This is a genomic window from Anaerobutyricum hallii (assembly GCF_900209925.1).
GTDB classification, from domain to species: Bacteria; Bacillota; Clostridia; order Lachnospirales; family Lachnospiraceae; genus Anaerobutyricum; species Anaerobutyricum soehngenii.
In genome coordinates this window covers 2,704,728-2,935,413 of sequence record NZ_LT907978.1, presented here as the reverse complement: position 1 = coordinate 2,935,413, position 230,686 = coordinate 2,704,728, and the positions used below count along the sequence as shown (strand labels likewise).

210 protein-coding genes, 12 pseudogenes and 1 other annotated feature (2 of these 223 only partly in view) are annotated in these 230,686 nt (G+C 39.6%); of the genes and pseudogenes, 189 read left to right on the top strand and 33 right to left on the bottom strand.

Translation table 11 applies throughout. The features are described from left to right. The 44 genes from rplD to EHLA_RS13130 all read left to right on the top strand — a co-directional run. On the top strand, positions 1–30 hold the final stretch of the coding sequence (gene rplD, locus EHLA_RS13350) for a 50S ribosomal protein L4 (protein WP_021907828.1). Its footprint begins 591 nt before the window's first position; the window shows 30 of its 621 coding nt (coding positions 592–621); the start codon falls outside the window, past its left edge; its stop codon occupies positions 28–30. Then, the gene (gene rplW, locus EHLA_RS13345) at positions 30–329 is read left to right on the top strand and encodes a 50S ribosomal protein L23 (protein WP_096241127.1); all 300 of its coding nucleotides are present in this window, start codon (positions 30–32) and stop codon (positions 327–329) included. Before rplD ends, rplW begins: the two co-directional genes overlap by 1 nt. A gap of 74 nt (positions 330–403) precedes the next feature. Next, the gene (rplB, locus tag EHLA_RS13340; protein ID WP_021907829.1) at positions 404–1,246 is read left to right on the top strand and encodes a 50S ribosomal protein L2; all 843 of its coding nucleotides are present in this window, start codon (positions 404–406) and stop codon (positions 1,244–1,246) included. Between the two features lie 15 nt (positions 1,247–1,261). Continuing rightward, positions 1,262–1,543 carry a 30S ribosomal protein S19 gene (rpsS, locus tag EHLA_RS13335; RefSeq protein ID WP_005347529.1) on the top strand — a complete coding sequence of 94 codons (282 nt, stop codon included), beginning with the start codon at positions 1,262–1,264 and terminating at the stop codon, positions 1,541–1,543. A gap of 27 nt (positions 1,544–1,570) precedes the next feature. Further along, positions 1,571–1,957 carry a 50S ribosomal protein L22 gene (gene rplV, locus EHLA_RS13330; protein WP_021907830.1) on the top strand — a complete coding sequence of 129 codons (387 nt, stop codon included), beginning with the start codon at positions 1,571–1,573 and terminating at the stop codon, positions 1,955–1,957. A gap of 11 nt (positions 1,958–1,968) precedes the next feature. Continuing rightward, positions 1,969–2,631, top strand: coding sequence for a 30S ribosomal protein S3 (rpsC, locus tag EHLA_RS13325; RefSeq protein ID WP_021907831.1), 663 nt, complete (start codon positions 1,969–1,971; stop codon positions 2,629–2,631). Further along, positions 2,631–3,071, top strand: coding sequence for a 50S ribosomal protein L16 (gene rplP / locus EHLA_RS13320; protein WP_021907832.1), 441 nt, complete (start codon positions 2,631–2,633; stop codon positions 3,069–3,071). Before rpsC ends, rplP begins: the two co-directional genes overlap by 1 nt. Continuing rightward, positions 3,058–3,264 carry a 50S ribosomal protein L29 gene (rpmC, locus tag EHLA_RS13315; protein WP_021907833.1) on the top strand — a complete coding sequence of 69 codons (207 nt, stop codon included), beginning with the start codon at positions 3,058–3,060 and terminating at the stop codon, positions 3,262–3,264. Before rplP ends, rpmC begins: the two co-directional genes overlap by 14 nt. 71 nt (positions 3,265–3,335) lie before the next feature. Then, positions 3,336–3,539, top strand: a complete 204-nt coding sequence (rpsQ, locus tag EHLA_RS13310) for a 30S ribosomal protein S17 (protein ID WP_154580640.1) — start codon at positions 3,336–3,338, stop codon at positions 3,537–3,539. Between the two features lie 22 nt (positions 3,540–3,561). Beyond that, positions 3,562–3,930, top strand: a complete 369-nt coding sequence (gene rplN / locus EHLA_RS13305; protein ID WP_005347537.1) for a 50S ribosomal protein L14 — start codon at positions 3,562–3,564, stop codon at positions 3,928–3,930. A gap of 13 nt (positions 3,931–3,943) precedes the next feature. Next, positions 3,944–4,252, top strand: a complete 309-nt coding sequence (rplX, locus tag EHLA_RS13300) for a 50S ribosomal protein L24 (protein ID WP_005347539.1) — start codon at positions 3,944–3,946, stop codon at positions 4,250–4,252. 24 nt (positions 4,253–4,276) lie between these two features. Continuing rightward, on the top strand, positions 4,277–4,816 hold the full coding sequence (gene rplE, locus EHLA_RS13295) for a 50S ribosomal protein L5 (RefSeq protein WP_021907834.1): 540 nt from the start codon (positions 4,277–4,279) through the stop codon (positions 4,814–4,816). Between the two features lie 15 nt (positions 4,817–4,831). Next, positions 4,832–5,017, top strand: a complete 186-nt coding sequence (locus tag EHLA_RS13290) for a type Z 30S ribosomal protein S14 (RefSeq protein WP_021907835.1) — start codon at positions 4,832–4,834, stop codon at positions 5,015–5,017. A 26-nt stretch (positions 5,018–5,043) separates the two neighbouring features. After that, on the top strand, positions 5,044–5,445 hold the full coding sequence (rpsH, locus tag EHLA_RS13285; protein ID WP_096241126.1) for a 30S ribosomal protein S8: 402 nt from the start codon (positions 5,044–5,046) through the stop codon (positions 5,443–5,445). 99 nt (positions 5,446–5,544) lie between these two features. Continuing rightward, positions 5,545–6,087, top strand: coding sequence for a 50S ribosomal protein L6 (gene rplF, locus EHLA_RS13280; protein WP_096241125.1), 543 nt, complete (start codon positions 5,545–5,547; stop codon positions 6,085–6,087). Between the two features lie 16 nt (positions 6,088–6,103). Then, positions 6,104–6,472: a 50S ribosomal protein L18 gene (gene rplR, locus EHLA_RS13275; RefSeq protein WP_005347549.1), complete on the top strand. Its 369-nt coding sequence runs from the start codon at positions 6,104–6,106 to the stop codon at positions 6,470–6,472. A 16-nt stretch (positions 6,473–6,488) separates the two neighbouring features. Next, on the top strand, positions 6,489–6,992 hold the full coding sequence (gene rpsE / locus EHLA_RS13270; protein WP_021907837.1) for a 30S ribosomal protein S5: 504 nt from the start codon (positions 6,489–6,491) through the stop codon (positions 6,990–6,992). A gap of 15 nt (positions 6,993–7,007) precedes the next feature. Next, a complete protein-coding gene (gene rpmD / locus EHLA_RS13265; protein ID WP_005347554.1) occupies positions 7,008–7,190 on the top strand; it encodes a 50S ribosomal protein L30 in 183 nt (60 codons plus the stop codon). A gap of 24 nt (positions 7,191–7,214) precedes the next feature. Further along, positions 7,215–7,658, top strand: a complete 444-nt coding sequence (gene rplO, locus EHLA_RS13260; RefSeq protein ID WP_005347555.1) for a 50S ribosomal protein L15 — start codon at positions 7,215–7,217, stop codon at positions 7,656–7,658. Next, positions 7,658–8,971, top strand: coding sequence for a preprotein translocase subunit SecY (gene secY / locus EHLA_RS13255; protein WP_096241124.1), 1,314 nt, complete (start codon positions 7,658–7,660; stop codon positions 8,969–8,971). The genes rplO and secY overlap by 1 nt, the downstream gene beginning before the upstream one ends. Before the next feature lie 181 nt (positions 8,972–9,152). Next, positions 9,153–11,987, top strand: a complete 2,835-nt coding sequence (locus tag EHLA_RS13250; RefSeq protein WP_096241123.1) for a YfhO family protein — start codon at positions 9,153–9,155, stop codon at positions 11,985–11,987. Positions 11,988–12,839: 852 nt separating this feature from the next. After that, complete coding sequence (locus EHLA_RS13245; protein ID WP_096241122.1) at positions 12,840–14,282, top strand: NAD(P)/FAD-dependent oxidoreductase; 1,443 nt, start codon at positions 12,840–12,842, stop codon at positions 14,280–14,282. 33 nt (positions 14,283–14,315) lie between these two features. Then, positions 14,316–15,590: an NAD(P)/FAD-dependent oxidoreductase gene (locus tag EHLA_RS13240; RefSeq protein ID WP_005347560.1), complete on the top strand. Its 1,275-nt coding sequence runs from the start codon at positions 14,316–14,318 to the stop codon at positions 15,588–15,590. A gap of 4 nt (positions 15,591–15,594) precedes the next feature. Beyond that, the gene (locus EHLA_RS13235; protein WP_005347562.1) at positions 15,595–15,960 is read left to right on the top strand and encodes a DUF1667 domain-containing protein; all 366 of its coding nucleotides are present in this window, start codon (positions 15,595–15,597) and stop codon (positions 15,958–15,960) included. Between the two features lie 440 nt (positions 15,961–16,400). Then, positions 16,401–17,174, top strand: coding sequence for a hypothetical protein (locus EHLA_RS13230; RefSeq protein ID WP_123864865.1), 774 nt, complete (start codon positions 16,401–16,403; stop codon positions 17,172–17,174). Between the two features lie 336 nt (positions 17,175–17,510). Continuing rightward, complete coding sequence (locus EHLA_RS13220) at positions 17,511–18,152, top strand: adenylate kinase (protein WP_096241119.1); 642 nt, start codon at positions 17,511–17,513, stop codon at positions 18,150–18,152. A gap of 93 nt (positions 18,153–18,245) precedes the next feature. Then, entirely contained in the window at positions 18,246–18,539 is a 294-nt protein-coding gene (locus tag EHLA_RS13215; protein ID WP_096241118.1) for a nucleotidyltransferase family protein, read from the top strand. Continuing rightward, entirely contained in the window at positions 18,526–18,915 is a 390-nt protein-coding gene (locus EHLA_RS13210) for an HI0074 family nucleotidyltransferase substrate-binding subunit (protein ID WP_096241117.1), read from the top strand. The genes EHLA_RS13215 and EHLA_RS13210 overlap by 14 nt, the downstream gene beginning before the upstream one ends. Before the next feature lie 114 nt (positions 18,916–19,029). Continuing rightward, the gene (gene map / locus EHLA_RS13205; RefSeq protein WP_096241116.1) at positions 19,030–19,824 is read left to right on the top strand and encodes a type I methionyl aminopeptidase; all 795 of its coding nucleotides are present in this window, start codon (positions 19,030–19,032) and stop codon (positions 19,822–19,824) included. A gap of 38 nt (positions 19,825–19,862) precedes the next feature. Further along, positions 19,863–20,150: a KOW domain-containing RNA-binding protein gene (locus EHLA_RS13200; RefSeq protein WP_021908066.1), complete on the top strand. Its 288-nt coding sequence runs from the start codon at positions 19,863–19,865 to the stop codon at positions 20,148–20,150. 2 nt (positions 20,151–20,152) lie between these two features. Further along, a complete protein-coding gene (gene infA, locus EHLA_RS13195) occupies positions 20,153–20,371 on the top strand; it encodes a translation initiation factor IF-1 (protein ID WP_005344620.1) in 219 nt (72 codons plus the stop codon). Positions 20,372–20,501: 130 nt separating this feature from the next. Then, positions 20,502–20,615: a 50S ribosomal protein L36 gene (gene rpmJ / locus EHLA_RS13190; protein ID WP_081452247.1), complete on the top strand. Its 114-nt coding sequence runs from the start codon at positions 20,502–20,504 to the stop codon at positions 20,613–20,615. 446 nt (positions 20,616–21,061) lie between these two features. Further along, on the top strand, positions 21,062–21,430 hold the full coding sequence (gene rpsM, locus EHLA_RS13185) for a 30S ribosomal protein S13 (RefSeq protein ID WP_021908065.1): 369 nt from the start codon (positions 21,062–21,064) through the stop codon (positions 21,428–21,430). A 53-nt stretch (positions 21,431–21,483) separates the two neighbouring features. Then, complete coding sequence (rpsK, locus tag EHLA_RS13180; RefSeq protein ID WP_005344623.1) at positions 21,484–21,879, top strand: 30S ribosomal protein S11; 396 nt, start codon at positions 21,484–21,486, stop codon at positions 21,877–21,879. 16 nt (positions 21,880–21,895) lie between these two features. Then, positions 21,896–22,489: a 30S ribosomal protein S4 gene (rpsD, locus tag EHLA_RS13175; protein WP_005344625.1), complete on the top strand. Its 594-nt coding sequence runs from the start codon at positions 21,896–21,898 to the stop codon at positions 22,487–22,489. 117 nt (positions 22,490–22,606) lie between these two features. Beyond that, positions 22,607–23,566 carry a DNA-directed RNA polymerase subunit alpha gene (locus tag EHLA_RS13170; protein WP_096241115.1) on the top strand — a complete coding sequence of 320 codons (960 nt, stop codon included), beginning with the start codon at positions 22,607–22,609 and terminating at the stop codon, positions 23,564–23,566. A gap of 86 nt (positions 23,567–23,652) precedes the next feature. After that, positions 23,653–24,189, top strand: coding sequence for a bL17 family ribosomal protein (locus tag EHLA_RS13165; RefSeq protein ID WP_021908062.1), 537 nt, complete (start codon positions 23,653–23,655; stop codon positions 24,187–24,189). A gap of 244 nt (positions 24,190–24,433) precedes the next feature. After that, complete coding sequence (locus EHLA_RS13160; protein WP_096241114.1) at positions 24,434–26,245, top strand: energy-coupling factor transporter ATPase; 1,812 nt, start codon at positions 24,434–24,436, stop codon at positions 26,243–26,245. Then, positions 26,242–27,045: an energy-coupling factor transporter transmembrane component T family protein gene (locus EHLA_RS13155; protein ID WP_021908060.1), complete on the top strand. Its 804-nt coding sequence runs from the start codon at positions 26,242–26,244 to the stop codon at positions 27,043–27,045. The genes EHLA_RS13160 and EHLA_RS13155 overlap by 4 nt, the downstream gene beginning before the upstream one ends. Positions 27,046–27,200: 155 nt before the next feature. Then, positions 27,201–27,962, top strand: coding sequence for a tRNA pseudouridine(38-40) synthase TruA (gene truA / locus EHLA_RS13150; RefSeq protein ID WP_096241113.1), 762 nt, complete (start codon positions 27,201–27,203; stop codon positions 27,960–27,962). Positions 27,963–28,205: 243 nt separating this feature from the next. Next, positions 28,206–28,634: a 50S ribosomal protein L13 gene (gene rplM / locus EHLA_RS13145; RefSeq protein WP_005344638.1), complete on the top strand. Its 429-nt coding sequence runs from the start codon at positions 28,206–28,208 to the stop codon at positions 28,632–28,634. Between the two features lie 24 nt (positions 28,635–28,658). Continuing rightward, a complete protein-coding gene (gene rpsI, locus EHLA_RS13140; RefSeq protein ID WP_005344640.1) occupies positions 28,659–29,051 on the top strand; it encodes a 30S ribosomal protein S9 in 393 nt (130 codons plus the stop codon). A gap of 371 nt (positions 29,052–29,422) precedes the next feature. Then, positions 29,423–30,979, top strand: a complete 1,557-nt coding sequence (locus EHLA_RS13135) for an ABC-F family ATP-binding cassette domain-containing protein (protein WP_096241112.1) — start codon at positions 29,423–29,425, stop codon at positions 30,977–30,979. 551 nt (positions 30,980–31,530) lie between these two features. Further along, complete coding sequence (locus EHLA_RS13130) at positions 31,531–32,448, top strand: AEC family transporter (RefSeq protein ID WP_096241111.1); 918 nt, start codon at positions 31,531–31,533, stop codon at positions 32,446–32,448. 130 nt (positions 32,449–32,578) lie between these two features. Here the strand turns inward: EHLA_RS13130 and EHLA_RS13125 are convergent, their stop codons facing one another. Then, a complete protein-coding gene (locus tag EHLA_RS13125) occupies positions 32,579–33,127 on the bottom strand; it encodes an NADH peroxidase (RefSeq protein ID WP_021906758.1) in 549 nt (182 codons plus the stop codon). Positions 33,128–34,069: 942 nt separating this feature from the next. After that, positions 34,070–34,462, bottom strand: coding sequence for a Fur family transcriptional regulator (locus EHLA_RS13120; protein WP_242970730.1), 393 nt, complete (start codon positions 34,460–34,462; stop codon positions 34,070–34,072). A 462-nt stretch (positions 34,463–34,924) separates the two neighbouring features. Here EHLA_RS13120 and acpP point away from each other — a divergent pair, with 462 nt between their 5' ends. The 3 genes from acpP to EHLA_RS13105 all read left to right on the top strand — a co-directional run bounded on the left by acpP (position 34,925) and on the right by EHLA_RS13105 (position 38,734). Beyond that, positions 34,925–35,158, top strand: a complete 234-nt coding sequence (acpP, locus tag EHLA_RS13115) for an acyl carrier protein (RefSeq protein WP_021906543.1) — start codon at positions 34,925–34,927, stop codon at positions 35,156–35,158. Positions 35,159–35,529: 371 nt separating this feature from the next. Then, positions 35,530–36,513, top strand: a complete 984-nt coding sequence (locus EHLA_RS13110) for a rod shape-determining protein (RefSeq protein WP_021906544.1) — start codon at positions 35,530–35,532, stop codon at positions 36,511–36,513. Between the two features lie 10 nt (positions 36,514–36,523). After that, entirely contained in the window at positions 36,524–38,734 is a 2,211-nt protein-coding gene (locus EHLA_RS13105) for an ATP-dependent RecD-like DNA helicase (RefSeq protein WP_096241109.1), read from the top strand. Here EHLA_RS13105 and EHLA_RS16145 read toward each other — a convergent pair whose 3' ends face one another. From EHLA_RS16145 to EHLA_RS13095, 3 genes and pseudogenes are all read right to left on the bottom strand, one after another. Then, on the bottom strand, positions 38,735–39,268 hold the full coding sequence (locus EHLA_RS16145; RefSeq protein WP_123864864.1) for a ComF family protein: 534 nt from the start codon (positions 39,266–39,268) through the stop codon (positions 38,735–38,737). It lies immediately after the preceding gene. A gap of 78 nt (positions 39,269–39,346) precedes the next feature. Continuing rightward, positions 39,347–39,577, bottom strand: a pseudogene (locus EHLA_RS17175) (double zinc ribbon domain-containing protein); the annotation flags it as partial. Between the two features lie 73 nt (positions 39,578–39,650). Next, positions 39,651–40,091, bottom strand: coding sequence for a dUTP diphosphatase (locus EHLA_RS13095; RefSeq protein WP_096241107.1), 441 nt, complete (start codon positions 40,089–40,091; stop codon positions 39,651–39,653). 542 nt (positions 40,092–40,633) lie between these two features. Here EHLA_RS13095 and rpmG point away from each other — a divergent pair. The 8 genes from rpmG to EHLA_RS13055 all read left to right on the top strand — a co-directional run bounded on the left by rpmG (position 40,634) and on the right by EHLA_RS13055 (position 46,324). Beyond that, a complete protein-coding gene (rpmG, locus tag EHLA_RS13090; RefSeq protein ID WP_005345689.1) occupies positions 40,634–40,783 on the top strand; it encodes a 50S ribosomal protein L33 in 150 nt (49 codons plus the stop codon). 27 nt (positions 40,784–40,810) lie between these two features. Beyond that, positions 40,811–41,008, top strand: coding sequence for a preprotein translocase subunit SecE (gene secE / locus EHLA_RS13085; RefSeq protein ID WP_005345690.1), 198 nt, complete (start codon positions 40,811–40,813; stop codon positions 41,006–41,008). A gap of 21 nt (positions 41,009–41,029) precedes the next feature. Beyond that, positions 41,030–41,554, top strand: a complete 525-nt coding sequence (gene nusG, locus EHLA_RS13080; RefSeq protein ID WP_021906548.1) for a transcription termination/antitermination protein NusG — start codon at positions 41,030–41,032, stop codon at positions 41,552–41,554. Between the two features lie 69 nt (positions 41,555–41,623). Then, entirely contained in the window at positions 41,624–42,049 is a 426-nt protein-coding gene (gene rplK / locus EHLA_RS13075) for a 50S ribosomal protein L11 (RefSeq protein ID WP_005345699.1), read from the top strand. Positions 42,050–42,116: 67 nt separating this feature from the next. Beyond that, the gene (gene rplA, locus EHLA_RS13070; RefSeq protein WP_021906549.1) at positions 42,117–42,806 is read left to right on the top strand and encodes a 50S ribosomal protein L1; all 690 of its coding nucleotides are present in this window, start codon (positions 42,117–42,119) and stop codon (positions 42,804–42,806) included. Positions 42,807–43,155: 349 nt separating this feature from the next. Further along, the gene (locus EHLA_RS13065) at positions 43,156–43,980 is read left to right on the top strand and encodes an N-acetylmuramoyl-L-alanine amidase family protein (protein ID WP_096241106.1); all 825 of its coding nucleotides are present in this window, start codon (positions 43,156–43,158) and stop codon (positions 43,978–43,980) included. Between the two features lie 41 nt (positions 43,981–44,021). Then, positions 44,022–44,759, top strand: coding sequence for a hypothetical protein (locus EHLA_RS13060; protein ID WP_096241105.1), 738 nt, complete (start codon positions 44,022–44,024; stop codon positions 44,757–44,759). Next, a complete protein-coding gene (locus EHLA_RS13055) occupies positions 44,750–46,324 on the top strand; it encodes an LTA synthase family protein (RefSeq protein WP_096241104.1) in 1,575 nt (524 codons plus the stop codon). Before EHLA_RS13060 ends, EHLA_RS13055 begins: the two co-directional genes overlap by 10 nt. A gap of 655 nt (positions 46,325–46,979) precedes the next feature. On the opposite strand, the gene EHLA_RS13050 is transcribed toward EHLA_RS13055, so the two are convergent. Together EHLA_RS13050 and EHLA_RS13045 are read right to left on the bottom strand one after the other, a co-directional pair. Beyond that, a complete protein-coding gene (locus tag EHLA_RS13050) occupies positions 46,980–48,011 on the bottom strand; it encodes a DMT family transporter (RefSeq protein ID WP_096241103.1) in 1,032 nt (343 codons plus the stop codon). An 843-nt stretch (positions 48,012–48,854) separates the two neighbouring features. After that, positions 48,855–50,858 (bottom strand): FAD-dependent oxidoreductase, encoded by a 2,004-nt coding sequence (locus tag EHLA_RS13045; RefSeq protein WP_096241102.1) that lies wholly within the window; start codon positions 50,856–50,858, stop codon positions 48,855–48,857. A 386-nt stretch (positions 50,859–51,244) separates the two neighbouring features. Here EHLA_RS13045 and trxA point away from each other — a divergent pair, with 386 nt between their 5' ends. The 3 genes from trxA to EHLA_RS13030 all read left to right on the top strand — a co-directional run bounded on the left by trxA (position 51,245) and on the right by EHLA_RS13030 (position 53,770). Then, a complete protein-coding gene (trxA, locus tag EHLA_RS13040) occupies positions 51,245–51,565 on the top strand; it encodes a thioredoxin (RefSeq protein WP_096241101.1) in 321 nt (106 codons plus the stop codon). Positions 51,566–51,618: 53 nt separating this feature from the next. Then, positions 51,619–52,542 (top strand): thioredoxin-disulfide reductase, encoded by a 924-nt coding sequence (gene trxB / locus EHLA_RS13035; RefSeq protein ID WP_096241100.1) that lies wholly within the window; start codon positions 51,619–51,621, stop codon positions 52,540–52,542. A gap of 100 nt (positions 52,543–52,642) precedes the next feature. Next, entirely contained in the window at positions 52,643–53,770 is a 1,128-nt protein-coding gene (locus EHLA_RS13030) for an AI-2E family transporter (RefSeq protein ID WP_096241099.1), read from the top strand. Positions 53,771–53,857: 87 nt separating this feature from the next. On the opposite strand, the gene EHLA_RS13025 is transcribed toward EHLA_RS13030, so the two are convergent. Then, on the bottom strand, positions 53,858–54,520 hold the full coding sequence (locus tag EHLA_RS13025) for a YoaK family protein (protein ID WP_096241098.1): 663 nt from the start codon (positions 54,518–54,520) through the stop codon (positions 53,858–53,860). A 405-nt stretch (positions 54,521–54,925) separates the two neighbouring features. Between EHLA_RS13025 and mnmA the strand changes: the two genes are divergently transcribed. Further along, on the top strand, positions 54,926–55,999 hold the full coding sequence (gene mnmA, locus EHLA_RS13020) for a tRNA 2-thiouridine(34) synthase MnmA (RefSeq protein ID WP_096241097.1): 1,074 nt from the start codon (positions 54,926–54,928) through the stop codon (positions 55,997–55,999). Positions 56,000–56,431: 432 nt separating this feature from the next. On the opposite strand, the gene EHLA_RS13015 is transcribed toward mnmA, so the two are convergent. Both EHLA_RS13015 and EHLA_RS13010 read right to left on the bottom strand, forming a co-directional pair. Continuing rightward, positions 56,432–57,991 (bottom strand): AAA family ATPase, encoded by a 1,560-nt coding sequence (locus EHLA_RS13015; RefSeq protein ID WP_096241096.1) that lies wholly within the window; start codon positions 57,989–57,991, stop codon positions 56,432–56,434. 498 nt (positions 57,992–58,489) lie between these two features. Continuing rightward, positions 58,490–59,347 carry a PHP domain-containing protein gene (locus EHLA_RS13010; RefSeq protein WP_157908600.1) on the bottom strand — a complete coding sequence of 286 codons (858 nt, stop codon included), beginning with the start codon at positions 59,345–59,347 and terminating at the stop codon, positions 58,490–58,492. A gap of 259 nt (positions 59,348–59,606) precedes the next feature. Here EHLA_RS13010 and EHLA_RS13005 point away from each other — a divergent pair, with 259 nt between their 5' ends. After that, positions 59,607–63,515: a hypothetical protein gene (locus EHLA_RS13005; protein WP_096241094.1), complete on the top strand. Its 3,909-nt coding sequence runs from the start codon at positions 59,607–59,609 to the stop codon at positions 63,513–63,515. A 460-nt stretch (positions 63,516–63,975) separates the two neighbouring features. Here the strand turns inward: EHLA_RS13005 and EHLA_RS13000 are convergent, their stop codons facing one another. Both EHLA_RS13000 and EHLA_RS12995 read right to left on the bottom strand, forming a co-directional pair. Then, a complete protein-coding gene (locus tag EHLA_RS13000; protein WP_096241093.1) occupies positions 63,976–65,259 on the bottom strand; it encodes an LCP family protein in 1,284 nt (427 codons plus the stop codon). 69 nt (positions 65,260–65,328) lie between these two features. Then, positions 65,329–66,744: an undecaprenyl-phosphate glucose phosphotransferase gene (locus EHLA_RS12995; RefSeq protein WP_096241092.1), complete on the bottom strand. Its 1,416-nt coding sequence runs from the start codon at positions 66,742–66,744 to the stop codon at positions 65,329–65,331. A 238-nt stretch (positions 66,745–66,982) separates the two neighbouring features. On the opposite strand from EHLA_RS12995, the gene EHLA_RS12990 reads away from it, so the two are divergent. The 27 genes and pseudogenes from EHLA_RS12990 to EHLA_RS12875 all read left to right on the top strand — a co-directional run bounded on the left by EHLA_RS12990 (position 66,983) and on the right by EHLA_RS12875 (position 93,831). Further along, on the top strand, positions 66,983–68,755 hold the full coding sequence (locus EHLA_RS12990; RefSeq protein ID WP_096241091.1) for a trypsin-like peptidase domain-containing protein: 1,773 nt from the start codon (positions 66,983–66,985) through the stop codon (positions 68,753–68,755). Between the two features lie 194 nt (positions 68,756–68,949). Further along, positions 68,950–69,093: a sequence feature (ribosomal protein L10 leader region), on the top strand. Positions 69,094–69,146: 53 nt separating this feature from the next. Beyond that, entirely contained in the window at positions 69,147–69,665 is a 519-nt protein-coding gene (rplJ, locus tag EHLA_RS12985; protein ID WP_096241090.1) for a 50S ribosomal protein L10, read from the top strand. Positions 69,666–69,703: 38 nt separating this feature from the next. After that, positions 69,704–70,069, top strand: a complete 366-nt coding sequence (rplL, locus tag EHLA_RS12980) for a 50S ribosomal protein L7/L12 (protein WP_096241089.1) — start codon at positions 69,704–69,706, stop codon at positions 70,067–70,069. A 93-nt stretch (positions 70,070–70,162) separates the two neighbouring features. After that, positions 70,163–71,311, top strand: coding sequence for a 23S rRNA (uracil(1939)-C(5))-methyltransferase RlmD (rlmD, locus tag EHLA_RS12975; protein WP_096241088.1), 1,149 nt, complete (start codon positions 70,163–70,165; stop codon positions 71,309–71,311). Positions 71,312–71,596: 285 nt separating this feature from the next. Further along, positions 71,597–72,064 carry a DUF6075 family protein gene (locus tag EHLA_RS12970; protein WP_096241087.1) on the top strand — a complete coding sequence of 156 codons (468 nt, stop codon included), beginning with the start codon at positions 71,597–71,599 and terminating at the stop codon, positions 72,062–72,064. After that, complete coding sequence (locus EHLA_RS16475; RefSeq protein WP_173700017.1) at positions 72,051–72,215, top strand: hypothetical protein; 165 nt, start codon at positions 72,051–72,053, stop codon at positions 72,213–72,215. Before EHLA_RS12970 ends, EHLA_RS16475 begins: the two co-directional genes overlap by 14 nt. A gap of 15 nt (positions 72,216–72,230) precedes the next feature. Beyond that, on the top strand, positions 72,231–73,007 hold the full coding sequence (locus tag EHLA_RS12965) for a ParA family protein (protein WP_096241086.1): 777 nt from the start codon (positions 72,231–72,233) through the stop codon (positions 73,005–73,007). Then, entirely contained in the window at positions 73,000–73,905 is a 906-nt protein-coding gene (locus EHLA_RS12960; RefSeq protein ID WP_096241085.1) for a ParB/RepB/Spo0J family partition protein, read from the top strand. The genes EHLA_RS12965 and EHLA_RS12960 overlap by 8 nt, the downstream gene beginning before the upstream one ends. Beyond that, positions 73,886–75,061, top strand: coding sequence for a DUF6017 domain-containing protein (locus EHLA_RS12955; RefSeq protein ID WP_096241084.1), 1,176 nt, complete (start codon positions 73,886–73,888; stop codon positions 75,059–75,061). Before EHLA_RS12960 ends, EHLA_RS12955 begins: the two co-directional genes overlap by 20 nt. A 6-nt stretch (positions 75,062–75,067) precedes the next feature. Beyond that, on the top strand, positions 75,068–75,406 hold the full coding sequence (locus EHLA_RS12950) for a DUF6050 family protein (RefSeq protein ID WP_096241083.1): 339 nt from the start codon (positions 75,068–75,070) through the stop codon (positions 75,404–75,406). 109 nt (positions 75,407–75,515) lie between these two features. Further along, positions 75,516–75,872, top strand: coding sequence for a helix-turn-helix domain-containing protein (locus tag EHLA_RS12945; RefSeq protein ID WP_096241082.1), 357 nt, complete (start codon positions 75,516–75,518; stop codon positions 75,870–75,872). A gap of 126 nt (positions 75,873–75,998) precedes the next feature. Then, the gene (locus tag EHLA_RS16470; RefSeq protein WP_004612798.1) at positions 75,999–76,148 is read left to right on the top strand and encodes a hypothetical protein; all 150 of its coding nucleotides are present in this window, start codon (positions 75,999–76,001) and stop codon (positions 76,146–76,148) included. A 169-nt stretch (positions 76,149–76,317) separates the two neighbouring features. Beyond that, positions 76,318–76,953, top strand: a complete 636-nt coding sequence (locus EHLA_RS12940; protein WP_096241081.1) for a sigma-70 family RNA polymerase sigma factor — start codon at positions 76,318–76,320, stop codon at positions 76,951–76,953. A gap of 3 nt (positions 76,954–76,956) precedes the next feature. After that, positions 76,957–77,379 carry an RNA polymerase sigma factor gene (locus EHLA_RS12935; RefSeq protein ID WP_096241080.1) on the top strand — a complete coding sequence of 141 codons (423 nt, stop codon included), beginning with the start codon at positions 76,957–76,959 and terminating at the stop codon, positions 77,377–77,379. A gap of 409 nt (positions 77,380–77,788) precedes the next feature. After that, positions 77,789–83,779 (top strand): SpaA isopeptide-forming pilin-related protein, encoded by a 5,991-nt coding sequence (locus tag EHLA_RS12930; protein WP_096241079.1) that lies wholly within the window; start codon positions 77,789–77,791, stop codon positions 83,777–83,779. A 92-nt stretch (positions 83,780–83,871) separates the two neighbouring features. Next, a complete protein-coding gene (locus EHLA_RS16465; RefSeq protein WP_004612794.1) occupies positions 83,872–84,024 on the top strand; it encodes a hypothetical protein in 153 nt (50 codons plus the stop codon). 39 nt (positions 84,025–84,063) lie between these two features. Next, positions 84,064–84,591: a PcfB family protein gene (locus EHLA_RS12925; protein WP_004612793.1), complete on the top strand. Its 528-nt coding sequence runs from the start codon at positions 84,064–84,066 to the stop codon at positions 84,589–84,591. Continuing rightward, positions 84,588–85,277: pseudogene (locus EHLA_RS12920) on the top strand (type IV secretory system conjugative DNA transfer family protein); the annotation flags it as partial. The gene EHLA_RS12925 and the pseudogene EHLA_RS12920, both read left to right, overlap by 4 nt. Before the next feature lie 251 nt (positions 85,278–85,528). Continuing rightward, positions 85,529–85,807 (top strand): hypothetical protein, encoded by a 279-nt coding sequence (locus tag EHLA_RS16315; RefSeq protein ID WP_157908599.1) that lies wholly within the window; start codon positions 85,529–85,531, stop codon positions 85,805–85,807. A 151-nt stretch (positions 85,808–85,958) separates the two neighbouring features. Continuing rightward, entirely contained in the window at positions 85,959–87,836 is a 1,878-nt protein-coding gene (gene ltrA, locus EHLA_RS12910; RefSeq protein ID WP_162290864.1) for a group II intron reverse transcriptase/maturase, read from the top strand. Positions 87,837–88,434: 598 nt separating this feature from the next. Then, positions 88,435–88,605 carry a hypothetical protein gene (locus EHLA_RS16460; RefSeq protein ID WP_173854299.1) on the top strand — a complete coding sequence of 57 codons (171 nt, stop codon included), beginning with the start codon at positions 88,435–88,437 and terminating at the stop codon, positions 88,603–88,605. Positions 88,606–88,794: 189 nt separating this feature from the next. Then, entirely contained in the window at positions 88,795–90,702 is a 1,908-nt protein-coding gene (ltrA, locus tag EHLA_RS12900; RefSeq protein WP_096241077.1) for a group II intron reverse transcriptase/maturase, read from the top strand. A gap of 134 nt (positions 90,703–90,836) precedes the next feature. Beyond that, positions 90,837–91,934: pseudogene (locus EHLA_RS12895) on the top strand (VirD4-like conjugal transfer protein, CD1115 family); the annotation flags it as partial. A 140-nt stretch (positions 91,935–92,074) separates the two neighbouring features. After that, a pseudogene (locus EHLA_RS12890) lies at positions 92,075–92,227 on the top strand (Maff2 family mobile element protein); the annotation flags it as partial. A gap of 142 nt (positions 92,228–92,369) precedes the next feature. Next, a complete protein-coding gene (locus EHLA_RS12885; protein ID WP_096241075.1) occupies positions 92,370–92,594 on the top strand; it encodes a helix-turn-helix domain-containing protein in 225 nt (74 codons plus the stop codon). An 18-nt stretch (positions 92,595–92,612) separates the two neighbouring features. Continuing rightward, positions 92,613–93,032 (top strand): nuclear transport factor 2 family protein, encoded by a 420-nt coding sequence (locus EHLA_RS12880; protein WP_025579721.1) that lies wholly within the window; start codon positions 92,613–92,615, stop codon positions 93,030–93,032. A gap of 34 nt (positions 93,033–93,066) precedes the next feature. Further along, positions 93,067–93,831, top strand: coding sequence for an MBL fold metallo-hydrolase (locus EHLA_RS12875; RefSeq protein WP_015540951.1), 765 nt, complete (start codon positions 93,067–93,069; stop codon positions 93,829–93,831). Between the two features lie 45 nt (positions 93,832–93,876). Here the strand turns inward: EHLA_RS12875 and EHLA_RS12870 are convergent, their stop codons facing one another. Further along, positions 93,877–94,698, bottom strand: a complete 822-nt coding sequence (locus tag EHLA_RS12870) for a helix-turn-helix domain-containing protein (protein ID WP_025579723.1) — start codon at positions 94,696–94,698, stop codon at positions 93,877–93,879. Positions 94,699–94,947: 249 nt separating this feature from the next. Here EHLA_RS12870 and EHLA_RS16310 point away from each other — a divergent pair, with 249 nt between their 5' ends. Further along, entirely contained in the window at positions 94,948–95,094 is a 147-nt protein-coding gene (locus EHLA_RS16310) for a hypothetical protein (protein ID WP_157908598.1), read from the top strand. Positions 95,095–95,171: 77 nt separating this feature from the next. Here EHLA_RS16310 and EHLA_RS17060 read toward each other — a convergent pair whose 3' ends face one another. Further along, a complete protein-coding gene (locus tag EHLA_RS17060) occupies positions 95,172–95,375 on the bottom strand; it encodes a hypothetical protein (protein ID WP_025579726.1) in 204 nt (67 codons plus the stop codon). A gap of 48 nt (positions 95,376–95,423) precedes the next feature. On the opposite strand from EHLA_RS17060, the gene EHLA_RS12860 reads away from it, so the two are divergent. From EHLA_RS12860 to EHLA_RS12740, 24 genes and pseudogenes are all read left to right on the top strand, one after another. Next, a complete protein-coding gene (locus tag EHLA_RS12860; RefSeq protein ID WP_025579728.1) occupies positions 95,424–95,762 on the top strand; it encodes a DeoR family transcriptional regulator in 339 nt (112 codons plus the stop codon). After that, positions 95,759–96,073 carry a DUF3847 domain-containing protein gene (locus EHLA_RS12855; RefSeq protein WP_025579729.1) on the top strand — a complete coding sequence of 105 codons (315 nt, stop codon included), beginning with the start codon at positions 95,759–95,761 and terminating at the stop codon, positions 96,071–96,073. Before EHLA_RS12860 ends, EHLA_RS12855 begins: the two co-directional genes overlap by 4 nt. Positions 96,074–96,427: 354 nt before the next feature. After that, positions 96,428–96,907 (top strand): MGMT family protein, encoded by a 480-nt coding sequence (locus EHLA_RS12845; RefSeq protein ID WP_015514786.1) that lies wholly within the window; start codon positions 96,428–96,430, stop codon positions 96,905–96,907. A 159-nt stretch (positions 96,908–97,066) separates the two neighbouring features. Next, positions 97,067–98,656 carry a MobQ family relaxase gene (gene mobQ / locus EHLA_RS12835; RefSeq protein WP_096241072.1) on the top strand — a complete coding sequence of 530 codons (1,590 nt, stop codon included), beginning with the start codon at positions 97,067–97,069 and terminating at the stop codon, positions 98,654–98,656. A 32-nt stretch (positions 98,657–98,688) separates the two neighbouring features. Continuing rightward, positions 98,689–99,375, top strand: a complete 687-nt coding sequence (locus tag EHLA_RS12830; protein WP_096241071.1) for a CHC2 zinc finger domain-containing protein — start codon at positions 98,689–98,691, stop codon at positions 99,373–99,375. 13 nt (positions 99,376–99,388) lie between these two features. Continuing rightward, positions 99,389–100,687, top strand: a complete 1,299-nt coding sequence (locus tag EHLA_RS12825) for a virulence-associated E family protein (RefSeq protein ID WP_025579734.1) — start codon at positions 99,389–99,391, stop codon at positions 100,685–100,687. 253 nt (positions 100,688–100,940) lie between these two features. Continuing rightward, positions 100,941–101,138: a hypothetical protein gene (locus tag EHLA_RS12820; RefSeq protein WP_015514788.1), complete on the top strand. Its 198-nt coding sequence runs from the start codon at positions 100,941–100,943 to the stop codon at positions 101,136–101,138. A 6-nt stretch (positions 101,139–101,144) separates the two neighbouring features. Beyond that, positions 101,145–102,809, top strand: a complete 1,665-nt coding sequence (locus EHLA_RS12815) for a recombinase family protein (RefSeq protein ID WP_015514789.1) — start codon at positions 101,145–101,147, stop codon at positions 102,807–102,809. A gap of 91 nt (positions 102,810–102,900) precedes the next feature. Further along, positions 102,901–102,984, top strand: a pseudogene (locus tag EHLA_RS12810) (Maff2 family mobile element protein); the annotation flags it as partial. 23 nt (positions 102,985–103,007) lie between these two features. Beyond that, positions 103,008–103,877: a VirB6/TrbL-like conjugal transfer protein, CD1112 family gene (locus tag EHLA_RS12805; protein ID WP_096241070.1), complete on the top strand. Its 870-nt coding sequence runs from the start codon at positions 103,008–103,010 to the stop codon at positions 103,875–103,877. A gap of 17 nt (positions 103,878–103,894) precedes the next feature. Next, positions 103,895–104,269, top strand: coding sequence for a PrgI family protein (locus EHLA_RS12800; RefSeq protein WP_096241069.1), 375 nt, complete (start codon positions 103,895–103,897; stop codon positions 104,267–104,269). Further along, entirely contained in the window at positions 104,247–106,691 is a 2,445-nt protein-coding gene (locus tag EHLA_RS12795) for a VirB4-like conjugal transfer ATPase, CD1110 family (protein ID WP_096241068.1), read from the top strand. Before EHLA_RS12800 ends, EHLA_RS12795 begins: the two co-directional genes overlap by 23 nt. Before the next feature lie 718 nt (positions 106,692–107,409). Further along, entirely contained in the window at positions 107,410–109,338 is a 1,929-nt protein-coding gene (gene ltrA / locus EHLA_RS12790; RefSeq protein ID WP_242970684.1) for a group II intron reverse transcriptase/maturase, read from the top strand. A gap of 94 nt (positions 109,339–109,432) precedes the next feature. Then, positions 109,433–109,843 (top strand): annotated as a pseudogene (locus EHLA_RS12785) (VirB4-like conjugal transfer ATPase); the annotation flags it as partial. A gap of 93 nt (positions 109,844–109,936) precedes the next feature. Continuing rightward, positions 109,937–110,248, top strand: coding sequence for a hypothetical protein (locus tag EHLA_RS12780; RefSeq protein ID WP_096241066.1), 312 nt, complete (start codon positions 109,937–109,939; stop codon positions 110,246–110,248). A gap of 32 nt (positions 110,249–110,280) precedes the next feature. Further along, on the top strand, positions 110,281–112,752 hold the full coding sequence (locus tag EHLA_RS12775; RefSeq protein ID WP_096241065.1) for a CD1108 family mobile element protein: 2,472 nt from the start codon (positions 110,281–110,283) through the stop codon (positions 112,750–112,752). A 17-nt stretch (positions 112,753–112,769) separates the two neighbouring features. After that, entirely contained in the window at positions 112,770–113,108 is a 339-nt protein-coding gene (locus EHLA_RS12770; protein ID WP_004612754.1) for a DUF4315 family protein, read from the top strand. Beyond that, complete coding sequence (locus EHLA_RS12765; protein WP_004612753.1) at positions 113,098–113,778, top strand: CD1107 family mobile element protein; 681 nt, start codon at positions 113,098–113,100, stop codon at positions 113,776–113,778. The genes EHLA_RS12770 and EHLA_RS12765 overlap by 11 nt, the downstream gene beginning before the upstream one ends. A gap of 92 nt (positions 113,779–113,870) precedes the next feature. Next, positions 113,871–115,967, top strand: coding sequence for a DNA topoisomerase 3 (locus EHLA_RS12760; protein ID WP_096241064.1), 2,097 nt, complete (start codon positions 113,871–113,873; stop codon positions 115,965–115,967). An 886-nt stretch (positions 115,968–116,853) separates the two neighbouring features. Next, positions 116,854–117,213 carry a TnpV protein gene (locus EHLA_RS17055; RefSeq protein WP_334293560.1) on the top strand — a complete coding sequence of 120 codons (360 nt, stop codon included), beginning with the start codon at positions 116,854–116,856 and terminating at the stop codon, positions 117,211–117,213. A gap of 2,096 nt (positions 117,214–119,309) precedes the next feature. After that, a complete protein-coding gene (locus EHLA_RS12755) occupies positions 119,310–124,154 on the top strand; it encodes an Eco57I restriction-modification methylase domain-containing protein (protein ID WP_416791033.1) in 4,845 nt (1,614 codons plus the stop codon). Positions 124,155–124,208: 54 nt separating this feature from the next. Continuing rightward, positions 124,209–129,569, top strand: coding sequence for a DUF3849 domain-containing protein (locus EHLA_RS12750; protein ID WP_096241062.1), 5,361 nt, complete (start codon positions 124,209–124,211; stop codon positions 129,567–129,569). Beyond that, positions 129,566–129,817 carry a transposon-transfer assisting family protein gene (locus EHLA_RS12745; RefSeq protein WP_004613327.1) on the top strand — a complete coding sequence of 84 codons (252 nt, stop codon included), beginning with the start codon at positions 129,566–129,568 and terminating at the stop codon, positions 129,815–129,817. The genes EHLA_RS12750 and EHLA_RS12745 overlap by 4 nt, the downstream gene beginning before the upstream one ends. Beyond that, entirely contained in the window at positions 129,814–130,722 is a 909-nt protein-coding gene (locus EHLA_RS12740; protein ID WP_004613328.1) for a YodL domain-containing protein, read from the top strand. Before EHLA_RS12745 ends, EHLA_RS12740 begins: the two co-directional genes overlap by 4 nt. A 93-nt stretch (positions 130,723–130,815) precedes the next feature. On the opposite strand, the gene EHLA_RS12735 is transcribed toward EHLA_RS12740, so the two are convergent. The 4 genes and pseudogenes from EHLA_RS12735 to EHLA_RS12720 all read right to left on the bottom strand — a co-directional run bounded on the left by EHLA_RS12735 (position 130,816) and on the right by EHLA_RS12720 (position 135,416). Then, positions 130,816–132,618: a hypothetical protein gene (locus EHLA_RS12735; protein ID WP_096241061.1), complete on the bottom strand. Its 1,803-nt coding sequence runs from the start codon at positions 132,616–132,618 to the stop codon at positions 130,816–130,818. Between the two features lie 457 nt (positions 132,619–133,075). Continuing rightward, positions 133,076–133,283 (bottom strand): annotated as a pseudogene (locus EHLA_RS12730) (DUF6219 family protein). A 119-nt stretch (positions 133,284–133,402) separates the two neighbouring features. Continuing rightward, a complete protein-coding gene (locus EHLA_RS12725; RefSeq protein WP_096241060.1) occupies positions 133,403–135,052 on the bottom strand; it encodes a relaxase/mobilization nuclease domain-containing protein in 1,650 nt (549 codons plus the stop codon). Beyond that, positions 135,039–135,416: a plasmid mobilization protein gene (locus EHLA_RS12720; protein ID WP_004613332.1), complete on the bottom strand. Its 378-nt coding sequence runs from the start codon at positions 135,414–135,416 to the stop codon at positions 135,039–135,041. Before EHLA_RS12720 ends, EHLA_RS12725 begins: the two co-directional genes overlap by 14 nt. A gap of 345 nt (positions 135,417–135,761) precedes the next feature. Between EHLA_RS12720 and EHLA_RS12715 the strand changes: the two genes are divergently transcribed. The 15 genes from EHLA_RS12715 to EHLA_RS12645 all read left to right on the top strand — a co-directional run bounded on the left by EHLA_RS12715 (position 135,762) and on the right by EHLA_RS12645 (position 151,835). Beyond that, entirely contained in the window at positions 135,762–136,463 is a 702-nt protein-coding gene (locus tag EHLA_RS12715; RefSeq protein ID WP_096241059.1) for a response regulator transcription factor, read from the top strand. An 8-nt stretch (positions 136,464–136,471) separates the two neighbouring features. Further along, positions 136,472–137,395, top strand: a complete 924-nt coding sequence (locus EHLA_RS12710; protein WP_096241682.1) for a sensor histidine kinase — start codon at positions 136,472–136,474, stop codon at positions 137,393–137,395. A 117-nt stretch (positions 137,396–137,512) separates the two neighbouring features. Beyond that, a complete protein-coding gene (locus tag EHLA_RS12705) occupies positions 137,513–138,274 on the top strand; it encodes an ABC transporter permease (RefSeq protein ID WP_179966607.1) in 762 nt (253 codons plus the stop codon). 49 nt (positions 138,275–138,323) lie between these two features. Continuing rightward, entirely contained in the window at positions 138,324–139,247 is a 924-nt protein-coding gene (locus EHLA_RS12700) for an ABC transporter ATP-binding protein (RefSeq protein WP_096241057.1), read from the top strand. Beyond that, positions 139,240–139,971: an ABC transporter permease gene (locus EHLA_RS12695; RefSeq protein WP_096241056.1), complete on the top strand. Its 732-nt coding sequence runs from the start codon at positions 139,240–139,242 to the stop codon at positions 139,969–139,971. Before EHLA_RS12700 ends, EHLA_RS12695 begins: the two co-directional genes overlap by 8 nt. A gap of 14 nt (positions 139,972–139,985) precedes the next feature. Continuing rightward, entirely contained in the window at positions 139,986–140,726 is a 741-nt protein-coding gene (locus EHLA_RS12690) for an ABC transporter permease (RefSeq protein ID WP_096241055.1), read from the top strand. Between the two features lie 450 nt (positions 140,727–141,176). Then, positions 141,177–141,407, top strand: a complete 231-nt coding sequence (locus EHLA_RS12685; protein ID WP_096241054.1) for a plantaricin C family lantibiotic — start codon at positions 141,177–141,179, stop codon at positions 141,405–141,407. Between the two features lie 152 nt (positions 141,408–141,559). After that, entirely contained in the window at positions 141,560–144,772 is a 3,213-nt protein-coding gene (locus EHLA_RS12680; protein WP_096241053.1) for a type 2 lanthipeptide synthetase LanM family protein, read from the top strand. A 63-nt stretch (positions 144,773–144,835) separates the two neighbouring features. Further along, positions 144,836–146,971, top strand: a complete 2,136-nt coding sequence (locus EHLA_RS12675; RefSeq protein WP_096241052.1) for a peptidase domain-containing ABC transporter — start codon at positions 144,836–144,838, stop codon at positions 146,969–146,971. Positions 146,972–147,084: 113 nt separating this feature from the next. Continuing rightward, on the top strand, positions 147,085–147,753 hold the full coding sequence (locus tag EHLA_RS12670; protein ID WP_096241051.1) for a DUF6973 domain-containing protein: 669 nt from the start codon (positions 147,085–147,087) through the stop codon (positions 147,751–147,753). Between the two features lie 146 nt (positions 147,754–147,899). Continuing rightward, positions 147,900–148,280, top strand: a complete 381-nt coding sequence (locus EHLA_RS12665; protein WP_096241050.1) for a helix-turn-helix domain-containing protein — start codon at positions 147,900–147,902, stop codon at positions 148,278–148,280. Continuing rightward, positions 148,258–148,986 carry a LytR/AlgR family response regulator transcription factor gene (locus tag EHLA_RS12660; protein WP_096241049.1) on the top strand — a complete coding sequence of 243 codons (729 nt, stop codon included), beginning with the start codon at positions 148,258–148,260 and terminating at the stop codon, positions 148,984–148,986. The genes EHLA_RS12665 and EHLA_RS12660 overlap by 23 nt, the downstream gene beginning before the upstream one ends. Then, positions 148,973–150,268, top strand: a complete 1,296-nt coding sequence (locus EHLA_RS12655) for an ATP-binding protein (RefSeq protein ID WP_096241048.1) — start codon at positions 148,973–148,975, stop codon at positions 150,266–150,268. The genes EHLA_RS12660 and EHLA_RS12655 overlap by 14 nt, the downstream gene beginning before the upstream one ends. A 114-nt stretch (positions 150,269–150,382) precedes the next feature. Further along, entirely contained in the window at positions 150,383–150,760 is a 378-nt protein-coding gene (locus EHLA_RS12650) for a hypothetical protein (RefSeq protein WP_123864863.1), read from the top strand. Between the two features lie 91 nt (positions 150,761–150,851). Then, positions 150,852–151,835 (top strand): hypothetical protein, encoded by a 984-nt coding sequence (locus tag EHLA_RS12645; protein WP_096241046.1) that lies wholly within the window; start codon positions 150,852–150,854, stop codon positions 151,833–151,835. 123 nt (positions 151,836–151,958) lie between these two features. On the opposite strand, the pseudogene EHLA_RS12640 reads toward EHLA_RS12645, so the two are convergent. Continuing rightward, a pseudogene (locus tag EHLA_RS12640) lies at positions 151,959–153,164 on the bottom strand (IS256 family transposase). A gap of 296 nt (positions 153,165–153,460) precedes the next feature. Between EHLA_RS12640 and EHLA_RS12635 the strand changes: the two are divergent. Next, a complete protein-coding gene (locus tag EHLA_RS12635; RefSeq protein ID WP_096241045.1) occupies positions 153,461–154,210 on the top strand; it encodes a transposase in 750 nt (249 codons plus the stop codon). Positions 154,211–154,569: 359 nt separating this feature from the next. On the opposite strand, the gene EHLA_RS16800 is transcribed toward EHLA_RS12635, so the two are convergent. After that, entirely contained in the window at positions 154,570–154,692 is a 123-nt protein-coding gene (locus EHLA_RS16800) for a hypothetical protein (RefSeq protein ID WP_260702787.1), read from the bottom strand. Positions 154,693–155,397: 705 nt separating this feature from the next. On the opposite strand from EHLA_RS16800, the gene EHLA_RS12620 reads away from it, so the two are divergent. The 16 genes and pseudogenes from EHLA_RS12620 (at position 155,398) to tnpB (ending at position 164,875) form a co-directional block, all read left to right on the top strand. Beyond that, on the top strand, positions 155,398–155,778 hold the full coding sequence (locus EHLA_RS12620) for a helix-turn-helix domain-containing protein (protein WP_096241042.1): 381 nt from the start codon (positions 155,398–155,400) through the stop codon (positions 155,776–155,778). Continuing rightward, the gene (locus EHLA_RS12615) at positions 155,756–156,484 is read left to right on the top strand and encodes a LytR/AlgR family response regulator transcription factor (RefSeq protein WP_096241041.1); all 729 of its coding nucleotides are present in this window, start codon (positions 155,756–155,758) and stop codon (positions 156,482–156,484) included. The genes EHLA_RS12620 and EHLA_RS12615 overlap by 23 nt, the downstream gene beginning before the upstream one ends. Then, on the top strand, positions 156,471–157,766 hold the full coding sequence (locus EHLA_RS12610) for an ATP-binding protein (protein ID WP_096241040.1): 1,296 nt from the start codon (positions 156,471–156,473) through the stop codon (positions 157,764–157,766). The genes EHLA_RS12615 and EHLA_RS12610 overlap by 14 nt, the downstream gene beginning before the upstream one ends. Before the next feature lie 110 nt (positions 157,767–157,876). Further along, a complete protein-coding gene (locus tag EHLA_RS12605; RefSeq protein ID WP_096241039.1) occupies positions 157,877–158,026 on the top strand; it encodes a cyclic lactone autoinducer peptide in 150 nt (49 codons plus the stop codon). Between the two features lie 2 nt (positions 158,027–158,028). Then, positions 158,029–158,619 (top strand): accessory gene regulator B family protein, encoded by a 591-nt coding sequence (locus EHLA_RS12600; RefSeq protein WP_096241038.1) that lies wholly within the window; start codon positions 158,029–158,031, stop codon positions 158,617–158,619. A 248-nt stretch (positions 158,620–158,867) separates the two neighbouring features. Continuing rightward, on the top strand, positions 158,868–159,278 hold the full coding sequence (locus EHLA_RS12595) for a sigma-70 family RNA polymerase sigma factor (RefSeq protein ID WP_096241037.1): 411 nt from the start codon (positions 158,868–158,870) through the stop codon (positions 159,276–159,278). 5 nt (positions 159,279–159,283) lie between these two features. Beyond that, positions 159,284–159,523 (top strand): helix-turn-helix domain-containing protein, encoded by a 240-nt coding sequence (locus EHLA_RS12590; protein WP_096241036.1) that lies wholly within the window; start codon positions 159,284–159,286, stop codon positions 159,521–159,523. A 405-nt stretch (positions 159,524–159,928) separates the two neighbouring features. Next, on the top strand, positions 159,929–160,078 hold the full coding sequence (locus tag EHLA_RS12585; RefSeq protein ID WP_070090346.1) for an SHOCT domain-containing protein: 150 nt from the start codon (positions 159,929–159,931) through the stop codon (positions 160,076–160,078). A 65-nt stretch (positions 160,079–160,143) separates the two neighbouring features. Continuing rightward, the gene (locus EHLA_RS12580) at positions 160,144–161,901 is read left to right on the top strand and encodes a recombinase family protein (protein WP_096241035.1); all 1,758 of its coding nucleotides are present in this window, start codon (positions 160,144–160,146) and stop codon (positions 161,899–161,901) included. 67 nt (positions 161,902–161,968) lie between these two features. Beyond that, positions 161,969–162,133 (top strand): annotated as a pseudogene (locus EHLA_RS16795) (recombinase family protein); the annotation flags it as partial. Beyond that, positions 162,116–162,289 carry a hypothetical protein gene (locus EHLA_RS16685; protein WP_242970785.1) on the top strand — a complete coding sequence of 58 codons (174 nt, stop codon included), beginning with the start codon at positions 162,116–162,118 and terminating at the stop codon, positions 162,287–162,289. The pseudogene EHLA_RS16795 and the gene EHLA_RS16685, both read left to right, overlap by 18 nt. 122 nt (positions 162,290–162,411) lie before the next feature. Beyond that, a complete protein-coding gene (locus EHLA_RS12570; RefSeq protein ID WP_096241033.1) occupies positions 162,412–162,699 on the top strand; it encodes a type II toxin-antitoxin system Phd/YefM family antitoxin in 288 nt (95 codons plus the stop codon). Beyond that, positions 162,683–163,000 carry a type II toxin-antitoxin system RelE/ParE family toxin gene (locus EHLA_RS12565; protein WP_096241032.1) on the top strand — a complete coding sequence of 106 codons (318 nt, stop codon included), beginning with the start codon at positions 162,683–162,685 and terminating at the stop codon, positions 162,998–163,000. Before EHLA_RS12570 ends, EHLA_RS12565 begins: the two co-directional genes overlap by 17 nt. A 50-nt stretch (positions 163,001–163,050) precedes the next feature. Then, on the top strand, positions 163,051–163,320 hold the full coding sequence (locus tag EHLA_RS12560; RefSeq protein ID WP_096241031.1) for a hypothetical protein: 270 nt from the start codon (positions 163,051–163,053) through the stop codon (positions 163,318–163,320). Positions 163,321–163,352: 32 nt separating this feature from the next. Then, positions 163,353–163,757 (top strand): annotated as a pseudogene (gene tnpA, locus EHLA_RS17050) (IS200/IS605 family transposase). 14 nt (positions 163,758–163,771) lie between these two features. After that, positions 163,772–164,875, top strand: a complete 1,104-nt coding sequence (gene tnpB / locus EHLA_RS12550) for an IS200/IS605 family element RNA-guided endonuclease TnpB (RefSeq protein ID WP_096241030.1) — start codon at positions 163,772–163,774, stop codon at positions 164,873–164,875. A 107-nt stretch (positions 164,876–164,982) separates the two neighbouring features. Here tnpB and EHLA_RS12545 read toward each other — a convergent pair whose 3' ends face one another. Continuing rightward, a complete protein-coding gene (locus EHLA_RS12545) occupies positions 164,983–165,420 on the bottom strand; it encodes a response regulator transcription factor (protein WP_242970729.1) in 438 nt (145 codons plus the stop codon). A 375-nt stretch (positions 165,421–165,795) separates the two neighbouring features. Between EHLA_RS12545 and EHLA_RS12540 the strand changes: the two genes are divergently transcribed. The 5 genes from EHLA_RS12540 to EHLA_RS12520 all read left to right on the top strand — a co-directional run bounded on the left by EHLA_RS12540 (position 165,796) and on the right by EHLA_RS12520 (position 170,022). After that, positions 165,796–166,527, top strand: a complete 732-nt coding sequence (locus tag EHLA_RS12540) for a TraX family protein (RefSeq protein ID WP_096241029.1) — start codon at positions 165,796–165,798, stop codon at positions 166,525–166,527. A gap of 180 nt (positions 166,528–166,707) precedes the next feature. Further along, positions 166,708–167,784 carry a lysylphosphatidylglycerol synthase transmembrane domain-containing protein gene (locus EHLA_RS12535; RefSeq protein ID WP_096241028.1) on the top strand — a complete coding sequence of 359 codons (1,077 nt, stop codon included), beginning with the start codon at positions 166,708–166,710 and terminating at the stop codon, positions 167,782–167,784. Then, positions 167,768–168,472, top strand: coding sequence for a CDP-alcohol phosphatidyltransferase family protein (locus tag EHLA_RS12530; protein ID WP_022169485.1), 705 nt, complete (start codon positions 167,768–167,770; stop codon positions 168,470–168,472). Before EHLA_RS12535 ends, EHLA_RS12530 begins: the two co-directional genes overlap by 17 nt. A 106-nt stretch (positions 168,473–168,578) precedes the next feature. Next, positions 168,579–169,412, top strand: a complete 834-nt coding sequence (locus tag EHLA_RS12525; RefSeq protein WP_096241027.1) for a phosphatidylserine decarboxylase — start codon at positions 168,579–168,581, stop codon at positions 169,410–169,412. After that, on the top strand, positions 169,381–170,022 hold the full coding sequence (locus tag EHLA_RS12520) for a phosphatase PAP2 family protein (protein WP_096241026.1): 642 nt from the start codon (positions 169,381–169,383) through the stop codon (positions 170,020–170,022). The genes EHLA_RS12525 and EHLA_RS12520 overlap by 32 nt, the downstream gene beginning before the upstream one ends. A gap of 436 nt (positions 170,023–170,458) precedes the next feature. On the opposite strand, the gene EHLA_RS12515 is transcribed toward EHLA_RS12520, so the two are convergent. The 4 genes from EHLA_RS12515 to EHLA_RS12500 all read right to left on the bottom strand — a co-directional run bounded on the left by EHLA_RS12515 (position 170,459) and on the right by EHLA_RS12500 (position 175,374). Continuing rightward, positions 170,459–171,682, bottom strand: coding sequence for a dicarboxylate/amino acid:cation symporter (locus EHLA_RS12515; protein ID WP_096241681.1), 1,224 nt, complete (start codon positions 171,680–171,682; stop codon positions 170,459–170,461). A gap of 1,189 nt (positions 171,683–172,871) precedes the next feature. Beyond that, the gene (locus EHLA_RS12510) at positions 172,872–174,203 is read right to left on the bottom strand and encodes an MATE family efflux transporter (protein ID WP_096241025.1); all 1,332 of its coding nucleotides are present in this window, start codon (positions 174,201–174,203) and stop codon (positions 172,872–172,874) included. A gap of 93 nt (positions 174,204–174,296) precedes the next feature. Then, positions 174,297–174,752 carry a MarR family winged helix-turn-helix transcriptional regulator gene (locus EHLA_RS12505; protein WP_096241024.1) on the bottom strand — a complete coding sequence of 152 codons (456 nt, stop codon included), beginning with the start codon at positions 174,750–174,752 and terminating at the stop codon, positions 174,297–174,299. A gap of 262 nt (positions 174,753–175,014) precedes the next feature. Further along, positions 175,015–175,374, bottom strand: coding sequence for a desulfoferrodoxin family protein (locus EHLA_RS12500; protein ID WP_021906808.1), 360 nt, complete (start codon positions 175,372–175,374; stop codon positions 175,015–175,017). 448 nt (positions 175,375–175,822) lie between these two features. Between EHLA_RS12500 and EHLA_RS12495 the strand changes: the two genes are divergently transcribed. From EHLA_RS12495 to EHLA_RS12485, 3 genes are read left to right on the top strand one after another with little or no spacing between them, the layout of a single operon-like run. Continuing rightward, positions 175,823–176,761, top strand: coding sequence for a TAXI family TRAP transporter solute-binding subunit (locus EHLA_RS12495; RefSeq protein ID WP_096241679.1), 939 nt, complete (start codon positions 175,823–175,825; stop codon positions 176,759–176,761). 11 nt (positions 176,762–176,772) lie between these two features. Continuing rightward, the gene (gene gltS / locus EHLA_RS12490; RefSeq protein ID WP_096241023.1) at positions 176,773–177,960 is read left to right on the top strand and encodes a sodium/glutamate symporter; all 1,188 of its coding nucleotides are present in this window, start codon (positions 176,773–176,775) and stop codon (positions 177,958–177,960) included. 46 nt (positions 177,961–178,006) lie between these two features. Then, on the top strand, positions 178,007–178,219 hold the full coding sequence (locus EHLA_RS12485; RefSeq protein WP_242970728.1) for a hypothetical protein: 213 nt from the start codon (positions 178,007–178,009) through the stop codon (positions 178,217–178,219). On the opposite strand, the gene EHLA_RS12480 is transcribed toward EHLA_RS12485, so the two are convergent. Next, positions 178,185–179,120 (bottom strand): cation diffusion facilitator family transporter, encoded by a 936-nt coding sequence (locus EHLA_RS12480; protein ID WP_096241021.1) that lies wholly within the window; start codon positions 179,118–179,120, stop codon positions 178,185–178,187. The two genes, EHLA_RS12485 and EHLA_RS12480, sit on opposite strands and share 35 nt — an antisense overlap. A gap of 247 nt (positions 179,121–179,367) precedes the next feature. Between EHLA_RS12480 and EHLA_RS12475 the strand changes: the two genes are divergently transcribed. Next, positions 179,368–180,717: an MATE family efflux transporter gene (locus EHLA_RS12475; RefSeq protein ID WP_096241020.1), complete on the top strand. Its 1,350-nt coding sequence runs from the start codon at positions 179,368–179,370 to the stop codon at positions 180,715–180,717. An 828-nt stretch (positions 180,718–181,545) separates the two neighbouring features. Beyond that, complete coding sequence (locus tag EHLA_RS12470) at positions 181,546–182,721, top strand: ATP-binding protein (RefSeq protein ID WP_096241677.1); 1,176 nt, start codon at positions 181,546–181,548, stop codon at positions 182,719–182,721. Between the two features lie 108 nt (positions 182,722–182,829). Here the strand turns inward: EHLA_RS12470 and pduB are convergent, their stop codons facing one another. From pduB to htpG, 3 genes are all read right to left on the bottom strand, one after another. Next, positions 182,830–183,561: a propanediol utilization microcompartment protein PduB gene (gene pduB / locus EHLA_RS12465; protein WP_147607995.1), complete on the bottom strand. Its 732-nt coding sequence runs from the start codon at positions 183,559–183,561 to the stop codon at positions 182,830–182,832. A 125-nt stretch (positions 183,562–183,686) separates the two neighbouring features. Next, complete coding sequence (locus EHLA_RS12460) at positions 183,687–184,358, bottom strand: GTP pyrophosphokinase (protein ID WP_157908597.1); 672 nt, start codon at positions 184,356–184,358, stop codon at positions 183,687–183,689. A 230-nt stretch (positions 184,359–184,588) separates the two neighbouring features. Further along, positions 184,589–186,562 carry a molecular chaperone HtpG gene (gene htpG, locus EHLA_RS12455; RefSeq protein ID WP_096241018.1) on the bottom strand — a complete coding sequence of 658 codons (1,974 nt, stop codon included), beginning with the start codon at positions 186,560–186,562 and terminating at the stop codon, positions 184,589–184,591. Positions 186,563–186,885: 323 nt separating this feature from the next. Between htpG and EHLA_RS12450 the strand changes: the two genes are divergently transcribed. From EHLA_RS12450 to uvrA, 23 genes and pseudogenes are all read left to right on the top strand, one after another. Next, positions 186,886–188,478: a nitrite/sulfite reductase gene (locus tag EHLA_RS12450; protein ID WP_096241017.1), complete on the top strand. Its 1,593-nt coding sequence runs from the start codon at positions 186,886–186,888 to the stop codon at positions 188,476–188,478. A 496-nt stretch (positions 188,479–188,974) separates the two neighbouring features. Beyond that, complete coding sequence (locus tag EHLA_RS12445; protein ID WP_096241016.1) at positions 188,975–190,837, top strand: prealbumin-like fold domain-containing protein; 1,863 nt, start codon at positions 188,975–188,977, stop codon at positions 190,835–190,837. A 46-nt stretch (positions 190,838–190,883) separates the two neighbouring features. Next, complete coding sequence (locus tag EHLA_RS12440; protein WP_096238895.1) at positions 190,884–191,543, top strand: helix-turn-helix domain-containing protein; 660 nt, start codon at positions 190,884–190,886, stop codon at positions 191,541–191,543. Next, complete coding sequence (locus tag EHLA_RS12435) at positions 191,498–192,445, top strand: IS3 family transposase (protein ID WP_330400036.1); 948 nt, start codon at positions 191,498–191,500, stop codon at positions 192,443–192,445. Before EHLA_RS12440 ends, EHLA_RS12435 begins: the two co-directional genes overlap by 46 nt. Before the next feature lie 127 nt (positions 192,446–192,572). Further along, positions 192,573–197,384: a SpaA isopeptide-forming pilin-related protein gene (locus EHLA_RS12430; RefSeq protein ID WP_096241015.1), complete on the top strand. Its 4,812-nt coding sequence runs from the start codon at positions 192,573–192,575 to the stop codon at positions 197,382–197,384. Positions 197,385–197,553: 169 nt separating this feature from the next. Continuing rightward, positions 197,554–199,080: a SpaH/EbpB family LPXTG-anchored major pilin gene (locus EHLA_RS12425; protein WP_096241014.1), complete on the top strand. Its 1,527-nt coding sequence runs from the start codon at positions 197,554–197,556 to the stop codon at positions 199,078–199,080. 260 nt (positions 199,081–199,340) lie between these two features. Beyond that, the gene (locus EHLA_RS12420) at positions 199,341–200,213 is read left to right on the top strand and encodes a class C sortase (protein WP_154580682.1); all 873 of its coding nucleotides are present in this window, start codon (positions 199,341–199,343) and stop codon (positions 200,211–200,213) included. Continuing rightward, entirely contained in the window at positions 200,210–201,124 is a 915-nt protein-coding gene (locus tag EHLA_RS12415) for a class C sortase (RefSeq protein ID WP_096241013.1), read from the top strand. The genes EHLA_RS12420 and EHLA_RS12415 overlap by 4 nt, the downstream gene beginning before the upstream one ends. 2 nt (positions 201,125–201,126) lie before the next feature. After that, the gene (locus tag EHLA_RS12410; protein WP_096241012.1) at positions 201,127–202,734 is read left to right on the top strand and encodes a pilin N-terminal domain-containing protein; all 1,608 of its coding nucleotides are present in this window, start codon (positions 201,127–201,129) and stop codon (positions 202,732–202,734) included. A gap of 193 nt (positions 202,735–202,927) precedes the next feature. After that, positions 202,928–203,341 (top strand): hypothetical protein, encoded by a 414-nt coding sequence (locus tag EHLA_RS12405; protein WP_123864861.1) that lies wholly within the window; start codon positions 202,928–202,930, stop codon positions 203,339–203,341. Positions 203,342–203,483: 142 nt separating this feature from the next. Further along, a pseudogene (locus EHLA_RS12400) lies at positions 203,484–203,753 on the top strand (DEAD/DEAH box helicase family protein); the annotation flags it as partial. A gap of 238 nt (positions 203,754–203,991) precedes the next feature. Next, a complete protein-coding gene (locus tag EHLA_RS12395; protein WP_096241010.1) occupies positions 203,992–204,798 on the top strand; it encodes a phospholipase D-like domain-containing protein in 807 nt (268 codons plus the stop codon). An 87-nt stretch (positions 204,799–204,885) separates the two neighbouring features. Next, positions 204,886–205,170 (top strand): transposase, encoded by a 285-nt coding sequence (locus tag EHLA_RS12390; protein ID WP_009245215.1) that lies wholly within the window; start codon positions 204,886–204,888, stop codon positions 205,168–205,170. Then, positions 205,167–206,081 carry an IS3 family transposase gene (locus tag EHLA_RS12385; protein WP_055151734.1) on the top strand — a complete coding sequence of 305 codons (915 nt, stop codon included), beginning with the start codon at positions 205,167–205,169 and terminating at the stop codon, positions 206,079–206,081. Before EHLA_RS12390 ends, EHLA_RS12385 begins: the two co-directional genes overlap by 4 nt. A gap of 100 nt (positions 206,082–206,181) precedes the next feature. Beyond that, entirely contained in the window at positions 206,182–206,454 is a 273-nt protein-coding gene (locus tag EHLA_RS12380; RefSeq protein WP_123864860.1) for a hypothetical protein, read from the top strand. A gap of 92 nt (positions 206,455–206,546) precedes the next feature. Next, complete coding sequence (locus EHLA_RS12375) at positions 206,547–207,452, top strand: hypothetical protein (RefSeq protein ID WP_096241008.1); 906 nt, start codon at positions 206,547–206,549, stop codon at positions 207,450–207,452. Between the two features lie 151 nt (positions 207,453–207,603). Further along, entirely contained in the window at positions 207,604–208,224 is a 621-nt protein-coding gene (locus EHLA_RS12370; RefSeq protein WP_278277454.1) for a ParA family protein, read from the top strand. A gap of 79 nt (positions 208,225–208,303) precedes the next feature. Next, complete coding sequence (locus EHLA_RS12365) at positions 208,304–209,740, top strand: AAA family ATPase (RefSeq protein ID WP_096241007.1); 1,437 nt, start codon at positions 208,304–208,306, stop codon at positions 209,738–209,740. Between the two features lie 2 nt (positions 209,741–209,742). Beyond that, the gene (locus EHLA_RS12360; RefSeq protein WP_096241006.1) at positions 209,743–210,450 is read left to right on the top strand and encodes an RloB family protein; all 708 of its coding nucleotides are present in this window, start codon (positions 209,743–209,745) and stop codon (positions 210,448–210,450) included. Then, positions 210,428–210,961: pseudogene (locus EHLA_RS12355) on the top strand (transposase); the annotation flags it as partial. The gene EHLA_RS12360 and the pseudogene EHLA_RS12355, both read left to right, overlap by 23 nt. 141 nt (positions 210,962–211,102) lie before the next feature. Then, positions 211,103–211,258: a hypothetical protein gene (locus EHLA_RS17170; RefSeq protein ID WP_154580677.1), complete on the top strand. Its 156-nt coding sequence runs from the start codon at positions 211,103–211,105 to the stop codon at positions 211,256–211,258. A gap of 142 nt (positions 211,259–211,400) precedes the next feature. After that, positions 211,401–213,419, top strand: coding sequence for an excinuclease ABC subunit UvrB (uvrB, locus tag EHLA_RS12350; protein WP_096241005.1), 2,019 nt, complete (start codon positions 211,401–211,403; stop codon positions 213,417–213,419). Between the two features lie 195 nt (positions 213,420–213,614). Beyond that, positions 213,615–216,455 carry an excinuclease ABC subunit UvrA gene (uvrA, locus tag EHLA_RS12345; RefSeq protein WP_096241004.1) on the top strand — a complete coding sequence of 947 codons (2,841 nt, stop codon included), beginning with the start codon at positions 213,615–213,617 and terminating at the stop codon, positions 216,453–216,455. 603 nt (positions 216,456–217,058) lie between these two features. Here the strand turns inward: uvrA and EHLA_RS12340 are convergent. Continuing rightward, positions 217,059–217,517, bottom strand: coding sequence for an NUDIX hydrolase (locus tag EHLA_RS12340; RefSeq protein ID WP_096241003.1), 459 nt, complete (start codon positions 217,515–217,517; stop codon positions 217,059–217,061). Positions 217,518–218,153: 636 nt separating this feature from the next. Here EHLA_RS12340 and hflX point away from each other — a divergent pair. Together hflX and EHLA_RS12330 are read left to right on the top strand one after the other, a co-directional pair. Next, positions 218,154–219,452, top strand: coding sequence for a GTPase HflX (gene hflX / locus EHLA_RS12335; protein WP_096241002.1), 1,299 nt, complete (start codon positions 218,154–218,156; stop codon positions 219,450–219,452). Positions 219,453–219,681: 229 nt separating this feature from the next. Then, positions 219,682–220,674, top strand: a complete 993-nt coding sequence (locus tag EHLA_RS12330; protein ID WP_096241001.1) for an Rpn family recombination-promoting nuclease/putative transposase — start codon at positions 219,682–219,684, stop codon at positions 220,672–220,674. 88 nt (positions 220,675–220,762) lie between these two features. Here the strand turns inward: EHLA_RS12330 and EHLA_RS12325 are convergent, their stop codons facing one another. Genes EHLA_RS12325 through EHLA_RS12315 form a run of 3 tightly spaced genes read right to left on the bottom strand, consistent with a single transcriptional unit; the run spans position 220,763 to position 222,647 of the window. Then, positions 220,763–221,587, bottom strand: coding sequence for a hypothetical protein (locus EHLA_RS12325; RefSeq protein ID WP_096241000.1), 825 nt, complete (start codon positions 221,585–221,587; stop codon positions 220,763–220,765). Continuing rightward, complete coding sequence (locus EHLA_RS12320) at positions 221,581–222,279, bottom strand: ABC transporter ATP-binding protein (protein WP_096240999.1); 699 nt, start codon at positions 222,277–222,279, stop codon at positions 221,581–221,583. The genes EHLA_RS12325 and EHLA_RS12320 overlap by 7 nt, the downstream gene beginning before the upstream one ends. Further along, positions 222,276–222,647 (bottom strand): GntR family transcriptional regulator, encoded by a 372-nt coding sequence (locus EHLA_RS12315; RefSeq protein WP_096240998.1) that lies wholly within the window; start codon positions 222,645–222,647, stop codon positions 222,276–222,278. The genes EHLA_RS12320 and EHLA_RS12315 overlap by 4 nt, the downstream gene beginning before the upstream one ends. Before the next feature lie 362 nt (positions 222,648–223,009). Between EHLA_RS12315 and EHLA_RS12310 the strand changes: the two genes are divergently transcribed. The 10 genes from EHLA_RS12310 to EHLA_RS12265 all read left to right on the top strand — a co-directional run. After that, positions 223,010–223,936, top strand: a complete 927-nt coding sequence (locus EHLA_RS12310; RefSeq protein ID WP_096240997.1) for a DMT family transporter — start codon at positions 223,010–223,012, stop codon at positions 223,934–223,936. Positions 223,937–223,969: 33 nt separating this feature from the next. Then, positions 223,970–225,517, top strand: coding sequence for a glutamine-hydrolyzing GMP synthase (guaA, locus tag EHLA_RS12305; RefSeq protein ID WP_096240996.1), 1,548 nt, complete (start codon positions 223,970–223,972; stop codon positions 225,515–225,517). A 426-nt stretch (positions 225,518–225,943) separates the two neighbouring features. Further along, on the top strand, positions 225,944–226,171 hold the full coding sequence (locus EHLA_RS12300) for a hypothetical protein (protein ID WP_008705329.1): 228 nt from the start codon (positions 225,944–225,946) through the stop codon (positions 226,169–226,171). Then, on the top strand, positions 226,164–226,382 hold the full coding sequence (locus EHLA_RS12295; protein ID WP_008393122.1) for a hypothetical protein: 219 nt from the start codon (positions 226,164–226,166) through the stop codon (positions 226,380–226,382). The genes EHLA_RS12300 and EHLA_RS12295 overlap by 8 nt, the downstream gene beginning before the upstream one ends. Beyond that, on the top strand, positions 226,379–226,576 hold the full coding sequence (locus EHLA_RS12290) for a hypothetical protein (RefSeq protein ID WP_024853999.1): 198 nt from the start codon (positions 226,379–226,381) through the stop codon (positions 226,574–226,576). Before EHLA_RS12295 ends, EHLA_RS12290 begins: the two co-directional genes overlap by 4 nt. 2 nt (positions 226,577–226,578) lie before the next feature. Then, on the top strand, positions 226,579–227,658 hold the full coding sequence (locus EHLA_RS12285) for a site-specific integrase (protein WP_024854000.1): 1,080 nt from the start codon (positions 226,579–226,581) through the stop codon (positions 227,656–227,658). 3 nt (positions 227,659–227,661) lie between these two features. Continuing rightward, a complete protein-coding gene (locus tag EHLA_RS12280) occupies positions 227,662–228,054 on the top strand; it encodes a plasmid mobilization protein (protein WP_044925303.1) in 393 nt (130 codons plus the stop codon). Beyond that, complete coding sequence (locus EHLA_RS12275; RefSeq protein WP_026650281.1) at positions 228,026–228,832, top strand: ParA family protein; 807 nt, start codon at positions 228,026–228,028, stop codon at positions 228,830–228,832. Before EHLA_RS12280 ends, EHLA_RS12275 begins: the two co-directional genes overlap by 29 nt. Continuing rightward, positions 228,822–229,688 carry a ParB/RepB/Spo0J family partition protein gene (locus tag EHLA_RS12270; protein ID WP_026650282.1) on the top strand — a complete coding sequence of 289 codons (867 nt, stop codon included), beginning with the start codon at positions 228,822–228,824 and terminating at the stop codon, positions 229,686–229,688. The genes EHLA_RS12275 and EHLA_RS12270 overlap by 11 nt, the downstream gene beginning before the upstream one ends. A 24-nt stretch (positions 229,689–229,712) precedes the next feature. Continuing rightward, positions 229,713–230,686: the 5' portion of a DUF6017 domain-containing protein gene (locus tag EHLA_RS12265; RefSeq protein WP_028087787.1), read on the top strand. It continues 121 nt past the right edge of the window; the window shows 974 of its 1,095 coding nt (coding positions 1–974); it begins with the start codon at positions 229,713–229,715; the stop codon falls past the right edge of the window.

Genomic DNA, 230,686 nt, shown 5'->3' with positions numbered 1-230,686 from the left:
GTTGCAGCAATCGAGGAGGTATACGCATAATGGCAGATTTAAAATATTATGACGTCATCTTAAAGCCAGTCGTTACTGAAAAAAGTATGACTGCTATGGGCGAAAAGAAATACACATTTTACGTAAATCCAGATGCAACTAAGACTCAGGTTAAAGAAGCAGTTGAGAGAATGTTCGAGGGTGCTAAAGTTGCTAAAGTTAACACAATGAACTTAAAAGGTAAAAAGAAAAGAAGAGGCATGGTTTACGGAAGAACTGCTGCCAAGAAAAAAGCCATTGTTCAGTTAACACAGGATAGCGCAGATATTCAGATTTTTGAAGGTCTGTAAGATTTAAAGATAACAGGAAATTATACGCATAAAAGCGTGATATCAAATATTCGGAAACGAAAGGAGTGAAAGTAATGGGAATCAAAACTTATAACCCATATACACCTTCCAGAAGACATATGACCGGATCTGATTTTTCAGAGATCACAAAGAAAAGTCCTGAGAAATCTCTCACTTATTCTTTAAAGAAGAATTCCGGCCGTAACAACCAGGGTAAAATCACAGTTAGACATCGTGGCGGCGGTGCTAAGAAGAAATATAGATTAATCGATTTCAAGAGAAATAAAGATGGTATTCCAGCAAAAGTTGTTGCTATCGAGTACGATCCAAACAGAACAGCAAACATTGCTTTAATCTGTTACGTAGATGGACAGAAGTCCTACATTATTGCACCTAATAAATTAGAGGTTGGCACAACAATCATGAACGGTCCAGACGCTGAAATTCATGTTGGAAACTGCCTTCCACTTGAGAACATCCCAGTTGGTACAGAAATTCACAACATCGAGATGCATCCTGGAAAAGGAGCTCAGTTAGTTCGTTCCGCTGGTAACTCCGCACAGCTTATGGCTAAGGAAGGAAAATATGCAACATTAAGACTTCCATCCGGAGAAATGAGAATGGTTCCTCTGAACTGTCGTGCTACAATCGGCCAGGTTGGAAACATTGAACATGACCTGATCAACATTGGTAAAGCAGGACGTAAACGTCACATGGGAATCCGTCCTACAGTTCGTGGTTCTGTTATGAACCCTAACGACCATCCACATGGTGGTGGAGAAGGTAAAGCTAGTATCGGTCGTCCAGGTCCATGTACTCCATGGGGTAAACCGGCACTCGGCTTAAAGACCAGAAAGAAAAACAAGCAGTCTAACAAATTGATTGTAAGAACAAGAGACGGAAAGAACGTTAAATAATTAAGGAGGTAACTCATGGCTCGTTCATTAAAAAAAGGACCATTTGCTGATGCAAGTTTATTAAAAAAAGTAGATGCGATGAATCAGTCCGGCGACAAGAGTGTTATTAAAACATGGTCCCGCCGTTCTACTATCTTCCCATCCTTCGTAGGTCATACCTTCGCAGTTCATGATGGAAGAAGACATGTACCTGTATATGTTACAGAAGATATGGTTGGACATAAATTAGGAGAATTCGTTGCAACCAGAACATACAGAGGACATGGAAAAGACGAAAAGAAGAGTAAAGTTAGATAGATAACAGCCTGAAAGGAGGGTTCATCCATGGCAAAAGGACATAGATCCCAGATTAAAAGAGAGAGAAATGCAAATAAAGATACCAGACCATCTGCTAAGCTTTCTTACGCTAGATGTTCTGTAACAAAAGCATGTTTCGTACTTGATGCCATCAGAGGTAAAGATGTTGAAACAGCTTTAGGAATTTTAGAATATAATCCAAGATACGCTTCAGAAATCATTGGAAAGTTATTAAAATCTGCCATTGCAAACGCAGAGAACAATAATGGCATGAATAGAGAGAACCTTTATGTAGCAGAGTGTTACGCAGATAAAGGACCTACAATGAAGAGAATACAGCCTAGAGCACAGGGCCGTGCTTACAGAATCGAAAAGAGACAGTGCCATATTACTGTTGTTCTGGATGAAAGATAAGGAGGTTTACAATGGGACAGAAAGTTAATCCTCATGGTTTAAGAGTCGGAATCATCAAGGATTGGGATTCAAGATGGTATGCAGAAAAAGATTTCGCAGATAATCTTGTTGAAGATGATAAAATCAGAAAATATATTAAAAAACGTTTATACAGCGCAGGAATTTCTAGAACAGAAATCGAACGTGCTTCCGATCGTGTAAAGATCATTATTCATACAGCAAAACCGGGTATCGTTATTGGACGTGGCGGTTCTGCAATCGATGAGTTAAAGAAAGAGCTTGAAAAGCTTACAGGAAAGAAACTCATCATCGAAATCAAAGAAGTTAAGAGATTTGATGTAGATAAAGATGCTCAGTTAGTAGCTGAGAACATCGCACAGCAGTTAGAGAATCGTATTTCCTTCCGTCGTGCAATGAAATCCTGTATGCAGAGAACTATGAGAAACGGTGCATTAGGTATTAAGACATCTTGTTCCGGACGTTTAGGTGGAGCAGATATGGCCCGTACAGAGTTCTACAGCGAGGGAACAATTCCACTGCAGACACTTAGAGCAAATATTGATTATGGTTTCGCTGAAGCTAACACAACTTACGGAAAAGTTGGTGTAAAAGTTTGGGTATACCATGGTGAAGTACTTCCTACAAAGGAAACTAAGGAAGGGAGCGATAAATAATGTTAATGCCTAAAAGAGTAAAACGTCGTAAACAGTTCCGTGGTTCCATGGCTGGAAAAGCTACAAGAGGAACAACTATCACTTATGGTGATTTCGGACTGGTAGCTTGTGATCCATGTTGGATTAAATCCAACCAGATCGAAGCAGCCCGTGTAGCCATGACTCGTTATATGAAGCGTGGTGGTAAAGTTTGGATTAAAATTTTCCCAGATAAACCGGTTACAGCAAAGCCTGCAGAAACTCGTATGGGTTCTGGTAAAGGTTCACTGGAATATTGGGTAGCAGTAGTTAAACCAGGTCGTGTAATGTTCGAAGTTGCTGGAGTACCTGAAGAAACAGCGAGAGAAGCTTTACGTCTTGCAATGCATAAATTGCCAGTAAAATGTAAAATCGTATCTCGTGCAGATTTAGAAGGCGGTGATAACAGTGAAAACAACTAAGTATGTAGAAGATTTAAGAGCAAAATCCATCGCAGAACTTAATGAAGAATTAGTAGCTGCTAAAAAGGAATTATTTAATTTGAGATTCCAGAACGCAACAAATCAGTTAGATAACACCAGCAGAATTAAAGAAGTCAGAAGAAATATTGCCAGAATCCAGGGAATCATTGCTGAACAGAATAGTGCTGAGTAATCGGGAAGGAGGAATTTGTTGTGGAAAGAAACCTTAGAAAAACTCGTGTAGGTCTCGTAACAAGCGATAAAATGGATAAAACAATCGTTGTAAGCGTAACAGACAACGTAAAACATCCTTTATATAACAAGATCGTAAAAAGAACTTATAAATTAAAAGCTCATGACGAAAACAATGAGTGTAGAATTGGTGACAGAGTAAAAGTAATGGAAACAAGACCTTTATCTAAAGATAAAAGATGGAGACTTGTTGAAATCGTTGAGAAGGCTAAATAGTTAGCACGGAAGGAGATATAGTATGATCCAACAGGAATCTAGACTTAAAGTTGCTGATAATACTGGAGCAAAAGAACTTCTTTGTATCCGTGTTATGGGTGGCTCAACAAGAAGATATGCTAATATCGGTGATACTATCGTTGCTACAGTTAAAGATGCAACACCAGGCGGTGTTGTAAAAAAAGGTGACGTAGTAAAAGCCGTAGTTGTACGTACCAAAAAAGGCGCTCGTCGTAAAGATGGTTCTTACATCAAATTTGACGAAAATGCTGCAGTTATCATCAAAGATGACCTGAATCCAAGAGGAACCCGTATTTTTGGACCAGTTGCTAGAGAACTTCGTGAGAAGAAATTCATGAAGATTGTTTCCTTAGCACCGGAAGTATTATAAGGAGGTAACTACTGTGGCTCAGAAAATTAAAAGAAATGACATGGTAAAAGTTATTGCCGGTAAAGATATTGATAAAGAAGGAAAAGTTCTTTCCGTTGACGCTAAGAATCATAAAGTTGTTGTAGAAGGCATCAACATGGCTACAAAACATACAAAACCAAGCATGCAGAATCAGGCTGGTGGTATTGTTCAGGAAGAAGCAGCAATCGACGTATCTAACGTTATGCTGCTCCACAATGGACAGCCTACAAGAGTTGGTTTCAAATTTGTAGATGGAAAGAAAGTACGTTTCGCAAAATCAACTGGCGAAGTAATCGACTAATTCAAGAGAGGAGGCTGACCGAAGTTGAGTAGACTGAAAGAACAGTATGACAGCCAGATTAAGGCTGCTATGATGAAAAAATTTGGCTATAAAAATGAAATGCAGATTCCAAAGCTCGTTAAGATCGTTGTAAACATGGGTGTTGGTGATGCAAAAGAAAATCATAAATTATTAGATTCTGCAATCGGTGATATGGAAAAGATCACAGGTCAGAAAGCTGTAGTTTGTAAAGCAAAGAAATCCGTTGCTAACTTCAAGTTAAGAGAAGGAATGCCTATCGGATGTAAAGTAACTTTAAGAGGCGACAAGATGTACGAATTCGCTGATCGTCTTATTAACCTCGCTTTACCACGTGTACGTGACTTTAGAGGTGTTAACCCTAACGCATTTGACGGAAGAGGAAACTACGCTCTTGGTATTAAAGAGCAGTTAATCTTCCCTGAAATCGAGTACGATCAGGTAGACAAAGTTAGAGGTATGGATGTTATCTTCGTTACAACAGCTCATACTGATGAAGAAGCTCGTGAATTACTTACTTTATTTGGAATGCCGTACGCAAAATAGTTAGGAGGATTTCTAATGGCTAAGAAAGCAATGAAAGTTAAACAGCAGCGTAATCAGAAATTCTCATCTAGAGAATATTCTCGTTGCAAAATTTGTGGCCGCCCACATGCTTATTTAAGAAAATACGGAATCTGCAGAATCTGCTTCCGTGAATTAGCATATAAAGGTCAGATTCCTGGAGTTAAAAAAGCAAGCTGGTAGAAATATTAGGAAGGAGGCAGCTAATAATGACAATGAGCGATCCAATTGCAGATATGCTTACTAGAATTCGTAATGCAAATACTGCAAAACACGATACAGTAGATGTTCCTGCATCTAAAATGAAAATTTCCATCGCTGATATCCTTTTAAAAGAAGGATACATCAAAAGTTATGACATCATCGAGGATGGTGCATTCAAAACAATCCGTATCGCATTAAAATACGGTGCTGATAAGAATGAAAGAATTATTTCTGGATTAAAGAGAATCTCTAAACCAGGACTTCGAGTATACGCAGACGTTGAGAACATGCCAAGAGTACTTGGTGGTTTAGGCGTAGCAATTATTTCCACAAATAAAGGTGTTGTTACAGACAAAGAAGCTCGTTCTATGAACGTAGGTGGAGAGGTATTAGCATTTGTATGGTAGTTCTTCAACAGAGCTACTTTACATCTGATATTATAGATATTTTATACTACTGAAAACAGAAAAGACGCAGTCTTTTCCGACAATTTAAGGAGGTGCGATATGTCACGAATTGGTAGATTACCAGTTGAAATTCCTGCAGGTGTTGAAATTACTGTTGCAGAGAACAACGTTGTGACTGTAAAGGGTCCTAAAGGAACACTCACAGAGAGTCTTCCTGTAGAGATGGACATTAAAGTTGAAAATAATCAGGTAGTTGTTACAAGACCTAACGATTTAAAGAAAATGAAATCTTTACATGGTCTTACAAGAACTCTGGTTGCAAATATGGTAACAGGTGTTACAAAGGGATACGAAAAAGTTCTTGAAATCAACGGTGTTGGTTACAGAGCTCAGAAACAGGGCAAGAAACTTATTCTTTCTCTTGGATATTCTCATCCTGTAGAAATGGAAGACCCAGAAGGTCTTGAGTCTGTATTAGAAGGACAGAACAAGATTACTATCAAGGGAATCGACAAACAGAAAGTTGGACAGTACGCAGCTGAAATCAGAGAAAAGAGAAAACCAGAACCTTACAAGGGAAAAGGTATCAAGTATGCTGATGAAGTAATCAGACGTAAAGTCGGCAAGACAGGTAAGAAATAATTAGGAGGAAGTAAGAATGATTAATAAAAAATCAAGAAGTGAAGTTCGTGCTAAAAAACATAGAAGACTTCGTAACCGCATCAGCGGAACTGCTTCTACTCCACGTTTAGCCGTATTCAGAAGCAACAATCATATGTATGCTCAGATTATTGATGATACCGTTGGAAAAACTCTTGTTTCAGCTTCTACAGTACAGAAAGAAGTTAAGGCAGAGCTTGAAAAAACTAATGACGTTGCAGCAGCAGCTCATTTAGGAACAGTAATTGCTAAGAGAGCAATTGAAAAAGGTATCACAACAGTTGTCTTCGACAGAGGAGGTTTCATTTACCAGGGTAAGATTCAGGCACTGGCAGATGCAGCCCGTGAAGCTGGTCTTAATTTCTAAACAAGGAGGATATAACATGAAGCGCGAATTAATTGATGCTAGTCAATTAGAATTAGAAGAAACAGTAGTATCAATCAAACGTGTTACTAAGGTAGTAAAAGGTGGACGTAATATGCGTTTCGCTGCTTTAGTAGTAGTTGGTGATAAAAACGGTCATGTTGGAGCTGGTTTAGGTAAAGCGATTGAAATTCCTGAAGCTATCCGTAAGGGAAAAGAAGACGCTATGAAGAAACTGGTTAAGGTTCCTGTAAATGAAGTAGGTTCCATCCCACATGATTTCATTGGAAAATTTGGAAGTGCAGAAGTTTTATTAAAAGCATCTCCAGAAGGTACCGGTATCATCGCCGGAGGTCCTTCTCGTGCGGTTCTTGAACTTGCAGGATATAAGAATATCCGTTCCAAAGCATTAGGATCTAACAACAAACAGAACGTAGTACTTGCTACAATCGCTGGTCTTAAAGAAATCAAGACTCCAGAAGAAGTTGCAAGACTTCGTGGCAAATCAGTTGACGAACTGTAAAAGGAGGAAAGAAAGATGGCAGATAAATTAAAAATCACATTAGTTAAGTCTCCTATCGGTGCTATTCCTAAACAGAGAGCAACTGTAGAAGCATTAGGACTTAAAAAAGTCAACAAAACAGTTGAAATGCCTGACAACGATGCTGTACGCGGAATGATTTGGCATGTTAGACACTTGGTAAAAGTTGAAGAAATTTAATTGCAGATAAGGAGGTACCCGTAAATGAATTTATCTAATTTACATCCTGCTGCAGGTTCCAAACACAGCGATGCTTTCCGTGTAGGTCGTGGACATGGTTCAGGAAACGGAAAGACTGCAGGCAGAGGACAGAAAGGTCAGAAATCTCGTTCTGGCGGAAAAGTTCGTGTAGGTTTTGAAGGTGGACAGATGCCTTTATACAGAAGACTTCCTAAGAGAGGCTTCACTTGCATCAACTCAAAGAAAATCATCGCAATCAATGTTTCCGAACTTGAAAGATTCGAAGCAGATAGCGTTGTAACAATCGACACTTTAATTGAAAGTGGTTTAGTAAAAAATACCTTTGATGGTGTTAAAATTCTTGGAAACGGAGAATTAAGCAAGAAGCTTACAGTTCAGGTTAACGCATTCTCTAAGAGTGCTGTAGCTAAGATTGAAGCTGCTGGCGGAAAAGCTGAGGTGATTTAATGTTCGAAACTCTCAGAAATGCTCTGAAAGTGAAGGATATTAGAAAGAGACTCCTATTTACATTAGTAGTTTTAGTTATCTGCCGATTGGGCAGTCAGCTTCCAATACCGGGAATTGACACTGATACAATCAGCCAGTATTTAAACTCATTGTTAGGAGATTCTTTCAACCTTTTGAATTCCTTTACTGGCGGATCATTTGAATCTATGTCACTGTTCGCGTTAAACGTAACACCATACATCACAGCATCCATCATCATTCAGCTTCTTACCATTGCCATTCCGGCATTGGAAGAGCTGTATCGTGATGGCGAGGATGGACGTAAAAAGATTAACAATATTACAAGATTTGTTACGCTTGCACTTTCCGTTCTTGAAAGTGCTGGTTTGGCAATTGGCTTTGGAAAACAGGGACTTTTGTCAAACTATGGTCCGCTGATCGTAATAGAGATGATTGTCTGTTTAACAGCAGGTTCCGTCTTTGTTATGTGGCTCGGTGAACAGATTACAGATAAAGGTGTAGGAAATGGTATTTCCATTATCCTTCTTTGTAACATTGTTTCCCGTATGCCAAGTGATTTATTTAATCTGTACCAGAAATTTATGGAAGGTAAACAGATTAGCAATGTAATTATTGCCGGAGTAATCATTTTCCTTGTTATTCTTGGAACAATTATTTTTACAATTGTTTTAAATGATGCAGAGAGAAGAATTCCTGTGCAGTATTCAAGAAAAATCCAGGGTGGAAGCCAGCTTGGAGGATTAGGATCAACATTACCTGTAAAAGTAAATACAGCAAACGTAATGCCAATTATCTTTTCATCTTCCCTGTTACAGTTCCCACTGGTAATCAAGCAGCTCGTTGGAGCTAATCCAAAGGGCACTGCAGGATTTATTTTCAATGCGTTAAATCAGTCTAACTGGTGTAATCCAGATCATTGGAACTGGTCAATTGGTTTAATCATTTACCTGCTTCTTAACGTAGTATTTGCATATTTCTATACATCGATTACTTTTAATCCTTTAGAAATATCTAATAATATGAAGAAACAGGGTGGTTATATTCCAGGTGTACGTCCTGGTAAAGCAACCGTTGATTATTTAAATTCAATTTTAACTTATATTATTTTTATCGGTGCGATTGGTCTTTGTATCGTTGCAGTAATTCCGATTTTCTTTAACGGATTCTTCGGCGCGAATGTCTCCTTTGGAGGAACATCTATCATCATTATCGCTGGTGTAGTATTAGAGACAATGAAACAGATTGAATCCCAGACATTAGTACGTCAGTATACCGGATTTTTAACAGAATAATATTTGTATTTTTATATTTAAAACCTGTGTTGTTTAATCTATGATTAAACAACACAGGTTTTTTATTTGGAAAACAGAAACAGACTTCTGTTTGTTGGCAATAGGGGCTTTTTTTTATTTGGAGATTCGTATATAATAAATAAGACTATGTGAATATAATACAGATAAGTGAGGAAAATAGATGAATAAAAGCGATATCAGAAAGCATTATAACTCATATTTTGTAATGTATACGATATTATTTGCGGTGTTGAGTATACTGTTTTTTTATGGATTTTGGAAGGCAAAGTTATCTTTTGTATGGAATGTAGATGGACGGACGCAGCATATTCATGCGTTACAATTTTATTCAGATTGGTTACAACAAATAGTAAAAAATATTCTTTTTAAGCATAAGTTGGAGATTTCATTATGGAGTTTCTCTATTGGATACGGAAGTGATATTATTACAACGCTGCATTATTATGTAATAGGAGATCCGCTTTGTTTATTATCTGTATTTGTTCCAGACAGATATATGGTTCATTTTTATGATATCATGATATTGTTCCGTGTGTATCTTGCTGGATTATCCTTTTCAGTCTATTGCTTTTACAGAAAACAAAATAATAGGATAGCGGTAATTACAGGAGCATTATTATATGCTTTTTCAATGTATATATTAGTTATGGGATTTCATCATCCTTTCTTTATAAATCCACTGATTTATTTTCCGTTATTATTAATTGGTATAGAAAGAATTTTGGAAGAAAAATCCCCGATATTTTTTATTTTAATGGTATTTATATGTACAATAAGTAATTTTTATTTTATGTATATGATTGCGTTGAATGCAGCAATTTATCTTTTTATTCGTTTATTTAGCATATATGGAGTAAGAAATATCAGACTCTTATTAAAAAAGTTTGGCTGCATGATAATTGGTGCGATTGTCGGTGTAATGATGGGTGCATGTATATTGCTTCCTGTAATCAGTTTATTTATGGAAAATAGCCGAGATGGTTCAGGGCAAAGATTCCAACTATTATATGAAGAAGAATTTTACAAAAAGTTACCTGAAGTATTTATAACAGGAACGCAGGGAATGCATCATACGATGTTAGGCATATGCGGTATCCTATTGTTTAGCATTTGTTTATTATTCATGAAACGAAAGGAAAATGCAGAACTTAAAATTAATTTTATAATATTAACAATATTTCTGTTCACACCAATTACTGGAAAGATTTTTAATGGATTTGCCTATCCATCAAATCGATGGATGTTCAGTTATGTTTTATTGTTAAGTTATATTGTTGTAGTTATGTGGGATGAATTGTCTTATATGAGCTGGAAAAGTTTTATTGGAACTTGTTTTGTTTCAGTAGTTATCTGTATATATAATTTTTATAATTTCAGCGCAGATTTTGAAGGAGAAATGCGTGAATATATCTATTTACTTTGTGTTGGATTAATTATATTGGCAATAGGTAATATTTTATTAAAAAATAGATTAAAAAAACACAGAGAATTTTCATATATTATGCAGATTTCTATGGTTATTCTGGCTATTATAACTGTGCAGTTAAATGTAAAAAAAGTATTTCATAATACAGATTTAGCAAATACAGAATTTGTGGAAATGGAAAAGGCAAGAAAGGATTTAAAAAGTTCTGCGGATAAAGCGATAGAAAAAGCAACGGTAGGTGATAAAGACTTCTTTCGTTATGATGCAAAAGCAGAATTGATAGAGAGAAATTCTACCTTACAAAGTAACTTACATTCTACTAATTTTTACTGGAGTCTTACCGGTAAGTTACCATCACAGCTTTTTGAAGAGACAGGATTAACCAATAAAGGAGCTTACAATTATAAGAATTTAGATGGAAGAACAGCTTTAAATGCTTTGTCTACTACAAAATATTATGTAACAAAGACAGAAAAGGATGGTAAATATAGTGTTCCTTTTGGCTACAAAAAAATAGCGAATTATAACATTAAAATGACAAATAAAATAAAGAAATGTACAGTATTTAAAAATGAATATGCCCTTCCATTGGGATATACATATGACAGTTATTATACCAGAACTGATTACGAACATATGAACGAAATGGAGAGACAAAATGCATTGTTACAAGGAGTATTATTAGAAAAAGAGCAAAAAGGTTATTCCAGAGCAGGTTTAAAAAAGCATTCCGGCAATGTATGTTCTAAAACAGATATAAAGCAAACGTATTCAGAAATTCCTTATAAGATTATACAACATAATAATGTGGACAAAAAAGCAAATATTTTTAAAGTAAAAAGTGATAACGCGAGCATTGTTTTAGAAACCAGTAAAGCGATAACGAATAGTGAAGTCAGTTTGTTCATAGGCGATATATCTGGTCCGAAAGCGAATAGAGTTGCGGATGACGATAGTATAGGTTCAAGATATACTGTTATTGTACAAAATTCGACAGGAGAGAAGAACAAAAAACAATTCTTTTATTTTCAGCCAGGAAATATATATTATGCAGGTCGAAATCATTTTCTCATAAATCTCTCTTATTATAAAAAAGGAAAACAGACGATAACTTTAAAGTTTCCACAAAAAGGCAATTATAAAATTGAAGATTTAAAAGTATATGCTCAGCCTATGGATCAGTATTCCCAACAAATTTCCGCATTAAAAGAAAATGTGCTAAAAAATATAAAAATGGGCACAAATACGATTCAGGGAGATATTAACTTGAAGAAAGACAAGATTCTTTGTTTAGCTGTTCCATACTCGAAAGGCTGGAAAGCTACTGTAGATGGAAAAGAACAGGAGCTACTCCAGGCTAATACAATGTATATGGCGTTACCACTTTCAGAAGGCAATCATAGTGTTATTTTAAAATACTGTACCCCAGGATTAAAACCAGGAATTGCGATATCCCTTGCAGGGCTGATACTTTGTATCATAATAAAGTTACTATTTGATTCATTAGGGGGAACAGACGAAAAAAGAAATAATACCATATCCCATCTGCTCTGTAGTCGCTGTGTTTAAGATGCTCATCCGCATCTTAAACACGCTCCGAAGCCGCATCTGGGATATGGTATTATTTCTTTTTTCTGTGTTTTGGCTCCAGAAGGAATGAATGCTAATAGTCTTTGGGAGGGAGAGGGGGGAGAGGTCAGGAGACTCTTGCTTGCTCGGAAACACCTTGGCATTCTTGCTACGAGGTGTGCATCATATAACGTATGACATACGTTTTGAAAAAGGATATATTGCGACAATATAATAATAAAATCATTATGTACAGTGATAGGTTTCAGTATCATCTTATCATCAGTGAAACTTGAAAGAAGGTTCAGCATAGTGGAAATAGCATCGGAATAAGCTACGACCTTCTGTCCCCTTCCCCATCTCTCTCCCAAAGACTATTGCATTCATTCCTTCTGGAGTCAACAAGCAGAAAATAAAAATATTAGTCCATAGCCAATGTAATGTGAGAGCAAGTAAAAATGCCGAACAGGCATTTTCTGCGCAGTGATATCTTTACATTGGCTATGGGCTAATATTTTTATTTTCGTCTGTTTCCCTAATGAATCAAATAGTAAGAGTGATTTCTTGTCTTAGTATCGGGAATTTTCCCAAACACTTTGGAAAAATACAAAATATTAAGCACATTTGTAAAAGTGTATAATTTACAGAACAAAGAAAATGTTGTAATATATACATATAGAAACGGGTGGCAAAAGTGATTATATTTGTGTAGTTTTATCGGAATGTATTTTTTTATGAGCAATTGACTGGTGAATTTATTTATTTTCCGATATATTTTATTGCATAGATAAGCAGAAAGGGAATGCGTAGCTTATTGTCATGCGGCCAAAACAAATGGAGGTATAAGAAGATATGTATGACATTATTGTAATTGGTGCCGGTGTTACTGGTACTTGTACTGCAAGAGAGTTGTCCAAGTATCAGGTAAATATGTGCGTAATCGATAAGGGTGATGACGTAGCATCTGGAACATCCAAAGCAAACAGTGGTATTGTTCATGGTGGTTATGACTGTAAACCAGGAACTCTTATGGCAGAGATGAACGTAAGAGGTAACGAGCTTCTTTATGAATTAGCAGAGGATTTGGATTACCCGATTAAAAAGAACGGTTCCCTTATTGTCTGTACTGTACCGGAAGAAAGAGGTAAGTTAGATGTTCTTTTAGAGCAGGCAAAAGAGAATGGTGTTCCTGGATGCCGTATCATTGATAAAGAAGAAGCTCTTAAGATGGAGCCGAATTTAACAGATAACACAGTAGCTGCTCTTTATGTTCCAACAGGTGGTATTATTTGTCCATGGGGACTTGCGATTGCTATGGGTGAGAACGCTGCAATGAACGGATGTGAATTCAAGTTTGAACATGCAGTTGAGAACATCATTAAGAAAGATGATCATTACGAAGTAGTAACAAATAAGGGAACATTTGAGACAAAGATCGTCGTTAATGCAGCAGGTGTATATGCAGATACTCTTCATAACATGGTAAGTGAAGATAAGAAACATATCATTGCTCGTAGAGGAGAGTACCTTCTTCTTGATAAAGAATTAGGAGATTACTTCTCAGCAACTGTATTCCCACTTCCAGGTAAGATGGGTAAAGGTATTCTCTGTGCTCCTACAATTCATGGAAATATGTTCGTAGGACCATCTGCAACAGATGTAGAAGGTAAAGATGATGTAGAAACTACTCAGGATATTCTAGATGATTTAGCTTACAAAGCACAGCACAGCTACCTTACAAGAACAAAACTTCCTATGAATAAGATTATCACTTCTTTTGCAGGACTTCGTGCTCACTTACCAGAACATGAATTTATTATTGAAGAAGCTAAAGATGCACCGGGATTCTTTGATGCATTAGGAATCGAGTCTCCGGGACTTACAAGTTCCCCTGCAATCGCTGAAAGAATTGCCGGACAGATTCAGGATAAATATCATTTCCCAGAAAAAGATAACTTCATCGCAAAACGTAAAGATGTTATCCATATGGAAGACCTTACTTTAGAAGAAAAGAATGCTTTAATCAAAGAAAAACCGGAATACGGCAGTATTGTATGTCGTTGTGAGATGATTACTGAAGGCGAGATCATGGATGCAATCAATCGTCCACTTGGTGCAAGAACTATGGATGGTGTAAAACGTAGAACTCGTGCAGGTATGGGTCGTTGCCAGGCAGGTTTCTGTACTCCTAGAACAATGGAAATTCTTTCAAGAGAGCTTGGTATTCCAATGACAGAAATCACTAAGAAGGGTGAAGGTTCCAATCTGTTAGTAGGAAAGATTAAAGAAGACTAGGATCAGTGTTGAAAGAAAGTGAGGAATAATACTATGAAATCTTATGATGTCGTAATCGTAGGTGGAGGTCCTGCTGGTTTAGCTGCTGCAATCGCTGCTAAAAAAGAGGGCATCGACAGTATTTTAGTTATTGAAAGAGATAATCAGCTTGGTGGTATTTTAAATCAGTGTATCCATAATGGATTTGGTCTTCATACATTTAAAGAAGAATTAACAGGTCCGGAATATGCAGCTCGTTTTATCGATCAGGCAGCTGAGTTAAATATCGAGTATAAGTTACATACAATGGTATGTGATATTTCTAAAGATAAAGTAGTAACCGTAATGAACCGCGAAGAAGGTATCGTTATGTATCAGGCAAAGGCAGTGATCTTAGCGATGGGATGTCGTGAACGTCCTCGTGGAGCCCTGAACATTCCTGGATATCGTCCAGCAGGTATCTACTCTGCAGGTACCGCACAGAGACTTGTTAACATGGAAGGTTTTATGCCAGGTAAAAAGGTTGTGATCTTAGGTTCTGGTGATATCGGACTGATCATGGCAAGACGTATGACATTTGAAGGTGCAGAAGTTAAGGTCGTAGCAGAAGTTATGCCTTACTCTGGCGGCTTAAAGAGAAATATCGTACAGTGTCTTGATGATTATGACATTCCACTGTTATTAAGCCATACCGTAATCGATATCGAAGGAAAAGACAGACTGACGGGCGTAGTGATCGCAGAAGTTGGTCCAGACAGAAAACCAATCCCTGGAACAGAAGTACATTACGATTGTGATACACTTCTTCTTTCCTGTGGTCTTATTCCTGAGAACGAATTATCAAAACAGGCAGACGTAGCAATGAACCCTGTGACAAATGGTCCATTAGTAGACGAAAGCCTTGAGACAAACATCGACGGTGTATTTGCCTGTGGTAACGTATTACATGTACATGACCTTGTTGATTACGTTTCAGAAGAAGCAGCAACAGCAGGTAAGAATGCAGCTCTTTATGTAAAGAACAACTGTGGCAAAGATGCACAGAAATCTGATAAAGTAGTAGAGATCAAAGCAATCGATGGTGTTCGTTACACAGTACCAAGCACGATCCATGTAGATAACATGGCAGACCTTCTGACAGTACGTTTCCGTGTAGGCGGCGTATTTAAGAACAGCTATATCAGCGTATACTTAAATGATGAAAGAGTACAGCATCGTAGAAAACAGGTTATGGCTCCGGGCGAGATGGAACAGGTTATCTTAAAGAAGAAAGATCTCGAAGCATACGAAGGTCTTGAGACCATCACTGTAAAGATTGAGGAGGAGTAGTATCATGGAAAAAAGAGACTTAACATGTATTGGATGTCCTCTTGGATGCCAGATTACAGTTACAATGGAAAACGGCGAAGTAACAGATGTAAAAGGTAATACTTGTCCTCGTGGAGATAAATATGCAAGAGAAGAAGTAACAAACCCAACACGTGTAGTTACATCAATCGTTAAGGTAGAAGGTGGAAACCTTGCCGCTGTATCCGTAAAGACAAAAGACGTTATTCCAAAAGGAAAGATCTTTGATATTCTTGATGAGATCAAACCAGTCGTAGTAAAAGCACCAGTTAAGATTGGTGATGTCATCGTTCCGAACGTAGCAGGAACAGGTGTTGATGTAATCGCAACAAAGAATATCCAGGCGGTTTAGAAATAAACTTCTGATTGCCGCAGGCAAAGGAGACGCATCCTAAAAAAGAAGAGAACCTATATTTGTGACTCTATCACTGCGGGTTGAATATTCGCTTAAAGGCTCATATTCAATCCTCACTCTAAGGCCACAAATATAGGTTCTCTTCTTTTTTAGGGTGCTGTCTTTGGCTGTTGGAGGAAAGTCAGAATTTATTTTTGGAGAGATTGAGGATGGCTTTAGACGGTTGCGACTTTACGGAGAGTTGAAGTTTTGAGGGATTGATACTGGAACTATTAGTGGAAAAGCAACAGTCATAGATTATCGTGTTATGATAATAATTTACGTGTTAATTCTATAGTATTTCATGTTAAAAAATGTGGGATTCTCATTTTATCTCGTATATATAGGTAGAAACAGTGATGGCTTCAATAAAGATTATCTTAGAAAGGATGAGTAAAATGAGAAAGACAGAAAGAAATTTTACAAACAAGGTTTTAGAAAGTAAGCGGGGAGATGTACAGGCAGTAAAGAGTAAAATCAAAAGCTCTGTAATGGCAACAGCTTTTTTGTTTGCCGCAACAATACCAATTGGTTTGTCTGTTCCAGCAGGAAATGTGCAGGCTGCTGTCGCCCAGCAAAAACAGGTTAAGAAAGTAAATCAGAAAGTAAAAACAAATACCTCAAAAGCAATCCCAACAATAGAATCTAGAAAAGTAACATCATCAACTATGATAAAGGCATATAAAAAATATTTAAGGAAAAATGTAAGTAATAAAAAATATTATGCCATCGTAAATATTGGGGACAATAATGCCCCTGTACTTTTAAGAGGAACACAAGGAGCAGGAAACGATAAAACGGGAAGACATTACACAGGATGCCAGATTTATTATTATAAAAATGGCAAAGTAGTAAAGATGGATACATTTAAAGATGGAGGCAGATGGCTTTTACTTTCAAAAAAAGATGGACAGAATTACCTTACAAACGGCGGTTCAGATTTCTCTATCCGAATTTGTGTTAAAAATGGAAACTTATACAGATATCAATATTATAACAATCATAACTGGAAAAAGAATCCTGAAAATAAATGGGCAACATCCATTGTAAAAATGAACGGTAAAGTTATTAAAAATATGGGATATTTGGATGGGACATTATACAGAAGACATACTGGTTATTATACTTATTTAAAGAATCCAGAAATCAGTTTTACAAAGAATGTGAAATAACTTCTGCTTGTTCCTATTTTACAAATTTATTGGGGGATTTGGAAATGGGAGCAGGAAGAATAGGAAATCTGTTTTTACTTCAGTAGCCAAAGAACAGCCTCCAGAAAGAGAAATAAGCTATATTTGTGGCCTGGGAGCAAAGGTTGGATGTGAGTGGTTAAGCGAACATTCAACCTGCAGCGACGAAAGTCACAAATATAGCTTATTTCTCTTTCTGGAGGCGTCTCCTTTGTTGCATAAGTCAAAATTTTTCTTGTATTTCTTGGAGAATAGGGTTAGAATAAAATCGTATATGTTTAAATATATGATGATGTTAAATCTGGAGGTTAATAAATAATGAAGATTATTATGTTAGGCGCTCCTGGCGCAGGTAAAGGAACTCAGGCAAAGAAACTTTCAGAGAAATATGGTATTCCACATATTTCCACAGGTGATATTTTCCGCGCTAATATTAAGAATAATACAGAACTTGGAAAGAAAGCAAAAGGATACATGGATGCAGGACAGCTTGTACCAGACGAACTGGTTGTTGATCTTGTAGTAGACCGTATTAAAGAACAGGATTGTTTTAAAGGATTTATCCTTGATGGTTTTCCACGTACCATTCCACAGGCAGAAGCTCTTGACTATGCTTTGAATAATCAGAATGAAAAGATTGATTATGCAATTAATGTAGATGTCCCTGACGAGAATATCATCAACAGAATGGGCGGAAGAAGAGCATGTGTTGGTTGTGGCGCTACATATCACGTAGTAAATATGCCACCTAAGAAAGAGGGTATCTGTGACCATTGCGGAGAGAAGTTAGTTCTTCGTGAAGATGATAAGCCGGAAACCGTTAAGAAGAGACTGCAGGTTTATCATGATCAGACCAAGCCTTTAATTGAGTATTACGATAAGAAGGGTTCTCTTTTAACAGTAGACGGAACTTTAGATATCAATGTAGTATTTGAAAAGATTACAAAGGTTCTTGGATAGAGTGTGTTTGAAATGAAAAGGGCTGTCGCGGTATCACTCTTATAGTGCGATAGCCTTTTTTATTATAAACTATTATAAACGAAAGGGTGTCTCATGAATAATACAGGAATAAAACCAAAAGTAATAGAAGAGATACGAACTTTTGCAAGAAAATATAATATAGATAAGGTCATATTATTTGGGTCAAGAGCCAGAGGCGATTATAAACGTACCAGTGATATTGATTTGGCTGTTGTAGGTGGTGATTTTGCAAGATTTGTTTTGGATGTAGATGAGGAAACATCAACATTGTTAGAATATGATATTGTTGATATGAGCAGAGAAATGCAGGATGAGTTAAGGCAGTCTATTATGCAGGAAGGAAAGATTTTATATGAAAAAGTATGAGAATTTTTGTTCTGCTTTATCTAATATGCAGGAAATTTATAAGTATGATCCACCATATGACACGGTTATTTTAACAGGTCTGGTTGGACTATTTGAAGTTTGCTTTGAACAGTCATGGAAAATGATGAAAGAAATTCTGGAATCACATGGGTATGAGGAGGGAGCAACCGGTTCTCCTAAAATTATTTTAAAAACAGCTTATAAGGCAGGTATGATTAAAGATGAGGAACTGTGGCTTAGAGCTTTGCAGGAGAGAAATAATGTAACGCATTCTTATAATGAAAAGATTGCGTTGGGAATTGTTATGCGGGCAAAAGAGGAATTTTATGATATGTTTTGTGAGTTAAAGATTGAAATTGATAAAAACTGGTTATAAAATATAAGTCCCAGAGTAGTTATAATGTACTGTAACTGTTATATAATGTGTAAGATAGATAAGTATGTGAACGTAGGATTACTATAGCATTTACATTTAGATATGGAGAAAATAATGGCAATTACAATAAAGAACGAACATGAAATTGCATTGATGCGTGAGTCAGGACGTTTACTGGCACTGGTTCACGAAGAGATGCGTAAGGAATTAAAAGAGGGGATGACAACAAAGGATATTGATCGGATTTGTGAGACAATGATCAGAGACTTTGGATGCATTCCTAATTTTTTGAATTATCAGGGATTTCCGGCTTCTGTATGTGTGTCGATTAATGATGAAGTTGTACATGGAATCCCTTCAAAAAAAAGATACATTGACAATGGAGATATCGTAAGCCTTGATGCAGGACTTATTTATAAAGGATATCATTCCGATGCTGCAAGGACACATGGTGTAGGAGAAATCAGTCCGGAAGCACAGAGGATTATTGATGTTACAAAACAATCTTTTTTTGAAGGTATTAAATTTGCAAAACCTGGCAATCATTTAGTTGATATTGCAAGAGGTATTCAGACTTATGCGGAAAACAACGGATATTCTGTTGTGCGTGATCTGACAGGGCATGGGATTGGAACGAAGCTTCATGAAGCACCGGAGATTCCGAACTTTGTGCAGAGAAGAAGAGGCGCTAAGATGCAAAAGGGAATGGCACTTGCGATCGAGCCGATGATCAATGAAGGAACCTATGATGTTTACTGGCTTGATAATGACTGGACAGTAGCAACGGTAGACGGAAAGCTTTCTGCACATTATGAGAATACGATTGCTATTACAGATGAGGGATGCGAGATTCTCACAATGCTTCCAGAAGAAAAAGAAGCTTTGCATAGTGAACAAAAAGAAAAGTGATTTTTTTATAAATTTTTACTTGGTAATGGAGAAGATTTATGCTAGAATATAAATTAGGTTATTTTGCCACATCCCTTTGCGGTCACGATAAAGGAAGAATTTACATGATTGTAAAGCAGGAAGGTGAGATGATTGGATTGTCGGATGGAGTAAGAAGAACCATTGATAATCCGAAGTGGAAAAAGAAGAAACATATTCAGATGATACGCTCTGAGAGAATGGCAGAAGCTTTTCCATCCCTGATTTCTTCGGAGGATGCCAATCAGAGGATCTATGATGAGATCGCTGGAATGGAAGGGCGTAAAGTAAGAAAGCAGGAGGATTAAATATGTCAAAATCAGATGTTATTGAAGTAGAAGGAAAGGTAGTCGAGAAGCTTCCTAACGCTATGTTTAAGGTAGAGTTAGAGAATGGTCATCAGGTACTGGGACATATCAGCGGAAAGTTACGTATGAACTTTATTAAGATTTTACCAGGAGATAAAGTGACAATTGAACTTTCCCCATACGATTTAACAAAAGGCAGAATTATCTGGAGAGATAAATAGATTAAAAGGTTTTGTATGATTTGACTGAAGAATGGCTAGAATTTTGTCGTTTTTCGGAAGAATTGTGCTTGCTTTTAATATAGAAAGATGATATAATAATTGCCGAACGTTTTGGAAAGGAGAGAAAATCGTGAAGGTTAGAGCATCAGTTAAGCCTATCTGCGAAAAATGCAAAGTCATTAAACGCAAAGGCGCAATCAGAATCATTTGCGAAAATCCAAAACATAAACAGAGACAGGGATAAAACCTTGCTTCCGGGTTCAGCAGAATTTGGGAGTGGAGAGTATATTCTTGATTTTGTTGTGTCATTGGTATGATATCCTTTCAATCTGAGTATTTACGTCAGATGCAAGAGAAACTATTGAGTTTTGCGGATATCATCAATTATTGCCACCGTCATGGCAATTAAGCAATTTTACGAAAAGCGGCTGTGGTGAGTAATCGCCAATATATTTTCGTAAAAAGACAGTGCGGGAAGACAGCACTGCCATGCAGCGCGAAAGAGTTTACAGTTTGTCTGTAACGATAAGACGGTCACGCTGTAGTCTGGGAATACTGTGTATTTCACGACATAAAACAATACTATAATTAAGGAAAACAAGACGAATCCAAACTTAAGACACGCTGAACATTTCACCGTACGCGGCAGCGATGAATTTTGTTGGATGAATATTTAGTGGAGGTGCACACATGGCTCGTATTTCAGGTGTTGATTTACCTAGAGAAAAACGTGTAGAAATCGGTCTTACTTATATTTATGGAATTGGAAAAACAAGTGCAGATCAGATTTTAAAAGCAGCAGACGTTAATCCTGACACACGTGTACGCGATTTAACTGATGACGAGGTTCGTCGTCTTAGCGAAATCATCAATGCAGATTATACTGTAGAAGGTGATTTACGTCGTGAGATCGCTATGAACATCAAACGTTTACAGGAAATTGGTTGCTACAGAGGAATCCGTCATAGAAAAGGATTACCTGTTCGTGGACAGAAGACAAAGACAAACGCTAGAACACGTAAAGGTCCTAAGAAAACTGTTGCAAACAAGAAGAAATAAGTAATTTAGAGATAAGTATTAATATAGATTAATCCTATAGGAGGGTTTCGTCAATGGCAAAGAAAGTGACCAAAAAGGTGACGAAGAAACGTGTTAAAAAGAATGTACAGCACGGTCAGGCTCATATTCAGTCATCTTTTAATAATACAATTGTAACATTAACTGACTCTGAAGGTAACGCTCTTTCTTGGGCAAGTGCTGGAGAAATGGGCTTCAGAGGCTCCAAAAAATCTACTCCATATGCAGCACAGATGGCAGCTGAAACAGCAGCTAAAGCAGCAGTGGTACACGGATTAAAGACTGTTGAAGTTATGGTTAAAGGACCAGGTTCAGGAAGAGAAGCAGCAATTCGTGCACTTCAGGCATGTGGTCTGGAAGTAACAAGCATCAAAGATGTTACACCAGTACCTCATAACGGATGTCGTCCACCAAAACGTAGAAGAGTCTAATAGGAGGTAAGTAAGAATGGCAATTGATAGAACTCCAGTCCTGAAGAGATGCAGATCCTTAGATATGGATCCTGTATATTTAGGAGTGAATAAGAAATCAAACAGAAAGTTAGTTCGTTCCAGCAGAAAGATCAGCGAGTATGGTCTTCAGCTTCGTGAAAAACAGAAAGCAAAATTCATCTACGGTGTTTTAGAAAAACCTTTCAGAAACTACTACGCTACAGCAGAGAGAATGAAAGGACTTACAGGTCCTAACTTAATGGTTCTTCTTGAGTCCAGACTGGACAACGTAGTATTCCGTATGGGATTTGCAAGAACAAGAAAAGAAGCTAGACAGATCGTTGGACATAAGCATGTATTAGTTAACGGTAAGTGCGTTAACATTCCATCTTACAGAATTAAAGCTGGCGATGTAGTTGAAATTAAAGAAAACAAAAAGACAATGCAGAGATACAAAGATATCGTTGAGGCAACTGGCGGTGTTCTTGTACCAGCATGGTTAGATGCTGATATCGAAGAGTTAAAAGGAACAGTTAAAGAACTTCCTTCTCGCGATATGATCGATGTTCCAGTTAATGAAACACTCATTGTCGAGTTATATTCTAAATAATAAATGATTCTTCTAATTGAATGCCTGCTATCATACAGGCATTCAATTATAGTATATGGAAGCTGGTAAACCTGGAATTGATTTTCCAATTAATTACCCAAAAGGAGGGTCCCATTCGTGTTTGAATTCGAAAAACCGAGAATTGAAATAGCAGAGATTTCAGAAGACAATAAATATGGTCGTTTTGTGGTGGAACCACTGGAAAGAGGGTACGGCACAACTTTAGGTAACTCCTTAAGAAGAATCATGTTATCTTCCTTACCAGGTGCAGCAGTAAGTGCAGTGAAGATTAAAGGCGTTCTTCATGAGTTCAGCTCTATTCCTGGTGTAAAAGAAGATGTCACTGAAATAATTATGAATATTAAAGAACTGGCTATCAAGAATAACAGTTCTTCTAACGAACCAAAACGCGCTTTTATTGAGTTCAGCGGAGAGGGTGTAGTTACAGCAGCAGACATCCAGGTTGACAGTGATATTGAAATCATTAATCCGGATTTAGTTATTGCAACTTTAAGTGGCGGTGCAGACAGCCATTTTGAAGCAGAGCTGACTATCACAAAAGGCCGTGGATATGTAGGCGCTGATAAGAACAAATCGGAAGATCAGTCCATTGATGTAATTGCAGTAGATTCTATTTATACACCTGTAGAGCGTGTTAATCTTACTGTAGAGAATACTCGTGTAGGTCAGATTACAGACTTTGATAAATTGACTTTAGATGTATTTACAAATGGAACACTGGCACCGGACGAAGCAGTGAGCCTTGCTGCTAAAGTTCTGAGTGAACATCTTAACCTCTTTATCGACTTATCTGAGAATGCTCAGAAGGCTGAGGTTATGGTAGAAACAGCTCAGGATCCGGTTGACAAAGTTTTAGAGATGAATATTGACGAATTAGAATTATCTGTTCGTTCATATAACTGCTTAAAGAGAGCAGGTATCAATACTGTTGAAGAACTTACAAACAAGACACCTGAAGATATGATGAAGGTTCGTAACCTTGGACGTAAGTCTCTTGAAGAAGTATTAGCTAAATTAAAAGAATTAGGTCTTTCCTTAAATAATAGCGAAGAGTAATTCTTACCATAAACAAAGTAATATAGACCCGCTTAGGCTGAAGGTATTAGTAGGCATGGCGAAAAATAAACAGGAGGTCCATTAAAATGGCAAAATACAGAAAATTAGGAAGAACATCTAACCAGAGAAAAGCTTTATTACGTAACCAGGTTACACAGCTTCTCTATCATGGAAAGATTCGTACTACAGAAGCAAAAGCAAAAGAAATCCGTAAAATTGCAGAAGGCTTAATCGCACTTGGCGTTAAAGAAAAAGACAACTTTGAAGTTGTTAAGGTTCAGGCTAAAGTAGCTAAGAAAGACGCAGAAGGCAAGAGAGTTAAAGAAGTAGTTGACGGAAAGAAAGTAACTGTTTATGAAACAGTTGAAAAAGAAATCAAAAAAGATTTACCATCCAGACTTCATGCAAGACGTCAGATGTTAAAGGTATTATACCCTGTAACTGAAGTTCCTGCAGAAGGAAAAGGAAGAAAAGCAAATACAAAGAAAATTGATCTTGCTCAGAAAATCTTTGATGAGTACGCTCCTAAATATGCTGAACGTAACGGTGGTTACACAAGAATCGTTAAAATTGCTCAGCGTAAAGGTGATGCTGCATTAGAAGTTATCATTGAATTAGTTTAATTTTACGTGTGTTGACTTTCATTTAGTTCAATAGACAAAATAAAAATCTTATAATTGCAAATGTATCCTTAGTACAAGAGTTTGATGCAGTTAAGCATCGAATTCTTAACAACTAAAGATACAAACGCAATTATAAGATTTTTTTGTTTTTAATAAATAGATATTTAATGTTATAAAAAAATAGGGTATAATGGGTGTTAGCTTTGTCAAACTAAGATTGATAATTAATGGAGAATAAAATCAGATGAATTTGATCGATGTGAAAAATCTTTTATTTAACTATAAAATATATTCCGGGGAAAAAGAAGAAGTTATTGAACATACAGCGATTGATCATGTTTCTTTGTCAATTAAGAAAGGTGATTTTGTCGGAATTCTTGGTCATAACGGATCGGGAAAGTCAACACTTGCAAAACAGCTTGCTGCTTTACTAAAGCCATCCGGTGGAATAATTTATGTTAATGGAATGGATACGGCGAAAGATGAACTACTTCTTCCTATTAGGAAGACAGCGGGAATGGTATTTCAGAACCCAGATAATCAGTTGATTGGAAATATCGTGGAAGAAGATATCGCTTTTGGTCCTGAGAATATGGGGATTCCCAGAGAAGAAATTGAGGAAAGAATTACGAGAGCATTAGAAGCTACGGGAATGAGTGCATATCGGGAACATTCTCCGAATGCACTTTCCGGTGGACAAAAACAAAAAATCGCGATATCCGGGGTGCTTTCGATGGAACCGGAATGTATTATTTTTGATGAGCCAACGGCGATGATTGATCCAGAAGGCCGAAAAGAGGTATTGAAAGCGATTTATGATTTGAATCGTTTAAAACATATTACGATTATTTATATAACACATTTCCTTGATGAAGTCAGTAAGGCAGATTATCTGTATGTGATGAAGCAAGGAGCCATTACGTTAGAAGGCTCTCCGGAAACATTATTTAAGATGCCAGATCAATTAACAGAAAATAATCTAGAACTTCCGTTTGAGATTTCGTTTATTGCAGAATTAAGAAAAAAAGGTCTGAATATACCGAAAGAAATATATACAAAGAAGCAACTACTTGAGTTTTTTAAATGCCGGCAGCAAGAAGAAAGTTTCTTGTTCACTGAAAAGAAAGTAGAGAATCAACAGAAGAAATGTATTGCAGAAACAGAGAAAGAAAAAGGCATTGTTCTGAAAAATATCAGTTATCAGTATAAAAAAAGAAGTGCTGAGGAAGCAAAAGATGCGTTACAAGACGTTTCATTATCTATAAAACCTGGAGAATTTGTAGCGATTGTAGGGAAGACCGGATCAGGAAAGTCAACATTGATTCAACATTTAAATGGACTTTTGCAGCCACAAAGTGGACAATATTTTTTTGAAGGCCAGGATATATGGTCGAAAAAGTATGATTTAAAAAAACTCAGGCAGAAGGTAGCACTTTGTTTCCAATATCCTGAATATCAGCTTTTTGAGGAAACTATATTAAAGGATATCGCATTTGGACCGAAAAATCTTGGTTTTGATAAAAAGAAATGTGAAGAAAAGGCTCGGTATGCAATGAAGCTTGTGGGCCTGCCAGCAGAACTTGAAAAGGTTTCTCCGTTTTCATTATCCGGAGGACAAAAAAGGAGAGTAGCTTTGGCCGGAATTTTAGCTATGGAACCAGAATATCTTATTTTAGATGAACCAGTAGCCGGAATGGATGCTCCTGGTAAAAGGATGTTATTTCAGCTTTTGCATCATCTTAACAAAGACAAAGGAATTACAATTGTACTTGTTTCTCATAACATGGATGATGTTGCGGCACATGCAGATCGCGTATTAATTATGGAAGATGGAACTCTGAAAATGGATGGAACGACCAGAGAAATATTTGCAAGGAAAGATGATCTTACAACGACGGGACTTGGAATTCCTCAAACAGTAGAATTTTACCTGGAATTAAGGAAAATGCAGATACAGGAAAGCATAGATTCTAACAGACAAACATTGCAAAATGAGAATGTCATTCCTCTTACCATAGAAGAACTGGCAGAATGTATTATAGGAGGCAGCGAATGATTCGGGAAATGACATTAGGACAATATTATAAAGCAGATTCCGTACTTCATAAACTGGATGCTCGTGTAAAACTTTTAGGGACATTGCTTTTTGTTATTACTTTATTTTTTCCGAAAAGTTTATTAAGTCTTGGAATTGCAACAGTATTTCTTGCTTTCACAATAAAGCTGTCAAAAGTACCATTTTCTATGATGATTCGAGGTGTAAAACCACTGTTTGTTATTATCTGTTTTTCAGCGATTATTAATATGATCAGTGTGGGAGGAGAAGTATTAATAAAACTTGGACCGGTATCCATTACGAAGCAGGGCTTATGGATGGCATTTTATCTTGTTATACGTTTAGTGTACCTTGTCATCGGTTCGTCAGTTATGACATTTACGACAACACCGAATCAGCTTACGGATGGACTTGAAAAAGGGTTTCAATTTCTTAAAAAAGTGCATATTCCTGTACATGAAATTGCTATGATGATGTCGATTGCTCTTCGCTTTATTCCAATTTTAACAGAAGAACTTGATAAGATCATGAAAGCACAGATGTCAAGAGGTGTTGATTTTGAAAGTGGAAATATTTTAGAACGAGGAAAAAAGCTGATTCCTGTTTTAGTACCACTCTTTATCGCAGCGATCAGAAGAGCTTCCGATCTTGCAATGGCAATGGATGCGAGATGTTACAATGGTGGGGAAGGAAAGACAAGATTACATCCCCTTGTTTATAAAAAACAAGATTATGCCGCATATGGAATCATGCTTTTATATGTAGCAATTATGATTTTTTGTAGTTTTATTTTAATATAAGAAATATATGATGTTGGTATCAAAAGTTCTCTTTCAGGCAAGCCTGCATCGGCTTTCTGACTTTTTGACCCTGATATTAATATATGTTACTATATAAAAGATGTTAGAATAATCAGTGCTGCATACTGATAAACATAGGAGAGAGAATAAAACTTATGAAACGATTTAAATTAGTAGTGGCCTATGATGGGACAAACTATTGCGGCTGGCAGATTCAACCGAATGGGATTACGATAGAAGAAGTACTGAATAAAACATTGAGTGATTTTTTAAAAGAAGAGATACACATAATCGGAGCAAGCAGAACAGATTCTGGAGTACATTCTTTTGGAAATGTAGCAGTATTTGATTCAGAGACAACGATTCCTGCAGAAAAACTTTGTTTTGCATTAAACCCACAGCTTCCAGAAGATATACGAATTGTGTCTTCTGCGCAGGTGGCGGATGATTTTCACCCAAGATATTGTGATACAAGGAAAACATATGAATATCATATTCAAAATGGAAAGATTCCTCTGCCAACAGAGAGGCTTTATTCTCATCTTGTCATCTTTCCATTAGATGTAGAAGCGATGCAGGAAGCCGGACAATATCTTGTTGGAACACATGATTTTAAAAGTTTTTGCGCTTCAAAAACACAGGCACAGACAACGGTAAGAACTGTGACAGGAATAGAAGTGGAAACTCATTCACTTTCAGAAGGAGAATATCCATCTCAGAAAGTAATAATCCGCGTAACAGGAGAAGGTTTTCTCTATAACATGGTCCGCATTATCAGTGGAACACTAATTAAAGTAGGATTAGGAGTCTATCCACCAGAGCATGTAAAAGAGATACTTGCAGCCTGCGATCGTTCAAAAGCAGGAGAAACCGTTCCGGCAAAAGGGCTTTTTTTGAAAAAGATTGAATATTTGTAAATTACAGGACGTAAAAAATTAAAAAACCCCATATTTTGTGGCAAAAATATTGTTGACACACTGAAAAGAGTGTTATATAATATGAAATTGTGGTATGCATATAAAATGTAATCTCAAAAGCCCCGAGATGCATTTTGTCATATACCTGCGTAAGCAGGATTGATATGATGGAGGGTCCGGACAGCCAGGAAGTCATATCTGAACCGTTGATTTTTTTTAGAATAAACAGGAGGAGAACTACTCATGAAAAGTTTTATGGCTAGCCCATCTACCATCACTAGAGACTGGTATGTAGTTGATGCTACAGGACATACATTAGGACGTCTTGCATCTGAAGTTGCAAGTGTTTTAAGAGGAAAGAACAAACCGATCTTCACACCTCATATGGATTGCGGTGACTATGTAATTATCGTTAACGCTGACAAGATCAAAGTATCCGGTAAGAAGTTAGATCAGAAGATCTACTATCACCACAGCGATTATGTTGGTGGAATGAAAGAAACAACATTAAGAGAAAAATTAAACAAGAAACCAGAAGAAGTTATCGAACTTGCCGTAAAAGGTATGCTTCCTAAAGGACCTCTTGGAAGACAGATGTATACAAAGCTTTTCGTATACGCTGGACCTGATCACAAACATGCTGCACAGCAGCCTAAGGAATTAGCAATCTAGTATTAATTTAAGGAGGAAAAGTAAGTGGCTACTACAAGATATTACGGAACTGGTAGAAGAAAAAGCAGTGTTGCAAGAGTATATCTCGTACCAGGAACAGGTAAAGTAACAATCAATAAAAAAGACATGGATGAATATTTTGGATATGACACATTAAAAGTAATCGCTCGTCAGCCATTAGAATTAACATCCACAGCAGATAAATTTGACGTATTAGTTAATGTACACGGTGGCGGATACACAGGACAGGCTGGTGCGATCAGACACGGTATTGCAAGAGCATTACTGGAAGCTGACCCAGAATTCCGTCCAGCATTAAAGAAAGCTGGATATTTAACTCGTGACCCACGTATGAAAGAAAGAAAGAAATACGGTCTCAAAAAAGCTCGTAGAGCACCTCAGTTCAGCAAGCGTTAATTTCGTTTACTCGAACTACAAATTTCAAACAGCAGCGCAAGAACCTCTCAGGGGAGCAATCCTTTGGGAGGTTTTTTTGTGGAATGTAGTATCGAAGTATTTTTGCACAACTGACGAAAAATTTTCTCGCAAAAACAAGTACAAAAATACTCCGATACTACATTCAGTAGGAATTGGATAAGTTTTAGTTTATCTCAGTTGAGATGATTTTAGAAAGTTAGGAAAGGAACTTTGCCAGTTTGATTGACGAGAGCCTCTTGTTATAGTAAAGTCATTATAGTAAATTTGAAATTCAAGTCGAGCCGCCGCGAGACTTGGCGCGTGATTCTGGTTAGCATAAGCTGAGATAAATAGAATTTTAAGGAGAATATATGAGTATTTTAAATGTAGAGCATTTGACCCACGGTTTTGGAGACAGAGCGATATTTAACGATGTTTCTTTTCGACTGTTAAAAGGAGAACACATCGGTCTTGTCGGTGCAAATGGCGAAGGAAAGTCCACATTTATGAGTATTGTTACCGGAAAAATGATGCCGGATGAAGGAAAAGTAGAGTGGGCGAAAAATGTAAATGTTGGATATCTTGACCAGCATGCGGTATTAGAAGCAGGAATGACAATTCAGGATGCATTAAAATCTGCGTTTGATCCTTTATTACAAAAAGAAGAACGAATGAATGAAATCTGTGATCTGCTTGGTTCTGCTGATGAGAAAGAAATGGAGCTTCTCATGGAGGAATTGGGACTGATTCAGGATGACCTTACTCTTCATGATTTTTATACTATTGATGCAAAGGTAGAAGAAGTAGCAAGAGCGCTTGGCCTGTTAGATCTTGGATTAGATCGTGATGTTACAGATTTAAGTGGTGGACAGAGAACAAAAGTCCTTCTTGGTAAACTTTTATTAGAAAAACCGGACATTCTTTTGTTAGATGAGCCTACCAACTATCTTGATGAAGAACATATTGCATGGCTGAAAAGATATTTGCTCGATTACGAGAATGCATTTATTTTAATTTCTCACGATATTCCTTTCCTGAATGAGGTTGTTAATATCATTTATCATATGGAAAATCAAGAGCTGAATCGTTACGTCGGAGATTATGAACATTTCCAGGAAGTTTACGCAGTAAAAAAAGCACAGCTTGAAGCGGCATATCGCCGTCAACAGCAGGAAATCAATGAATTAAAAGACTTCGTAGCGAGAAATAAAGCACGAGTTTCCACAAGAAATATGGCAATGTCCAGGCAGAAAAAACTCGATAAAATGGAACTTATTGAATTGGCAGCAGAAAAACCAAAGCCAGAATTTAACTTCCGTTATGGCCGTACTCCAGGGAAAATGCTCTTTGAAACAAAGAAACTTGTAATTGGTTATGATGAGCCATTATCAAAACCTTTAGATTTTTATATGGAACGTGGGCAAAAAATTGCCTTAATTGGAACAAACGGAATTGGAAAAACAACATTATTAAAGAGTTTACTTGGACTAATCCCACCTCTTTCAGGAAGCTGTGAAAAAGGAGAAAATCTTCAGATTGGTTACTTTGAACAGGAAGTAAAAGGAGAAAACCCAAATAGCTGTATTGAAGAAATATGGGAAGAATTTCCTGGATTTACCCAGTATGAAGTGCGTTCCGCCCTTGCAAAATGTGGACTCACCACGAAACATATCGAAAGCAAAGTACGCGTTTTAAGTGGAGGAGAACAGGCAAAAGTCCGTCTCTGTAAACTTATCAATAAAGACACCAATGTTCTTTTGTTGGATGAGCCTACCAATCATCTTGATGTAGATGCAAAAGAGGAATTAAAAAGAGCATTACTCGACTACCGAGGCAGCGTTCTTCTTATTTGCCATGAACCGGAATTCTATAAAGATGTCGTAAACGAAGTCTGGGACATGAGTAAATGGACCACAAAAGTACTATAAACTCCTGATTTGATGGACTAAAGAAACGAAACCCAGAAATGTTATATAGAATAAAATATGAAGATAGTCGCGGCATAGAAAATGCCTGACCGGCATTTTTATTTGCTCCGACATCACATTTTATTCTATATAACATTTCTGGGTTTCTGTTCTTTGGCGCCAGATGGAATCAGAAGTTTTGCCTGATAAAAATAAGGGATTTGTCCAGAAATCTACGATTTTCATTCAGATAAAATCTCCAGAAGGAATGCGTCAATCCTTTAGACTTTAATTTCCTGGAAAGTCATATCCTTCTGGTACATTCCACGTTGCCTAACTGTGGATTTAGAATAATCAGAAAAAAGAAAAAAATAATACATCCCAGATGCGGCTTGGGAGCGTGTTTAAAATGCGGATGAGCATTTTAAACGTAGCGACTACAGAGCAGATGGTATGTATTATTTTTTTCTTTTTTCGTCTATTACCAAATCTACAAATCAGAAATTTTCTTGAAGGAATTTTAAATATCGGGTAAAATGTTTTGTGAATAAAACACTAGGAAGGGTATATTTATGTCACTTATTGTAATAAAGAAAATTATAGAGATGTTTATGATACTGCTTGTAGGCGTAATAATCTACAAAGGGAAGATTATTGATGATGTTAGTACGAAGCATCTTTCAAATGTACTGCTGTTGTTAGTTTCTCCGTTATTGATTGTTCAGTCGTATCAGATTGATTTTAATAAGAAGCTTTTGTATGGATTACTCTGGGCCTTACTGGCTTCTTTTCTTACCTTTTTGTTTATGATCATTGTATCGGAGTTCCTTTTTCATGGGGATAAGAACCGTAGTTCTGTGGAAAAAATCGCAGTATCCTATTCGAATTCTGGTTTTATTGGGATTCCTTTAATTAGTGGAGTACTTGGAGATAAGGGTGTCTTTTATATGACGGCCTATATCACAGTCTTTAACGTATTGCTTTGGACACATGGCGTTGTTTTAATGGGAGATAGTAAGGATTTAAAAGGAGCATGGAAGAATTTCTTAAGTCCGGCGATTATTGCGGTTATCGTAGGAATTATATTATTTTTATTTCAGCTTCGACTGCCTCAATTTATTGAAAATCCTTTGGAAATGATTGCTTCAATGAATACACCGCTTGGAATGATTGTTGCAGGAGCCAATCTTGCTCAAGGGAATATTTTAAAGAGCCTAAAGAACAAACGCCTATATTATTTAAGTTTTATAAAGCTTATTGTATATCCATTGGCAGGGCTTGTTATCTTATGGCTACTGCCACTTGAGTTTGAGGTAGCATTTACCGTATTTATCGCATTGGCCTGTCCGGCAGGAGCTTCGGTTGTAATGTTTGCACAGCGGTATGATAGAGACGCATATTACGGTTCAGAGATATTTGTGATTACGACACTGTTGTCGGTAGTGACGATACCGTTATTGTCAGTGATAGCAGTTGGATTATTAAAGTAAGAAAAAATTACATAAAAATAATCGCGATGTAAAAATACCTCTTTTCAGTATTTTTACATCGCGATTATTTTTATGTTTTACTATATATAGTTTCAGTATTTTTATTAGTTCACTGGTAATAAACTAGTAATTATTTATCTCCGAAGTATCTCTTAAGTAATCCTTCGAATGCTTTTCCATGTCTAGCTTCGTCACGAGCCATCTCATGAACTGTATCATGGATTGCATCAAGATTTAAAGCCTTTGCGCGTTTTGCAAGATCGAACTTACCAGCAGTAGCACCGTTTTCAGCCTCTACACGTACTTTGAGGTTCTCTTTTGTGCTTGGAGAAACTACTTCGCCAAGTAACTCAGCAAACTTAGCTGCATGCTCAGCTTCTTCATAAGCAGCTTTTTCCCAGTATAATCCGATTTCAGGATATCCTTCGCGGTGAGCAACACGTGCCATAGCAAGATACATACCTACTTCGCTGCACTCGCCTTCAAAATTAGCTCTTAAGTCAGCCTTAATATCTTCTGGAACATCACTTGCAACACCTACAACATGTTCAGCAGCCCATGTCTTCTCTTCTGTCTGCTCAATAAACTTAGAAGCAGGTGCCTTACAAAGTGGGCAAAATTCCGGAGCAGCTTCACCTTCATAAACATATCCACATACACTACATACAAACTTCTTCATAATAAATAATCTCCTTTTCTAAAATAAATGTCTGATAACTATTAAGATGGCGTCTTATTCGTTATCGAAAGCATATAAGTAACATTGCATAGTAATGAAAAATTCTTTTGAAAAAGTAATAATAATCATTACTGTTTTATAATAACCTAAAGATGAAAATTTGTCAACAAAAAAATTAAAAAAATATTTATGTGTAGATTTCGTATAGACGAAAAAAGAACGAATACCCTATCCCATTTGCTCTGTAGTCGCTGTGTTTAAAATGCTTGTTTGCATCTTAAACACACTCCGAAGCCGCATATGGGATAGGGTATTCGTTCTTTTTTCTGACTATCTAAATCCACAATCGGTGAGAATGGGGATTCTCCAGAAGAGTATAACTTTCCAGGAACTTAAATTTCGAGAAACTGACATTTATATAAGGAGTTCTATTTCTTCTGTTGTATCCCCTGCTATTTTCTTTTGAGGAAAAATAAGCATTTAGCGCAAAGTCACAAAATGCAATACTTATAACAATTCTTTTTTCTTTATCATAGTTTTTTGCAATTCAGCATAAAATTTTGTTTCAGCAGCTATTTGTTTTGATAACAAATAGCAAATTAGTAATTTCTGTTGGAAAAAGAAGGGGATTCGCCAGAAGATTATGAGAGTTAACTAGCGAAAAATTCTCTAGAAGGTTATAGATTCTCGGGAAATTGAAGCCTAAGGGATTGACACATTTCTTCTGGAAGTTTCCATCTGAATAAAAAGCGTAGACTTTTGGAGAATCCCCATTCTCACCAACTGTAGATTTAGAATAGCCAGAAAAAAGAAAAAAATAATACATCCCAGATGCGGCTTCGGAGCGTGTTTAAGATGCGAACGAGCATCTTAAATACAGCGACTACAGAGCAGATGGGGTGTATTATTTTTTTCTTTTTTCGTCTACACGAAATCTACAAATTACGATTTTTGAGCACAAGCTGCACAATATCCTCGGAAGGTAATGGTATAGTCAGAAATGATTCCATCGAAGCCTTCACCAATGTCTTCTTGTGGATGAACAGAAGGTTTGAATGGAATATCCTGAAGACATCCACAGGATTTACATTGAAAATGTGCATGAGGAATTGTCTGGCCATCGAAATGATCAGCATGATTCTCGCAGGTGATCTTCATGATTTTTCCTAAAGAAGTTAATAAGGAAAGGTTACGGTATACAGTTCCAAGACTAATATTAGGAAAGCTTTCGCGCAGTTCCTGATAAATAATGTCGGCGGTAGGGTGATCATGATGACTCATGACACATTCTAATATGGCATTTCTTTGACGGCTGTTCTTCATCGGCGCGCTCATATTTATTCTCCTTTCATAAATAGAGTTCATATTTTTATAAACTGATGTCAGGGTCAAAAGGTGTTTTGCTCCCGACTTAATATTACGAATTACTTCGTAGTTAACGCTGTTTCTGTAATTTTGAATAGTCAATATAATTTGTATCAAATGATAACAATAAGAGTTACTATTTTTATAATATTGTATTTTTTTTCTTATGTCAAGAAGAATTAAGAAGGTTCATAAAAGCGGGGATATAATTCACAAAAGATAACCTTTAAAAAATATTGACAAAGAAATGTGGGAATAGTATGATACTAGAGTCAAAAGGTCATTTTGTACTGTTTTTAAGGGAAGTGGCTTTGAAGTTTTAAAGATAGCGGCGTTGCTGCTACGTAACTTGTGGACGGATCATTTGTGTGATCTGAAGTTGAATGATTTTGAACATTATTAACACATTTTATAAAAAGGAGATTTTTTCTTATGTTAGAAAAGATGAAAGAGATTATTGCGGAGCAGTTAGGTGTCGAAGAAGATGAGATTACACTGGATACTTCTTTTAAGGAAGATTTAGGTGCGGATTCTCTTGATTTATTTGAGCTTACTATGGCGCTGGAAGAGGAGTATGATACAGAGATTCCTGCTGAAGAACTTGCTGACATCGAAACAGTTGGAGATGTTATTGAGTACTTAAGAGAGAAGGGAATTGACGAATAAGCAGCGTGATTGATGCTGATCCTGCCCTGCTATGGGAAGGGCTGATGAACAGGTATTGGGGAGTGGACAGATAATCCTCAGTACCTTTTTTCACGTAAGAATAGTTATGAGAACGGTTATGTTATAAATTTGTAATGATTTGTCAAATGAGTTGCGGAATGAATTGTAAAATCTTACGAAACTAAGTCAGTATGCGCTTAGTGATAAAAAACTATTGGAAATTCGATTTATTTCGTTTATAATAATATCGGGTGTGTCAGCATTTTGAATAGTACACCGGGATACGATTTTGATATTGGTTATTTAGAGTGATTATTTAATCAGTATTTATGGATAAAAGACATGGAGTTTATAAGGAAAGGAGATTCCTAATGGCTACGGATATTGGAATTGATTTAGGTACTGCGAGTATTTTAGTATATGTAAAGGGGAAGGGTGTCGTATTAAAAGAGCCTTCAGTGGTTGCTTTTGATGTAGATACGAGAAAGATTAAGGCAATCGGTGAAGAGGCGCGTCTGATGATTGGACGTACTCCTGGTAATATTGTGGCGGTTCGTCCTTTAAGACAGGGTGTAATCAGTGATTACTCCGTTACAGAGAAGATGCTTAAGTATTTTGTTCATAAGTCAGTGGGCAAGAGTTTATTTGGAAGAAAGCCAAGAATTTCTGTTTGTGTTCCTAGTGGAGTAACAGAAGTAGAGAAGAAGGCAGTAGAAGATGCAACATATGCAGCAGGAGCAAGAGATGTAAAGATTATCGAGGAGCCGGTAGCAGCAGCAATCGGAGCTGGTATCGATATTGCGAAGCCATGCGGTAATATGATTGTAGATATCGGTGGTGGTACTTCTGATATTGCGGTTATTTCTCTTGGAGGTACCGTAGTAAGTACATCGATTAAGGTTGCCGGTGATGATTTTGACGAGGCAATCGTTCGTTATATGAGAAAGAAGCATAATCTGTTGATCGGTGACCGTACAGCAGAAGATATTAAGATTCAGGTAGGAAGTGCATATGCACGTGCAGAAGAATCTTCTATGGAAGTGAGAGGACGTAACCTTGTAACAGGTCTTCCTAAGACAGTTACCGTAACTTCCGAAGAAACAAGAGAGGCACTTCGTGAAGCGACAGCACAGATTGTAGAAGCAGTTCATAGTGTATTAGAGAGAACTCCACCTGAATTAGCAGCAGATATTTCTGATCGTGGAATCGTACTGACCGGTGGTGGAAGTATGTTACAGGGATTAGAACAGTTGATTGAAGAGAAGACAGGAATTACAACAATGACAGCCGATGACCCAATGACAGCAGTTGCGATTGGTACCGGCCAGTACATTGAGTATCTTGGTACAAAGTAGGAGATTTTAAATGGCTCATCTGGAAGGATATGTAAGTCATATTCGCTTTCATAATGAGGAGAATGGATATACCGTAATGGACATTGAAACAACCCACGGGGACGAAGTCCTCGTGGGAAATTTTCATTATATCAATGAAGGAGAATATATCTGTGCAGAAGGTGAATATGTAGACCATCCGGCGCATGGCCCACAGTATCGGATGACATCGTATACTGTAAAGGAGCCGGAAGATAAGGCGGCGATGGAACGCTATCTTGCATCTGGTGCGATTAAAGGAATGGGAGCTGCGCTGGCTGCAAGAGTAATTAAAAAGTTTAAAGGAAATACATTTGATATCATTGAAAGTGAACCGGAGCGTTTGGCAGAAGTAAAGGGGATTTCACTGAAAAAGGCGATGGACATTGCAGTGCAGTTTCAGGAAAAGCAGGAGATGCGCCATGCTATGATGTTTTTATCGGAGTATGGAATTACCAGTCGTTTTGCGGTTCGTATTTTTGAGGAATATGGCAGCAAGATGTATGATATCCTGAAGACGAATCCATATAAATTGGCAGAAGATATTACAGGAATTGGTTTCCGGGCAGCGGATGCGATTGCGGCAAAGGCTGGTATAGCACCAGATTCCGATTTTCGTGTGTGTGCAGCTATTTTATATGCTCTTCAGCAGGCTTCTCTTTCCGGCCATGTATATTTACCGAAAGATGTTTTGTGCCGAAGTGCAGGGCAGCTTCTTTCTATGTCACCAGAATTCATAGAAGACCATCTAATGGAGCTGGTTCTTGATAAAAAGCTGATGATTCGGACTGTGAATGAAGAGGAACATGTTTATTTGAGTTCCTATTATTTTATGGAGCTGAATACTTCCAGGATGCTTTTAAATCTTGATCTGGAATTTCCAATGGAAAAGGGGGCCTATGGAAAGCGGATCAGTGAACTGGAAGAAAGCATGGATTTTCAGCTTGATCTTTTACAAAAACAGGCAGTGGAAGAAGCGCTTACGAAAGGTGTTGTTGTAGTTACCGGTGGTCCGGGAACAGGAAAGACAACAACCATTAATCTTATGATTCGCTGCTTTGAAATGGAACATATGGATATTGTTCTTGCGGCACCGACCGGACGTGCGGCGAAGAGAATGACGGAAGCGACGGGATATGAGGCAAAAACGATTCATCGACTTTTGGAAGTTTCTGGTGGAATCGAGGAGGGAAGTAGTTCTCATTTTGAAAAAAATGAGGAGAATCCAATCGAGGCCGATGTGGTGATTCTTGATGAGATGTCCATGGTAGATATTCATTTAATGTATTCTCTTCTAAAAGCAATCGTTCCGGGAACAAGGCTCATACTCGTAGGGGATTCGAATCAGCTTCCAAGTGTAGGACCGGGAAACGTTTTGAAGGATATTATTGATTCGGAAGCGTTTAGCGTAGTGCGTCTTTCTAAAATATATCGTCAGGCAGAGAGCAGTCATATTGTTCTTAATGCGCATAAAATTAATGCAGGTGAGCTTATTACCTTAAATAATAAGAACAAAGACTTTTTCTTTTTTGAAAAACAAGATGTCCGCTCGGTAATGGGAGCGCTCATTTATCTGGTAAAAACCAAGCTGCCGGAATATATTGGTACATCTCCATTTGAAATACAGGTTCTGACACCAATGCGTAAAGGAGAACTTGGTGTGGAACATTTGAATGAGGTTCTCCAATATTATCTAAATCCTGCATCAGAATCCAAGAAAGAAAAGGAAGGACGTACAGGAGTCTTTCGTGAGGGCGATAAGGTAATGCAGGTAAAGAACAATTATAAGCTTGAATGGAAGATTACGAATGCAAAAGGCTTCTCCGTTGAAGAGGGACTTGGAGTATTCAATGGAGATATGGGTGTGATCAAGCAGATTAATACATATTCTGAACGGATTACCGTTGTATTTGACGAGAACCGGGAGGTAGAATATCCATACTCAAACCTGGATGAATTAGAACTTGCCTATGCAATTACAATTCATAAATCACAGGGAAGTGAATATCCAGCAGTAGTACTGCCACTTCTTAGCGGTCCTCCGATTCTTTGTAACAGAAATCTTCTATATACAGCAATTACAAGAGCGCAAAAGTGTGCAGCTATCGTGGGAAAACAGTCTATGGTAGAACAGATGATTCATAATGAGACAGAACAAAAGCGGTATTCCGGATTGAATGAATGTCTCAAAGATGGAATCTGATCAATCTCTTGCCATGCCGATACAGATTGATAAAACACAAACATTAGGAATGCCGGCACTTAAAAGAATACGGGTGCAGGCTTCCATAGTAGCGCCACTTGTATAAATATCATCAACAAGTAGTACAGACAGGGAAGCGTTTGTTTGAACAAGGTTATCATATCGTGAATTAAAGCGAAATGCTTTCTTTAGATTATTAAGCCTGGCTTGTGGAGTAAACTGTTTTTGTGGGAGTGTATCCACAGAGCGAATCAGCATATCAGGATAATGAGAGAGGTTAAATATCAGAGCAATTCTGCGGCTAAGTAGTTCAGCCTGATTATAACCTCTCTTTTTGTATTTATTTTTATGAATAGGAACAGGTATGACTGCGTCAATCCCCAGACTTTCTATTGCTGCATAAATTCTGGAATGGCTGTGAGAATACCTTTTGGAATAAATGTGAAAATAATTCTGAGAATACTGCTGAAAGAAAAGTTCCCAAATAAAAAAATCAGCAAGTCTTCGATTATTATGGTACTTAAACGCACTCATAATAGGACGCGTTTCTTTATTATATAGAAAAAGAGACAGCCCTTTTTGAAAACTTTTTGGAAAAGTACGACAGTCGTAGCAGTATTCTTGCGCAGAAGAAGAAACCGGTTTGCCGCAGCGCAGACAGGTAGGACCAAAGATAAAAGGCAGTACAGTCTGACATTCCGCATGGATCAGAGTTCCGTATGGCACCGGTTTAGCACATACAGGGCAATGTCTTGGAAAAAGTGCGGATAATAACCGGAGTGCTATAGGTAACTTCACTCGCTGTAACTTAAAGTACACAGAAGAGCAATGCTGCTTTATCATTTGTAAAAAAGAAAGAAAACAACGAAAACTCTTCATAATAATATAATATAAATGATAGATCTAAGATATTGCGTTATGCCCGGCCGGTGCTGCCAAAACCACCGCGGTCTGAACCATCTAATCTGTCACATTCTTCAAAAGAAATTGTAGGCTGGTGTTCCATGATACGAAACTGGCAAATGCGGTCATTCACATGAATCTCTGTATCGCGAACAGCCAGAACAGGCATAAACCATTGGTCGTTATCTCCACAGTAGGATTCATCAATAACACCCATATGATTCGTCTGAATAATACCAAAGTTCTTAAAAGTGGAACTTCTCGGAACAACATGGGCTTCGTAGCCCTGTGGAAGTTCCATGGCGATTCCAAGTGGAACAAGAGCAAAATCTCCCTTCTTCAGACAAAGATTATCAGCAGCACGAAGGTCGATCCAGTCGGACTTCCCATCAATATAAGTAAGTTTCTCAATCTTATCAGTAAAATATTTAATACGGATGGTCTGTTTGTTCATAAGTAAAATCCTTTCTTGTCTTAATTATCTTAATTATCTTAACTTTTATATTTACTTTATATAGTTCTCCCTATGCAATTATCATACACGAACATTCGTTTCTTGTCAACGACAAATTTTCCATATATTGGTTAAAAATGATACGTAAATTATCTGAAAATAACGCCATAAAATAGGTATTGAGAGATTTATTTGTATCTTGAGAGTTATCAAGATTTTATCCACATTTTAAGAAAATAAGACCGATTATAAAAAAGAGCGAAAATATTTGCTCTGAGCAACATAAAAAGTGAGTTGTCCACTTTATCCACAAGAGAGTGTGGATTTTGTGGATAACTTATGCACAATGGGGGAAAGAGAAAAAATATATAAATTCGTACATAAACTTAAAATACTTTTTTTGGATTTTGTGCGAAAAAAGCATTGACGAACGTACTTTGGGTATGCTATATTAATGTGGCGATGGAATAGGTCTTTTTTTTATGCCTAAAATTGGTTTATGAGAATAAACCCTACGTTTAACAAAATTGGAGGTGGAAGTTGTGCGCGTGAGAATCACATTGGCATGTACAGAATGTAAACAGCGTAACTACAATACTACAAAGGAAAAGAAAAATCATCCTGAAAGATTAGAAACAAGAAAGTATTGCAGATTCTGTAGAAAGCATACTGTTCATAAAGAAACAAAATAGTCGGACCGGTTTTTAAGGAGTGATAAGATGAGCGACGAAGCAAAGAAAACAGAGAAAACAAGCTGGTTTCAGGGCCTTAAAGCCGAATTTAAAAATATCAGCTGGCCTGACAGAAAAACGCTTATCAGAGAGACAATTACAGTAACGGTTGTATCCGTTGTCCTGGGTGTCATCATTGCAACCCTGGATATGGTTCTCCAGTATGGAATTAATTTTCTGGTCTAGTATAAAGGTAAAGGTGAATATATGTCAGAATTAAACTGGTATGTGGTCCATACTTACTCAGGCTACGAGAACAAGGTGAAGGCTAATATTGAAAAGACAATTGAAAACAGAAAGCTTCAGGATCAGATATTTGAAGTAAGAGTCCCTCTTCAGGACGTAGTCGAGATGAAGGGTGGAGTCAAAAAGAACGTATCTAAGAAAATGTTCCCTGGCTATGTGTTAGTTAACATGGTCATGAACGACGATACATGGTATGTTGTTCGTAACACCAGAGGTGTAACAGGCTTTGTTGGACCGGGATCCGATCCGGTACCACTTTCCGAAGCAGAGATGAGAAATCTTGGTATTGTTGCTAACAGTAACAGTGAAGTAGAGATTGACATCGAAGTAGGCGATTTAGTGGAAGTAACTTCAGGCGCCTGGGAAGGAAGAGTAAGCACTGTAACGGCAATTAACATGAATAAACAGACTGTTACCATCGAAGTAGATATGTTTGGTCGTGAGACTTCTGTAGAGATTGAATTTGTAGATGTTAAGAAATTATAAGACGCTCTGTAAAGAGCAGACAAGTGGGAGGGAGATTCCCGCAATTACCACAATAGGAGGATAGCTATCATGGCAAAGAAAGTCACAGGTTATATTAAATTACAGATTCCAGCAGGAAAGGCAACTCCAGCACCACCTGTAGGTCCTGCTTTAGGTCAGCACGGTGTGAATATCGTCCAGTTTACAAAGGAATTCAACGCCAGAACAGCAGATAAAGGCGATTTGATCATTCCTGTAGTTATTACAGTATACCAGGACAGAACATTCAGTTTTATTACTAAAACACCACCGGCAGCAGTATTATTAAAGAAATACTGTAACATCAAATCCGGATCAGGCGTTCCTAACAAGACAAAGGTTGCTTCAATTTCTAAAGATAAAGTAAAAGAAATTGCAGAGATGAAGATGCCTGATTTAAACGCAGCGAGCATCGAAGCAGCAATGAGCATGATCGCTGGTACTGCCAGAAGTATGGGCATTACTGTAGAAGATTAATCGGAATTGATTAGATACAACGAAGTGGGAGGGTCGCTCCCGATAATACCACAGGAGGTTATTTAGAATGAAAAGAGGAAAAAGATATCAGGAAGCTGCAAAGCTCAGAGATAAAACGAACTTATACGACGCACCGGAAGCAGTAGCCATCGTAAAAAAAGCTGCCAGTGCAAAATTTGATGAAACTATCGAAGCTCATTTCAAAATGGGTCTTGACGGACGTCACGCAGATCAGCAGATTCGTGGAGCAGTAGTTTTACCTAACGGTACAGGTAAAAAAGTACGTGTTCTCGTATTCGCAAAAGGTGATAAGGCTGAAGAAGCTGTAGCAGCAGGAGCAGAATTCGTAGGAGCTGAGGAACTTATTCCAAAGATCCAGAACGAAGGATGGTTTGAATTCGATAAAGTTGTTGCAACACCTAACATGATGAGCGTTGTTGGTCGTCTTGGTCGTGTACTTGGACCAAAAGGTTTAATGCCTAACCCTAAGGCTGGAACAGTAACAATGGACGTTGCTAAAGCTGTTCAGGACTTAAAAGCTGGTAAGATCGAGTACAGACTTGATAAGACAAACATCATTCACGTGCCAATCGGAAAAGCTTCTTTCACAGAGGAGCAGTTAAACGAAAACTTCCAGACATTAATAGATGCCATCATTAAGGCAAAACCAGCTGCAGCTAAGGGACAGTACATCAGAAGTGCTACACTTACTTCTACAATGGGTCCTGGAGTTAAGCTGAACCCAGCTCGTTTCTAATTACAGATACACTTCTTTCACTTGTCTATAGTGTAATTTACGAATTGCCCTATGTAGACGGTAAAGCTGTTGCATCAATTAGATGTGAGGAAAAGGCAGCAGATTTCTGTTTATCTTTTAGATAGATGGAAGTCTGCTGCCTTTTTTTATATCAGATATTATAAGACTTACACATTTCTCGGCAAGAATGCAAGAGTTTTGAGGTCTTATTAAAAAATAAAGTTGACTGTAAATTAAGAAATGAATATATGGACGAAGTCCAGCAGTCAGTGTATAATAAAAAAGAAATGTAGCAGATGTGATTTTGTGCTGATACATTAAGATTCTTGATGAAAAAGGAGGAAAAAGTATGAAAAGTCATTTAAAAAGACATTTCAGTTTGCTTTTAGCAGTATTGTTAGTTCTTACAATGATACCGGTAAGTACAATAAAGGTATCAGCTAAGGCTACGACAGTAGCAACCACTGCAAAGCAGACAGCAAAGAAAACGGACAAAAAGATAACAAAGAAAAAAACGAAGAAAAAAACAAAGAAGACCAAAAAAGCAAAGAAGCAGAGAACGGTATTTATAGCAGCGGGACACCAACAGAGAGGAATTTCTTCTACAGAAAGACTTGCACCGGGCCCATCTAGAAGAAAGGCAAAGCTGACATCCGGTACAGCAGGTGTACGTACACATATTCCAGAATATAAGACGAATCTTGCAATCGCGAAAGCGGCGAAAAAAGAATTAGAGAAACGCGGTTATAAAGTAATCATGCTCAGAACAACCAATAACTGTCCACTGTCTAATCAGCAGAGAACGAAGAAAGCCAATGCAAGTGGTGCAGACATTCATATTTGTATACACTGTAACGCATCAGGAGCAAGCGCACAGGGACCATTAGTATGTGTGCCAGGTAGTTCCCGTTACGTTGGCAAGAAGATTTTTAATAGTTCCCGCAAGTTAGGCAGCTGTCTTTTATCCTCTGTTGCAAAGGCAGTGAATAAGAGAAGCCATGGAACGATTCGTTCGGACTATTACACAACAATTAACTGGGCTAAGATTCCTACAATGATTCTTGAGTGCGGATTCCTTACGAACTCAACAGAGGATCGTCAGTTGAACTCTGCGTCCTATCAGAAGAAGCTGGCGAAGGGAATTGCTAATGGAGTAGATAAGTACTTCAAATAAAGAATTTCAGTGGTAAGTAGATATAATAAATGAGAGAAGAAATGAGAGCAGAAAAAAGAGAAAAACGACAGAGAAAATCGGTAATTTATTATTACATAGCGATTGTAATAACCGCTTTTTTGGGAACAGGCTTATCATTATATCTAAAAGGAGGAGTGCCTTTTGTAAAAGAAGGCGCTCCGATTTTTATGAAGATAGCCGGTATGGTATCGTTATTGCTGCTTACAATTTTATTGTATTGTAAAGCGCAAAAAAGAAAGTGGAAGATTGTTGGTGTAGTCAGTATTGTACTTCTGGCAGCAGTATTTTCTTGGTTTGCATCCGGAATTTCTAAAGAAGCTGCATTGAAGCCACATACGTTGGATACACCTGAAACAGAATTTTCACGATATGATATCCAAGATGGACATTTTACAGTAAAAGAGCCAAATCCTAATATTATTAAAGAAATTAATGAGGATGTTCTAAAGAATGTTGTAATACATTTTTCCAAACCAATTGAACAAAATATAGCAATAAAAGTAATGTATACAAATAGGAAAGACGAAGACTTTTCCAAAGAAAAGAAAGTAAATTTCAAGGCACAAAAGGGAGCAACACAGGCTATCCTGCCTGTGGAACAAAGCAATGTAAGCAGAGTAAAGATTATAATTGGAAAAAAGATAGGGGCACAATTTGACTTTGGATCAATAGAATTAAATGGAAATTACCAGGAACGTCTTAAAGAAAAAGAAAGAGATTTTCTTGTCTATTATAGCATGTTTATAGCATGTTTATAGCATTACCTTGCTGCTTTTTCCTGTTTGCCAGTTTAAAAGAACGACAAAAATTAGAGTCAAATATTATAATTAAAATCCTTGCATTTCCATTTACTTTATGTGTGCCATTAGGAATATTTCTCGAATTATTAGTAAAGTATTTAGTGGAATGGGTAAAAGTTACTTGCGGAGATGTTGCATTTTCGACGATATTACTGCAATTAACCAGTCCAATTAAAGGAACGGACAGTGGAATTATACATAGCATTATACAGACTGCAGTGTTACCGCCAGTTATTTTAACTGTAATGGTTATATTATGTTATATATTTTTCAAAAGAGAACTTTATACATTAAAAATATTTTCACAGAAAAAAATTCCAAGATGGAGTAAAATTATAATAGAACTTTGTGTGGCAGTAATTCTTTTGCATACAATCCATGTGCAGGGAAGCGAAATCGGTATGTGGGAATACTTAAGAAATTCAAGAGAAGTGTCTACATTTTATGAAGATTACTATGTAGATCCGGATAATACTACCGTTACATTTCCAGACAAAAAGAATAATTTAATCTATATTTTTATGGAATCAATGGAGAGCAGCTACGCAGATAAAGCGGAAGGCGGCACGATGGACGTGAATTATATCCCTAACTTGACAAAGCTTGCTAAAGAAAATGTACAATTTTCTGATAAGGCAGATAAAAAAATGGGAGGTCCTGTATGCTTAGAAGGAACAGCATATACAGCCGGTGGACTTGTTGCACAAACATCAGCAATTAATTTAAAAGTAAAAAATGCCGGAACAGTATCTGATACATTTTTGCCCAATCTCACAGCATTGGGTGATTATTTAGATAAAGAAGGATATCAGCAGGTATTTTTGTGTGGAAGTGATGGTGATTTCGCAGGGAGAGATGCCTACTTTAAAACACATAAAAACTACAAAATAGAAGATTATAATGCTGCGATTAAAGAAGGAGATATCCCAAAAGATTATAAAGTCTACTGGGGACATGAAGATAAAATACTTTACGAAAGAGCAAAAAAACAATTAAAAAAACTCTCTTCAGAGAACAAACCATTTAATCTTACAATGCTTACGGTAGATACCCACTTCCCAACAGGCTTTATATGCAGTCTCTGCGATAATAAATATAATACAACCTATGGAAATGCAGTAGCTTGTGCAGATAAGCAGGTATATGATTTTATAAACTGGATAAAACAACAGGATTTTTACGAGAATACAACGATTGTTATCGTTGGAGACCATACATCTATGGTAGATACCGGTTCACAATTTTGGAAACCGTTAAGCGGAAGCTATATCAGAACAGTATATAATACGATCATTAATCCGCAGTGTGCTTACAAAGAAGCCGCAACACAGAACCGTCGTTTTACAACAATGGATATGTTCCCAACAACAATGGCAGCACTCGGAGCAAAAATCGATGGAGACCGACTTGGATTAGGAACGAACCTTTTCTCAGGAAAAGAAACATTACGAGAAAAAATGGGTGGAAACTATATAAACAAAGAACTCAAAAAAAACGATAAAAAATACAACAAATTCTATTAAAAAATACTAATTTAATGGACTAAAGAGACGAAAAGCAGAAATTTCATATACAATACAATGTGAAGATAGTCGCTTCGTAGAAAATGCCTGTTCGGCATTTTTACTGGCTCCGACATCACATTGTATTGTATATGAAATTTCTGCTTTTCTGCTGTTTGGCTCCAGAAGGAAATTAGTATTTGGATTTGAGGAAGAGGGGATTGTCCAGAAGTCTATGGTTAGAATCCTATAGCTTAAAGTCATAAAACACAATACTTATAAAAAGTTTTTTCTCTTTTCCATAATTTTTTGGCAATTCAGTAATACACAACAATTTGAATGTCAACCCTTTAGAATTTAATTTCTCGGAAAGTTGTAGTCTTCTGGTTCATTCCATGTTGCCAAACTGTAGATTTAGATTAGACAGAAAAAAGAAATACTGCCATATCCCAGATGCGGCTTCGGAGCGTGTTTAAGATGCGAACGAGCATTTTAAACACAGCGACTATAGAGCAGATGGGATATGGCAGTATTTCTTTTTTCTGATTATTCTAAATCTACAGTTGGTGAGAGTGCCCAGAAGGCTATGGTTTTTATTAGAATGAATATCTTCAGAAAGGGATACTTTCTTACTCGATTGTATAAAAGTTATATTTATCTAGCATAACAAGTTAATTTAATGTATATGTTCTTTCATTAAAAGATTATGATGGTGATGTCTATGTATATCAGACGAACAAAAATGCTCATGCCCATGTTTATGCATAATCACATGGGTATGTGTTGAACCATCGTGTGTATGTGTGATTAAATGTGTGTGCAGATGGGAGTGATTTTTCACTAGAGTATCTGCTACGACAAAAAGTGTACCGATAATCATAAAGAACAGACCAACAAGATAAGCAACAGAAAGTTGTTCCCCATTAATAACAAAAGCGAGAAATGTTCCAATAAAAGGAGCAACGGCATAGTAAGCGCTTGTCTTGGCAGCTCCCAAATCTCTTTGTGCCCGGATGTATAAAAAGATACTTAATCCATAGGCAACAAATCCTAAGAGCATGGCAAGAATGATGTATTTTACAGAAGGTAAAGATTCTCCAACGACAGATGCGACGACAAAGGAGCCAAGACCACAGCAAAGTCCCTTTATTGTAACAATCTGATAAGTGCTTTTTTCGGAAATCTTTCTTGTGCAGTTATTCTCCATGCCCCAGCATATGGTGGCGAGGAGAACAAAAAGAGAGCCAAGGGAAAAATGAAAACTTCCACTGCCCTCAAAGGAAAGAATGATACTGGAAATTGTGATAAACAAAATGGCAATCCAGAGCCTTTTAGATACGGTTTCTTTAAAAATTAATAACGCAATCAATGTTGTTGCGACGATTTCAAAATTACCGAGCAAAGAAGCATTAGCAGAAGAACCGATACTAACTCCGAGCATTAAAAAGATAGGAGCAAAAATATCTAGAACTACCATACCGATGGTATAAGGCAGGTTGTCTTTTGTGAGTCGTTCCTCCTTCTGTTCGTTGTTCCAATGAAATAAATACATAATGCCAACACCGATTCCAGCCCCAAAATACAAAAATGATGCCATGAAAGTAGGTGGAACATCTTGAAGTAAGTGCTTAGAAAAAGGTACATTTACTGCATAGAATACTGCTGCTAATACTGCAAAAAATATGGGTTGTAGTTTCTTTTCTGTCATATCGGGTCACTCCTTTGACATAGTATAGATTATATCATGATTGTTTTAACTTATTTTTTAATTTCAAAAACATCACTCCTTTATGCTTTGTTTGCCACCATGCCACTTCCTTTTCTGCGAAAACCACCTGCGATATTTGAACACAAGCACAGGATGATAGTATAATGAGTAAACTGATATGCATAAATTCATCGCCTGTCATAAGCTGTGTTCATTATACAACAATTTTTATATTTTGTCTGTCTAAAAAAATTAAATACTAATTTGTAGATTTAATATAGACGAAAAAAGAAATAATACCATATCCCATCTGCTCTGTAGTCGCTGTGTTTAAGATGCTTATTCGTATCTTAAACACGCTCCGAAGCCGCATCTGGGATATGGTATTATTTCTTTTTTCTGACTATCTAAATCTACGGTTTAACAACATGGAATGTGCCAGAAGACTACAACTTTCCAAGAAATTAAATTCTAAAGGATTGACATTTGAATTGTTGTGTATTACTGAATTATAAGCGAACTACGATAAAGAAAAAAAGAATTGTTATCTTCTCTTTCATAAAATTTAAATGCAATTCAGCAGATAGTATACTCCTTCTGTAGATTTTCACTCCAAATACAAACCATAAACTTCTGGACAATCCCCTTATTTTCCTCAGACCAAAATACTAATTTCCTTCTGGAGCCAAAAAACAGAAAACCAGAAATTTATATAGAAAAGAAAATGTGATGTCGGAGCCAGTAAAAATGCCGGTCAGGCATTTTCTACGCCGCGACTATCTTCACATTTTCTTTTCTATTAAATTTCTGGTTTTCGTTTCTTTAGTCTCTCAAATTAGTATTTTATAAAAATCCTTTTTGTTCTAAGGTAAAGATGATATTACGTCCTTCGAATGTACCGTCAATGATACGTCTTGCTCTTACACTGTCACCGATATTTTCAACACGAACGTTAGTGTCTTTATAAGCTTTGGATACTTCTTCGTAAACTTTGCTCTGTGCTCTCATACCAAGACATACAAATCCATGATCGAATGGAAGCTCGTAAACTTCACCTTCCGGACTCTTAACAACGAAGCAGTCTTCTTTTACTTCCTGAAGAGCTGTGCTTGTAAGCTGGTTTACATTGTATTTTTCCATCATACATTTTGTATCGTTCTTTGTTACAGGATCAAGATCACGTCCGATTGCTGGCATCATTTCAACGATAGATACTTCAGCACCTCTTGGAGCGAAGAATTCTACTACGTCAAGACCTACAGCACCACCACCGATTACAACAACCTTCTGGCCTGTCATATCTTCTGGGTAATCAGGTACATGTTTGATCATGCTTAAGATAGATTCAACTTTTCCACCTTCTTTATCAATGTTCTCATGAAGTCCTGCGATAGGTGGGAGAAGAGGAGCAGAACCAGTAGCACAGATGATGATGTGTGGGTTGAATTTCTCGATTACTTCAAGAGTAGCTTCTGTGTTCTTGAAAATGTAAAGATTATCAAGAGCGGCAGCGCGTCTCTGAAGGTATACAGGGAAATCATTTAAACGGTGTTTTGCAGGAATCTTGGAGATTTCTGTAGCAAGTCCACCGAGAACATCTTTTTTCTCAAGAAGGAATGTAGTACATCCAACTTCTGCTGCGGAACATGCTGCCTCAAGACCAGCAGTACCACCACCGATGACAACTACGTTACAGTTCTTGTTTACTTTACGTCCAAGATGTGTGTCTCCTTCAAGGACAGATGGGTTAACTGTACAACGGATAGGTCTGTTTCCACCGATACGGTTTCCGGCACATCCGATGTTACAGGAGATACATTTTCTAAGCATACATTCCTGGTCGTTTGCTACTTTATGAACCCAGTTAGGCTCAGCGATAAGACCACGTCCCATACCGATTAAGTCACAGTCACCTCTTGCAAGAGTGTCTTCTACAACCTGAGGATCGCGGTAGTTACCCATAGAAATAACTGGTTTTCCAAATTTCTCTTTTACAGCTTTCGCCATATAAGCTCTCCAGCCGTCTTTCATGTAGTTCGCATCAATCTGGTACTGGATGGAGTCGTTAAGACCACAGGATACATCAAAGATATCTATTTCGTCATTTAAATATTCAAGATATTTTAAAGTATCTTCTAAAGTATTTCCGCCATCTACAAGTTCGTCAGCAGAAAGTCTTAACATGATTGGCATATGAGGTCCGATCTGGCTTCTTACTTCATCGATGATCATACGGCAGAAACGAGTTCTGTTTTCGATGCTTCCACCAAATTCATCTGTTCTGTCATTGTATACAGGAGAGAGGAACTGGCTGATTAAGTAAGAATGTCCGGCATGGATCTCAACAGCATCAAATCCGGCAGTCTGTGCACGTTTTGCAGCTTCTCCATATTTTTTTACGATAGCAAGAATTTCATCTTTTGATAATGGGCGAGGTACAGCTCCACCTGTTTTGGAAGGAATATTAGAGGAAGATACTGGCTGAAGTCCACCGATACGGGAAGACATAGCAGAAGCTCCTGCATGGTTGATCTGGATAGAAAGTTTTGCACCATAACGATGCATGTCTTCACAGAACTTGTAAAGACGTGGGAGATAGTTATCGTGATCGATACGAAGCTGTGTAGTACCGTTAGAACCCAGTGGGAAATCAACGTTTGCATTTTCGACGATTAAAAGACCTGTGCCGCCCTTTGCACGCTGTCTGTAGTAATCGATATGAAGAAAACTCATCTCACCATTCTGCTCGCCATAGTTTGTTCCCATTGGCATCATACAGATTCTGTTTTTAACTGTCATTGCACGAACGGTTAATGGCTCAAAAATATGTGCATATTTGTTTTTCATTATGAAACCCTCCTAAAAAATGATTGTTATTGTTAGTATAAAAATAAGTCAAAAAGATTAGTTCTACCTACTGTTTTCACAGTATTTGATGACTCTATTATACTGAGTATTGAGGAGGATTATCAATCGAGAACACACTGTGAATCAATAGAAAATATCTATTAAATATACAGCCTCGCGTTCCAGTTAATTTTTTCTGGATGAACATGAATGAATTAAATTAGAAAACAAGAGTAAACTTTCGTGAAGTGTGGTATTATAAGAAATATACATTTATGCCTTTTGCGGTAAAATGTAAAGTATACGGTAAAATATAAAGTATACATGGAAACTATCGATGGAAACTACCGATGAAAACAAGAGTTGATTTTTAGGAGGAATTTTTTATGGCAATAATAAATATTACAAAAGAGATTTTTGAAGAGCAGATTTTAAAGGCAGATCAACCGGTTCTTGTAGATTTCTGGGCACCATGGTGTACGTATTGTCGAAGAATTGCACCAGCTTTTGATAAGATTGCAAAACAGCAGGAGGACAAGCTTGTTTTTGCGAAGGTTAATGTTGATGAAGCTCCGGAAATTGCAGAAAAATATGGAATCGATACGATTCCAACGCTTCTTCTTTTTAAAAACGGAGAAGTAGCAGGAACAATCGTTGCACCGGATTCTAAGGCAAAAATTGAAACATTTATTCAAGAATATTTGTAAGATGTAGAAATGTAGAAACACAGAAATACAATATAAAAAGGAAAGGAAATACGATGGATAAAATATATGATGTAGTAATTATCGGTGGAGGTCCTGGCGGATATACAGCGGCGCTTTATTGTGCAAGAGCAGGACTTTCTACGATGGTTCTTGAAAAGCTGTCTGCCGGAGGGCAGATGGCACTTACTTCCCAGATTGATAATTATCCGGGCTTTGAGGAAGGGATTGATGGATTCAGTCTGGCGGAAAAGATGCAGCAAGGGGCAGAGCGTTTTGGCGCTGAGACAGAGCTTGCAGAAGTACTGAGTGTGGATTTTTCCGGTGAGATAAAGAAGATAGAGAGCAGTGAAGGAACATTTAAGGCGAAAACGATTATTATCGCGACAGGTGCCGTTCCAAGAGAACTTGGAGTGCCGGGAGAGAAAGAATTGGTTGGACGTGGCGTTGGCTACTGTGCTACCTGTGATGGAATGTTTTACCGAAACAAAACGGTTATGGTTATTGGTGGTGGAAATACAGCAGCAGCGGATGCCATGACCTTATCAAGAATCTGCGAAAAAGTGATTCTTGTTCATCGAAGAGATTCTCTTCGTGCAACAAAGGTTTATCATAAGCAGTTAGAGGAAACACCGAATATCGAATTTTACTGGAACACAACAGTCAGCGAATTTTTATACGATAAGAAGCTTACCGGTGCAAAGCTGCATAATGTAAAGACAGGAGAAGATACAGAAATTTCTGTCGATGGTGCATTTATCAGTATTGGAAGAAAACCGTCCTCTGAATTGTTTGAAGGAATTCTTGCTATGGATGAAGCCGGATATATTATTGCAGACGAGTCAACACGCACGAATATACCAGGAGTATTTGCCATTGGTGATGTCCGGACAAAAGCACTTCGTCAGGTAGTAACTGCCGTAGCAGATGGAGCAACGGCATCGCATTATATAGAAGAATATCTGGCGCATCAGATGTAAGAATGACAGGATATTCTTGAATTTTCTTTAAAATCAAGTAAGATTAAGAACAAAAAGATTTCGAGAAAGCATAAAAAGAAATGGAGAGATTGTACTTTTAATGGAAAAAGAAACAAAAAGAAGCCTTTTGTTAATTACATTTGGCGTTGTATTATTTGCCTTGCTGATGCATTTTCCAACAGTGATCAAGACCATACAGAGAGGGATTGCATTGATCCTTCCTATTATAGTAGGTCTGATTCTTGCATTTGTTCTAAATGTTCCTATGAAAATGTTTGAGCAGCTTTTTACAAAAATAAAAAAGAAATATCCGAAGTTAGAAAAAATGCCGGTAACAGGAGTAAGCTTATTTGCGACAATGGCCTGCATCGTTCTTTTGATTGGAATTGTATACACGATGTTTGTACCAGGACTTGTAACTTCCGTAAAAAGTATTTATATTGTTTTTATGGAAAATACACCAAAATGGCTGTCATGGCTTCGGAGTAACGGAATGGATACTGCATGGATTTCAAAAGAAATTGCCTCTTGGGATTTTAATAAACTTATGGCACAGATTACAGGAAATGTAGGAAACGTAGGAAATGCACTAGGAAAAGTAGTGGATGCCACAACCTCTTTTTTTGGTGTAGCAGTCAATGCGTTAATGGGATTTATTATAGCAATCTATGTATTATTGAGTAAGAATTCTCTCTCAAGACAATGCAAAAAAATGCTTTATGCACATTTATCCAAAAAGCATGCCGATAAAATATGTTACATATCCAATCTTGTGAATGAAACATACTCTAAATTTTTCTCTGGACAGTGTATTGAAGCAGTTATTCTTGGTCTGCTAATGTTTGCTGCATTTACAATTTTCCGCCTTCCGTACGCCAATCTGATTGCGGTACTTACGGCAATCCTTTCCTTCATACCATATATCGGAGCATTTGCAGCCTGTTTTATCGGGGCATTGCTCATCGTCATGGTAGACCCATGGAAAGGTCTTTTAAGTATCGTTGTTTATCAGGTTGTACAGTTTATAGAAAATCAGTTCATTTACCCAAGAGTAGTCGGCGGTTCCGTTGGGCTTGCTCCACTCTGGACCTTAAGCGCAGCTTTGATCGGAGGCAATCTTTTTGGAGTAATTGGAATGATATTTGCGATACCAGTCACAGCAGTATTATATGTTCTAGTTAAAGACGATGCAAATCGTAGATTACAAAGAAAAAAGATTGATTTATAGAATATAAAACAGAAAACCAGAAATTAGAAAACCAGAAATTTACTATAAAAGAAAATTTCTGGTTTTCTAATTTCTGGTTTTCTGTTTTTATGCCTCATCCCTTGTTATAAACATCATGATGAAGGAAAGTAAGAGTAGAGCGGAAGATACAAGGATTGCCCGTTCATGTAAATATTTAATACATTGATTTCCAATGATTGCTCCGCAGATAAAGCAGAGAATAATTCCGTAGTAGAGAAGTCCCTTTTCAAGAGCATCCCGTTTCTTTGTCTGGAAGAAGGTGTAAATATTTTGTGTGCCGCTTCGAAGATTTCCGATACACATGGTTGTAGCAATACCATTGCCATGAATTTTTCGGAAAGTTTCCACCTGTATGCCACAGGCAAGAGAAGTTAAACTGTTTGCCAGAAGATTATGGCTTTGTGGAAAAAAGCTTACGATGGCAAGAATGATAGCTTCTGTAACAACAGAAATCTGCCTCCAGTGTAGATGCCCTCCTTTTCCTAAGTTTCGAACAATATCAGAGAGCGCAATTCCGAAAGTAAAAGCGAGAACCGGACAAAGGTATCGAATAGCAGCAGGAATATCTCCTTCCGAAAGATGTACACCAAGAAGAAGCATATTTCCTGTTTGTGCATTAGCAAAAACCTCTCCTCTTCCTATATAAGAATAGGCATCCATGAAACCACCCGATAAGGCAAGCAGGATACCAAGCTCAATTGATTCTGAAATCTGCACTTTTTTATTCAAAGAAAAAACCTTCTTTCTATTAATATACTATATATAATATACTATATACTGATGTTAGGGGCAAAAGGTATTTTACCCCTAACTTGATGTCATGAATCACTCCGTAGCTAACGCTACTCCCGTAATTTTGAAACGTACAAGTTTTACCCACAAAATCTTCAAAAATTCGGTGGATAACCCCCGTATATTGAACAAAAAAATGTGGACAACTCTCTAAAAATGCATGAATTAAGAAAAAATAATTCAAAATATGTCGTAATGATTATAGATGTAATGAAAGGATTTGTCAATTAGAATATCTTTACTTTCAAATAAGAGAATGTTATCATAATAACGTCTATATGAGACATTCATTAAACAAAGAGTTTTTGATAAATAATAATTGAAATATAGAGGAGGTGCCGTATGGCAAAAAAAGCATTAATTGCTATGAGTGGCGGAGTTGATTCATCAGTGGCAGCTTATCTTATGAAGGAAGCGGGATATGATTGCATCGGTGTAACGATGAAGCTTTATGATAATGAAGATATTGGAATGGAAAGAGAAAAGACCTGCTGTTCTTTAAGCGACATTGAAGATGCCAGAAGTGTATGTGTCAAACTGGGAATTCCATATTATGTATTTAATTTTAAAGACGACTTTAAAGAAAAGGTCATCGACAATTTTATTTCCTGTTATCAGAAAGGAATGACACCAAATCCATGCATTGAATGTAACCGTCATTTAAAGTTTGAACATCTTTATAAAAGGGCAAAAGCTTTACATTGTGACGTGATCGTAACAGGACATTATGCGAAAGTCGTTCAGGATGAGCAGGGATATCACCTGTTAAAAGGTGTAGATGAGACAAAGGATCAGAGTTATGTCCTTTATTCCCTTACAGAAGAACAGCTTGCACATACCTGTTTTCCATTAGGAGATTATACCAAAGCAGAAATCCGAAAAATCGCAGAAGAACAGGGATTTTTCAATGCACATAAACATGATAGCCAGGATATTTGTTTTATTCCGGATGGAGATTACATGGCATTCATTGAAAAAACAACAGGAAAGAAAAGTGAACCAGGTGATTTTGTAAATCAGGAAGGTGAAATAGTTGGCCAGCATAAAGGATATTATGGTTATACGATCGGACAGAGAAAAGGACTTGGAATTTCTGCACCGAAACCATATTATGTAACAGAAATCTGCCCAGAAGAGAATAAAGTCATTCTGGGAAGTAATGAAGATTTATTTAAAACCGATCTCATTGCCGATGACTTCAACTGGATAGAAGAATTAGCGGAAGATGAAGTAGTAAAAGCAAGAATTCGATATCATCAAGCTGAAAAAGAAGCAACAGCAAAGAAAAATCCAGATGGAACAGTAGCAATTCACTTTTTAGAACCACAGCGTGCGATTACAAAAGGACAGGCAGTAGTTTTATATAGAGACAAGCACGTAGTGGGAGGAGGAACAATAAAAAATACTAATTTGTAGATTTCGTGTAGACGAAAAAAGAAACAATACCATATCCCATCTGCTCTATAGTCGCTGTGTTTAAAATGCTCATTCGCATCTTAAACACGCTCCGAAGCCGCATCTGGGATAGGGTATTATTTCTTTTTTCTGTCTAATCTAAATCTACAGTTTGGCAACATGGAATGAACCAGAAGACTACAACTTTCCGAGAAATTAAATTCTAAAGGGTTGACATAGAATTCTAACCATAGACTTCTGGACAATCCCCATCTTCCCATCCAAGATTTAAATACTGATTTCATCTGGAGCCAAAGAGCAGAAAAACGAAAATTTAATATCCATTAAAATGTGATGTCGGAGTAAGTAAAAATGCCGGTCAGGCATTTTCTACGCAACGACTATCTTCACATTTTAATGGATATTAAATTTTTGGTTTCCGTCTGTTTAGCCTTACAACTCCTCTATCACACAGGTATGATGTTTTTCTGAGTCATAATTTATTCCAACTAAGAGAATCTTTCCTTGATATCCAGACAAGGCTCCCTGGTAGCGTTTTTCTTTAATCTGCTTGAGTGCTGTGTCTGCGGATTGATTATACTTTAATTCTACAATCATCGCAGGGCGATTCCCTGCATTTGCTCTTGGAAGAAAGACAAAATCAGCAAAACCTTTTCCTGATGGCATCTCTCTAATTACATTGTAGTAAGCGGGTGCAGTAAAGTATGCCATTGTGAGGACACAGCTTAATGCGTTCTCATCATTGTATTTCAATATGGATGTATATGTTTCATGCGCAAGTTCAATAAGTTCAGCCACTTTTTCGGCATTACCTTTTATCGTTGCCATAAGTAATGTATCACATTTGGAAATTGTAGCTGCTATATCTTTCCATTCACCTGTTTTTAATGCTGACTGAAATGCTTTCGCCACCTCATAATTGGGCACATAAGCACTTAACATATCTTTGTCATAACCAAGATAACCGAGATGAATCAAAGCAGTTAAAGCATCATCTTTGGAATGAATTTCTGTTAAATCATTTTTAAAACATTCGGTATCAACTTCCACTTTTTCTCCTGATAACATAGCAAGAATATCTTCTTTTAATCCAGCATAATTCATAGTGATAAAGGTATTTATTGTATCGAAAGCGGAGGTATTTCTCCAATAAGAATCTATTTTATGCCGTTCTAATGCCTGTGATACAGAATTAGGATTATACATATGCTCTCCATCAATCAGATACCCATTATACCACGCTTTCACTGTTTCAAAATCCATACTATAATCTTTACATAAATCTTTAACTTCTTTTTCAGTAAAGCCATAGTATTCTGTAATTGGATAGGAATCTAGCATCGTATATTCCTGAAAATTGTTTAAAGCAGATTCATCTTTTATCTTCTTAATTGGTAATATTCCTGTGATATATCCAAGCGCTAAAAAGCTTTTCGATTCTTCTGACTTAAACAAAGAATGTAGAAATTGCAAATATTTATGGACTAGATCCTGATCGTGGCTATTTCGGATAACACAATCCCATTCATCAATGATAATAACAAATGGAATCTCTGTCAGCAAATAAATATCCTGTATCAGTAAATAAAAATCTCTCTTATAGTTTAATGAATCCCCATATATTTTTTGAAAATCCTCACAAACACGTTCCTCTATCGATTCTATTAAATCTTCTTTATGATAATCCCAAACTGATGAAATATCCAAATGGATTACATTATATTTATTTCGATATTTTTCATAATCTGGATTGGATGCAATCTTCGTATTTTCAAATAATTTTGAGGAATCGCTACCCAGACTATAGTAAGCATCAATCATTCCGGCAGCATGGGACTTACCAAAACGTCTGGCATGACTAACAGCGATACATTTTCCATTCGTTCCTAATTTTTTATTTAAAAATTTTAAAAGTTCTGTTTTATCAATATAAATTTCACTATTCTTATCCTGTGTAAAACTTCCATTCCCCGGATTAAAAAATGTACCCATTTTGTCCCTCCTGTTCTTTATAATCTACTCACATATAGTGTATCACATTTTTGTAAATCTAAATACTAATTTGTAGATTTCGTATAGACGAAAAAAGAAACAATACCATATCCCATCTGCTCTGTAGTCGCTGTGTTTAAAATGCTCGTTCGCATCTTAAACACGCTCCGAAGCCGCATATGGGATATGGTATTATTTCTTTTTTCTTTAGAAGACCGCCTACAATTATTCATAATTATTCAGTGAGAAGATATTCCCATCGGGAGATTTTCATCCCAATGAAAACCATAGCCTTCTGGACAATCCACTTATTTCCATTCAAGATTTAAATACTAATTTCCATCTGAAGCCAAAGAACAGAAAACCAGAAATTTGATATAGAAGAAAATGTGATGTCGGAGCGAGTAAAAATGCCGAACAGGCATTTTCTGCGAAGCGACTATCTTCACATTTTCTTCTATATCAAATTTCTGGTTTTCGTCTTTTTACTCCAGCAAATTAGTATTTTAAATTTTCTAAAACTTTTTGTGGAACTTCCATTTCTCCCTGGCCTGTGAAGAGGGAAATGTGTGGTTTGTTCTGACCATGGAAGTCAGTTCCGCCGGTTTCGATGAGTCCCCACTGTTTTGCAAGTCCTGCAACGTATTCTTGTTCTATCGGTGTGTAAGTGTTGTAATATGTTTCGATTCCGATGAGACCGGCTTCTTTTAATTCTCTAACTAAAGCTTCTTTCTGGGAAGAGTCCAGCTTTTTATAGAGCATGAGGTGGGCGAGAACAGGGATGCCGCCACTGTTTTTAATCAGATGAATAGCTTCTTCTGGAGTAGGCATGATGCGTTCTACATAGCAGCATCTTCCTTCGGCAAGGTATTTATCAAATGCCTCCTGAACGGAAGAAACGTATTTCTTTTTCATGAGAAGTTTTGCGATATGTGGGCGGGCGATTGTTTCGCCGGGTTTATCCGGTTTGATTTCATCCATAGAAATTTTAAAGCCCTGCTCCTGAAGCTTTTGGATAATCTTTTCATTACGTCCGTCACGACTTTCGCGGCAAACGGCAAGACGGTCAAGAAGTTCTTTATTATGTATGTCGATATTGTATCCGAGTACATGAATTTCAACACCATGGTAATCTGTAGAAATTTCAAGACCGGAAATAGCTGTCAGTCTGTCTTTGTGTTTGGCGGCAGCTTTTTGGAATTCATCAATTCCGGCAACAGTGTCATGGTCTGTGAGGGCGATGACAACAGGGCTGTCTTTTTCTGCGAGTTTTAAAGCTTTATTAACAATTTCTGTTGGGGAAAAGGTTCCGTCAGAAGCTGTAGAATGGATATGTAAGTCAATATAAGTTTTCAAAGAAGTTCTCCTTTCTTTAATTTAATCGCAAATTACGTAATGCTATAGCGTTAATAATCAATCAACTATTTATAGTATCGCAGACTTAGCTAAAAAAAGCAATGTTTAGAACAACTTTTTATAGGGGTTGAAGGAAATTGACGGAAAAGATGTAATAATACAATAGTTGTTTGTAATAATCGCATAAAGGTGTTAGAATAGCTTTATATGATTTAGAATCTGAAAAGGAAGACAGAGGATATAACGGAGGTTAATTATAATGGAAGATATTATGAAGGCATTGCTGGATGTGGTGAGAGCACAGCATAGCGCAACAGAGGGAAGTGAAGAGAAACCGTTTGATATTAATGATATTATAGATATGGCTATGAATATCACCGGACGACCGGAAGAACCGGCGGAGCAGCAGGAATTATCAGATACGATTCAGAAGATGGCGGAATCAATGGCTCCAGATATTTTTCCTCCAAAGACATTTGAGGAGATGGATGATTCCGAGAGAGCAGCTTCCGCAGTGAATATGATAGAAGAACGTTTGAAAAATGGTGGAAGAAGAAGAGAAGAAGCACAGAAGTCACAGCCGGTGCAGCCAGTACAGGTACCAGAGGCAGTTTCACAGCCAGAACCAGAGCCAGTACAGCAACAGGTGTCGGCAGAGGCGATTTCTGCTTTACAGCCGGAAGTAGAACAGCAGACATTTAATAATGAAGATTATGGGAATGGGAATGCCTATGATATGTTTGGACAGGATGATGTGAATCCGCAGGAAGCAGCGAATCTGAATGATTTAATTTATAATAACTTTATGCAGATGATGGGATTGAATGATCCAAAAGTAGAGTATCCGTTTGATCGTTCTCAGATCCGCTACGGAAGAGAGAAGACAGCAACAGAGATGCTTGCAGAGGATGAAGCGAATCAGGCAGAAGAGAGAGCATTAGAAGAACAGAGAAGAAGACCGGTTTCTGCATGGGAGCTGGCGCAGGCAGCTGTCGATAAGGATGAAGAAGCGCACCAGAAGGAAGAATATGAACCGAAAGAGATGCAGATGCCGGAAACGAAGTCAGCTTCCCAGCTAGCAGCAGAGGCAATTGCCAAAGCAAGGGAAGAAGATCAAATGAAGCTTGAAGCGGAAAAGAGAGCGGAACTTCTTATGGAAGAGGCAAGAAAGCGTGGAAAGGATCCGATGGAATTTGCGCTTCATCAGCAGGAGATTCTGAATTATATGGAAAAAAATAGTGATGAATTGGTTTCGTTTGAAGACTATGAAGATTTATCTCCGGAAGAAAAGTTAGAAATCGAAAGAGAGCTTTATAAAGAAAAGCAGTTAGAAGCAGGAGTTGCACCGGAAGATATCACAGATGTGCCGGATGAGATTAAGGAACAAGTTGGTGTTTTACCAGCGCAGGCACAGAATTCACAGGCTGAGTTGCAGCAAGATGGAACAGGAGAGGCAGCAAGTGATGCCGGGGCACAGGGAACAGAGCAGATACCAGCATTTTCAGATGATATGCTTCGCATGATCAGTCAGGAAGTTGTGCAGGAGAATGCAGATATGATTTTATCTGAGGATGCGAATGCAGATCTTGGTGTAATTAATGAGACGATTTTTGAAAACCTGAAACGAATGATGAGTCAAAGTGGTGGGACAGTAAGTCAGGAAGATATGGAATCTCTGATTGGGGAAGTCATTTCAAGAAATACTTCTGAGACACCAAGTGTAGAAGAAAGTAATGTTTTACCAGAAGAACCGGAAGTAGCTGCAGTACCGCAGGAGACACCAGAAACAGGGGCAGTATCTGCTGTAGAACTTGCAAGAGCCGCACAGCAGGCAGCAAGACCAGAGCCGCAGGAAGTAAGAGAGACTAAGTCGGCTGTCGATATTGCAAAAGAGGCGCAGGAGATTGAGGCATTGAAAAAAGCACTGGCAGCTCAGGAAAAAGAGGAGGAACTTAGTGAGGATGATTTAAGCTTTGATGAGCTTGATTTAGATGATGATACAGAAGATACAGTTGATACCGTTGCAACACAGCCAGAACCACAGCCAGAAGCTTTAGAGGAAGTATCCGAATCCGAGCAGAAACCGGATGAAGAATTAGAGGTGAAGCTGGAAGCAGAAGCGGAGCAGAAAGCGGAAGCGGAGACAGAACAAAAGGAAGAAAAGGAAGAATCTAAGCAGGAAGCAGAAGCCGGAACGCAAGGCAATCCAGTAGAACCAATAGAATCTGAAGAGATTGTTTCAGAGACAGAACAGCCAGAAGAAACTGCTTTAGTTGAAGAGGGGCCGGAAGAATCCGATGAATATGAATATGTTGATCCAGGTGAACTAGTTCTTGGGGAACATACACAAGCTGAAATTGATGAAGCACTCGATAATCTTGCTTCCCTTGGACTGGAAGGAGATGTGTATGAGAGAGCGAAGAGAATGCTTTTACTTGAATTAGCAGGCTCAGAGACAGTACTTGATGCATGGTTAGAAGAACAGGAGAATGGTAAAAAGAAGAAAGCAACCGTTTCTGCATTAGATAAGGAAGAAGATACGTTAGGAGACTTAGAAGATCTTGATGAAGATGATCTTGAAAGAGAACTTGAGATCGCTATGGATGAAGATTTTGTAGAGGAAGAACTTGAAGAGAAAAACACAGAAGAAAATACAGAAGATTCCAAAGAGCCTACTGTAGAAAATGTTGAAAATGCAGAAGAAACTGGTGTACAAGATAATACGGATTCCGAAGAAGCAGAAAAACTGAATGATACAGAAAGTATGGAAAATGCAGAAGATTCTGAAGACTCAGCAGAAAATATTTCAGCAGAAGAAGTGGATACAGAAGAGGTGAATACAGACTCAGCAGATCAAGAAGATTCTGAAACAACAGAGAATGTTAAAGAAGTAAAAGAATCCGAAAGAAGCGTTCTTTCAGATGACGAAGACGAAAAAGAAGAGGATAAGACAGCACAGAAAGACGCAGATAAAGAGAGCGAGACAGCAGAATATATTTCTGAATCAGAACATACGATTCAGGTAGAGAAGACAAGACCGGAAAAAGAAGAAAAGAAATCTGCACGAGTGAAAAAAGATTCTCGCAGTGAGCGCAGCTTACATTCCAGAAAGCATAAAAACGTGGTCAAACGTAAAGAAAAAGCAGCACCGGAAAAAGAAGAAAGAGAGTTTACTGCGGTAATCCCTACTGGAAAAACAGTAGAAGAAAAAGAATTTCAGGTAAGTGTACGTAATCCATTTGTTCTCAAAAACTCTGCAAGTTTCATGGATAAGTTTGAAGAATATATCGTAGATACCCAGGAAAACCGTAAGTTAAGCACAGGCTTTAAGCGTTTAGATGCGATGCTTCGTTACGGACTGCATAAAGGAAGCTATTTTGTAGATTCTATGCCACAGTATTTAAAGAATGGATTCATGCAGCAGATCGCAGACAGAGCAGCGGAGAGCGGTGTTGATGTACTTTATATTTCTACAGAGCTTTCCAGATATGACCTGATGGTAGATACCGTTTCACGTTTAAGCTATGAAATGAATAAAAAAGATGAAGAAAAAGCTGTATCTTCTATGGCAATCATGACCGGAGAAAAAGGTGCAGATATTCGTTCCTTAAAAGACGAATTAAACTGGTACAGAGGCAGAATCAGCGAGCATCTTTTCGTACTTGATCAGGAAGCCGTATCGGAATATGTCGAGAATATGGAAGACGCTTCAGCAAGCGATATTTTAGAAGAATTAATCCGCTCTATTGTAACAGAAGGAGCACATAAACCAGTTGTCTTTATTGATAACATCGAAAATATACTTTCAGTTGAAGACTCCGAAGATATGAAACCTCTCATGGATGGTATCCGTAAACTTGCAAAAGAATTAGGAATTCCGATTCTTATGTCCTACGGATATGCACAGGCTGAAAGCGAAAGCGAACTAGACCCTGACGAAATAGCATTCCATGAATCGCTCGGAAATATGTGTGATGTATATCTCGAATTAAAATATGCAGACATGATCACAGAAGATTACGAGGAACTTACAGAAGAAGACATTGAAGAAATGGTAGAAAACGGAGAAATGCTCCTCATAAATGTTCTCCTTCACAAAAACAGAAGAACAATGAAAGCATCCTGCCAGATACAGGCAACTCCGAAATTTAACTACTACGAAGAATAAAAAACACCCCAAGACAAATGCTTTAAATATTTTAATCTATAAGGAGCCAACAAACAGAAAAAACGAAAACCAGGGTATAGCAAATGTAATGTCAGAGCAAGTAAAAAGCAGGACAGACAATTTCTAGGAGAAGATACCCCAATCACAGCCAAAAACAAATGCTTTAAATATAAAGGAGCCAACAAACAGAAAAAACGAAATTCAGGGTATAACAAATGTAATGTCAGAGCAAGTAAAAAGCAGGACAGACAATTTCTAGGTGCGATACCCCAATCACAGCCAAAAACAAATGCTTTAAATATAAAGTAAGCCAACAAACAGAAAAAACGAAATCCAGGGTATAGCAAATGTAATGTCAGAGCAAGTAAAAATGCCGAACAGGCATTTTCTACGCTGCGATATCTTTACATTTGCTATACCCTGGATTTCGTTTTTTCGTCTGTTCTTACAACTTAAAGCATTAATCCGTTAATCCTATGTCGTCAGTTACTATTTTTATTTTTGCACTAATTTTCTGCAACTCATCAGTTGGTTCATAATTCTTTGTATCAAAGAGGTATTCGTGTGCCTTGATTGCATTAGACTTGGCAGTGATAGGAAAACCATAATAAATACCGCCGTATCGCTCATCCTCTGATTTAAATGGATAAGCCTGTGAGTCTGTGATCGAGGAGCGGGCCATGGAAAATGTTAACTTTGTAAGGTCATTATCAGACAGGCTTGTTTTACACTGTGGGAGGACGGTACTAATTAACTTTCCAAGTTTGAATGGCTGCTTCTTAGCGGCGTTCATAATACCTTCAAGAACAAGACGCTGATGGTTTGCTCTTGCGTGATCTCCGCCTTCCATGTAACGGATACGGGAGTAGGCAACAGCCTGGTTTCCATCAAAGGTGTAGGTTCCGACTTTGTCGAATTTAGGAGAATTCCCTCCGTTAATATGATTCATATTTCCAATATAATCATTTAAGTTTTTCAATTCTTTCTCGGAAGTGATCGTAAGAGGGATTCCACCGAGTACATCTACTGCGTCAGCTAATGCTTTAAAGTTTACGGTGGCAAAATCGGTGATATTCAGGTCGAGATTTCGATTGATAGTGCGGAGGGCTAATTCCGGACCACCGTAGGAATAGGCAGCATTGATTTTATCATATTCTCCATCGATGCTTACATAAGTATCGCGGTAAATAGACATCAGCTTTACTTTATGATTTGATTTATGGATGCTGGCGATGATGATACAGTCTGTTCGGGAACCGGTGTCTGTAATTTTGTTATCCTGACTGTCTACACCAAAAAGAGCAATGTTTTGATAATCTTTAATGTTAGCATCTGTATCGTTGACAGTTACATTTGATTTATCCAAAGGGTATTTTTTAATTTTAGAAAAAGCCCCTTTTACCGAAAAACGAAAAGCGAAAAAGGCAATAATTCCAATCAATACAATAAAAAGAAGCAGGGGCAACAGGCAGCCATGTTTCTTTTTCGATACTTTTTTCGGTGGATGATTCGGTTCATGCTCATTCATACGCTTGGTTTTCTTTCCAGAGGAAGTAGCGGAAACCGGCTTATAAGAAGCATTCCTTGCTTTAGAGGTACGATAACTTACAGAACTTTTATTGGAAGTCTGCCGCTTCTTCGCAGGTGAGTTTGTGGTGGATGAACTGGGATTGCCAGAAGAAGATTGTTTAGTTGAGTACTTGTTCTTATAATTATCTGTGTCGTAAAATGAATCATTTTTCATAATAAATATGCGTCCTTTCTAGGCTTAGTGTACGGTTGTATCATAAATATTTGTCAAGGACATAGTACACTAGTAAGCATTTTTATTGACAAATCCTTTAAATACAGTAAGGAATAAAATCTTGATATCAAAAGAAAGTGTCCAGTTTTCAATATAGAAAATATCATGTTCAATACGTCCTTCAATAGAAGTATCTCCACGAAAACCACAAACCTGTGCCCAACCGGTCATGCCGGGACGAACCTGATGCTTTATCATATAGCGTGGAATCTCTTCTTTGAACTTTTCAACGAAAAGAGGACGCTCAGGGCGAGGTCCGATCAGACTCATATCTCCCTTTAATACATTAAAAAGCTGAGGAAGTTCATCAAGGCTGGTCTTACGGATGATCTTTCCTACCGGTGTGACACGAGGGTCGTTATGAACAGTCCAGGCCTTTTGTTCTTTTGAAGCAGACTGTACACCCATAGAACGGAACTTGTACATTTTAAAAGGTTTGTTATGAAGACCGACTCTTTCCTGGCAAAAAATAATCGGACCAGGAGAACTCTTCTTTACAAGGACGGCAACAACAGCCATAATCGGTGAAAAGAGAATGATGCATACGAGAGATCCGACAATATCCATCAGACGTTTGATACACTTATTCACTGTATTTGTAAGAGGAACATTACGGATATTAATAACCGGAAGTCCATTCAAATCTTCTGTTACTGGGTTGGTAGAAATAAATTTATAATAATCCGGGACAAACTTTGTATGCACACCGGACTTCTCACAGACAGCAACCATTTCCCCAAGCTTATAATATTCCTTCAGGCTTAATGCAATAGCCACTTCATCCATGGAAGTATTCTGCAAAAACTTTTCAACATCTTTTAATTTACCAATACAGAAGGTATTTCGATAAGAAAAATCCGATCGGAGATTATCATCGAAAATACCATGAATCGTATATCCCCACTGCGGATTGGACTTAATACGATCAATATAAGCTTCTGCAGCAGCACTGAATCCAATAACAACAACGTGTTTAAGGTTATATCCTTTCCGGCGGGTCCTTTCTAATACATAACGGATCGCTGCACGTTCTGCAATCGTAAGAAGCATGGAAAGCACATAGAACATCAGTTGAAGACTTCTTGAGACGTGTGGAATCTTCATAAATATAATATATATAAAGAAGAAAACCATTCCAATCGAGTTCGCCTTAACAAGATTGGCGTACTCGGCAGTCTGATTCTGAAATCTTTTTGGTTTATATAAGTTAAACTTTGCATATAAAATAAGGTATACAGGAATCAGAACAAGAAGTATACCCTGGTATTGCCATAGCTGTCTCCAGTAACCAAAACGAGGAAAAAGACCCTTGAAAAGAGGACATATATATCGAATATAGTAACTAAGACAGAATGAACAATAAATAACCAGTGCATCTAAGACGATGTGAAACCGGTTAAGATATTTTTGATTCTCTTTAATCATAAAAGTGTACCTCCATCACCAGTAAAGTTATGTATATATATTACTGGGATAATTTTCTAACTTATTATACAATAGAATAAGTCATTCTACAAGGTCAATTCTTTTCGCCGATTTACGAAAAAGGTGTGAAAACATACAAAAAGGGTATAAATCCATAATTTTTCCATAAATACAACACAAATTCATCACACATCGTTGCTAATATAAGGTTACAAACTTAGAGAAAGGAGAAAACATTATGAACGAATTTGAAAATAATAACGGATTCCATAATGAGAATGTAGAGAACAATCCGATAAATGAAGTAAATAGTAATGAAGTAAATAGTAATGAAGAATATAGTGACGGAGGGCTTACTGTAGATGTAACACCGACAGAAGAAACGGCAGTACATGAGCAGGCAGAAAGTCATAGATATTCTTATAAAGAACAGGGAACTGGCGGGAATTCCGGTCGATATGATTATGGCAATGACAGTCATTATGGTAATTCTTATAGTGACAGTTATAATGACGATTACAGAAATACTTACAATAACGACAGTAATTATTATAGTAACATTCCACCGGAACCGGATAAGAGACGAAGAAAAAGAAAGAATGACGATAATAATAAAAATGGAAGTGGAATAGGTAAAAAGATTGCAAAGCTGATTGCTTCCGCAGCAATTTTTGGTCTTGTAGCAGGAACTTGCTTTGTTGGTGTTTCCGTAGTAAAGGATAAGTTTTATCCTTCCACTGCAGATAAGATTGAGACAACATCAGGAACAACAAGTTCTAAGAAAGAGACTTCTTCCGGAAGCAGTTCAAACAGCCAGAATGTTGCAAGTGTAGTTAATGAAGTAATGCCATCTGTTGTATCTATTACAAGTACGATTCAGTCTTCAAACTACTATGGATTTGGAACACAGGAATCAGAAGGAGCCGGTTCTGGATTTATTATTGCAAAGACGAAAGATTCCCTTATGATCGCGACAAATAATCATGTAGTATCCGATGCAACATCCCTTACTGTAGGATTTGTAGATGATACAACAGCAAAAGCTACAGTTGTAGGAACAGATTCCAGTGCAGACCTTGCAGTTATTTCTGTAAAGATAAAGGATATCAAAGACTCTACAGCATCAAAGATTAAAGTTGCAACACTTGGAAGTTCTGATGATTTAAAAGTAGGAGAGGAAGTTGTAGCAATCGGTAATGCATTAGGATATGGCCAGTCTGTTACAACAGGTGTAGTCAGTGCAAAGAATCGTGAAGTATCTTTAACAGATGGTACAATGAATCTTTTACAGACAGATGCAGCAATCAATCCTGGTAACAGCGGTGGTGTACTTATCAACATGGATGGTCAGGTAGTTGGTATCAACAACGCTAAATTAGAAGATACATCAGTAGAGGGTATGGGATATGCCATCCCGATCACAACAGCCAAGACAATTTTAACAGACTTAATGAATGCCGGCAGCGTAAGCACAAAGGATGCGGCATTCCTTGGAGTAGTAGGACGTGATATTAACGAATCTTATTCAAGTGCCCTTGGAATTCCAAGCGGAATTTACGTATCCCAGGTAGTAAGCGGCTCTCCGGCAGAAAAGGCAGGAATCTCAGCAGGAGATGTTATTGTGAAGTTTGAAGGTAACAACGTATCTACTATGTCTGGCTTAAAAGAAAAGCTTGCAATCAAGAAAGCAAATACAAAGGTTAAGATTACATTTAAGAGAGCAAATCAGAGCGGAACTTACGAAGAAAAAACAGTAACAGTAACACTTGGTAAAAAGAGTGACTTCAAAAATGTAACAACCGACAGTTCCAGTGACAGCAGCGAGTCTGATGATAGCTCTAACAATGGAAACTCTAACGGAAATTCCAATAATGGAAACAGTAACGGAAATTCAGGAAACAGCAATGGCAATTCTGGTAATGGTGGTTATGGATATGACAATGGCAACGGTGGAAACAGCAGTGACGGCTATATGAATCCATATGACTATTTCTTTGGAAATAATTATTAAATAAAAAGTGTTTTTCTGTATTCAAAGTCAAAAAGTTAAAATCTGCGATATTATAAAAATGCGCCTTAGAGCAAGTTCAAACTGCAGTTGAGCAGTTTGGACGCAGTAATACGAAGCATTTTATAATATTGCAGATTTTAACTTTCGTCTCTTTTTTCAAAAAAACACTTGACATCTCATTTTACTCATGCTATCATACCAAAGTATGAACGCCGAAGACAGCAGGTGCCGTAGGGCATAAAGTGAGAACACCTGCCGAGGAAGTTATATTCAGATATTTTTATTCTTAGAATATTTCTGCTCTTTGTCTTTGGACAGAGAGTTTTTTTATTTCATCGAAAGATGATTTGACGGCGGTACACACAAATATTTAAGGAGGTGCACCAGGAAGATGGCTAAAGTAGAATTAAAACAGCCTATTGTTGACGAGATTAAGGCTCAGCTTGACGGAGCGAAATCTATGGTAGTTGTAGATTACCGTGGAATTTCCGTAGCTGATGTAACAGAACTTCGTAAACAGTGTCGTGAAGCAGGTGTTGTTTATAAAGTTTATAAGAACACTATGGTAAAACGTGCTGTAGAAGGTACAGAATTCGAAGGCGTTGTAAAAGATTTGGAAGGAACAAACGCATTTGCAATTTCCAAAGAAGATGCAACAGCTCCAGCAAGAATCGTTGCTAACTTTATTAAGAAAGCAAAATGCTGTGAGTTAAAGAGCGGTGTTGTAGAAGGTACTTACTACGATGCAGCAGGTATTGCAACAATCGCAACTATCCCATCAAGAGACGAACTTATCGCCAAATTTATGGGAAGCATTCAGTCCCCAGTTGCAAACTTTGCCCGCGTAATCAAACAGATCGCAGAGCAGAAAGATGGTGGAGCTGCAGAATCCGAAGCAGCAACTGAATAATTAATATTATAATATAAAGATTTATGGAGGGAAATAAGATGACAACTCAGGAAATTATCGAAGTTATTAAAGGTTTATCCGTATTAGAATTAAATGATTTAGTAAAAGCTTGTGAAGAAGAATTTGGTGTATCCGCAGCAGCAGGTGTTGTAGTTGCAGCAGGAGCAGGTGCTGGAGAAGCAGCAGAAGAAAAGACTGAATTCGACGTTGAGTTAACAGAAGTTGGCGGACAGAAAGTTAAAGTTATCAAAGTTGTTCGTGAAATCACAGGATTAGGATTAAAAGAAGCTAAAGCTGTAGTTGATGGTGCTCCTAAGACACTTAAAGAAGCAGTTTCTAAAGAAGAAGCTGAGGACATCAAGAAACAGTTAGAAGAAGTTGGAGCTAAAGTTACAGTTAAATAATTGTATTTTTCCAATATTTAATTTCTTGAATGAACGCTCGGAGGGTGTAAGCTCTCCGAGCTTTTTTCGTTTATGCAGTTTTGGAGGTCTGTAATGAGTAAAAAATGCCCTTATGAAAAGAAATGTGGCGGTTGTCAGTATATTGATCTGCCTTATGAAGAACAATTAAAAAAGAAGCAGAAAGAGACGAATAAACTTTTAAGCAGTTTTGGAAAAGTAAAGCCGATCATCGGAATGAAAGATCCATGGCATTACAGAAATAAAGTGCATGGTGTTGTAGCAGGAGACCGTCATGGAAACTGCTTTACAGGAATTTATGAGAATCGAAGCCACCGTGTTATTCGTGTAGATTCCTGCCTGATCGAGAATCAGAAGGCAGATGCGATTATGAATACAGTCACTTCTCTCATGAAGTCATTTAAAATGCGTCCTTACAATGAGGATACCGGATATGGCTTTTTACGTCATATTTTAGTTCGAACCGGCTATCATACTGGACAGATTATGGTTGTTTTAGTTACCGCATCTCCGGTATTCCCATCAAAGAATAATTTTGTCAAAGCGCTTAGAAAAGAACATCCGGAAATTACGACAATCGTGGCAAATGTAAATAATAGAAATACGAGTATGGTTCTTGGTGATAAACAGCAGATTCTTTACGGAAAAGGATATATCGAGGATGTGCTTTGTGGAAAGACTTTCCGTATCTCATCTAAGTCATTTTATCAGGTGAATCCAGTACAGACAGAAGTCCTTTACAATAAAGCGATTGAATTTGCAGGACTTACCGGAAAAGAAAGAGTGATTGATGCTTACAGTGGAATTGGTACGATTGGAATGGTGGCAAGTGATAATGCCGGAGAAGTCATTTCTGTAGAATTAAATGGAGATGCTGTCCGAGATGCCATCTTTAACGCGAAGCAGAATAAAGTAAAAAATATTCGTTTTTATAAAGAGGATGCCGGAGATTTCATGGTAAAAATGGCTTCACATAAAGAAAAAGCAGATGTGGTATTTATGGATCCTCCGCGTGCCGGAAGTGATAAAAAATTCTTAGACTCCCTTCTTCACTTGAAGCCAAAGAAGATTGTTTATATTTCCTGCAACCCGGAAACACTTGCTCGTGATTTAAAACATCTTACAGGGAATGGATATAGTGTCAGACAGATTCAGCCTGTAGATATGTTTCCTTCAACCGGCCATGTGGAGACTGTGGTGGGACTACAAAGGAAAGATATCTAGAAATCCTTGAATTTACGCACTTTGTAGAGTTTTTCAGTTTCAACAAAATCGGTGAAAATCACAAGGAAAAGTTGCTTGTGCAGAGAGTCACCGTTGTGGTTGCCTTAGACCTCGGTACGGGGAACACAAAAAATCCTGAATATGAAAGTGAATAGTGGACTATCAGATATTTGATAGATTATAGGGATACTTGTTAAAAGCGGGTGTCCCTATTTTTTATGGGGCATTCCAGAAATGGAGTGTCTTTTTATACCTAAATATTAAAAATTCAGGAGGAAAATGAAAATGACAAACACAGCGTTAAGAGCAGAGAATAGCAATTCTCGCACAATTACTTTCAAGAGCAGGGAACACGAAAAATTTTATGAGGAATATCTGAAAAAATGCAGATATCAGGATGTCTACCATCGGGCTTTGGTTTATTGCCTGGGTATCGACAGAGACACAAGAAATAATGTGAATAAAATCTATAATTTTAAAACTGGATGTGTAAAAACGGAATGCCTGCTGGAAGGATGGCAGACTAGTGGAAGTTTACGGATTGTCCGTATGGCATTTAACCTTTACTGTAATGGAACACCAAGTGTCGGAGATTATGAGGCAGAGGAAGATCAGTTAAAAGAGTGTCAGTATTATACCGTAGAAGATCTGTTTTGCTGCGGATATGCCCGGTATTTTTGGGAAGCCATTAAAATCCGTTATCCAGAGTATTGTTTTTACAAAGACTGGGAGGATATGTATGCTGAAAATTAGATTACAGGGTACTTTGAGGGACATTCAATGGTTTTGCCGTATTTTGGAAAATCATAAGGAATTGGATGTCCTGGAAGTATCTGATGCTTATGCAAATAAAGGAACAAGTAAATATTTTCGTGTTTATGTAGAAGTAGAAGAAAAACAGTAAATCGGAGGAAGGTATATGTGTAAAGTAATTGCTATTGCAAATCAGAAGGGCGGAGTAGCCAAAACAACGACAACCATCAATCTGGGAGCCGGACTGACAAAGAATGGGAAAAAAGTAGTGCTGGTAGATGCAGATCCGCAGGGACATCTGACAATGGGAATGGGATTTCCCAAAAATCTCAAAGTGACTTTAAAGAGTATGATGGAAAATATCATCATGGGACTGGAGTTTGATCCAAAGGAAGCAGTCTTGCACCATGAAGAAGGGATGGATCTGATTCCGTCCAATAAATTGCTTGCCGGAATGGATATGTCCTTATTTACAGTTGAGGATAGGGAAAAAGTACTGAAAGAGTATCTGGAACTGTTGAAAGATGAATATGATTATATTCTGATTGACTGTATGCCATCATTGGGAATGCTGACAATCAATGCGTTGAGTGCAGCGGACAGTGTATTGATTCCGGTACAGCCACAATATTATGCGGCAGATGGACTTATGGAATTACTGAAAGTGGTAAAAGGAATCCATCAGAGGTTTAATCCGGAATTGCAGATAGAAGGTATTTTGTTCACAATGGATAATTGCCGTTACAATAATGCAAAGAGAAACAAACAGGCAATTAAAACTACATATGGAAATGACATTAAGATTTTTGAGCAGACGATTCCGAGAACGGAAAGTCTTGCAGAAACAGCATCTGAAGGTGTAAGTATATTTGCTTATGATGGAAAAAGCAAAGGGGCAGACAGTTACAGAGAACTGGTTCAGGAGGTGTTGAAACATGCGTAGACCGAAAAAAGAGATTCAGCTTACCTCTTATGATGAGTTACTGGGATTAGAAGAATCACCGGAAAAGAGTATGAACCAGATTGTGGAAATAGAACTGGAAAAGCTCTATCCTTTTAAAAATCATCCATTTCGTGTGAGCGATGATGAAAAAATGGATGAGACAGTAGAGAGTATTAAAAACTACGGTGTTTTAAATCCTGCTCTGGTAAGACCCCGATCAGAAGGTGGATATGAACTGATTTCAGGTCACAGGAGAAAAAGAGGCTGTGAACTGTGTGGCAAAACAACTATGCCGGTCCTTGTCCGAAACTATACAGATGATGAAGCTGTCATAATTATGGTCGATTCCAACATTCAGCGTGAAAATATTCTGCCAAGTGAAAAGGCTCATGCCTATAAGATGAAATATGACGCTATGAAACACCAAGGAAGTAAAGGTGAAAAATATACGGCAGATATGGTTGGTGAAACAGCCGGGGACAGTGGAAGAACCGTGCAGAGATATATTCGTCTGGCTTCATTATCAGATGGATTATTGGAATATGTGGACGATAATAAAATCCCTATGATTGTGGGTGAAAAATTGTCTTATCTGAAACCACAGGAACAGGAATGGCTTCTGGAAGGAATTGTCAACAGTAATATCTTTCCGACAAAACAACAGGCAGAACAATTAAAGGAATGCAGTGCAAATGGAAAATTAACTCAGGGTTATATCTATGCCGTTTTATTGAAAAAAGAAAACAGTAAAATCAATGTAACAATTCCGGCAAAAAAAATCGGCAATTATTTTCCAGAGACATATTCTAAAGAACAGATAGAAGAAGTTATTTTTATGCTTTTGGATAAGTGGAAAGAAAACAGAGAAGGAGTAGCAGATGCAGAAGATACAGTTTGATTATTTTACGGGAATGGAAGCGGAACAATACAGCTTTTATCGTGTCCCGAAAGTGCTGTTTACAGAATCATGCTTTAAAGCTCTTTCTTGTGAAGCAAAGGTATTATACGGCCTGATGCTGGACCGTATGAGCCTGAGTATTAAAAACCGCTGGCTGGATTCAGAGGACAGAGTATATATTATTTTCACGGTGGAAGAAATTGCAGAGCTGATGAACTGTGGAACCCAAAAGGCAGTGAAGCTGGTAAAAGAGCTGGACAGTAATAATGGGATTGGACTGATTGAAAAGAAACGTCTGGGACTGGGAAAGCCTAATGTTATTTATGTGAAAAATTTTATGCTCAGAGAAGTGCCAGACCAAAAGCCGATGGATAGCTGTGCAGATTTGCAATCAGAGCAGAAAAATCATAGAAAATGTGCAGATCTGCAATCTGAGCAGGGAAACCATGAAGAATGTGCAAATCTGCAATCAGAAGCTGAGAATAGGGAAAAAACAGGTACTTTTCTGAATTGTGAAAATCATCATTCAGGAGTAGTGAAATCCACAATTCAGGATTGTGTGGAATCACAATTACAGAATGGTGAAAATCACAATTCAGGAATGATGAAAACCACAAATCAAGAATTTTCAGAATCACAATTCCAAAATGGTGAAAATCATCATTCAAGAATAGTGGAAATCACAAAACCAGAATATCCGAAATCACAATCTAATAATACTGATATTAACAAGACTGATATTAGTGAAACTGAGATAAATCAATCCTATCCAATCATATCAGGTAATCTGAAAAAGAAAAGGGATGTGATGGAGGAGATGCGGACATATCGGGAAGTGATTCATGAAAATATAGATTATCAATATCATGCCAGAGAAGATGTGGATGAACTGGTAGAACTGATGATTGAAGTTATGATGATGCCGGAGGACAGTATGATTCGGATTGCAGGGACAGAAAAGCCAGTTGCTTTGGTGAAAAGCAGGTTTATGAAGCTGAATTATTCACATATCGAATATGTGCTGTTTTGTCTGAATCGAAATACGACCAAGGTTGGAAACATTAAAGCATATCTTTTGACTGCCCTGTATAATGCCCCGGCAACGATAAACAGCTATTATCAGGCAGAGGTTAATCACGATATGTATGGAGGATAAAGGAACATGAGAAATATGATAAAAAAAGTTATTGTTCCAGCACTGGTGATTGTTGTATTGTTTGCAGTGTTGAGACCGCTTTGTATCCAGGATGGGAAGTGCAATTATTTATTGCTGTTGCTACTGATGGGGATACCATTCGGAATTGGAAAAATGTGTGTCTGGATGGTTCCAAGAGGGTTTGACCTTGGAGGAACACTGGCAGTATGGACAATGAATTTTCTGATCGGAGGATTGATAGGAAGTGTCGTTCTTCTGGCAATGGTTGGACAGGCAATCATTTATCTTAGTGTTTTCCTGCTCACAGTTATTACAGGAATACATAAAATACCGAGAATAAAATGAAATAGATCTTTTGAAAAGCAGCTAAGACAAAATTAGCTGCTTTTTTTCTGGAAACTTTGCGACACAATGTCGTAAAGCTGGGATAAATTGCAGGAAAGGAGACACCGTATTGAGCAATCGTGCAATTTCCACAGAACTTATTGAATTGGGAGAACGGATCAGAAAACGCAGGCAGGAAATGAAGTTGTCACAGGAATCTTTTGCGGAAAAAGCAGGTATCAGTGTCAATACGGTCAGCAGGATAGAAGGAGGGCAAACGGCAATGTCTGTTGAGATTTTCAGGAAGATGATTGAGATCCTGGAAACAGATGCCAATATCCTGATGGGAAAAGAGGGGGACGATGCAGAAAAAAGAAAGCAGTTTGAGGAAGTATTTTATCGTATTCAGAAGATGGAATGGAAAGAGCAGAAAATTATCATGCAGACAATAGATTCACTGATAGAAAGTTTTAATGAGTACAGGTGAAATTTCACCATATATGGGGTGTAAAACAAAAAAACTCCCCATATATGCTAAGGATAATAGTTTTTTGTGCTGTTAAAATAGCAAACAGAGAGAAAGAGACAGAAACAAGGAAGGGAGATAGGATTGATGACCAGACAAGAAAATTTAATCTATCGGAAGCAGTGTCCCTATGATGCAATGGGAGACTATTCTGTTTTAATGGAAAATGAAAAGAACATAAAAACGGAAAGAAATGCAAAGAAGTCTGACCGGGACATCAGACGGAAAATAAAATAGAGGATGCTGTAAATTAGCAGAAAGGGCAGTAAGGAAGTTTCAGGCTCTCGTTAAAAAAAACGGGTGTGCCGGAAGCTGTTTTTTACTGCCCTTTTGCCAGTAGATCAGCAATAATCCTATCCTTTCTGCTGATGGGCACCTGTTGCCAGCAGGCAGAAGGGTGGTAATCATGCTGACATTGCAGGAATTGAAACAGGTTGTAGGTAACAGGGAAGAAAGAAGAAAGGTTCCGTCCGCCAGGTATTTAAGAGAAAACGATGTGGCAGTTGTAAAGCAGAGACTGATAGATGGTGCGGAAATTATTGCGTATCAGACAGGATATGTTTTCTATTGCGTGGGTGATTATGGAACGGTTTTTCCTTTATTTACCTGTCGAGATTATGTATATGAAGCAGGAAGAAAAATAACAGTTGTTAAGGAAGATTTTTTTGATAATCAGCCCTGGTATGTGCGGTTGATATTAGAAGGTGAAGATCGGCTGTGCAGGAACAGGGAGGTACGAGAACATAATAATTGCATTTCATACAGCCATATTTCAGAAGGCTGGTGTGAATTGGTGGATAAAAGGCAGAATGTACTTGAAAAACTGATCATAGAAGAAGCTATTGGAGAATTCATGGATCTGCTGACTGACCGGCAGAGACAGGTAATCCATCAAATTTATTTTCAGCAGCGTACACAAAGAGAAGTGTCACGGGTGTTTGGAATTACAGAACCGGCAGTATCAAAATGTATTTCACAGGCAAAGCAGAAAATGAGAAGAAATGCAGGCAGACTGATCGGAGTGCTTCAGAAGGGAGAATAAAAGATGCGTGGTAAAAAACCAAAGGAAAGACAACGGTATGTGCTGCGTGTAAATGAAACTCTCATAGAAGTTACCAGAGACGTATATCTGGCATGGTACCAGTCAAGAAGAAAAGAAAGATACCAGCTTGAAAAAATGCAGAAAAATGGTGTGTGCGGAATAGAAAAAGTAGGGGAAACGAGTTACAACAGTTATTTGCATATATTATCACCAGAAGAAATAGTCATCAGGGTGTCAGAAATACAAGAGCTGCAGGAAGCACTGAAATATTTGTCTGAAGAAGAAATGGAATTGATAAGATTATTATTTTTTGAAGAGTACACAGTTAAAAAAACAGCACAGTATTTCGGGTGTTGTACAAAGACAATCAGAAACAGGAAAAACAAAGTATTGCAGAAACTAAAAGACAGGCTGGAAACTTTGTAAGTTTTTGCTGTTTCAAAAAAATTTTATAAAAAAATTTCAAACAGGTTAATTTTTGCCCTTTCACACATGCGGTTAGTGGAGGGGCAAATGTCTATTTTAATTCAAAACAATAAATTCCCCCCTAAAAGTGAACCTTGACAATTTCATATCAGCAGCAAGAGGATACCTGAATTTCCCAGCTACGCATCTGGCGGCGGGCATTCGGTGACAACGTGAAGGGCAATGGATGAGAGGCACCCTTGGCAGGAATGATTACGAATTACCTCTTGCGGCTTAAATAGCTCAATCCTGTTTTTATTTAAAAGTCAATCCAAGACATAAGGGAGGTGGTTCCTATGATTGATTCATGCAGGTGTAAGCCTGAACGAAAGTGGAGTAAATTATCGAAGAAAGAGAGGACTCAGTCAAAATGAAAATGCGATTTAAAAGATTCTTGTCAGGATTTATGGCAGTTGCAACTTTGGCGTCTGTTATCGTTCAACCAGTCACGGTTTCTGCTTCTGAATTAGAACCAGAGCCAACTTCATTTGAACAGCAATATCCGGAACTGCAGGATGTGCAGGATACTCTTGATAAAGATGAAATTGTGGAAGCAAAGGATATTGAGATTCCCTATGGAGAAGAATTTGAGGTGGAAGTCGATCTGTCCGGTATAGAGGGCGTGAATGAAAAAAAGGTGAAAGTTTTATTCCATGAAGCAAAGAGTGAAGCCGGTACAGATTTTGACGCACATACACCGGATACCTACAAAGCTGTCTATGCAGTAGAGCCAGTCAGCGGTCACCCAGCTTACAGAGTAAGCAGAAACATTACGGTAAAAGAGCCAGAAACAGAAGAACAGACAAAGAGTTCTTCTGAAAATACAGTTGGTGAAGGAAATGCCGGTGAAACAGAAGATTCCGGTAATGCGGAGGAAGATGCTGATTCGGACAGGGCAAAAGAGATTGTGACTGATCTTACAGATGGACAGGAAGTAACAACAGATGAAGAATCTGGTCTGACTGTTTCAGAAGTAATGGATCAGGCAGAAAATGAAGGAATTGACTTGTATGAGATGGAGCCGGGTGAAACAGTGACATTTATGGCGGCAGCAGGAAATGCAAGAAGTTCACAACAGGTTTCAGTGACAAGAGGTGCCGAATACCGATATGCGGATTATGGTTATGGAACTTATCTGACGTATCAGTATACCGTAAAATTCGGTAATGTGTCCGCCACAGCTTATTGTGTACAGCCGTCCAAACCGGGACCTGGTACGGGAACATATACAATCAATAAGGTTGGGGATGGCAAAGCACTGGCTAAAGTATGCTACTATGGCACAAAAGCCTCTGGCGATGATGGATTTTTTACAGAAGAAAATGGCTATGGAAACCTGAGTGCAGGAGCCAGATTTATTCTGGTACATCTTGCTGCGTCATATGCGAATGGCAGTTCCGATGCTTTTTCTGGTGCAAACACTACTGCACAGAATCTTGCGAAAAAACTTTATAATTATTGTATTTCTCAGCCAGATATTCCGGATGTGGCAATGTCTTTTTCAGATGCAGATGTGACAGCTTATGTAGATGGCAACAGCCAGAGAACAAAGGAAATCACTTTTAAAGCAGATGAACTGCAGAGTATCACAATGAAACTCCCAAGTGGTGTGAAACTCCATAACGTGACAACCGGAAAGACAAGCAAAGCTGGCGAAGCAGTGGAAATCAGTGGTGGAACCAAGTTTTACTTATCTGCACCTCTTACACAGGTACAGGATGTCGCAGGAAACTGGTCTGCAACGATGAAAGGCAGTGTAACAAAAGATTATTCTGCGTATAAGATCAGTACCGGATCTGGTTCACAGGACCTGGCACTGGTATTTGGTGAAGGTGTTGATGATGAAAAATATGTGGACTTCAAAGTAACATGGGTACAGTACGCAAGTGTTAAGGTGATTAAAAGAGATGCAAAAGCAGACGCAAAGCTGGCAGGTGCCGTGTTTGGTTTATACAGTGATGCAAACTGTACAAATTTGATCACAAAGTTACCGGCAACTGATGCGAATGGGGAAGCGTCCGTACAGATCATTAAGACACAGAATACCGTATATCTGAAAGAGATTACAGCTCCGACAGGATACCGTATCAATGCAACTGCCTACAACGTAAAACTGGAAGTCAGCAAAACAGCAACTGTGACTGTTCCGGATGAAGAACAGATGGGCCAGCTGACTGTTTATAAAGAAGGTCAGGTTCTGACAGGTGCAGATGTCACCGAGAATGGAACAACATTTAAGTATGAGAAACGCAGACAGAAAGGTGCGATTTATGATGTGTATGCCGGGGCAGATATTAAAACTGCTTATGGTGCCAAGGTTTACAGCAAGGGTGATCTGGTCAAAGAGAATCTGACAACAGACTCGAATGGGGCAGTCATTCTGAAAAACCTGCATCTTGGTACATATATCGTCAAAGAAAAACAGGCTCCGACCGGATTTTATAATGCCGGGGAAGAAAAGTCTGTCACTCTTTCTTATGCAGGACAGAATGTAGATGTTGTTTTTTCTGAGACAACCTTTACGAATGACAGACAGAAAGCAGAAGTGATTGTGACAAAGCAGGATAAGGATACAGAAAATCCTCTGGATGGAGGAATTTTTGGACTTTATGCAGCCAGTGACATTAAAAATGCAGATGGAACGGTTGTTGTAAAGAAAGGCACTCTGATTGAGAAAGTGACAACTGGAAATGATGGAATGGCGAAGTTTACCGCAGACCTGCCGCTGGGATTTTCCTATGATGTAAAGGAAGTACAGGCTCCGGAAGGCTATCTGAGAAATGCGGATGATGTCTATACGTTTACTTTTTCTTATACAAACGATAAGGAAGCGAAACTGACATTTAAGCATACCTTCAGAAACGAGCGTGTGATAGCAAAGATTTCCTTACAGAAGCAGGATAAAGAAACAAAGAAGGCTGTTCCACAGGGAGATGCTACTTTAGAAAAGGCAGTCTATGGACTGTATGCCCGTGAGGATATTGTCCATCCGGATGGAGCAACTGGTGTGATCTACAAAGCAGGCGAGCAGGTTGCCACTCTCACAACAGATAAGAATGGACAGGCTTCCGTAGATGGATTATACCTTGGTAATTACTATGTAAAAGAGATTACTCCGCCAACGGGTTACCTGGCAGATGAAGAAGAACATGATCTGGTCTGCAACTACGATGGTGATCTTGTAGCGGAAGTGAAGCGTGACTGTCTGTCTCTGGAACAGGTGATGAAGCAGCCATTTGAGATTATCAAGGCAGCGAACAACGGAAAGACAGATGCCGATTTACTGAAAGGTGCAGGATTTACCGCTTATCTGGTATCATCCCTGACAGTAAAAGAAGATGGCAGCTATGACTTTGATTCTGTCAAGCCGGTAGTGATAGGGGAAAATGGTGCAACAGAGATCTTTACGGATGAGAAAGGGTATGCCCGCAGTATTGCACTTCCTTATGGAACTTACATCGTCCGTGAAACAACCACGCCACATAATTACACTCCGGTCAATGATTTCATCGTGCAGATTACGGAAAATCATCCGACTACACCGCAGGTATGGAGAGTGCTGCTTGACAAAGAGTTTGAAGCAAAGCTGAAGATCATCAAACAGGACGATGAGACAAAGAAAGCAGTGCTTCAGAAGAATACAGAGTTTAAGATTTTTAACCTGGATACAGAAAAGTATGTGGAACAGGTAACAACCTATCCGACGACGGTAAAACACAAATCTTATTTTACAGATGAGCAGGGATACTTAATCCTTCCACAGAATCTGAAAATTGGACATTACCGTATTGAGGAAGTGAACGCACCTTATGGATATACGCTCAATGAGAATTACTATGAGGTGAATGTAGATTCCAATACAGCATATCAGATGGACGGAACTTCCGGCGATGTGATCATCGAGATTGTATACGAGAATCATCCGGTTAAGGGAGAACTGAACATCGTAAAACAGGGTAAGGTCTTAAATGGTTATAAAGATGACTTTACTTATCAGAAAGAAACTCTGGAGGGAGCAGTCTTTGAGATGTATGCTGCAGAAGATATTTATACAGCAGACTTCCAGAAAGATGATAACGGAAACCGTATCCTGGAGTATGCTTCCGGGGAACTGGTAGGAACTGTTACCACGGATAAGGATGGAAAGGCACAGATCACCGACCTTCCACTTGGAACCTATAAGATTGTTGAAAAGACAGCACCAGAGGGCTTTGTGTTAAACGAAGAAGCACAGACAGTAACATTTGAATACAAAGACCAGAAAACACCAGTCATCGAGCAGACAGCAACTTTTGAGAATGACCGTCAGAAAGTGGAAGTGTCCGTAGTAAAACAGGATGCAGAGACAGAAACGGTTGTGGCAGGTGCAGAGTTTGGCATCTATGCAAAAGAAGATATTCTGACACATGAAGAAGTGATTGTGAAGGCAGATACCTTACTTGGAAAAGCAGTCAGTGGGGAAGATGGAAGGGCAGTATTTGACGTTGACCTTCCATTTGGTACTTACTATATCAAAGAACTTGCAGCTCCGGCAGGGTATGTCTCTTCTTTTGAGACTTTGGAAGTGACTGCCAAATATCAGGGACAGGATGTGAAAGTGGTAGAGCTGGAATCTGTATTTAAGAACCAGCCGACAAAAGTAACCTTTACGAAGTCCGATATTACGACAGGCGTGGAACTTTCCGGGGCAACGCTTACGGTGCTTGATAAGGATGGAAATGTGGTAGATACATGGAAGTCTGTAAAGGGTGAGGAACATCTGATTGAAAGACTCACAGCCGGGGAGACGTATACCCTTCGTGAAGAAATGGCTCCTTATGGCTATCTGATGGCGGAAGAAGTTTCTTTTACTGTGGACGATACTGCCGAGATCCAGAAGGTAGAGATGAAAGATGCAGTGCCAACCGGAACACTTATCATCAATAAAAAAGGTGAGTTCCTGGAGAAAGTATCTGCACTGGATTCCATTGGCGGATGGATGAAGCATCTGTTTGAATATCTTTCCGGTTCCCTGAAAGAGGTTACTTTTGAGGTTTATGCCTTAGAAGATATAAAAGCAGCGGATGGCGAGAGTGAAGATTACTACAAGAAAGATGCACTGGTAGCAACGATCACGACGGATGAAACAGGCGTGGCAAAACTGACAGACCTTCCTCTTGGCAAATACTATGTCAAAGAGAAAGAGACAGCAAGTGGATATGTCTTGGATGGAGAAACTCGTGAAGTAGATTTGACTTACCGTGACCAGAATACCGCAGTTGTTACTTATTCCGCTGACTGGCAGAACAAACGTCAGAAGGCAGAAGTGAACGTGCTAAAGAAAGAAAAAGATTCCGACCGTGTACTGGAAGGGGCTGTATTTGCCCTGTGCAATAAAGAAGATATTGTCAATGCAAAAGGCGATGTGATCCTGAAAGCAAATACGGTTATTGAGGAGCAGGCTACGGATAAGGAAGGAAAACTGACCTTTACGGCAGATCTGCCACTTGGCTATACCTACTATGTGAAAGAAACTTCCCCGGCACCGGGATTTGCGACAACAGACCAGGTACAGGAATTTACTTTTGAATATGGTGGGGCAGATAAGGAAACACTGTCTTATGCGTTCACTTTTGAAGATGAGCCGACAACCGTAGAGTTTACCAAAACATCCCTGACAGACGGAAAGGAGATTGAGGGAGCAAAACTAAAAGTCACAGATGAGAGTGGAAACACTGTGGATGAATGGACTTCCGGTAAAGAAGCACATATCATCAAAGAACTGACCGCTGGCAAGAAGTACACCATGACAGAAACACTTCCTGCGGACGGTTATGTGACAGCAGAGAGCATCACTTTTACGGTGGAAGATACCAGTGAAGTACAGAAAGTGGAAATGAAGGATGATGTGACAAAAGTGCAGATTTCCAAGACCGATATTTCTGGTAAGGAGCTGCCAGGAGCGAAACTGACAATCCTTGACAAAGATGGAAAGACCGTAGAAAGCTGGACATCTGAAGAAAAACCACACTATATTGAGATGCTTCCAATCGGGGAATATACCCTTCGTGAAGAAACTGCACCGGACGGTTATCTGGTTGCAGAGGATGTAAAGTTTACGGTCAAAGATACTGGAGAAATCCAGAAGGTTGTGATGAAGGATGAGGCGAAACCGGAGGAAACTCCAACAGAGACACCGACGGAAACACCAGAAACCACACCAACGCCGGAGACGAAAACCACAGAAGAAACAAAGAAATCGACTTCACCAAAGACAGGAGATAATACTCCGATTCTGTTCTGGATTCTGCTTGCAGGGGCTGGAATGGCTGGTCTTGGTGGCACAGTGATTCTTCGCAAAAGAAAAAATAAGAGATCATAGGATTTTTCAGTAATGGATGAGGGCATTTATGGACACAGGATTCATAGATGCCCTTTTGAAAAATTTCAAGAGATGTGAAGGGAGAAAAGAAGATGACAAAAACAGTATTGATCGTTGCTGCGGCTGCAGTATTTCTGGTATATGGATTTGTCCTTTGGTGCTGTATCAAAGTGGGGGCGGAATCAGAAAAAGAATATATGAAACTGGCAGAAAAGAGAGGAAAGGAGCAGCAATGTGATAAATGAGGATAAGACAGCAGTGAGAGAAGAAAGGGCGTGGTGTGATTGCAGGATGAAGTGAATGAGAAAACAGTCTCACTTTGTATCCGCTGTGGCAAGGTCACTGCCAACTTGCTGAAAGCTGCCATGGTAAAGGCTCTTGCAAAGATGGAGCAGGAGAAAAAACAGCAGGGACAGAAAACAAACCAGAAGCAGCCCCAGAAGGAAAAGGAGGATAAGACCTACAAGGGAAAACAGAGCCTTGATAAGCTGATGAAGCAGAATGTACAGCTGTCCAACATTGAGATCACAGATGGAAACATCAAGTCTTTTGAACGGGTAGCAAAGAAGTACAGCATTGATTTCAGCCTGAAAAAAGATGTGACTGCGGACCCGCCAAGATACTATGTGTTCTTTAAGGCAAGGGATGCTGATGTGATGACTGCCGCTTTTAAGGAATACACGGGCAAGTCTCTGAATAAGGACAAAAAACCATCTGTGAGGAAGAAGTTACAGCAGGCAATCACCAAATCGCTTGCAAAGCACAGGGAACTGGAGAAAACAAAAGGAAAGGAGAAGGAGCCGTCATTATGAGCAGATTACAGAAGTTGCTTGGTGTAGGAAAAGGATACCTGGAGAGATTACCGCCGGTGGATGTACATAAGCTGCTTCGGATTGTTCTGATGAATCTTACATATATCGTGATCTTTTATGTGGGAAATAAGCTGGCATGGTTATATCAATACTGTGTAGGTGATTCCATGATAGAAAGACTGATGGTACTGATCTTAAATTTCCAGATGGCATTTAGCAGGATTCTCCCAAGTATGCATAAAAATGAATTGCTGGTTGGGATTACTGGAGCCGTGGCAGTGAAGTTCATGGTCTACATGAAAGGAAAAAATGCCAAAAAGTTCCGGCAGGGAGTGGAGTATGGTTCGGCAAGATGGGGGACGGCAAAAGACATTGCACCCTTTATCGACCCGGTATTTGAAAACAATATCCTGCTGACCATGACGGAACGGCTGACCATGAATGGCAGACCAAAGAATCCGAAATTTGCAAGGAACAAGAACGTGATTGTAATTGGCGGATCTGGTTCCGGAAAGACCCGGTTTTATGTAAAACCAAATCTAATGCAGATGGGAAAATATATCAGCTATGTGGTCACGGACCCCAAGGGAACGATCATCATTGAGTGCGGAAAGATGCTGGTACGCCATGGATATAAAGTGAAAGTATTGAATACGATCAATTTTTCCAAGAGTATGCATTATAACCGTGCGACTTGTTCGTCGCTGAAAAGGCGGCGCACAGCGCTGTTTCAATCAGTTCTGTGAACTGATAATTCGAGAGGTGGAATGAAGGGGTAACGCCCTGAAACGCCTCCCCTGATACTCCGGCATGCAGAGGCCAAACTCTGTGTGAAGCCCGGTAAAGTCGGCAGAGAGATGCCGTAACAGGTTAAGCTGACGAAAGCTGTCCAGAGGTGGACGGTGCATCCTATATGCCGGGGATCTATAAGATACCCATGGTGAGAATGACAGAGATGTCTGACGAAGCTCCCGAATGTAAAGGTCTAAAAGTGCCACACTCAGAAATGGGTGTGTGGGTTAAAGCCCAGGCAGTACGGTTTAGTAGAAATGGTTGTTACGAAACGCCGTGGCACGTTACAGGCGTGTCCAAGCTGTCAGGCCCAGAGGGAACACCTAAAGGTATGTATGTACAGATAGGATTATCGGAACAAGGAAAGGCAGGAAGTCTACTGGATAATCCGGCGAAGAATAATAAGCGGATGAATTCCTGCTGAAAAGCAGTGGTCGAACCGATGATATCGTCTGCGAAAAAGAGGACGGTTAGGAATGGCCACAAGTCAAGCAAAACGTCAGCAGTACACAACCACTATTCATGCAGTCGAGTAAGAAAAAGAAATTGTCGCTCGGTTTCATAGAAATGGGGTGATGTACATGGCACAAAAAGCTAAGAAGAAAAGCAAGTTGCGCCATGCGGAATACTATGACATGCAGAAAACCTTTGACAGTCTGTATGCCGACAGCAAAAGTGGTGAAGTCTTTGGACATCTGATGGATATCATCAGTGCCCCAAGCAACATCAAGCTGGCATTCAGAAATATTAAAGGCAATGATGGCAGTCATACCGCAGGCACGGATGGGCGGACAATAGAATCATTGGCAGTCATGCCAGAGGATAAGTTTGTAAAGCTCATCCAGAAACAGTTCAGGAGGTATGAACCAAAAGCAGTAAAAAGAGTAGAAATACCAAAGCCAAACGGAAAGATGAGGCCTCTGGGAATACCGTGTATTATTGACCGAATAGTACAGCAATGTATTTTGCAGGTCATGGAGCCAATCTGCGAAGCAAAGTTCTATGAGCACTCTTATGGGTTCAGACCGTGTCGGAGCGCAGAAAATGCGATTTCCTATGCGTATGGACTCGCCCAAAGGAACAAGCTTCACTATGTAGTAGATGTGGACGTTAAAGGATTCTTCGATAACGTCGACCACAGAAAGCTGCTAAAACAGATCTGGACTTTAGGTATACGGGACACCAAGTTGATTCAGATCATCAAGGCCATGCTGAAAGCGCCAATCGAAATGCCTGATGGAGAAAACGTCCTCCCATCCAAGGGAACGCCGCAAGGTGGTATCCTTTCACCATTGCTGGCAAACATTGTCCTCAATGAACTGGACTGGTGGATTGCCTCTCAGTGGGATGAAATGGTGAGGCACATGAAACATCCGTGTAAAGTGACCTACTATCCCAACGGCGCAGAGAAAAAGTGCAACAGCTATACAGCCTTGAAGAAAAGCAACCTCAAGGAGATGCGGATTGTCCGTTATGCGGATGATTTCAAGATATTTTGCAGAACCAAAGAGGATGCAGAGAAAACCTATTATGCAGTCAAAGACTGGCTATGGAAACGGCTAAAACTGGAAGTGTCTGATGAAAAGTCAAAAGTGACTAATCTCAGGAAACGTGACAGTGAGTTTCTGGGTTTTCGCATAAGACTGCGGCGCAAAAGTAACTCGTGGGTGATAACTTCAAATGTCTGCGATAAAGCCATACACAGAATCAGCAAGGAAATGGCTGACAGTGTCAAGGCAATACAAAGTAGTAAGACGGCTGAAGAAATAAGCCTGAATGTGGGGGACTATAATGCCAAGGTTATCGGAGTGCAGGACTATTACTGCATTGCGACAAGGGTCAACTTGAATTTCAGCGATATCGCCCGTCCAATCAATGGACAGCTTCTCCATCGTATTGACGGAATCAAGAAGCAGGGCGAAATCAAAAACAGATATCTAAGGAAACGGTATGGAAAATCGAAGCAAATGCGATGGATTGGAGAAACGCCACTGGTTCCATTAGCCTACGTGCAATTCAAGATTCCAATGCGGAAAAGCCGAAAAATCAATCCGTATACGTCCGAAGGTAGAGCAGAGATACACGACAATCTCAGGGTTGACGTAAATTCAATGCTCTGGCTGATGAGGCATCCGATATCGACCGAATCAATAAGATACAACGACAACCGGGTCTCCCTCTATGCAGGGCAAGACGGTAAATGTGCAATCACCGGGAAGAAACTGGATGTTCAAACCTGTATCTGTTACAGGAAAACAAACGACTGTAAGAAGGGCAATGACAGCTACCAGAACCTGTTGCTTCTTTCTTTGCAGGGGTTGGCAATAGTCAGCTCGGAAGACATGATGTCTGTAGTGGCGTTGGTGAAGGAATACTCTCTGAATGCCAAAGTTATTACCAAAGTGAACAAACTGCGTGCTACCGCAGGACTGCCGCTACTGGCAGCAAAGTAGCAAACTTAGCCAATGTGAAAGAGTGATTGTGTATCACTGCTGAAACTATGCTTGATGGAACGCCGGATGCGGTGAAAGTCGCATGTCCGGTGTGAAGTGGGGGAAAACCCGGAGATAATTTCAAAGGGTTACCTATCACTATCGTTCCACTATATCCATTCAGAAAAAGATATTCTGAAACTGGTGAATACTATCATGGTAAACACCAAAGGAGAAGGGGAGAAGTCCAGTGAGGATTTCTGGACGAGTGCGACACGTTCGCAGGCGGTAAAAAGTCTGCGCACAGTGTTGGTTTATTAAATAATAACCAGTCTGTGAACTGGTAATCCGATAGGTGGAATGATGGGGTAACGCCCTGAAACGTCTATCCTTGACGGACTTGCGTCAGCTGTAATGGTTGGGGTGAGAAGCTCCGTGACAACGACCGAGAGTAGTCGTAGGAATCTGCCAAAAGATTCTCGAAAACGCCCCAGAGGTGGGGTGCGCTACCTATAGGTCTAGGATCTATAAAATATCTATGATTAGAATGTTTACTTTGGCGAGTAAACTGACGAAAACTGCGAATGTACGGTTCTAAAAGAAGACCATATAGAAATGTATGGGTGCGTTAAAGCGCAGTCAGTGTGGTTCAGTAGAAATTCGCCCTACGAACGACCATGTTGTGTTACAGGCACATCCAAGCTGGCAGGACTATAGCAGAGATCTAAGGATATATGTACAGATAGGATTATCGGAACGTGGAAAGGCACCAGATTCCATTAGGGGATAGCCTGACGAAGAAAATAAGCAGGTGAACTGGTGCTGAAAAGCCGTGATCGAACTTATGATGAGTTCTGCGAAAAAGAGGAACTCGGAGGAATGGTCACAAGTCGGTTGAAATAAACAGGCATTATTCAGTCTAATGATAAGGATTACGAGTAAGACCAAAAGGGTCACTTTCGAGAGGAGGTGATGCCTTATGCCAAAGAAAAGTAAAACATTATGTGTAGATGACCTGCGTCATGCGGAGTACTACGGAATGCAAGGTACTTTTGATGAACTATATCAAAAAAGTCAGAACGGTGAAGTATTTGAGAATCTTATGGATTTGATACTGAGCAGGGATAACATTTTACTTGCGTACCGAAACATCAAAGCGAACAAAGGCAGCTACACGGCAGGAACAGACAAAAAGAACATCACAGATATTGGGAGTCAAATTCCTGATGATGTGGTAAAAAGAGTGAGATTTATTGTTACGGGAAGCGAACACGGCTACAGACCAAAGCCTGTAAGACGGAAAGATATCCCGAAACCAAACGGAAAAACACGTCCGCTGGGAATCCCATGCATATGGGATAGGTTGATACAGCAATGTATCAAGCAGATCATGGAACCAATCTGCGAAGCAAAGTTCTGCAATAATAGTTATGGATTTCGTCCGAATAGATCCGTTGAACATGCCATTAACAGAACCTACACCATGCTTCAAATGATGAATCTTCATTATGTTATTGAGTTTGATATTAAAGGATTTTTCGATAACGTAAATCATAGCAAGTTAATCAGACAGATATGGTCGCTGGGTATCCATGATAAAACGCTGATTTTTATTATCAAGCGAATACTAACAGCTCCAATTAAAATGCCCGATAATACAACGGTACTGCCCAACAAGGGTACACCTCAGGGAGAAATTATCTCGCCACTACTGGCAAACATCGTTCTAAATGAATTGGATTGGTGGATAGCTAGTCAATGGGAGGAAAATCCGATTGCTATAAGCAGAGGGCGAGAAAGAATAATCGGAAAAACTAAAGTTTTTGATAAAAGCCATGGTTATAGGATTATGAAAAACACAGAAATGAAAGAAATGCATATCATTCGGTATGCGGATGATTTTAGGATTTTCTGTAGAACGAAAGAGGACGCAGTCAGGACAAAAGAAGCGGTTACGGCGTGGATTGAAGAGAGGTTGAAATTAGAGGTGTCCCCTGAGAAAACAAGGATTGTGAACACCAGAAAACGGTGGTCAGAGTTTCTTGGATTCAAAATAAGGGTAAGGTTGAAGCATCATAAATATGTGGTGCAGTCGGCAATCTGTGACAAAAAGGTTGAAATTGAAAGAGCAAAGCTAGTGGAACAAGCGAAAAACATCGCAAAACCCCGAGAGAAAAAAAGTTGTTTATCAGAAATTCAGCTATATAACTCTATGGTGTTAGGCATACAGAATTACTATCAGCTTGCCACCTGTATCAGTATTGATTGCAGAGAATTCCATAGGCGAGTAATGACAGTTTTGACGAACAGGTTAAATACAGAAACAGGAAGTATGCTAAAACGTGAGGGTGGAACTATCACCCAAGCAGAAAAGGAAAGATTCGGACAGTCAAAAATGATTCGATATGTTTCAGGAATTGACCAGATGATCTATCCGATTGCATTCATCAAAAATAAAATACCGATGGCGAAGAGATCAATCGTTTGTAGTTATACAAAAGAAGGTCGTGCTCCGATTCATACAGAACTTAACCTTAATCAGTATGTTCTGAAAGGACTGAGAGAAAAAATATCCGTTGGTCATAGCACAGAATACCATGACAGTAAAATATCTTTATTTTCTGCTCAAAAGGGAAAATGTGCAATCAGTGGAGAAGAATTCGCAGATGCGGAACATGTAGCTGTATGGCTCAAAGTACCAAGAGCACTTGGTGGATTTGAAAGATATAAAAACATGGTTCTGATTCACAAAAAATATCTGATTCTGTTACAAGAACTGCCCCAAGCAGTAATAAAAGACCTGATAAAAACACTCAATATCACAAAAAAGATGCTCGTGAAAATCAATAGTCTGCGAGAGCAGGCGAACCTGTCAGCAATAATATAAAACTTAAATTTGGTGACTGATTAAATGTCTCGTGAAGACAATTGATGGAGCGCCGGATGCGGTGAAAGTCGCATGTCCGGTGTGAAGTGGGGGAAAAGGTGGAGATAATATCAAAACCTTACCTATCACTATAGGCAGAAAGGCTTCTGTACTGTGCATTGATTGGCTATATCTGGTATGAAGCACCGGAGGAGGAACAGAACTTTGCGACACTGCTTGAATTTATCAATGCATCGGAAACAAGGGAAGATGATGAGACATTTAAAAATGCAGTAGATATGCTGTTTGAGGAACTGGAGAAAGAAGAACCGGAACACTTTGCAGTACGTCAGTATAAAAAATATAAATTAGCCGCCGGCAAAACGGCAAAGTCGATTTTGATCAGCTGTGGAGCAAGGCTGGCACCATTTGATATTGCGGAGCTTCGTGAGATCATGAGTTATGATGAAATGGAACTGGATATGGTAGGGGATCAGAGGACAGCATTGTTTATCATTATTTCAGATACCGATGATACGTTTAACTTTGTTGTGGCAATGATGTACAGCCAGTTATTTAACCTGTTATGTGACAGAGCAGACGATGTACACCATGGACGATTGCCTTATCATGTCAGAATATTAGCTGATGAATTTGCGAATATCGGACAGATTCCGAAATTTGATAAGCTGATCGCAACTATTCGTAGCCGTGAGATTTCAGCATCCATTATCCTCCAGTCGCAGTCACAGCTCAAGACCATCTATAAAGATGCTGCTGAAACCATTTTAGGTAACTGCGATACGATGTTGTTCCTTGGCGGAAAGGAAAGTTCCACATTAAAGGAGATTTCCGAGACACTGGGAAAGGAAACGATTGATTTATACAACACTTCTGATACCCGTGGACAGAGCCGTTCTTATGGGATGAATTACCAGAAAACAGGAAAGGAATTGATGAGCCGGGACGAGCTTGCGGTCATGGATGGCAGTAAATGTATCCTTCAGCTGAGAGGTGTCAGACCATTTTTCAGTGACAAGTTTGATATTACCAAGCATAAACGATACAAGGAATTGTCGGACTATGATAAGAAAAAGGAATTTGATGTGGAAGCGTATATGCGGCATCGGATGGAAGTGAAGCTGACAAGGACACAGGAATTTGACCTGTATGCCTTTTCAGAGGAAAGTCTGGCAGAAGAATTAAATACAGAAAACAAGGAAGCAGAGCATGTGAAAGATTCGGACACATAGCTCTTTTTCTTTGCCCTTATAGGGAGGTGATGGATTTGAGAGATCATGAAAGGCCGCCCATAAGGGCAGAGCCGGAAGAGACTTCTTAAAACATAGATAGAAACCGAGAAAAAGCAATGATTTGAAAGGAGACAACGACTATGGCGTTTTTTAATCAGGCAATTTATATTTTACAGACTCTTGTAGTAGCGATCGGAGCTGGTCTTGCAGTATGGGGTGTTATCAACCTGCTGGAAGGTTACGGAAACGACAATCCGGGTGCAAAATCCCAGGGGATTAAGCAGCTTATGGCTAAGTAGATGTAATCAAGAAAAGAAAGGAAAAGCACAATCCAGACGGAACCGGCGGTTGTGTCAAGAAATATTTGTGGAATAGCAAGAACTTTGATATAATGGGAACAGAAACCCCGGAACCGGGAGAAAGGCAGGAGGATAAATGCACATAAGCTATAACCCCCTCTGGCACACGCTGGTTGAGCGCAATATGAGGAAAGAGGACTTGCGGATTGCCGCCGGTCTTACCACAAATATGATTGCCAACATGGGTAAAGGCAAAAACATCAGCATGGAAACGCTGGTTCGTATCTGCGAAGCCCTGAATTGTGGCATTTTGGATGTAATTGAATTAGAGCAGGACAAAGACGCTGAAAAATTAAATTGACAAGGAAGGCGCTGCGAAATGGACAATAGAGAAAAAATTATCAGACTTTGGTTTGATATGTGGCTTGCAAAAAAAGATTTGGGTATATTTAATGTATTTTCTGATAATGCCGTATATATTGAAAGTTGGGGGCCAGAGTACCACGGCTCCAAGAAAATAAAACTTTGGTTTGAGGAATGGAATACCCGTGGAACTGTCTTGCAATGGGACATCAAGCAATTTTTCCATAAAGGCAATCAAACCATTGTTGAATGGTATTTCAAAAATAAGATGGACGCCGGTAACGTAGAAGCGTTTGATGGAATGTCACTGATAGAATGGACGCCAGATGGCAAGATTGCTCTCTTAAAAGAATTTGGTTGTAACGAAAATCGGTATGACCCTTATAAAGATGGCAATATACCACATTTCAGAGATGAAAATGCAAAGTGGTTTTAACTGGAAATTCAGTTGCTGGAGGTAATTATGCGGAATGGATAATTGGTTTACCATTGAGCAAATAGACCGTGATACATTCTCTATTAGCGAATACAAGCACTGGGAAGAAACACATTGTTATCTATTATGTGGGGAAAAATATGCTATTCTCATTGATACAGGTTTAGGCGTTTCCAACATCAGAAAAATTGTGGACTCTCTGACAAAGCTGCCTGTTATGACAGTTACAACTCATGTTCATTGGGATCACATTGGCGGGCATAAGTATTTTGATAATATCGCCGTACATGAAGCGGAAAAGGACTGGTTATCGGTCAGGTTTCCGATACCATTGCAAGTTGTGAAGAATAATTTGACAAGGCTTCCTTGTGATTTTCCAAGAGATTTTGATATTAACGCTTATCAGATTTTTCAAGGTATCCCACAAAGAATTTTACACGATGGCGATTTTCTAAATTTAGGCGGGCGGGAAATTCAAGTTGTTCACACGCCGGGACATTCTCCCGGACATTGTTGCTTTTACGAACCAGAACGAAACTATTTGTATTCCGGGGATTTGATATACAAGGGAAGCCTGGACGCATTTTACCCAACTACCGACCCGAAGCTATTCTATCAATCTATAAGGCGAATACGGAAATACAATATAAAAAAAGTTCTGCCCGGACACCATCAGTTGGATATTCCCGTTTCTTTGATAGCCGATATTGAAGCCGGATTTGCACAATTAGAGAGAGCCGGAAAACTCAAACAGGGAAATGGATTGTTTAAGTTTCAGGATTTCCAAATTCATATATAATCAAAGCTGCCGTTGCAGGAACAACCATTCCCACAACGGCAGTTTTCATTTCCACGGCCTGCGCCGGAAGTTCATACCGGACTGTTTTATCAGCGGGGATTTCTTGAACAGCTTCTTCAAAAGGCTTCGTTCCTCTTGTGAGAGCCGCTTATATTTAAGCTGAAACGCCTTGCAGAATATCTCCGTGAATTGCTGAACCCTGTCCCCCGGCGATTGCATGGCCTTTTGTACTTCCCGTATCAGTTCATCGGCGGGCGTGGTATCCGGCGCACTTTCACTGTCATTTTCGTGCGCCTTGCGTATGTCGTGGAGAATGGCATCCCATGTTTTGTGCGTCACATGGCAGAAGAAATCTTCTTCCTCTACCTGACAGGCTTCCAATACTTTGATTGCCCGGTCTGCCGTAGCTTCGGGATGTTCTTCCAGTATCATAGCCCGTAAAGCAGCCAGTGAGCTGTTTGTGTCATGAAAGTGCATGGTTGCTATCCCGTCCACATAGATTTCTGCGTCTGCCAACAGTTCCCTGAATTTTTCATGGGAGATAATCTCACACAGCAGCCGGTTGTTGAAGCGTTCACTTTTCAGCAGTTCCACGACTTCATCACTCAAATGTAATTCTTCTATCGGCGTGTTTTCATATTTCCGATTGTTGGTAAGGCCGAGCAGATAGTCAACGGACACCTGATAAAAGTCTGCCAGCTTCAACAGGCTGCCGTGATTGATTTCCTTGTATTCATCGTTGTCGTTTTCATAGCTGCCGAGGGCTGATTTTGAAATGCCGGTTTCCTGCGCCAGTTCTTCCAGATTTAAGCCCCGTTCCACCCGTAAATCTTTCAGGCGTTCCTGTACGGAAATGCGGGTTTTCATAGATACATCGCTCCTTCCTGCGGCTGGCTGCCGCCGTCCATCCCATTATACCATACCCGTTCCGCAATCGTGGAAATTTTCGTTTTTGGGACGGTTTTCCTACTTTGTGGATATACGGGAGAAGGCTCAAAAATGTGCCATAATGGGCTTAGTTCATCGATGGATTATTCCAATCGAATGACCGGCCTGTATGGGATATGCTCCTCGGCGATGTAGCGCAACGACTTGCGGCAGGGAAATGGAGGAACCATGACCGCAACGAGCGTACCAAAGGGAGCGAAACGCCGTTGTGAGAGCCAGGGGCAGGAACGACATCAGGGAGAACCGGCGAAAATGAACACCGAATTGATACCGAAACACAACAATCCGATAGGGCATAGTCTACCCTATCCGTAATACTACGGGGGATTTCCGGGCGGCTCTATGGCCGCTTTTCCCTTGAAAATCGCCCCGAAACACAACACTAAAATCTGTTATCCGTCTATTGCGGCTGTTACGGCTGAAATGGGCGGATTTTTGTTTAAGGAGGCACCATGCCGAGAATGCCGAAAAAGAGGAAGCTGGAACTGTCTTTCTTCCTCAATGAACGGGGGCGGGTAACGTACAACGACCTTTGCCGGAAATGCCAGCGTACTTGCAAGCAGAGTTTCCGGGCGGTCATTGTGGACTGCCCCCATTATCTTTCCAAACGCTCAAAACGAAAAGTAAAGGAGGACACCGATTGAATGGAAGTTGAATTTATGACCGCAGACACCCCCTTGCCGCCCTGTATGCCGCTGCCGAGAGCCATGCTGCGGCTCCCGATCAGCAGCACCGCCAAGGTCATGTACGCCCGGATGTTGGATATTGTTTTTGTATCCGGCATAGAGGACACCAATGGGATTTTATTTATCCATTTCCCCATCGTGGAACTGGCGGCGGCACTTGCCCGCAGCACCATGACCGTGAAGCGTTCCCTGAATGAATTGGAGGACGCCGGACTGATACTGCGAGTGCGTCAGGGCTTCGGGGAACCCAACAAGATATATGTACTCATTCCGAAAAAGGAGGACAGCCGCCTATGAATGAAAAGCTGGAAGCACTCAATCAGGAGATAGAGAAAACGGAAAAGAAGCTGCAGAGGGCGCAGCATGAAGAAAAGATGTTGGAACACCAGATAAAGACGCTGACACGGAAGGAACGGACGCACCGGCTTTGCACCAGAGCCGCCATGCTGGAAAGCTACCTTCCCCACCCGGAAGCCATCACGGATGAACAGGTCAGTTTGTTCTTGAAGCTGCTGTTCCACAAAGACAGCACCCGTCAGCTCATGGAAAAAGTATTTGCCGGTAACGGTAATTTTCAGGGAGAGGACGCAGGCCGGAAACGGCCATGATTGCTTTCAGAGCCGCAGCCCGTGGACTGCCCCTCTGAAAGAGGGCGCAACTATACACCACCTGGAGGTAGTGTGTTGCGCCCTGCCGGGGCTTCCTGCGGAAAGCGGATGATTGCCCGCAGCGTTCCGGCTCCAGCCAATCATCACAGGGGAAGCTACACTTCCCCTGCGCTGGCTGCCGCCAGCTACCCCTTTGTGGACTTGCCGCCCGGAAACACCTTGCGCTGCAAGCTGTTCCCGTTCAGCAAGTTTATTCAAATCCAATCACAATTACATTTTTCAAGATTATTTTCAAACCGTCTCATTGCATGGAGTAGTCTACTCCACTATAATTAAGGCAGGAGGTGTTGAGAAATGGCGAATGAAGATAAAAAAGATTTTAATGCCATGCTACACGATAGCAAGGATATGCCTAAATTTCAGACCATTACCGACCAGAAAAGCATTGAGAAATATGGCGGAAGCAGAATGTATTTTGCCCCGCCAATCGATTATGACAAGGTAATGAAACTAATTCCTTATGGCAAAGTAATTACTGTCGGAAAAATCCGTGAATATTTTGCTGAACTGAATGGAGCGGATTTCACAGAGCCTATTACAGCAGGAATTTTTGTATCTATTGCAGCATGGGCGAGTTACCAGCGTTCCGAAGATGAAACCCCGTATTGGCGAACCTTAAAGGCAAACGGGGAATTGAACGCAAAATATCCCGGCGGTATAGAAGCACAAAAGGAAAAACTGGAAGCAGAAGGCCACACAATTATTCAGAAAGGACGCACAAATATAAAGTATTTCGTAAAGGACTATGAAAGCGTTCTTTTTGATTTGAGATAGGAATTTTGAGTTGTAAAATATCCCATCATCGGGCCAACCTGACCCGAACTTTCAAAACTGAATACCAGCCGCCCACCGGCGGCACCACCGAGCAGGAAATCTTGAAACAGGTTCCCTGCTCTTTTTTTGCCCGGACGCCGGGAGAAAGGAGGACACGACTTGCCATGCCCGCACTTTGATGTGAAAATCATCCAGCGCAGCAAGCGCCAGTCAGCCGTTGCGTCTGCCGCCTACCAGAGCGGGGAACGGCTGTTTTCCGAATACGACCAGAAACAGAAATACTATTCCCATAAAAGCGAAATCGTCCACACCGAAATCATGCTGCCGCCCCATGCCCCGCCGGAGTACGCAGACCGGAATACCTTGTGGAACGCCGCCGAAGCCATCGAAAAACAATGGAACTCCCAGCTTGCCCGGAGGTTCGTGCTTGCCATACCGAGGGAACTTCCCCGGTCACAGTACGCCGACCTTATCCGGGACTACTGCCGGGAGTTTTTCGTTTCCAAGGGCATGATTGCCGATTTTGCCATCCATGACAAGGGGGACGGAAATCCCCACGCCCACATCCTTCTTACCATGCGGGCGATGGACGAACAGGGCAAGTGGCTTCCCAAGAGCCGGAAGGTCTACGACCTTGACGAGAACGGCGAGCGTATCCGGCTTGCGTCCGGCAGATGGAAAAGCCACAAGGAGGATACCGTGGACTGGAACGACCAGAAGTACGCTGAGATATGGCGGCAGGGCTGGGCTGACACAGCGAACCGCTATCTGGAAGCCATCGGCAGCCCGGAGCGCCTTGACCTTCGCTCCTATGTCCGACAGGGGATTGATAAAATCCCCACTGTCCACATGGGGCCAGCGGTCAGCCAGTTGGAGAAAAAAGGCATACAGACCAACATCGGCAACCTGAACCGGGACATCAAAGCCGCCAATTCCCTCATGCAGTCTATCCGGCAGATGGTACGCAGCTTAAAGGGCTGGCTGTCCGGCCTGAAAGAGAAAAAGGCGGCGCTGCTGGAAGCGCTGGAACAGGCAAAGGAGCCGACCATCCCCGAACTGCTTTCCCGGTATCTGGATAAACGGAGCGAGGAACGTACCGGCTGGACTTCCAAGGGGAAGTTAAAAGGAACCGTTGGCGATTTCAACAAGGTTATGGAAGCCCTTGACTTCCTGCGGCAGAAAGAGATTTCCACCGTAGAGAGCCTTGACGCCTATCTGGATGAAGCCAGCGCACAGGCCGTTTCCATCCGTGAGGAAATCAGGCCGATGGAGAAACGTGTGAAAGAGATTGACCGGCTGCTTTTCCATATCGGGAACTTTGAAGCAAACAAGCCGGTTCATGCGAAATATGCCGCTATCCGCTGGAAGAAACCCAAGGAGAAATTTGCCGCCGACCATAAGGAGGAACTGGACGCCTACAACGCTGCCCTGCGGTATTTCAAGGTTCACCTTGATGGGGCGAAGTACAGCACAAAGAAGCTGGCCGGGGAACAGGCACAGCTTTCAGAGAATATCGCTTCCAAGACGGAAGCGCTGACTGCCGTACAGGAGGATGTAAAGATTTTGCGGGATGTGCGCCACTGGCTCAATCAGGTTTTACCATCCGAGCAGTACCGCCAGACCGCAGAGCCGGGAAAGAAACCGTCCATCCAGCAGGCGGTCAAAGGCCGGGAGCAGCGTATCCGGGAGGAACAGGCAGAGAAACACCAGCAGCCCCGCCGCCAGCAAAAACAGGATATGGAACTTTAACCAATCAGGCGCTTGCCATTTTCCCCGTGAGAATGACAGGCGCTTTTTCTATTTTCAGGAGGATTTGCCTATTGAATGTATTTGAAGCCGTGAAACAGTCTGTTACCACCCGGCAGGCTGCCGAGCATTACGGTATCCTGGTAGGGAGAAACGGGATGTGCGTCTGCCCCTTCCATGACGATAAAAACCCCAGCATGAAGGTTGACCGGCGCTTCCATTGCTTCGGCTGTCAGGCAGACGGGGATGTGATTGACTTTGTTTCCCGTCTGGAAAACGTCAGCCCCAGGGAAGCCGCCCTCATGCTGGCGCAGGACTTCTTCATCCCCTATGAGGATAAGGAGCCACCAAGCAGGAGCCGCCCGAAGCGAAATCCCCGGAAGGAAAGCCCGGAACAGCAATTTAAGCGCATGGAGCGATATTGCTTCCGGGTACTGTCCGACTATCACAATCTGCTGCGCCGCTGGAAGCGGGACTATGCCCCCAAGACGCCGGAGGAAGAATGGCACCCGCTTTTCGTGGAAGCCTTGCAGAAACAATCCCATGTGGAATATCTGCTGGATGTGCTGCTGTTCTCCGACATAGGGGAACAGGCTGCCCTGATTACCAGCTACGGAAAGGAAGTGAGGAACCTTGAGCGGAGAATGGCAGACCTTGCCGCCCGAACTGCGGCAGGCCGTGACGGACACCATCGAAGCCGCACCCCCGCCCCGGAGCGTTGAGGAAGTCAAGGCCATGCTGGAGGGCACCGAGAAAGGCGGCGTGCGGAACAGTATCCACAACTGCCTGACCGTGTTCCAGTATGACCCCATTCTTTCCGGGGCGGTTGCAAAAAATCTCCTGACCGAGCGTATTGACCTTCTAAAGCCCATCGGCAGGAAACGCAGAACCGGCAGCAAGGCCATGACCGACACGGACATGAAATATATCCGGCTGTATCTGGAAGATACCTACGGCCTGACAAGCGAGAAAAAGATAGCAGACGCCGCTGATCTGGCCGCAGACGCCAACAGCTACCATCCCATCCGGGACTACCTGAACGGCCTTGTCTGGGACGGGAAAGAGCGTATCCGCTACTGCCTGCGTCACTTTCTGGGAGCCGACACAGACAACTTCACTTACCATTCCCTGCGGCTGTTCCTGCTGGGAGCCATCCACCGGGCTTTCTGCCCCGGCTGTAAGTTTGAGGTCATGCTCTGTCTGGTTGGCGGTCAGGGAGCCGGGAAATCCACCTTCTTCCGGCTGCTGGCCGTAAAAGACGAGTGGTTTTCCGATGATTTGCGGAAGTTGGACGATGATAACGTGTACCGCAAGCTACAAGGCCACTGGATAATTGAAATGTCGGAGATGATTGCCACCGCAAACGCCAAGAGCATAGAGGAAATCAAGTCATTTTTAAGCCGCCAGAAGGAGGTCTATAAAATCCCCTACGAAACCCACCCGGAGGACAGGCTGCGGCAATGCGTGTTCGGCGGGACTTCCAATGCGCTGGACTTCCTGCCCCTTGACCGTTCCGGGAACCGGCGCTTCCTGCCGGTCATGGTCTACCCCGGACAGGCCGAGATACACATTTTGGACGATGAAGCCGCTTCCAGAGCCTATATTGAACAGGTATGGGCGGAAGCCATGACAACCTACAAAAGTGGCGATTTTAAGCTGTCTTTTACGCCCGAAATGATACAGTACCTCAAAGAACACCAGCGGGATTTCATGCCGGAGGACACCAAGGCCGGGATGATACAGGCATACCTTGACCGCTACACTGGCAGCGCCGTATGCTCCAAGCAGCTTTTCAAAGAAGCCCTGAACCACCCCTTTGACGAGCCGAAGCAATGGGAAATCCGGGAGGTCAATGACATCATGAACCACTGTATCACGGGATGGAAGTATTTCTCCAATCCCCGGATATTTGAAGGATACGGCAGGCAGAAGGGCTGGGAACAGGAAGCCCCGGCAACGGGCGCTGACAACGGACGTGAAAAAACGCCGGACGGATTTGTGGAAGTCACGGAGCAGATGGAACTTCCCTTCTGAAATATCCGGGAAAATCACAGCCGGTTGCCGACCCCGTTGCTATCCCGTTGCCGAGCCGGTTGCCGGGAAAAAGCCCGTAACTGCGGGCTTTTCTCCCCTCTGACAACCAAAGCAACAGAAAAATAAAAGAAAAAGTAAATAAACAATAACCCGCCAGACAGAGATTGTTTTCGAGGTTTTTTGAAGCCCGTTGCCGGACTTCGTTGCCGACCCTCTCCTGTCTGGCTTATTTCATTTATGGAGGTAACTGCCTATGGCAAAAAACAAAACTGAAATCCATGTCACAACGGTATTTGACGGCGAACTGGACGCTACGGACGTTTTCGTGAGCCTGATTGCACAGAAATACAGCCAGAGAAATGATAAAGAATATCTTGCGAAAAAGCAAGATTTAGAGTATAATAAAGACAAGGTTCAGCATGACCGTGTTCCGTCTGGATTGTGCGGGTAAACGGTTATGATGAACGGAATGGAATATACAGGCATGGACGCAATACTGGCGGGCAGCTTCCGGGCGGCTATTTATTGCAGGCTTTCCAAGGACGATGACCTTGACGGGGAGAGCGCCAGCATTGCAAACCAGCGGGATATGCTGGAAAACTACTGCGAGAAGCAGGGATGGGAGGTTGTTGCAGTCTATCAGGACGATGGCTACACGGGGCTGAACATGGAGCGCCCCGACCTGAAACGGATGTTGAAAGCCATCGAGCGCAGGCAGGCCAACCTTGTGATAACGAAAGATTTATCGAGGTTAGGCAGGAATTATTTGCAGACCGGCTTCCTGATTGAAGATTTCTTCCCCCGCCACGGCGTGCGCTATATCGCCATGAATGACGGTATCGACACCATGCGGGACAACAACGACATTGCGCCGTTCAAGAACATCCTCAACGAGATGTACAGCAAGGACATTTCCAAGAAGGTTCATTCCTCTTATCTGCTGAAAGCGCAGAAAGGCCAGTTTACCGGCTGCCTTGCCCCCTTCGGCTACCAGAAAGACCCGGAGGACAAAAACCACCTGCTGATTGACGAGGAAACGGCACCCATTGTCCGGCGTCTGTTTGCGTGGGCGCTGGAAGGACACGGCCCCAACTACATCCGGCGCAGGCTGGAAGAAGAAAAAATCCCCTGCCCGACCTACTGGAACCGGGTACGGGGGCTGCGGAACGTGTCAACCAAGTGGGAAAAGAAAGACCCGGTAAATGGGCGGTATATCTGGGACTTTACCGTGATTAAGGACATCCTGATGAATCCCGTCTATACCGGCGCTATCGCTTCCCAGAAGAAGGAATACCGCTTCAAAATCGGCACCATCGGGGAGAAGAAGCCGGAGGAATGGATTGTCGTGGAGAACCAGCATGAGCCGCTTGTTGACCGCAAGACCTTTGACATCGTGCAGCGCAAGCTGAAATCCCGGCAGCGCCCCCGCCAGACCGGGGAAATCAGCCTGTTTGCGGGGCTTATCAAATGCGGCGAGTGCGGGAAGTCGCTGACTATCCGCTACACCAACGAGAAGCACCCGAAGCAGATTTATTCCTGTAAGACCTACAATGCCTACGGGAAACAGCACTGTTCCCAGCACCGGGTTGAGTACGACACCCTGTACCGGCTTGTACTGAACAAAATCCGGGAGTGTGCCAGAGCCGCCCTGATGGACGGGGAAGCCGTTGCCGGGAAGCTGTCCGACACCTGCGAAGCCGAGCAGAAAGGCCAGCGGGAAGCGTTGGAACGCTCCCTTGCCAAAGACGAGGAACGGATTGACGTTCTGGAAAAGATGGTTCTGCGGCTGTATGAGGATATGGTTGCCGGACGTATCAGCGAAGCAAACTTCAATCTGCTGATGGAAAAGACGCAGAAGGAACAGGCCGAGTTGAAGGCGAGGGTTGAGGAAGGCCGGAAGAAGCTGGCCGATGAAATCCGGCTTGCGTATGACGCCCGCCAGTGGGTAGAAGCCATTCAGGAATACGCCGACATCACGGAACTGGACGCAGCTACCCTTAATCGCCTGATTAAAGAAATCGTTGTCCATGAGAGCATAGACAGCGATAAAACAAGACACATTTCTATCGAAATTCATTTTAATCTCAAACCCCTCCCGGAAGTGGAGCAGGTCACAGCCTGACCTGCCCCGCCGGGGCGGTTCTAAAAAAACTCCATAGATATTTCTTGACACGCCGCCGCCCGCCATCGAGCCGGTTTCCTACACCTATTTGGGTATGAAACAGCTGATGGCGGGAGGTGGTGTTGTTTTGATCGGCACCCAGCTTGTACCGTTACTTTCCGGTTTGTTTAGCTGAGAAACTTAGGAGGGAGATGACTCATGGATCGGATATTTGAAGCGATTGAAGAATGGATGAGGAATCTTCTGACAGGCATGGTAAGTTCCAACCTGACAACAATGTATACCGATGTCAATGAAAAGACCGGTCAGATTGCTGCTCAGGTTGGGCAGACACCGCAGGGCTGGAATGGGAACATTTTCAGCATGATACAAAATCTTTCCGATTCGGTCATTGTACCGATTGCCGGTATGATTATTACCTTTGTGCTTTGTTATGAGCTGATTTCCATGTTAACAGAAAAGAACAATATGCACGACATCGACACCTGGATGTTCTTTAAATACTTTTTCAAGATGTGGGTGGCAGTCTGGATCGTCAGCCATACCTTTACGATCACGATGGCGGTATTTGATGTCGGGCAGTCCGTAGTCAGCCGGGCAGCTGGAGTTATCAGTTCTGATACAGCGATCAATATAGATACGATGATCTCTACAATGGAAACGGCGATGGAATCTATGGAGATTGGTGAACTTGTCATACTGGCACTGGAAACGATGCTTGTAAGCCTGTGTATGAAGATTATCTCAGTCTTTATTACAGTGATTTTGTATGGACGTATGATTGAGATTTATCTCTATTCGTCCGTTGGAGCGATCCCGTTCGCAACCATGTCCAACCGGGAATGGGGGCAGATCGGGAACAACTATCTTCGTGGATTGTTTGCACTGGCATTCCAGGGATTTTTTATGATGGTCTGCGTGGGAATCTATGCGGTCCTGGTCGCAAACATCCAAATGTCAGATAACATACATTCTGCATTGTTCGGCGTGATGGCATACACGGTGATCCTGTGTTTCAGTCTGATGAAAACAGGAAACTTCGCCCGCAGTATCTTTAACGCCCATTAAGAAAGGAGGAATTGGCAATGGCATTTGTATCTGTGCCTAAAGACTTAACCAAGGTCAAGAATAAGATCATTTTCAATCTGACGAAACGGCAGCTGATCTGCTTTGGGATTGCGGCGGCGGTAGGGCTTCCGTTTTATTTCTTAAGCAGGGGAATTATTGGTTCCAGTAACGCAGCGACCGGGATGTGCCTTCTGATGCTTCCGGCATTTTTGTTTGCCATGTATGAGAAGGATGGGCTTCCGTTAGAAAAGGTCTTAAAAAATATGATCACCGTAAAATTTATCCGTCCTCCGGTACGCAAGTACCAGATGGAAAATATGTACGAGAAAAAATATACCGTGGTCAGAAAGAAGAAAGGGGGAACGAAGAGTGTTAAAAAGAAAAAACGATAGACAGCCGCCACAGAGTTTAGACGAATTATATCCGGATGATTACTGGCTGGATGAGGAGGATGGAGAAGAAGAACTTCCAGACCCCGCAATGAAAAGAAGACCAGTAAGCGGCAGACTGCATGATGAGCCGATGGTGACAGGGTATGAAGCACTGGAACGGCAAAGAGGTGTCCGCAGACCGAACCGGAAACTGACACGCAGGGAAAAGAAAGCCCTCAAAAGGGCACAGAAATATGAAGAAAAACTGCATAAGGAACATGAAAAAGCGGATAAGAAAAATGCAAAAAGGGAAGCAAAGCTGGCAGCCAGAGCAGAAAAGCAGGCAGTGCGTGACGCAAAGAAAAACGCAAAAAAGAAAAAGAGCAGACCTGTCGCAGCACCGTCGGGGCAGCGTCCGGCAGGAAAAGTGGTTTCCGGAACGAAAGGCAGTGGGACAGGAAAGAAAACACCGGATAGTGCCAGAGATAAGAGGATCACTGCACAGCAGTCGATTCCATACCATGAGATGGGAAGGGACGGTATCTGCCGGGTGCAGGACAAGTTTTATTCCAAGACGATCCGTTTTTATGACATCAACTATCAGCTGGCACAGAATGAAGATAAGAACGCCATCTTTGAAAACTGGTGTGATTTCCTGAATTACTTTGACAGCACAATTCATTTTCAGCTGTCTTTTATCAACCAGCACAGCAACATGGCAGAGTATGAGAAGGTCATCCATATCAATCCGCAGGAGGATGCATTTGATGACCTGCGTATGGAGTTTGCCCAGATGCTCAATAACCAGCTGGCAAAAGGAAATAACGGGCTGATGCGTACCAAATATATCACATTTGGGATTGAAGCGGAGAATATCCGGGAAGCACGGCCAAAACTGGAACGTATCGAGTCGGATATTCTGAATAACTTTAAGATCCTTGGGGTATCTGCCTATCCGCTGAACGGAGAGGAACGGTTACAGATCATGTATGAAACCTTTAACCAGGACAGCAAAGTTCCGTTCCATTTCTCTTATGACGATGTACTTCGGACAGGGCTTAGTACCAAGGATTATGTCGCACCGACCAGTTTTGTATTTAAGAATGGAAAAGATTTTGAGATAGGCGGCACGATGGGAGCTGTTTCCTATTTACAGATCCTTGCACCGGAACTTACCGACAAGATGCTGGCAGAGTTTCTGGAGATGGACAGTAACCTGATGGTAAATTTCCATATCCAGTCCATCGACCAGATGAAGGCGATCAAACTGGTGAAAAGCAAGGTGACGGATATTAACCGTATGAAGATCGAGGAACAGAAAAAAGCGGTCCGGGCAGGTTATGACATGGACATTATCCCTTCGGACTTAAATACATACGGTGGGGAAGCAAAAAGGCTTCTGGAAGATCTGCAGTCCAGAAATGAGCGAATGTTCCTTGTGACAGCGTTGTTTTTAAATACCGCACCGACCAAACAGGAATTGGAAAATGTGGTGTTCCAGACTGCCGGCATCGCACAGAAATATAATTGTGCATTGAAACGGCTGGATTACCAGCAGGAGCCGGGACTGATGAGCTGCCTGCCGCTTGCGATGAATTTTGTGCCAATCAAACGGGCACTGACAACGACATCCACAGCAATTTTTGTTCCGTTTACCACACAGGAATTATTTATGGCTGGGGAATCTATTTATTATGGATTAAATGCCCTGTCCAATAACCTTATCATGGCAGACAGGAAGAAGCTGAAAAACCCGAACGGACTGATTCTTGGTACACCGGGTTCCGGTAAGTCGTTTGCGGCAAAACGAGAGATTGCAAACGCATTTATCGTGACGAAAGATGACATTATCGTCTGTGATCCGGAAGGTGAATATTATCCGTTAGTCCGGGCATTTCATGGACAGGTGATCCGTATTTCCCCGACCAGCCACGATTATATCAATCCGATGGATATTAACCTGGATTACGCTGACGATGATGACCCACTTTCCTTAAAATCGGACTTCATCCTGTCTCTTTGTGAGCTGGTAGTAGGCGGAAAGAACGGACTGGAGCCGGTTGAAAAGACCGTCATTGACCGATGCGTAAGGCTGGTCTATCAGGATTTCCTTTCTGACCCGGTACCGGAAAAAATGCCGATCTTAGAGGATCTATATAATCTTCTCCGTAATCAGAAAGAGCAGGAAGCACAGCGTCTGGCAACGGCACTTGAGATTTACGTCAATGGTTCCTTAAAAGTGTTTAACCATAGAACCAACGTGGAACTGAGTAACCGTATCGTATGTTTTGACATTAAGGATCTGGGAAAACAGCTGAAAAAACTGGGGATGCTGATCGTACAGGACCAGGTGTGGAACAGGGTAACGATCAACCGTTCTGCGAATAAGAGTACCAGATATTACATTGATGAGTTCCATCGGACGAGACGTTCCGCTTGTTGAATAGACAGCGGGGTCAGTAGCCGTCCATAAAAAGAAAAGCTACTGATACAACTGATATGGTGTTGTTCAAATGAAGGGGTAACGCCCGGAAGGGACACACACAAACTCCCTACAGCGTGATAGTTGTGCAAGAACTATCGGGTTGTCAAAAGTTAGGGTGAAGAGCAAAAAGCAGGTCCTAACAGGTAAGGCTGAGGAAAGATTCACAGAGGTGTGGGTTGCCTGTGATTATGTAGTGAAGCTGTATATGGTGAGTATCCACGGAAGTGGGGACGAACTGACGATTTAAAGAGTCTAAAATTCGAATGCGTTGAAAAGCGTATGCCAACGGTTTGGCGCTGATTACCGAAAAGTAACTGGGTGGAAGTGAAAGTCGGAGCATTGTTACAGGCAATGGAAATCAGCAGGCTCAAAGGAAGCACCTAAGTACAGTATATTGCATCATATTGGAACGTCGAAAGCAACGAACAGCGAGCAGTTGCACATGCTATGACCTGTTGGTAAGGAAAACACACTGTATAACTTACCTTTATCGTTGTGAGAGCGGAGGCACGAGCGATGAAGCTTCTGTAATGGGAGTGGAGCAACAGCCTCTAGTGGGACGACTGGTCAGTCTGCCAGTCGACAAAACAAGTGTAATAAAGTAATGCAGTTAACATTCATAGGTTCGAGTATGACTAAGAGAAACAAGTCTTGCGAGAGTGAGGTGATGTTGACTATGCAAAGAAAGGAATTGTTAAAGAAAAGTGCTATCCGATATGCTGAGTACTACGGCATGGTCGAAGTACAGGACGCATTATATGCGGATAGTGCGAGCGAAAAGATTTTCACGAATCTGATAAGTATTATCGGTTCAGATGCCAATATCAAAATGGCATACCGCAATCTCAAATCAAACAAAGGAAGCAGCACACCTGGTGTCGACGGTAAGACCTTTAAGGACTTAGCTGAGATGTCAGAGGAAGCATTGGTTCAATGTGTTAGGGACAAAATTCTTAACTATCAGCCTAAAGCGGTGAGAAGGGTATATATCCCAAAGCCAAATGGGAAAATGCGACCATTAGGAATCCCTACGGTATTAGATAGGATTGTACAACAAAGCGTGTTGCAGGTCATGGAGCCTATATGCGAAGCCAAGTTTTATCGGCACAGTTATGGTTTCAGACCGAATCGTAGCACTAAGAATGCCGTTGCCGTGTGTTACAAACTGGCGCAGGTGGACGGATTCCACTATGTAGTTGATGTAGATATCAAGGGATTTTTTGATAATGTCGACCATGGAAAGCTACTAAAACAGATATGGACGATGGGAATACGTGATAAAAGGCTGATTTCCTTAATTGGAAAAATGCTAAAAGCTCCAATTGAAGAAAATGGGGTTAGAACGGTACCCGACAAAGGCACGCCACAGGGCGGTGTACTTAGTCCCTTACTGGCAAATATTGTGCTGAATGAGCTTGATTGGTGGATAGCCAGTCAATGGGAGGAAATGCCTGCAAAGCATCCTCTGAAAAGCGATATTTATATGAATAAAAATGGTACTCCGAATAAAGGGAATCTGTACAAGAAGTTGCGACAGTCCAGATTGAAAGAGTGCCACATAGTGAGATATGCGGATGATTTTAAGATATTTTGCAGGTCGTATTCTGATGCTTCCAAGCTAAAGCATGCGGTCGAGCAATGGCTAATGGACAGACTAAAGCTGGAAACATCTCCAGATAAGTCACGAATTACGAATCTTACCAAAGGCTATAGCGACTTCTTAGGCATAAAATTTAAACTTTACAAGAAGGGAAAGAAATGGTCTATCAAGTCTCATATGACTGACAAAGCCATCAATTCTCAACGAGTGAAGCTGAAAAATGCCATGGCGCAGGCCTGTAAATCTCACGAGAGTGAACAATCACAGCACGATGACCTCATCAGATACAACCAAGCAGTCGTAGGTATGCATCAGTACTATAACATGGCTACTATGATAAATTCAGATGTTCACAGACTGTTCCCGTCGATTGACATAACCATGAAGACGAGACTGAATAGTCGGGCTGACCTCTCCAAGGAAAAACCGCCGACATTGAAAGGTGCGATGGACGAATATTTCTATCAGAAATATGGGGAGTCCAAACAGGTTAGATATATCAATGGTATGATTGTCGTTCCTGTAGCATACTGTAGGACGCAAAATCCAATGTTCTACCGAGTGGACACCAATCGTTACACCCCACAGGGACGTGAACGTATTCACCGCATGCTTGCTAAATCTGAATATGGAGAAACGCTGTTGAAGTTGAGTAGAGATAACGACACGAATCATAGTATCGAATTCTGTGACAACCGCCTATCAAGATTTGTGGCATCAAAGGGTAAGTGTGAACTCTCAAAGGTGTCTCTTGCGTTTGAAGATGTGGAATGCATATATCTTAATCCACCAAGCCAAGGTGGTACGGATGAATATGCAAACCTCAGAATCGTACACAAAGATATAAAGAGCCTTATCTATTCTAATGACGTGAAAATCATCAAGTCCCTCATCGATTTATTCGATTGTAGGGGACCTGCCAAGATTGCAAAGCTCAACAAATGGAGAGCTAAAGCAGGATTGGAAGCAATTAACCTTATAACAATTAACCAGACTTTGAAGTGACTGTATTAGCAATAAAGACTTATCCCATGGAACGCCGTGTGCAATGAAAGTTGCTTGCACGGTGTGGCTCGGGGCGAAAGGCGTGAAAGCGTCTGACCTATCGAGATTGCTCTTAAAAGAGGAGCAGACAGCAGCATACAGCGTGGAGATCTGGAAGCGATTCCGTAAATGGGGTGGTATCCCGACGGGTATCACACAGAACGTAAAAGACCTGTTAGCCAGCCGGGAGATTGAGAACATCTTTGAAAACTCTGACTTTATACTGATGCTCAATCAGGCATCCGGTGACAGACAGATCCTTGCAAAGCAGCTCAACATTTCCCCACACCAGCTTTCTTATGTAACGAACAGCGGGGAAGGTGAGGGACTGGTCTTTTATGGCAGTACCATTATCCCGTTCAAGGATAAGTTTGATAATTCCCTGATGTTGTATGCCCTGATGACTTCCAAGCCGGACGAGGTGGAGAAACGGAAGAAACTTGGTATTGGAGAACGGAACGATTAAAGAAATAAACGAAACAAAATAAAACAGAGTAGAGGATGAGCCGGGAGATACTTCCGGCAATTTTTCTGCCCGGAAATCATGGAGGATTACAAGATGGAAGATTACAGAAACATGGAGAGATGCAGCGGTGAGCCTTGCTGCGTATTTGCAGAAAGAATCTGTGCAGACAATGAAAAGGAGATTTTGAAAATGGAAAAGGACAGAAAGGAAAAAGTAATGGCTGATGAGATGGTGGATGACCTTATCTATCTGGCAGAACTGATTGACTTTACGGGAATTGTATCTTGTCTGGCTGTAAGGGGGACTTTAAGTGAGCGAATGACAGACAAGCTGACGGATTCCATTGCAGGGATGGCAGATGAAGTGTTGGAAAAATGGGAGGACTATCAGGATAAGACAGAATAACCGGTACAAAACAGTAAAGGGGATGGTCAAAGTTGCAGGAGCATGAGTATAAGGCGAGAGATAAAACCGTCCAGAAGATGAGCCGGGATGGTCTGCGGGAAGAAAACCTCCGGAACAAGGAAGAAAAAAGGATCACCGGACGGGATACGGATACCGAGATTTCCCGCAGTGAGAAGAAAGAGGAACTGGATTTTAGTAAACGCAGACATGAACGGCTTAAAGAAGAACGGGAGATGGAGCAGCCGGAGCAGAGTTCCAGAAAACCCAGATATAGCAGGGAACATGTATCCGACCAGGATATAAACTCAGATATGGGTGAAGAGGTAGAAATAGAGGGAGATATTTCCGTTGAAAATGGAGAAAATCCCAAATCTGCCTTTCGCACAGAGAGTATCCGTGGACAGCCAAGAGAGGAACGGGCATATCTGGAGACAGTTGCAGACAGCCGGGATCTTCGGAAGAAAAAGATGGTCAGGGATTATGCTGCAAAGGAAAGAAGGAAGGAAAAGGAGACTTCCAGAGAAGAAAAAGCAGCCAAAAGAGAATCTGCCCGTTACCGGGAAACTTCCGAAGTGATGGAAGATTCCCTGGATAAGTTCCACGAGGAGATCAAAGGCAAGTCCAAAAGGGAACGGGTGCTGAAGGAACAGCGGAAAAAAGTTTCCCGTCTGTCTTTTGGTGATGAGGGTGACGGCATGGTACATGGTGCCGGGATCGGTATCCGGAATCCGGCATCGGCAGTCAAAGATGCGGCAGTCACAGCAGCACACTGGAAAACGCACGAAGAAGAGGATGAAAATGCGGCAGTGGAAGGGGCACACCGGGCAGAGCTTGTCGGGGAAAGCCTTGCAAGGAAATCCATCTACATGCGGGAACGGCTGAAAGGGCGAAGGGAAGAATCCCGGAGATTAAAAGAAAGCGTCCTGGATGAAGCAGAAAGGAGCAGGCTGATATTTGAGACTGCCTATGGAAATGAAGCGAAGGACGCAGTGAAAAGAGAAGCAGAGAAGAAAAAGAAATCTGCCCTGCAGAAACTCTTTCAGAAGAAGCGTTACCAGAAGCAGTATCAGGCAGCCAGACAGAGTAAAAAAGTAAAGGATGCAGCGATCACTTCCGCACAGAAGTTTACGGAAAAAGCGAAAGATGCCGTCAAGATGGTGGCGGCACAGAACCGGGGGATTTTTGCCACGGTAGCTGTTTTTGCTCTGATCTTTGTGCTGATCGCAGCCAGTTTTACCAGCTGTACGGCATCTTTGCAGGGAGCTTCTTCAGCAATCATCTCTACCAGCTATTCCAGTACGGATGAAGATATTTATGCCGCTGAAAATGCGTACCGTGCCTTGGAAGAAGCACTGAATACACAGATCAATCAGATGGAATCCACCCATCCGGATTATGACGAATACCGGTACCAGATTGATGAGATCGGTCATAACCCATATCAGTTGATCTCTTATCTTACGGTAAAATACGGCGGCTTCACTTACGATGAAGTGGCAGAGGAGATTAAGGAGATCTTCCGACAGCAGTATGGAATCACCACAGACTCTACCAGAGAAACAGTTACAGAAACCAAGACTGTCCGGGTAGGGGAGTCCTTGGGACTGGTTGTGACAAGTGGGTACTGTAACTGCCCGATCTGCTGTGGCCAGTGGAGTGGCGGACCGACAGCCAGTGGGGCAATGCCGACAGCAAACCATACGATTGCCGTGGATGCGGCGAATCCATTTGTGCCGATCGGAACCCATGTAGTCATGAACGGTGTGGAATATGTAGTAGAAGATACCGGAGCGTTCGCAAGATATGGGGTACAGTTCGATGTTTACTATGACAATCATGCGGCGGCATCCGCACATGGACACCAGACATGGGAAGCCTACATAGCAGACAGCAATGGAAACCAGGAAGTGCAGGTCACGACTACAAAAGAGGTGAACCGTCTGGATGTGACGATGACAAACCACAGCCTGGATGCCGTGTTAAGGAGCCGTATGACAGAGGAAGAACAGGAACGCTACGATGCGTATAACAAATATTATGGCAACCGTGATTATCTGTTTGATCTAAACAGCATACCCACCGGAAGCAGTGGATTTGGTTACGACATACCGGCAGATGCTTTATCTGATCCACAGTTTGCAAAAATGATACAGGAAGCAGAAAAATATCTGGGTGTTCCATATGTATGGGGCGGTTATTCCCCAAGTGGTTTTGACTGTTCCGGCTTTGTAAGCTGGGTTATCAATAACTGTGGAAATGGATGGAATGTCGGAAGATGTACTGCCGATGAGCTGCGGTCACACTGTTCGCAGGTATCACCATCGGAGGCAAAACCGGGAGATCTGATCTTCTTCCAGGGAACCTATGACACACCGGGAGCAAGCCATGTGGGAATCTATGTCGGCAATAACATGATGATTCACTGTGGCAAGCCTGTCCAGTATACCAGCATTGCAAGTGCTTACTGGCAGGAACATTTTATGGCGTTTGGTCGTCTGCATTAGAGGAGGTGACAGGGCAGATGAACATGAAATTAAAAAAACTTCTGAATGATATTCAGAAAACAGAGGATAAGATCGCTGAATTACAGGAACACCTGAAGCGGCAGAATACATTGAGACAGCAGATGGAAGATATAGAGATCGTTAAGTCGTTCCGTTCCATGAAGCTGGACAGCCGCAGCCTGCTTGTCCTGCTTGACGGGATTCAGAAAGGAACCGTTACGATTCAGATGGATGAGGACGGCGGTATCACGGTGGAGGATGCAAAAGCTCCGCAGAAAAAGGAAAACAACGAAGAAGTTCACAGACCACCTGTTGGTCAGATGACAGAAAGAGAGGTTTTAGACGATGAGGAATAAAGTGGTAAAGAAACTGCTTATGATTGCCATGGCAGTCACCATGATCTCCGGGACATCCATTGCTACGGTTTATGCAAACGCAAACCCACCGGCGGAGGAGACAACGACACAGGTAGTAGAAGAAACGGCAACAGAATCAACAGAAGATACGGAGAAGAAAGAGGATACCGGAAGGGTCACCGGGGAAGGGGATAATTCGGCTTTTTCTACTCCGGGAAATGCCCAGCTGGTGGATGATAAGGAAAATGATGATACGAAACAGTTCCTTACCATCCAGACCAAGAAGGGAAATACATTTTATATGGTCATTGACCGTTCCAGCAATACAGAAAACGTGTACATGATGTCCCTGGTCGATGAGAATGACCTGGCAGAATTTCTGGATGAGACAGAAAAGAGCAAAGAAACCGAAGAATCAACCGTAGTGATTCCGGAAACCACACCGGAAACTACCCCGGCAGTAGAGGAGGAAACCGAAGTGAAGAAAGAAGAAAAGACGGGAATGAATGTAAAAGGACTTGGAGCAATCGTACTTGCAGTGATTCTTGGAGTGGCAGGGATTGCCGTTTATAAAAAGCATGGACGTGGCAAAGAGGAGGACTATGTAAGCGAACAGCTGGAGTTTTCTGATGGACCGTATGTAAATGAAGAAGAGGATGAGGAAGAATAAACTTCCATCTTCAAAGAAGCAACCAAAATAAGGACAGGGGGCAGCCAGAGTAGTTTGGCTGCCCTTTTTCAGTAGAAAGGACAGAAAAACGTATGTCAAAATTTTTAGTGATCGCAGAGAAACCAAGTGTGGCACAGAGTTATGCCAAAAACCTGTCAGCTTATAAAAAAGAGGACGGATATTTAGAAGGGGAGAGCTGTATTGTCAGCTGGTGCCTTGGGCATCTGGCAGAGTATGCACAGCCGGAGGAATATGACCCGAAATATGAGAAATGGCAGTTTGATGACCTTCCGATTCTCCCGCAGGTCTGGAAGTTGAAAGTTTCCAGAGATAAAAAGATACAGTTTGATGTGTTAAAAAGCCTGATGAACCGGGCAGATGTGGACTATCTGGTAAATGGCTGTGATGCAGGAAGGGAAGGGGAACTGATCTTCCAGAGAGTGTATGACCTTGCCGGATGCAGGAAACCGGTGAAGCGTTTATGGATCAGTTCCATGGAAGATACGGCAATCCGGACAGGTTTTCAGACAATGAAAGGAGCAGAGGAATACCGGAATATCTGCATGGCTGCGGTATGCAGGGCACAGGCAGACTGGCTGATCGGAATGAACGGAACTAGGGCATATACGACCTGTTATTTTAAACGTCTGGTTGTGGGCAGAGTGCAGACGCCAACGCTTGCCATGCTTGCGGAACGTCAGGATAAGATTGAGCATTTTCAGAAAGAAGCCTTTTATAAAGTAGCACTGACAGACGGAAGGCTTACGGTAGTTTCTGAAAATATTGCAAATGAGGAAGCAGCCGATCTCCTTGCTTCCTTATGTATGGATTCGGAAGCAGTGATTACACAGATAAAGAGGGAACAAAAGAAAGCGTTTCCTCCCAAACTTTATGATCTGACCAGTCTGCAAAGGGAAGCAAACCGTTACTTTGGCTATACGGCAAAGAAAACACTGGATATGCTGCAGGAATTATATGAAGAAAAGCTGGTCACTTATCCAAGAACGGACAGCCAGTTCGTGACGGAGGATATGAGGGATACCGTAGAGGAACTGGTAGGGAAAATGCCAGTCTTACTTCCGTTCTTGGATTATGGACAGCTGGGACATAACATCACCAGAGTGATTAACAATGCAAAAGTATCCGACCATCATGCGATTCTTCCAACAAAAGAAGCCGTAGAAAAAGGAATCTCTGATCTGACAGCGGACAAAAAGAACCTGATGATGCTGGTCTGCCAGCAGCTGGTGCAGGCAACAGGGGAAGAGTATCAGTATGAGCAGACGGATATTATGGTCAAATGTCAGGGACATGATTTTACTGCCAGAGGAAAAGTGCCGGTGCAGATGGGATTTAAAGCGGCGGGGAATGCCTTTAAGAACCAGTGCGTGAAAGCCAAGCCGGAAGAAGAAACGGAAAAAGAAACTTCCATCCCATATGGATATGAAGAAGGAATGACGCTTTCTCCGGTAAAGGCAGAAAAGACAGTGCATTTTACTTCCCCGCCAAAACCATTCAATGAAGATACCCTCCTTGCCGCTATGGAAACCGCAGGGAATAAAGACTTTGATTCGGAGACAGAGAAGAAAGGACTGGGGACTCCGGCAACCAGGGCAGGTATCATTGAAAAACTGGTTTCTTCCGGCTATGCAGTCAGAAAAGGAAAGCAGATCTTGCCAAGCACAGAGGGCAGGGAACTGGTGAATGTCATGCCGGCTTATCTGAAATCTGCCGCAATGACTGCCGAATGGGAAAATCAGCTTTTAATGATGGAAAAAGGGCAGATCACCGATACACAGTTTATGGGTGAGATCACTTCTTTAGTCGATAAGATTCTTTCTGTGTGCAGGGAAATACCGGAAACGGAAAGGAGAAGGTTCCAGAAAGCAAGGGAAGTGATCGGTAAGTGTCCGGTCTGCGGCTCTGATGTCTACGAAGGAAAGCAAAATTTTTACTGCTCCAACAGGCAGTGTGATTTTGCCCTTTGGAAAGAAAACCGTTTCTTAGGAAGCATGGAGAAAACACTGGATAAAAAGATGGCAGTGGAGCTTCTTGATAAAGCCTGCACCCATGTAAAAGGGCTGTATTCCAGAAAAAAAGATATAAAGTTTGACGCAGATCTTTTACTGACACTGGAGGACGGAAAGCCAAGGTTCCATCTGGAATTTCCAAAGAAGAAAAAGAAATAAGGCAAGGAGGTAGGCAGTATGTCGAAATTACAGGACATCCGGGAACTGGCACAGGAACATGCGACATTGGTGAGCAGTTCGCCAAGGGACTGGATGGGTTATATGGATACCGCAGCGAGACTATACCGGTATCCTTTTACAGACCAGTTACTGATCCACGCACAGCATCCACAGGCAACCGCCTGTGCGTCCCTGGAACTGTGGAATGAGAAAATGTTCCGCTGGGTAAACCGGGGAGCTAGGGGAATCGCCCTGCTTGACGAGAATGGTCATAATACCAGACTCCGGTATGTGTTTGATATTTCAGATACGCACATGGTGGCAGGCGGAAGAAGCCCTTACCTGTGGCAGATGCAGGAACATCAGCAGGAAGAGATCCTTACCCATCTGGCAGAAGCGTATGGTCTGGAAGAAAAAGATACAGGGACTTTATCGGATGCGTTGATGGCGGTTGCAAGGGAAATGGTCGCAGACAGTCTGGAAGAATATCTGGACGGCTTGAAATATGCAGCGGAAGGAACGTATCTAGAAGATCTGGATGAAGTTACGATCCGCAGTGATTTCCGCCAGCTTGCAACGGACAGTGTATATTACATGCTTTGCAGACGGTGTGGTCTGGAACCGATGGAGCTTCTGGAAGAAGAGGATTTTATGCATATTACCGATTATAACCGGCTGTCTGTACTGACCTTTCTTGGAAATGCAGCAAGCCAGATCAGTGAGAGTGTTCTGATTGACATTGGAAGGACGGTACATAAAATTTCTCTGGAAGAAGCCAGAAAAGAGGTTGAAATTTCCAGTGAAAGGAATTATAATAACTTCAACACGTTAATGCGTGAAAATAAAAATCAGGACGTAGAAAACAACAAAGAAGAAAATATCGAGAATGAAGGAGGAACCGACTATGGAACTGACATATCATCGCAAGGGGGATTACCTGTTTCCGAACCTGACCGTAGAGGAGGAAGAAGTGACGATAGGGAAATACGGGATGCTTCGGAGGAGATTCCTGAAGGAACACAAGAACAGCCTGTATCAGAGCCTGTTCCTGACAGGAAAGCTGAACAGCCATCTGGCAGAAATCGAGATGGCAGCACAGGAGAGGATGGACAGCCAGATGGAGAAATTGCTGAAGAACCATCCGGCACCGGACAAGGAAGCAGACCCGATGGCCTGGACAGCACATATGAACGCACTGATGGCAACAGCGGAAGAGAGCATCTTGACGGAATTGGTATACAGCTAGTTGAAGATACAAGAGAAGATGGACTGAGTAAAGCAGAGGAAGAAATTGCCTCTGCTTTATCTTTGCCCGAATATCCAACTGCAAATGAACAAAGACGGCAGATCGAGGAAAGGGCAGCAGCCCTTTATGCCGGAGAAATCCCGATTCCAGAAAGCGTTATCGATGATATTTTACGGACAGGAGGAAACCGGGCGGGCAGTCAACTTCGTATCATCTATAATTTTATGAGCGAACAGGCCCCGGAGGAATATACGGAGTTTGTGAAGCGTGAATACCGCAAAGGTGGAAAAGGCTTTCAGATTGATGGAAGTGAATATTCGGTCTGGTTTGATGAAACCGGGATGCAGATCGTAGTGGGGCATACGGTCACAGACCAGATTTTAGATAAGGCATTTTTATCATGGGAAGATGTCAGCGGACGTATCCATCAGCTTTTAGACCAGGGTGAATATGCACCGCAGTCTGTATTGGATGCAGCAAGAAACAATGCAGTAAAAGAACATGCACAGGCTCTTGCCTATATGAAAGGGGATATGGCAGAAGGGGTAGCCGAGATTGTTTTTGATGAGGAGGATTTACCACATCTTCACAGTATCTATCCGGAGATCACGGATTATCTGGAAGAAAAGCTGGAAGATCCACAGTGGCTTTCGGAACTGAATGAAAGACTGGATGCACTGGCAGAAGCCTATGAAGAAAATCATTCTATTATGCGTTTCCATCATTATAATCCTATAAATATCTCAAAGCAGTTTCAGAAGTTTGCGGATGAGGTGATTCCTTATCAGGCTAGGGATGGCTTTGCCTGGAAAGAACATCCGATGTTCATTACACAGGATGAGATTGATGCTTATCTTGCAGGAGGTGGAGCGTATTCGCAGGGCAGGCTTAGGACGTATTCCTTTTATCTGCTGCATGAAGATGAAAGATCGAGGACAGGTTTTATCAAGGAACAGTATGGGATCGGTGGAAGCAGTCATGCACTGTCTGGTGCCGATGATTCACACGCAAACTATGATGGAAAAGGATTATTTCTTGCAAGAGGTGCTTATGGGAATCCATATACGTCAATTTTATTATCCTGGAATAAAGTTGCAAATAGAGTAGCTTATCTGATAAAGAATGACCAGTTCTTGCAGGCAGAAGATTATGCTCGTATGCCGGAATATGAACGGGAGCAGATGGCAAATAAGGTACTCCGTTTTTATGACCGTCTTCCGGAAGAGATGGACAGACCATTTACGGAGGACTTCTTCTGGGAAAAACCAAGAAAAGAAATGATGGCAGTTTTAGAGAATCCAGAGCAGACAGAAGAACTGTTACAGAATATGGATGCAGCATTGGCAGCTCTTCCATTGGATTTTGAAGCGTATGGGACAAACTATCAGCAAAAAACAGAACTTCTTTCGGAACTTCATCAGTATGCAGAAGGAACCTATACGATATTCCCGACACCAGAAGCAGAACCATTCTTTACAGAACCGTCAGGGCACCAGATGACCATGTTTGATTTCTTGGATACGAAGGCAGTGGCAGAACCGACCGTAGTCGATATGTCAGATGTGGAGGAAATAGAAGAGGAAGAGGTTACTGCCGAAGAATCTATTCTGGAAAGTCAGGAACAGGAAACAACGAAAGATTCTGAGGGACAGGAACCAACTGAACCAGAAGAAGAGACAACAGCTAAAACCGCAGAAGAACTGGCAGAGTCCTGGGATGAGGGTGTTTTTGAGTATCAGGGGTATCACTTTGAAGCAGTAGGGGTATTGCCGGAAGGACTAGAGGGAAAAGATCTGGTTGCACAGACCCGTTCCAATACAGAACTTCATCTGTCGACCTATCATACAGAAGATTTCCCTAAATATTCGTATGATGAGTTTTATGCAGTCAGCAATGCACCAACTGCCGATGTGTTCCGGTGCCTGGAAACCGGACGCAATTATATTCCCGGAGAAAATGAACTGTTTGGATATGAAGGAGAATTCCAGCCATATTTGAAACCGGAAGCAGAAAAGATTGTAACAGAACCGCATAACTTTCGGATTCAGGATAATGACCTTGGAGCAGGCGGTCCGAAAGCAAAGTATAAAGCAAATATGGAAGCCATCCATTTGTTACAGACTTTGGAGAAAGAAGAACGTCTGGCAACACCCGAAGAACAGGAAATCTTATCCCGTTATGTTGGCTGGGGTGGTATCCCACAGGCATTTGAGGAGAGTAACAGCAGCTGGGCGAATGAGTATCTGGAATTAAAGAATACTTTATCGCCGGAAGAATACAGTGCAGCAAGGGCATCGACCTTAAATGCTTTTTATACGTCCCCGACCGTGATCCGAAGTATGTATGAAGTACTGGAAAATATGGGACTGAAACAGGGAAATATTCTGGAGCCGTCCTGTGGTGTCGGTAACTTTATGGGACTGATCCCGGAGAGTATGGGCAAAGCCAATATGTACGGTGTGGAACTCGACCCGGTTTCGGGAAGAATCGCAAAACAGCTTTACCAGAAAAACAAGATTGCAGTACAGGGATTTGAGGAAACCAGTTATCCGGACAGCTTTTTTGACTGTGTGATAGGCAATGTTCCATTTGGGGCGTATCAGGTCAGTGACCGCAGATATGACCGGCATCATTTTATGATCCATGATTATTTTATTGCAAAATCCCTTGATCTGGTCCGTCCGGGCGGTGTAGTTGCAGTGGTAACTTCCAGTGGAACGATGGATAAGCAGAACCCGGCAGTGAGACAGTATATCGCAAACCGGGCAGAACTGCTTGGAGCCATCCGATTACCGAATAATGCGTTCCAGAGAAATGCCAATACCAGCGTTGTTTCTGATATTCTGTTTTTCCAGAAAAGGGACAGGGCATCCATTGAGGAACTGGAATGGTTAAATTTAAAGGAAACACCAGAAGGCTATTCAGTCAATGCTTATTTTGCAGAGCATCCGGAAATGGTGCTTGGTGAGTTTACTACAGAAAGTACCCAGTATGGAAAGCAGGAAGTGACCGTAAAACCAAAAGAAGGAATTACCTTAGAAGAACAATTAAAAGAAGCTGTCCAGAATATCCATGGCACGATCACGGAACTGGAACTTTCGGATACAGAGCTGGAGGAGGATGTTGTCTTTATACCGGCAGACCCGGAGGTAAAGAATTTCAGTTTTACCGTAGTGAATGAGGAAGTCTATTACCGGGAAAATTCTGTGATGAACTGCATGGAGCTTCCGGCAATGACAGCGGAACGTGTCAAAGGGATGGTGAAGATCCGTGATGTTACGAATGAACTGATCCAGTGTCAAATGGAAGAGGGAAGCGCTGAACAGATCACAAAGCTGCAGGAAAAACTCAATGAAGAATATGATGCCTTTACAGCAAAATATGGTCTTATCAGCAGCAATGCCAATAAGCGGGCATTCAGCCAGGACAGCAGCTATTGTCTTTTGACTTCTCTGGAATTTCTGGATGATAAGGGAGAACTGAAACGGAAAGCGGATATTTTTACCAAAAGGACAATCCGCAGGGCAGAAACGGTAACTTCTGTAGATACTGCCAGTGAAGCACTTGCGGTTTCTATCGGTGAGAGGGCAGGCGTTGACCTTTCCTATATGGCACAGCTTTCCGGGAAAACAGAAGAGAAGCTTACCGAAGAACTGGCGGGGGTAATCTTTAAGAATCCGATTAGTGAAAAATGGGAGCCATCGGACGAATATCTTTCTGGAAATGTAAGAGAGAAACTGCAGATCGCCAAACAGTTTGCAGAAGATCACCCAGAATATCAGGTGAATGTGCAGTATTTAGAGCAGGTACAGCCAAAAGATCTGGATGCGTCAGAGATTGAGGCAAGACTTGGAGCAACCTGGATTTCAGAGAACTATATCACACAGTTCATGGCAGAGACATTCCATACACCAAGATATTATGTAGGGAGCAAGGTCAAAGTCCAGTATGCCGAAGTGACCGGACAATGGAATGTTATGGGAAAGAATGTGGACAGCTACGGAAATGCCCTTGTCACTTCCACTTATGGAACACAGAGAGCCAATGCCTACCGTCTTTTGGAAGATGCCTTAAACCTTAGAGATACCAAGATTTATGACACGGTACAGGATGCCGAGGGGGAACACCGGGAATTAAACCGGAAGGAAACAATGCTGGCACAGCAGAAGCAGGAGCTGATCAAAGAGGAATTTAAAGAGTGGATATTTAAAGACCTGCACCGACGGGAAGATCTCTGTAAGATTTATAATGAACGATTTAACAGCATCCGTCCACGGGAATATGATGGAAGCCATATTCAGTTTGTCGGCATGAACCCGGAGATCACCTTGATGCCGCATCAGAAAAACGCAGTGGCTCATGTGCTGTATGGAAATAATACGTTACTGGCTCATTGCGTAGGAGCAGGAAAGACGTTCCAGATGATCGCAGCCGGTATGGAATCAAAACGGCTGGGACTCTCACAAAAGAATCTTTATGTTGTGCCAAACCATCTGACCGAGCAGTGGGGCAGTGATTTCCTACGTCTCTATCCGGGAGCAAATATCCTGGTGGCAACGAAGAAAGACTTTGAGCCGGCAAACCGAAAACGGTTCTGTTCCCGTATTGCGACAGGGGATTATGATGCCGTGATCATCGGCCATACGCAGTTTGAGAAAATCCCTCTTTCAAGAGAACGGCAGATTGCCATGCTGGAAGATCAGATCGCAGATATTACGTTTTCCATTGAAGAAGCGGCACATCAGGCAGGGCAGAATTATACCATCAAGCAGTTGGAAAAAACAAAGAAGAGTCTGCAGGCGAGGATGAAGAAACTCAATGACCAGACTAGAAAGGATGATGTAGTAACTTTTGAGCAGTTGGGTGTAGACCGGCTGTTTGTGGATGAGAGCCATAGTTTTAAGAACCTTTTTTTGTATACAAAAATGCGGAATGTGGCGGGTATCTCACAGACGGATGCACAGAAAAGTTCGGATATGTTTATGAAATGCCGGTATATGGATGAACTGACAGGCGGCAGAGGAATCACCTTTGCTACAGGTACTCCTGTATCAAATAGTATGACCGAGCTTTACACTATCATGCGTTATCTTCAGTATGACACACTCATGCGTATGGGTATGGGACACTTTGATTCCTGGGCGGCAACGTTTGGGGAGACAGTAACCGCAATCGAATTATCACCGGAAGGAACGGGCTATCGTGCGAAAACACGGTTTGCCCGTTTTTTTAATCTTCCAGAGCTGATCTCCATTTTTAAGGAAGCTGCGGATATTCAGACATCGGATATGCTGAATCTTCCTGTACCGGAAGCAGAGTTTATCAATGAAGTCTTAAAACCAAGTGAAGAACAGCAGGAAATGGTCAGTGCCTTTTCGGAACGTGCGGAAGAAGTAAGAGCCGGTCTTGTGAATCCAACGGTGGACAACATGCTCAAGATTACCAATGACGGAAGAAAATGTGCATTGGATCAGAGGCTATTAAATGAACTCCTTCCGGATGCAGAAAAAAGCAAGGTCAATACCTGTGTGGAAAATGCTTTTCAGGTATGGGACGAGGGAAAAGCAGACCGGACAACACAGCTGATCTTCTGTGACTTGTCTACTCCAAAAGGGGATGGGACTTTCAATGTATATGATGATGTCCGAAACAAACTGGTTGCCAGGGGAATCCCGAAAGAAGAGATTGCTTTTATCCATGAATACAACACGGAGGCAAAGAAAGCGGAACTGTTTGCAAAGGTACGGGCTGGACAGGTGAGAATCCTGATGGGTTCCACTCCAAAACTCGGTGCAGGTACCAACGTACAGGACAGACTGATTGCTCTCCATCACCTTGACTGTCCATGGAAACCGTCTGATCTGGAGCAGCAGGAAGGACGTATCTTAAGACAGGGAAACCAGAATGACAAAGTAAAGATATTCCGGTATGTGACGGAAAATACTTTTGATGCGTATATGTGGCAGATTTTGGAGAATAAGCAGAAGTTCATCAGCCAGATCATGACCAGTAAATCCCCGGTCAGAGCTTGTGAAGATGTGGATGATACGGCACTGTCCTATGCCGAGATTAAGGCTCTTGCTACAGGTAATCCGTACATTAAGGAAAAAATGGATCTGGATGTGCAGGTGAGTAAGCTGAAACTTCTAAAGGCAAACCACACCAGTCAGATTTATCGTCTGGAATCCGATATTGCAAAGAATTTCCCGGTACAGATCAGTGCATTGAAAGAGCGGATTGCCGGGATGCAGATAGATTCCCAGGTAGTAAAAAGCGTGGATTTACAGGACAATGACACGTTTGTCATGACGGTAGGGAATGTCCTTTATGAAGATAAGAAAGAAGCAGGCGAAGCGTTGATCGCTGCTTGTGCAGGATTAAAAACCGTCAGCACCGGCGGAAAGGTCGGAGAATATCATGGGTTTACGTTATCCGCTTCCTACAATATGTTCTCCAATGCGTTTGAACTGACGGTCAAAGGAAAATGCTCTTATAAGCTGGAGATCGGAAAAGACCCGGTAGGAAATATGCAGCGTATCCATAACACCCTTTCTTCCATTGACAGGAAGCTGACGGAAAGTGAGCAGAAATTGGAAACCGTACAACAGCAGCTTGCTACTGCACAGGAAGAGGTAAAGAAACCATTCCCGAAAGAAGCAGAGCTGAATGAAAAGATGGAACGGTTATCCGAGTTAAATGCATTGCTGAACATGGATGAAAAGGGTAATGAGACGATTATGGCAGATGAGGATATTGGCAGAGAAGGAAGTAGCACAGATAGCAGGGATACTGCAGAAGAAAAAGAACTTCCGGAAACAGCAGACAGAATCCATAAGCCATCTATTCTGGAACGCTTAAAGCAGGAGAAGGCACAGCAGAATACAGCGGAACAGCCACCTGTACAGAAAGCTGCAAAGAAAAAACACGAACAGGAGTTATAAAAGATTTCCCGTCAGAGTTTTCTCTGGCGGGGACATAAAATGGAGGGTTTGTTTATGGCAAATAATATAGAAAAACAGTTAAAAGAAATATCGGAACGGCTGGAGCAGGGAGTAAAGGAAATCTTTACATCGGAGCGATATACCGAATATCTGAATACCATGTCAAAGTTCCATAATTACAGCTTTAATAACACGCTGCTGATCACCATGCAGAAACCGGAAGCAACACTGGTGGCAGGGTATCAGGCATGGCAGAAGAAGTTTAACCGTCATGTAAAACGTGGAGAGAAAGGAATCCAGATCATTGCACCAGCACCGATCCGGGAGAAACAGGAGATTGAAAAGATCGACCCGGTAACAAAAGAGCCTGTGATTGGGGATGATGGACAGCCGGAAACAGAGATTGTGGAGATGGTGATACCGAGATTCCGCATAACGACAGTGTTTGATGTCAGCCAGACAGAGGGAGAACCGATCGCAGAACTGGAGGTGCCGGAGCTTACCGGAAGTGTACAGTTTTATGATACGTTCATGCAGGCATTGCAGAATATTTCTCCTGTACCGATCCGCATGATGAATGTGGAAGGGGAAGCAAAAGGCTATTATCACCAGACAGAAAAATATATTGCGATAAAGGAAGATATGAGTAATCTCCAGACCATGAAAACCGGAGTACACGAAGTAAGCCATGCATTGCTGCATGACCGGGAGGTAATGGATGCGGAAGGGATTTTAAAAGACCGGATAACCAAAGAAGTGGAAGCAGAAAGTATTGCCTATATTGTCTGCAACCACTTTGGTCTGGATACTTCCGAATACTCTTTTACCTATATTGCCAGCTGGTGTGAAAGCAAGGATATGAAAGCACTCCGGGCATCTATGGATACCATCCGGAAAACGTCTGCGGAAGTCATTGAGAATATCGAGACACAGATGCACGAGCTGGAAATGGAAAGACCAGTTCGGGATACTTTTCATAAGGAAGATTTAATTCTGCATCTTTCAGGCAGTATGGGTTCCGAGTTTACTTATGATCTGATCGAAAACATGAGCAGGGAACAGTTAGAGCAGAATGTGGGGGAATACGTCCGCCTTCTGGAAAGTGGTGAGATAGAGAAAAATGAGAAACCACTGGAAAGTTTTCTGGAAGAAAAAGGTGCTGCCGTCACACCACTCTATGACAGCAGTGGGCACGGAGAGAACTATCCGATTGATTTTTATGATGTGGAATATGATGCTGACACAGGCGTTACTTATTTTTCTGACCTTTCTCCGAAAGATCAGGCAGAGATGCTGGTGCAAAAAGCAGAGTTTCCAAGAAATATTTTTTCGGAAAATGAAAAGGCATTTGTAAATGAATATGCAGAAACCTTCCCTGGACAGGTGGAAAGACTGAATGACCTGGTATGGGATATGAGGGAATCTTACGATGAAGCCGGTTCAAAGCTGGTGTATGAAGTGATCCAGGCAGCAAGGGCGAACTTCCCAGCGAAAGAGCCGGAAATTGCAGAAGAAACAGCCATGCAGTATGCCCACCGTCTGATTGAAACAGCAGAAGCTGCCAATACGGGAGATTTCACAGATTCCCAGAGAAATCTTATTGTGAATTTTGCATATAAGATGGATGATAAAGACGAAGTGCTTGGACTGGTGAACCGTATGATGACTGCAATCCGCAGACCGGGAAGTGAATATACGAGAAGCCTTATGAATGAAATACAGGCACAGATTGACAATTTCCCGGATGGCATGGTTGGTTTTACAGAAATGCACGAGGCAGGAATCCAGTTAGACCATATGCTTCCGCTTACGAAAGACCGTGCATATGAATTGTACCGTGGAGGGGCAGAAATTTATGTGTTACATGGAAATCAAGAGAATCCACAGCTGGCAGAATCAACACTTGTAGACACAGAAGATGCAATTCTTGGATATGACGGTATCTTTGGAATCACAGAAACAGAATGGGAAGTGCAGAAAGAAAGAGAAATATCTGCTACAAAACAGGAAGCACTGGAACAGCAGAGTGCAGAAAAGATTGATGAGACACTTCTTCTGCATGGAGAAAGCGGAAGGTTTGCCATTTATCAGATGGATAGTGGGGATGAGCATACTTATCAGTTTATGGGAATGGAATCCGCAAAGAGTCTGGGATATACCATTGACGGAAAGGATTACCGGATGGTTTATGCAGCACCATGGATGCCAACAATCACGTTAGAAAATATATTTGAACGCTTTAACATTGACCGACCGGAAGATTTCCGTGGTCATTCTTTATCGGTAAGTGATGTGATCGTGATAAACAGGGGTGCAGAGATTACAGCCTATTATGTAGATTCTTTTGGATTTCAGGAACTTCCGGAGTTTGTCCAGCAGAGAATGAACATACTGGAACATAATTCAGTCAGGGCATATCCGCCAGTTTATAAAGGAACATTGGAACAGGCAATGGGAGAACGGGATGTGGATGCTTATCTGGATTCGAGAAAGTTAAACATGGACTGCAAGAAAGCAATCGAAGAAGCTATCCGGGAGAATTTTGACGGGCTGCACTTAAAGCAGAATGCAGCAAAAGAAGTCGTGGAACGCTTTGGGGAAGAACGTATGAATTTTGTTATGGCAAATACCATCCAGGAACTTTCCCATGATGGAAGATTCTCCAGACAGAACAAAGACTGGGCGGAGCATATCGAAGTCCCGGAAAATATCAGCCGGGGCAGAAATCTGAACCTGGATTATGTGATCGAAAGCCACCCGGCAGTTTTAGATGGGTTTATCGACATGGCAAGAGCTGAGATCCGGATGCAGAGGATAGAACAGGCGATAGGAGAAAACGAAGTGACGATTACGGCAGAGACAAGAGGGTATGAAGCAGAAGGACATAACGGAACATGGCATACGGTTGATGAAAAGGAATATGCCGGGGAGAAGTTTTTCTTAATGGAACAGGATGAATTTGGCTCCGATGTGGCAGGCATTATCGTAGCAGAAAATGGACAGCTTGTAGCGGAGGACTTATGGAACGGGTTTGACGCAGGAGCATTGGAAGCAGTTTCAGAATATTTGCAGGAAAATGGAACAACACTTTATGACTTGACGGAATTCCCGAAAGATTCTGTTGTAACCCTGCGGAGTGGACAGACACTTACAATCGAAGAAATACAGGCAGTACAGAAAGATACCTGGGAAGAAACGATGGCAGGAAAAAATGAATCTGGAACGGATGTCCGGTTTAATTTTCATGCAGTCAGTGAGGTGCAGCTGCCGGAAGGCATAAAGTTAAAAATGCCAGAGATTCATTACGTTGATAATTTTTATGTGATGGAAGATGTAAATGCAGAGGGTGTAGTAAAAGTAAACCGGTATGAATCACTGGATGAAGCGATGCAGGAATATTTACGTCTGCCAAATCATCAGAAAAAAGTGCTTGGTATCCAGAATACGGAAACGATGCAGGAAAGCATGGATTTTATCCGATGTGAAAACGGGATAGATCGGCTGACCCATGCGTATAAACAGATCGGAGGGTGGCTGAATCCAGAAATATATGAAGTGGTAAATAAAATGGAAAACATGCTGGACTGGAATGAGGTACAGATTGCATATCAGATTGGAAAACAATACTTTACAATCCAGACCGCAGAAGATGGTTATGACTATACATTTTATAATGAAGATTATCAGGAGGATGATGGAGGAATCTATGACAATCCGACAATCTATGTAGATGAAGCTGCCAGTGATATTTTAGAAGATAAAGGGTACTCACTGGAAGATGCAAAAGTAGTGGATTACGAAGATCTGATGGCAGATGTGGAAGAAGTTCAGGAAGAACAGATGCAGCGGATACAATTAGAAAAGAACTGCCCGGCAAGTATTTTTGAAGGATTTCGCAGGGAAGAAGCAATGCAAACCTATGAAGGAATCGCAATGCAGTTTACCAGGAGTAAAGGGTATCTGACCATACAGGCAACAGAAGAAGGATATTCGTTTATTTTTTATGACTCTGATCTGCATGAAATCCAGGGTGGTGATTATGATAATCCAGACGCATCCATTCAGGAAGCTGCTTATGAAATCCTTAAAAGTGAAAGAATGGATGATGTGGAATGTGTCAAAGTGGATTATAAAGAATTTGAAGAAATGACGATCCAGCACTCTAAAGATTTATTGCAGGAGGGGGAACTTCGTGCGACTTCTGAGATTGGAAGAAATGAACTGGCATTAAACAGTCTGAGCAGGGCAGATGTTGAAAGAGGTGTCTTGTATCATGCACAGGCAGTATTAGAAGATATGGGAATGGAACAGGAGGTAGAGCTGCTTGCTGCAAGAGTGTATGGTTCCAGAAGCAGACAAGACCTTTACCGGGAAGATTCTGACCTTGATGTGGTTCTTTCCTATAAAGGTGATATTCGAGAAGATAGCTTTTTCAATGCCTTAAATGAATCTGGTATAGCGATGGCAGGAATTAAGGTGGATATTAACCCGATTGCAGAGGAGCGAATCACTCTGGCAGAGTATATAAAAGAATCCGAAAAATATCTTGACCAGCAGGAGATTAAAAAGCTCGCTGTGGACCTGGATAATTTTAGCTATGACGTTGATACCTATGAGTATAACGATACAGTTGAAAATAGAGAAGAACAGGTGGAAAAACTCACGGAGGATATTTTGAATAAGAAAACAGAAACTATCAAGGACTGGCTGCTTGAGGTATCCGAGGAATCCGATATAGACAGCGATGTTATAACTGCCCGTTCTTTACTTTCCCGTCTGGAAGATACAGAGCGATTTTCTATTTTTGACAAACAGCCGGAGCAGGAACAGCCAGAAGCCACGATCAGTTTTTATGTCGCAGAGTGCATGGAGTTTCCGGTCATGGGAGAGTACCATAACAACCTCACTTTAGAAGAAGCCATTAAAATATATGAGAGTATCCCAGCAGAGAGACTGCATGGGATTAAAGGAATCGGATTTGATCTGCAAGATGGTGATGAAAATTATTCCGGAGAATATGAGTTGATGAGTGCAGACCGGATACGGCGTGATCTGATAGATATGATTCCACACTATAAAGAAAGCCCTCTGGTGCAGAAAGCAATCGCAGACATGGAAAAGTATCTGGATGAAAAGCATGGAAGGGTAAAGGAAACGGAACATACGACAGAAACAGTAATAGGAAGTGGACAGAAACCTTCTGCGGTTGCGGCAGACAGAAGGGCAGAGCAGGAACCGGTATCTGTAAATCGGAGCCAGCCACAAAAGGCAGAACCTGCAAGCAGAGCAAAAGGTGAAGTGAAGAAATCTGTGCTGCAGTCTTTAAAAGATTTTCAGGCAAGGGCAAAAGCACAGGAGCAGAATAAGACAACGGAGAAATCCAAGACACATAAGAAGGGAGAAGTGGAATTATGATGGATCTGGCGATGAACTTTGATGCGGATGAATGTTTAGTAACAGCAATGTTTGATAAAGGAAACAGAAATGACACGATGGAGGCAATCGATCATATCATTCCTTTTCTGAAAGGCGATGCAGATATGATCGGGCTTGTCTGCAATACCATAAGAAAACTGTTCTGCATGAGCGATGAAGGATATGAGGTTTTTCTTATGGATCTGGAAGAATATAAAATGGAACTGGAAGAGGAGGATGAAGAATGAATACAAGTCAGTGTGCAGTATATCAGGTAAAAGATACCCCAGAGTACCGGGATGTCCGTTTCCGTTCTTACGAGAAACTGAAAAGCGAAGGAAGAACAGTCCAGGTAGAAAACTATCAGCAGGTGTATATTGGAAGAATCCAGCCGGGGGAAACTCCGGCTGATATTAAACTCCGTTTACAGAAGCAGCGACCGAAGAACTTCAAAGGTCATTCCATTGGTTGCAGTGATGTGATCGTCATCACCGACGATGGAAAAACCACAGCTTACTATGTCAACAAAGATGGTTTTATCATCATTCCAGAATTTCTCACAATCAAAAGTTCTTCCGATACCAGACTTTCCATTGATACAACCGGGTACGAAATCGAAGGAAAGAAAGGAACATGGCTTGCACAGGATTACATCCTGATGAACGAGAAGAAATGGTTTCTGATGGAGCATGAGGAGTATGGAACAAGAGCAGCCTATGTGATTCTCAGTGAGGAAGGTGCCGTAGTCATGAATGACTGTTACAATGGCTTTGATGAAGAAGCCAGACGGAACATCCAGAACTTCATGCAGCAACAGGCAGAGCAGGCACAGCAAAAACAACAGGAAATGCAGGCACAATCCCAGATCAGACAGCAACAATCTGGAGAAACACAAAAGAAGAAACCAGAGCTGGCAAACTGGCAGAAGGTCATGGATAATGGAGAATATCTTCGCAGTGCAGAGATGGCAGAAGAAGCCAACTACAATATGATTGATGGACTGATGAACAACATTCCAAGGAAAAAAGATAAAAATGCTCCACGAAGATCGGTACTGAAACGACTCCGTAATCATCAGAAGAAGATAGCCAGTCAGAGAAAAGGACAGCCACAGAAGGAAATCGAAGAAGAAATGGAGAGGAAGAAGAAATAGTTTTTAAGAAGTGGATGTTACTGTAACTTTTAGTTAAAGTAGCATCCACTTTTTAGATAATGTATTTTAAAGATGAATCTTAATATTAAAATACTATTCAATGAATAAATATTTTGGTCGTACAATGCGATAGATGTCTTCAGGAGAAAGGGTTTCTGAAGCAATCTCGGAAGAAGATTTCTTCTTTTTCTTTTTGATATCTGGCGATAATTTTTTATTATAGTCTTGGTAGGTGGCATCTACAGAAATTAATATATCTGTAATGCTATATAAATTGTTTTTTTCCTGATAGTATAATATCGTGGAAAGTACAGAGTTAACATAGCGATACAATCGAAAGCTGATATACTCCAGGGAATCGTCAATATCCTTTGTAGAATGAATTAGTTGATTTCGGAGACGATAAATATAATTTAAATCATGCTTAATACCGTCAAAATATTCTTGAATTGCCTTGCTTGTTTTTTCTGGCTCAGTTAAAAGCATAATTATTTCACGACATTCTCGCTCAAGGACAATATGGAAAGAAAGCTCAGATAAAATAGCACTATATTTATTTACATCACTTAGATAAGCAATTACTTTTGGGGTAGAATAATCTTTTTCAGTGACCTGACAATTCATTATAAAATTTTGTAAAGTAGGATATTTCTCAGCATAATCCTTTTTGTTAGACATACAATAAGTAAGTCGTGCCCAAAATATATTAAGTTTATTTTTTAGATAGAACAATCCAAAAACTTCTGGAACAACAACGCGTGCTTTTTCTATGATTGTAAAGCGTGGAAATGAATATAAAATATATTCAAGGGATGACCAAAAGTTAAGAAAACGGTTTTGAGTAGTCAGCGATTTGGCAGAATTAAGAGTATAAAGTATTCGTTCCAAAGTTCTAATATTGTTGCTGCCAAGATCATTTCGCAACTGTAAAAAACGTTCCAACTGTTTTTTATAGTTTGCGTCAATATGGTTAAGCATTTTTATGGGATCAATGCTGTTTAAGCTGATTTTATGAAAAACCGTGTCTTCTTTCCAATAATACCATAAATCATCGCGAATACAATTGGTTGTGCTTTGCCACATATCAAACAGTTCTGTAACGGATTGGAATTCTTTTTGAGCTAAGTCGATTGCTTTGAATTCATCTAAAGCTAGATACTCTTTACTGGCAATTAAGGTATCGTTATTTATATGAGGTATCCCTAATTCTTGGTTAGTATGGATTTCAAATTGCTGTTTTATAAGATTAAGTGCCAGTTCCTTCTGCGTCTGGCTTGAAATTTTAAAACAGATATGAATAGAAAAAGGTATAGGTTTTCTGTCAAATTCGTTAAGATTCTGTATAGTTTTTTCAGCATCATTATGTTCTAGAAATTCTTGCTGCTGTCTTTTGAAAAAATCTAAAATATGAGACATAGAATGTCCTGCATATAATAAATCACTAATAAGAGCCTCCATTAAATAATCCATGCCTTTGAATGTGGTTTCTGTGAGTAAGCATTGAATATAACAATTTATGAGATTTTCAGCTTCCAATTTCTTTTTTAAAGCTACAATGCTACGGTGAATGTTATGAAGTTCTTTATCGCGAGCTTCATTTGCAAGATTTATGAGCTGATGTAAGTGAGAAAAATCATTTTGGTATAAATCAAGCTTATGAAAAGGATGTATTTGCATCTGGTAATCCAGTCCTTCTAACAATCCTTCGTATGAGCGTTTTAGTTTGGTTGGGTCAAGGGATGCCCTAAGTTCATCATAGGTGCTGATACAGATACCCATATATTGCAATAAACTTTCTGTTCGCTTTTCTTCAAGTGTGTGGAAAGAATTATGTACCAAATCTCGTATTTTGAAAATAAAATATTTTCTGCTATCTGCTTTGTTCTTTTCTAACATAAGTGAGACCTTTTTTCCTTTCTTTTATTTGAAATTTATCTTGACAAATTAAAATTTATCGACTAAGATTAAGATAGATTGAGATACATGAGCAAGAAACGGGCTACCTGGGTAGTACCATTTTGTTTACTGTATCTTTTTATTTATGTATAAAAGGTGTTGATACCACATAATATATTTATAGAGGAAGGTGCATATTTCTGAGGCCAGGCTGTCTGGGCAGTTCTCCCTTTAATACTGCATCTTCTTTTTAATTATATCATACTGTAAATAAGAAAAACATCAATGTTTTTGTATTGATTTATGAAATGAACTATGGTTGTGAGTTCTTTTTCAATAGGTATTTTCGTTATAACTGTTTGAGAATACCGGTACATTTACATAAGCAATGTATTTTATGTGAACTTTTTAATAGCATTTTTCTATTTCGCCACACATGGAGAAACTCCTTCTTTGATTATTCAGCAGATTCTTCGGAAACAGAGTCTTTCTTTTTTAAGGACTTTCCAGAAATCATTTTATGACCAGAATAGATAGCCATAATCATACAGAGAAGAGAGCTGTAAGCAAAATATTTATGAGCAGATTTCATATCTTGAGAAGCAGTAAAAAGTTCCGATCATGGATGCCAATGCACCGAGTGACCAATATTTATGTGCCTTCATTTTAATGATGTCTCCTGTGTTTTTCTATATCATACATCTTTTTAGGAAAGATGCAAACAGGAATTTATTCATTAGCATAGATTTGAAAATGATATTTGGGTGCTTGGAGATGAAAAGGTTTATAAATTCTGCTCTTTTTCAATCTGTTGCTCCTGCCCACGATTCTTCCCAAGAATCATATCAATATTCGCAGATACAGTGCGAAGCTCCCGTTCATAATCCTGGTGATTAGAAAAATCTTCACGCTGTCTATCCCTCAATTCAACAAGCCGGTCCTTTTCAGCATAGAGAGCTTTCATGGAAGGCAATTTATTCCCGCCAGATTTTTCTTTGAGTGTTCGTAGAGCTGTGTCATACAGGGAAAGTTCTGCTCGATGTTCTTCATAAAATTTTTTCTTGTTTCGGCTTGTACGATAATCAGCATACACATTTTTGTATGCCAGATATTGTCCGGTAAAATGAATCTGTTCATTCACTTCTTTGAGCTGTTGTTCAGTATCTTTTAAAGATTTTCTGGAAGCACTGGTCTGGTCTGATGCCTGATTGAGTGCTGCATGGAAATCATCAAGAGAATCATATCCATGCTCTTGTATGTAGGCAACAGTCTGAGCCATCTGCTTCAAATTGGTGAGCTTTACTTTTTGAGCATAGGCTTTGCTCTGCTGGGCTTTAATACAGGTTTGCAGATCTATTACAAGCCGGAGGTTTGATTTTATGAAAATGAATGGTGCAGGGATAGCAGAAGTATCAGAGAAAGGAACAGGTGGTAAATCTGTGGAAGTATTCGGAGCCTGCTGTTCCAGAATTTCTTCTTTCAGTTCTCTACGGGATTTCGTGTTTTCTTCAAATGCTTTCAAGAGAAAATCTTCTGTGTATCTGGTCCCAAGAGTTCTTTCAGTGATAAATTTTTTTCTGCCAGGGTGAAGATAGCTGTACCGGTTTCGACTGATCTTGAGGATGATGTGATATTTTTCGTCAAGGATTTTTGAAAATTCTTCTGGTGATCGGGCAATACTTGCAGCATCATCAATAGCGTCACGGAGAAATTGTTTTTCTGTCTGGTAACGAGTTTCTTTCGGTGTGATTCCATCTTCTTTCATTTTCAGATTCAGCTTATCTAATTTTTCCTGTCCCCGGCGTTGTGCCCAGTATTCTTTTTCGGTGATTTTTCTTTCAGCAGGAGTGAGCAGATCAACTTGGTGCAACCCTTCTTTTTTGCACATATCCATGACTTCCTGTTTTAGATGGGCAAGATAGGCAGCACTTAGATGATGCTTATAACCGGCTTTTGCTTCACAGTCAAATTCCATATAGGGTTCTTGTGGTATATCATATTTACGGAGACTGTTAATTACGATATGCACATGGATGTTTCCACTTTTGTTATGACCGTCGGTATGAGTACAGACTAAAGCCTGATGACCGGGAAAGTTTTTCTTTGCAAAAGTCAATCCGAGTTGCTGGGCACGTTCACCGGTCAATCCACATTCATCCCTGTCTTTTGGGTCGAAGCTGATGATATAGTGATGGGATTTTATTTCATTGAAGTTTTTGTTCTTGTGATAGTAGCTGTTCAGTTCCTGACATTCAGATGCAAAAGAGAATGGATCACAGTTCAGACCGTTCAGATAATATTCTTCTCTCAGTATCATATGCCCTTCTTCATCAAGAATCGGTTTTTGCGTATACTCGTTGTGCTGGAAGATAAGATACCGTTCCGATTCTCCATAGTCAGAGTTTTTGTTTGCGATATGTTTAATTACTGCCACGAAAATCACCTGCCATTTTCATCACTTCATATTTCATTTCATAAATATCCCGGAGAGACTTTCGGATTTCATTTCTCATTTCAGAAGAGAGGATTCCACCCTGATTAAAATATCGGGCAATCTGATTTAGGTTGCTGCCAATTTTACCAAACTCGCTAATAAGTTTTTTTATTTCGGGAAGATCTGCGGTAATTTCGTATTTGATGATGACTTTCTGGTTGACCAAGGCATTTCGGATAAAATCAGAAACCGTCATGCTGTTAGCCTTGGCTCTTTCTGCAAGAAGATCATATTCAGTTTCATTCATGCGTAAATGCACATCTTTAGTTTTTGCAAGAGTTTCCTCTTTCTTAGGTCTTGTCATTGATAACTTCCTTTCTTCGTGGTAGTGGTTTCATAAGAAAATCCAAATTTTGCGGCCTGCAGGGAAAGTAAGTGATGAAAAATTATCGCACTGTGACCATGTAAATGGAAACCAATATACATATCTGTGATTGTGGTCGAGGGTATGGGGAAACGAAATCCCCATCAAGTTGCAAGTCGCCAAGAACCCGGAAAGGGGTTATTGTGCTACATTGCGAAACTTGCTCTTCAATGCCAACAAGCTTAAATATATTTTTAGAAAAGATTATTGCATTGCTTTAATCTCAAAACTATAATTAAGAAATAGTAAGTATAAAACTGGACAATAGATGGAGGGTGAATAAAGATGGAACACATTTTGATTATAGATGATGATAAAGAATTGTGTACCTTGATGAAAAAATGTGTAGAGAAGGAAGGATGGTTTGCTATGGTCGCACATAATGGTCTTGAAGGACTGAAATTCTTAGATGAATATAGAGAAGGTTGTGTTTTGATTATTCTTGATGTGATGATGCCTGGTATAGATGGTTTTCAAGTGTTGCAGAAAATTAGAGAATCTAGTAATGTGCCAGTTTTAATGTTAACAGCAAAGGGTGATGAAGGAGACAAAGTTTTTGGTTTAAGATTGGGGGCAGACGATTATCTAACAAAGCCATTTAGTATTAGTGAACTGATGGCTCGTGTTAACTCGCTTGTACGTCGTTATACTACTTTGAATCAACAAGAGAGTCACAATCAAGATAAAATAGTATTGAAGGGAATGAGCATTAATAAGAGTAATCGGGAGGTTATAGTACAAAACAATCAAATAGAACTTACTGGGAAAGAGTTTGACTTGCTATTGTTTTTGGCAATGAATAAAGGAAAAGTGTATACAAAAAGGCAGATTTATTTACAGGTATGGTCAGATGAGTATGCTTTTGATGATAGCAATATTATGTCTTTTGTTAGTAAACTACGTAAAAAAATTGAACCTGATCCAGAACATCCTTTTTATATTCAAACAGTTCGAGGTGTGGGATATCGATTTAATAGTGAGGTATAAATATGGCTATAAATGTAAATGTGTATCTTATTGTGGGGCTCGGGTTTTCGATATTAATAATCTTATACTTAATTTGGCGGATGAGACGAGTACGACAGCAGCTTTCTTTTATTAAGGATGCTTTGCATGATATAAAAGATGGAAATTTAAATAGACGTATTGTGACAAGAGAAAATGATATGACAAAACAGATTTGTTATGATATTAATAGTATCGTAATTGATAGTCAATTAAGGATTATACAGCAAAGACAAGCAGAACAAGCATATAAGCGCCTTATGACGAGTCTTTCTCATGATGTAAAAACGCCGTTGACTTCCTTAGTGGGCTATTTGGAAGCAATTGAAAAGGGGATAGTTACTGGAACAGAACGAGATGAGTATATCCATGTAGCGTTAGATAAAGCTAATCGGTTGAAAGATTTTGTTACTATTTTGTTTGAATGGGTCAAATTGGATGCTAGAGAGCAAGTTTTTCATTTTGAAATATTGGATATTAATGAATTATCTAGAAATATTATTGCAGAATGGGTGCCAATTTTAGAAAATGCGGGGATTGAGTATGAAGTTGAGATACCAGAACGGGAATGCTTTCTACGGATTGATTCTAATAGCTATATGCGAATATTAAATAATCTACTAGAAAATATTATTACCCATAGTGGAGCAGATTATGTGTCTTTTAGAATTTTTGAAGATACACAACAAGTTAAGATTTTAGTTATGGATAATGGTAGAGGAATTTCGTCCGGTGATTTGCCATACATTTTTGAAAGGATGTACCAATGTGACCAATCACGTTCCGCTAAGGGAAATGGATTTGGCCTTTCTATCGTAAAAGAACTTGTTAGTGCTCACAAAGGGAAAATTTCAGTTAGTAGTACTCTTGAAAGGGGAACAGTATTTACAATCTTATTGCCTAAAATTTTGTAGTTGCATATAGATATCTATATTAAAAGCAAGATAAAAACAAGATTTCGGCAAGGTTATGGCAAGGTTGGTGTTTTATAATAGTAGTTATAAACATGAAAGGGGGAAAATGAAGTGACAATGATTGTAGTAGAACTTCAAAAATGGAAACGGAACAAAACAGTCTGGAGTATTTTTGCACTTACTTTTCTTTTAGGAATATTTGCGGTTAACCGTGCTTGTAGTATTTCTAGGAGCAGTCCTTTAATGGATCAGTTTAGCGATTTATATACCTTGGCATTCAAAAACCTCACTAGTTTATTCCTACCTATTGCGTTAGGAATGTTTGCTACTACGCTATTCTTCGATGAACAGAAGAACGACACGCTTAAAGAACTGTGGATTATTCCTATTTCAAAATCTCAGCTTTATTTTTCTAAAGTGGCAGTCATTATTTTAATGTCATTAATACTATGTGTGTTCACGTTTGCTATCTGCGTTGGCGGAGGTTTTATTGCGGGAGATTTCCCAGATTTTAATACCAGCACCGTATTACAATCTTTTGTACTATACTTATTGGGCGGGGGGCTTGTTCCTATTGCTATGTTGCCGATTGTATTTATGGCAACTTCTTCAAAAGGATATGGAATTCCTATCGGAGCAACGTTTCTTTATCTTGTTCCAGTGGTAATCGCACCAGCATATTTGATGGGGGCGCATCCGTTGGCAAGTGTTATGGGAATTTATTCGAGTTTATCACCGGTATCTGCAGATATGGTGCGAAGTTGGACACAAGGGGTAACAGTAACACTCTCTCCATCATTGTGTCTGATATCTATATTTACGGTAGGAATCGTGTTTACTATTCTATCGATAATTGTTTTACGTAAACGTTCCTATTAGAAACAGAAGAATTTTATAAATAGTAATTTTTTAAGAGAGAGGTATTATTATGAATAATTTTGTGATTGAAACGAAGCAGCTGACAAAGGTTTATGGAGAGCAGGACGTTGTAAAAGCGGTAAACATCCATGTGAAAAAGGGACGCATTTATGGTCTATTAGGGCGTAATGGAGCAGGGAAAACCACTATTATGAAAATGATTTTGGGATTGACTCCCATTACTTCTGGTAAGGTAGATGTATTTGGCCAAGATATCAAAGGTCGGGAAAAACAAGTCTTTCCGCGTATTGGTGCAATTATAGAAACACCTGGGTTTTATCCAAACTTGACCGGCACGGAAAATTTGGAAATTTTTGCAAAACTGCGAGGGACCGTGGGTCCCAATGCAGTAAAAAAAGCATTGGAAGTAGTGGGATTGCCCTATAAGGACAAAAAGTTATTTAGCAAATATTCTCTTGGCATGAAGCAGCGTCTTGGTATCGCCAATGCGATTCTTCACGATCCAGAATTGTTGATTTTGGACGAGCCGACCAACGGACTTGATCCCATTGGCATTGCAGAGATGAGAAATTTTATTAAAGAGCTGAGCGTGGAGCGTGGAAAAACTATTCTCATTTCCAGTCATATCTTATCTGAAATTGCACTTTTGGCAGATGATATTGGTATTATAGATCATGGACTTCTATTGGAAGAAAACAGCATGAAAGAATTGAAAAAGAAAAATAGAAAATATATTCTTCTACAAGTGTCTGACGTTTCAAAAGCGGCGTTGATTTTGGAACATCAGTTCCACCTGGTAGATTATTCTGTGCATGATGATCAGACACTTCGGATTTATGATACCTGTTTGGATATGGCGGAAATCAATAAAGCTCTTATAGTACAAGACATAGCTGTTATCAGTTCTCAGGTTTGTAATGACACACTGGAGGATTATTTCAAGAAAATCACGGGAGGAGAGGGAATTGCTTAAACTGATTCAGACGGAATTTTTGAAATTACACCGTAGGAAGTTTGTTTGGTTAATGTTACTTTCAGCATTTTTTATGCCATTTTTGGCACTATTCTATTTTCAACATATAGGTAAAATAGGAATAGTGCCAGTACAGTTTTATAAATGGACAGCATTTAGTTATACGCCATGGATCATATTACCAGTGGTCTTGGGAATTCTTTGCACCATGCTTATGTACGATGAAAACCAGCATGATATGCTCAAACAGCTTTGGATTGTGCCGGTTAGTCGTATGGAATATTTTTTTGGCAAATTTGTAATCGTGCTTAGTTACTCCATCTTATTTATGCTGATTACTGTTCTGGCTTCGATAGCAGCTGGTGTATTGACTGGATATATTGTTTTTGAATGGGACAGTACTTTGTATCTATTAAAAAAGTGTATTGAGATTGGTGGATTAACAGCCTTTGCTATTTTGCCAATTTTGGCAGTTGCTGCTTCCTCAAAAGGCTATATACTGCCAGTTTGTGTGACATTAGTGTATACTTTTCTGGGTTTTATTTTGTTAATGATAAATATGTATCTGCATCCGCTATCTAGCATGAATGTAATTGTTATGCGTGATATTCCGGGAGTTGTTTTTAATCAGGAATTGAATCTGCCAGCAGCTTTTTTATGTATTGGTTTGTGGGCTATTGCTTCTTCTGTATTTGCGAATCTGGCATTAGCTCGGAGAAAGTGAGGTAAGTAAATAGTATGAAAGCATTGATTTGGGCGGAACATAGGAAACTTCGTCGTTCAAAAATAGTTTGGATTGCTGTATTTGCAATAGTTATGGTAGCAGTTATTGTCTTTGCACAAGGACAGTTTTCATTTGGAGAGAAACGATATATAGAAGGTGTCGGATGGTTTATGACTGCAGCACAATCTTTAGCTACATTTTTTCTGCTCCCTGCAGTAATTGCATTATTGGGTAGTTATTTAATCTGCCGGGAAGAACAGGAAGATACGATGAAATCTTTGCACTTGATTCCAATAAATGAATCTAAAATGATGAGTGCAAAAATGGTAGTAACTTTACTATTAAGTTTGCTACTCTATTTGTTGTTATTTCTTATTACATTCTGTGTGGAGGCTGCATTTCATTTTCAAGAGCTATCTGTGGAAATGCTCTTGAGATTTTTGAAAATTTATGTGCTGGATGGTTTAGGAACTTTTTTTGCCCTTTCTCCAGTGATTGCATTGGTAGCGCGCATAAAAAAGGGATACTGGCTTGCGTTGATATTTGCTGAGATTTATTCTTTTGCAGGGTTGTTTACAAGTATGTCAAATGGGTTAAGAGTTTTTTATCCTATAACGGCGGTGTTTATAGTTTCCGGCTATTATGAAGCAACGACTTTACAGATAATAGAAAGTACTGTAATGTTGCTAATTTGTGGGTGCATATCGCTCATCATTCTGAAAGGATTAGGAGAAAAAAAGAATATTAAGAGATAAGGAGATGATATAGGGGAAAATAAATAGTAGAGCTATTGGAGTAGTATTTTATTTATAAAACTGCATTACAAGTGTATATGAAATTCGATCCGTAATGAGAATGGGCACATGGTACTCTTACCTTTGTGTCCTCTTTTTATATTAGTGCTATAAGAAGTGTATAGACATCACAAGTGATGACAATCTTGATTTTACTATCTATCCATTAAAATTAAGATTATATAGTCATGTGTAAAATACTTTCGAGGTTATTATTAGTGCCAATTTCCATTTTGGAAAGTTCGTTTATCAAAAATTAAGTAATAACTAAGAAGATAACATTTTTTAGAAAAAATGACATGTAGAGTCGATAAAATTCCATAAAAATAAAAACTAAGAAATTTGATGTATAATAAGAACATAGTCAGTTACAGAGCTGACTAAATACATACTGAGAAAGGAGAAAGCAATATGAGTAGGAACGTAAAAAACTGGAAACTTCCTGTATATGAAATGAACGAGGTAGAAAGTTCAAATCCAGCAGGTAATTCCTTTCAGGAATTAAAAGAAATGGAATTAGAAGATTATACAGGAGCTGGAACAGCAAATACGCATTGTAACTGCTATTCGGAAGATGCATCTTGCGGTAGACTTTGCACTGGTACGGCAGAATGCCCGATTATGACAATCATTTGCTGCTAAAGTAATAGGGATGCCTTAAAACCTAAGGCATCCTTATTTTATTTAAGAACAGTTTAGAATTGAATTATATTATAAAAGCACAATAAATAGAAATACTTAATATTTTTAATAGATGTATGATATGTGAAATATATTGTAGTAGGAGGTAGTAAATGTTAGAAAAATTTTTAAAAGGAACATACTCTTTTGAGCGTCAACTTGGCAAAAATATTGTTTTTTCGAAAGATGAAATTGCAATAATTCATAAGAGAAAAGCATTTTGGGAAAAATTAGTTCATATAGAAAACCTTATTAATCTTCCATATTTTTCTCAAATAAATCAATCGGAATTAAACATGTTGTTAGGTGAGAAAGGATTTGAAGCTAAAGAAAACGATGACCTTAAAGAATGGGAAGCAATGGATCAGGCAATAAGAAATAAGAAATACGGTAGTGTTGATTTACCTAAATTTAAATGGATCAATCCAACAACTCAAAAAGCAGAAGATGACACGCCATTTATTAATTTTTTTATTCCTTTTATAAAGTATGCAAAAGGAAGATTGGATGAACAGATAAACAAATGTGGAACAAGGTATTTAGTAAATGACAATTTACAGAAAGATATGGTAAAAATATTGATTGGACATTTATATAAATTATGTATCCGTGTTTTAATATTGGAGTTGAATGTATGTAGAGAGGAGAATCAGCTACAAGGGGAAAATGCAACTGAAAGAATGGAGTTTTATTCAAATGTAATTTTGAAAGACGAACAATATTGGGAAGGATTATTAGTTGAGTATCCTGTAATGTACAGACTTATTTCTAAAGGAGTAAATAACTGGATAAACAATATGTGCGATCTTTTAACTAGATTTTCTGCTGATCAAAATTATTTGTGTTCTATCTTTCGTGACAATTCACGCTCGTTTTCTATAATAAAGTTAGATGGTGATATGTCGGATGCACATAATGGTGGTAAAACAGTTTTCAAGTTGACGCTTAGTAATAATAAAACCATTGTTTATAAGCCACGAAGTTTAAAATTGGATAGATACTTTAATGAAGTATTGGAATGGTATAATTCACAATGTGTCAAATATCCTATTTATCAACCTAAGATTATTGATAGGGAGACATATGGTTGGATGGAATTTATTGAAAACAAAAAATGTCAAAAAGAAAGTGAGCTTGAAGAGTATTATTATAAAATAGGTGTGATGTTAGGTTTATTGTATTTGTTAAGAACTACAGATATTCATTACGAAAATATTATAGCTTTTTCGGCTAATCCAGTGTTGATTGATTTAGAAGCTCTTTTCCATAATAGATTTCATATTTTAGAACAAAATACGGCACCTGGTAAGATAACAGGAATAATTGAAGGATCTGTAAGAAATGTTGGTATTCTTCCAAATTTAACATGGCATAGTAAAAATCATGGTGGAGTAGATATAAGTGCATTGGGTGGTGATTCTAATCAGATTGTACCTATGGAGATGCCAGTAATTAAAGATTATTTATCAGATGAAATAAGAATAGAATATGATAAAGGAAGGCTTCATAGCTCAAATAATAGACCGATTTCTGATGATAAAAAAATAAATATATATAATTATAGATTATCAATAGAAGGTGGTTTTTTAGAAGCATATAGCACGATTAAAGAAAGCATGAATACTTTTAAACAGTTAGTAGAGATATTTAAGACAGTGAAAGTAAGGCAGATAATCAGATCTACACAGCAGTACTCCACATTATTAAATATAGGTACTCACCCAGATTATTTAAGAAGTGGATTGGATCGTGAGATGTTGTTTACAACGTTATATAAAGAAGGAAAATTTGAAAAAAAATATAATCTAGTTGCACCGTATGAAATTAAGGATTTATTAGATAATGATATTCCGTTTTTCGTAAATTATCCTGATGAAACTAAATTATTGCATTCTAGAGGGAAAATTGAAGGGGTGTATGAAGAAAGAGGAATTGATTTAGTAAAAGGGCAATTAGAAAATATGTCAGAAGAAAACTGTGAAATACAATTAAACTTTATAAGAATGTCACTGATGGATGAAGAAAAGTATACGGTAAACCCGGTTTTAGTAAGGAGACATGATAAAGATGAAAAGAGATTGCTTGAAATAGAGTGCTATAAGAAGGCAAAAGAAATTGGTGAAGAATTAGCTCGTACAGCAATATCTGGAAATAGTGCAGAGGATATAGGATGGATTATTACAAATGTAACAGGGGTAGAAGAAACTAATTGGAGTGTTGAGCCGTCAGGAATAGATTTATACAATGGCACACCTGGTATTTTACTTTTTATGGCAGCTTTGTATAAAATTACGAGAGAAGAAAAGTATTTAGAAATAACGAAGCGAGGCATGAATGGCATTATAAAAACTCTAGAAAAATGTTTGAGTATTAAAAATGAAATGGAGAAAGAAACTGTAATTGGCGCATATACAGGTGAAACTTCTAATTTATTTCCGTTAATTGTAATAGGGGACATTATAGGTGAAGATTATACAGAATTATGTTCTAAGATTTTGTCTAACACTATAAATGTTGTAGACAAAGATGAAAATTTTGATGTCGTTGCGGGTGCGGCTGGTTGCATTCTGCAAACATATAATGTAGTTGGTAGAAAAGGATTAGAAAAAAAATCCATAGAATTAATATCTAAATGCGCTGATTATTTAATTGTAAAAGCAACAAAAAAAGATGATATGATGATGTGGAAACCTCAAATAGCATCAAATGCTTTAGCGGGTTACTCGCATGGTGCTGCAGGTATTGCTTTAGCACTTATAAAAGCAGGAGAAATATTAGGTAAGATAGAGTATTTTATTGCAGCAGAAAAAGCCTTAAATTATGAGAGAAGTTTATATGTGGAGAAAGAGAAAAACTGGGCAGATATAAGAGCACTTGGTGGTGTTACAAATTATAGTCAAGGAATTATTCCTGCTACTTGGTGTCATGGAGCTCCGGGAATACTTATGAGTAGGATAATTATGTTAGAATATATAAAAGAAGAAAAAGCGATTAAGAAAATAAAAAAGGAAATAGAGGTATCGCTTGAAACGACAATTTTTAAAGGCTTTGGAAAGAGCCATTGTTTATGCCATGGAGATTTAGGGAATATTGATATTCTATTGCAAGCATCGAATTACTCTGATAAAGAAAAAATCAATAATGTGGTGTACTCATACTTAGATGCTAACATTTCCAAATTTAAATTAGGAAGGTATAAATGTGGACTTCCTGGTCAAAATAATACACCTAGTTTAATGATTGGATTAGCAGGAATTGGATATGAGTTTTTAAAAATTTATGATAGTTCATTGCCATCAGTATTGTCACTTAGTGTGGATAAATAGAATGAATTGCATTGGTGCTCATAAAGATAGCTTTATGAGCACATTGAATAAAGGAGGAAAAGGATGTTATATAAGAAAGTTCCTTTCATTCAACAAATGTCGGAATTAGACTGTGGAGCTGCTTGTTTGACTATGATATTGCATTATTACAACAATAGAGTTCCGCTTTTTGAAGTGAGTAGAAAATGTTCTTTTTCTAGAAATGGATTGACATTAAAGGGAATTATAGAAATTAGTATGTCTTATGGATTAGAGAGTAGGGCGTATAAATTATTCGATGACTATGGAATAAAAAATTTTAAAGAATATTTGCCAGCTATCTTATTAAATAAGAAGGGACATTATGTAGTGCTAGAGGAAATAAATAAAAGACATATTGTAATAGTAGATCCAGAAATTGGCAAACGGAAAATATCTGTGAATGAAAATTTACAAGATTACTTTGAAGCCATTGTTATTTTAAAGAAAACATCAGAATTTGTAGAAAAAAAACACTATATTAATAATGTTACATTGGCTATAAAGCAGAATATGGGTTCATTAAAAAAATTGTGGGGTAGTATAATTCTTTCATTTGCAATTGAAGTATGTAGTCTTATATTGCCTATATGTACTCAAATTATCATAGATGTAGCTATTGGAAGGGGAAATTATGATATTATATTACTTGTATTTTTACTTGGAATAGGAGCAGTTTTGCTTTATGGCGTATTAAGTTATTTGAAGAGTAATATAATTTTAAGTATGTCATATGACTTTTGGAAAAATTTTTCAGAGGATATTATCAAAAAATTATTTCACTTACCGATTAGTTATTTTGATATCCGCTCATCAGGAGATATTTCAAATAGAATTAACAACATAAATTTGATTAAAGACACTATGGCAAGAATAGGTAATTCTTTAATAATTAACTGTTTATCTATTTTAGTTTTTGGAATAGCTATGATGTGCATGTCAATTAGATTATCTTTAGTAATTTATGGTATTGCTATTTTTCAGGCTGTATTTTTTTATTTTTGCATGAAACATACACGACGGCTTATGCATGAAAATTTGGAGAGGCAAGAGGTTACATATACATATTTATTAGAAGTTTTAAAAAATATATTATTTATTAAAAGCTCAGATTCTAGTATTGATTCTATTAATCAGTGGAGGGAAATTTTTTCGCAACAGATGACAACTAGTTCGCACAAAGAAAAATTTTCAAATTTGTTTCAATGTATACTAATGGTATTAAAACTTACTCCGTCAATTTTATTGCTTGCTCTTGGAAGCTATGAAATTGCAGCAGAAAGATTATCATTGGGTGGTCTAATGGCGTTAGTATCTATTGGAAGTATGTTTATTAATCCTGTTTCAGCACTTGCAAATGATATGCAAGATATAGTGTATTTACGTTCTGTTTTAGAGAGACTTATGGAAATATATTATGCGGAGAAAGAAGAGAATATAAATAAGAAGGGAATTGAAAAAGAAATTCAAAGAATTCAACTTACAAATGTGAGCTTTAAATATTTTAAGTCAGGAGAAAATATTTTGAAGCGTATTAATATTTCTATTAAAAGAGGAGAAAAAATAGCGATAGTAGGAAAAACAGGCTGTGGGAAAAGCACATTGATTAAACTAATTTTAGGATTATATAAGCCAACGGAAGGACAACTTATGATTGATGGAAATAAAATTACAGAGTTGGATGTTAATGATTATAGGAAACATATCGGTATTACTATGCAGGAGGCTTATTTTTTTGATGATACAATTGAAAAAAATATTGATATTTCAAAAAAATGTGAAAAAATGCAAATACAAAAAGCTGCTCAGATGGCAAGACTGGATCAGGATATAAGTTGTATGGAAAAAGGATATGAAACTAGAATAGGAGAAAATGGAAAAAATTTATCAGGTGGACAAAGACAACGGCTTTCTATAGCTAGAGCATTAGTGAAGAATCCGGATATTATTATTTTTGATGAAGGAACCGGCCAGTTAGATGCAATAACTGAAAAAGAGATTTATAAAGAACTAAAAAATAATAATATAACACAAATTATTGTAACTCATCGCCTTTCTACTATAAAAGATGCAGATTACATATATTTAATAGAACAAGGGGAGATAGTGGAACAAGGAATGCACAAAGATTTAATTGAAACTGAGGGTATGTATGCAAAGATGTGGAAAGAACAAAATTAAACAATAATATTGAAAATATAAGAAAAAATTACTCAGTCGGTCGATTTTATTACATGTTTTTTATTAATAATATTTTAAGAGTATAATAAAAATTGTAAGGAGGACAAGAAAAAATGAAAAAAAATAGCTTTTTAATTTTAGGATTGACGCTTGTGCTATGCACTGCTACACCTTTCTCTGTTTATGCGCAAGATATAAATGGAGATGATTTGGTGATGATGCAAGAAACAGACTTTGAAAAAATGATTGCAGAGATTTTATCGATAAAATCTGAAAATCCAGAACTTACAGAAGATGAAGTGTTGAAAATTATGGATGAACAGGAGTTCGGAGATAAGAGAGATATAAGAGGAATTACAGATATTTGGAACTCTCTTACTGAATCAGAAAAAAGGTTGTGTATTCGTTATCCATTTGATGCACTTAAGGTTAATACTGCAAGAAAAATTGCAACTGAACAGACGGAGAGAAAGTTTGGATATAGTGGATTAGGAGATAGAAGTGATGCTTTTAGACATGGTATTTGGAATGCGGAAATGAGTATTTTGCTCGGTAGTAAAAAAGCAGAGTTATTTGCTACTGCACATGAAGATAAAGATGTTTCTGGAGATGAATCCGATGGCTTCCCTAAAATAGCTCATAAAGAAATGGATTTACATAATAATGAAGTGGGGAGATATATAGGAGAAGAAAATGGAAATGCTTCCGAAGATGAACTTGCAGATATAATTTATTCGAATATTTATTCAGAGTCTACTCAATTTGTATGGTTGCATGATTAATAAAAATAGTAAGATAATCAATGGAATGTCCTTGTTTGTCTTACTATTTTTTAGTATTGCGTAATTAAATACTCCTATTATTTGTATCAAGAAAATGTGAAAAGGGTAGCATGGTAGTATCACGTATATTTAAGGAGTAAACGATTATGGAAAGCCGGATTAAAATGCTTCGGGAAAAAAGGGGCTTGATACAGGAGCTTCTAGCAGTAGAGATAGGAGTAACACAGCAAATGCTCAGCAAATATGAAAAGGATATTACCATCATAAAAGTAGATGTCTTAAAAAGGATAGCAGAATATTTTAATGTAACAACAGATTACCTGCTTGGGCTGTCTGACATGAAGCGGGATCTGTCCGGTCAGATCAAGATGAATGAAACATTGGATGAGTATTATGACCTGATAGAAGTGTACAGAAGAATGGATGGGTATGACAGGGAAATGGTATGGTCGATCATGCAGACTGTTGGAAAAACTGCAGAGAAAAGAAAGCAGGGTGTGGGAAATGATAAAAGTAGCGATCTGTGATGACGATATTGCGACAACCGGAAAGATAGAGGATATGTTGTGCCGCATAGCAAAGAGAAACTTTATTCCGATAGAAACAGAAGTGTTCTGGGAAGGAGAGCATCTGTCAGAGGCAGTAGAGAGTATGAACAACTTTGATGTTATCTTCCTGGATATCGAGATGGGGCAGGCTGATGGGATCACAGTGGCACGGAAAATCCGGGAGACAGATAAAAATGTCCTGATCATCTACGTCACGAGCCATGAAAGCTATATGCAGGAGTCATTTTCCGTAAGACCATTCCGTTTTTTGGTAAAACCCGTAGAAGAAAAACAGATAGCGGGTTGTCTGGAGGCGGCATATGAAGAAATCAGCAGCGCCGACAGTTATTTCCGGTACAGCTACCAGAGGCTGAACTGCAAAATACCGATGAGGGATATCCTTTATTTTGAAAGCAAGAGAAGAAAAGTGTACATAGTTACAGAAAAAGAGACCTTTGAATTTTATGGAAAACTGAATGAGATTGAGGAAAGCCTGAGAGCCAGCAAGGGCATTTTCCTCCGGATACACCAGTCTTTCCTGATAAACTATAAACACATAAAAGGACTGGCATACGATTTTGCCGTAATGGATAATGAGGAAAGGCTCTCAATCAGTGAAGACCGCCGGAAACTGATCAGTAAACAATACTGTGCGATGGAGGATACGTTTTATGTCGGCATGTAAGTGGATGGCAGATATGCTGCTGGCGATGTTTACAGTATATCTCTTTTTCCTTTATTTTGGGATGTTTTTTGAAAGGAGAAAAAAGAATATCCGTGTATTGCTTGGAGTTATCGTGCTTGTACTCTGGCAGGTAGGAATCCCGGAGGTTATCAATGAACTTCCGAAAGCATGGAACATAGGGACAACAGTAGGGCTTGCCCTGTTCGTTGTGGCAAACGTATTTGAAGGAAAGGCATGGATGAAAAGCTTTTTTGCGGTTACATTTGCAGCCATCTGGATGCTGGCGGAAATGCTGATTGGCAGCGTGCTGATGATTTATGGGGAAAGCATCGTGGAACGGCAGATTTTTGGTGCGTTTGCTTCAAGGTTCCTGTTCTTCCTGATCATCCTGGCTTTAAGGAAAGTATTTACAAATGAAAAGGTTACGGGTCTGCCGACGGGGTACAGCATCCTGATCATATTTATCCCGACTGGGAGCATATATATCATGAACGCAGTGTTTGTACTGGCTTACAGGACTGACTGGGAATATGCCGAGAGGTATTCTCTTGTTTCCGGTCTGATACTGCTGTTTATCAATGTGCTGATTTTTTATATTTATATACGGCTGGCAGATGATTTACGGATACGGCGGATGAATCTGGTGTATGAACAGCAGCTAGACCTTTGTGCGAGGCACCAGGAAGAGAGGGAACTGTCCGTGCTGCAGATGAGGGATGTGCGGCATGGTATGAGAAACCATCTCCTGTCAATCCTTGCATATGCAGAGAGAGGGGAGAGGGAGAAGCTTATCCAGTTTGTAACCGATATAATAGAGGATGGCAGGCTGAGACCGTCCGAAGAGATCAATACCGGGAATATCGTGACAGATTCCCTGGTAGGATACTGGAAGAAAAAAGCAGAAGATGCGGGGATAGAATTTCTGACGGATCTCAGCATCCCGATGGAGATGCCGTTCCGGGGAGCGGATATAAGCCTGATCATGGGAAACCTGTTGGAAAATGCAGTGGAAGGCGCCGGGAGGGCAGAAGGCCGGAAGTACATACGGCTAAAGATGAAATATGACAAAAACAACCTGCTGATAACGATAGAGAACAGCTACCGGGGAAAGCTGGCGAAAGGGAAGGGGGAGGAACTGAGAACAACAAAAACGGATACAAGCAATCATGGGATCGGCCTGCCATCTGTCCGTAGGGCGGCGGATAAATATCAGGGGGTGTTGTCTGTTGACACCACAGAGCCGGGGCGGTTCCTTGCCAGGGTGGTGTTGTATGGAAGTTGAAAGTGTGGGTAAGGGAAAAGTTACATGAACACTCGATATTTTGACATTAAACAGCACAATGAGCGGAGGAGGTATATACTAATAAAATTATAGATTGTGGAAAGAGTGGCATAGGTGAGAATATTATTGTTTAGTGATAGCAGAAGAGCATTTGAAAAGACTAATGAAATTATTCAAAGTAAATTTGAACTAATGTGGTATAAGTATGATGACCTGCAAAAAGGTCAATATCCTTTGGCAGATGTTGTCATTATACATTTTGATAAGGATAGAATTCAAGATGCGACTATGCCGATAATAAGAATAAAAGGCAAGTTGGGTACACATGTTTCTATTCTAGTAATAATGAATGGAACACCACAGGAAATTTATTCTGTACTGAAAGTAGGCGCATATGATTATATAACTAATATAGATGACATGCAAGAATATAAGCAGAAATTAGAGGATATTGTTTTATGGAACAGGTATCAGAGATACATAGATTTTTGATAAATTGTATTTGTGAAAAGTATATAAAGATGGCTTTTTTTTTGTGGATATGTTAAAATAAAACAAGAATGATGAGTGAGGATTGTACTGGATGAGAATAGAAAGCATATTGTCAAAGAATATTGATGCAATGGGAGATAAAGCGGCATATGATGCGGCCTGCAAGCGCTTGTTGGCAAACAAAGTGATACTTGCCTGGATTATGAAAGAATGTTTGGAAGAATATAGAAATTGTAATATACAGGAAATAGTTTCTCGATACATTGATGGAGAACCGGATATTGGACAAGTGCCTGTAAATGTAGATGAGCGATTATCTGGAGAACAAATAAGGAATGTATCTGTGGAAGATGCTTCTGTTTATGAAGGCACGGTTACCTATGATATTCGTTTTTGTGCGGAAGCTCCAGGAACGGAGAACAGAATCCAGTTAATAATCAATATTGAAGCGCAGAATGACTTTTATCCGGGTTATCCGATTATAAAACGTGGAATATATTATTGTAGCCGTATGATTTCATCACAGTATGGGACAGAATTTACTTCATCTCATTACGAAAATATAAAAAAGGTATATTCGATTTGGATTTGTATGAATCCTCCGCAATATAGAGAGAATACCATTACAGAGTATTATATTGCAGAAAAAAATCTGGTGGGAAATGTCAAAGAGAAGATTGAAAATTACGACTTATTAACTGCAATCATGATTTGTTTGGGAACTACGGATGATAATTCATCTGGTATATTGAAATTATTGGAAGTATTGCTTTCGACGGAGAGAGAAGTAGAAGAAAAAAAGAAGATTCTGCAGGAAGATTTTGCAATTGAGATGACAAAGACTTTGGAAAGCGAGGTGTCTACTATGTGCAATTTAAGTAAAGGTGTTGAGGAGAAAGGAATTGAAAAAGGAATTCTTTTTTCAATTAAAAGCCTTATGGAGACAATGGGATGGTCTGCAGAACAGGCGATGGGTGGTTTGAAGATTCCTGAGTCGGAAAGAGATAAATATATAACCGAACTGAAAAATGAGAGAGACTATGAAGAAAAGTCTGTAAATAAAAATCTTCTATGATAATGATTGAGCTGGAAACACTAAATTGGAGCTTCCAGCTCTTGTTTTATATATACGACATGCTTTCAGGCATGTCAAGAGCGGACGTCAAAAACGTCCTTCTCATCATGCATACAGATTCTGTTATTCTGGGAGTCTTCCCTCGTACATAATGCTGAGTTCACCGTAGACCCGTCCCCAGTTTCGAATGCTCATAGTCCATTTTTTTGTGGCTTCAAAAGTTGCCAGATACAGAGCTTTCAGGAGTGCTGTATCACTTGGAAATACGCTTCTCTGACGGTTGAGCTTACGGTAGGTAGAATTCAGACTTTCAATTGCATTGGTCGTGTAAATAACCTTTCTGACATCCGGTGAGAACTTGAAAATCGGCGTTATCGCATCCCAGTTATCATACCAGCGTTTCATAGAATTCGGGTATTTTGCGGTCCATTTTTCAGTAACACGATTCAGAGCCAGTCTAGCTTTCTCTTCATCTGAAGCATGGTAAATCGTTTTTAGGTCGGAAGCGAACGCTTTTCTGTCCTTATCCGGAACATATTTTAACGTGTTTCTTACCTGATGTACAATACATCTCTGATACTCTGTTTTGGGGAATGCAGCGGCAATTGCCTCTTTAATACCACTAAGACCGTCAGCGCAGATAATCAGGATATCCTTTACACCACGATTCTTCAGCTCATTCAGGACGGACAGCCAGTATTTTGAACTTTCATTATCACCGACAGTGATTGAAAGAACCTCTTTTTTCCCTTCTGTGTTGATGCCAAGAATGACGTAGGCAGCCAATTTTCTGATTACTCCATTATCTCGTACGGAATAATGGATGGCATCTATATAGAGGATTGGATATACTTCATCCAGCGGTCGATTTTGCCAGTCTTCAATCTGAGGCAGGATTTTATCTGTAACGTCTGAAATAAAGCCTTCTGATGTTTCAAAACCGTAGATATCTTCGATGGTTTCGGATATTTGCCGGGTCGTCATCCCTTTTGCATACATGGAAATAATCTTCTGATCGATATCAGAAATATCCTTCTGACGCTTCTTTACAACCTGTGGCTCAAATGTTGATTTACGGTCCTGTGGAACATCGATATCCATGCTGCCATAGCTGCTGTTTACACGCTTTGATTTATATCCATTGCGGTAATCATCGCTATCAGATCATTCAGATTTCTGGTAGCCAAGATGATCATCCATTTCTGCTTCCATCATCTCTTTGATGGTGCCGCCAAGCAGATCCTTAAGAGCATCCTGGATATCTTCAGCGGTTTCAATATCATACTCCTGAAGAAGTTGCTGAATGATGTTTCGCTTTCCCTCTGTCATTACTACTTTGTGTACAGGTTTCTTTTCTCTTCTTGCCATAATAAAAGGCCTCCTATGATTTATATTTTACCATAGAAGACCTTGCTGTTATTAGCTATTTACAGAAAAAGTTTCACACACTCAAATGAGAAACTGTAATTAATTACTCAACTTTCCCACCAGTAAACCTGGCATAAACAGTTGATTTTTCAACTAAAATTTTAAAATAATTGGTACCTTGACATAAAAACAGCACCTGATCTTTGATATAATAAGTTCACCACAAACAAATACTCAAAGGAAAAGGTGCTGAACTTATGATATACCAGAATGATAAAAATGAAAATACCCAAAATCAATTTTCCAATGCTTTAAAAGAACTTCAGATTGGAAAATTATTGCGAAACTCCAACATTACAAAATCCTGTGGCGTTTCAGCATATGAAGTATTTCAATTTTTACTCCTGCTTGTATTTCAGGGACGAAATCTCTTTCGTTTCCTGAACTCTAAACATAAAGACCAGGCCGTTTCAAAGAATACGTATTATCGTTTTCTTAATGAAACTTCCTATAACTGGAGCAGATTCCTTATGCTCCTTGCAGCTAAAGTTACTTCCAGATTTGATGCTCTTACCAGACCGGAACGGATAAAAGTACTGGTTCTGGATGATTCCGTAGTAAAGCGGAATCGGAGTAAATCTGTAGAATTGCTTGCACGTGTCTATGATCATGTAGAACATAGATTTCAGAAAGGATTTACCCTGCTTACACTGGGGTGGTCTGATGGTTACAGTTTTATCCCCGTTGGGTTTAATCTGCTTTCTTCTGCCAAAAAGAGCAATCGTTACAATGAAATATCTGAAAATATTGATCATCGTACAAACGGTTATAAGTTCCGTAAAGAAAGCATGATGAGTAAAACAGACGCCGCAGTTCTTCTTATCCAGAGAGCCTTACAATCCGGTATAAAGGCCGATTATCTTCTTATGGATACCTGGTTCACAACGGAACCTATGATCCGCTCTGTTATGGATACCGGGCTCGATGTGATCGGAATGGTCAAGTAGCTGAAACAGCGTTATACTTATAAGGACAAAAAATATACACTTCACGAACTAAAAAGAATGGTCCGCTTTGAAGGTGCGAAAAATATTTTTGGCTCTTTAGTCGTCACCACCAAAACAGGAATTCCTGTTAAGATCGTTTTCGTACGAAACCGCAATAAGAAGAGTGAATGTCTGTATCTCTTAAGCACAGACGTTTCTTTAAGTGATGCTGAGATCGTACGGATTTATGGAAACATATGGCAGGTTATGCCGATATCTGCATAACCTGCCATATGCCGATATTTTAGAAATGCCGATAAAATTTCTATAAGATTCCATGCCTGACCCAATATCAGGCATGGTTAATAAACTATCGGCATTTATTTTAATCCACAAAGCCGCTTGATAGTATCTTCGTCATTGGCATACTTGAACATCACATCATCCTTAAAGATGGAACTGTCACTATCGCTAAGTTTATACCGTGTTTTTATCATCAACATCGCTTATCTCATAGATTGTCTCATACTCATCAAAGGAAATACTATAATAATGACTGATTACGTCTCTATAGTAAGAAATGCCGATATATTTACAAAGTCTTATAAATCCAATATTTCAGAAAGTCAAAAATCGGCATTTCTAAAATATCGGCATATGGTCTATCGAATGTTTTTTCAGATCATCAAAATCCTTTCTGAAGTTAGGCACTGAATTTCAGAGCCATAATTATGGTGCAATGGTAAGCCATACGACCATTGTATTTACAAGATACATCATTCTGGAATGGATCCGCAGGAACCAAAATGACCAGAAAACGTATGGCGAATTATTCTTCATGTTCTGCGATGATATCCAGGACATGGACTTAACCAGTTCACTGCAGAGCCTTATGGCTCTGTTTGTGGAGCACATTTTAACATTATCTGCTGATATTACATCCATCATAAAATGTAAAGTAAGTGAATGGATTGCATCTCAAGCCGCATTTATTCAGGCTTTATTTAGAGATATCAGCTGGGAAAGTTGAGTTAATTATAAGAAGATAATTAAAAAATATAAGGTATAATGCAGGAAGTGGACAGCGAATAGAGCTGCCCACTTTCTTTTTTTTGATATTGCGTAATTAAATACTCCTATTATTTGTATCAAGAAAATGTGAAAAGGGTAGCATGGTAGTATCACGTATATTTAAGGAGTAAACGATTATGGAAAGCCGGATTAAAATGCTTCGGGAAAAAAGGGGCTTGATACAGGAGCTTCTAGCAGTAGAGATAGGAGTAACACAGCAAATGCTCAGCAAATATGAAAAGGATATTACCATCATAAAAGTAGATGTCTTAAAAAGGATAGCAGAATATTTTAATGTAACAACAGATTACCTGCTTGGGCTGTCTGACATGAAGCGGGATCTGTCCGGTCAGATCAAGATGAATGAAACATTGGATGAGTATTATGACCTGATAGAAGTGTACAGAAGAATGGATGGGTATGACAGGGAAATGGTATGGTCGATCATGCAGACTGTTGGAAAAACTGCAGAGAAAAGAAAGCGGGGTGTGGGAAATGATAAAAGTAGCGATCTGTGATGACGATATTGCGACAACCGGAAAGATAGAGGATATGTTGTGCCGCATAGCAAAGAGAAACTTTATTCCGATAGAAACAGAAGTGTTCTGGGAAGGAGAGCATCTGTCAGAGGCAGTAGAGAGTATGAACAACTTTGATGTTATCTTCCTGGATATCGAGATGGGGCAGGCTGATGGGATCACAGTGGCACGGAAAATCCGGGAGACAGATAAAAATGTCCTGATCATCTACGTCACGAGCCATGAAAGCTATATGCAGGAGTCATTTTCCGTAAGACCATTCCGTTTTTTGGTAAAACCCGTAGAAGAAAAACAGATAGCGGGTTGTCTGGAGGCGGCATATGAAGAAATCAGCAGCGCCGACAGTTATTTCCGGTACAGCTACCAGAGGCTGAACTGCAAAATACCGGTGAGGGATATCCTTTATTTTGAAAGCAAGAGAAGAAAAGTGTACATAGTTACAGAAAAAGAGACCTTTGAATTTTATGGAAAACTGAATGAGATTGAGGAAAGCCTGAGAGCCAGCAAGGGCATTTTCCTCCGGATACACCAGTCTTTCCTGATAAACTATAAACACATAAAAGGACTGGCATACGATTTTGCCGTAATGGATAATGAGGAAAGGCTCTCAATCAGTGAAGACCGCCGGAAACTGATCAGTAAGCAATACTGTGCGATGGAGGATACGTTTTATGTCGGCATGTAAGTGGATGGCAGATATGCTGCTGACGATGTTTACAGTATATCTCTTTTTCCTTTATTTTGGGATGTTTTTTGAAAGGAGAAAAAAGAATATCCGTGTATTGCTTGGGGTTATCGTGCTTGTACTCTGGCAGGTAGGAATCCCGGAGGTTATCAATGAACTTCCGAAAGCATGGAACATAGGGACAACAGTAGGGCTTGCCCTGTTCGTTGTGGCAAATGTATTTGAAGGAAAGGCATGGATGAAAAGCTTTTTTGCGGTTACATTTGCAGCCATCTGGATGCTGGCGGAAATGCTGATTGGCAGCGTGCTGATGATTTATGGGGAAAGCATCGTGGAAAGGCAGATTTTTGGTGCGTTTGCTTCAAGGTTCCTGTTCTTCCTGATCATCCTGGCTTTAAGGAAAGTATTTACAAATGAAAAGGTTACGGGTCTGCCGACGGGGTACAGCATCCTGATCATATTTATCCCGACTGGGAGCATATATATCATGAACGCAGTGTTTGTACTGGCTTACAGGACTGACTGGGAATATGCCGAGGGGTATTCTCTTGTTTCCGGTCTGATACTGCTGTTTATCAATGTGCTGATTTTTTATATTTATATACGGCTGGCAGATGATTTACGGATACGGCGGATGAATCTGGTGTATGAACAGCAGCTAGACCTTTGTGCGAGGCACCAGGAAGAGAGGGAACTGTCCGTGCTGCAGATGAGGGATGTGCGGCATGGTATGAGAAACCATCTCCTGTCGATCCTTGCATATGCAGAGAGAGGGGAGAGGGAGAAGCTTATCCAGTTTGTAACCGATATAATAGAGGATGGCAGGCTGAGACCGTCCGAAGAGATCAATACCGGGAATATCGTGACAGATTCCCTGGTAGGATACTGGAAGAAAAAAGCAGAAGATGCGGGGATAGAATTTCTGACGGATCTCAGCATCCCGATGGAGATGCCGTTCCGGGGAGCGGATATAAGCCTGATCATGGGAAACCTGTTGGAAAATGCAGTGGAAGGCGCCGGGAGGGCAGAAGGCCGGAAGTACATACGGCTAAAGATGAAATATGACAAAAACAACCTGCTGATAACGATAGAGAACAGCTACCGGGGAAAGCTGGCGAAAGGGAAGGGGGAGGAACTGAGAACAACAAAAACGGATACAAGCAATCATGGGATCGGCCTGCCATCTGTCCGTAGGGCGGCGGATAAATATCAGGGGGTATTGTCTGTTGACACCACAGAGCCGGGGCGGTTCCTTGCCAGAGTGGTGTTGTATGGAAGTTGAAAGTGTGGGTAAGGGAAAAGTTACATGAACACTCGATATTTTGACATTAAGGAAATGGATGCGTTTTTTTGTGATAAAGTGTTAAAAACAAATGAAAGGAGTTTCAAAATATGAAAACAAAAGATTTAAAACTGCAGTCCGCCAAAGCATTGGCAAGTGCATCTTTGAAGATTGGAAAAGTATCGGCAGACAGCGCCTGCGCATATATTTTCCATCAGCCTAAAATGCCGAAAGAACTTAAAGCATTAAAGGAAAAATAAATATGAAATATTTATCGGAGAAAATAACAGATTATGTTATTAAAACCGGTGCAGCTTCCGAGGAATCATATGCGATATATCAGTATGGATTTCAGATAGGACTTGAAATGGTAAGTTGTTTTCTGACATGCTTCTGTATAGCGATATGGTTGCATATGATTCCGGAATTTGTAGTCTTTACTATTGTTTTTATGCTGTTGAGAACTTATGCCGGTGGTTTGCATCTGAATAGATTTGGAGCATGTTTCTTGTGTTCGGTTTCTGTTCAGACGTTGATATTAGTAATAAACAGTAAGTTTACTTTTCCTGTAATTTGCTCATGGATTTGTATTGTAGTAGGTCTGAGCATGGTTTGGATGTTAGCACCAGTAGAAAATATCAACCGGGAACTTGATCAGAATGAGAAAGAACATTGTAAAAAAGTTACGGAGAAAACCATAAGCGGGATACTTGTTTTTGCTATTTTCTGTACGCTTGGCAGGTTTTTAGAAATGGTATCTTTGGTTGCTATGACAGTTTTATTGGTTTTGATTTCTCAATGTATTGGTGTATTAAAATTTAAAATTGAAAAAAATGTGTATAGCCGGGAGTGATAGCGATATTATTCCCGTTTTTTTATGTCTGTGATACATAGTTGTATTAAAATGTGGGTGGTAACTGAAACAGCTATAGAGTGCGTCCGATGGGCAATGGCTCATATGGGCGCATTTTTATATACGGAAACATTAAAAAATTTCTTCTTGTTTTTTCGATTTTTTTTAAAATTTTGACTGTCCTCGTTACAAAGGGGGCAATAAGATGTTTTCGAAAATAGCTTTCAGGCAGAGGGGAGGTGATCCCCTTGAATCTGACAAGACTGGAAAAAGCTGTTGTGCAAAGAAAATTTATCAGGTATTGCATTAAAGTGCTGGATGGTGAAGCACTGAATTATTTGGATGAAATGGACAAGATCTGGGAGCGGGAAATCAATTTCTCTGAACTTCGGGAAGAAATCCTAGACGGGTTTTGTTCTTATGACGAATTTATGAAAATTCGATATTTCCAGATTATGGGTATGGAAGTGCCTGTTAAGGATGAAGCAATCAGTGAAGCACTGTACCGTCTGCCGGAAAAGAAACGGAAGATAATTCTTATGTCTTATTTTCTGGATATGACGGAAAAAGAAATTGCAGAATGTATGAATCTTGTACAGAGTACTGTGCATTACCATAAAGCGGATTCTCTGCGATTATTAAAGAAATTATTGGAGTGATACATATGCAGTACAGAAAAAAGAAAGAGCAAATTGCATTTGAAGTGATTGAGGATGCCATTGGAGGCGATGCTGTAGCAATAAATCAGATTATTGATTATTTTCAGCCCTACATTAACAGTAGATGTCGGAGAAAGTTTATAGATGAGAGCGGGCGAACAAGATATGGAATTGATGAATATATGAAGCGCCGGATGGAAACTAAACTCATCACGAAGATATTGGGATTTAAAATACAGCTTTAATACTTTTGAACATGGGAATTTGCCCCTTTTTGTCCATGTGAAAAGTAATGAGAGTTGGCGTACCTTGACAATTTCATATTTTTCCTGCAGGACGCAGAAAACAGTGGAGCTGTGTGATGGATACGCCATGACTGCCTGTGTCTGGTACTTTGCGACATCGTGGCGCAAAGTTGCCGGACATTGAAAGCGAAGGAATGCCAGTTTGGGTATTGAAGTAAAGGCACGAGCGATAAATATCCGATCACAGGCAAAGTAACGGGGACTTTGTGCGAAGATACTGCTTTCTGATAATGAAACTTCCGGAGATAAGCTGCTTCGGTCCGAGAGGATGGTGTGATACCAATGAGGCTGTGCCCGGCAGCCGCCTGCAGGAGAGTATTATTTAGAAAGGGGTATCTGATATATATGGATAATAAAAAAATATTGAGATATAGTATGCAGCTATCTATGTTAAAGCAGTTGCTTTCTAAGAAGTTGATTAATGAAACTGAATATCAGGTAATACAAAAAAGATTAATGAAAGATTATGGTATCGTATCCAACATTACTGCTTGACGGTATATCTGTATTGTATTATAATATAATCAACGCTATGGTAGGAACACAAAAAGGAGGGCGAAATGGAAGTTGAATTGATTAAAGCACATGATTCATTTGACGGTTCTGCCAGACGGAAGATTGAGCGGTTGAGAGTGGCGGCTTATTGTCGAGTAAGTACGGACGATGAAGATCAGATAAAGAGTTATAACTCAATGGTTACGCATTATACAGAGTTAATTAAGAATAATAAAGAATGGATATTTTCAGGTATATATGCTGATAAGGCAATCACTGGGACAAAGGTTGATAAGAGAGAAGAGTTTCAGCGGTTGATTCAGGATTGCATGGATGGCAAGATAGATATGATTATTGCCAAAAGCCTTCCACGATTTGCCAGAAATACTCTGGACACATTGAAATATGTTCGTATGTTGAAAGAGAGAAATATTGCTGTTTATTTTGAGGTTGAGAAGATTAACACATTAAAGGACGGCGAATTTCTAATGACTATTTTAAGTTCTGTAGCACAGCAGGAAGTTGAAAATACTTCTGCTTATGTGAAAAAGGGCTTGAAGATGAAAATGAAGCGGGGGGAACTGGTAGGATTTCAGGGTTGTTTGGGATATGATTATGATGTGGAAACAAAATCTATCTCAATCAATGAGGAAGGCGCTGTGGTTGTACGGTACATTTTTGATAGATATGTGGCAGGAGCAGGCAGCACAATGATAGCCAGGGAATTGAATGAGCAGGGTCATCTGACAATTAGAGGAAATCCCTGGACTTCATCCAGTGTTATGGGAATCATTAATAATGAAAAATATAAGGGAGATATTTTACTTGGAAAAACCTTTACGGTTGATCCGATTTCAAAAAGACGCTTAGAAAATCTTGGAGAGGAAGATCGGTATTATATACATGATCATCACGAACCAATCATTACAGAGGAACAATTTGAACGGGCGCAGGAGATGAGAAGACGTAGAAACGGAAATCGGAAATGTGGAGTCACTCCTGGAAAACGTGAAAAATTTAGTCGGCAGTTTGCGTTTAGCTGTATGGTAGAATGCGGATTCTGTGGCTCTAATCTTTCTCGTAGGCGATGGCACAGTAGCTCTAAGTATAAAAAGACGATATGGCAGTGCGTTAAATCAACAAAAGAAGGAAAGAGATTTTGTCCGGATAGCAAAGGCATTCCAGAGCAGGTCATAGAAGAAGCATTTATTGAGTCTTATAGGATGTTGTGTAATGATAATAAAGATGTTCTGGAAGAATTTTTGAAGCGAACCGAGAAAGCACTTGGAGAAAATTCGATTGAAGATCAGTTACATAAGCTGAAGAAAAGCATTGACAAGGTTTCTTTAAAGAGAAAAAAACTACTTGATAATTATCTGAAAGGCATTATTGAACAGGATATTTATGAGGAAACGGATGTAGAACTAAAAACTGAACTGACAAATACAAGAGCAAAGCTGGAATATCTGCAGCAACAGTCGGATGAAAAGAGTTCATTGCAAAGGAGGCTTTCAGATTTCAAAAAAGCACTATCGCATAATGAGGTGCTAGAAGAATTTGACAGAGGAATATTTGAGAGTATAGTTGAAAAAGTAATAGTCGGCGGACTAGACGAAGATGGAAACAAAGATTCTTATAAAATTACTTTCATATATAAAACAGGATTTAAGAATGAAATTGGAAACGCAAAAGAAAGATTCGGGAAGTCATCAGGTATTGGAGACAAAGTGAAAAAAATGTGTTCCGATATAAGTGACGAGGTAAAGGGTGTGTGTTCCGATGTTAGTCTCAACACACATCGAGAGCGTGGTTCTGTTGACTAAAGCACACAAGTAAAAATGTGAAAAAGGCTTGAAATAAGGGTAGTTCGATAATTTTGGTTACTGGAAACTGGTCGATATTCATATAGATATTGCCTCTGCTAAAAAAGATTCTTCTCGTCCTGCCTTTCATCAAATGATAGAAGAGTGTAAAGCGGGACTTACGGATATAGTTGTGGTAAAAAGCATCAGTAAACTTGGAAGAGATACTGTCGAGGTGCTTGACGCAATAAATACTTTAAGAGAGCCAGTAACGGCAGCTTGGGGTTCTATCCTGGTAGGCGTAATGCGTACCTGTGGCAATTTTGCAGAGGTCAAACGCCCCGAACAGGCATTGAAGCTGTTTATCCGTTTTGCCCTTGCAAAAGGTGCGGTCAAAATGGCAGACTGAGTAGTGCGTGAGATGATGGAATTGTAATGCAAAATTTTTCTGTGCATATTGACTTGGTTGTATGAAATGAGTATAATATGGGTAGAATACTACTATCTAATATACGAGAAGGAGGTTTTGTTATGAATATTCGTCCATCCGCAGCAATCCGCCAGAATTACAATGACATTGCAGATATGTGCAGAAAGACCGCAGAGCCGATTTTCCTTACCAAGAACGGTGAAGGAGATTTAGTCGTTATGGATATTGAAACTTATAACCGTAGGGAAAAAATGCTGAAGCTGCGTGAGGAACTGCTTGCCGTAGAGGAAGATAGGGTGCGTGGAAGCAAAGGCTACTCTGTTGATGAAGTCGCTGCGATGATGCGTAGTGCAATCAAGGAGGCGGCAGGTCATGGAACAGCAGAATAAATACCATGTGATTGTATCGGAACGGGCAACGCGGATGCTTGTTTCCCACGCTGCTTTTCTGGCACAGGTCAGTCCAGAAGTGGCGGAACGGCTAACAGCCGAATTTGAAAAGGCTGCAAATTCATTAGAACTGATGCCGCAGAGATGTCCGTGGCTCACAGGGGAATATATCCCAAGAAATGCCTATCGTTTTATCCTGTTTGAGAAACGCTATATGATCATATTCCAGATAGTAGACGATATAGTCTACGCTGATTATGTGGTGGATTGTAGGCAGGATTACAGTTGGCTCATTCGATAACAATAAAATAACTTTCAGAAATCGTCACTTACAGTTGGGTGGCGATTTTTTTGCTACAGGAAAAGCTGGTGCTTTGCGTAAATAAGAATGCCGAGTACGATGTTATTGCAAATAAGATTGATGCTTTAAGGGAAAAGAAGGCAGCAGTTGTAACCAAGAATGCCGAGCAGGAAATGTTAAAAAAGCGAATCGAAGAGATGCGACAGTTCCTGCAGACACAGTCAAGCCGAGTGACTGAATACGATGAACAAATGGTAAGAAGACTCATTGAAACTAAGGCTACCGCAATCCCACTGGCTTTAGACGGTGGGTTAAGGTAGCCCAAAGTAGAGGTTTGTGTTATACTTATGTCATGGGAACATGGAAATCAAAAAACAGGCACAAATATTTGCTCCAATATCATATTATTTTTGTGTGCAAGTACAGAAAGAAATTGCTGACATCAAAACAAATATCAGATGATATAAAATAGTATTCTTATGAGATATGTCAAAGGCATAATGTAATTATCAAATATATGGAAACGGATAAAGACCATATTCATTACATGATAGAAACAGAATCAACTATGTCTGTTAGTAAAATCGTAAACTTAATGAAAAGTTATACAACATATCATATTTGGGAAAGGTATCCGAATTATTTGCGAAAACATTTCTGAAAAGAACATACCTTTTGGACAGACGGATATTTCGCTTGCAGTGTAGGGAATGTTTCGGAAGAAATGCTAAGAAAATATATAGGAAATCAAGGTTAAGGAGGTGACATCAAATGTTAAAAGCGTATAAATACAGAATATATCCAAACAAGGAACAGGAAATGCAGATTGCAAAAACATTTGGCTGTTGCCGTTTCGTATATAATCAGACACTTGCTTATAGAAAAGATAAGTATGAACAAGAAAGGAAATTTGTTAGTAAAACAGACTGCAATAATTACTGTAACAGAGAATTAAAGAAAATGTATGAATGGCTGAAAGAAGTAGATAAATTTGCCTTAACCAACGCCATTTATAATATGGATAGTGCATATCAGAAGTTTTTTAAAGAACATGCAGGTTATCCTAAATTTAAGAGTAAACACGATAATCACAAGTCATATACCACTAATTTCACGAATGGTAATATATTAGTAGATTTTGAGAATGGGAAAATAAAGTTACCAAAGCTGGGAAAAGTAAAGGCAAAATTACATAGAGGTTTTGCAGGACAGATAAAATCGGCAACGGTATCACAAGTTCCAAGTGGAAAATACTATGCTTCTGTTCTTGCGGAAATAGAGCATGAGAAAATGCCGAATACAACCGAAAAGATTGGTTTGGATTTAGGTATAAAAGAATTATGCATTACATCAGATGGCAGAAAGTACGAAAATCCAAAGATACTTAGGAAATATGAGAAAAAACTAGCAAAGCTGCAAAGACAGCTGGCACATAAAGAAAAAAGAAGCAAAAATTATCATAAGGCAAAGAAACAGATAGCATTATGCCACGAGAAAATAACAAATACTAGAAAAGATTATCTGCATAAGATTTCACACGAAATTGTCAGCGAAAACCAAGTGATAGTTTCAGAAAAATTACAGATAAAAAATATGGTAAAAAATCATCATCTTGCGAAATCCATAAGTGATGTATCATGGTATGAACTTACAAGGCAGTTGGAATATAAGTCAAAATGGAATGACAGAGAATATGTCAAAACAGATGCTTTTTATGCTAGTAGTCAGTTATGTTCTGCTTGTGGATACCAAAATACAGAAACAAAGGATTTGTCAGTAAGAGAATGGATATGTCCGAATTGTGGAGTAAAGCATGACAGAGATATCAACGCAGCAAAAAATATACTAGCAGAAGGATTAAGACAACTAGCATAAGAAAGAAATACAAATAGGGCAGGGACTGCCCAAATTAACGCCTGTGGAGATAGTAGGTTACGAGGTCTGCGAAGCAGGAAGCCCATTGGCTTTAGACAATGGGTAGTTCACTCTCCCACATAAAAGGTCATAGCCTCAAAGTGAAAAAGATCAATACAGATCGGCGCATTTTTATGATTTGACGCTTGCTTTCGCAGTTGGGTATTCACCCTTGCCCGCAAAACCGAAAGAGAAAAGGGTTTGGTAATATAATCATCAGCGCCCCGCTCCAGTCCGTCTACGATGTCCAGATCGGTGTCATTGGCAGTCAGCAGAATAACAGGAATATAGGGCGTGTTTTCCTTGACCTCCCGGAGCAGCTCAAGCCCGCTGCCATCCGGCAGATTGATATCCAGCAGGATCAGGGATACACCGCTGCAAAGCAGCTGTTCCTTCGCCGTTTTTAGATTTTGGCAGGATATAATCTGACGGTTAGCTGCTTTCAGTGCTTTACTTAAACCCTGATTCAACCCTATATCATCTTCAATAATCAATAATTGTTCCATGTATCTCACTCCCTCGTTATTCAAATGTCACCATTATTCCTTGGGCAATTTTTCGTTCTCACAGTTCAGAAGATAGGCTATTGCTCTGATTGCAAATTTGTTTGTTTTCACTGTATCCCAGTCGGCAAGACGAACTATTTCTGCTGTCCTGTTTTTTCACTTTCTTAATTGTATCATGCTAATGTAAAGAAATCTACATTTATCAATTTACACGTTACGTATTCACTGCGGCTATGCTATAATGATTACGCAACGTGTACTTTTTGCTTTTTTGGAGAAAAGACGAATGGATTATGTGTTGTGGCTTTTGGAGTATTATATCCGCAACAAAGGACTTGTGGTAAAAGAAATGAACGAAGGAGGAATCATGGAACCATGGAAGTAAGGAAACGATTTGAAAATGATAAATTAAAAAAACTTCAGATTTTTAATGGGGCACAGTTAAAATATATAGCATTTATATCCATGTTGATAGATCATGTAAATAATGCTTTGATAACTCCTTTTCTGAATGGAAAGGGATTTTTATTGCATTTATCTAATCTTTTTTCAATTCTGGGCAGGATTGCATTTCCCATTTTTGTGTTTTTTATTGTAGAAGGATTTTTTAAGACCAGTAACAGGAAGAAGTATCTTATAACGCTCTTGCTATTTGGTGTGGTATCTGAAGTTCCGTTTGACATGTTTACATCAAAAGTATTCTTTGATCCATATTGGAATAACATCATGTTTACTTTAGCTTTATGTCTTATTACAATTTGGATTATTGATGCTGTAAAAGAAAAAATCAGCAATAAAGTTTTGTGGTATAGTATCTCAATCGTTATTGTAGGGATTTCGTGTGCAGTAGCGATGGCGCTCAGTCTGGATTATGATTATCATGCGATTATTGTTGCATACATTTTTTATATTTTTTATGATAAACCAATACTTGGAGCGGGATTGGGATATCTTTCGATTATTAAAGAGTTATATTCTTGCTTGGGATTTGCTATGACAGTAACATATAATGGTGAAAGAGGAAAGCAAAATAAGTGGATAAATTACCTTTTTTATCCGGTTCATATTTTAATATTGGGGATTCTGCGTTTTTATTTAAATATTTAAAAATCTTTAGAATTATTTAGTATGAAAGAAAACAGGGGTATGTTATAGTTATAGCTAGTGTTAAGATTTACACAAACAAAAAGAGGAACATTTCACAAGAATAACAGGCAGGTTTTACATGCATTTGATTTGGAGTTACAGGGATAGTTATTGGGAAAGATACATAAGAAACGCATATTTATGAAAGAAAAAAGTATAATTCAACAGAACTTAAAGAAAATAATTGGTGTTGTTGTGGTTTCTGTTTTTGCCATAATAACGATTTATACGGTGTTTCGGGGGAGTGGCATCTCTTTGAACGAATTGACGGCGAGCTTAAAAGAGGCATCCTGGGAAGGTATTCTGCTGGCATCGGTAAGTATGCTTGGTTTTATTTATTTTGAAGGGGAAGCGTTAAGAGTTCTTGTCCGGCATATGGGATATCCGGCAAAGAGAAGCCATGGCTTTGTTTATTCGGCGGCAGATGTCTATTTTTCTGCAATTACGCCATCTGCTTCGGGAGGACAGCCGGCAAGTGCATATTTTATGCTGAAGGATGGGATAGCAGGAACAGCGGTTATGGCTGCATTACTACTGAATCTTATTATGTATACCCTTGCAATTCTGACGATTGGGCTGGTAGATATTTTGATTTTTCCGGAAGTTTTTCTGAATTTCAGTATCGGGTGTCGAGTGTTGATCGTGGCAGGTGGTTTAGCTTTAGCAGGGCTTGGGATTATCTTTTATCTTCTGCTGAGAAGGCAGGCATTGATTGAATCTGTCGGTGCCTTTTTTGTCCGGATTTTACGGATGATTCATTGTGGGAGGCTTGCAGATAAGTTAGAGAAGAAACTGGAAGTTTCTATCGAGAAGTATAGTAGTCTCGTGAATGTGATTTTTGATGGAAAAAGAATGTTATGGAAGGTGTATATCCTGAATCTGTTACAGAGATTGTCGCAGATTATCGTAACACTTTTTTCCTTTGCAGCATTGCATGGAGATTTACGAAAGCTTCCACAGTTATTAGCAACACAGATTTATGTTGTTATGGGTTCAAACTGTGTCCCGATTCCGGGAGGAATGGGAGTGACAGATTATCTGATGTTGAAGGGATATCAGCAGCTTATGAGCAGGGAAGCCGCATTTCAGCTTGAAATGTTTAGCAGAGGCCTGTCTTTTTATGTCTGTATCTTTGTAAGTCTGACTGCAGTTTTGATAGGATATGTAACGATTAAGAGAAAAAAGAAATTGGAGAATGAAAATGATAGGATTTTATGATTACACAGTGATACTTACTTATTTGTCACTAATGTCGGGAACAATAGGAATTATGCTTTGTCTAAATGGGATGGGGCATCCATACCTTGGTATGTTTTTTCTGCTTTTTTCCGGACTGTGTGATACATTTGATGGAAAAGTAGCCAGAAGCAAAAAAGACCGCACAACACAGATGAAAAAATTTGGAATTCAGATAGATTCACTGTCAGATTTGATAGCTTTTGGTATGCTGCCGGCATGTATAGGAATCGCAATGCTTCGCTATACGATGTGTATTCCTGATTTATCTGGAGTGACCCGCTATCTGCTCACGCACTATACTTTACAGACACAGATTGTTTTAAGCCTGATTGCTGTTTTGTATGTACTTGCTGCAATGATTCGCCTGGCCTATTTTAACGTGATGGAAGAAGAAGACCAGAACAGAGATGAGACAGGAGCCAAAATTTATACAGGATTACCAGTAACGTCTGCAGCATTAATTTTCCCGGCAGTACTGCTTATACACATGCTTATTCGTGCAGACCTGACATTTTTGTATTTTGGAGTTATGTTAATTACAGGCGGCCTGTTTATTTCAAAAATACAGATTAAAAAGCCGCAGAATAAGGGAATCGCTACTATGATTTTCTTTGGTGCGGTAGAGTGCGTTGTTTTGATTTTTGCGTTGAAATTTTTGAAAAAATAAAGCTTTCATATAAACATTTAAACTTTGTAGTATTTTATGAGAATACTATGGGGGTTTTTGTACATAAATTTTAAGAATTAAGAGATTACAGACAGGAGATTTACATATGACTATCCTAGAATTTTTATATAATACAGTTCCAGGAAGATTTCTTTTAAAACCGTTAACCGGCCCACGGCTTTCTCGTATCTGTGGGCATTTTTTAGATTCTGAATTGTCTTCATTTCTTATTAAACCATTTGTAAAGCAAAATGCAATCCAATTATCAGATTATGAAACAACAGATATAAAAAGTTTTAATGATTTTTTTTCAAGGAAAATAAAACAGGGCAAGCGTCCAATAGATATGGAGGAAAATCATTTGATCGCACCATGTGACGGTCTATTATCTGTCTGGAAAATAAAAGAGAATACCGTTTTTCCCGTAAAGCAGAGCCATTATACAATTTCCTCTCTGTTGCACAGCAAAAAGCTGGCACAGCGTTACCATGGGGGATACTGCCTTGTATACCGTTTGTGTGTAAATCACTATCATAGATATTGTTATGTGGATTCCGGGCAAAAGAGTAGAAACTTTTTTATTCCAGGACGTTTACATACGGTAAGACCCGTTGCCCTCCGGGAAGTTCCTGTGTTTACTGAGAATAGCAGAGAATACACATTAATTCGGACAGAAAAGTTTGGCACAATAGCACAGATGGAAGTTGGCGCAATGCTTGTTGGACGGATTGTCAATCATGAAGAAAAAGGAAACGCCATAAGAGGAAAAGAAAAAGGATATTTCCAATATGGAGGTTCTACAATTATCGTACTGATTGAGCCAGAACAAGTTCAGGTACGCGAGGACATTTTACAAAGTTCTGCACTGGCAAAAGAAGTGCCCGTCAAGATGGGGGAGGTCATTGGTCATGCACTCGAACATAAAAGAACGATTCAATAATTTACTGCCAAAGTATGCAATCCTGCCGATTATCGCAGCTTTACTCATAAATAACTGTATCTACATAGGTGCGGCACAACTTCGAAACCACTTATCTTTTTACTCACTGGCAAGCTCGTTAGATGAAAAGATTCCACTGCTGACACCATTTGTCATATTTTATGTACTGGCATATGTCCAGTGGGCATTGAATTACATATTAATTGGCAGAGACAGCAAAAAACTGTGCTATCAGTTTGTACTTGGAGATATTCTTTCCAAAGTCATCTGTCTATTCTTCTTTATATTGTTTCCAACCACATTAACCCGGCCGGAAATTACAGGAACAGATATATTCAGTCAGCTTGTTCGCTTTATCTACTCTGTAGATGCTCCCGTCAACCTATTTCCGTCTATTCACTGTTTAGAGAGTTGGTGCTGCATACGTGCCGCCTACAAAATGAATTTCAAAACAGAAAAGAGAACTAACTATTATCGAGTGGCAACGATTCTTATGTCACTGGGGATATTTGCATCAACATTATTTATAAAACAGCATGTAATTGCAGATGTATTTGGGGGAATTGCAGCTTTCGAAATAGGAATGATTTTGGCAAAAATTCTGATTTGATGGATTAAAGAAACGAAACCCAGAAACGTTATATAGAATAAAATGTGAAGATAGTCGCGGCGTAGAAAATGCCTGACCGGCATTTTTACTTGCTCCGACATCACATTTTATTCTATATAACGTTTTTGGATTTCTGTTTATTGGCACCAGATGAAATCAGGATTTTGTGTGGAAAAAATAAGGGGTTTCTCCAGAAGAAATGCGTCAATCCTTTAGGCTTTAATTTCCAGAGAATCCATAACCTTCTGGGAAATCCCCATTCTCGCCAACTGTAGATTGAGAATAGTCAGAAAAAAGAAACAAATAATACATCCCAGATGCGGCTTGGGAGCGTATTTAAGATGCGGATGAGCATATTAAATACAGCGACTACAGAGCAGATGGGATGTATTATTTGTTTCTTTTTTCGTCTATTACCAAATCTACAAATCAGGATTTACAAATCTATGCGTTCAATTGTTTGCTCTTCTATATTATGTCGTTTTGTATATCCAGTAAGAATAAGCGTTAAAGCTCCGTCGCCCGTTACATTGCAGGCTGTTCCAAAACTATCCTGTAATGCAAAGATAGTAAGCATTAATGCAGTTCCGGAATCTCCGAATCCAAGAACTCCTGTAATAAGTCCTAAGGATGCCATAACTGTTCCGCCAGGTACGCCAGGTGCTCCAATAGCAAATACTCCAAGAAGTACGCAGAAAAGAATCATTGTTCCAGGTGTTGGTACTGTGTCATAAAGAATTTTAGAAACTGTCATGCAGAAGAATACTTCTGTAAGAACGGAACCGCACAGATGAATATTTGCAAACAGCGGGATACCGAACTGTACCATATCTTTTCTGAGTGGTTTACATTTCTCAGCACACTGCAGGGCAACAGCAAGAGTAGCAGCAGAAGACATAGTTCCTACTGCAGTCAGATAAGCAGGCCCATAATTTTTTATAATATCTAATGGATTCTCACCTGAATAAACTCCGGCAAGTACATAAAGCAAAGTCATCCAGATGAAATGACCAACTAAAACAATAACAATAACTTTAAGGAAAACAGGAAGCTGTTTTGTAATAGTTCCTTCATATGCAAGTGAGCAGAATGTCAGACCGATAAAAAATGGAAGAATCGGAATGATGATTTTCGAAACGATAGCAAGAACAACTTTCTGAAATTCATCTAAAAAAGCTGCAATCAAATCTGCTTTCGTCCATGCTGCAGCCAGTCCAAGTAAAATAGATAAAACAAGTGCACTCATAACCGGCATAATCTGTGGAATGGAAAGTTCAAATACAACATCGGGAAGCGTTTTCAGTTTATCTGCTGCCGAACTGATAGAAAGATGTGGAATCAGTGCATATCCGGAAACTGTAGAAAATAGTGCAGCACCTAATGAGGAAACGTAAGCAATAACAATAGCAACCCCAAGCATACGTGAAGCATGGCCGCCAAGCTTTGTGATAGAAGGTGCGATAAATCCGATGATAATTAAAGGAACACAGAAATTAATCAACTGTCCTAAAATATACTTTGCAGTTACAACCACATTTAAAATGGCCCTTGTCGCAGCATTGCCATCGGCATAATTAAGCACAAGCCCAATACAGATACCGAGAAAAACACCCATTAAGAGTTTGAAAGGCAAGCTGGTAAAAAAATTATTCTTTTTCATAAATAAAATCCTTTCGTTTGCCATAGGCGGAAACCCACTACCTTTAGGTGGTGGGAGGAGCCTTGTTAACTGTTACCCAATATGCTACAATAGCCGTAGCAGTTCTTAAAGAGAAAACCGTTAGATGTGCTGCTCATTAAAGACACTCTTTTGTACATTGACAAGATATGAGGTTGCAATACGAAATTCGTGTATTGCGTAAAATCTTAACCGTAAAAGATTTTTTTACTGTATAGCATGGGAAGTTTAGTACCTGATACAGTTACAGATGAGCATGTCTTGTCTGTAAAGGGTGCTGTCAGCCGCCCTATGATGTAACGCCACTTTAGATAGCAATATCTATCGGGGATTAAAGGTCGGAGGTGTAATCCGTTAGTACGACTGGGCAGTTACAAGCCCATGACCTTTAGGTCGTGGGTAGTTGACACAAAAAATCTCCTCTAGTTTTCTCTCCATTATACTATATTGCAAAAAATATAACAATGGAAGATTTAACTATTTGATTCATTAGAGGAAAACAGACGAAAATAAAAATAATAGACCATTGCAACTGTAAAGATATCACCGCGTAGAAAATGCCTGTTCGGCATTTTTATTTGCTCTCACATTACATTTGCAATGGTCTATTATTTTTATTTTCTGCTTGTTGGCTCCAGAAGGAATGAATGCAATAGTTTTGAGAAGAGAAGGAGGAGAGGTCAGGAGTCTACTACTTACTCTCTCCACTATGCTGAACCTTTTTTCAAGTTTCAATGATGATAAGATGATACTGCAAGCTATCACTATACATGATAAATTTATCATTATATTGTTGCGATATATCGTTTGTCTCGATGTATGTCATACGTTACATGATGCACATCTCGTAGCAAGAATACCGAGGTATTCTTGAATTAGAGTATACAATGAATCTAAAGGGGACTTCTCTAATTTTTTGGAAAATGACACTGCCCTCTCTCTTTACTGTTCGTTAAAGAAAGCATCTAAGCTTCTGACGATACATCTTCCGAGCAAGCAGTAGTCTTCTGATTTCTCCCCCATCTCTCTCCAAAGACTATTGCATTCATTCCTTCTGGAGCCAAAACACAGAAAAAAGAAACAATACCATATCCCAGATGCGACTACAGAGCAGATGGGATATGGTATTGTTTCTTTTTTCGTCTGTTCCCTAATGAATCAAATAGTAAAACTAAACATAGTGATATTTTTTTCTTTGCTTGATGAAGAAGGTGATAGTTACGCATAATGTCATTAATTCTGCAATTCCGACAGCGCTCCAGATTCCATTGATTCCCAATAATGTTGGAAGTAAAAGGATCATAATAATCTGGAAGACCAGGGTACGCAGGAAGGAAATTGCGGCGGATATAACACCGTTGTTCAGTGCGGTAAAGAAGGAGGAACCGAATATATTGAAGCCATTAATCAGGTAAGCAAGACAATAAATGCGGAAACCGTGTTCTGTCATGGCAAAAAGCTCGGCATCATATCCAACAAAAAGCTTAGAAAGAGGAGAAGCAAGCAGCTGTGACAAAAGGGCAAGCATGATTCCCCAGGTTCCGACAAGCGTAAGACTTTTCTTAAACAGATTCTTCAGTTCATCGTGGTTTCCTGAACCATAATGATAACTGATGATTGGTGCGCTTCCGATAGAATAACCAAAAAAGATAGCCAGGAAAACAAAGTTAATATACATCATTGTTCCATAGGCGGCAACGCCATTCTCACCGGCAAACTTCATAAGCTGTATATTGTAAAGAGAGTTTACAATAGAACTTGAAAGGTTTGTCATAAGTTCAGAAGAACCGTTAATACAAGTCTGAAAAAAAACTCGTCCATTCCAGTGTGTTTTACCAAGATGAAGCAAGCTGGAATTCTTTCTGGAAAAATAAATTACCGGAAAAAGCCCTCCAATCAATTCGCCACATACCGTTGCAATCGCAGCACCCGCAAGTCCAAATCCCCAACCCCCAACAAATAAAAAGTCAAGAACCATATTTGTCATGCCGGCGGCAATGATAACATAAAGACCAAGATGCGGTTTTTCGGCAGTGACAAAGAAACTCTGAAAAACATTCTGCAGCATAAATGCAGGCAGAGAGATAAAAGAAAGTCTTGCATATAAAACACAGTCAGATAAAAGCGCTCCTTTTGCGCCAAGTAAGGAACAAATAGAAGGAATCAGAATCGCACCAAGAACGGAAAGAAAGATTCCTCCAAGCATCGTTGCATAAACGAGCATGGAAAAATACGCATTAGCCTTATCTTCTTTTTTTTCTCCAAGCATTCTTGCAACAATGGCACTTCCTCCTGTACCGATCATAAAACCGAGAGCGGACAGTCCCATTAGGATAGGAAGAGTTAGATTAATTGCAGCAAGCGCAGTCTTACCGACAAAGTTTGATACAAAAAGCCCGTCTACCACACTGTAAATGGAAGTAAAAATCATCATAATAATAGAAGGCAGAACAAAACGCAGAAGCTTTCTGTAAGTAAAATGTTCTGATAATTGAATTTGCATAAAATAAATCCTTTCGTAAATAATGATGGCAAAAAATCCTGTCAAAAATTCTGAAAAAAACCTGAAAAATCTTGTACATAAAAATCCTGTACATTAAAGTTTGGAAAACTTATTCCGTAAAGCAGTGACATATTTTCCATGTAACTTCAGTAATAATTTACATTCTTCCTGACTTAATTCAAGAAAAGCTTCATTCTCCGCTTCAACAATAGGGAAAATAGTTTCATTTAATAAAATATGCCCACTTTCTGTCAAATGAATGTGTTTACTCCGTCCTTTTCCGCTAGAAAGAGTAAGATAACCTTCCTGTTCTAGTTTACGGATGGATGAATGTACCGTCTGTTTGGGAATAAAAGTAGCATCGCACACATCACGCTGCAGGCACCCATCGCCAACTTCACAGATTGTATATAAAATATCAAATGCGCTGTTAGAAAGCCCAAATCTGGCGGCAGTCTCCCGGTAAATATCATTCACTTCTTTATAAATTCGATTATATTCCCGTAAATTAGAGCTCATATATGGTGTAACAGAAGTAGAATTTTGCATAAAATACTCCTTTCATAAATACTTAGTCTGATTTCGTACTTATTATAGTCTGAAATCGTACTAAAGTCAAGCGGCGATTCCTTATATCACATGTGAGATGACTCCCACCTCTGTAGGTGGCGGGCAACAAATCAGTATCAGTGGGGAGACATTCTTGAACAGAACACAAAAAAATGGTGCCGTCAGTTATGGTCATTAGACCATTACTGTGACACCATTTGTGTTTAGATGCTATGATTCATATAGTATAGTATTGCTGTGATTATTCGGACTTCCATAATCCATGAAGGTTGCAGTATTCGTAAGCTGCTACGAATTCATCACCATCTGCTAAAGTAAAAGTAGCCTTCGGTGTATCTCCTGGTTGGAATCTATGAAGCTGTCCGCCGTTCTTTGTCTCAATGTATACGCCCATAATATAATGTTCAGGAAGCATTGGGTGTTCTACAGAAGAAACTGCAACACTAACCTTATTCCCATCCTGTGTTACTACAGGTACATGCTTTTCAACAGCGGCATCTGTTGTGTTCGCCTTCAGGTTCTTCAGATTCTCTACAGATGTGCCTGCACCAAATAATTCAAATAAAACTGTTCTGTCTTCGGAACGATAAAACTTAGCCATATCTTCTTCTCCTTTTCTGATTCATGTACTCTCGCAGTCTTGAAAAACTCTTCTTACAAAATCAAATACAAAAACTTCGCAAGTACATATCTCCTAAATTTCAAAATCTTGTAGTAACTCATGTAAATAAAAATAGTAATTATTACTGTAATTAAATTATAAATGATATATGAGAAATTGTCAATAGAAATATAGAAATATTAATGAATTATTTGCAAGAATATGATAGAATAACTTGGCATATTTAGAGATATGTATCGGGAAGAGCAATATATCTTCTATAAAAGATATATTCTATTAAAACATATCTTCTATATTCAAGTCGAGCAGCCGTGAAACTTCTGAAAGAGGTGGGAGTCTTCTCGACTGAGATAAAAAGTTAAAAGAGGAAAGAAACTATGAGGAATGAAGGGGTGATTTTGTGAAAAAAAGATGGATTTCTCTTTGTATGTGCATCCTTATGCTTGCGAGTCTTTTGACAGGATGTGGCATGAATACACGAAAAATCAAGTTTGGCGCGGCTGGTCTTGGAGGAACATATCGTGTGTTCGGTGATACGTTTGCGAATCTGGTGACGTCAAAGAATAAGAAGTATAGCATGGAAGTAAAGACGACAGCAGGTTCTGCGGCAAATCTTCGTCTGCTTTCCGATGGCTATATTCAGATGGCGATTGCACAGATGGATTTAACTAATGATGCATATGAGAGAACAGGTATTTTTGAAAACAAAAAGAAGCATGGCGGATACAGTGCCGTAGCAGCATTGTATACCGAGGCATGTCAGGTTGTTGTGCGTGCAGATTCAGGAATCAATACGATAGAGGATCTGCAGGATAAGAGAGTCAGCGTAGGAGAAGAAGAGTCTGGTACGGAACAGAATGCGAAGCAGATTCTTGCGGTCTATGGTTTGAATGACAGCCTTGTTGATGAGGTGAATCTGGATTATACGAATGCGGCGCAGGAATTAAAAGCAGGTACGATCGATGCCTTTTTCTGTACGGCAGGAGCACAGACAACCGCAATCGGAGAACTGGCGAAGAAGTGCGAGATTCGTCTTTTGAACATTGACGAAAAGAGCGCAGATAAATTAAAGAGAACCTATAAGTTTTATACAGACTGTACGATTCCAAAAGAAACCTATCAAGGGCAGACGGAGGACATACAGACAGTTGGTGTAAAGGCAGTGCTTCTTGCTAGTGATAAGCTTTCCGCAGATACAGTAAAGGATATCACGAAGATTTTATTTAAAAATAAAGAGGAATTGCAGTACTCTTTACCGGTAGATATTTCTATTGATGAGAAGACAGCAGTAGAGGGAGTTACCATTCCGTTTCATGAAGGTGCGGCAGCATACTATGAGGAATGTGGTATAAATATAGCAGATTAGGGGAATGGTTTATGAAGATTCAATTAGATATGTATCAGACAATTGCTGTAGCGGTCGTTGTTCTGATGTTAGGAAAGTTTTTAAAAGAAAGAGTAAGCCTTTTAGAGAGGTTTTGTATACCGGCACCGGTAATCGGTGGTGTGATCTTTGCCATCTTTACCTGCCTTTGTTATGTAACCGGAATCGCAGAGTTTTCTTTTGATGACATTTTAAAAGAAGTCTGTATGGTATTTTTCTTTACCTCGGTAGGATTTCAGGCGAATTTAAAAGTACTAAAAAGTGGTGGAAAGTCACTGATTGTTTTTCTGGGACTGGTAATCGCATTAATCTTGTGCCAGAATTTCATTGCGATCGGGCTTGCAAAGCTTTTGCACATAAGTCCGCTAGTAGGGCTTTGTACAGGCTCAATTCCGATGATTGGAGGGCATGGAACCGCAGGCGCATTTGGTCCGGTTCTTGAAGACTTTGGTGTAAAGGGAGCCAGTACATTATGTACTGCGGCAGCGACATTTGGTTTAATTGCCGGAAGTGTGATGGGCGGACCGGTCGGGAAACGCCTTATTGAAAAGAAGAATCTGTTAGATACAGTAGTTGCGGAAGATGACAGTCTGTTAATAGAGGACGAGAAGAAGCATGAGCGTCATGCCAGTATGTATCCTTCCGCTGTATTCCAGCTTATTATCGCCATCGGAATTGGAACGATTATTTCTAAGCTGTTATCACTTACAGGGATGACATTCCCAATCTATATTGGAGCGATGATCGCAGCAGCATGCATGAGAAATATCGGAGAGTATTCCGGCAAGTTTACTATTTATATGGGTGAGATTAATGATATCGGTGGAATCAGCCTGTCTCTTTTCCTTGGTATCGCAATGATAACACTGAAGTTATGGCAGCTTGCGGACCTGGCATTACCGTTAATTACCTTGCTTGCAGGACAGACAATCCTTATGTTTCTGTACACATATATCATTGTATTTAACGTTATGGGAAGAGACTATGATGCCGCAGTCCTGTCATCCGGAGTATGCGGATTTGGTATGGGAGCAACGCCAAATGCAATGGCCAATATGCAGGCAGTATGTGAAAAGTATGCTCCATCTGTAAAAGCATTTTTATTAGTACCACTGGTCGGAAGTTTATTTGCAGACTTCCTAAACAGTCTCGCAATTACATTTTTTATAAATATTTTATAACACATATCCAAGGAAAATCAGGGGCTTACAAAAAAGGGGGATTTTTATGTTTGGTAAAAAGAAAAAAGTAAAACACGAAGAACATCATGCAGACTACAAAGTATCCAGCGAGAATCTCGCCATGCCAGAACTCCATATCGGAGAAGGCAAGAGCGAGGAAGCGCCGGAAAAGAGAAAAGATGAGTTTATCACGTATGAGAACGTAGCGATTCCGGAAATACATATTAAAAAGAGTTCAAATTCTCCTCAAGACCGGTAAATTCGATATCGGGAAGTAATTCAAAGTAAAAGTCAGGATATTTTTTTGTAAGAGCAAGAATACATTCATCTTGCAGGAGTTTGAACTTAGACAGGGAGACAATATCTTTATCAAAAGTGATATAGACACTGATCCATAACTTTCTTCCGGTTCTTACAATATCATAATAAAGATTTTTATGGCCGTAGATACCGATAATCGGTTCTACGGTCGATTTAATGTCCTCGATCGTTTCCTCTTCCGGCGGAATCAGCATAAGATCACGAATTCCGGTAATCACCGTACGAATCGGTGTCGGAATCATAATAAGAGAAAGGACAACCGTAATAATCTGATCAAGATAAGGAACCAGATTTTTAAACCATGCAAACGGAATACATATCGGCAGTAAAAAGGCACATGCCATGCCTAAAGAAACCACACTGTCCATACGCCAGCCCTGCATTTCCATGTTGATAAGAGGAGAGTGCATGGATTTATTTTTTATGTAAAGATAAACAGTAACAATAATACCCAGAACACAGGCAAATAACTCAAAGTATGCAACCGTATTAAAAGAAATAATATGTCCGCCATGTATCATCAGATTGATATTATTAAAAATCAGACCAAATGTAACGGCAGTCATAGTAATACCTTTGATTACAATAAACAACGTTTCGATCTGTGTGTAGCCAAAAGGATGTTGTTCACTTGACGGTCGATAAAGAAAAGGAATCAGAAACAGCGATGGCAGAAGCATGACAAATTCAATCCCATCATAAACTGCATCAAGTAAAACAGCCTGCGAACCAGTCAATATTGCCATAACAAGCTCGATCACGACAAAAAGTAAGTTGCCGTAAAGAGAAACAGACATCGCAGATTTCTCTCTCTTTTGTGTTTTTCGTCCTACATGCATGGTAATTCTCCTCTCTCAATAAGTATTGTAGTTATTTTCCTAAAGAGTTATAATATGATATTAGAGTCCAAAAGTCAAATAATCTTAAATTATTCAAGAATGTCGGGGCATTCTTGAAAAAATGTACTCTCGGAGTCTTTCTTGCACTTGCTTTTGTGACTGACAAAAAATCTTCTCACAAAATCAAGCACAAAAAGATTCCGAAAGTACATAAAAAAGTACATAAAAGTGAAAAGGAGTGTAAAATATGTCAAAAACGACAATTAATGATATGACTGTCGGAAGTCCGGCGAAGCTGATTATTCAGTTTATGATTCCTATGTGTTTAGGAAATTTATTCCAGCAGTTTTACAATGTAGTGGATTCTATTGTTGCGGGACAGTTTTTAGGTGTACAGGCTCTTGCAGCAATCGGAAGTACAGGAGCATTGATGTTCTTTGTAATAGGCTGGCTTAACGGTCTTACCAGTGGATTTGCCATCATGGTAGCACAAAGCTTTGGCGCAAAAGAATATGACAGGATGCGGCATTATGTTGCGATGTCCATTTATTTATCCATCGCATTTGCCCTTGTAATGACCATCGGATTCTCCATAGCAAATGAAACGATCCTCCGCATGATGAACTATTCCGATGAAATCATGCCAGCGGTAAAAGGATATATGGGAATTATTTATATGGGATTACTTGTCACAGTAGCCTATGATGCATTATCCGCATTTTTACGTGCCTTAGGAGATTCCCGTTCCCCACTGTACTTCCTCATGATTTCCGCCGCAATCAATGTAGTATTAGACATCGTATTCATCGTAGTAATAGGAATGGGCGTAGAAGGATGCGCCTATGCCACCGTAATCGCACAGGCAGTCTCCGCCTTCCTCTGCTTTATTTACATCTGCAAAAAGTTTCCGATCCTTCGCCTGAAAAAAGAAGATTTCCGAATCTCACTTAAATCATTTGGAAAACTCTTAGGACTGGGCATACCAATGGCACTCCAGTTCTCCATCACCGCAATCGGAACGATCATCGTACAGGGAGCCATTAACATTTACGGCGAAAACTGCATGGCAGGATTCTCAGCAGCCGGGAAACTGCAGAATATATTTATGACAGTATTCGTCGCATTTGGAGCAACCATCGCCACATACGTAGGACAAAACCGCGGAGCCGGCAAAATGGAACGTGTAAAACAAGGTGTACGCTGTACACAGTACATGATCTGGGCGTGGAGCATCATCGATATGATCGCCATGTTTTTCTTCGGAAAATACATGACCTATCTCTTCATCAGCCCCTCAGAAACAGAAGTTATCAACGTAGCAGTCACATACTTCCATACCGTACTGTGGTTCTACCCATTCCTCGGAAGTATTTTTCTGTATAGAAATACATTACAGGGAATGGGATACGGCTTAATCCCGATGCTCGGAGGAATCTTCGAACTCGTAGCCAGAAGCGTGATAGTAACCCTCGTAGCCGGACGAACCAGCTTCGCCGGCGTCTGCATGGCCGACCCAGCAGCATGGATCGCAGCATTAGTACCACTATTACCATATTATTTCTACATAATGAAAAAATGGAAAACAACTAATTTGTAGATTTCGTGTAGACGAAAAAAGAAATACTACCCTATCCCATCTGCTCTGTAGTCGCTGTGTTTAAAATGCTCGTCCGCATCTTAAACACGCTCCGAAGCCGCATCTGGGATAGGGTAGTATTTCTTTTTTCTGACTATCTAAATCTACGGTTTAACAACATGGAATGTGCCAGAAGGCTATGGTCTTCCGGAAAATTAAATTCTAAAGGATTGACACTCAAATTGTTATCTTTCCAACATAAATCACTAAGTTGTTATTTGTTATCAAAACCAGACAGCCGCTAAAACAAAATTCTGTGCTGAATTGTAAGAAGATACCCCTCTTCTGGAGATTTTCATTCCAAATAAAAACCACAGCCTTCTGGACAATCCCCTTATTCTTCCTCAAGCGAAAATACTAATTTCCATCTGAGCCAAAGAGCAGAAAAGCAGAAATTTAAGATAGAAGAAAATGTGATGTCGGAGTAAGTAAAAATGCCGGTCAGGCATTTTTTACGCAACGACTATCTTCACGTTCTAATAGATATTAAATTTTTGGTTTTCGTCTGTTTAGCCTTACAAATTAGTATTGAATCTCCTGGAAAGCCATATCTTTCTGGGAAATTTCCATTCTCACCAATTGTAGATTTAGATAGTCAGAAAAAAGAAAAAATACCATATCCCAGATGCGGCTTCGGAGCGTGTTTAGAATGCGAGCGAGCATTTTAAACACAGCGACTACAGAGCAGATGGGATATGGTATTTTTTCTTTTTTCGTCTTTTTAATCTATCAAATCAAGTATTTTTGTGTTATTATTCTTCTGTGATTTTTTTTGGAAAGGATAAGCAGATGGATATTACGATAAATGAATTAGGGCAGTTAATGCCGGATAGTTATAGATTACTTGATATGCGAGGCGACGTGGAAGTTGGACACGGAATGATTCCGGGGGCGATCCACATGAGTAAGGATGCTATTTTGGAGAAATATCAGGGGGGACTTGTAAAGTCAGATGAGGAAGCGACGCAGGCAAGAGAAGATTTAGCGGATAAGAAGCTGATTATTTATTGTGCGAGAGGGCGTATCAGTCAGGAGCTTGCCGAGGAGCTTCGTGACAGAGGATATGATGCGTTTAGTTTAAAGGGTGGTTATACAGCATGGCTTTTAGAGCAGATGAAGAATCAGCAGGCGGATGAAGTGTGTGCCCAGGTGGAGAAGAGTATCCGTAAGAAGTTTCGTAAGAATATCTGGTGCAAGTTTACGAAGGCGATTAACCAGTATGAACTTGTAAAAGAGGGGGATTGTATTGCGGTTTGTATTTCCGGTGGAAAGGATTCGATGTTGATGGCAAAGCTTTTTCAGGAACTGAAGCTTCATAATAAGTTTCCGTTTGAAGTGAAGTTTGTAGTGATGGATCCTGGATATAGTCCGGAAAACAGGAAGGTGATCGAGGAGAATGCGAGAAAGTTAAAGGTTCCTGTTCATATTTTTGAGTCGGATATTTTTGAGTCGGTATATCATATTGAGAAGTCGCCATGTTATCTTTGTGCGAGAATGAGAAGAGGATATCTTTATAATTTTGCGAAAGAATTAGGATGTAATAAGATCGCGCTTGGTCATCATTATGATGATGTTATTGAGACGATTCTAATGGGAATGCTTTACGGAGCGCAGATTCAGACGATGATGCCGAAGCTGCATAGTACAAATTTTGAAGGAATGGAGCTGATCCGGCCTTTATATCTTATTCGTGAAGATGATATTAAGGCATGGAGGGATTATAATGATCTTCGATTTATCCAGTGTGCATGCAAGTTCACAGATACATGTACAACATGTAACAATGAAGAGAATCAGTCGAAGCGAATAGAGATTAAGCAGCTCATCGCTGAACTTAAAAAGAAGAATCCTTATGTGGAAGCGCACATTTTTAAGAGTGTGGAAAATGTTAATATTGAAACGGTGATTGCTTATAAAAAAGATGGAGTGAAGCATCATTTTTTAGATGATTATGATTTGAAATAATTCACGTGAAATGAAATAATTTATATGAAAAAAGCGTGGGAACCTATCGGATGTACGATAGATTTCCGCGCTTTTTATAAATCTTTTGAATAAGATGTATTCTTCGTCTTACTCTGCCTTGTCAGTGCTTTCTATTGGTTTGAAGTGTAAAATAGAAGCAGGCTTTTGTCCGAATACTTCGATGAGGGCACTTGCTTTTTCGTAAGCGGTATCGACTGCCTTCTTTACAGCGCCGTAATCTCCGCTGACACCGATAATGACCTCGTTTGTGCGTGATAAATTGATGGAAGGGGTACCGTACCATACAATATCAACCGGAGAGGACTTTACAGCGGTATCTGCAGCAACAATGGCAATTCCGGCAGGGCCGGCACAGATAAAGCCAAATGCCTTGCCAAGTGGTGCGTCAAAGATCTGGTGAAGGACGGGACCGGCATTCGCTGTGACGTGCATCTCCATATGACCAACTTCATTAATATAAATACGTTCAGCCTTTTCATCAATGAGTGTTAAGGCAACTTCAACGGCACGTCTGGCATCGCTTACATCATATGCACCAAGGACGATCAAGTTACCGTGACCGGAGTATCCTTCGGTATCTCTTGGCAGCTCGAAAATAAGCAGTTCCACATTACAGGCCTTGGCAGCTTCGTCTACCGAAAAAGCCTGTGCGGCAGCACCGGTTCTTGAAGTAAGAATGCCAAGAGAAGAATACTGCTCTGGAATCTTTAAAAGTGTGCGTACTTCCGGGTCGATATTCGGAATCACCATTCCGATCGTATGACCTGCCGCAGTTCCGATAAATTCATTTGTCGTAGTAGTAAATTCTGTATGACTCATAAAAAAGATGCCTTTCTCTATATTATGTATAATAACGATAAAATCCCACAATCTACACCTAGTGTATCGTAGATTGTGGGAAAGGTAAATGGAAACGCTTGTACTGAAAGGATATCTTTCTGATATTAAATCTTCTCGATTTCTTTCCGAAGCTTCAACATTTTTTTATCAATCTTTGCAATATCGATCGCACATTCTTTTAATTCTTTGCGGATGCGTCCCGCACCCTTTTTTTCGTTCTTATAGCAGAGCTGGTGTTCAAGAATCGCCCAGTAGTTCATGGCGGCAGAACGAACCTGAACTTCAATGCACTTAATGTTCGACGTTGTTTTTGTCGGTCTTAAAATAAGGTGAATACTACGGTAGCCGCTAGACTTTGGCTTTGTAATATAATTCTTCTCCTTCACAAGCTCATAGCCGGGAAGCTTTTTAATTGCTCCAGCTACCCGATAGACATCATCCTGAAAAGAACAGATGATGCGGACACCGGCAAGGTCACGAAGCGTATCTAATGCCTTAGTAAGAGAAACTTCCCGATTTTTACGATGGAGCTTTTCCACAATACTTTCCGGAGTTTTAATACGGCTGGTGGAATATTCAATAATATTTCTGTGATAAGTACCGTAAAGTGTTTGTTCCATATCTTTAATCTGCGGCATCAGCCCATCAATAAGTTTCTGACAATTTTCATCTATGTTATGCTGCTTCATAGATTCTTCCATCGCAGCGACTTCTTTTTCTAACTGTGTACCCGTATTCCCCAGTTGTTTTATAGATTTTACCTTCCTTCTTTTCAATGAATCTCCTTCCTTCTTTTCTTTTATATAAGATATATTGTACATAAAGTGTATGTGCAGAAGACTTGTCACTACACATACACTTTTAGTATACGCCATCTGACTTTATTTCTCTAGCAAACTTTAGAGAAATAAACGTAAAATAAATGTAAAAAAATATATAAAGATATATATAAATATAGATAAGAAGATTGGTTTGCTTATCAATGAAAACAAAAGGCAAAAAAGTATTATTTTGTTAAAATGGCAAGTATCTTATTGGAACGTGCTACGAACGCAGTCATTTCTTCCGGCTTTAATGGATGGTTTGCCAGGCGGGCAAGGTCATAAAGCTGCTGGCAGATCGTTGTAGTATTTTCGCTTTCATCATTATTTAAAACATACTGTACAAGGTCATTGTTCATGTTAAGAACAAGAGTCTCGCCTTCGGCACCAAGTCCGGTAGAACTATTGCTCATTCCGTACATTTCCATCATTTCAGACATACGTCTTGTCTGCTCGGAAACAGTGATCATGGAAGGTGTGTCCGCATTTTTCAGTTTTTCAACTTTTACAATCAGGTTTTCAACACCGGTTGCCTTTTTAAACTTCTCAGAAAGCTTTTCAGTAAGTTCTTTTTCTTCATTCTCATCGATGGCTTCCTTGAAGTTATCCGTAAGTTCAGAGTCGATACGGAGGAATTTCACTTCAGGATTTCTCTGCTCTAAATGAGTGATAAATGTTGTATCAATCTGGTGAGTCAGATAAATAGCATCCATTTCCTGCTCTTTAAACATATTAATGTACTGAGACTGTGCAACCTCATCTGTGATATAGAAGACGTTATTCTCGTATTTTTCTTTACCAGCTTCAAGATAGTCTGGAAGAGTAACATATTTGCCTTCCATGTTCTTAAAGATGATGTAATCCTTCATCTTATCATTGAACTTCTCATCACGGATGCAACCAAACTTAATGAATGGGCTGATATCATCCCAGTATTTCTCATAATTCTCACGGTCTGTCTTACACATACCGGAAAGCTTTTCTGCCACTTTCTTTGTAATATAATTAGAAATCTTCTTAACAAATCCGTCATTCTGTAATGCACTTCTTGATACATTCAGTGGAAGGTCAGGACAGTCAATACATCCTTTTAATAATAAGAGGTACTCAGGAATTACTTCCTTAATGTTATCTGCGATAAATACCTGATTGTTATATAACTTGATTTTTCCCTCGATCGTATCATACTTTGTATTGATCTTAGGGAAATAAAGAATACCTTTTAAGTTAAATGGATAGTCCATATTCAGATGAATCCAGAATAAAGGCTCCTTATAATCGTGGAAAACATCACGATAAAATTCTTTATATTCTTCATCGGTACAGTCATTAGGATGTTTAGTCCATAATGGATGAATCTGGTTGATTGGCTTAGGAGTATCCTCTTCCTCGTCTTCCTCAAGAGTTACTTCGGAATCACCGTCTTCTTCGGGGTCAGCATCTTTAGAATCCGCATCTTTTGCTTCTACATCGATAACCTTTTCTTCAGCGGACTTCTTCGCAGCTTCCTCTGCCTTCTTCTCTTCTTCTTCCTCATTAACAAAGTAAATCTCAACTGGCATGAAAGAGCAGTACTTATCAAGAACTTCACGGCAACGGAACTCGTTACAGAATTCATAACTGTCATCATTCAGATACAGTGTGATTACGGTACCACGTTCTGTCTTGTCGCCCTCTTCCATATCAAACTCTGTGCCGCCGTCACATTCCCAGTGAACCGGTGCAGCACCTTCTTTATAAGAAAGAGTATCGATAGTAACCTTATCAGCAACCATAAATGCAGAGTAGAAACCAAGACCGAAGTGACCGATAATCTGCTCATCGCTCGCCTTATCTTTATACTGTTCCATAAAAGCAGCAGCACCGGAAAAAGCAATCTGGTTAATGTATTCATCGACTTCCTCTTCTGTCATACCGATACCATTATCGATAAAAGTAAGCGTCTTATCGGTAGGATTAATACGAACCTCTACCTTATACTTCTCATCATCCGCCTCTTCAAACTCACCCATAACAGCAAGCTTCTTAAGCTTCGTAACCGCATCACATCCGTTACTCACTAATTCACGGATAAAAATATCGTGGTCAGAATAGAGCCACTTCTTTATAATAGGAAAAATATTTTCACTGTTAATTGATAAACTTCCCTGTTTAGCCATAATAAACATCTCCTTAAAAATTAATTATATAAAATTAAAACATCGTCTTTGTATTTTTATCAATACCATTCTTATACTAATACCACGAAACAGGAATGTCAAGGAAAAATTAGCACTCAACTAAAAAGAGTGCTAACAACTCTGCGGTTTTATATCATTACGCTCCTGTTTGTAACATATCTGCCATAGCTTTACATACTTTTCCTCCATGGTTTTAGATGTACTATTGGAAATTTATATTGCAGCGTGTTATAATTTATCCACTAGTAACAATACTTAAGATAATACTTAAAATAATATTTAAATAGAAAGCGAGAAGAGGAATGAATCAGAGTTTAATGACAGAATTTAAGGAAGACTTAAAAGATTTTAGAGAGATGACAGAGAAGTTTTATGCGAAGGAAGTCAGCGTAAAGGATTATAAAGGCTTTTCCGGTGGATTTGGCAGTTACGCACAAAGGGGCGCAGAGGCGAGTATGCTTCGTCTTCGTATGCCGGGCGGAAGAATTACAAAGGAGAAGTTAAAGTTTTTAGTTGATGCGATTGCTGCTTATGATGTTAGAAGAGTGCATCTTACGACCTGTCAGACTGTGCAGTTCCATGATCTTGGCATGAAGGCAGTCTGTGACATTATGGAACAGGCGATGGAAGTCGGCATCGTTACCCGTGGTGGTGGCGGAGATTTCCCAAGAAATGTAACGGTATCCCCGCTATCCGGTGTAGAACAGGGCGAGTATTTTGATGTGCTTCCTTATGCGGAAAGAGCCGGAGACTATCTGATGGGAATCATTAAAACAGTCAAGCTTCCGAGAAAGTTAAAGGTAGGATTTTCAAATTCTCCGGCAAATGTAACCCATGCGACATTCCGTGATCTTGGCTTTGTGGCAAAGGAAAACGGTCGCTTTGATGTATATAGTGCCGGTGGGCTTGGAAATAACTACAAGATGGGGGTAAAAGTAGCAGAAGATGTGAAACCGGAAGAAGTTCTTTATTATGTAGAGGCGATGGTCCGTACGTTTACAACTTACGGTAATTATGAAAGCCGTGCAAAGTCAAGAACAAGATATATGCAGGAAACATTAGGCATAGAAGGCTATAAAAAAGCCTATCAGGAAAAGCTTATGGAAGTAAAAGCAGAGGTAAAAGACGCTCTTCTTATAAAAGAAACGCAGGTACTGTCAAAGCAAGGAGACGATGCCAAAGAAGCAGGCAATGACAATAAAAATGTAATAGCCTATCCGCAGACAGAAAGCGCATCAGAGCGTGTGATCGCACAGAAACAAGCAGGACGTTATGCAGTTGCCTATCATCCAATCGGTGGAATGGTTCCGGCACAGAAGTTTTGGGAAATCTATGCCGTAATTAAAGATGTAGCGAATGCAGAAGTTCGTGTCGCACCCGATGAGACCTTATATATTATTAATCTAGAGGAAGAGCAGGCAGAAAGAATACATAAGATAACAGCAGATGGTGCGAAGAATCTGTTTGAAACTTCGGTATCCTGTATCGGAAGTACCGTCTGCCAGATCGGCTTAAGAGATTCCCAGGGCTTACTTGTAAGCATAGTAGAAGCGGTAGAGCCATATCACTTTGCAGATGGCGTACTGCCAAGAATCCATATATCCGGCTGCCCATCTTCTTGTGGAACGCACCAGATCGGAAAACTGGGCTTTCGTGGCGCATCAAAAAGTGTGAATGGAAAAGCAGAGCCAGCATTCGCATTTTATGTGAACGGACAGGATGCACAGGGAGAAGAAAGATTTGGAGACGAGTGGGGTATTATGCTTGCTACAGATATTCCAAAGTTCTTTATTGAACTGGGCAAAGTTATTTCCGAGAAAAAGCTTAGCTATGAACAATGGTACGAGAACAATCAGGATGTATTAAAAGAAATTGCCGCAACATATTTGCAGTAATTTATAGTAAAAAATCAACAATACTATAAATTACATATATGTAAATCAATGATAAAATTCTCATTAATGATCAAAATAATAGAGAAAATACTTTAGAATTATTAGTATATTGTTGCTAAATAATATAAAATATAAACAATCAATAAAAATTTAATAATATAGTTGAAATAATTGGCTTTTTGTGATAAAACAGTGAAAAGCTAAGGAAGAACTACGAGATGTAGTGATTCTTTCATTTACCACGGATGCTATCATTCGCAGGATAAACTTTTGACATAAAGCGGGGCAGTTCACAATAGAATATAGGGATGGATGTAACAGTAAGAGGAAGAATGTGGGGTTCGGATTCTTACGGAGAACGCATGAAAGATATCCAGAATATGTTTTTTTGGGGACTGCATGCTTTAAGATGTTTTAATTCAGATTAGAGTGTCACGGTAATCGAGGACAGTAATCCAGGACATAGAACAATCTAAAAGAAAGCGGGGAAAACATTATGAAGAAAGTAAAGGACAGCCGGAAACGATGGAAGCAGCTCGTTACGATGCTATTAGTTGCAGCATTATTGGTGACAGGCACACCGGACATTGTAGGACTTGCTTCGGAAGGAACACAGGAGCAGGTTACGACTGCAGCGGATCAGTCAGAAGGTACGCAGGCAGAAGGACAGGCAGAAGCTGCGCAGGAAGAAGCGATATCGGAAGAACCTGTTGAGCAACAGGATACATCCGCCCAGCAAGACACCGCAGCGAAGCAGGAGAATACAGAGAAGAATATAGAGAATAGAAGTACCGCAGGTACGACCGAGCGTTCTGAGAACTCACAGAACAGTCACGAAAAGGACAAGGCCGCATCTGGGGTTAAAAGTGGTGGTTCTTCTACTTCAAAAGTTAGAGAAACAGAGAAGAATACTAAAGATAAAGATACGAAGACAGAATACACATACAGAGGAAGCGCCATTCAGGCAAAGGTTACCTTAAAGGATGCCAAGGATCTTTCCGATGAGGCAGACTTACGTGTAAAGCAGACAACTGTAGCGAACAAGATAAAGACACAGATCATTAATAAGGCAGTCGGCGAGGAGAACACACAGCTTGTAGACTCCGTAAGAGCTTATGATCTTTCCTTTATCCTTAACGGAAAGAGTGTGGATCCTTCTGGAAGTATGCAGGTAACACTTGCAAACCTTGGAACAAAGAGCGGACAGAACACACTTATTTATCAGGTAACCGATGACGGACAGGTGAAGAATACCGATGCAGTACGGACTGGAAGCGATGCGATGCAGTTTGCAGCGAAGAGTCTTTGTACCTATGTTGTACTTACTTACACGACTGTATCCGATGTGAATGGTAATGACATTACAACATTATACCCGGCGATGGTTACTGCAGCACAGACACAGCTTGAGAGCAAAGAAGATGGCAATGTTCCAGTAGAATCCTGGACACGCACCAATACCCCACTTGTACTGAAAGATACGACAGGGAAGAAGGCACTTGCATGGACATGGAGTGACATCGCAGGCATCGACCTTTCTCTTGAGAATGACAGCCAGATCTGGAACGGATCCCGTTCCTACGGCAAGCACACATCCACATCTTTAAAGAACGGCAGAGTAACGGCAAAGAGTGGAAAGTTATATGATTCCGCTCTGTGGAAGAACGAAGGAAAAGCAGGAAAAGATACAACGATTACCCGCATTCGTGGAGAATTTACGATAACAGATAAGAACAAGAACAACTATGCCTATACATTAAAGCCAGTCACAGACAGTGAGAATATCTATGCGAAGGACAACATGTTTGTCTTTGTCTATCCAAAGGATGTAGAACTGACAGACGATAACTACATGGATTATCTTGCATTCTGGACAGGATCTTTGGCAGATGCCGGAGAGAAGGAACGCACCTTCCACGGAAGAACCGCATCGAACTATACCCAGAGAACACCGGTTGAGAACGTATCCGTTCTTACAGACGGATGGCACATGACAGCAGCCAGCAACAATGCAGGAAGCATTATCGCAAGCACAGACGCAAGTGACTACTACGTAGACGTGATCAGCACAACAGACAGCAGCAACGGCGGCATGTACCGATTCAAATTGGTGAAGGAAAAGAAAGAGAAGACACAGTTTACATTCAGAAACTTAGACACCAATGCCAAGACAGGTAAAGGTGGCGCAGTATTTGAATTATACAAAGACGGCGTACATTACAGCGCACAGTCTGAGGATAAAGAAGGACGCGTTACATTTAACATCGTAAAGCCAGAAGGCTCCGATACAGATGTTTATACATTAAAAGAAACTAAAGCCCCAGAAGGCTATGACAATGGTATGCTTCCTTTTAGGTAGACAGTTGAAAAAAATAAAACTGTTTATCTGAAAGGGGGCATTTTTTATGGATAAGATTTCTCCAGAAGAAAAAATACAATGGATGGAAAAAATTCTTCAGAAAAAAGAATCCATCAGTTCTGTTGCATCAAAAATAGGAGTTTATTATACGACCGTTGATAAATGGCTTAGAAATTATCAATCAATTGGACCGGAAGCTTTTTTTCGAAAAGGTCATACCTATCGAACTCCTGCTCAAAAAGAAGCAGCTGTTTTCGATTATCTTTCTGGAAAAGGTTCTCTCCGGGATATCTGTGCCAAACACAAAATTTCAGATGCACAGATACTCAGAAGATGGATTATGAAGTATAATAGTCATGATAAGGAAACAGGAGGTAGACCAATCATGACTAAAGGCAGAAAAACTACATTTGAAGAACGTGTCGAGATCGTTCAATATTGCATAAAACATTCTCATAACTATTCGGAAACAGCAAAAAAATTTCACATTTCTTATCATCAGGCCAGAAGTTATACTATAAGATATGAAGAAAACGGGGTGGATGGGCTGCAAGATAAGCGGGGAAAGAGAAAATCCCCAGAGGAAATGACGGAAGTAGAAAAACTGCGTGCAGAAGTAAGACTTCTGCGTGCGGAAAAAAGACGGGCAGAAATAGAGATATCTTTCTTAAAAAAATTAGAAGAGATAGAGAGGAGGGGAGGCTGAGCCTGATACGCCAGGAACATATCTATCGGGCAATCAAGGAAGAACACGAAAAATATAACTATCCAATCCTGTTATTATGTGAAATAGGTGGAATCGCCAGATCATCCTACTACAAATGGCTCCATCACGTAGAGACACCGAACGAGAGATTTAACGAGGAATTGGCAGAGAAACTGGAACAATTACATGAAAAACATCCAGATATGGGATATAGAAGGTTAAATGACAAGCTGCGCCACGATGAAGACATTCGGGTAAATGATAAGAGAATCCTCCGTATTTGCAGAAAAAAACAGATCCGGTCCAACTTAAAGAGCCGGTATAATGGCTGTACCAGAGCATCAAACAACCCAGCATTTATTGCAGAAAACATTCTTAATAGAGAATTTAAGGCAGAACACCTTAATGAGAAATGGGTTACTGATGTAACGGAATTCAAATATGGAAACACCTTAGACAGTGTTCATAAAATATATTTAAGCGCTATATTAGACTTATGTGATAGACGGCCCGTTGCATATGTTATTGGGGATAGTAATAATAATGCGCTGGTATTTGAAACTTTTGATAAAGCAGTAAAGGCAAATCCAGAAGCCCATCCTATTTTTCACAGTGACAGAGGATATCAGTATACCTCCCGAAGATTCCATCAGAAATTGGAAGAAGCAGGAATGATACAGAGTATGTCGAGGGTAGCACACTGTACAGATAATGGAGTAATGGAAGGCTTTTGGGGAATCTTGAAACGGGAAATGTATTATGGAAAGAAATTTGAGAGCAGAGAAGAATTAGTGAAGGCAATCACAGAATATATAGATTACTATACAAACGACCGACCACAGAGAGGACTTGGAGTATTAACACCAATGGAATTTCATGAAAAGCAACGATTGGCGGCATAAAAATGTTGCCCGATATCCAACCGGGCAACACAAAAATTTTATATTTTTTTAATTGTCTACTTGACGGGATGCACACCACAAGATCACAACAACGTGGAAAGTATTAGTAAGCAGCGAAGGCGTTACTATGGTAAAAGACACCGAAGGCAACGAGATGCCGAAGTATCCAGATGGAACTTACGTTGTCAGTAGCGCAAAGACAGGCGAAGCAGACAGCACCGAGCAGACCGCAAAGACTTCTTCCGTAATCCGCGAATACAAGAGTGATGATGTCAACGTAACAGTCACAGCAGAGAACGAAGCAGACCTCCCGGCAGATGCTAAGCTCGTTGTAAAACCAATCGAACTCAGCCAGAAAGCACAGGAGAACGTAGAGCAGGCAGCCATCAAAGAAGAAAAGAAGGCCATCAAGAACATCCTCGCTTACGACATCCACTTCGAAGCAGACGGCAAAGAAGTACAGCCGGGCGCTACCGTAAAAGTATCCGTAGACGTACCGGAAATCAAAGCCGGCGCCAACGCATCCGTATTCCACGTAGACGACAAGAATAAAGTCGAGAACATGGACGGCGACGTAGATAAGAAGGGAAATGTTGTATTTGAGACAACACACTTCTCGCAGTATGTTATTGTGAATCAGAGTGAGACAAATAGTGATATTAGTGTAACTATTGAGCATTATAAAGTTAGTGAAGATTCGAATCATCAATATACCAATGATGATAAAATTTATGCGGATGATATGAAGACACTTAAGGTAGGAGACAGTATTGAAGAATATAATAAAGCTACAAACTGGACAGTGAGTAAAGTTGTGGTGCAATCGCAAACTGGACAGGCAGAAAGAACTTATACCGGCGAAGTTGCTAAAAATACCCGGATTCCCCTAGCGCAAAGCTGTACAGTAAAAGTTTATTATACTGAGAACACTACTTCGAAAGATGGAGGCGTGAAGTTCTATGATTACACAGTACAGGCTGGTCAAAATGGCAATACGAAGTATTCTATAAATATGGATGCTAACTATCCTGAGGGTAGTAATGAATCTAATCGTCTTTCCGTTGGAGAGTCAAAGCGTAATTATCCGGAATATCAATATACTTGTGCAGTAAATAATATAGAAAATGCAAATGCTTGGACTGGTCATCCGAAGGATGGTCAGGAGGTAACTCTTGTAAAAGGACTTTTAAAAGGATTAGATGAACATGGTTCACCGAAGTTTAATTATTATGAACCAGGATTTTTCAAAAATGAAGATCAGTCGGAAGAAATAAATGGAAAAACAGTATATACAAGAAGAGTAATTAATGATTATAAGTTAACATTTAGTCAGGAGGGAGATACTTATACATTATCATCTGTTAAAAAGCCTAATGTGAACAATGGAAATACAACTTACACTGAAGTAGCAAGTGGAGGAGAACACTTCTTCCCATTAGATGATATTGATCATTCTGCAGAACAGGAAAAAGGGAATCCACATGAATCTACATATAAATCAGATTGTACAAATCGAGAAAATCATAATTATTATTTCGGTATGCGCTATGATGTAGACTTTAAACTAGGAGATTATATAGGACCATTAAATTATTCCTTTACTGGTGATGATGATCTATGGGTACTGTATGATGGTCAAGTAGTTCTTGACCTTGGTGGAATTCATGACAAGGCTTCTGATACAGTAGATTTATGGAAGACAATTCTTAATAAAACAAGCTATGGGTATAAAGATAAAAAAGAATATAGCGAGAATCTTAGTCAGAAAGACAAAGAAGCAGTACATACTATAACCGTTCTTTATATGGAACGAGGTGCAGGAGAATCAAACTGCACAATGAACTTTACCCTTCCATCAGCAGAACTTGTTAATGTGTCAGAACAGAAAAAAACGACTCTTACATTGAAAAAACAGAGTATTAAGGGTGAGAATTTAAAAGGTGCGAAATTCCAGATAAAGAAAAATGCAATTGTCATTTCAGAAGCAGAATCTGATGAAAAGGGCGATGTGACTTTAAATAATCTACCAGTAGGTGAGTATATACTGAAGGAAACAAAAGCTCCGAATACTTATGCAACACCTACAAATGAATGGATTGTAAAGGTTACTTTGGGAACGGATGGGAATTCAGTAGCCAGATTGTATAAAGAGGATACAGTTACAGAAGTGGATAAAACGGGCAGTGCTTATAAGATTGTAAATCTAACTCCGGAAGAAATCATGGAATGCAGTAAGACAGCGAAGGTAAAAGATTGGGATCAAAGGACGTATGATATTACCATTGATGCAGCATCAAAGGTATCTAATACGACAATAACGACACAAAAACCAGTTGCGGATATTATGTTAGTACTAGATGTATCTGGATCTATGGGATATAACATTGAAACATATGACCAAGTAGCAATGAATACTCCAGATGGAAGAAAGTTGTTAAATGAGGACGAGACATATTATTTAGAAGTAAATGGTAAGTATAAAGAAATGTTTTATTATCGTAGGACTTGGTATGTCGAAGGATGGAATAAAGCAAGTGACTACGGAGAAAATTGCAAAATTTACGAAAAGAAAGTAGGAACAACCAGACTAGCAGCTTTGAAAAACTCTGTAAATCAATTTATAGATGACACGAAGAAGAATTCTCCAGATAGTAAAATTGGAATTACTGCATTCAGTAGTGCGGGATATGGAGATCATGGACAGTCGAAAGAGTTAATGCAAGTTGGAGTTGGAGATAATGACACCACATTGAAGGATTTTGTCAATAGCTTGGATGCTAATGGTGGAACAGATCCGGCTGTAGGACTTACTAATGCAAAGGATGCATTAGTAAATGCAAATGATGAAAATCCGAAATATGTAATCCTGTTTACAGACGGTAAGCCAACAGGTGGGGGTAGTGAATGGAATACGACTGCTCAAACAAATGCAGAAACTAGCGCAAATGCATTAAAAAATGCTGGTTACACAGTATATACAATAGGCTTTGACCTTAACGAGCAAGCAAAAACTTTTTTAGCAGGCGGAACATATGATGGAACAACGTATCCGGGAATTGCTTCTTCCCCAGATTGCGCGAAATCAGCAAATGATGCAGCATCACTTAATGCAATATTTAAAGAAATTCAAAGTGAAGTTACTAATAACTCAGATATTACAGGAGCAACAATTACAGATGTCATTGATCCAAGATTTGTGGTTGTTGACGATGACAACAATGTAATTACAAAAGAACGTTTGCAAGAAGCCGAGAACCAGGAAATTAAATTAAAAAACGGTGGAGTAGTATCATTAGATAAAAATGGCAATCAGGTTGTAACGTGGACTGATCAAACAATTCCTAATAAAAATAATAAAAAAGGAAAGAAAAATTGGAAGAATACTATTACTGTAAAGGCCAAGGATGAGTATATTGGAGGTAATAACATTCCAACGAATATCTCACCGGATTCTAAGATTATTACAGAATATGGCGAAGCGATTCTTCCACAGCCTAAGGTTAATGTAAAAGCTGATCTTTTAGTTAATAATACTGATAGAACAATATTCTTAGGTGAGAACACACCATATAGCAATGTTCTTTTAAAAGAACTTTTTGATACGGATAATCCTCAAGGTTATGTGGATGGAGTACTAAAACCATACACAATGGGTTCTGATGGAAAGGCCTTTAATTCGGATGACTTCAGTATACAGTGGTACTCAGATACGGAATGTACGAAGCCATTAACATTAGACCAAATACGAGCAGATCAACCGAAAAATACTAAGAAATATTATCTTAAAGTAACTTATGACAAAATAGATCCGGCTACTCCAGAGAGCAATCAAAACACTACCACCACCACCACCAAAGATGGTAAAACTACAACTACAGAACACTTTAATAATAAACCAATCTTAGCTCATAACTCTGAAGTTGATAAAGCAAGAACTTATGGAGTTTATACAGTTAACGTTGTATCTGGAGAGATTCAGATAAGTAAAGAATTAATAGGTGACAGTCCTTCATTAGGAAATGATGGTAAAACTTTCACATTTGCAGTAAAGAGATTAATGGATGCAGATGGGACACCAATAGAAGAAAGTAAACAGCTGCTAGGTAATGCTAATGTGACAGTTACATTTAAGAATAATCAACAGGGACAGACTACAATGCAAGTAAGCAATGAGTGCTTGAAGAATCTTTCCAAAGGTGTTTACTCAGTAGAAGAAGTTGATATTCCTGAAGATTATTATTTCAAGAAACTTACAGATAACACAAATAATTTAGGAACCAATGCATGTGTAAGTAAAACAGACTCCACTAATAAGAAAGTTATTTTTGGAATTGGAATGACAGCAATTCCAACAAATCTTTCTCAGCCAGCAACATTAGATACAACGAATGAAGCTAGGTTATCGAAACGAGTAGGAGCAGTAACTTATACTAATCAACAGTTATCTACAATTTCAATTATTAAGAAATCTACGGATGCAGAAGGAAAAGATATTTTATTGGACGGGGTAGAGTTCAAAATTGAAAAGAAGGTAGGTAACTCATATGAAGAAGTATCAAGAGGCGATAAAACAAATTATACAGTTACTACAAATGATAAAGGTGAGGCACAGTTTACTGGATTAGAAGAAGGTACTTACAGGATTACAGAGATAAAAGCTAAGAATGGTTATAGCTTATTAGCTAATCCTATTGAGGTTACATTACCATATCAAGTAAGCGGAGATAGTAATGCAGTAAGAATTGACGAGAATAAAGCAGTAACTTACGATGGTAAGGAGAATTGTTACTTTGATATTACTTATACAATAGTGAACAACAAACTCTTCAACATGCCGGCTTCCGGTGGCAGATTCAAAGCCACACTCATCGGTATAGCAGTTATGATTATGGCAGCAGGATGTTACATCCTTCGTCATAGACGCAAAAGAATAATCTAACACATTACCAAGATGCAAACTGCATAGTAACAACATATACACTCTGCTCCTTATTTGGGGTGAGGGGCAGAGACAAATAATATAAGTTATAACAAAGCTCATTCGCTTTGTTCATAATATAGAAACACAAAGACACTTCATAAAACACAAAGAAAGCGGGGAATAATTTATGAAAAAATTATTAAAACAATTATTGGCTGTAACAACAGCAATCATGATGGCAATTACCTTATTACCAGCAATGGCAAATGCAGAGGGAAATAATTATGGAGCGACAGATACTTTCGTTATGAAACCGGGTAGAATTACTGTACATAAAACAACACAGGATTCTAACAAACCATTAAAGGATGCTGGATTTACTGTATATACAGCATTAACTTTTAAGCAAGATAGTAATGGAAAAATTGTAGTTGACAAAAACAATACAGGTACAACAATATCAGATGTAAATACAGCTGATTTTAAAGGAATTATAGGTTCATTTACAAGTGCGGAGCAGGTTGAAAGGGACTATGGAAATCATGTTGCTAGACCTGAACAACTTACAGAGAGTAACGGTGAGACTGCATTTGAAAATCTTGACCCAGGTATTTATATTGTAGCAGAGACTACGGTACCAACAGCAACAAATACTACATATTATGAAAGTGTTCCATTTATTGTTTCATTACCATCTACATCAGGTCAAGATGGTAATGGCAATAATATTGGAACTTCTGAGGAACCTGGAACAAAGTGGATTTATGATATTAAAGCAACTCCAAAGAATAATGCAGCATTTGGTGAAAAGAAAATCACTGGCGTTACTAGAGAAAATGAAATTTCAGGTACAGTAGATGATAAACATACAACTGCATCAGCAAATATTGGTGATACAGTATCTTATGAAATCACAGCAACTTCTCCAACAAAAGGATCAGATACGTTTAATGTAACTGATAAAATTAAAGGATTAGAAGTTGATATGAATAGTATAGTAGTAAAGGCACAGGGAAAAGAGGAGAATTTAACCGAAGGCACAGACTATAATGTTGAAAATATAGCTGAACCAGGATTTAAGGTAGTCTTTGCTCAAGCGTGGATTAATGCAAATCCTAATACGAAAATTACTATTTCTTATAGTGCAACTGTTACAGAGACTGCTAAGATAGGTACAGATGCTAATACTAATAAAGCTATTATTGATTTTGGTCAGGAAAAGAGTCAGGAAACAAATATACCTAAAGTTTATACTTATGGTTTCACTTTAACCAAACAGGGTGAAAATGAAACATTAAACGGTGTTATATTTGAGCTTTATAAAGAAGATAACACAACAAAAATTGATACACAAACAACAAGCAACGGATCAGCTACATTTGATGGTTTGGCTGCTGGAACTTATTACTTGAAAGAGACTAAAACAGCTAGTGGATATACATTATTAGCTAACCCTATTAAGATTACAATTAGTGCTCCGGCTGCGGATACACCTGCAACATTCACCTATGATTATGATGGTAAGGATAAAAAAGCAATTTCACAAAAAGATGATAACGGCAATGAAAGATTTACATTTACTGTAACTAACAAAAAAGGCTTCAACCTTCCATCTACCGGTGGTATGGGTACATACATCTTCACAATCGGTGGTCTTGTAGTTATGGCTGGTGCTGTTCTTCTCCTTGTTTCTTCTAAGAAGAAAAGAGCATAGTCAGCAGCGATAGCGCACAGACTAATTAAGACTTAATATTTGAACAAATACGTTTTATTTAAATTATGAAGTGAATCTGATATATACTGCGGGCGTTTACGCCCGCAGGTGAAAAAGGTTTTTTGTGTGGATGCTTCACTGATTAGTGGGGCAAGGCAGTGACCGAGTGGGCGGGACTGCCGCTCAATACAAGGCATACTTTTTGTCAGGGAGGAACCTCATCTGGTTTCTCTCTGGTTTATAACAAGGATGGGAACAGGATGAAACAGAAGATCATAAATGCAATACTATGCCTGTTCTTTCTGGCAGGTCTTGGGATCACTCTCTATCCTGCATTTAGTGACTGGTATATTAGCCGCCATCAAGGGCAGGTTATTGAAGACTATGACGAGAAAGCGGCGCAGATGTCACAAAAAGAGCTTAAAAAAGAACTGGATAAGGCGCATATATATAACACACAGTTGCTCGGTAATGTCGTACTGACCGACCCGTTTGATGCGGATGCGGTGAAAGAGCAGAATGCGGATTATAACAATATTTTAAACATTGACGGAGATGGCGTGATGGGCTCCATCGAGATACCGTCGATCAAAGTATATTTACCCATCTATCATGGAACAGACAGCACTTCCTTAGAGAAAGGAGCAGGGCATCTCGAAAACAGTTCTTTTCCTGTAGGAGGAAGAGGAACACACGCTGTTATCTCAGCCCATACCGGTCTGCCGTCTGCAAAAATGTTTGATAATCTTACAGAGGTAAAGGAAGGAGATGTCTTTTACATTCATGTACTGAATCAGACACTGGCTTATGAAGTAAATCAGATCAAAGTGGTATTGCCGGAAAATACCAGTGATCTGTTGATTGATAGAAATGAAGATTATGTGACAATGGTTACCTGTACACCGTACGGAATTAACTCCCATCGTCTTTTAGTGCGGGGAACAAGAATTCCGTATCGGGAAGCGAAGAAGAAGGAACGTACGCAGACGAAGAAGGATTCTAAGTGGAAGGCATATGTTCTGGCAGCGATAATCGCAGTGATTTTACTGCTGATCGCTTTTATTTATCGCAGGTATCAGGAGAAGAAGAGGCGCAGACGAATGAAGAGAAAGCGGGTTGTTAAGAAGAAATGAGAAATAAGTTCGTAGGAATACTGGCAGTTTTGCTACTTGCGATTGGATTTTTGATACTGAATTACCCGACGCTGAGTACTCTGTATAACCAGTTGCACCAGGGAACAGTATTGACAACATATGACGATACTGTCCAGAAGATGAATGAAGAGAAGAAGAAGAAATACTGGCAGGAAGCAAAGGCGTATAATGAACGGTTAGCGGGCACGACCCCACAGCTTACCGATGCCTTTTCTGATAAAGGAAACAAGGAAGACAGTGATTATAACCAGATCTTGAATTTAGAAGAAGATACCGGAGTTATGGGAAGTATCGAGATACCGAAGATTTCAGTGTATCTGCCGATTTACCACGGAACTTCCGCTGAAGTGCTAGAGCGTGGTGTCGGGCACATGGAAGGAACTTCTTTTCCGATAGGGGGAAGAAGTACCCACACCGTCCTTACAGGACACAGGGGACTTCCAAGTGCGGAACTCTTTACCAATCTTGATCAGATTGAAGAAAATGATATATTTTATCTTCATATCCTTGATAAAACTCTTGCGTATAAAGTTTATAACATTGAAACAGTCGAACCATCTAACGTAGAGAGCCTTGCGATACAGCAGGGAAGAGATTTAGCAACGCTTGTTACCTGTACACCGTACGGAATTAACTCACACAGGCTTTTGATCCACGCTATGCGTGTTCCATATAAAGGAGAGACAAAAGATGCGAAGGAAGCATTGAAAGAGAATTTATGGCAATGGCTTCTGAAGCAGAAGACATTATTAGTGTCTGTGGCACTGCTCCTGTTGCTGCTTATTTATTTTATCATACAGAGGATAAAGGCAAGGCGGGAGAAAAAACGTCGGGAAATGGAAAGGCGCGCAAGGCGTCAGAGACAGATCAGGGAAAAAGGAGGTAAATAGTGATGAAATCTATACGAAGAAAAAAGTGCAGTAAATATCTGTCCGTTTTTCTTGTCACTTGTACGATGATAGCGGGGTTGTTGCTTCCGGCACAGAGCAAGGCGGCAGATAGTTATGATAAGGATAAGAAGGGAAGTATCGAAGTAACTCTTTCCGACATCGGTACGGACCGGGACAATGTACCAATCCGCATGTATCAGGTAGGAACCGTAGTAGAGGGCGGAGATCACCTGACATTTAACACGGTAGATGCCCTTAGCACTACCGGAGTCAACTTAAACGACATCACAACAGGGGAGAGCAATCAGACAGCAGCCAAAACACTCGATGATGCGATCAGCGCTCTTGATAAGACAACAGCAGCCACTCTGCAGACCACCACGGTAAACACCGATGCAGACGGCAAAGCAGACTTCAAAGATTTAGACCAGGGCATTTATCTTATCAAACAGCCGGTAAGCAATCCTTACGGAGTATTTTCTCCATTTTTAGTTGCTATTCCATATATGGAAGACGGTCAGAACTGGATCTATGATGTAAAGGTATCTCCAAAAGCACAGAAGGCAGATACCAACGGCTCTATCGAAGTCACCAAGCATATTTTATATGAAGATCCGGATACATTAGAAAGAACACCGTTAATCGCTCCAGAATCAACAGAAACAAAGTACTATGTAGGACTCTTCTGTGACGAAAGCGGAACCATCCCATACGGAAAAAACTATGTAAAGGAATTATCCTTTAAAGACAGCAGCACCGCAACAGCAAAGTTTGAAAATCTTCCAGATGGAACATACTATGTATTTGAGACCGAGCAGAAAGGCACACCACTCAAAATAAATGCTCCACAAAAAGACAAGAATCAAAAACAGTATCGTTGGGTTGTCGGAAACGGAACAAACAATACAAACGATACAAAGACCGACACCGATACATCAAAAGAAGATGCGACAGGCAGCATCACAGATAATAAAGTCCAGCTGCAAGATCACGCACAAAAACAGATGGACATCGCCAATATTTATTCAGAAATTCCGGATGAATATTTGACGAGTGGAGAACTTTCTATTAAGAAAAACGTAATAGAAAATAATCAGACAACTACAGTAGATGACACCTTCTACGCAACCGTTTATAAGCAGAAAGAATCCTCCGACGGTTCAACAGGAAAAGAAAAGATTCAGGTCGTACAGTTAAAACAGAATGATACGGTAAGAATAACTGTTCCGATAGACGCAAATAAATCAAAAACAACATTTATCGTAGAAGAGACAGATGCAAACGGTAACGCCCTGAATTTAGATAACTTTGCATATGAAATCAGCGGCGAAGGCAAAGTAGAAATGTCTCTGCAGAATACAGAAGGCAGCATCACCTTAACGAACATCGTAAAAGACGATGCAGCCGAAAGCTCCACAGAAGAAGAGGAAGACGAACCAACCACAAGGAAGAAGAAGAAAGAAACGGAAACCGTATCCGGAAGAGAATCTAAAAAGTCAAAGAGCACAAAGACCGGCGATAATAATCCAATCGTAATGTGGATCGCAATCGGCGCAGTCGCAGCCCTTGTGATTATATTCCTCATCGTAAAAAGACGCAAAAGTGAATAAGAAGTATAGTGAGTAAATATAGTGAAAGCATATGCATAACAAGAAAGGGATTGTACTTTTTAAAGTGCAATCCCTTTTTGGCACATTACTAAACAAAAAAATAATAAAAGTTCAAAAGATATTGACTTTTATGTAAAAATATGTATATAATATAAAGAGACAAAATCGTATCAAATAATCGGAGAAAGTGTAGGTGACCGAAGATGACCTTGAGAAATTTTCATCGAACCTAAGAGGCGTATTGGGATATATCAAGTATTCAAAGGATAAGAAGGAATTGTCCAGATTCTTAAATAACAGCCAGATGCAGAATATGGATAATGATGCGGCACGAGTGATACGGGACATAACAAAAACACCGATCTATGTTCCAGAAGGAAAGGGGGAGATAAATGTGTGTGAAGCAGTAAAAGATATGATTAACGAAAGCCGATTAGAAGGAAGAGCAGAAGGAAAAGCAGAAGGAAGGGTTGAGGGAAAAGCAGAAGGAAAAATCCAGATGCTCAAAGAATTAGTAAAGGATGGAACCTTATCTGTTGTGAAGGCAGCAGCCAAGGCGAACATGACAGCTGAGCAATTTAAGAAAGAGCTGGATAAGGAAGTTTAGGTGAAGTGCGATACGATAAGATGAATAATTCAAGCGGAAGACATTAAATCAGAACAAATATTTGGATTTTGGTATGTACATTTGTTCGTATATTTGATATAATCGGAAGCATACTACGATGAAGAGGGAGGTAAGATGCTTCATGGATCATTTTGAATTAGTGTCTGAGTTTGCGCCGACCGGTGATCAGCCGCAGGCAATCGAACAACTGGTAGAAGGGTTTAAAGAAGGGAATCAGTTTGAGACTTTGCTTGGTGTTACCGGTTCCGGTAAGACATTTACTATGGCGAATGTTATTGCACAGTTGAATAAGCCGACATTGATTTTAGCGCATAATAAGACGCTGGCAGCGCAGCTTTACAGTGAGTTTAAGGCATTTTTTCCGCATAATGCAGTGGAGTATTTTGTCTCCTAGTAGACGGAGATTGAAAAAAAGTGGTATTTTGTGGTATGTGTGTGGTTGAACATCCAGATGTTGTGGAAGCGGTAGTGGTGGAATATAGGTGAAAAGCGGGTGGATGAAGAGGTTTTGTGACTTTTCATTGCCTGCTTTTTTATTATATAATTTGAGAAAATTAGTGTATAGGGGTTGAAGAGTTGATATACTTAAAATGAAATAATATGAAATAGATTAATGGGGGATAAAAGCCATGATAAAGAGTACTAAAATTGAGAATACAGAATTTGTTATGTCTAAAGATGAATTAACTTATGCAGAAGTTATTGAGGATTTTGAAGAAGCGAGTAGTATACACATTTTAACTTATAATATTTCAAAAGATAAAAGTGATTTATTGAAGGCGTTAAAGAAATGTGATGAAGATACAGAAATATGTATTGTTTCAAATATTCCAGGGCGTTGGGAAAAATATTTTGGGGAGTATTATAAAAGTAAAGCAAGAAAAAATATATCATTATATAAAAGTAAATTATCACCAGCGAAAATTGCTGAAAAGGCAGAAGTTTATTTTTGTTTTTCAAATCATGCAAAAATTATAATGACTAATAATATTGCATATATAGGATCATCAAATTTTTCAGAAGAAAGTGCAGATAATTTTGAATCTGGTTTTATAAGTAGAGATGCAGAATTTATCGAATTTTTAGAAGAAGAGATTTTTCCTTGGATTGTAGAAAGCTCAAGTGAATATAAAACAGATGAAGAAATTTTGTTTTTTGAAGTAGCTATTAGAAAGAGTATCGCGATGTTTGGAGAAATGTATGAGGAATATTTACAAACATTTTATTTGTTAGCCGATCATAGAGGGATTGAAAGATGGTATTATAATACAACAGATCCGACATTGTCTGTTAAAGAAATGGAAAAGACAGAGGAGATATGTAATCAATATGTGGATTTATTGAAGAATGTTAATAAGATTTTTAATATGAGAGCATTTTCAGAAGAAGGAGTTGATAATTTAGATGATGTAATAGAAAAAGCAGAGCGGTGCTAGAATATAAATAGTACAAGTCAAAATGAGAATTCCTAATCTAATATTTCATGGTACAATGTAGGTACCGCACTGAAGGAGGATCTCATTATGGCAAAGCACTATGACAAACAGTTTAAACTGGATGCAGTCCAGTATTATCATGATCACAGAGACTTAGGACTGCAGGGCTGTGCATCAAATTTAGGAATCAGTCAACAAACATTATCACGCTGGCAAAAGGAGCTACGTGAGACAGGTGATATCGAATGCCGTGGTTCCGGTAATTATGCTTCTGATGAAGCAAAAGAAATCGCACGATTAAAACGTGAACTTCGTGATGCACAGGACGCTCTTGATGTACTAAAAAAAGCAATCAACATTCTGGGAAAATGACGGAAGCCATTTATCTCGAAGTTGCTGAGAAGGCAGAAACTGCCCATAAGGCTGGACGCCGGGTTTCTGTCTCCGGAATGTTGAAATATCTCGGCGTTTCCCGTTCTGGTTACCGTGCATGGCTAAAACATGTTCCTTCAAACGCTGAACAGCGTCGTGAAACGGTAAAAGCCAAAATCAAGGATATTTATGATGAATCAAAACAGAATTACGGTGCCCCAAAGATTACCAAAGAACTGCGAAAATCAGGGGAAATAATCTCTGAACGTACAGTTGGTAAATACATGAGGCAAATGGGAATCAAAGCACAATGGGTAAAACCATGGACTATTACCACAAAAGATTCTGACTTCAGTAGCGAATTGCAAAATATCCTTGATGAACAGTTTAATCCGGAACGCCCAAATGCTGTCTGGTGTTCTGATATCACATATATCTGGACGATAGACGGATTTGTTTATCTAACCAGTATTATGGATTTATATTCCAGAAAAATCATTGCCTGGACACTTTCTAAAACACTGGAAGTATCCTGCGTGATTGAAACAATAAATAAAGCTAAAGCAAGACGTAAAATCGAAGAACCATTGATTCTGCATTCCGATCGTGGCAGCCAGTATGTATCCAAAGAATACAAGAGGATAACTGCCGGTATACAGTGTAGCTATTCGAAAAAAGCTTATCCTTGGGACAACGCATGTATTGAATCATTCCATTCATTGATCAAACGTGAATGGCTGAACCGCTTCAAAATCCGCGATTATGATCATGCGTACCGATTGGTCTTCGAATATCTGGAAGCATTTTACAATACAAAACGTATTCATAGCCATTGTGACTATATGTCTCCAAATGATTATGAAGAACTGTATCGTAGAATCCAGAAAGACGAATTGCTGATGGCAAGTTAAGATGAGGAAAACCTCATTTTAACTTGTACTAAATCTTGACATAGGACCAGAGAATATCATTGGAAATATCAAGACTTTGTTTGGGGGAAATATTGAAGAATTGGCAAAATATGATGGACAAGATATTATAGATGAATATATCAATGATCATTATGCAGATGCATATGATGAGAATTTGGAGTACTATGTAGATAAGGCTATGGACATTGCAAATGAGATTTTTGCAGAATTGGCTAATGATGCACAAGAAGAAGCAGATTACTTGTTAGAGGAAATAAAAAATTTGGGAGAAGTGTCTAAAAAGGTCTTAATCTTATTTAAAAAATTACCTTTAGAGAAAATAAAAATTGATAATACGGACAGTGGAATTTAAGAATTCATTTTAGACGAATCCTTTAGAGAAAAGTGTGTTACTTTCCGAGATAAAAAATGATATATAATTGATTTATGGGAGATTAATATAATATGAAGTACGAAAAAGAATTTGCTCGTTCATTATTTAAAAATGCAGTGATTTTTTTGGATTCTGCTATCAAATATTTTAACGAAGGGCTGGATTATCATGTAAATATGGTTCAATCTATTGTTAATTTGCAATTTGCTTTGGAATTAGCGTTAAAATCATCGGTGACATCGCAGTATGGAATTAGAACAATTCTGATTAATAAACAAAAGGAATTAAAAGATTCTGAATTAGAAGAATTATACTTGGCAAATAAATTAAAAGTTAGAGAATATGACGATATAAAGAATTACATAAAAGGGAAGGGATATTTATTTGGCTTTAATCGCAAAGAATATAAGTATATGGAAATGTTTCAGAAATATAGGAATTGTGTTTTACACTCTTCATATCATTTTAGCGTAGATGAAAAGCAAGATATTGAAAAAGAAATAATATATACATTAATACATGTCTTGGGAATTTTAATGAGTGCAGAAATTACAGAAGATAGAATTTTTATGCAAGAATATTTAAATGAAAATGAATATTCAAAATTACTTGAAAATTCATTCTATATAAAAGAATTGGAGGATTTTTTGCGTAAAGAATATGATGAAGTATACATATGTCCAGATTGCTTGACGAGAACTTTAACACCGGATTTTAAATGTGCTCGATGCTTTAATGTTTTTTCAGATTTCCACTTTTATGGATATGCAGAGTGTGGGGATTGCGGGAAAAGTATGGTTATTTTTGATGCTGCTAACATTGAGTGTAATAATAATTATATGAGGGGGATGTGTTTGAATTGTGGAAATGAAACTACAATTTATAAATGCCCTAAATGTGGGAAATGTATTGATGTGGAATTAGAGGACAAAACAAATTGTCATGAGAATTTTTGTAGTATTTTTGATGAAATATAAGTAATAATTGTGAGTATGATAATTTAAAATTAAAGTAATGAAAAACGATTGGTTCGAATAAGAACCAGTTGTTTTTTTATTGAACTTTTATACATAGCCAGTCCCGAAAAAAGGATTGGCTATTAAATTTTTCTAGGAAGGAGGAAACTATATGACAAAGTGTAAAGTAATCGCCCTTGCAAATCAGAAGGGAGGGACAGCCAAGACCACAACAACATTAAATTTGGGAATCGGTCTTGCACATCAGGGGCGGAAAGTATTATTGGTCGATGCTGATCCACAGGGAGATTTAACAACCGCATTAGGGTGGACTGATTCAGACAGTCTTCCGATTACATTGGAAACACAAATGAAGAAGATATTACAAGACGAACTGTTTGTGTATAATGAAGGCATTTTACACCATGAAGAAGGAGTAGACATTATTCCAACCAACATCGAGCTATCGGGAATGGAAATCTCATTGGTAAATGCCATGAGCAGAGAGCAGACTTTAAAGCTGTATCTGTCAGATTTGAAAAAGGATTATGATTATATCCTGATTGATTGTATGCCTAGTCTGGGAATGTTGACTATTAATGCATTAGCTGCCGCAGACAGTGTAATTGTTCCGGTTCAGGCTCATTATCTTCCATTAAAGGGTATGACACAGTTAATGAAAACAATCGGTAAGGTGCAGAGACAGCTAAATCCTAAAGCTGACTTATACATTGATATTATATGCATAACTCAAAATAAAATTGTTAAAAATAGAAAAAAGAACAATATATAACGAAAAAATCTCTAAATAAGCAAATTTATATTGACTGAGAGAAGAGTAAAACATATAATAAAGGTGGAGGTGTATAAGAATGTTAGTAAAAGTAAGTGTTGAAAATTTTAAATCTTTTGATAAAGCAGCAGAGCTGACAATGATTTCCTCGAATAAAATACGAACAAATGCAAATCACAGGTTAAAGATAAAAAGTACCCAGTTATTAAAATATGCAGTCGTTTATGGAGCAAATGCATCTGGAAAGACCAATCTGGCATTGTTCTTTAAATTTTTTAAAGACAGTGTCTGCAATGGTATTCCAATAGAAGCTACACAGATGTTTTGTAAGAATCGACAGGAGAATAAGGAACGAGAAAGTAGTTTTGAAATTCAGATTACTGTAGGTGACAAATTTTATGCTTATGGATTTTCGGCAGTTTTAAGTAGACGAAAAGTAACCGGAGAATGGTTATATGAATTATATCAGAATGGTTCAGCCAAATGTCTCTTTGAGCGAGAAGGAAGTAAACGTCCGGTGTTAAATGATGGCATTACGCTGACAAACACAGAAAAAAATAAATTTGAAACTTATGCAGATGATTTTGAAGGAAATGAAACATCTTTGTTCCTGACAGAAATGAATCGCGGAAAAAAATATAGCACACGATCTAAATTGTTGTTCTTCCGGGATGTATACGACTGGATTCAGAACCATATTTCAATTATTACACCGGATATACCATTAATTGATCTGGAATATTATTATGATGATAATTCGCTGAAGTTGATTAACAAATTGATCAAAACATTTGATACGGGTATCAGCCAGGTGAAAATTGAAGAAATTACATTGGATGAGTTATCAAATGTATTGCCAAAATCAGTATTTGATAAGATGATGCAGCATGTAAAAAATAGAGTAGAAGAGCAGGAAGAATCATCATTCAGAATGACGATGAGGTCGAAGGAAACTTTCTTTAATATCGAAGTTGAAGGACATTCTGAACCGAAGGTCACAACAATCCGGTTGCAGCATAATAAGTCATTTTATGAGTTCGGTTTTGATGAAGAGTCTGATGGAACAAGAAGATTATTCGATTTGATGGATATGCTGTTGAATAAACGAGAAGATGTTCTTTATGTTGTGGATGAATTGGAGAGAAGCTTACATCCGAAGCTGACAGAACGATTTTTGCAATTGTTTATGCAGCTACATGATGAGCAGCGTATGCAGCTATTGTTCACTACACATGAATCATCCATTATGGATCAGGCTATTTTTAGAAGGGATGAAATCTGGTTTGTAGAACGTAACGCAGAAAATGCAAGCTCTATTTATTCCTTAGATCGTTTTAAGGAGAGGTATGATAAAGTGTTGAGCAAGGCATATCTGGAAGGAAGATATGGTGCGATACCGGTATTTTCAACATTTGATTTTGCGCGAGCAACGAGTCAGACGGATGTGCTTGCACAGGCACCTGACGACTGCCGCGACAGTGTAGAAAGTATTTCTGCATCGAGAGAGGAGGAGTAGCCTTGGCTCCAGTAAGAAGTTATACGAATTGGAATAGCAGAACTACAGATGAAGAAGAACAGATTGAGCCTTATCGTAAATATTTTTTCATATGTGAGGGTGCTAATACCGAAACATGGTATTTCAAAAAGTTAATTGATATACGAAAAGAGTTAAATATTCATCCATTAATCGATATCCGGTTACTTGAAAAAACAGAGGGTGACAGGGATATTTCATTTCCAAGACGTTTGATTGAGTTCGCAGAAAATCAGAAAGAAAATCCAGAAATAGCATTTGATAAAGAACGGGATAAGATGATTGTTGTATTTGATGGGGATATTTTTGAAGAAAAAGTACTTGATTATGATGAATTGGTAGCAGAAGGTGAAAAGAATAATATATTAGCGGTCAGCAATCCGGCATTTGAATTGTTCCTGCTGTTACATTATGAAAATTCATACGAAGATGATATTGAACCAAATACCGAACAGATTATCCAAAATGAAAAAGATGGACATCAGACATTTATCTATAAGTTGTTACTAGCCAGAACGGGAATTAATTCCAAAAAGAATTCTGCAATTGGGGAACTGGCGAAGAATATAGAGATTGCTATTGAACAGGAAAAGAAAATCAATGAGGATATTCATCAGTGTAAAGGACAGATTACGTGTAATATAGGTCGGATTATTGATGATATTCGGAATGATGACGGGAAATGCGGATAAAAAGAGAGGACAAATGCCTATGTTCTGTATGGATGACATGGTTCCACAAAACCATATGTTGCGGTTAATCGATAAGGCTATTGATTGGTCCTTCATTTATGACTTGATAGAAGAAAAATACTATCCTAATAACGGACGACCAAGCATAGATCCTGTCATGCTTATAAAAATCCCATTTATTCAGTATCTTTACGGAATAAAAAGCATGCAGCAAACAATGAAAGAGATTGAAGTAAATGTTGCTTACCGCTGGTTTCTTGGACTGGATATGATGGATTCCGTTCCTCATTTCTCTACATTTGGTAAAAACTATACGCGTCGTTTTAAAGATACCGATCTTTTTGAGCAGATTTTTTTCAGGATTCTTGAAGAATACATGAAGTACAAGCTTGTAGATACGGAACAGATATTTGTTGATGCAACTCATGTAAAAGCCTGCGCAAATAGTAAAAAAATGAGGAAGAGAGTTGCTCATGAACAAGCTCTCTGGTATGAAAATGAACTAAAAAAACTTCACACCATCTATGGTAATTGCGGATGCCGGATACCGGACGCCAGCTATTGCAAGGGAACTGTTGTTAGACGGTATAAAACCACTATTCCCGTATAAGTGTCCCATGACAAGATAAATGTGTGTGAAGCAGTAAAAGATATGATTAACGAAAGCCGATTAGAAGGAAAAGCAGAAGGAAAAATCCAGATGCTCAAAGAATTAGTAAAGGATGGAACCTTATCTGTTGTGAGTGCAGCGGCCAAGGTGAACATGACAGCTGAGCAATTTAAGAAAGAGCTAGATAAGGAAGTTTAGATGAATTGCGATACGATAAGATGAATAATCCAAGCGGAAGACATTAAATCAGAACAAATATTTGGATTTTGGTATGTACATTTGTTCGTATATTTGATATAATCGGAAGCATACTACGATGAAGAGGGAGGTAAGATGCTTCATGGATCATTTTGAATTAGTGTCTGAGTTTGCGCCGACCGGTGATCAGCCGAAGGCGATCGAACAACTGGTAGAAGGGTTTAAAGAAGGGAATCAGTTTGAGACTTTGCTTGGTGTTACCGGTTCCGGTAAGACATTTACTATGGCGAATGTTATTGCACAGTTGAATAAGCCGACGTTGATCTTAGCGCATAATAAGACACTGGCAGCACAGCTTTACAGTGAGTTTAAGGCATTTTTTCCGCATAATGCAGTGGAGTATTTTGTCTCCTATTATGATTATTATCAGCCGGAAGCCTATGTTCCTTCTACAGATACATATATAGAGAAGGATTCTTCGATTAATGATGAGATTGATAAGCTGCGTCATAGTGCGACAGCGGCTTTGATCGAGCGGAAGGATGTTATTGTTGTTTCTTCTGTTTCCTGTATTTATGGAATCGGTAGTAAGAATGATTATGCGAAGATGATGATCTCACTGCGTCCGGGGATGGAGATTGACAGGGATGAAGTTGTCCGTCGGCTGATTGATATTCAGTATGTACGTAATGAACTTGATTTTAAGAGAGGAAGTTTTCGTGTACGCGGAGATGTACTGGAGGTTGTTCCTGTTTCTACTTTTGAGGATGCGATTCATATTGAATTTTTTGGTGATGAGATTGATCGGATCATGCAGGTGGATGTACTGACAGGTGAGATTAAGGCAAGTCTTAATTTTGCGGCGATTTTCCCGGCTTCTCATTATGTTGTGCCACAAGAGCAGATTGAACGTGCGGTGAAGACGATTAAGGAAGAACTCGATGAAAGAGTAGAGTATTTTAAGGAGAATGACCAGCTTTTGGAGGCACAGCGGATTTCCGAGCGGACGAACTTTGATATGGAGATGCTGAAGGAGACTGGTTTTTGTTCTGGAATCGAGAATTATTCCAGACATCTTACCGGATTAGAGCCTGGGAAGGCGCCATATACGCTGATCGATTTCTTTGGGGATGACTTCCTTATGATCGTGGATGAGTCCCATATCACGATTCCGCAGGTAAGAGGGATGTATGCCGGGGACCGTTCCAGAAAGCAGACATTAGTTGATTTTGGATTCCGTTTGCCATCTGCTCTTGATAACCGTCCGCTTAATTTTGATGAATTTGAAGAACGAATTGATCAGATGCTATTTGTTTCTGCGACACCGAATGTTTACGAAGGGGAGCATGAGATGCTTCGTGCGGAGCAGATTATCCGTCCGACAGGTCTTCTTGATCCGCCAATCGATGTTCGTCCGGTGGAGGGGCAGATTGATGATCTGATCAGTGAGATTAACAAGGAAGTAGAGAAGAAGCATAAGGTCCTGGTGACTACTTTAACGAAACGGATGGCAGAAGACCTGACCGCCTATATGAAGGAACTTGATATTCGTGTCAAGTATCTACATTCTGATATTGATACGTTAGAGCGAATTGAGATTGTACGAGATCTGCGGATGGATGTATTTGATGTTCTTGTGGGAATCAATCTTTTAAGAGAGGGTCTCGATATTCCGGAAGTGACACTTATCGCGATTCTTGATGCGGATAAAGAGGGATTTTTACGTTCGGAAACATCTCTTGTGCAGACGGTTGGTCGTGCTGCGAGAAACGCAGAAGGTCACGTTATTATGTATGGTGATACGATCACAGATTCTATGCGTGCGGCAATTACAGAGACGAAGCGCCGTCGTGAGATTCAGATGGCCTATAATGAGGAACATGGTATTACTCCGACAACGATTCAGAAGGCGGTACGTGATGTTATCTCAATTACGAATGACAGTGATGATAGCATGGATGGTATTGGTGGAAAGCATACAAAAGACAGTGCTTTAAAGAAAGACAGAGAATCTATGAACCGCAAAGAGCTTACGGAAATGATAGCAAAGCTCACGAAGAAGATGAATAAGGCAGCAGCTGAGCTGAACTTTGAAGAGGCAGCAGAGCTTCGAGATGAATTGAAGAAGTACAAGATTGCACTTAGAGATTATGAGGATTAATAGATTTTTGGTTTTAAGAGAGAGACATTTAATAGAGGTGCATTTGAAAGAGATATATCAGATGTGAGATGACTCCACATCGCAGTAAGAATGCCGGGACATTCTTGAATTGAAAGAGATATATTTAAGAGAGATGCATTTGAGAAAGAGATATATCTGGAAAGAGATATATTTAATTAGAAAGGGATAAAGTGAATGAGTGAAAAGAAGGAGTACATTCGTATTCGAGGGGCGCGGGAGCACAACCTTAAGAATATTAATATAGATATACCAAGGAATGAATTTGTAGTATTGACAGGACTTTCGGGTTCCGGTAAGTCATCCCTGGCATTTGATACGATTTATGCGGAAGGACAGCGGCGATATATGGAGTCACTTTCTTCTTATGCAAGACAGTTCTTAGGACAGATGGAGAAACCGGATGTAGACGATATTCAGGGGTTATCTCCTGCGATTTCAATCGATCAGAAGTCTACGAACCGGAATCCACGATCTACGGTTGGTACTGTAACGGAAATTTATGATTATCTGAGACTTCTTTATGCAAGAGTTGGAATTCCGCACTGTCCAAAGTGTGGAAAGGTCATTTCCAAGCAGACAGTAGACCAGATTGTAGATATTTTGATGAAGCTTCCGGACAGAACGAAGATTCAGCTGCTGGCACCGATTGTAAGAGGAAGAAAGGGCGAGCATGTCAAGATTTTAAAGGATGCGAAGAAGAGTGGCTATGTGCGTGTTCGCATTGACGGGAATCTTTATGATCTGTCGGAAGAGATTCAGTTAGAGAAGAATAAGAAGCATAATATTGAGATTATCGTAGACCGCCTTATGATAAAGGAAGGAATCGAGAATCGCCTGACAGATTCGATCGAAACAGTAATGAAGCTTACTGGAGGGATTCTTCTTGTTGATGTCGTTGGAAAAGAACCGATGAACTTTAGTCAGAGTTTTTCCTGTCCGGACTGTGGAATCAGTATTGACGAGATTGAACCAAGAAGTTTTTCTTTTAATAATCCATTTGGTGCCTGTCCGGTCTGTCATGGACTTGGTTTTAAGATGGAATTTGACATTGATCTTATGATTCCAGATAAAAAATTAAGCATCGCAGATGGAGCAATCACAGTGATGGGGTGGCAGTCCTGTACAGATGCCAAGAGTTACACAAGAGCAATCCTTGATGCATTAGCAAAAGAATATCATTTTGATCTAAATACACCATTTTGTAATCTGAGTCAGGAAGCACAGGATGTGATCATTCATGGAACAAATGGTCATGAAGTAAAGGTGTATTATAAAGGAAAGCGCGGAGAAGGTATATATGATGTTGCGTTTGAAGGGCTGATCCGTAACGTGCAGCGCCGTTACAGAGAGAATCATTCGGAACGCCAGAGAGCAGAGTATGAGAACTTTATGACGGTAACACCATGCGATAGTTGTCATGGGCAGCGTTTAAAGCCAGAGTCATTAGCAGTAACAGTAGGAGAGTACAACATCTCTGAGCTTACAAAGCTTTCTGTAAAGCGTTTGATTTCTTATTTTAATGAGATTCAGCTTACCGAAAGACAGCAGTTGATCGGAAAGCAGGTATTAAGAGAAATACGTGGACGAATCGGCTTCCTGAATGATGTCGGTCTTGATTATTTAAGCCTTTCTCAGCCAACAGGAACCCTTTCTGGCGGAGAAGCACAGCGAATCCGTCTTGCAACCCAGATCGGTTCCGGACTTGTCGGCGTAGCATATATTCTTGATGAACCAAGTATCGGACTGCATCAAAGAGATAATGATAAGCTTATTTCAGCTTTAAAGCGCCTGCGTGACCTGGGGAATTCCCTCATTGTCGTAGAACATGATGAAGATACGATGCGAGAAGCAGATTGTATAGTGGACATCGGACCGTTAGCAGGCGAGAACGGTGGAGAAGTCGTTGCAATCGGAACGGCACAGGAACTGATGGATAATCCAAACTCGATTACTGGTGCTTACCTTAGCGGGAAAAGGAAGATTCCAGTTCCGGAAGTACGCAGACAGCCACAAGGCTATCTCACCGTAAAAGGCGCACAGGAAAATAATTTAAAGAATATTGATGTAAAGTTCCCATTAGGTGTATTTACCTGTGTCACAGGAGTCTCCGGCTCTGGAAAGAGTTCCCTTGTCAATGAGATTCTCTATAAGAAGCTTGCCTGTGTATTAAACCGGGCCCGAATCAAGCCAGGTAAACATAAAGAAATCGAAGGAACAGAACAGTTAGATAAGATCATCAATATCGATCAGTCTCCAATCGGCCGTACCCCTCGTTCTAATCCGGCAACCTATACAGGCGTGTTCGATCATATCCGGGAACTATTTGCCATGACAAAAGATGCTAAAGCAAGAGGATACGATAAAGGACGCTTCAGCTTCAATAAAAAGGGAGGCCGCTGTGAAGCCTGTGCCGGTGACGGTATTTTAAAGATTGAAATGCAGTTCCTTCCGGATGTATATGTCCCTTGTGAAGTTTGTCATGGAAAGCGGTATAACAGAGAAACATTAGAAGTAAAGTACAAGGGCAAGAATATCTTTGAAGTATTAGATATGAACGTCGATGAAGCCTGCGAATTCTTTGAGAGCGTACCATCAATTCGAAGAAAGATAGAAACATTGCGGGATGTAGGACTTTCCTATATTAAGTTAGGACAGCCATCCACGACCCTCTCCGGTGGAGAAGCACAGCGAGTAAAGCTTGCGACAGAACTAAGCCGTCAGAGCACCGGCAAGACCATTTATGTCTTAGATGAGCCAACAACAGGCCTGCACTTTGCAGACGTCCATAAATTAGTAGACATCTTGCAGCGCTTAACAGAAGGCGGCAATACCGTTGTCGTCATTGAGCATAACTTAGAAGTAATCAAAACAGCGGATTACATCATAGATATGGGACCAGAAGGCGGCGAAGGCGGCGGAACGATGGTAACCTGTGGCACCCCGGAAGAAGTCGCAGACGAACCGAGATCCTATACGGGAAAATACCTGAGGAAATATTTAAATACGAATTTGTAGATTTCGTGTAGACGAAAAAAGAAATAATACCATATCCCATCTGCTCTGTAGTCGCTGTGTTTAAAATGCTCGTTCGCATCTTAAACACGCTCCGAAGCCGCATCTGGGATATGGTATTATTTCTTTTTTCTGACTATCTAAATCTACGGTTTAACAACATGGAATGTGCCAGAAGGCTATGGTCTTCCGGAAAATTAAATTCTAAAGGGTTGACACTCAAATTGTTATCTTTCCAACATAAATCACTAATTTGTTATTTATCTCAGCTTACGCTGACCAGAATCACGCGCCAAGTCTCGCGACGGCTCGACTTGAATATTAAACTGTCAGCCGCTGAAACAAAATTTCCTGCTGAATTGTAAGAAAACTATGGTAAAGAAAAAAGAATGGTTATAAGTATTGCGTTTTGTGACTTTGCGCTATGGAATTCTGACCATAGGAACTTGGGACTCGTTTTTCCCAAGTTCCTGTTTTTCTGGGCAGAATGGAATGCTTAGCGCAACGGAACAAAATCAAACTTATAACCATTCTTTTTTCTTTAGAAGACTAACTACAATTCAGCTCAATATCTTCTACTAAAGCGGCGTCTGTGTCCCCAGCAACTTAGTATTTATTTAAGACTGTGTTTATTAGTTTATCTCCTTTATATTCTAATTTTAACGAAAAAAATGGTTGATTTTCCATCAGAAGCTTTAAAAAGATCTTATCACCTTCCCATATGTTTAAATCCATAATTTTTTCTTTTTCCACCCAGACAAGTTCCCCCTCATCGCAGTTTCCGATGTCTCCCGTATACCTATCTGCTGTATATAGACACATATATTCATCCGGCCACTCATCCGATATAAAGGTAACGATTCCTCGAAATTGATAGGATGTAAGCTCTAATCCTGTTTCCTCTTTTACTTCCCGTAAAAGACATTCTTCAGGACTTTCTCCTTTTTCAAAATGTCCTCCTACCCCAATCCATTTATCTTTATTACCATCTTTCTTTTTTGATGTTCGATGAAGCATAAGATATTTATTTTCTTTTTCTATATAGCATAATGTTGTAAAATTCATCTTTTTTATCTTCCTCTCCGATACACTTTATCAGTTCTTTATAGCATCCTTCATGTCAGCCCAAGTTTCCTATATGAAAATTCTGTAATTATACTATATCATATTCCCTATAATATACCATCTCTGTTTTACAATCATAGCTTTCTGGGCAATCCCCTTATTCTCATCCAAGATTTAAATACTAATTTCCATCTGGAGCCAAACAGCAGAAAACTGAAAATTTAATATCCATTAAAATGTGATGTCGGAGTAAGTAAAAATGCCGGTCAGGCATTTTCTACGCAACGACTATCTTCACATTTTAAATGGATATTAAATTTTTGGTTTCCGTCTGTTTAGCCTTACAATTAGTATTTAATCTCCTTTCCTCCTACTGTGGATTTAGATAATCAGAAAAAAGAAATACTACCCTATCCCAGATGCGGCTTCGGAGCGTGTTTAAGATGCGGACGAGCATTTTAAACACAGCGACTATAGAGCAGATGGGATAGGGTAGTATTTCTTTTTTCGTCTATCCTAAATCTACAACTTAGTATTTTAATAGTTGACGAGTGGGGGCGATACAGGTATTATACAACTCAGAAGCTGGTCACTTATTTTGCAAGAGAGACATTTTACCATGAAAGGGGTATCTATTTGGAAGAAAGAACAAAGGCACTGCTTGTCGGTGTGAATTTAAATAATGATCCGGAGTTTGAAACAGCATTAAAGGAGTTAGAAAGTCTGGCGGAAGCCTGCGACATGGAAGTTGTCGGGGTAGAGACACAGAATGTCAGCCAGATTAATACAGGTGTATACGTAGGTACAGGGCGTGTAGAGGAGATTAAGGCAGTTGTCCATATGTTGGAAGCGGATGTTGTCATTTTTGATAATACCTTATCTCCGATGCAGCTTCGTAATTTAAAAGATATTATTGAACGGCCTGTGTTTGACCGTACCCATTTGATCTTGCAGATTTTCTCTTCACGAGCAAGAACGAGAGAAGCGCAGATTCAGGTAGAGACGGCAAGACTTCAGTATGAGCTGCCGAGACTTACCGGAATGGGCGAGATATTGAGCCGTCAGGGTGGCGGAAGCGGTGGCCTTTCTAATAAAGGTGCCGGAGAGAAGAAACTGGAATTAGATAAAAGAAAGATTCGTCATCGAATCAGTGAACTGAAAAAGGAACTGCGTGAGGTAGAGAAGAACAGAGAAACGCAAAGGAAGCGTCGTCTGGTTCAGGGAATCCCCCAGGTTGCTTTAGTCGGATATACGAATGCGGGAAAGTCAACTCTTTTAAATGCATTTATTGATAAATACGAAGAAAATGAGGAGAAAAAGGAAGATAGAAAAGTTATGGCGAAAAATATGCTTTTTGCCACTCTGGATACAACAGTCCGTAAAATTCATCTGCCGGACAAGAGGGAGTTCCTTCTTTCTGATACGGTAGGATTTATCAGTAAGCTTCCACATAATCTGGTAGAAGCGTTTCATTCGACATTAGAAGAAGTGAAATATGCCAATCTGTTATTAGAAGTTGTGGATTATTCTGATGAACATTATATGGAGCATATGGAAGTTACTCGTGAGACATTAAAAGAACTTGGTGCCAATGAAATTCCATGTATCCATGTATTTAATAAATGTGATATTGCGAAAGCAAATGGAAGAGAAGATGTACCGGCAGAACTGCCCCACATCGGAAAAGACTGTATTTACATGGCAGCCGGACAGAATATCGGACTTGAGGAACTTGTACAGCTCATATCCGAGCGTATTTATGAGGATTATGTAGACTGCACTATGCTCATCCCATACACCGAAGGCGCATTGGTATCGTATTTCAATGAAAATGCAACCGTAAAAGCAACGGAATACGAAGCAGAAGGAACGAAGATAACGATGAGCTGTCTGCTTAAAGACTTAAAGAAATACAAACAATATGTTGTTTTGTAAGATGAAGTTAGATTTGGCGATTTAAAATAGATAGAAAAAGAAAAAATTATATATCCTTTTTGTTATATTGTTGTTGCGAGGGAAAATAGGTATCTGTATCTCTTATTTGCATTTAATTCACATTTGGAATATATAATTTTTTCTTTTTTATTTATTTAGCACAATAAATATATTTACATATAAAGAAAAAAATGGTAAAATGTAATTGACAGTAATAAGGGAAAGGACGGTGTCGAAATCGGCTGCTAAGAATAAAGTAAAACCAGACACTATACTAAAGAATTTCTGGAAGGATAATCAGCGTTTTGCAGATTTATTTAACACTGTATTATTCAACGGAGACCCTGTACTAAAGCCAAGTGATTTGAAAGAAGTAGATACGGACGTCTCATCGATAATTAAGTTTAATGGGCATATAGAGACAGTCCAGAGAATTTTGGATGTTGTTAGAAAGACCGCTTTTGGAGTTGATTTTATTATCTGGGGGTTGGAGAATCAGGAAAAGATACATTATGCTATGCCATTACGTCATATGCTGGCAGATGCTTTGATTTATCTAAAAGAATATAATGAGATAGCAGCAAGGAATAAGAAAGAGAAAAGTTATAATACATCCGATGAATTTTTATCGTCATTGAAAAAGGAGGATCGTTTACATCCAGTAATAAGTTTATGCATATATTATGGAGAAAAAGATTGGGATGGTCCCTTTGATTTACTAGATATGATGATAGTGCCGGATAATCTGAAATTTATAATATCTAATTATAAAATGAATCTGATAGAGGTAAGAAAAAGTGAGAACTTACTCTTTGAAAATGAGGATATAGATATAGTATTTAAAATGGTGCGTTCAATTTATAATGATGACTATAATGGTTTTTACAAAGCCTACAAAGATCAATCTGTTTCTGTAGAAGTAGGCCTGACAGTAGGTTCAATTGTAAATTCTCAGGCAATAATCAATCAAGCATTGAGTATGGAAAAGGAAGGAGGGAATATAAATATGTGTGAAGCATTACAACGATGGTTGGATGAAGAAGTTAAAAAAGGGAAAATAGAAGGAAAAGTAGAAGGAAAAGCAGAAGGAAAAATAGAGGGAACAATAAATACTTATAGAAGATTTCATGTAAGCAAGAAGGAAACGAAGGAAAATCTGATAAAAGAATTTTTATTATCAGAAATTGAAGCTGAAGAATATATGAACAAATTTTGGAATTAAAATAATAGACAAAACTGCCAAAAGAGTTCCTTATTGGTGATATATCCTCTCCTGCAGGCAGGGGAGGATATCACTTAATTAAACTTCTTTACTGAAGATTTAATTTTTTACTTAAAATATATCTACTTCCGATCCAACATGCGATCATAAGGAGGATGCAGAATATAATATTTACAGCCAGAACAGGATTAAGATAAGTATCAATAGAAATAGCAGCATTCGTAGCAAGATCTACATTCATGAATGTACCATAATTAGAGAAGCCGATTACTATAAGTTCTATGAATCCAAAGATCTGCTGAAGGATATAAATACCAATATAGGCCGCAATGGAAGCGAGAACTTTGTGAGTAGAGGCAAGGTTTCCGACTGTTACACTGAAAAACAGCATAATGATCATCTGAAATGGTGAAAGGATAATGGCAAAAATAGTTAAGGCTGTAAGTAGTGGCATCTGTCCCATCTGGCTGAGCATAACGGGCCAGACAAGACGAAAGCTGGAGAATAGATCCTTCGTGCCAGCTAAAATGAGGCAGGAAATAATAATAACCAGAATATCAATCAGCAGCCATGGTACTGCAGCCAGTCCTTTTGAAAGTAAAAGCTGCGTTGGAGTTACAGGTAGTGTATTGGTGAGGTAACCCTGATCAGTGAATACCTTTTTGTAAAAATGATAACCTATATACACATAAGTAAATATTACAACACTTGAGATAATAACAACAAGGGCAAAGATAAGTAATCCTGTTAAAACACTGATAATACCGGATGAGCTGTTTAGTAAGTTATCTACTCCACCGCCTAATGCAAAGTAAAATCGGGATAGCAGAGCGAACAATAAAACACACCCATGAATCGGCAGTAAAAGCTTTGAAATAGAACGCCATTCATATTTAAATAATTTTCCTAACATTTGAATACCTCCCGGAATAATACATCTACGGATTTTCCTTGATTAAAACGAATGTCTTCTACATCATTTTGAAGAACGATGTGACCGTTTTGAATAAAAACGACTTCATCTAAAATATTTTCCACATCGGAAATAAGGTGAGTGGAGATAAGAATAGTAGAATCCTGTTCGTAGTTGTTGATAATCGTACTTAAAATATAATCTCTAGCGGCTGGATCTACACCAGCAATCGGCTCATCAAGACAGTAAAGCTTTGCGTGGCGGCTCATCACAAGAATTAACTGCACCTTTTCTTTTGTTCCTTTGGAAAGCGTCTTGATTCTGGAATTCGGATCAATGTGTAGTTTTTCCAACATAGAGATGGCTCGTGTTCTGTCAAAGTCTTCATAAAAATCTTCAAAAAATGTAATTGCTTCCGAAACTTTTTGTGTTTCATCTAAATAGGTACGTTCCGGTAGATAGGAAACGATTTTCTTTGTCTCTACACCGGGTGCATTGCCATTGATGAAAAGTTCACCTTTTGTTGGAGCAAGTAATCCATTAATTAACTTAATCAAAGTAGTCTTTCCACTTCCGTTTGGCCCAAGAAGACCGATAATCCTACCGGAATTTAAAGAAAGATTAATACCGTCTAAGGCAAGTTTGCGGCCATACTTTTTAGATAAATTCTTACATTCGAGAATTGTACTCATTCTTGATTCTCCTTTCCAAGCTTTTCAAGTAAAGCGATTGTTTTGTTATAATCAAATCCCATCTGTGACATCTTATTCAGAAATTCTTTAATCTGTGTAGATGCCAGTTCTTCTCTCATTTTCTCAATCATATCTTTATCCTCTGTTATAAATCGTCCGCTTGTTCTTGCGGAATGAACGAGATTCTCCCTTTCTAATTCCGAAAGAGCTTTCTGCATCGTATTAGGATTCACACCTGCCTGTGCAGCTAAATCCCGGACCGAAGGAAGCTTATCCCCCGGTTGATATTGACCGGACACAATATAAAACGACACCTTCTCAATAATCTGAGCGTAGATTGGCCGGCTGGAATCAAGATTCCAAGACATTTACAACACCTCCTGCCTATTATGTTACATCATTATAGCTATATCACATCACCTGCTGTATTATTGTACTAAGCGATTAATACAATAATACATCCGCAAAATGAAAATGTCAATACAAAATAAAAATTTAAGAATACCCCGGCATTCTTGCTGCGCCCTGTCGGGGCTATATCAGATTCCTGGTATCTTTGCGCAAAAAACAAATGCGAAAAAGATTCTGAGATAAAGCATGACTTTTTTTATAGTTTACGGTACAATAGTCGAAATGAGGGAAGCAATTTTGCTGAGGCATTCTTGAATTCTCAGGCAGATTACTCGTGTGAGCTGTGATTAAAAAATGAAACAGGATAAGGAGAAAAATCATGGAAAACAAACGAAAGTTTGGACATCTGGCTGCTATTTTTACGATTTTTATCTGGGGGACAACATTTATTTCAACAAAGATTTTACTGAGAGCATTCGAACCGGTAGAAATCTTATTTTTCCGCTTTGTAATGGGATACATTTTACTGTGGATCATGAATCCCCATCGATTGCCGATAAAAAGCTGGAAACAGGAACTGACATTTGCAGCAGCAGGACTTACGGGAATGACATTGTACTATTTAATGGAAAATGTAGCACTTACTTATTCACAGGCATCGAATGTAGGAGTCATCGTTTCAATCGCGCCGGTATTTACCGCAATTACAGCACGCATTTTCTTAAAAGAAGAAGGAAAACTTCGACCAGCATTTTTCATAGGGTGTGTGATTGCCCTCATTGGAATTTCCCTGATCAGTTTTAGCGGAACAACGATGCACCTAAATCCGATCGGTGACCTTCTTTCTGTTGGTGGAGCGATAATCTGGTCATTTTATTCCGTACTTTCCAAAAAAATAGGAAGCTTTGGTTATTCTGTAGTTCAGGCAACAAGAAGAACCTTTTTCTATGGAATACTATTTATGATCCCGGCATTATTTATATTTGATTTTAAATGGGATCTGACCCGTTTCGCCACACCGGCATACCTATTCAACATTTTCTATTTGGGACTTGGAGCATCCGCCATCTGCTTTGTCACATGGAACATGGCAGTAAGAATACTTGGAGCAATCAAAACAAGCGTATATATCTACCTCGCTCCGGTAGTAACAGCGGTAACATCCGTCATTATTCTACATGAAAAAATAACATTTTTATCCGGATTAGGAATCCTGTTAGTACTCGGTGGACTTCTATTATCTGAGCAAAAGAAAAAATTTTTTTCTATTAGGGGTAGAAAGCAAACGGAAAATGTTATAGAATAAAGTACAGAATGATAAAAGACAGGAGGAACATCTTTGAAAAGAGAAACCGTTATAGTAATAGATTTCGGTGGACAGTATAATCAGCTTGTTGCACGCCGCGTTCGCGAATGTAACGTATACTGTGAGATTTATTCTTATAAAACAAACATTGAAACAATCAAAGCAATGAACCCAAAGGGAATCATCTTAACAGGTGGACCAAACAGCTGCTACGAAGCAGATTCCCCAACCTATACAAAAGAACTTTTTGAACTGGGAATCCCTGTTCTTGGTTTATGCTACGGCGCACAGCTTATGATGCATATCCTTGGTGGTAAGGTAGAGGCAGCTCCAGTACGTGAGTACGGAAAAACGGAAGTATTAGTAGATAAAAAAGATTCTAAAATCTTTGCAGACGTATCCGAGAAAACTATTTGCTGGATGAGTCACTTTGACTACATTTCCAAAGTAGCACCAGGATTTGAAATCAGCGCACACACAGCAGACTGTCCGGTAGCAGCCGCAGAGAATGCAAAAAAAAGTTTATATGCTATCCAGTATCATCCAGAAGTTCTTCATACAGTAGAAGGAACAAAGATGTTATCTAACTTCGTATTAAACGTATGCGGATGCGCAGGCGACTGGAAGATGGATGCCTTTGTAGAGAACACCGTAAAAGAAATTCGTGAAAAAGTAGGCGATGGACGAGTATTACTCGCTCTCTCCGGCGGAGTAGACTCCTCCGTAGCAGCCGGATTATTATCCAAAGCCATCGGCAAGCAGTTAACTTGTGTATTCGTAGATCATGGTCTTCTCCGTAAAGACGAAGGCGACGAAGTAGAAAGCGTATTCGGTCCAGAAGGACAGTTCGATTTAAACTTCATTCGTGTTAATGCGCAGCAGAGATACTACGATAAGTTAGCAGGCGTAACGGAACCAGAAGCAAAACGTAAGATAATCGGAGAAGAATTCATCCGTATTTTCGAAGAAGAAGCTAAGAAGATCGGTGCAGTAGACTTCCTCGCACAGGGAACCATTTACCCAGACGTTGTAGAAAGTGGCCTTGGCGGTGAATCCGCAGTAATCAAGTCCCACCACAACGTAGGAGGACTCCCTGACTACGTTGATTTCAAAGAAATCATCGAACCACTCCGCGATCTCTTCAAAGACGAAGTACGAAAAGCCGGTCTGGAACTCGGAATCCCTGAAAAGTTAGTATTCCGTCAGCCTTTCCCAGGTCCAGGACTTGGAATCCGAATCATTGGCGAAGTAACCGCAGAAAAAGTACAGATCGTTCAGGATGCCGATGCCATCTACCGCGAAGAAATCGCGAATGCAGGTCTCGACCAGGAAATCAATCAGTACTTTGCAGCACTCACAAACATGCGCTCCGTTGGCGTAATGGGCGATGAGAGAACCTACGACTACGCAGTAGCACTCCGCGCCGTAAAGACAATCGACTTCATGACTGCAGAATCCGCTGAGTTACCATACGAAGTCCTTAATAAAGTTATGAATCGAATCATCAACGAAGTCAAAGGCGTAAACAGAGTATTCTACGATCTGACGAGCAAACCGCCAGGAACGATAGAGTTCGAGTAGCTTGAAAAATCGCGGAAAAGCCCATAAATAAAGGCTTTGCGGGGTGTCGAAAAGACCAAATGGAGTGCAAATGGAGTTTAAAAATTATTTTTTTCTCTTGTTTATATTCCAGATTCACCTGCAAATTTCGTGAAATCGGTTATTCTCATAAAATAAAATTAGAGTAAATATGAAGAACAGTTTGTTTTGATTGAAGTGATTTTCGTCAAGGCAGACTGTTTTTTTGTTGCCTGCATTTAGAAAACAGATACCACAGAAAGGTTCTTTACTTTCGATGAGCTTAAACTCCATGACACAGTAATCACACTGATGGAGAATTAAAAAACAAGAAAATTTGATAAATTTCGGAAAATGATGTCCGATTTTGCATCTGCCAGTACAGAGTATATGAAGAGATAAATATTCAAAACACAGGAGGTACTGATTATGCAGAATAAATTATTTTTAAAGGCAGCCGATATATGTGAACTTCTGGAAGTAAAACAGACATCGGCTTATGAAATCATCGGAAATCTGAACAAGGAACTGGAAGAACAGGGCTACCTGACGCTTAGAGGAAAAGTTCCGACAAAGTATTTTGTGAAGCGTTTCTACGGAGTAGAAGATACTTGTGAGATTCCACAGGAAGAGGGAAAGGAATGGTTTCATGCGTAAGAGAAAAATGTATTTATCAGTGGAAGACATTGCAGAACTCTTTGGATTATCAGTTTCGTTTGCTTACCGGGTAGTGGAAAGAATGAATGCCGATCTGGCAAGCAAGAACTATTATGTGATTCTCGGTCGGGTGCCAACCCGCTATGTAGAGGACAAGATCTATGGTCTGGAACATGTTGAGCAGTATTTGAAGGAGGATAAAGCGGTATGAGTATGATGCAGGAAAAAATGTATATGGATGTGGATGATGTGTGTGCAATTCTTGGAGTTTCAAAAACTTATGCATATAGTCTGATGCGAGAATACAACAAAGAATTGAAGGCAAAAGGCTATATTGTAGTAGCTGGAAAAATCTCTACGAAATTCCTGGCAGAAAAGATTTATGGCATGAAAGTCGAGGATTAGCAATGGGGGTTTACAAAGAAGGAAAAAACTGGAAAGTACAGGTCTATTACAAAGACTGGCAGGGAAATCGGAAAAGAAAACAGAAAAGAGGATTCAGGACCAAGGGTGAAGCTAAGGAATGGGAAAGAGATTTCCTGCAACAGCAGAGCCAGGGTGTGGATATTGAATTTGGAAATTTTCTGGAGATTTATTACAAAGATATGGATGTCCGTCTCAGAGAAAACACTATGTACACGAAGCGATATATTATTGACCTGAAAATCAAGCCTTATTTTGAAAAGAAGATTCTCAGTGAAATTACGGTGGCAGACGTCCGTGCATGGCAGAATGAGTTGCTGACGTATAAGGATAAGAATGGAAAAGGATATTCTCCTACTTATCTGAAAACAGTGAACTGCCAGCTGACTGCAATCTTCAATTATGCAATGCGGTATTATAACCTGCAGGATAATCCCTGCAGGAAGGCAGGAGCGATTGGCAAGAGTAAAGGAGAACCGAAGGACTTCTGGATGCAGGAAGAGTTCAATGCTTTTCTGGAAACAGTAAGTGATAAGCCGGAGACAAGAATGGCGTTTCTTTTGTTGTACTGGACCGGAATGCGTATCGGTGAATTGCTTGCACTTACTTATAATGACATCAATCTTGAAGAGAAAACCATATCAATCAATAAATCTTATCAGAGACTGAAAGGAAAGGATATGATCACGCAGCCGAAAACTCCAAAGAGTATCCGTGTGATTACGATGCCGGATTTTCTTGCAGAGGAATTTAGGGAGTATTGCAGTCATTTGTATGGAATTATGAAAAAGGAAAGACTTTTTCGGTTTACCAAATCGCATATGGAACATTGTATGGCTACCGGAATCGAGCGGTCTGGTGTAAAGCGGATACGACTTCATGATCTCCGCCATTCCCATGCCAGTATGCTGGTTGATATGGGGGTGGCTCCATTGGAGATTGCAGAACGCCTTGGACATGAAAAGGTGGAAACCACGTTGAACACTTATTCACATCTGTATCCGTCTACACAGAGTAAATTAGCAGGTTTGCTAGATAAGAAACATGAGGAAGAGGAGGAATAAGCGATGGCTGGTGACAGACATGGAAAACACAACACAACGACCATTTCTTTTCGGGTGAATTCTTATGAAAAAGCAACAATTGAAGAACGAGTGAAAGTGAGCGGAATGAAAAAACAGGATTATATCGTCCGATCATGCATTTACAATCATGTATGTGTTGTTGGAAAGAAAGAAACAATTGAGATTATCCGGTCAGAAATGAAGGAAATGAGTTTGGTTTTGGAGGATGTGGCAAAAGATTTGAAGTCTGAAAAACCAGTTATTTCAGAACCGGTTCTTGATAGTATGACAGAACGGTATCTTGCATTTTTGGAAGCAGCATTATGGATGCTGAAAGGTTCAAGTTATTTATGGGAGGATAAAAAGGATGGAAGAGAAAGTAATGAAGGATTGTAAAGTGCTGGCATTGTGTTCACAAAAAGGCGGGGTTGGCAAGACAACAAGTTGCGTGAATCTGGCAGTCGGACTTGCAAAAGCAGGGAAGAAAGTGCTTGTGATTGACAATGATCCGCAGGGAAGTATGACAGCAAGTCTTGGGTATCATAACCCAGATGAATTACCAATCACACTGGCTACTATTCTGACAAAGATTGTAGAAGATGAACTATTTGAAAATACACTGGGAATTTTACATCACCAGGAAGGAATTGATTTGATTCCGGCAAACATCGAACTCTCTGGAATGGAAGTTTCACTTGTAAATATTATGAGCAGGGAACTTGTCTTAAAACAATATATAGAAAGAATGAGAGAAGAATACGACTATATATTGATTGACTGTATGCCATCACTTGGAATGCTGACGATCAATGCACTTGCCAGTGTCGATGCAGTTATTATACCTGTCCAGGCGGCTTATCTTCCTGTAAAGGGTCTAGAACAGCTGATACGGACGATAGGAAAGGTGCGAAGACAGCTTAACAAACAACTGAAAATTGGAGGTATATTGATCACAATGGTGGATAACCGAACGAACTATGCAAGAGATATATCTGATCTGATTTTTGATACATATGGAAACCAGATTAAGATTTTTCCACAGAGTATTCCATTTTCAGTACGAGCAGCTGAAATCAGTGCGGAAGGAATCAGCATATTTGAGCATGATCCAAAAGGAAAAGTAGCGGCTGCATATTGGCAGATGACACAGGAGGTGCTTTTGGATGAAAGGTAGAAGTGCATCGAAGATAAAACTGACATCTTATGATGAATTACTTGGAGGAGGAGAAGAAACGAACGATATCCAGCAGGTTTCACTTGAGCATTTACATTCTTTCGAGAACCATCCATTTCAAGTAAATGATGATGAGGCAATGGCGGAACTGGTGGAAAGTGTGAAAGAAGAGGGAATTCTTACAGCATTACTGGTACGACCGCTGGGTGATGGTGAATATGAAATCATCGCCGGTCACAGAAGGAGACATGCGGCACAACTTGCTGGTCTTAAAGAGGTTCCGGTTATTATCAGAAATATGGATCAAGATACAGCTGTCCGTGCGATGGTAGACAGCAATCTGCAGAGACCTAATATACTCCCAAGTGAAAAGGCATTTGCTTACCGTATGAAGATGGAAGCAATGAATCATCAGGGAACATCAGGCGGTATCAGTGCGAAAGACATTGGAAAGAACGCAAATGACAGTGCAAGGCAGGTGTATCGCTATATCCGGCTTACTTATCTGATGAATGACCTATTAAACGCAGTAGATCGTGATGTGATCGGATTGCAGGTAGGTGTAGAGCTTTCCTACCTTACGGTTCCAGAACAGGAGATGGTGGAGGAAGTGCATGAGAGTACCGGAAAATATCCAAGTCTGGAACAGGCAAAAAAAATAAGGCAACATCGAGAAGAAAAAACGCTGACAAAAGAGATTGTGCGGCTCCTGGTTATAGGAGAGCGTAAAAAGAAAACAACGGTAACATTAAAACAGGATGAAATTAAGAAGTATTTTCCTCCAGAGTATGATGAACAGAAGATACGGACTGTTATATGTCAGCTTTTGGAGGAATGGAGCAATCAGAATCATTGATAAGTACGAAGGGAGGGATGTGTCATGAGTATAAGAGCAACATTCCATTATTTTCAAGGAATGGAATGCGATATGTACAGTTTTTATCGTATTCCCAAACTGCTGTTTACAAGTGAATATTTTAAAAATCTCTCCTGCGAAGCAAAGGTGCTGTACGGACTGATGTTAGACCGGATGTCACTGTCCATCAAGAACCGGTGGTTTGATGAAGAGGACAGGGCATATATTTTCTTTTCGGTGGAAGAGATTATGGAAATGCTTAACTGTGGCAGGAATAAGGCTGTGAATTGTCTAAAAGAGCTGGATCAGGAAAAAGGGATTGGATTGATTGAGAAGAGGCGAATCGGACTTGGAAAAACAAATGTTATTTACGTGAAAAATTTCAGCCTGACAGAATATCCAGATGAGCCAGCAATCTTTGATTCGGAAGAAACACCGGAAAATGTAGCAGAGAGAAAAGAAAATACAGAGACAGAAATAGAAGAATATGCGAAAAAAGAGCCGGAAAAGCCCGTAAATACACAGAAGTTTGAAAAACAAACTTCAGGAAGTTTGAAAAATAAACTTCAAGAAGTTTCAAAAACAAACTTCAAGGAGTTTGAAAAACAAACTTCAAGAAGTTTAGAAAACAAACTTCAAGAAGTTTCAAAAACAAACTGTAATAATACTGAATATAATTATACTGAATTTAGTGAGAATGAATCTTATCAATATCTATCTGAACAAGAGAAAGGGAGAGATAGGATACAGGAGAGAAATGAGTATCGACAGTTAATTCATGATAATATCGAATATGAGATCCTTTGTCAGAGCTATGGAACTGGACGAGTAGAAGAGCTGGTAGAGCTGATGCTGGATGCAATATGTTCGACAAAGACATATCAACAGATCAATGGGGAAGCTGTGCCTACACAAGTGGTCAAGAGCCGTTTGCTCAAAGTCGGGTATGAACACATCCAGTATGTGTTTTTCAGTCTTGACAGGAGTACAAGCAAAGT

What these genes read in the sequence shown, in the direction of transcription:
- EHLA_RS12365 (WP_096241007.1), top strand. Translation starts at nt 208,304, where the DNA reads ATGTTAGTAAAAGTAAGTGTTGAAAATTTTAAATCTTTTGATAAAGCA.
- EHLA_RS12500 (WP_021906808.1), bottom strand. Translation starts at nt 175,374, where the DNA reads ATGGCTAAGTTTTATCGTTCCGAAGACAGAACAGTTTTATTTGAATTA.
- EHLA_RS13245 (WP_096241122.1), top strand. Translation starts at nt 12,840, where the DNA reads ATGTATGACATTATTGTAATTGGTGCCGGTGTTACTGGTACTTGTACT.
- uvrA (WP_096241004.1), top strand. Translation starts at nt 213,615, where the DNA reads ATGAGTGAAAAGAAGGAGTACATTCGTATTCGAGGGGCGCGGGAGCAC.
- EHLA_RS16475 (WP_173700017.1), top strand. Translation starts at nt 72,051, where the DNA reads ATGCTGAAAATTAGATTACAGGGTACTTTGAGGGACATTCAATGGTTT.
- EHLA_RS12805 (WP_096241070.1), top strand. Translation starts at nt 103,008, where the DNA reads ATGGATCGGATATTTGAAGCGATTGAAGAATGGATGAGGAATCTTCTG.
- ltrA (WP_096241077.1), top strand. Translation starts at nt 88,795, where the DNA reads ATGCCAAAGAAAAGTAAAACATTATGTGTAGATGACCTGCGTCATGCG.
- EHLA_RS12470 (WP_096241677.1), top strand. Translation starts at nt 181,546, where the DNA reads ATGGATATTACGATAAATGAATTAGGGCAGTTAATGCCGGATAGTTAT.
- EHLA_RS13060 (WP_096241105.1), top strand. Translation starts at nt 44,022, where the DNA reads ATGAGAGCAGAAAAAAGAGAAAAACGACAGAGAAAATCGGTAATTTAT.
- EHLA_RS12570 (WP_096241033.1), top strand. Translation starts at nt 162,412, where the DNA reads ATGAATATTCGTCCATCCGCAGCAATCCGCCAGAATTACAATGACATT.
- EHLA_RS12275 (WP_026650281.1), top strand. Translation starts at nt 228,026, where the DNA reads ATGGAAGAGAAAGTAATGAAGGATTGTAAAGTGCTGGCATTGTGTTCA.
- EHLA_RS12660 (WP_096241049.1), top strand. Translation starts at nt 148,258, where the DNA reads ATGATAAAAGTAGCGATCTGTGATGACGATATTGCGACAACCGGAAAG.
- EHLA_RS12815 (WP_015514789.1), top strand. Translation starts at nt 101,145, where the DNA reads ATGATGAACGGAATGGAATATACAGGCATGGACGCAATACTGGCGGGC.
- EHLA_RS12755 (WP_416791033.1), top strand. Translation starts at nt 119,310, where the DNA reads ATGGAAGCCATCCATTTGTTACAGACTTTGGAGAAAGAAGAACGTCTG.
- EHLA_RS12395 (WP_096241010.1), top strand. Translation starts at nt 203,992, where the DNA reads ATGATAAAGAGTACTAAAATTGAGAATACAGAATTTGTTATGTCTAAA.
- EHLA_RS12385 (WP_055151734.1), top strand. Translation starts at nt 205,167, where the DNA reads ATGACGGAAGCCATTTATCTCGAAGTTGCTGAGAAGGCAGAAACTGCC.
- EHLA_RS12830 (WP_096241071.1), top strand. Translation starts at nt 98,689, where the DNA reads ATGACAGGCGCTTTTTCTATTTTCAGGAGGATTTGCCTATTGAATGTA.
- EHLA_RS12655 (WP_096241048.1), top strand. Translation starts at nt 148,973, where the DNA reads ATGTCGGCATGTAAGTGGATGGCAGATATGCTGCTGGCGATGTTTACA.
- EHLA_RS13045 (WP_096241102.1), bottom strand. Translation starts at nt 50,858, where the DNA reads ATGAAAAACAAATATGCACATATTTTTGAGCCATTAACCGTTCGTGCA.
- EHLA_RS12605 (WP_096241039.1), top strand. Translation starts at nt 157,877, where the DNA reads ATGAAAACAAAAGATTTAAAACTGCAGTCCGCCAAAGCATTGGCAAGT.
- EHLA_RS13155 (WP_021908060.1), top strand. Translation starts at nt 26,242, where the DNA reads ATGATTCGGGAAATGACATTAGGACAATATTATAAAGCAGATTCCGTA.
- EHLA_RS12990 (WP_096241091.1), top strand. Translation starts at nt 66,983, where the DNA reads ATGAACGAATTTGAAAATAATAACGGATTCCATAATGAGAATGTAGAG.
- uvrB (WP_096241005.1), top strand. Translation starts at nt 211,401, where the DNA reads ATGGATCATTTTGAATTAGTGTCTGAGTTTGCGCCGACCGGTGATCAG.
- EHLA_RS12855 (WP_025579729.1), top strand. Translation starts at nt 95,759, where the DNA reads ATGAATGAAAAGCTGGAAGCACTCAATCAGGAGATAGAGAAAACGGAA.
- EHLA_RS12440 (WP_096238895.1), top strand. Translation starts at nt 190,884, where the DNA reads ATGGATAAGATTTCTCCAGAAGAAAAAATACAATGGATGGAAAAAATT.
- EHLA_RS12310 (WP_096240997.1), top strand. Translation starts at nt 223,010, where the DNA reads ATGGAAAACAAACGAAAGTTTGGACATCTGGCTGCTATTTTTACGATT.
- ltrA (WP_162290864.1), top strand. Translation starts at nt 85,959, where the DNA reads ATGTACATGGCACAAAAAGCTAAGAAGAAAAGCAAGTTGCGCCATGCG.
- EHLA_RS12520 (WP_096241026.1), top strand. Translation starts at nt 169,381, where the DNA reads ATGCACTCGAACATAAAAGAACGATTCAATAATTTACTGCCAAAGTAT.
- EHLA_RS13230 (WP_123864865.1), top strand. Translation starts at nt 16,401, where the DNA reads ATGAGAAAGACAGAAAGAAATTTTACAAACAAGGTTTTAGAAAGTAAG.
- pduB (WP_147607995.1), bottom strand. Translation starts at nt 183,561, where the DNA reads ATGAGTCATACAGAATTTACTACTACGACAAATGAATTTATCGGAACT.
- EHLA_RS12875 (WP_015540951.1), top strand. Translation starts at nt 93,067, where the DNA reads ATGGATAATTGGTTTACCATTGAGCAAATAGACCGTGATACATTCTCT.
- EHLA_RS12880 (WP_025579721.1), top strand. Translation starts at nt 92,613, where the DNA reads ATGGACAATAGAGAAAAAATTATCAGACTTTGGTTTGATATGTGGCTT.
- infA (WP_005344620.1), top strand. Translation starts at nt 20,153, where the DNA reads ATGTCAAAATCAGATGTTATTGAAGTAGAAGGAAAGGTAGTCGAGAAG.
- ltrA (WP_242970684.1), top strand. Translation starts at nt 107,410, where the DNA reads ATGCAAAGAAAGGAATTGTTAAAGAAAAGTGCTATCCGATATGCTGAG.
- rplB (WP_021907829.1), top strand. Translation starts at nt 404, where the DNA reads ATGGGAATCAAAACTTATAACCCATATACACCTTCCAGAAGACATATG.
- EHLA_RS12545 (WP_242970729.1), bottom strand. Translation starts at nt 165,420, where the DNA reads ATGGAACAATTATTGATTATTGAAGATGATATAGGGTTGAATCAGGGT.
- trxB (WP_096241100.1), top strand. Translation starts at nt 51,619, where the DNA reads ATGGATAAAATATATGATGTAGTAATTATCGGTGGAGGTCCTGGCGGA.
- nusG (WP_021906548.1), top strand. Translation starts at nt 41,030, where the DNA reads ATGTCAGAATTAAACTGGTATGTGGTCCATACTTACTCAGGCTACGAG.
- EHLA_RS12675 (WP_096241052.1), top strand. Translation starts at nt 144,836, where the DNA reads ATGTTATATAAGAAAGTTCCTTTCATTCAACAAATGTCGGAATTAGAC.
- rplA (WP_021906549.1), top strand. Translation starts at nt 42,117, where the DNA reads ATGAAAAGAGGAAAAAGATATCAGGAAGCTGCAAAGCTCAGAGATAAA.
- rplJ (WP_096241090.1), top strand. Translation starts at nt 69,147, where the DNA reads ATGGCTAAAGTAGAATTAAAACAGCCTATTGTTGACGAGATTAAGGCT.
- EHLA_RS12940 (WP_096241081.1), top strand. Translation starts at nt 76,318, where the DNA reads ATGCTGACATTGCAGGAATTGAAACAGGTTGTAGGTAACAGGGAAGAA.
- EHLA_RS16800 (WP_260702787.1), bottom strand. Translation starts at nt 154,692, where the DNA reads ATGTTGATGATAAAAACACGGTATAAACTTAGCGATAGTGACAGTTCC.
- EHLA_RS12760 (WP_096241064.1), top strand. Translation starts at nt 113,871, where the DNA reads ATGTCAAAATTTTTAGTGATCGCAGAGAAACCAAGTGTGGCACAGAGT.
- EHLA_RS13210 (WP_096241117.1), top strand. Translation starts at nt 18,526, where the DNA reads ATGAAAAAGTATGAGAATTTTTGTTCTGCTTTATCTAATATGCAGGAA.
- EHLA_RS13050 (WP_096241103.1), bottom strand. Translation starts at nt 48,011, where the DNA reads ATGACAGAAAAGAAACTACAACCCATATTTTTTGCAGTATTAGCAGCA.
- EHLA_RS13030 (WP_096241099.1), top strand. Translation starts at nt 52,643, where the DNA reads ATGGAAAAAGAAACAAAAAGAAGCCTTTTGTTAATTACATTTGGCGTT.
- EHLA_RS13130 (WP_096241111.1), top strand. Translation starts at nt 31,531, where the DNA reads ATGTCACTTATTGTAATAAAGAAAATTATAGAGATGTTTATGATACTG.
- EHLA_RS12615 (WP_096241041.1), top strand. Translation starts at nt 155,756, where the DNA reads ATGATAAAAGTAGCGATCTGTGATGACGATATTGCGACAACCGGAAAG.
- secY (WP_096241124.1), top strand. Translation starts at nt 7,658, where the DNA reads ATGTTCGAAACTCTCAGAAATGCTCTGAAAGTGAAGGATATTAGAAAG.
- EHLA_RS12635 (WP_096241045.1), top strand. Translation starts at nt 153,461, where the DNA reads ATGATATACCAGAATGATAAAAATGAAAATACCCAAAATCAATTTTCC.
- rplO (WP_005347555.1), top strand. Translation starts at nt 7,215, where the DNA reads ATGAATTTATCTAATTTACATCCTGCTGCAGGTTCCAAACACAGCGAT.
- EHLA_RS12750 (WP_096241062.1), top strand. Translation starts at nt 124,209, where the DNA reads ATGGCAAATAATATAGAAAAACAGTTAAAAGAAATATCGGAACGGCTG.
- EHLA_RS12285 (WP_024854000.1), top strand. Translation starts at nt 226,579, where the DNA reads ATGGGGGTTTACAAAGAAGGAAAAAACTGGAAAGTACAGGTCTATTAC.
- rplV (WP_021907830.1), top strand. Translation starts at nt 1,571, where the DNA reads ATGGCAAAAGGACATAGATCCCAGATTAAAAGAGAGAGAAATGCAAAT.
- EHLA_RS12600 (WP_096241038.1), top strand. Translation starts at nt 158,029, where the DNA reads ATGAAATATTTATCGGAGAAAATAACAGATTATGTTATTAAAACCGGT.
- EHLA_RS13250 (WP_096241123.1), top strand. Translation starts at nt 9,153, where the DNA reads ATGAATAAAAGCGATATCAGAAAGCATTATAACTCATATTTTGTAATG.
- secE (WP_005345690.1), top strand. Translation starts at nt 40,811, where the DNA reads ATGAGCGACGAAGCAAAGAAAACAGAGAAAACAAGCTGGTTTCAGGGC.
- EHLA_RS12720 (WP_004613332.1), bottom strand. Translation starts at nt 135,416, where the DNA reads ATGACAAGACCTAAGAAAGAGGAAACTCTTGCAAAAACTAAAGATGTG.
- EHLA_RS12955 (WP_096241084.1), top strand. Translation starts at nt 73,886, where the DNA reads ATGCAGAAGATACAGTTTGATTATTTTACGGGAATGGAAGCGGAACAA.
- EHLA_RS12445 (WP_096241016.1), top strand. Translation starts at nt 188,975, where the DNA reads ATGAAGAAAGTAAAGGACAGCCGGAAACGATGGAAGCAGCTCGTTACG.
- EHLA_RS12965 (WP_096241086.1), top strand. Translation starts at nt 72,231, where the DNA reads ATGTGTAAAGTAATTGCTATTGCAAATCAGAAGGGCGGAGTAGCCAAA.
- rpsC (WP_021907831.1), top strand. Translation starts at nt 1,969, where the DNA reads ATGGGACAGAAAGTTAATCCTCATGGTTTAAGAGTCGGAATCATCAAG.
- EHLA_RS12340 (WP_096241003.1), bottom strand. Translation starts at nt 217,517, where the DNA reads ATGAATTTTACAACATTATGCTATATAGAAAAAGAAAATAAATATCTT.
- EHLA_RS12325 (WP_096241000.1), bottom strand. Translation starts at nt 221,587, where the DNA reads ATGTTAGGAAAATTATTTAAATATGAATGGCGTTCTATTTCAAAGCTT.
- EHLA_RS12280 (WP_044925303.1), top strand. Translation starts at nt 227,662, where the DNA reads ATGGCTGGTGACAGACATGGAAAACACAACACAACGACCATTTCTTTT.
- rplF (WP_096241125.1), top strand. Translation starts at nt 5,545, where the DNA reads ATGTCACGAATTGGTAGATTACCAGTTGAAATTCCTGCAGGTGTTGAA.
- EHLA_RS12765 (WP_004612753.1), top strand. Translation starts at nt 113,098, where the DNA reads ATGAGGAATAAAGTGGTAAAGAAACTGCTTATGATTGCCATGGCAGTC.
- rpsM (WP_021908065.1), top strand. Translation starts at nt 21,062, where the DNA reads ATGGCTCGTATTTCAGGTGTTGATTTACCTAGAGAAAAACGTGTAGAA.
- EHLA_RS12320 (WP_096240999.1), bottom strand. Translation starts at nt 222,279, where the DNA reads ATGAGTACAATTCTCGAATGTAAGAATTTATCTAAAAAGTATGGCCGC.
- EHLA_RS12690 (WP_096241055.1), top strand. Translation starts at nt 139,986, where the DNA reads ATGAAAGCATTGATTTGGGCGGAACATAGGAAACTTCGTCGTTCAAAA.
- EHLA_RS17170 (WP_154580677.1), top strand. Translation starts at nt 211,103, where the DNA reads ATGATTAACGAAAGCCGATTAGAAGGAAAAGCAGAAGGAAAAATCCAG.
- EHLA_RS12770 (WP_004612754.1), top strand. Translation starts at nt 112,770, where the DNA reads ATGAACATGAAATTAAAAAAACTTCTGAATGATATTCAGAAAACAGAG.
- EHLA_RS13095 (WP_096241107.1), bottom strand. Translation starts at nt 40,091, where the DNA reads ATGAACAAACAGACCATCCGTATTAAATATTTTACTGATAAGATTGAG.
- EHLA_RS12610 (WP_096241040.1), top strand. Translation starts at nt 156,471, where the DNA reads ATGTCGGCATGTAAGTGGATGGCAGATATGCTGCTGACGATGTTTACA.
- EHLA_RS12295 (WP_008393122.1), top strand. Translation starts at nt 226,164, where the DNA reads ATGCGTAAGAGAAAAATGTATTTATCAGTGGAAGACATTGCAGAACTC.
- EHLA_RS12705 (WP_179966607.1), top strand. Translation starts at nt 137,513, where the DNA reads ATGATTGTAGTAGAACTTCAAAAATGGAAACGGAACAAAACAGTCTGG.
- EHLA_RS16145 (WP_123864864.1), bottom strand. Translation starts at nt 39,268, where the DNA reads ATGAGTGCGTTTAAGTACCATAATAATCGAAGACTTGCTGATTTTTTT.
- EHLA_RS12495 (WP_096241679.1), top strand. Translation starts at nt 175,823, where the DNA reads ATGTGCATCCTTATGCTTGCGAGTCTTTTGACAGGATGTGGCATGAAT.
- EHLA_RS12585 (WP_070090346.1), top strand. Translation starts at nt 159,929, where the DNA reads ATGGATAATAAAAAAATATTGAGATATAGTATGCAGCTATCTATGTTA.
- EHLA_RS12390 (WP_009245215.1), top strand. Translation starts at nt 204,886, where the DNA reads ATGGCAAAGCACTATGACAAACAGTTTAAACTGGATGCAGTCCAGTAT.
- EHLA_RS12535 (WP_096241028.1), top strand. Translation starts at nt 166,708, where the DNA reads ATGAAAGAAAAAAGTATAATTCAACAGAACTTAAAGAAAATAATTGGT.
- rplN (WP_005347537.1), top strand. Translation starts at nt 3,562, where the DNA reads ATGATCCAACAGGAATCTAGACTTAAAGTTGCTGATAATACTGGAGCA.
- EHLA_RS12510 (WP_096241025.1), bottom strand. Translation starts at nt 174,203, where the DNA reads ATGCAAATTCAATTATCAGAACATTTTACTTACAGAAAGCTTCTGCGT.
- EHLA_RS12580 (WP_096241035.1), top strand. Translation starts at nt 160,144, where the DNA reads ATGGAAGTTGAATTGATTAAAGCACATGATTCATTTGACGGTTCTGCC.
- EHLA_RS12485 (WP_242970728.1), top strand. Translation starts at nt 178,007, where the DNA reads ATGTTTGGTAAAAAGAAAAAAGTAAAACACGAAGAACATCATGCAGAC.
- rpsD (WP_005344625.1), top strand. Translation starts at nt 21,896, where the DNA reads ATGGCAATTGATAGAACTCCAGTCCTGAAGAGATGCAGATCCTTAGAT.
- EHLA_RS13120 (WP_242970730.1), bottom strand. Translation starts at nt 34,462, where the DNA reads ATGAGCGCGCCGATGAAGAACAGCCGTCAAAGAAATGCCATATTAGAA.
- EHLA_RS16470 (WP_004612798.1), top strand. Translation starts at nt 75,999, where the DNA reads ATGACCAGACAAGAAAATTTAATCTATCGGAAGCAGTGTCCCTATGAT.
- EHLA_RS12820 (WP_015514788.1), top strand. Translation starts at nt 100,941, where the DNA reads ATGGCAAAAAACAAAACTGAAATCCATGTCACAACGGTATTTGACGGC.
- EHLA_RS12430 (WP_096241015.1), top strand. Translation starts at nt 192,573, where the DNA reads ATGGTAAAAGACACCGAAGGCAACGAGATGCCGAAGTATCCAGATGGA.
- EHLA_RS12670 (WP_096241051.1), top strand. Translation starts at nt 147,085, where the DNA reads ATGAAAAAAAATAGCTTTTTAATTTTAGGATTGACGCTTGTGCTATGC.
- EHLA_RS13220 (WP_096241119.1), top strand. Translation starts at nt 17,511, where the DNA reads ATGAAGATTATTATGTTAGGCGCTCCTGGCGCAGGTAAAGGAACTCAG.
- EHLA_RS12425 (WP_096241014.1), top strand. Translation starts at nt 197,554, where the DNA reads ATGAAAAAATTATTAAAACAATTATTGGCTGTAACAACAGCAATCATG.
- EHLA_RS12960 (WP_096241085.1), top strand. Translation starts at nt 73,000, where the DNA reads ATGCGTAGACCGAAAAAAGAGATTCAGCTTACCTCTTATGATGAGTTA.
- EHLA_RS17060 (WP_025579726.1), bottom strand. Translation starts at nt 95,375, where the DNA reads ATGGGGGCAGTCCACAATGACCGCCCGGAAACTCTGCTTGCAAGTACG.
- EHLA_RS12735 (WP_096241061.1), bottom strand. Translation starts at nt 132,618, where the DNA reads ATGTTAGAAAAGAACAAAGCAGATAGCAGAAAATATTTTATTTTCAAA.
- EHLA_RS12420 (WP_154580682.1), top strand. Translation starts at nt 199,341, where the DNA reads ATGAAACAGAAGATCATAAATGCAATACTATGCCTGTTCTTTCTGGCA.
- rpsQ (WP_154580640.1), top strand. Translation starts at nt 3,336, where the DNA reads ATGGATAAAACAATCGTTGTAAGCGTAACAGACAACGTAAAACATCCT.
- EHLA_RS13065 (WP_096241106.1), top strand. Translation starts at nt 43,156, where the DNA reads ATGAAAAGTCATTTAAAAAGACATTTCAGTTTGCTTTTAGCAGTATTG.
- EHLA_RS12410 (WP_096241012.1), top strand. Translation starts at nt 201,127, where the DNA reads ATGAAATCTATACGAAGAAAAAAGTGCAGTAAATATCTGTCCGTTTTT.
- EHLA_RS13165 (WP_021908062.1), top strand. Translation starts at nt 23,653, where the DNA reads ATGGCAAAATACAGAAAATTAGGAAGAACATCTAACCAGAGAAAAGCT.
- EHLA_RS12680 (WP_096241053.1), top strand. Translation starts at nt 141,560, where the DNA reads ATGTTAGAAAAATTTTTAAAAGGAACATACTCTTTTGAGCGTCAACTT.
- rpsK (WP_005344623.1), top strand. Translation starts at nt 21,484, where the DNA reads ATGGCAAAGAAAGTGACCAAAAAGGTGACGAAGAAACGTGTTAAAAAG.
- EHLA_RS12935 (WP_096241080.1), top strand. Translation starts at nt 76,957, where the DNA reads ATGCGTGGTAAAAAACCAAAGGAAAGACAACGGTATGTGCTGCGTGTA.
- EHLA_RS16460 (WP_173854299.1), top strand. Translation starts at nt 88,435, where the DNA reads ATGGGTGCGTTAAAGCGCAGTCAGTGTGGTTCAGTAGAAATTCGCCCT.
- EHLA_RS12800 (WP_096241069.1), top strand. Translation starts at nt 103,895, where the DNA reads ATGGCATTTGTATCTGTGCCTAAAGACTTAACCAAGGTCAAGAATAAG.
- EHLA_RS12780 (WP_096241066.1), top strand. Translation starts at nt 109,937, where the DNA reads ATGGAAGATTACAGAAACATGGAGAGATGCAGCGGTGAGCCTTGCTGC.
- EHLA_RS12665 (WP_096241050.1), top strand. Translation starts at nt 147,900, where the DNA reads ATGGAAAGCCGGATTAAAATGCTTCGGGAAAAAAGGGGCTTGATACAG.
- EHLA_RS12970 (WP_096241087.1), top strand. Translation starts at nt 71,597, where the DNA reads ATGACAAACACAGCGTTAAGAGCAGAGAATAGCAATTCTCGCACAATT.
- EHLA_RS16310 (WP_157908598.1), top strand. Translation starts at nt 94,948, where the DNA reads ATGACCGCAACGAGCGTACCAAAGGGAGCGAAACGCCGTTGTGAGAGC.
- EHLA_RS12950 (WP_096241083.1), top strand. Translation starts at nt 75,068, where the DNA reads ATGAGAAATATGATAAAAAAAGTTATTGTTCCAGCACTGGTGATTGTT.
- rpsS (WP_005347529.1), top strand. Translation starts at nt 1,262, where the DNA reads ATGGCTCGTTCATTAAAAAAAGGACCATTTGCTGATGCAAGTTTATTA.
- EHLA_RS13000 (WP_096241093.1), bottom strand. Translation starts at nt 65,259, where the DNA reads ATGAAAAATGATTCATTTTACGACACAGATAATTATAAGAACAAGTAC.
- EHLA_RS12300 (WP_008705329.1), top strand. Translation starts at nt 225,944, where the DNA reads ATGCAGAATAAATTATTTTTAAAGGCAGCCGATATATGTGAACTTCTG.
- htpG (WP_096241018.1), bottom strand. Translation starts at nt 186,562, where the DNA reads ATGGCTAAACAGGGAAGTTTATCAATTAACAGTGAAAATATTTTTCCT.
- EHLA_RS13240 (WP_005347560.1), top strand. Translation starts at nt 14,316, where the DNA reads ATGAAATCTTATGATGTCGTAATCGTAGGTGGAGGTCCTGCTGGTTTA.
- EHLA_RS12745 (WP_004613327.1), top strand. Translation starts at nt 129,566, where the DNA reads ATGATGGATCTGGCGATGAACTTTGATGCGGATGAATGTTTAGTAACA.
- EHLA_RS12505 (WP_096241024.1), bottom strand. Translation starts at nt 174,752, where the DNA reads ATGCAAAATTCTACTTCTGTTACACCATATATGAGCTCTAATTTACGG.
- EHLA_RS12530 (WP_022169485.1), top strand. Translation starts at nt 167,768, where the DNA reads ATGATAGGATTTTATGATTACACAGTGATACTTACTTATTTGTCACTA.
- rlmD (WP_096241088.1), top strand. Translation starts at nt 70,163, where the DNA reads ATGAGTAAAAAATGCCCTTATGAAAAGAAATGTGGCGGTTGTCAGTAT.
- EHLA_RS12930 (WP_096241079.1), top strand. Translation starts at nt 77,789, where the DNA reads ATGAAAATGCGATTTAAAAGATTCTTGTCAGGATTTATGGCAGTTGCA.
- trxA (WP_096241101.1), top strand. Translation starts at nt 51,245, where the DNA reads ATGGCAATAATAAATATTACAAAAGAGATTTTTGAAGAGCAGATTTTA.
- EHLA_RS12620 (WP_096241042.1), top strand. Translation starts at nt 155,398, where the DNA reads ATGGAAAGCCGGATTAAAATGCTTCGGGAAAAAAGGGGCTTGATACAG.
- EHLA_RS12995 (WP_096241092.1), bottom strand. Translation starts at nt 66,744, where the DNA reads ATGATTAAAGAGAATCAAAAATATCTTAACCGGTTTCACATCGTCTTA.
- EHLA_RS13125 (WP_021906758.1), bottom strand. Translation starts at nt 33,127, where the DNA reads ATGAAGAAGTTTGTATGTAGTGTATGTGGATATGTTTATGAAGGTGAA.
- EHLA_RS12590 (WP_096241036.1), top strand. Translation starts at nt 159,284, where the DNA reads ATGCAGTACAGAAAAAAGAAAGAGCAAATTGCATTTGAAGTGATTGAG.
- rplR (WP_005347549.1), top strand. Translation starts at nt 6,104, where the DNA reads ATGATTAATAAAAAATCAAGAAGTGAAGTTCGTGCTAAAAAACATAGA.
- EHLA_RS12480 (WP_096241021.1), bottom strand. Translation starts at nt 179,120, where the DNA reads ATGCATGTAGGACGAAAAACACAAAAGAGAGAGAAATCTGCGATGTCT.
- rplL (WP_096241089.1), top strand. Translation starts at nt 69,704, where the DNA reads ATGACAACTCAGGAAATTATCGAAGTTATTAAAGGTTTATCCGTATTA.
- tnpB (WP_096241030.1), top strand. Translation starts at nt 163,772, where the DNA reads ATGTTAAAAGCGTATAAATACAGAATATATCCAAACAAGGAACAGGAA.
- acpP (WP_021906543.1), top strand. Translation starts at nt 34,925, where the DNA reads ATGTTAGAAAAGATGAAAGAGATTATTGCGGAGCAGTTAGGTGTCGAA.
- EHLA_RS12740 (WP_004613328.1), top strand. Translation starts at nt 129,814, where the DNA reads ATGAATACAAGTCAGTGTGCAGTATATCAGGTAAAAGATACCCCAGAG.
- EHLA_RS12715 (WP_096241059.1), top strand. Translation starts at nt 135,762, where the DNA reads ATGGAACACATTTTGATTATAGATGATGATAAAGAATTGTGTACCTTG.
- EHLA_RS12845 (WP_015514786.1), top strand. Translation starts at nt 96,428, where the DNA reads ATGGCGAATGAAGATAAAAAAGATTTTAATGCCATGCTACACGATAGC.
- rpsE (WP_021907837.1), top strand. Translation starts at nt 6,489, where the DNA reads ATGAAGCGCGAATTAATTGATGCTAGTCAATTAGAATTAGAAGAAACA.
- EHLA_RS13215 (WP_096241118.1), top strand. Translation starts at nt 18,246, where the DNA reads ATGAATAATACAGGAATAAAACCAAAAGTAATAGAAGAGATACGAACT.
- EHLA_RS12475 (WP_096241020.1), top strand. Translation starts at nt 179,368, where the DNA reads ATGTCAAAAACGACAATTAATGATATGACTGTCGGAAGTCCGGCGAAG.
- EHLA_RS12540 (WP_096241029.1), top strand. Translation starts at nt 165,796, where the DNA reads ATGGAAGTAAGGAAACGATTTGAAAATGATAAATTAAAAAAACTTCAG.
- EHLA_RS12375 (WP_096241008.1), top strand. Translation starts at nt 206,547, where the DNA reads ATGAAGTACGAAAAAGAATTTGCTCGTTCATTATTTAAAAATGCAGTG.
- EHLA_RS16315 (WP_157908599.1), top strand. Translation starts at nt 85,529, where the DNA reads ATGGTGAGAATGACAGAGATGTCTGACGAAGCTCCCGAATGTAAAGGT.
- EHLA_RS12825 (WP_025579734.1), top strand. Translation starts at nt 99,389, where the DNA reads ATGCTGGAGGGCACCGAGAAAGGCGGCGTGCGGAACAGTATCCACAAC.
- gltS (WP_096241023.1), top strand. Translation starts at nt 176,773, where the DNA reads ATGAAGATTCAATTAGATATGTATCAGACAATTGCTGTAGCGGTCGTT.
- EHLA_RS13135 (WP_096241112.1), top strand. Translation starts at nt 29,423, where the DNA reads ATGAGTATTTTAAATGTAGAGCATTTGACCCACGGTTTTGGAGACAGA.
- EHLA_RS13055 (WP_096241104.1), top strand. Translation starts at nt 44,750, where the DNA reads ATGTTTATAGCATTACCTTGCTGCTTTTTCCTGTTTGCCAGTTTAAAA.
- EHLA_RS13200 (WP_021908066.1), top strand. Translation starts at nt 19,863, where the DNA reads ATGCTAGAATATAAATTAGGTTATTTTGCCACATCCCTTTGCGGTCAC.
- rplM (WP_005344638.1), top strand. Translation starts at nt 28,206, where the DNA reads ATGAAAAGTTTTATGGCTAGCCCATCTACCATCACTAGAGACTGGTAT.
- EHLA_RS12860 (WP_025579728.1), top strand. Translation starts at nt 95,424, where the DNA reads ATGGAAGTTGAATTTATGACCGCAGACACCCCCTTGCCGCCCTGTATG.
- EHLA_RS12885 (WP_096241075.1), top strand. Translation starts at nt 92,370, where the DNA reads ATGCACATAAGCTATAACCCCCTCTGGCACACGCTGGTTGAGCGCAAT.
- rplK (WP_005345699.1), top strand. Translation starts at nt 41,624, where the DNA reads ATGGCAAAGAAAGTCACAGGTTATATTAAATTACAGATTCCAGCAGGA.
- EHLA_RS13015 (WP_096241096.1), bottom strand. Translation starts at nt 57,991, where the DNA reads ATGGGTACATTTTTTAATCCGGGGAATGGAAGTTTTACACAGGATAAG.
- rpmD (WP_005347554.1), top strand. Translation starts at nt 7,008, where the DNA reads ATGGCAGATAAATTAAAAATCACATTAGTTAAGTCTCCTATCGGTGCT.
- EHLA_RS12450 (WP_096241017.1), top strand. Translation starts at nt 186,886, where the DNA reads ATGAATCAGAGTTTAATGACAGAATTTAAGGAAGACTTAAAAGATTTT.
- EHLA_RS12645 (WP_096241046.1), top strand. Translation starts at nt 150,852, where the DNA reads ATGAGAATAGAAAGCATATTGTCAAAGAATATTGATGCAATGGGAGAT.
- EHLA_RS12415 (WP_096241013.1), top strand. Translation starts at nt 200,210, where the DNA reads ATGAGAAATAAGTTCGTAGGAATACTGGCAGTTTTGCTACTTGCGATT.
- EHLA_RS12370 (WP_278277454.1), top strand. Translation starts at nt 207,604, where the DNA reads ATGACAAAGTGTAAAGTAATCGCCCTTGCAAATCAGAAGGGAGGGACA.
- rplW (WP_096241127.1), top strand. Translation starts at nt 30, where the DNA reads ATGGCAGATTTAAAATATTATGACGTCATCTTAAAGCCAGTCGTTACT.
- EHLA_RS12685 (WP_096241054.1), top strand. Translation starts at nt 141,177, where the DNA reads ATGAGTAGGAACGTAAAAAACTGGAAACTTCCTGTATATGAAATGAAC.
- map (WP_096241116.1), top strand. Translation starts at nt 19,030, where the DNA reads ATGGCAATTACAATAAAGAACGAACATGAAATTGCATTGATGCGTGAG.
- EHLA_RS13005 (WP_096241094.1), top strand. Translation starts at nt 59,607, where the DNA reads ATGGAAGATATTATGAAGGCATTGCTGGATGTGGTGAGAGCACAGCAT.
- mnmA (WP_096241097.1), top strand. Translation starts at nt 54,926, where the DNA reads ATGGCAAAAAAAGCATTAATTGCTATGAGTGGCGGAGTTGATTCATCA.
- EHLA_RS13290 (WP_021907835.1), top strand. Translation starts at nt 4,832, where the DNA reads ATGGCTAAGAAAGCAATGAAAGTTAAACAGCAGCGTAATCAGAAATTC.
- EHLA_RS17055 (WP_334293560.1), top strand. Translation starts at nt 116,854, where the DNA reads ATGAAGGAGGAACCGACTATGGAACTGACATATCATCGCAAGGGGGAT.
- rpsH (WP_096241126.1), top strand. Translation starts at nt 5,044, where the DNA reads ATGACAATGAGCGATCCAATTGCAGATATGCTTACTAGAATTCGTAAT.
- EHLA_RS12870 (WP_025579723.1), bottom strand. Translation starts at nt 94,698, where the DNA reads ATGAAAACCCGCATTTCCGTACAGGAACGCCTGAAAGATTTACGGGTG.
- EHLA_RS12525 (WP_096241027.1), top strand. Translation starts at nt 168,579, where the DNA reads ATGACTATCCTAGAATTTTTATATAATACAGTTCCAGGAAGATTTCTT.
- EHLA_RS12270 (WP_026650282.1), top strand. Translation starts at nt 228,822, where the DNA reads ATGAAAGGTAGAAGTGCATCGAAGATAAAACTGACATCTTATGATGAA.
- EHLA_RS12315 (WP_096240998.1), bottom strand. Translation starts at nt 222,647, where the DNA reads ATGTCTTGGAATCTTGATTCCAGCCGGCCAATCTACGCTCAGATTATT.
- EHLA_RS13105 (WP_096241109.1), top strand. Translation starts at nt 36,524, where the DNA reads ATGGCTCATCTGGAAGGATATGTAAGTCATATTCGCTTTCATAATGAG.
- EHLA_RS12290 (WP_024853999.1), top strand. Translation starts at nt 226,379, where the DNA reads ATGAGTATGATGCAGGAAAAAATGTATATGGATGTGGATGATGTGTGT.
- EHLA_RS13110 (WP_021906544.1), top strand. Translation starts at nt 35,530, where the DNA reads ATGGCTACGGATATTGGAATTGATTTAGGTACTGCGAGTATTTTAGTA.
- rplP (WP_021907832.1), top strand. Translation starts at nt 2,631, where the DNA reads ATGTTAATGCCTAAAAGAGTAAAACGTCGTAAACAGTTCCGTGGTTCC.
- EHLA_RS16465 (WP_004612794.1), top strand. Translation starts at nt 83,872, where the DNA reads ATGACAAAAACAGTATTGATCGTTGCTGCGGCTGCAGTATTTCTGGTA.
- EHLA_RS12515 (WP_096241681.1), bottom strand. Translation starts at nt 171,682, where the DNA reads ATGAAAAAGAATAATTTTTTTACCAGCTTGCCTTTCAAACTCTTAATG.
- EHLA_RS13235 (WP_005347562.1), top strand. Translation starts at nt 15,595, where the DNA reads ATGGAAAAAAGAGACTTAACATGTATTGGATGTCCTCTTGGATGCCAG.
- EHLA_RS12565 (WP_096241032.1), top strand. Translation starts at nt 162,683, where the DNA reads ATGGAACAGCAGAATAAATACCATGTGATTGTATCGGAACGGGCAACG.
- EHLA_RS12700 (WP_096241057.1), top strand. Translation starts at nt 138,324, where the DNA reads ATGAATAATTTTGTGATTGAAACGAAGCAGCTGACAAAGGTTTATGGA.
- truA (WP_096241113.1), top strand. Translation starts at nt 27,201, where the DNA reads ATGAAACGATTTAAATTAGTAGTGGCCTATGATGGGACAAACTATTGC.
- EHLA_RS13160 (WP_096241114.1), top strand. Translation starts at nt 24,434, where the DNA reads ATGAATTTGATCGATGTGAAAAATCTTTTATTTAACTATAAAATATAT.